The organism is Biformimicrobium ophioploci (genome assembly GCF_030270605.1).
GTDB classification, from domain to species: domain Bacteria; phylum Pseudomonadota; class Gammaproteobacteria; order Pseudomonadales; family Cellvibrionaceae; genus Biformimicrobium; species Biformimicrobium ophioploci.
This window is the reverse complement of the sequence record NZ_BSYJ01000004.1, coordinates 173,014-403,699: the sequence shown is the minus strand read 5'-3', so window position 1 is coordinate 403,699 and position 230,686 is coordinate 173,014. Positions and strand designations below refer to the sequence as shown.

The 230,686-nt window shown below is 59.6% G+C and carries 178 protein-coding genes, 1 other RNA gene and 2 pseudogenes (2 of these 181 running past the window's edge); 64 read left to right on the top strand and 117 right to left on the bottom strand.

Features of this window, described 5'->3' with window-relative positions; genetic code table 11:
• The 7 genes from QSJ80_RS11530 to QSJ80_RS11500 form a co-directional block, all read right to left on the bottom strand.
• Positions 1-84, bottom strand: the beginning of a protein-coding gene (locus QSJ80_RS11530; protein ID WP_285764603.1) for a rhodanese-like domain-containing protein. The gene continues 309 nt to the left of window position 1, outside the view; the window shows 84 of its 393 coding nt (coding positions 1-84); it begins with the start codon at positions 82-84; the stop codon falls past the left edge of the window.
• Positions 85-768: 684 nt separating this feature from the next.
• Positions 769-975: a cold-shock protein gene (locus QSJ80_RS11525; protein ID WP_285764602.1), complete on the bottom strand. Its 207-nt coding sequence runs from the start codon at positions 973-975 to the stop codon at positions 769-771.
• 303 nt (positions 976-1,278) lie between these two features.
• Entirely contained in the window at positions 1,279-3,528 is a 2,250-nt protein-coding gene (gene parC, locus QSJ80_RS11520) for a DNA topoisomerase IV subunit A (protein ID WP_285764601.1), read from the bottom strand.
• A 189-nt stretch (positions 3,529-3,717) separates the two neighbouring features.
• Complete coding sequence (gene chrA, locus QSJ80_RS11515) at positions 3,718-4,917, bottom strand: chromate efflux transporter (RefSeq protein ID WP_285764600.1); 1,200 nt, start codon at positions 4,915-4,917, stop codon at positions 3,718-3,720.
• A 3-nt stretch (positions 4,918-4,920) separates the two neighbouring features.
• A complete protein-coding gene (locus tag QSJ80_RS11510; protein WP_285764599.1) occupies positions 4,921-5,373 on the bottom strand; it encodes a methyltransferase family protein in 453 nt (150 codons plus the stop codon).
• A gap of 107 nt (positions 5,374-5,480) precedes the next feature.
• Entirely contained in the window at positions 5,481-6,059 is a 579-nt protein-coding gene (locus QSJ80_RS11505) for a YceI family protein (protein ID WP_285764598.1), read from the bottom strand.
• A 183-nt stretch (positions 6,060-6,242) separates the two neighbouring features.
• Entirely contained in the window at positions 6,243-6,827 is a 585-nt protein-coding gene (locus QSJ80_RS11500; RefSeq protein ID WP_285764597.1) for a cytochrome b, read from the bottom strand.
• Positions 6,828-7,046: 219 nt separating this feature from the next.
• Between QSJ80_RS11500 and QSJ80_RS11495 the strand changes: the two genes are divergently transcribed.
• The gene (locus QSJ80_RS11495) at positions 7,047-8,603 is read left to right on the top strand and encodes a sodium:solute symporter family protein (protein ID WP_285764596.1); all 1,557 of its coding nucleotides are present in this window, start codon (positions 7,047-7,049) and stop codon (positions 8,601-8,603) included.
• Here QSJ80_RS11495 and QSJ80_RS11490 read toward each other — a convergent pair.
• Positions 8,600-10,573: a BCCT family transporter gene (locus QSJ80_RS11490; protein WP_285764595.1), complete on the bottom strand. Its 1,974-nt coding sequence runs from the start codon at positions 10,571-10,573 to the stop codon at positions 8,600-8,602. The genes QSJ80_RS11495 and QSJ80_RS11490 overlap by 4 nt on opposite strands.
• An 85-nt stretch (positions 10,574-10,658) precedes the next feature.
• Between QSJ80_RS11490 and QSJ80_RS11485 the strand changes: the two genes are divergently transcribed.
• A complete protein-coding gene (locus QSJ80_RS11485; protein ID WP_352176388.1) occupies positions 10,659-11,231 on the top strand; it encodes a DUF924 family protein in 573 nt (190 codons plus the stop codon).
• Between the two features lies 1 nt (position 11,232).
• Positions 11,233-12,048, top strand: coding sequence for an alpha/beta hydrolase (locus QSJ80_RS11480; protein WP_285764594.1), 816 nt, complete (start codon positions 11,233-11,235; stop codon positions 12,046-12,048).
• Positions 12,049-12,228: 180 nt separating this feature from the next.
• Here QSJ80_RS11480 and QSJ80_RS11475 read toward each other — a convergent pair whose 3' ends face one another.
• Positions 12,229-17,199 carry a DUF748 domain-containing protein gene (locus tag QSJ80_RS11475; RefSeq protein ID WP_285764593.1) on the bottom strand — a complete coding sequence of 1,657 codons (4,971 nt, stop codon included), beginning with the start codon at positions 17,197-17,199 and terminating at the stop codon, positions 12,229-12,231.
• Positions 17,200-17,359: 160 nt separating this feature from the next.
• Here QSJ80_RS11475 and selD point away from each other — a divergent pair, with 160 nt between their 5' ends.
• Positions 17,360-19,639, top strand: coding sequence for a selenide, water dikinase SelD (gene selD / locus QSJ80_RS11470; protein ID WP_285764592.1), 2,280 nt, complete (start codon positions 17,360-17,362; stop codon positions 19,637-19,639).
• A 75-nt stretch (positions 19,640-19,714) separates the two neighbouring features.
• On the opposite strand, the gene QSJ80_RS11465 is transcribed toward selD, so the two are convergent.
• Together QSJ80_RS11465 and QSJ80_RS11460 are read right to left on the bottom strand one after the other, a co-directional pair.
• The gene (locus tag QSJ80_RS11465; protein ID WP_285764591.1) at positions 19,715-20,209 is read right to left on the bottom strand and encodes a hypothetical protein; all 495 of its coding nucleotides are present in this window, start codon (positions 20,207-20,209) and stop codon (positions 19,715-19,717) included.
• Positions 20,210-20,536: 327 nt separating this feature from the next.
• Positions 20,537-21,217 carry a tRNA/rRNA methyltransferase gene (locus QSJ80_RS11460; protein WP_285764590.1) on the bottom strand — a complete coding sequence of 227 codons (681 nt, stop codon included), beginning with the start codon at positions 21,215-21,217 and terminating at the stop codon, positions 20,537-20,539.
• An 89-nt stretch (positions 21,218-21,306) separates the two neighbouring features.
• On the opposite strand from QSJ80_RS11460, the gene QSJ80_RS11455 reads away from it, so the two are divergent.
• Positions 21,307-21,756 carry a CBS domain-containing protein gene (locus QSJ80_RS11455; RefSeq protein ID WP_285764589.1) on the top strand — a complete coding sequence of 150 codons (450 nt, stop codon included), beginning with the start codon at positions 21,307-21,309 and terminating at the stop codon, positions 21,754-21,756.
• 46 nt (positions 21,757-21,802) lie between these two features.
• The gene (mnmH, locus tag QSJ80_RS11450; RefSeq protein ID WP_285764588.1) at positions 21,803-22,909 is read left to right on the top strand and encodes a tRNA 2-selenouridine(34) synthase MnmH; all 1,107 of its coding nucleotides are present in this window, start codon (positions 21,803-21,805) and stop codon (positions 22,907-22,909) included.
• A 71-nt stretch (positions 22,910-22,980) separates the two neighbouring features.
• On the opposite strand, the gene QSJ80_RS11445 is transcribed toward mnmH, so the two are convergent.
• The 9 genes from QSJ80_RS11445 to QSJ80_RS11405 form a co-directional block, all read right to left on the bottom strand.
• Positions 22,981-24,003, bottom strand: coding sequence for a zinc-binding dehydrogenase (locus tag QSJ80_RS11445; RefSeq protein WP_285764587.1), 1,023 nt, complete (start codon positions 24,001-24,003; stop codon positions 22,981-22,983).
• Between the two features lie 42 nt (positions 24,004-24,045).
• The gene (locus QSJ80_RS11440; RefSeq protein WP_285764586.1) at positions 24,046-24,426 is read right to left on the bottom strand and encodes a DUF2750 domain-containing protein; all 381 of its coding nucleotides are present in this window, start codon (positions 24,424-24,426) and stop codon (positions 24,046-24,048) included.
• A 47-nt stretch (positions 24,427-24,473) separates the two neighbouring features.
• Entirely contained in the window at positions 24,474-25,214 is a 741-nt protein-coding gene (locus QSJ80_RS11435; protein WP_285764585.1) for a M48 family metallopeptidase, read from the bottom strand.
• A gap of 6 nt (positions 25,215-25,220) precedes the next feature.
• The gene (locus QSJ80_RS11430) at positions 25,221-25,658 is read right to left on the bottom strand and encodes a hotdog fold thioesterase (RefSeq protein WP_285764584.1); all 438 of its coding nucleotides are present in this window, start codon (positions 25,656-25,658) and stop codon (positions 25,221-25,223) included.
• Between the two features lie 20 nt (positions 25,659-25,678).
• Positions 25,679-26,506 (bottom strand): DUF2799 domain-containing protein, encoded by an 828-nt coding sequence (locus QSJ80_RS11425; protein ID WP_285764583.1) that lies wholly within the window; start codon positions 26,504-26,506, stop codon positions 25,679-25,681.
• 12 nt (positions 26,507-26,518) lie between these two features.
• A complete protein-coding gene (locus tag QSJ80_RS11420; protein ID WP_285764582.1) occupies positions 26,519-27,169 on the bottom strand; it encodes an MBL fold metallo-hydrolase in 651 nt (216 codons plus the stop codon).
• A gap of 63 nt (positions 27,170-27,232) precedes the next feature.
• On the bottom strand, positions 27,233-28,102 hold the full coding sequence (locus QSJ80_RS11415) for a hypothetical protein (protein WP_285764581.1): 870 nt from the start codon (positions 28,100-28,102) through the stop codon (positions 27,233-27,235).
• 232 nt (positions 28,103-28,334) lie between these two features.
• Positions 28,335-28,682 (bottom strand): hypothetical protein, encoded by a 348-nt coding sequence (locus QSJ80_RS11410; RefSeq protein ID WP_285764580.1) that lies wholly within the window; start codon positions 28,680-28,682, stop codon positions 28,335-28,337.
• A gap of 183 nt (positions 28,683-28,865) precedes the next feature.
• Positions 28,866-30,272 carry an alanine/glycine:cation symporter family protein gene (locus QSJ80_RS11405; RefSeq protein ID WP_285764579.1) on the bottom strand — a complete coding sequence of 469 codons (1,407 nt, stop codon included), beginning with the start codon at positions 30,270-30,272 and terminating at the stop codon, positions 28,866-28,868.
• Between the two features lie 266 nt (positions 30,273-30,538).
• On the opposite strand from QSJ80_RS11405, the gene QSJ80_RS11400 reads away from it, so the two are divergent.
• Entirely contained in the window at positions 30,539-32,542 is a 2,004-nt protein-coding gene (locus QSJ80_RS11400) for an SGNH/GDSL hydrolase family protein (protein WP_285764578.1), read from the top strand.
• A gap of 97 nt (positions 32,543-32,639) precedes the next feature.
• A complete protein-coding gene (locus QSJ80_RS11395; RefSeq protein ID WP_285764577.1) occupies positions 32,640-33,449 on the top strand; it encodes an SDR family NAD(P)-dependent oxidoreductase in 810 nt (269 codons plus the stop codon).
• Here QSJ80_RS11395 and QSJ80_RS11390 read toward each other — a convergent pair.
• From QSJ80_RS11390 to QSJ80_RS11380, 3 genes and pseudogenes are all read right to left on the bottom strand, one after another.
• Positions 33,446-33,727: a cation:proton antiporter regulatory subunit gene (locus QSJ80_RS11390; RefSeq protein ID WP_434219180.1), complete on the bottom strand. Its 282-nt coding sequence runs from the start codon at positions 33,725-33,727 to the stop codon at positions 33,446-33,448. The genes QSJ80_RS11395 and QSJ80_RS11390 overlap by 4 nt on opposite strands.
• 15 nt (positions 33,728-33,742) lie before the next feature.
• Positions 33,743-34,666 (bottom strand): annotated as a pseudogene (gene rimK, locus QSJ80_RS11385) (30S ribosomal protein S6--L-glutamate ligase); the annotation flags it as partial.
• Positions 34,667-34,757: 91 nt separating this feature from the next.
• Positions 34,758-35,198 (bottom strand): ATP-dependent zinc protease family protein, encoded by a 441-nt coding sequence (locus tag QSJ80_RS11380; protein ID WP_285764576.1) that lies wholly within the window; start codon positions 35,196-35,198, stop codon positions 34,758-34,760.
• Positions 35,199-35,456: 258 nt separating this feature from the next.
• Between QSJ80_RS11380 and QSJ80_RS11375 the strand changes: the two genes are divergently transcribed.
• Positions 35,457-36,227: a DUF481 domain-containing protein gene (locus QSJ80_RS11375; protein ID WP_285764575.1), complete on the top strand. Its 771-nt coding sequence runs from the start codon at positions 35,457-35,459 to the stop codon at positions 36,225-36,227.
• 136 nt (positions 36,228-36,363) lie between these two features.
• On the opposite strand, the gene QSJ80_RS11370 is transcribed toward QSJ80_RS11375, so the two are convergent.
• From QSJ80_RS11370 to QSJ80_RS11360, 3 genes are all read right to left on the bottom strand, one after another.
• On the bottom strand, positions 36,364-39,183 hold the full coding sequence (locus QSJ80_RS11370; RefSeq protein ID WP_285764574.1) for a TonB-dependent receptor: 2,820 nt from the start codon (positions 39,181-39,183) through the stop codon (positions 36,364-36,366).
• A 269-nt stretch (positions 39,184-39,452) separates the two neighbouring features.
• On the bottom strand, positions 39,453-40,277 hold the full coding sequence (locus QSJ80_RS11365) for a LytR/AlgR family response regulator transcription factor (RefSeq protein WP_285764573.1): 825 nt from the start codon (positions 40,275-40,277) through the stop codon (positions 39,453-39,455).
• Positions 40,243-41,391: a sensor histidine kinase gene (locus QSJ80_RS11360; protein ID WP_285764572.1), complete on the bottom strand. Its 1,149-nt coding sequence runs from the start codon at positions 41,389-41,391 to the stop codon at positions 40,243-40,245. The genes QSJ80_RS11365 and QSJ80_RS11360 overlap by 35 nt, the downstream gene beginning before the upstream one ends.
• 294 nt (positions 41,392-41,685) lie before the next feature.
• Here QSJ80_RS11360 and QSJ80_RS11355 point away from each other — a divergent pair, with 294 nt between their 5' ends.
• Positions 41,686-44,265, top strand: a complete 2,580-nt coding sequence (locus QSJ80_RS11355) for a glycoside hydrolase family 3 protein (protein WP_285764571.1) — start codon at positions 41,686-41,688, stop codon at positions 44,263-44,265.
• Positions 44,266-44,607: 342 nt separating this feature from the next.
• Entirely contained in the window at positions 44,608-46,866 is a 2,259-nt protein-coding gene (locus QSJ80_RS11350) for a carbohydrate-binding protein (protein ID WP_285764570.1), read from the top strand.
• 49 nt (positions 46,867-46,915) lie between these two features.
• On the opposite strand, the gene QSJ80_RS11345 is transcribed toward QSJ80_RS11350, so the two are convergent.
• The 6 genes from QSJ80_RS11345 to QSJ80_RS11320 all read right to left on the bottom strand — a co-directional run bounded on the left by QSJ80_RS11345 (position 46,916) and on the right by QSJ80_RS11320 (position 55,459).
• Complete coding sequence (locus QSJ80_RS11345) at positions 46,916-47,575, bottom strand: putative glycoside hydrolase (RefSeq protein WP_285764569.1); 660 nt, start codon at positions 47,573-47,575, stop codon at positions 46,916-46,918.
• A gap of 69 nt (positions 47,576-47,644) precedes the next feature.
• Positions 47,645-48,283 carry a sugar-binding protein gene (locus QSJ80_RS11340; RefSeq protein ID WP_285764568.1) on the bottom strand — a complete coding sequence of 213 codons (639 nt, stop codon included), beginning with the start codon at positions 48,281-48,283 and terminating at the stop codon, positions 47,645-47,647.
• A 215-nt stretch (positions 48,284-48,498) separates the two neighbouring features.
• Positions 48,499-50,415: a glycoside hydrolase family 3 protein gene (locus QSJ80_RS11335; protein ID WP_285764567.1), complete on the bottom strand. Its 1,917-nt coding sequence runs from the start codon at positions 50,413-50,415 to the stop codon at positions 48,499-48,501.
• A 42-nt stretch (positions 50,416-50,457) separates the two neighbouring features.
• Complete coding sequence (locus QSJ80_RS11330; protein WP_285764566.1) at positions 50,458-51,405, bottom strand: DUF4380 domain-containing protein; 948 nt, start codon at positions 51,403-51,405, stop codon at positions 50,458-50,460.
• 4 nt (positions 51,406-51,409) lie between these two features.
• A complete protein-coding gene (locus QSJ80_RS11325) occupies positions 51,410-53,983 on the bottom strand; it encodes a glycoside hydrolase family 3 protein (RefSeq protein ID WP_285764565.1) in 2,574 nt (857 codons plus the stop codon).
• A gap of 153 nt (positions 53,984-54,136) precedes the next feature.
• The gene (locus tag QSJ80_RS11320; protein WP_285764564.1) at positions 54,137-55,459 is read right to left on the bottom strand and encodes a sugar MFS transporter; all 1,323 of its coding nucleotides are present in this window, start codon (positions 55,457-55,459) and stop codon (positions 54,137-54,139) included.
• Between the two features lie 367 nt (positions 55,460-55,826).
• Between QSJ80_RS11320 and QSJ80_RS11315 the strand changes: the two genes are divergently transcribed.
• On the top strand, positions 55,827-57,005 hold the full coding sequence (locus QSJ80_RS11315) for a sensor histidine kinase (RefSeq protein ID WP_285764563.1): 1,179 nt from the start codon (positions 55,827-55,829) through the stop codon (positions 57,003-57,005).
• Positions 57,002-57,838: a LytR/AlgR family response regulator transcription factor gene (locus tag QSJ80_RS11310; protein ID WP_285764562.1), complete on the top strand. Its 837-nt coding sequence runs from the start codon at positions 57,002-57,004 to the stop codon at positions 57,836-57,838. The genes QSJ80_RS11315 and QSJ80_RS11310 overlap by 4 nt, the downstream gene beginning before the upstream one ends.
• Positions 57,839-57,931: 93 nt before the next feature.
• On the opposite strand, the gene QSJ80_RS11305 is transcribed toward QSJ80_RS11310, so the two are convergent.
• The 3 genes from QSJ80_RS11305 to QSJ80_RS11295 form a co-directional block, all read right to left on the bottom strand.
• Positions 57,932-59,209 (bottom strand): sugar MFS transporter, encoded by a 1,278-nt coding sequence (locus QSJ80_RS11305; RefSeq protein WP_285764561.1) that lies wholly within the window; start codon positions 59,207-59,209, stop codon positions 57,932-57,934.
• Between the two features lie 310 nt (positions 59,210-59,519).
• Entirely contained in the window at positions 59,520-62,180 is a 2,661-nt protein-coding gene (locus QSJ80_RS11300; RefSeq protein ID WP_285764560.1) for a TonB-dependent receptor, read from the bottom strand.
• A 450-nt stretch (positions 62,181-62,630) separates the two neighbouring features.
• Positions 62,631-64,820, bottom strand: a complete 2,190-nt coding sequence (locus tag QSJ80_RS11295; RefSeq protein ID WP_285764559.1) for an extracellular catalytic domain type 1 short-chain-length polyhydroxyalkanoate depolymerase — start codon at positions 64,818-64,820, stop codon at positions 62,631-62,633.
• 255 nt (positions 64,821-65,075) lie between these two features.
• On the opposite strand from QSJ80_RS11295, the pseudogene QSJ80_RS15630 reads away from it, so the two are divergent.
• From QSJ80_RS15630 to QSJ80_RS11280, 4 genes and pseudogenes are all read left to right on the top strand, one after another.
• Positions 65,076-65,576, top strand: a pseudogene (locus QSJ80_RS15630) (MFS transporter); the annotation flags it as partial.
• Positions 65,577-65,661: 85 nt separating this feature from the next.
• Entirely contained in the window at positions 65,662-66,192 is a 531-nt protein-coding gene (locus tag QSJ80_RS11290; RefSeq protein ID WP_285764558.1) for an MFS transporter, read from the top strand.
• A 344-nt stretch (positions 66,193-66,536) separates the two neighbouring features.
• Positions 66,537-68,930, top strand: a complete 2,394-nt coding sequence (locus tag QSJ80_RS11285) for a TonB-dependent receptor (protein ID WP_285764557.1) — start codon at positions 66,537-66,539, stop codon at positions 68,928-68,930.
• A gap of 104 nt (positions 68,931-69,034) precedes the next feature.
• Positions 69,035-70,894: a tetratricopeptide repeat-containing sulfotransferase family protein gene (locus QSJ80_RS11280; RefSeq protein WP_285764556.1), complete on the top strand. Its 1,860-nt coding sequence runs from the start codon at positions 69,035-69,037 to the stop codon at positions 70,892-70,894.
• Between the two features lie 80 nt (positions 70,895-70,974).
• On the opposite strand, the gene QSJ80_RS11275 is transcribed toward QSJ80_RS11280, so the two are convergent.
• Genes QSJ80_RS11275 through QSJ80_RS11260 form a run of 4 tightly spaced genes read right to left on the bottom strand, consistent with a single transcriptional unit; the run spans position 70,975 to position 75,690 of the window.
• Entirely contained in the window at positions 70,975-72,009 is a 1,035-nt protein-coding gene (locus tag QSJ80_RS11275; protein WP_285764555.1) for an ester cyclase, read from the bottom strand.
• Between the two features lie 27 nt (positions 72,010-72,036).
• Positions 72,037-73,647, bottom strand: coding sequence for a sodium:solute symporter family protein (locus QSJ80_RS11270; RefSeq protein ID WP_285764554.1), 1,611 nt, complete (start codon positions 73,645-73,647; stop codon positions 72,037-72,039).
• Positions 73,640-74,629, bottom strand: a complete 990-nt coding sequence (locus QSJ80_RS11265; RefSeq protein ID WP_285764553.1) for an ester cyclase — start codon at positions 74,627-74,629, stop codon at positions 73,640-73,642. The genes QSJ80_RS11270 and QSJ80_RS11265 overlap by 8 nt, the downstream gene beginning before the upstream one ends.
• 5 nt (positions 74,630-74,634) lie before the next feature.
• Positions 74,635-75,690 (bottom strand): cupin domain-containing protein, encoded by a 1,056-nt coding sequence (locus QSJ80_RS11260; protein WP_285764552.1) that lies wholly within the window; start codon positions 75,688-75,690, stop codon positions 74,635-74,637.
• 153 nt (positions 75,691-75,843) lie between these two features.
• On the opposite strand from QSJ80_RS11260, the gene QSJ80_RS11255 reads away from it, so the two are divergent.
• The gene (locus QSJ80_RS11255; RefSeq protein ID WP_285764551.1) at positions 75,844-76,719 is read left to right on the top strand and encodes an amidohydrolase family protein; all 876 of its coding nucleotides are present in this window, start codon (positions 75,844-75,846) and stop codon (positions 76,717-76,719) included.
• A 3-nt stretch (positions 76,720-76,722) separates the two neighbouring features.
• Here the strand turns inward: QSJ80_RS11255 and QSJ80_RS11250 are convergent, their stop codons facing one another.
• From QSJ80_RS11250 to hisD, 4 genes are read right to left on the bottom strand one after another with little or no spacing between them, the layout of a single operon-like run.
• The gene (locus tag QSJ80_RS11250; protein WP_285764550.1) at positions 76,723-77,484 is read right to left on the bottom strand and encodes an HpcH/HpaI aldolase family protein; all 762 of its coding nucleotides are present in this window, start codon (positions 77,482-77,484) and stop codon (positions 76,723-76,725) included.
• Positions 77,481-78,218: an alpha/beta fold hydrolase gene (locus QSJ80_RS11245; RefSeq protein ID WP_285764549.1), complete on the bottom strand. Its 738-nt coding sequence runs from the start codon at positions 78,216-78,218 to the stop codon at positions 77,481-77,483. The genes QSJ80_RS11250 and QSJ80_RS11245 overlap by 4 nt, the downstream gene beginning before the upstream one ends.
• A gap of 15 nt (positions 78,219-78,233) precedes the next feature.
• Complete coding sequence (locus QSJ80_RS11240; RefSeq protein ID WP_285764548.1) at positions 78,234-79,289, bottom strand: LacI family DNA-binding transcriptional regulator; 1,056 nt, start codon at positions 79,287-79,289, stop codon at positions 78,234-78,236.
• Positions 79,264-80,553 carry a histidinol dehydrogenase gene (hisD, locus tag QSJ80_RS11235; protein ID WP_285764547.1) on the bottom strand — a complete coding sequence of 430 codons (1,290 nt, stop codon included), beginning with the start codon at positions 80,551-80,553 and terminating at the stop codon, positions 79,264-79,266. The genes QSJ80_RS11240 and hisD overlap by 26 nt, the downstream gene beginning before the upstream one ends.
• A 202-nt stretch (positions 80,554-80,755) precedes the next feature.
• Between hisD and QSJ80_RS11230 the strand changes: the two genes are divergently transcribed.
• Genes QSJ80_RS11230 through QSJ80_RS11220 form a run of 3 tightly spaced genes read left to right on the top strand, consistent with a single transcriptional unit; the run spans position 80,756 to position 84,009 of the window.
• Entirely contained in the window at positions 80,756-82,228 is a 1,473-nt protein-coding gene (locus QSJ80_RS11230) for an alpha/beta hydrolase family protein (RefSeq protein ID WP_285764546.1), read from the top strand.
• Between the two features lie 2 nt (positions 82,229-82,230).
• Positions 82,231-82,980: an SDR family NAD(P)-dependent oxidoreductase gene (locus QSJ80_RS11225; protein ID WP_285764545.1), complete on the top strand. Its 750-nt coding sequence runs from the start codon at positions 82,231-82,233 to the stop codon at positions 82,978-82,980.
• Positions 82,981-82,995: 15 nt separating this feature from the next.
• Positions 82,996-84,009, top strand: a complete 1,014-nt coding sequence (locus QSJ80_RS11220) for an ester cyclase (RefSeq protein ID WP_285764544.1) — start codon at positions 82,996-82,998, stop codon at positions 84,007-84,009.
• A gap of 17 nt (positions 84,010-84,026) precedes the next feature.
• On the opposite strand, the gene QSJ80_RS11215 is transcribed toward QSJ80_RS11220, so the two are convergent.
• A complete protein-coding gene (locus tag QSJ80_RS11215) occupies positions 84,027-85,037 on the bottom strand; it encodes a nuclear transport factor 2 family protein (RefSeq protein ID WP_285764543.1) in 1,011 nt (336 codons plus the stop codon).
• A gap of 213 nt (positions 85,038-85,250) precedes the next feature.
• Complete coding sequence (locus tag QSJ80_RS11210; RefSeq protein ID WP_285764542.1) at positions 85,251-87,419, bottom strand: TonB-dependent receptor; 2,169 nt, start codon at positions 87,417-87,419, stop codon at positions 85,251-85,253.
• 240 nt (positions 87,420-87,659) lie between these two features.
• On the opposite strand from QSJ80_RS11210, the gene QSJ80_RS11205 reads away from it, so the two are divergent.
• The 3 genes from QSJ80_RS11205 to QSJ80_RS11195 all read left to right on the top strand — a co-directional run bounded on the left by QSJ80_RS11205 (position 87,660) and on the right by QSJ80_RS11195 (position 93,603).
• Positions 87,660-90,986: a hybrid sensor histidine kinase/response regulator gene (locus tag QSJ80_RS11205; RefSeq protein ID WP_285764541.1), complete on the top strand. Its 3,327-nt coding sequence runs from the start codon at positions 87,660-87,662 to the stop codon at positions 90,984-90,986.
• A gap of 483 nt (positions 90,987-91,469) precedes the next feature.
• On the top strand, positions 91,470-92,675 hold the full coding sequence (locus tag QSJ80_RS11200; protein ID WP_285764540.1) for an MFS transporter: 1,206 nt from the start codon (positions 91,470-91,472) through the stop codon (positions 92,673-92,675).
• Complete coding sequence (locus QSJ80_RS11195; RefSeq protein WP_285764539.1) at positions 92,662-93,603, top strand: alpha/beta hydrolase; 942 nt, start codon at positions 92,662-92,664, stop codon at positions 93,601-93,603. Before QSJ80_RS11200 ends, QSJ80_RS11195 begins: the two co-directional genes overlap by 14 nt.
• A gap of 102 nt (positions 93,604-93,705) precedes the next feature.
• On the opposite strand, the gene QSJ80_RS11190 is transcribed toward QSJ80_RS11195, so the two are convergent.
• From QSJ80_RS11190 to QSJ80_RS11140, 11 genes are all read right to left on the bottom strand, one after another.
• Positions 93,706-94,377 (bottom strand): response regulator, encoded by a 672-nt coding sequence (locus QSJ80_RS11190; protein ID WP_285764538.1) that lies wholly within the window; start codon positions 94,375-94,377, stop codon positions 93,706-93,708.
• 3 nt (positions 94,378-94,380) lie between these two features.
• Positions 94,381-95,166, bottom strand: coding sequence for a 3-hydroxybutyrate dehydrogenase (locus QSJ80_RS11185; protein ID WP_285764537.1), 786 nt, complete (start codon positions 95,164-95,166; stop codon positions 94,381-94,383).
• A 106-nt stretch (positions 95,167-95,272) separates the two neighbouring features.
• Positions 95,273-96,817, bottom strand: coding sequence for an FGGY-family carbohydrate kinase (locus tag QSJ80_RS11180; RefSeq protein ID WP_285764536.1), 1,545 nt, complete (start codon positions 96,815-96,817; stop codon positions 95,273-95,275).
• A gap of 93 nt (positions 96,818-96,910) precedes the next feature.
• On the bottom strand, positions 96,911-98,311 hold the full coding sequence (locus QSJ80_RS11175) for a sugar porter family MFS transporter (RefSeq protein ID WP_434219179.1): 1,401 nt from the start codon (positions 98,309-98,311) through the stop codon (positions 96,911-96,913).
• Positions 98,312-98,385: 74 nt separating this feature from the next.
• Entirely contained in the window at positions 98,386-99,618 is a 1,233-nt protein-coding gene (glcF, locus tag QSJ80_RS11170) for a glycolate oxidase subunit GlcF (protein ID WP_285764535.1), read from the bottom strand.
• Positions 99,619-99,621: 3 nt separating this feature from the next.
• On the bottom strand, positions 99,622-100,689 hold the full coding sequence (gene glcE, locus QSJ80_RS11165) for a glycolate oxidase subunit GlcE (RefSeq protein ID WP_285764534.1): 1,068 nt from the start codon (positions 100,687-100,689) through the stop codon (positions 99,622-99,624).
• Positions 100,686-102,149: an FAD-linked oxidase C-terminal domain-containing protein gene (locus tag QSJ80_RS11160; RefSeq protein WP_285764533.1), complete on the bottom strand. Its 1,464-nt coding sequence runs from the start codon at positions 102,147-102,149 to the stop codon at positions 100,686-100,688. Before QSJ80_RS11160 ends, glcE begins: the two co-directional genes overlap by 4 nt.
• 52 nt (positions 102,150-102,201) lie before the next feature.
• On the bottom strand, positions 102,202-103,392 hold the full coding sequence (locus QSJ80_RS11155; protein ID WP_285764532.1) for an acyltransferase family protein: 1,191 nt from the start codon (positions 103,390-103,392) through the stop codon (positions 102,202-102,204).
• A gap of 26 nt (positions 103,393-103,418) precedes the next feature.
• Complete coding sequence (locus tag QSJ80_RS11150; protein ID WP_285764531.1) at positions 103,419-104,582, bottom strand: exo-beta-N-acetylmuramidase NamZ family protein; 1,164 nt, start codon at positions 104,580-104,582, stop codon at positions 103,419-103,421.
• Positions 104,579-106,492, bottom strand: a complete 1,914-nt coding sequence (locus tag QSJ80_RS11145) for an aminotransferase class I/II-fold pyridoxal phosphate-dependent enzyme (protein WP_285764530.1) — start codon at positions 106,490-106,492, stop codon at positions 104,579-104,581. The genes QSJ80_RS11150 and QSJ80_RS11145 overlap by 4 nt, the downstream gene beginning before the upstream one ends.
• 2 nt (positions 106,493-106,494) lie before the next feature.
• On the bottom strand, positions 106,495-108,396 hold the full coding sequence (locus QSJ80_RS11140; protein WP_285764529.1) for a glycoside hydrolase family 3 protein: 1,902 nt from the start codon (positions 108,394-108,396) through the stop codon (positions 106,495-106,497).
• Positions 108,397-108,658: 262 nt separating this feature from the next.
• Between QSJ80_RS11140 and QSJ80_RS11135 the strand changes: the two genes are divergently transcribed.
• From QSJ80_RS11135 to murQ, 3 genes are read left to right on the top strand one after another with little or no spacing between them, the layout of a single operon-like run.
• On the top strand, positions 108,659-110,260 hold the full coding sequence (locus QSJ80_RS11135; protein ID WP_285764528.1) for a sodium:solute symporter: 1,602 nt from the start codon (positions 108,659-108,661) through the stop codon (positions 110,258-110,260).
• The gene (locus QSJ80_RS11130) at positions 110,257-111,147 is read left to right on the top strand and encodes a glucosamine kinase nucleotide-binding domain-containing protein (RefSeq protein WP_285764527.1); all 891 of its coding nucleotides are present in this window, start codon (positions 110,257-110,259) and stop codon (positions 111,145-111,147) included. Before QSJ80_RS11135 ends, QSJ80_RS11130 begins: the two co-directional genes overlap by 4 nt.
• A 23-nt stretch (positions 111,148-111,170) precedes the next feature.
• Positions 111,171-112,097, top strand: a complete 927-nt coding sequence (murQ, locus tag QSJ80_RS11125; RefSeq protein WP_285764526.1) for an N-acetylmuramic acid 6-phosphate etherase — start codon at positions 111,171-111,173, stop codon at positions 112,095-112,097.
• Positions 112,098-112,193: 96 nt separating this feature from the next.
• Here the strand turns inward: murQ and QSJ80_RS11120 are convergent, their stop codons facing one another.
• The 3 genes from QSJ80_RS11120 to QSJ80_RS11110 are packed head-to-tail and all read right to left on the bottom strand — an operon-like array spanning position 112,194 to position 115,764.
• Positions 112,194-112,976, bottom strand: coding sequence for a hypothetical protein (locus QSJ80_RS11120; RefSeq protein WP_285764525.1), 783 nt, complete (start codon positions 112,974-112,976; stop codon positions 112,194-112,196).
• Positions 112,973-114,733 (bottom strand): hypothetical protein, encoded by a 1,761-nt coding sequence (locus tag QSJ80_RS11115; RefSeq protein ID WP_285764524.1) that lies wholly within the window; start codon positions 114,731-114,733, stop codon positions 112,973-112,975. Before QSJ80_RS11115 ends, QSJ80_RS11120 begins: the two co-directional genes overlap by 4 nt.
• Positions 114,734-114,780: 47 nt before the next feature.
• Positions 114,781-115,764 carry an N-acetylmuramoyl-L-alanine amidase gene (locus QSJ80_RS11110; RefSeq protein WP_285764523.1) on the bottom strand — a complete coding sequence of 328 codons (984 nt, stop codon included), beginning with the start codon at positions 115,762-115,764 and terminating at the stop codon, positions 114,781-114,783.
• 258 nt (positions 115,765-116,022) lie between these two features.
• Between QSJ80_RS11110 and QSJ80_RS11105 the strand changes: the two genes are divergently transcribed.
• Positions 116,023-116,721: a response regulator transcription factor gene (locus QSJ80_RS11105; RefSeq protein WP_285764522.1), complete on the top strand. Its 699-nt coding sequence runs from the start codon at positions 116,023-116,025 to the stop codon at positions 116,719-116,721.
• Positions 116,718-118,358 (top strand): sensor histidine kinase, encoded by a 1,641-nt coding sequence (locus QSJ80_RS11100; protein WP_285764521.1) that lies wholly within the window; start codon positions 116,718-116,720, stop codon positions 118,356-118,358. Before QSJ80_RS11105 ends, QSJ80_RS11100 begins: the two co-directional genes overlap by 4 nt.
• 192 nt (positions 118,359-118,550) lie before the next feature.
• On the opposite strand, the gene QSJ80_RS11095 is transcribed toward QSJ80_RS11100, so the two are convergent.
• The 3 genes from QSJ80_RS11095 to QSJ80_RS11085 all read right to left on the bottom strand — a co-directional run bounded on the left by QSJ80_RS11095 (position 118,551) and on the right by QSJ80_RS11085 (position 124,680).
• Positions 118,551-121,553, bottom strand: coding sequence for a TonB-dependent receptor (locus QSJ80_RS11095; protein ID WP_285764520.1), 3,003 nt, complete (start codon positions 121,551-121,553; stop codon positions 118,551-118,553).
• Positions 121,554-121,875: 322 nt separating this feature from the next.
• The gene (locus QSJ80_RS11090) at positions 121,876-124,494 is read right to left on the bottom strand and encodes a TonB-dependent receptor (RefSeq protein ID WP_285764519.1); all 2,619 of its coding nucleotides are present in this window, start codon (positions 124,492-124,494) and stop codon (positions 121,876-121,878) included.
• 42 nt (positions 124,495-124,536) lie between these two features.
• Positions 124,537-124,680, bottom strand: coding sequence for a hypothetical protein (locus QSJ80_RS11085; protein ID WP_285764518.1), 144 nt, complete (start codon positions 124,678-124,680; stop codon positions 124,537-124,539).
• Between the two features lie 159 nt (positions 124,681-124,839).
• Here QSJ80_RS11085 and fdhF point away from each other — a divergent pair, with 159 nt between their 5' ends.
• The 5 genes from fdhF to QSJ80_RS11060 all read left to right on the top strand — a co-directional run bounded on the left by fdhF (position 124,840) and on the right by QSJ80_RS11060 (position 131,947).
• A complete protein-coding gene (fdhF, locus tag QSJ80_RS11080; protein WP_285764517.1) occupies positions 124,840-126,987 on the top strand; it encodes a formate dehydrogenase subunit alpha in 2,148 nt (715 codons plus the stop codon).
• Complete coding sequence (locus QSJ80_RS11075; RefSeq protein WP_285764516.1) at positions 126,959-127,999, top strand: 4Fe-4S dicluster domain-containing protein; 1,041 nt, start codon at positions 126,959-126,961, stop codon at positions 127,997-127,999. Before fdhF ends, QSJ80_RS11075 begins: the two co-directional genes overlap by 29 nt.
• A gap of 15 nt (positions 128,000-128,014) precedes the next feature.
• Positions 128,015-128,881, top strand: coding sequence for an iron-sulfur cluster-binding protein (locus tag QSJ80_RS11070; protein WP_285764515.1), 867 nt, complete (start codon positions 128,015-128,017; stop codon positions 128,879-128,881).
• A gap of 14 nt (positions 128,882-128,895) precedes the next feature.
• Positions 128,896-129,687: a formate/nitrite transporter family protein gene (locus QSJ80_RS11065; RefSeq protein WP_285764514.1), complete on the top strand. Its 792-nt coding sequence runs from the start codon at positions 128,896-128,898 to the stop codon at positions 129,685-129,687.
• Between the two features lie 73 nt (positions 129,688-129,760).
• Positions 129,761-131,947, top strand: coding sequence for an FdhF/YdeP family oxidoreductase (locus QSJ80_RS11060; protein ID WP_285764513.1), 2,187 nt, complete (start codon positions 129,761-129,763; stop codon positions 131,945-131,947).
• A gap of 54 nt (positions 131,948-132,001) precedes the next feature.
• On the opposite strand, the gene QSJ80_RS11055 is transcribed toward QSJ80_RS11060, so the two are convergent.
• The 11 genes from QSJ80_RS11055 to QSJ80_RS11005 form a co-directional block, all read right to left on the bottom strand.
• Positions 132,002-132,730: a spermidine synthase family protein gene (locus QSJ80_RS11055; RefSeq protein ID WP_285764512.1), complete on the bottom strand. Its 729-nt coding sequence runs from the start codon at positions 132,728-132,730 to the stop codon at positions 132,002-132,004.
• Between the two features lie 109 nt (positions 132,731-132,839).
• Positions 132,840-134,741, bottom strand: coding sequence for a DNA topoisomerase IV subunit B (parE, locus tag QSJ80_RS11050; protein WP_285764511.1), 1,902 nt, complete (start codon positions 134,739-134,741; stop codon positions 132,840-132,842).
• A 113-nt stretch (positions 134,742-134,854) separates the two neighbouring features.
• Positions 134,855-135,436 carry a YqiA/YcfP family alpha/beta fold hydrolase gene (locus tag QSJ80_RS11045; protein WP_285764510.1) on the bottom strand — a complete coding sequence of 194 codons (582 nt, stop codon included), beginning with the start codon at positions 135,434-135,436 and terminating at the stop codon, positions 134,855-134,857.
• Positions 135,437-135,471: 35 nt separating this feature from the next.
• Positions 135,472-136,146, bottom strand: a complete 675-nt coding sequence (locus tag QSJ80_RS11040; protein ID WP_285764509.1) for a hypothetical protein — start codon at positions 136,144-136,146, stop codon at positions 135,472-135,474.
• Between the two features lie 151 nt (positions 136,147-136,297).
• The gene (gene cpdA, locus QSJ80_RS11035) at positions 136,298-137,068 is read right to left on the bottom strand and encodes a 3',5'-cyclic-AMP phosphodiesterase (RefSeq protein ID WP_285764508.1); all 771 of its coding nucleotides are present in this window, start codon (positions 137,066-137,068) and stop codon (positions 136,298-136,300) included.
• Between the two features lie 82 nt (positions 137,069-137,150).
• On the bottom strand, positions 137,151-137,666 hold the full coding sequence (locus QSJ80_RS11030; RefSeq protein WP_285764507.1) for a DUF1249 domain-containing protein: 516 nt from the start codon (positions 137,664-137,666) through the stop codon (positions 137,151-137,153).
• A gap of 66 nt (positions 137,667-137,732) precedes the next feature.
• Positions 137,733-138,371 carry an NUDIX domain-containing protein gene (locus tag QSJ80_RS11025; protein WP_285764506.1) on the bottom strand — a complete coding sequence of 213 codons (639 nt, stop codon included), beginning with the start codon at positions 138,369-138,371 and terminating at the stop codon, positions 137,733-137,735.
• A gap of 86 nt (positions 138,372-138,457) precedes the next feature.
• Positions 138,458-139,021 carry a DUF4136 domain-containing protein gene (locus QSJ80_RS11020; protein WP_285764505.1) on the bottom strand — a complete coding sequence of 188 codons (564 nt, stop codon included), beginning with the start codon at positions 139,019-139,021 and terminating at the stop codon, positions 138,458-138,460.
• A gap of 37 nt (positions 139,022-139,058) precedes the next feature.
• Positions 139,059-141,341, bottom strand: coding sequence for a PqiB family protein (locus QSJ80_RS11015; RefSeq protein WP_285764504.1), 2,283 nt, complete (start codon positions 141,339-141,341; stop codon positions 139,059-139,061).
• A complete protein-coding gene (locus QSJ80_RS11010; protein ID WP_285764503.1) occupies positions 141,334-141,975 on the bottom strand; it encodes a paraquat-inducible protein A in 642 nt (213 codons plus the stop codon). Before QSJ80_RS11010 ends, QSJ80_RS11015 begins: the two co-directional genes overlap by 8 nt.
• Positions 141,972-142,631 (bottom strand): paraquat-inducible protein A, encoded by a 660-nt coding sequence (locus tag QSJ80_RS11005; RefSeq protein ID WP_285764502.1) that lies wholly within the window; start codon positions 142,629-142,631, stop codon positions 141,972-141,974. Before QSJ80_RS11005 ends, QSJ80_RS11010 begins: the two co-directional genes overlap by 4 nt.
• A 265-nt stretch (positions 142,632-142,896) precedes the next feature.
• Between QSJ80_RS11005 and QSJ80_RS11000 the strand changes: the two genes are divergently transcribed.
• Positions 142,897-144,339, top strand: a complete 1,443-nt coding sequence (locus QSJ80_RS11000; protein WP_285764501.1) for a TolC family outer membrane protein — start codon at positions 142,897-142,899, stop codon at positions 144,337-144,339.
• A gap of 37 nt (positions 144,340-144,376) precedes the next feature.
• Here QSJ80_RS11000 and waaA read toward each other — a convergent pair whose 3' ends face one another.
• Entirely contained in the window at positions 144,377-145,693 is a 1,317-nt protein-coding gene (gene waaA, locus QSJ80_RS10995) for a lipid IV(A) 3-deoxy-D-manno-octulosonic acid transferase (RefSeq protein WP_352176371.1), read from the bottom strand.
• A gap of 144 nt (positions 145,694-145,837) precedes the next feature.
• Here waaA and QSJ80_RS10990 point away from each other — a divergent pair, with 144 nt between their 5' ends.
• Both QSJ80_RS10990 and QSJ80_RS10985 read left to right on the top strand, forming a co-directional pair.
• The gene (locus QSJ80_RS10990) at positions 145,838-147,052 is read left to right on the top strand and encodes an FAD-dependent oxidoreductase (RefSeq protein WP_285764500.1); all 1,215 of its coding nucleotides are present in this window, start codon (positions 145,838-145,840) and stop codon (positions 147,050-147,052) included.
• On the top strand, positions 147,045-147,857 hold the full coding sequence (locus QSJ80_RS10985; protein ID WP_285764499.1) for an aldo/keto reductase: 813 nt from the start codon (positions 147,045-147,047) through the stop codon (positions 147,855-147,857). The genes QSJ80_RS10990 and QSJ80_RS10985 overlap by 8 nt, the downstream gene beginning before the upstream one ends.
• A 133-nt stretch (positions 147,858-147,990) precedes the next feature.
• Here the strand turns inward: QSJ80_RS10985 and hldE are convergent, their stop codons facing one another.
• Positions 147,991-149,406, bottom strand: a complete 1,416-nt coding sequence (hldE, locus tag QSJ80_RS10980; protein ID WP_285764498.1) for a bifunctional D-glycero-beta-D-manno-heptose-7-phosphate kinase/D-glycero-beta-D-manno-heptose 1-phosphate adenylyltransferase HldE — start codon at positions 149,404-149,406, stop codon at positions 147,991-147,993.
• Positions 149,407-149,571: 165 nt separating this feature from the next.
• Here hldE and QSJ80_RS10975 point away from each other — a divergent pair, with 165 nt between their 5' ends.
• The gene (locus QSJ80_RS10975; RefSeq protein ID WP_285764497.1) at positions 149,572-151,116 is read left to right on the top strand and encodes a hypothetical protein; all 1,545 of its coding nucleotides are present in this window, start codon (positions 149,572-149,574) and stop codon (positions 151,114-151,116) included.
• 16 nt (positions 151,117-151,132) lie between these two features.
• Here the strand turns inward: QSJ80_RS10975 and QSJ80_RS10970 are convergent, their stop codons facing one another.
• From QSJ80_RS10970 to tfpB, 9 genes are all read right to left on the bottom strand, one after another.
• Positions 151,133-151,858 (bottom strand): sulfotransferase family 2 domain-containing protein, encoded by a 726-nt coding sequence (locus QSJ80_RS10970; RefSeq protein WP_285764496.1) that lies wholly within the window; start codon positions 151,856-151,858, stop codon positions 151,133-151,135.
• A 76-nt stretch (positions 151,859-151,934) separates the two neighbouring features.
• Complete coding sequence (locus QSJ80_RS10965) at positions 151,935-153,428, bottom strand: lipopolysaccharide kinase InaA family protein (RefSeq protein ID WP_285764495.1); 1,494 nt, start codon at positions 153,426-153,428, stop codon at positions 151,935-151,937.
• Between the two features lie 48 nt (positions 153,429-153,476).
• On the bottom strand, positions 153,477-154,307 hold the full coding sequence (gene rfaP / locus QSJ80_RS10960) for a lipopolysaccharide core heptose(I) kinase RfaP (RefSeq protein ID WP_285764494.1): 831 nt from the start codon (positions 154,305-154,307) through the stop codon (positions 153,477-153,479).
• Entirely contained in the window at positions 154,300-155,421 is a 1,122-nt protein-coding gene (locus QSJ80_RS10955) for a glycosyltransferase family 4 protein (RefSeq protein ID WP_285764493.1), read from the bottom strand. The genes rfaP and QSJ80_RS10955 overlap by 8 nt, the downstream gene beginning before the upstream one ends.
• The gene (gene waaC / locus QSJ80_RS10950; protein WP_285764492.1) at positions 155,418-156,401 is read right to left on the bottom strand and encodes a lipopolysaccharide heptosyltransferase I; all 984 of its coding nucleotides are present in this window, start codon (positions 156,399-156,401) and stop codon (positions 155,418-155,420) included. Before waaC ends, QSJ80_RS10955 begins: the two co-directional genes overlap by 4 nt.
• Positions 156,402-156,414: 13 nt before the next feature.
• Complete coding sequence (waaF, locus tag QSJ80_RS10945) at positions 156,415-157,482, bottom strand: lipopolysaccharide heptosyltransferase II (protein ID WP_285764491.1); 1,068 nt, start codon at positions 157,480-157,482, stop codon at positions 156,415-156,417.
• Positions 157,483-157,599: 117 nt separating this feature from the next.
• On the bottom strand, positions 157,600-158,559 hold the full coding sequence (locus QSJ80_RS10940) for a branched-chain amino acid transaminase (protein WP_285764490.1): 960 nt from the start codon (positions 158,557-158,559) through the stop codon (positions 157,600-157,602).
• A gap of 90 nt (positions 158,560-158,649) precedes the next feature.
• Positions 158,650-161,583 carry a bifunctional [glutamate--ammonia ligase]-adenylyl-L-tyrosine phosphorylase/[glutamate--ammonia-ligase] adenylyltransferase gene (gene glnE / locus QSJ80_RS10935; RefSeq protein ID WP_285764489.1) on the bottom strand — a complete coding sequence of 978 codons (2,934 nt, stop codon included), beginning with the start codon at positions 161,581-161,583 and terminating at the stop codon, positions 158,650-158,652.
• 17 nt (positions 161,584-161,600) lie between these two features.
• Positions 161,601-163,370 carry a type IV pilus assembly ATPase TfpB gene (gene tfpB / locus QSJ80_RS10930; RefSeq protein WP_285764488.1) on the bottom strand — a complete coding sequence of 590 codons (1,770 nt, stop codon included), beginning with the start codon at positions 163,368-163,370 and terminating at the stop codon, positions 161,601-161,603.
• Between the two features lie 278 nt (positions 163,371-163,648).
• On the opposite strand from tfpB, the gene QSJ80_RS10925 reads away from it, so the two are divergent.
• From QSJ80_RS10925 to QSJ80_RS10905, 5 genes are all read left to right on the top strand, one after another.
• A complete protein-coding gene (locus tag QSJ80_RS10925; RefSeq protein ID WP_285764487.1) occupies positions 163,649-164,326 on the top strand; it encodes a TIGR00153 family protein in 678 nt (225 codons plus the stop codon).
• A gap of 19 nt (positions 164,327-164,345) precedes the next feature.
• Complete coding sequence (locus tag QSJ80_RS10920; RefSeq protein ID WP_285764486.1) at positions 164,346-165,626, top strand: inorganic phosphate transporter; 1,281 nt, start codon at positions 164,346-164,348, stop codon at positions 165,624-165,626.
• A gap of 65 nt (positions 165,627-165,691) precedes the next feature.
• Positions 165,692-166,561 carry a carboxylate/amino acid/amine transporter gene (locus tag QSJ80_RS10915; protein ID WP_285764485.1) on the top strand — a complete coding sequence of 290 codons (870 nt, stop codon included), beginning with the start codon at positions 165,692-165,694 and terminating at the stop codon, positions 166,559-166,561.
• 31 nt (positions 166,562-166,592) lie between these two features.
• Positions 166,593-167,738, top strand: coding sequence for an acetylornithine deacetylase (gene argE, locus QSJ80_RS10910; protein ID WP_285764484.1), 1,146 nt, complete (start codon positions 166,593-166,595; stop codon positions 167,736-167,738).
• Positions 167,739-168,018: 280 nt separating this feature from the next.
• Entirely contained in the window at positions 168,019-168,777 is a 759-nt protein-coding gene (locus tag QSJ80_RS10905) for a DUF1295 domain-containing protein (protein WP_285764483.1), read from the top strand.
• A 78-nt stretch (positions 168,778-168,855) separates the two neighbouring features.
• Here QSJ80_RS10905 and QSJ80_RS10900 read toward each other — a convergent pair whose 3' ends face one another.
• On the bottom strand, positions 168,856-170,175 hold the full coding sequence (locus tag QSJ80_RS10900; RefSeq protein ID WP_285764482.1) for an alkaline phosphatase: 1,320 nt from the start codon (positions 170,173-170,175) through the stop codon (positions 168,856-168,858).
• Positions 170,176-170,286: 111 nt separating this feature from the next.
• On the opposite strand from QSJ80_RS10900, the gene argA reads away from it, so the two are divergent.
• Together argA and ilvD are read left to right on the top strand one after the other, a co-directional pair.
• On the top strand, positions 170,287-171,600 hold the full coding sequence (argA, locus tag QSJ80_RS10895) for an amino-acid N-acetyltransferase (RefSeq protein WP_285764481.1): 1,314 nt from the start codon (positions 170,287-170,289) through the stop codon (positions 171,598-171,600).
• A gap of 210 nt (positions 171,601-171,810) precedes the next feature.
• Positions 171,811-173,640 carry a dihydroxy-acid dehydratase gene (ilvD, locus tag QSJ80_RS10890; protein ID WP_285764480.1) on the top strand — a complete coding sequence of 610 codons (1,830 nt, stop codon included), beginning with the start codon at positions 171,811-171,813 and terminating at the stop codon, positions 173,638-173,640.
• Positions 173,641-173,706: 66 nt separating this feature from the next.
• On the opposite strand, the gene QSJ80_RS10885 is transcribed toward ilvD, so the two are convergent.
• From QSJ80_RS10885 to lgt, 10 genes are all read right to left on the bottom strand, one after another.
• The gene (locus tag QSJ80_RS10885) at positions 173,707-174,345 is read right to left on the bottom strand and encodes an energy transducer TonB (protein ID WP_285764479.1); all 639 of its coding nucleotides are present in this window, start codon (positions 174,343-174,345) and stop codon (positions 173,707-173,709) included.
• Between the two features lie 263 nt (positions 174,346-174,608).
• Positions 174,609-175,955: a tetratricopeptide repeat protein gene (locus QSJ80_RS10880; RefSeq protein WP_285764478.1), complete on the bottom strand. Its 1,347-nt coding sequence runs from the start codon at positions 175,953-175,955 to the stop codon at positions 174,609-174,611.
• 14 nt (positions 175,956-175,969) lie between these two features.
• Positions 175,970-176,521: an energy transducer TonB gene (locus tag QSJ80_RS10875; RefSeq protein ID WP_285764477.1), complete on the bottom strand. Its 552-nt coding sequence runs from the start codon at positions 176,519-176,521 to the stop codon at positions 175,970-175,972.
• 74 nt (positions 176,522-176,595) lie between these two features.
• Positions 176,596-176,994 carry an ExbD/TolR family protein gene (locus QSJ80_RS10870; RefSeq protein WP_285764476.1) on the bottom strand — a complete coding sequence of 133 codons (399 nt, stop codon included), beginning with the start codon at positions 176,992-176,994 and terminating at the stop codon, positions 176,596-176,598.
• Positions 176,995-177,031: 37 nt separating this feature from the next.
• Entirely contained in the window at positions 177,032-177,559 is a 528-nt protein-coding gene (locus QSJ80_RS10865) for a MotA/TolQ/ExbB proton channel family protein (RefSeq protein ID WP_285764475.1), read from the bottom strand.
• 14 nt (positions 177,560-177,573) lie between these two features.
• Complete coding sequence (locus tag QSJ80_RS10860) at positions 177,574-178,941, bottom strand: MotA/TolQ/ExbB proton channel family protein (protein ID WP_285764474.1); 1,368 nt, start codon at positions 178,939-178,941, stop codon at positions 177,574-177,576.
• On the bottom strand, positions 178,938-179,720 hold the full coding sequence (locus tag QSJ80_RS10855) for a DUF3450 domain-containing protein (protein ID WP_285764473.1): 783 nt from the start codon (positions 179,718-179,720) through the stop codon (positions 178,938-178,940). Before QSJ80_RS10855 ends, QSJ80_RS10860 begins: the two co-directional genes overlap by 4 nt.
• A 272-nt stretch (positions 179,721-179,992) precedes the next feature.
• Positions 179,993-180,532 (bottom strand): dihydrofolate reductase, encoded by a 540-nt coding sequence (locus QSJ80_RS10850; protein WP_285764472.1) that lies wholly within the window; start codon positions 180,530-180,532, stop codon positions 179,993-179,995.
• Positions 180,532-181,365, bottom strand: a complete 834-nt coding sequence (locus tag QSJ80_RS10845; protein WP_285764471.1) for a thymidylate synthase — start codon at positions 181,363-181,365, stop codon at positions 180,532-180,534. Before QSJ80_RS10845 ends, QSJ80_RS10850 begins: the two co-directional genes overlap by 1 nt.
• Positions 181,366-181,393: 28 nt before the next feature.
• Positions 181,394-182,212, bottom strand: a complete 819-nt coding sequence (gene lgt, locus QSJ80_RS10840; RefSeq protein ID WP_285764470.1) for a prolipoprotein diacylglyceryl transferase — start codon at positions 182,210-182,212, stop codon at positions 181,394-181,396.
• Between the two features lie 294 nt (positions 182,213-182,506).
• On the opposite strand from lgt, the gene QSJ80_RS10835 reads away from it, so the two are divergent.
• The 3 genes from QSJ80_RS10835 to mepK all read left to right on the top strand — a co-directional run bounded on the left by QSJ80_RS10835 (position 182,507) and on the right by mepK (position 186,486).
• Positions 182,507-184,300, top strand: a complete 1,794-nt coding sequence (locus QSJ80_RS10835; protein ID WP_285764469.1) for a L,D-transpeptidase family protein — start codon at positions 182,507-182,509, stop codon at positions 184,298-184,300.
• A 104-nt stretch (positions 184,301-184,404) separates the two neighbouring features.
• On the top strand, positions 184,405-185,637 hold the full coding sequence (locus tag QSJ80_RS10830) for a L,D-transpeptidase family protein (protein ID WP_285764468.1): 1,233 nt from the start codon (positions 184,405-184,407) through the stop codon (positions 185,635-185,637).
• A 312-nt stretch (positions 185,638-185,949) separates the two neighbouring features.
• Positions 185,950-186,486, top strand: coding sequence for a peptidoglycan L,D-endopeptidase MepK (gene mepK, locus QSJ80_RS10825; protein WP_491624815.1), 537 nt, complete (start codon positions 185,950-185,952; stop codon positions 186,484-186,486).
• 11 nt (positions 186,487-186,497) lie between these two features.
• On the opposite strand, the gene QSJ80_RS10820 is transcribed toward mepK, so the two are convergent.
• Together QSJ80_RS10820 and QSJ80_RS10815 are read right to left on the bottom strand one after the other, a co-directional pair.
• On the bottom strand, positions 186,498-187,661 hold the full coding sequence (locus tag QSJ80_RS10820; protein ID WP_285764466.1) for an imelysin family protein: 1,164 nt from the start codon (positions 187,659-187,661) through the stop codon (positions 186,498-186,500).
• A gap of 6 nt (positions 187,662-187,667) precedes the next feature.
• On the bottom strand, positions 187,668-188,330 hold the full coding sequence (locus tag QSJ80_RS10815; protein ID WP_285764465.1) for a histidinol-phosphatase: 663 nt from the start codon (positions 188,328-188,330) through the stop codon (positions 187,668-187,670).
• Between the two features lie 317 nt (positions 188,331-188,647).
• Here QSJ80_RS10815 and rppH point away from each other — a divergent pair, with 317 nt between their 5' ends.
• The 4 genes from rppH to QSJ80_RS10795 all read left to right on the top strand — a co-directional run bounded on the left by rppH (position 188,648) and on the right by QSJ80_RS10795 (position 193,225).
• Complete coding sequence (gene rppH / locus QSJ80_RS10810; RefSeq protein ID WP_285764671.1) at positions 188,648-189,148, top strand: RNA pyrophosphohydrolase; 501 nt, start codon at positions 188,648-188,650, stop codon at positions 189,146-189,148.
• A gap of 111 nt (positions 189,149-189,259) precedes the next feature.
• On the top strand, positions 189,260-191,518 hold the full coding sequence (gene ptsP, locus QSJ80_RS10805) for a phosphoenolpyruvate--protein phosphotransferase (RefSeq protein ID WP_285764464.1): 2,259 nt from the start codon (positions 189,260-189,262) through the stop codon (positions 191,516-191,518).
• A gap of 16 nt (positions 191,519-191,534) precedes the next feature.
• A complete protein-coding gene (locus tag QSJ80_RS10800; protein ID WP_285764463.1) occupies positions 191,535-192,407 on the top strand; it encodes a D-amino acid aminotransferase in 873 nt (290 codons plus the stop codon).
• Between the two features lie 176 nt (positions 192,408-192,583).
• Positions 192,584-193,225, top strand: coding sequence for an NAD-dependent epimerase/dehydratase family protein (locus tag QSJ80_RS10795; protein WP_285764462.1), 642 nt, complete (start codon positions 192,584-192,586; stop codon positions 193,223-193,225).
• Between the two features lie 153 nt (positions 193,226-193,378).
• On the opposite strand, the gene QSJ80_RS10790 is transcribed toward QSJ80_RS10795, so the two are convergent.
• From QSJ80_RS10790 to QSJ80_RS10740, 11 genes are all read right to left on the bottom strand, one after another.
• On the bottom strand, positions 193,379-194,569 hold the full coding sequence (locus QSJ80_RS10790) for a class I SAM-dependent rRNA methyltransferase (protein ID WP_285764461.1): 1,191 nt from the start codon (positions 194,567-194,569) through the stop codon (positions 193,379-193,381).
• Positions 194,570-194,680: 111 nt separating this feature from the next.
• Positions 194,681-195,070, bottom strand: a complete 390-nt coding sequence (gcvH, locus tag QSJ80_RS10785) for a glycine cleavage system protein GcvH (protein WP_285764460.1) — start codon at positions 195,068-195,070, stop codon at positions 194,681-194,683.
• Positions 195,071-195,106: 36 nt separating this feature from the next.
• The gene (gcvT, locus tag QSJ80_RS10780) at positions 195,107-196,195 is read right to left on the bottom strand and encodes a glycine cleavage system aminomethyltransferase GcvT (protein WP_285764459.1); all 1,089 of its coding nucleotides are present in this window, start codon (positions 196,193-196,195) and stop codon (positions 195,107-195,109) included.
• Between the two features lie 142 nt (positions 196,196-196,337).
• A complete protein-coding gene (locus tag QSJ80_RS10775) occupies positions 196,338-197,954 on the bottom strand; it encodes an ABC transporter permease (protein WP_285764458.1) in 1,617 nt (538 codons plus the stop codon).
• Between the two features lie 58 nt (positions 197,955-198,012).
• Positions 198,013-199,071, bottom strand: coding sequence for an extracellular solute-binding protein (locus QSJ80_RS10770; protein WP_285764457.1), 1,059 nt, complete (start codon positions 199,069-199,071; stop codon positions 198,013-198,015).
• Between the two features lie 86 nt (positions 199,072-199,157).
• Positions 199,158-200,369 carry a CNNM domain-containing protein gene (locus tag QSJ80_RS10765; RefSeq protein ID WP_285764456.1) on the bottom strand — a complete coding sequence of 404 codons (1,212 nt, stop codon included), beginning with the start codon at positions 200,367-200,369 and terminating at the stop codon, positions 199,158-199,160.
• Positions 200,370-200,384: 15 nt separating this feature from the next.
• On the bottom strand, positions 200,385-201,248 hold the full coding sequence (locus QSJ80_RS10760) for a rhomboid family intramembrane serine protease (RefSeq protein ID WP_285764455.1): 864 nt from the start codon (positions 201,246-201,248) through the stop codon (positions 200,385-200,387).
• A 24-nt stretch (positions 201,249-201,272) separates the two neighbouring features.
• Positions 201,273-202,511, bottom strand: coding sequence for a UbiH/UbiF/VisC/COQ6 family ubiquinone biosynthesis hydroxylase (locus QSJ80_RS10755; RefSeq protein ID WP_285764454.1), 1,239 nt, complete (start codon positions 202,509-202,511; stop codon positions 201,273-201,275).
• Positions 202,512-202,651: 140 nt separating this feature from the next.
• Positions 202,652-203,917: a 2-octaprenyl-6-methoxyphenyl hydroxylase gene (gene ubiH, locus QSJ80_RS10750; protein ID WP_285764453.1), complete on the bottom strand. Its 1,266-nt coding sequence runs from the start codon at positions 203,915-203,917 to the stop codon at positions 202,652-202,654.
• Between the two features lie 5 nt (positions 203,918-203,922).
• A complete protein-coding gene (pepP, locus tag QSJ80_RS10745; RefSeq protein ID WP_285764452.1) occupies positions 203,923-205,272 on the bottom strand; it encodes a Xaa-Pro aminopeptidase in 1,350 nt (449 codons plus the stop codon).
• 15 nt (positions 205,273-205,287) lie between these two features.
• Positions 205,288-205,833 carry a UPF0149 family protein gene (locus QSJ80_RS10740; protein WP_285764451.1) on the bottom strand — a complete coding sequence of 182 codons (546 nt, stop codon included), beginning with the start codon at positions 205,831-205,833 and terminating at the stop codon, positions 205,288-205,290.
• Positions 205,834-205,968: 135 nt separating this feature from the next.
• Between QSJ80_RS10740 and QSJ80_RS10735 the strand changes: the two genes are divergently transcribed.
• The 4 genes from QSJ80_RS10735 to QSJ80_RS10720 all read left to right on the top strand — a co-directional run bounded on the left by QSJ80_RS10735 (position 205,969) and on the right by QSJ80_RS10720 (position 207,415).
• Positions 205,969-206,172: a TIGR02449 family protein gene (locus QSJ80_RS10735; RefSeq protein ID WP_285764450.1), complete on the top strand. Its 204-nt coding sequence runs from the start codon at positions 205,969-205,971 to the stop codon at positions 206,170-206,172.
• 4 nt (positions 206,173-206,176) lie between these two features.
• Positions 206,177-206,491, top strand: coding sequence for a cell division protein ZapA (locus tag QSJ80_RS10730; RefSeq protein WP_285764449.1), 315 nt, complete (start codon positions 206,177-206,179; stop codon positions 206,489-206,491).
• A gap of 65 nt (positions 206,492-206,556) precedes the next feature.
• Positions 206,557-206,733, top strand: a non-coding RNA gene (gene ssrS, locus QSJ80_RS10725) — 6S RNA.
• Positions 206,734-206,815: 82 nt separating this feature from the next.
• Positions 206,816-207,415 carry a 5-formyltetrahydrofolate cyclo-ligase gene (locus QSJ80_RS10720; protein WP_285764448.1) on the top strand — a complete coding sequence of 200 codons (600 nt, stop codon included), beginning with the start codon at positions 206,816-206,818 and terminating at the stop codon, positions 207,413-207,415.
• A gap of 117 nt (positions 207,416-207,532) precedes the next feature.
• On the opposite strand, the gene QSJ80_RS10715 is transcribed toward QSJ80_RS10720, so the two are convergent.
• Together QSJ80_RS10715 and ilvA are read right to left on the bottom strand one after the other, a co-directional pair.
• Positions 207,533-207,670 carry a hypothetical protein gene (locus QSJ80_RS10715; protein ID WP_285764447.1) on the bottom strand — a complete coding sequence of 46 codons (138 nt, stop codon included), beginning with the start codon at positions 207,668-207,670 and terminating at the stop codon, positions 207,533-207,535.
• A 194-nt stretch (positions 207,671-207,864) separates the two neighbouring features.
• A complete protein-coding gene (ilvA, locus tag QSJ80_RS10710) occupies positions 207,865-209,382 on the bottom strand; it encodes a threonine ammonia-lyase, biosynthetic (protein WP_285764446.1) in 1,518 nt (505 codons plus the stop codon).
• A gap of 172 nt (positions 209,383-209,554) precedes the next feature.
• Between ilvA and rpiA the strand changes: the two genes are divergently transcribed.
• Together rpiA and QSJ80_RS10700 are read left to right on the top strand one after the other, a co-directional pair.
• Positions 209,555-210,241, top strand: coding sequence for a ribose-5-phosphate isomerase RpiA (gene rpiA / locus QSJ80_RS10705; RefSeq protein WP_285764445.1), 687 nt, complete (start codon positions 209,555-209,557; stop codon positions 210,239-210,241).
• Positions 210,238-210,858, top strand: coding sequence for a transglycosylase SLT domain-containing protein (locus QSJ80_RS10700; RefSeq protein ID WP_285764444.1), 621 nt, complete (start codon positions 210,238-210,240; stop codon positions 210,856-210,858). Before rpiA ends, QSJ80_RS10700 begins: the two co-directional genes overlap by 4 nt.
• A gap of 17 nt (positions 210,859-210,875) precedes the next feature.
• Here QSJ80_RS10700 and QSJ80_RS10695 read toward each other — a convergent pair whose 3' ends face one another.
• Genes QSJ80_RS10695 through QSJ80_RS10685 form a run of 3 tightly spaced genes read right to left on the bottom strand, consistent with a single transcriptional unit; the run spans position 210,876 to position 214,186 of the window.
• Positions 210,876-212,150, bottom strand: a complete 1,275-nt coding sequence (locus QSJ80_RS10695) for a hypothetical protein (protein WP_285764443.1) — start codon at positions 212,148-212,150, stop codon at positions 210,876-210,878.
• A 38-nt stretch (positions 212,151-212,188) separates the two neighbouring features.
• The gene (locus QSJ80_RS10690) at positions 212,189-212,491 is read right to left on the bottom strand and encodes a winged helix-turn-helix domain-containing protein (protein WP_285764442.1); all 303 of its coding nucleotides are present in this window, start codon (positions 212,489-212,491) and stop codon (positions 212,189-212,191) included.
• Positions 212,492-212,494: 3 nt separating this feature from the next.
• Positions 212,495-214,186, bottom strand: coding sequence for an AMP-binding protein (locus QSJ80_RS10685; RefSeq protein WP_285764441.1), 1,692 nt, complete (start codon positions 214,184-214,186; stop codon positions 212,495-212,497).
• A gap of 203 nt (positions 214,187-214,389) precedes the next feature.
• Between QSJ80_RS10685 and QSJ80_RS10680 the strand changes: the two genes are divergently transcribed.
• From QSJ80_RS10680 to QSJ80_RS10655, 6 genes are all read left to right on the top strand, one after another.
• A complete protein-coding gene (locus QSJ80_RS10680; RefSeq protein ID WP_285764440.1) occupies positions 214,390-215,436 on the top strand; it encodes an AraC family transcriptional regulator in 1,047 nt (348 codons plus the stop codon).
• 158 nt (positions 215,437-215,594) lie between these two features.
• Positions 215,595-216,803: an acetyl-CoA C-acetyltransferase gene (locus tag QSJ80_RS10675; RefSeq protein ID WP_285764439.1), complete on the top strand. Its 1,209-nt coding sequence runs from the start codon at positions 215,595-215,597 to the stop codon at positions 216,801-216,803.
• A 5-nt stretch (positions 216,804-216,808) separates the two neighbouring features.
• Positions 216,809-218,962: a 3-hydroxyacyl-CoA dehydrogenase NAD-binding domain-containing protein gene (locus tag QSJ80_RS10670; RefSeq protein WP_285764438.1), complete on the top strand. Its 2,154-nt coding sequence runs from the start codon at positions 216,809-216,811 to the stop codon at positions 218,960-218,962.
• Between the two features lie 54 nt (positions 218,963-219,016).
• Positions 219,017-220,162 (top strand): acyl-CoA dehydrogenase family protein, encoded by a 1,146-nt coding sequence (locus QSJ80_RS10665; protein ID WP_285764437.1) that lies wholly within the window; start codon positions 219,017-219,019, stop codon positions 220,160-220,162.
• Positions 220,163-220,182: 20 nt separating this feature from the next.
• The gene (locus tag QSJ80_RS10660; protein WP_285764436.1) at positions 220,183-221,418 is read left to right on the top strand and encodes a CaiB/BaiF CoA transferase family protein; all 1,236 of its coding nucleotides are present in this window, start codon (positions 220,183-220,185) and stop codon (positions 221,416-221,418) included.
• 104 nt (positions 221,419-221,522) lie between these two features.
• Positions 221,523-224,237, top strand: a complete 2,715-nt coding sequence (locus QSJ80_RS10655) for a M1 family metallopeptidase (RefSeq protein WP_285764435.1) — start codon at positions 221,523-221,525, stop codon at positions 224,235-224,237.
• A gap of 143 nt (positions 224,238-224,380) precedes the next feature.
• Here the strand turns inward: QSJ80_RS10655 and QSJ80_RS10650 are convergent, their stop codons facing one another.
• The 4 genes from QSJ80_RS10650 to QSJ80_RS10635 all read right to left on the bottom strand — a co-directional run.
• On the bottom strand, positions 224,381-225,985 hold the full coding sequence (locus QSJ80_RS10650; RefSeq protein ID WP_285764434.1) for a tetratricopeptide repeat-containing sulfotransferase family protein: 1,605 nt from the start codon (positions 225,983-225,985) through the stop codon (positions 224,381-224,383).
• Positions 225,986-226,164: 179 nt separating this feature from the next.
• Entirely contained in the window at positions 226,165-228,645 is a 2,481-nt protein-coding gene (locus QSJ80_RS10645; RefSeq protein ID WP_285764433.1) for a TonB-dependent receptor, read from the bottom strand.
• A gap of 157 nt (positions 228,646-228,802) precedes the next feature.
• Positions 228,803-229,645, bottom strand: coding sequence for a carbon-nitrogen hydrolase family protein (locus QSJ80_RS10640; protein WP_285764432.1), 843 nt, complete (start codon positions 229,643-229,645; stop codon positions 228,803-228,805).
• A gap of 159 nt (positions 229,646-229,804) precedes the next feature.
• Positions 229,805-230,686, bottom strand: partial view of an aminotransferase-like domain-containing protein gene (locus QSJ80_RS10635; protein WP_285764431.1) — the 3' portion only. The gene runs 957 nt beyond the window's last position; the window shows 882 of its 1,839 coding nt (coding positions 958-1,839); its start codon lies beyond the right edge, outside the window; it ends in the stop codon at positions 229,805-229,807.

The following is a 230,686-nucleotide window of genomic DNA, read 5'->3' as shown; positions in this document are numbered from 1 at the left end:
GCCTTCCCCCAGGGAATCATATAGATCCCAGGAATCGATCTCATAATTGAGTTTCTTCTGGTAATACTCTATTTGCGCGTCCATTTACGACACTCTCCTTGTGTGATTAGCGATATTTGCAACCTTCCAGACATCGTTCTCTTTCATGAGATTGAATACTTCCAACCCCCCAATGAGAAAACTCCCCGTCTACATGAAAGTCGTAGCTACCCCAAACTAACACCACGTCCTAATTATCCGTGAGCTTACTCAGGACACAACTTTTCCAAACGCCTGACCTATCCAGATTCCGGACATAAAGAGAAAAATTCCAGCGGCGAATACACCCAAAACCAATAGCCCGCTTTTCTCGGACTTATCTATCGATTTCCACCACTCTCTCAGCTGGCTACTCATATATAGCTTCCTTACGATTTTGCAAAAAATGAACCACCTACTTGCCCGTTGACCTCCGCTTAAATACGCGGAGCCAAAACATGCCCTCGAGGAAGAAACCGAGAAACAGGAAAAAAACACCTCCTGCAGGAACCCCAAAGACATAGCACGCAATAGCAGCGAATAAGCAAAGAACCGTTATAAGCCATTTTGAGAGTGATTTCATTGTGGAAAATAAGCGCGAAGCTACGCGCATAAGACACGAAGAATGCTGGGAGTCCTGCGGAGGCCCGAGAGGCTGTAGCTTTGCCAGCTTTTTATGGAAGAAGCGCAGCGACCACAAAAAGCGAAGCAAAGCTTTTCAGGTCGACTGCAGCCACTGGTTATGTGTCGTTACTGAGGAACGACTTTTGTTGCACACGGGCCTTTCTGACCCTGTCCCACGACGTACTCAACCTTTTGGCCATCGTTGAGGCTTGCGTAACCACCACCGCTCTGGATTTCTGAATGATGGACAAATAGATCTTTGCCGCCATCATCCGGAGTAATAAACCCATAGCCTTTTTCTGAATCAAACCACTTTACGGTTCCTGTGCTCATATCTTTCTCTAACTAGATTGGTGAGGTATTAATTCCTTTTCTCGCTATCACCATCACAAGAAAAGGTATTGAAACCAATCGGCTCATAAAGCCCATTCGGTGGCACTGTGACGCGATCAAACGCGTCACAGTGACGCATATTCACATGGGGGTATCGTATCAGGTTGTGATATCCCCCCTAATTACAATGGCTTACACCAATGCATTTTTCTGGATCAGGAGAAATATATCAGTTTTCCGCAGATCCCCGGCAGAGCCTGAAAATAAAAAGGGGCGCGAAATCGCACCCCAATTTTTCTCCATTTAGCCTTTGCTGATCACTTCGATCCGGTCCACCTTCTGGAACCCACGTGGCAACTTATTGCCGCGCCTGCCGCGTTCACCCTGGTAGTGATCCATCTCGGAGATCTTGATCTTGGTGTGGCGCTTGCCGGCATGAATCGCCAGCACATCGCCCTGCTGGAGTACTGCCAGGCCAATCATCAGCTCATCGCGGCTGGCGGCACGCGCAGACGGGATATTGATGATCTTGTTGCCCTTGCCCTTGGACAGTTCCGGCAGTTCAGAGACCGGGAATACCAGCATGCGACCTTCGGTGGTGACCGCGGCGAGCAGCGCTTCCTTGTCGTCAAACGGCTGCGGCGGCAATACGCGCGCGCCCTTCGGCAGGGTCAGCATGGCCTTGCCCGCCTTGTTGCGGGACTGGAGGTCGCCGAGCTTGGCCACGAATCCGTAGCCAGCATCCGAGGCGAGCAGGATGCGCGCATCGTCGGCACCCATCAGCAGGCCTTCGAAAGTGGCGCCAGACGGCGGGTTGATCTTGCCGGTCACCGGCTCGCCCTGACCGCGCGCAGACGGCAGGCCATGTGCCGCGATGGCGTAGCTGCGCCCGGTACTGTCGAGCAGCACCGCATTCTGGTTGGTCTTGCCGCGTGCGGCAAACTTGTAGCCGTCGCCGGCCTTGTAATTCAGTGCGGTCGGGTCGATCTCGTGGCCCTTGGCCGCACGGATCCAGCCCTTCGCGGACAGCACCACGGTAATCGGGTCGGAAGACAGCAGTTCGGTCTCGCTGAAAGCTTTCGCTTCCGCGCGTTCGACTATCGGCGAACGGCGCTCGTCCCCGAATTCTTCCGCGGCGGCTTCCAGTTCCTTGCGGATCAGGGTCTTGAGACGGCGCGCGGAGCCGAGGGTCTTTTCCAGGGTATCGCGCTCTTTCTGCAGCTCGGCCTGCTCGCCGCGGATCTTCATTTCCTCGAGGCGGGCCAACTGGCGTAACTTGGTATCGAGGATGTAGTCCGCCTGCACGTCGGTGAGGTCGAAGCGCTTCATCAGCACTTTTTTTGGCTCATCCTCGGTCCGGATGATCTCGATCACCTCATCGATATTCAGGAACGCAACCAGCAAACCGTCCAACAGGTGCAGGCGCTTCTCGACCTTGTCGAGGCGGTACTGCAGGCGGCGGCGCACAGTAACAGTACGGAAACTGAGCCACTCGCCCAGGATCTTGTCCAGCGACTTCACCTGCGGGCGACCGTCGATACCGATCATGTTCATATTGACGCGGTAGTTGCGCTCAAGATCGGTGGTGGCGAACAGGTGCGCCATGACCTGGTCCAGATCAACGCGGTTGGACTTGGGCACGATCACCAGGCGGGTCGGGTTTTCATGGTCCGATTCGTCGCGCAGGTCGTTGACCATGGGCAGTTTCTTGGCCTGCATCTGCGCAGCGATCTGCTCCAGCACCTTGGCGCCACTGACCTGGTGCGGCAGCGCGGTAATGACGATATCGCCATCTTCCTTGCGCCACACGGCGCGCATCTTGAGCGACCCCTTGCCGCTCTCGTACATCTTGTGCAGCTCGGCACGCGGCGTAATGATCTCCGCCTCTGTGGGCATATCCGGACCCTGGATAAACTCGCACAGCTCACTCACGGTAGCCTTGGGGTTTTCCAGCAGGTGTACGGTGGCATTCACCACTTCGCGCAGGTTGTGCGGCGGAATGTCGGTGGCCATACCCACGGCAATACCGGTGGTGCCATTCATCAGGATATTCGGTACCCGCGCCGGCAGCACCGTGGGCTCGTCCATGGTGCCGTCAAAGTTCGGCTGCCAGTCGACCGTGCCCTGGCCCAGCTCGGCCAGCAGCGCATCAGCGTACTTGCCCATCCGCGACTCGGTGTAACGCATGGCGGCGAAGGATTTCGGGTCATCCGGTGCGCCCCAGTTGCCCTGGCCATCCACCAGCGGGTAGCGGTAGGAGAACGGCTGCGCCATCAGCACCATGGCCTCATATACGGCGCTGTCACCGTGCGGGTGGTACTTACCGATCACGTCACCGACGGTACGCGCAGACTTCTTGTACTTGGCGCTGGCCTTGAGGCCCAGCTCGCTCATGGCGTAGATGATGCGGCGCTGCACCGGCTTGAGGCCGTCACCGATATTGGGCAGGGCGCGGTCCAGGATCACGTACATGGAGTAATCCAGGTACGCCTTTTCGGTATATTCCTTCAGGGCGAGGCGTTCTGTGGCCTCGGCGGGGATTACATCATTCATGCCTTATTCTTCTCGATGGCAAGTTAACGGCGATAGCCTGATGGTCTTTCAAGACGATAATCACCGGATTATGGCGCCAACAGGCACAAGGTTCAAAGGCGGGAGCTTATCCGGGCCGCAGCGCTCAAAAAGCCCGCAAACTGCACATTCACAAGGCAATATCCGGGAATATGCCGGAACAAGGCCGGGTCACGGGGTAGATAGAGAGGCGAGGCCGAACACGGCAAGCAGGCACCAGGCCACCACCCAGAGCGGAGACTTCTTCAGTTGCAGCAGGCCAAACCCGACCAGCGCAATCACCAGGTCGGCAATGCCGGTAACGGCACTGGTAAATACCGGGTTATACAGCGCCGCCGCCAGCACCCCCACCACCGCCGCGTTGATGCCGGCGATCGCACCCGCGGAATAGCGATTGCCGGACAGCTTCTGCCACAGCGGCAAGACCCCCGCGACCAGCAGGAAGCCCGGCAAGAACAGGGCCAGGGTCGCGGTAATGGCACCGGATAGGCCACCGAGCCCGCTATCGAGGAGCGCGCCATAGAACGCGGCTACGGAAAAGAGTGGCCCCGGAATGGCCTGAGCCGCACCGTAACCGGCGAGGAAATCTTCCTGTGACAACCAGCCCGGTGCGACCACCGACTGCTCTAGCAACGGCAGCACCACATGGCCACCCCCGAACACCAAGGCACCGGCCCGATAGAACGCCTCGCCCACGGCCACCAGGCCACCCATCTGCTTTGCCGCCAGCGGCAGGCCAAACAGCAGCAGGAAAAACAGGACAATCAGCAGCAACCCGCTGCGCGGTGACACTGGCAAACCCAGCTCGACGGTAGAAGGCCTGCCTGCCTCCCTGAACGCCGCCAGTCCGATTACAGCCCCGGCCAGCACCGCCAGCAGCTGCGCGATGGCGGAGTCCTGCCACAGGATAAACACTGCAGCAGCCACTGCGAGCAGGCGCCTGGGCCAGTCCGGGCACAGCCCCTTCGCCATCGCCAGCACCGCCTGCGCCACCACCGCCAGCGCCACCAGCTTGAGCGCGTGCACCAGCAGCTGTTGCACCGCCTCCGGCATCTGCGGCAGGGCGGCGGCGAAAAGCAATAGCAGGATGACGGAAGGCAGGGTAAAGGCGATAAATGCCGCGAGTGCACCGGCCCATCCGGCCCGGGACAGTCCCAGACTGAAGCCCAGCTGGCTACTGGCCGGCCCCGGCAGGAACTGGCACACCGCCAGCAGCTGCGCGAACTGGGTATCGTCGACCCAGCGGCGCCTCTCCACCAGTTCAGTGCGGAAGTAGCCGATATGCGCGATGGGCCCGCCGAATGACGTGAGGCCAAGCTTCAGGAATGCGATGAAGACTTCGCGCCAGCTGCGCTCCCGGTTGTGCACCATTGATCAGATCCAGCGCCGCACCCGCGCACAGTAGTCGGCAAACGCCTCGGGAAACTTCTCCTGCAGGACACGCTCTTCCGGAGCAATCTGGAAGCGACTGATAAACAGCACGAAGAACACCAGCCAGAAAAAATTGAGCGGATTGCCGAACCAGATAGCGAACCCTGCCAGCACCAACAGCAGGCCAAGATACATAGGATTGCGGCTATAGCGGAAGATACCGAAGTCCACCAGGCTGGATGCCTCCTCAGGATTCATTGGGTTGACGGTGGTCTGCACACGGCGGAATGCGAGCAAGCCCGCAATACTCACAGCGAACCCGAGCAGTCCCACCAGTATTGCTACCGGCAACTGCCACGTCGCATTAAAATTTATTTCTGCCAAGGCACTGCTGGTACCCCACATTAACAGCACAACCGTCAGGCCAACTACCGGGGGTGGAATCTTGTTATTCATGCCCGCTCCTTGCGTGAAAGCAACGTTCCAGTCAGGTCAGATACTGCACCAAACCGCAGGCACAAAAAAGGCCGGCATGGCCGGCCTTTTCAAAGTTGCTTTCTCAATTACTGACGAATCCCTTCCACATCCAGCACCATTTCCACATGGGTAGCAGCCGGGCCGAGGCTCTTCTCGATATTGAAGTCCTTCAGCTTGAGCCTGGTGGTGCCGGTAAAGCCGGCGCGGTAACCACCCCACGGGTCCTTGCCCTCACCCACTTTCTCCGCATCGATCACGATGGAGCGGGTTACGCCATTCAGGGTCAGGTCCCCGGTAACCGCCATCTTGCCGTTGCCGCTGTCCTTGATCGAAGTACTGACAAACGTAGCCTTGGGGTGCTTCCTGACGTTCAGGAAGTCCTTGCTGCGCAGGTGCTTGTCGCGCTCTGCGTGGTTGGAGTCGACACTGGCGGTATCGATTTCCACATTGATACTGGATGCTTCCGGCTTGTCGGCATCGTAGCTGAAACCGCCATCAAAGGTATTGAAACGGCCGTGCAGCCAGCTGTAACCCAGGTGCTGGATCTTGAAGGTGATGGAAGCGTGCGCGCCCTTGGTGTCGATCTTGTAGTCGGCAGCGGTTGCCAGTGCAGACATCGCCAGAGTCGCTGTGGCGAGTGCTGCGGAAGCGAGGAGTTTTTTCATGTTATCTAGTCCCTTAGATAGAAGGGGTCAGAACCAAAGTTCTGACCCCAAGAATAATCCGACCCGATGGACTCAGAACCAGAGTTCTGACCCCATAAGTCTGAACACAGGGGTCAGAGCGCCTGCTCTGACCCCGCAAGTCCGAATCAATGGGGTCAGAGCTATCGCTCTGACCCCATTGATTTATCTTCGCGGCCTTTGAAACCACATCCTGCCCAGAGTTCCGTCTTTCTGGATGAACTGGTGATAAATCGCGGCAACCGCATGCACCCCCACTATAGCCATCAGGATATAGGCCAGCCACTCGTGCACCTCACCGGCAATATCCTCCTGGTTGACGATGAACTCGCCGAACCCGGGTGCCTCGAACCAGCCGAACACATCGATGCCGCGCCCGTCTGCGGTGGAGATCAGGTAGCCGGTCACAATCAACGCGAATATCAGGATGTACATGCCGACGTGGGCCACATGGGCGAGGAAGCGCTGCATGGGGGTATGGGCGTAAACCGGGTCCGGGTCCGGCGTCAGCAGGCGCCAGCCCAGGCGCAACAGCAGCCACAGGCCAAGCAGGATGCCCGCCGCCTTGTGAATGGCCGGCGCGCGCTGGTACCAGGCGTCGTAGTAATCCAGTTCCACCATCCACAGGCCGAGCCCGAACAGGCCGAGTATCACCAGTGCGGTGATCCAGTGGAACAGGATGGCGGCAGAGCCCCAGCGCTGTTCGGTGTTGAGCAGTCCTGAGCGGGGTGTGCTGGGCGAGAGAGACATGATGCGACCTGCTGAATCCTGAGTTTGAGACCTTATTACCATCATGGACGAACGGTCGACCCCGCCCTGCAGGCCCCTTTTGTATCAATTCGTATCAGCCAGCGCCACCCCCTCCCCCGGCGGGAGAGGCGATATGATATCTTTGCCGCAGCAGATATGGCGCCCAATTAAACAGCCGCAAAGAAGCCGGGTGCCACCGACGAGAATCGCGAGAACCCTATGCAATTACACTGGATCGACCTGGCCGTGCTGGCCGGCTATATGCTCGCCATGCTGTGGATGGGCTGGTATTTCTCCCGCCGCAACACCTCCACCGAGGAATACTTTGTTGGCAGCCGGCGCTTTTCCGGCTGGGTCATCGGCCTCAGCCTGGTGGGCACCTCCATCAGTTCCGTGACGTTCCTCGCCTACCCGGCCGACGCCTACAAGACCGCGTGGCTGCGCTACCTGCCAAACCTGATGCTGCCGATCGGCATACTGATAGCAGCCTATGTATTCCTGCCATTCTTCCGCCGCAAGAATGTCACCACCGCCTACCAGTACCTGGAAGACCGCTTTGGCCCGAGCGTGCGCGTCTACGGCGCCGCGGCCTTCGTCCTCGCACAGCTGGTGCGTATCAGCACCATCCTGTACCTGCTGTCGCTGCTGGTGCACGAAATGACCGGCCTCGATACCATCACCTGCATCGTGGTGAGCGGCGTGTTCGTGGCGGCCTACACCATCCTCGGTGGCATCAACGCGGTGATCTGGACCGACGTGATCCAGACCATCGTGCTGACCCTCGGCGGCCTGATCTGCCTGGCGATCATCGTGCACGCCCTGCCCGGCGGAATGGGGCAGATATTCGAGGTGGCCGGCGAGTTCAACAAGCTGTCATTCTCCGAGCTGCGTGCGGACGGGCAGCTGCACCCGGTGACCTGGGAGCTTTCTTTCGCGGAGAAGACCGCCACCATGATGCTGATTCTCGGCCTCACGTCCTGGCTGACCGAATACGCCAGCAACCAGAACACCGTGCAGCGCTACGTTGCCGCCCGCTCCACCGAGGAAGCGCGCCGCGGCATGTTTGTGTGCGCCGCTGCGAGCCTGCCAATCTGGGCGTTCTATATGTTCCTGGGCACTGCCCTGTTCGTGTATTTCCAGGCGTTCCCCGCCGTGGAAGCCACCGAAATGCTCGACGGCACGCGCAAGGCCGAGCAGATCCTGCCGTTCTTTATCATGAATGAACTGCCGGTGGGGCTGGTGGGACTGGTGATCGCCGCAGCGCTGGCGGCTGCCATGTCCTCGCTGGATTCCAGCATCAACGCCATTTCCACGGTGTCGGTGATCGATGCCTACAAGCGCCACATCGCCAAAGGCCGCGACGATCGCCACTACCTGCTGGTGGCCAAGTTGGTGGGCTGTGCCGCCGCGGCGTTTATGATCCTGGGCGCCATCTACATCTACGAATCCGAGACCAAGACCCTGCAGGACACCGCCACCATCCTGGTGTCGCTGCTCGGCGGCGGCCTGTTGGGCCTGTTTATGCTCGGCTTCTTCACTCGCCAGGCGGATGCGCGCGCAGCCTGGGTCGGCATCGGCTGCACCATGCTGTTTACCCTGTGGACCATCCTGGACAAGAAAGGCCTGCTGCCTGCGGCATTGCAGATGCCGTTCGATGCCTATTACACCGCGATCATCGGTAACCTGCTGATGTTCTTCGTGGGCTATGCGGCGGGACGCTGGCTGCTACCGGCGCGCAAGGACCTGACCAACCTGACCGTGTGGGAAAGAGCCTAGCGGGTGGCGTGCAGGAACTGGATATGGCGGTCGTAGTGCGCGAGCAGGTCATTGATCACCTGCTCGCGTGAATAGCCCAGGATGTCATAGTCCTGGCCGCCCTTGCGCAAGTGCACATCGGCGCGATAGTAATGGGTGTCTTCCGCCTCCTCTTCACCGCTCTGGGCCTCGTGTCGGGTCAGGTGCACGCCGTAGATAAAGTCCGGTTCCTCGCCGTAGTCCACGGTCAAAACCACCTTGTCGGTGTCGCGCACCACCTTCGCGTTCAGGCCCAGCTCCAGCAGTTCATCGCACACCATGCGCAGGGCCGGCCAGCAAGTTGTAGTCAGGAACAGGTGCGCATCGTCCTTCTCCTGCTCGGTCACCACTGCCTTCAGGCGGTCCTGCCAGGCGCCTCCGCCGGCAGATGCCGCCTGCCCCATATGGCGCACACGCATATCCATGCGGATCTTTTCATCGCTGAGCCCCTTGTAGAGCCCAAAGCACATCACCAGCATCACCGCGGCAAATGGCAGTGCACTCATGATGGATGCCGTCTGCAACGCCGACAGGCCGCCGGCCAGCAACAATATGGCGGCCACCGCACCCTCCGAGACCGCCCAGAACACCCGCTGCCAGGTGTGCGGATGCTCCCTGCCACCGGAGGTAATGGTGTCGATTACCAGTGAACCGGAATCTGCGGAGGTCACGAAGAACGTCACGATCAAAAGAGTCGCCAGGGTCGAAGTAAACGCGGCCCACGGGAACTGCTCCAGGAACTGGTACAGGGAAATTGGCAGGTTATCCTTGACGATCTCGGACAGGGAGCCCGGGTCCGCCTGCTCGATACCGAGGGCAGAATTACCCAGCACCGTCATCCACAGGAAGGTAAACCCCACTGGCACGAACAGCACCCCCATCAAAAACTCGCGGATGGTGCGCCCACGTGAAACCCGCGCGATAAACATCCCCACAAACGGTGACCACGCGATCCACCAGCCCCAGTAGAACAGGGTCCACTTGGACAGCCAGTCGGCGGAATCCACATAGGCGTACATATTGAACGTGCGCGGCAGCACACTGTCGAGGTAGGTGCCGATATTCTGCACGAACGCATTCAGGAGCTCGCCGGTATTACCAACAACCAGGATGAACAGCATCAGCGCCACCGCCATTACCAGGTTGCCGATACTGAGCCGTTTGATGCCCGCATCCAGCCCCGCCACCACCGAAAGCGTGGCAATGGCGGTGACCCCCGCGATCAGCAGTATCTGCACCGTCACGTTCTGGCCGACCCCGGTCAGGTGGCTGATACCCGCATTGATCTGCATCACCCCCAGCCCCAGGGAAGTCGCCACGCCAAACAGGGTGCCGAGTACCGCAAAAACATCGACGGCGTGGCCGATCGGCCCATAGATTTTGTCGCCGAGCAACGGATAGAGCGCCGAGCGCGGCGTCAGGGGCAGCTTGTGACGAAAGGAAAAGTAGGCGAGGCACATTCCCACCACCGCGTAGATCGCCCAGGCGTGAATACCCCAGTGAAAAAAAGTGATGGCCATGGCGTTACGCGCGGCCGACGGGGTCGACCCCGCCTGCAGTGGCGGCTCCACATAATGTGTCAGCGGTTCCGCCACGCCGTAAAAAATCAGGCCGATGCCCATGCCGGCACTGAACAGCATCGCGAACCAGGAGCGAAAGCCGTACTCGGGCTCCTCGTGATTGAGGCCCAGCTTGACATCACCGTAGCGGGAGAACATCAGCACAATGCAGAACACCGTGAAGAAGGCCACGGAAATCAGGTACAACCAGCCAAAGCGCTCGACGATGCCGGTTTGCAGGGCAGAAAACAGGCCCGCGGCCGACTTGGTGTACAGGGTGCCAAACAGTACGAAGGCACCGATCAGGATCGCGGCAGGCAGGGCAACCGGCAGGCTGAGCTGGCTTCTGGATCGAATACGCGCAAGTAATCCGTGCTCGCCGTTGCTGGACATGACATTCCTGGTCAGAATTTCGAATTTCTGTATTAAAGGTAGACAAGGTGCCGGGATGGCAGTTGATTTTTGCGGCAGCGTCTGCGTGAATAGGACAAACTCCCAGCCGGCTGCAGCCATGGAATACAAGGACGTTATCAACTTCTGGTTTAACGAAATCGACCCCAGCTACTGGTTTCGCAAGAGTGTGGACTTCGACCAGCTCTTGCAGCAGCGTTTTGGCAGGACCCTGGAATCGGCAAGCCGCTGCGAACTGGCACACTGGCGCGAGGCCCCGGATGGCCGCCTCGCCGAGATCATCGTGCTGGACCAATTCTCCCGCAATATCCACCGCGATACCCCCGGCGCTTTTGCCCAGGATGCGCTGGCACTGGCACTGGCGCAGGAAGCCGTGCACTGTGGCGCGGACCAGCAGCTTGAAACCCGCCGCCGCGTATTCTTCTACATGCCCTATATGCACAGCGAGTCGCCGGTGATCCACGCCCAGGCCGTGCGTCTGTATGACCAGCCGGGGATGGCAGACAGCCTCACTTACGAAAAGATGCACAAGGACATCATCGACCGGTTTGGCCGCTACCCGCACCGCAATGCGATCCTCGGGCGCGCATCGACCGCCGAGGAAATCGAGTTTCTGAAACAACCGGGATCAGGATTCTGAATTGAAACGAACAATCATATTGCTGCTGGCGCTACTGGCCAGCGCAACGAGCGCAGCCTATGAAGTGCGCGAGGTGACCATCCCCAGCAAAGGCATGGCACGTGCACACCAGGCTACCGTGGTGCTGTCCGACAGTTATGCCGAATCCGGCCAGCGTTACCCGGTGACCTATGCCCTGCATGGCTGGTCCGGCGCTCACAGCAACTGGACTGACAAGACCGCAATCGAACAACAGGCCGACCGGTTGCAGATGATTCTGGTGATGCCGGATGGCGCTTATGACAAGTGGTATGTGGACAGCCCGGTGCAGCGGGACTTTCGTTACCGTACCTATATTGGCCGCGAGGTGGTGGACTTTATCGATAGTCACTTCCGCACCATCGCGGCAAAGGGGCAGCGTGCGATCACCGGCCTCAGTATGGGCGGCTTCGGTGCGCTCAATATCGCCCTCAATACACCGGATACCTTCGGCGCGGTGGGCAGCATCAGCGGTGCGGTCGGCCCTCGTGGCCATTCGAGCAAATTCGGCCTGACCGATGTGTTCGGCGACCCGCAAAAGAACGCGGCATTCTGGGACCGGAAAACCATCGCCAACAATGCCGCGGCGCTCAAGGCCAGCGGCATGGCCATTACACTGGACTGCGGCAGTGACGACTTCCTGATCGAGGCCAACCGGCAGCTGCACCGCACCCTGCTGCAGGCTGGCGTGCGGCACGACTACACCGAGCGTCCAGGCGGGCACAGTTGGCCCTACTGGGACAACGCCATCGATTACCAGTTGTTATTTTTCTCGCGATTTTTCGACGGGAATAAATGAGTATCCCGAGTAAATTTTTAACGCCGCCAGCACGAGCAAATTAGTTCCCTAAAACTAACCCACTAAACCGTTAACGGCGAAGCTCTGGCTAGGCGAAAGCCTGCGAGGGAGCGGAGTTTATCGGGAATAAATGAGCATCACGAGCAGACTTTCAACAACGCCAGAGCGAGTGAGTTAGCTTTAGTAGCTAAACTCGACCCGGGGCTCTTCATCTCTATAAAGAAACTCCGGCCGGCACTCGATAAACTCATCCGGCTCGATGCCGCCCTCCACCAGCACGTCCTGGATCGCGCGTGAGCGATCCGCCGCCAGCTTCTGCAACATCAGGCGAGTAATCCTCGGCGGCATAAGCTTCGCATCCTCATCGTCGGTTTCCGCCAGGGTTTGCTCCAGCGTCTGTGGAAACAGCAGGCGCCAGTCCTCCCCTACCGAAATACCGCAGATGCCCGGGCGCGCATCCGGGTGCTCATGCAGCACCTCGATCATTTCCTGAAGCTGCCTGTCACCGGGCTGCACAGCGAATGAGCCCGGCTCGAAATAGTAAGGGTCGAAACTCGGGGTGCGAATCCGGCGCCAGGCGTGGCGCGCCAGCGTATAGAAGCCAACGGGCGTGAAGTAGCTGAACAGGCCCTCCATGATGGCGCGCTGGAGCAGGATACTGAACACGAAACTCGGGTTGAATTCCGGGTCCTCGATATCGCCGCTCACCGGCATATTGAAGCTCACGTTGCCCTGCCCGTCCTTCATGATCCACAGTGCCCAACTGAGCGGGATCAGGGTCTTGGGTATGGGAACCGCCAGGGATTCCTCGTCGCGTACCTGGCGTACCTTGATCTTGTTCAGCACCACCCGGCTCTGTGCCTCGAGCTGGTTATCCACGATGTGAATATTGAACTTGGCATCCAGCTCACCCTGCTGCACCGTATAGCCCAGCAGGTCCACCGAATAGGGATTTGCGGGAATCAGGTTGACCGTGGAGATATAGCCCGTCAGGTCGGCATTGACGTTGCCGGTATGCGGCGCAATATTCCCCGCCACCTGCAAGTCCCCGTATCGACCGACCTGCGCACCGAACAACAGCTTGCCCGGCGGGCTTTCCGGCGCCGTATCCAGCCCTGTCGCCGCGACATTGATTTTGCTCAGCGGCAGGCGCGACTCGTAGTGCTCCGTGGCGTCGATCCAGCTGAAGTTGCCGTCGGCAATCTGCACGTCGCCAACCCGGTAGGTAAAGGGGTTGCGCTCCAGTTCCCGATCGCGCTCCGCCATGTACTGTTCGTAAGTCATGCCGCGGGTACCAGCGATTTCCTCATCAATGGTCAGCTGGCCATCGAGTTCGCGCTGCAACATACCGTTCGGCCCGAGCGCCCGCAGTGAGTCCAGCACGAGGCGGTTCTGTTCCTGCTGGTAATCCAGGCCCGCAAGTTCCACTTCCTTCACATCGAAGTGCCAGGGGTGCATGGCCACCAGTAGCGCATGACCCTGCCGCTGGAGCAGTTTCAGGTCGCGCGCGCCGCCCGCCTGCAATGTCCAGTGGCCGGGCAGGATCGACAGCCCGAGCATACGCGCATCGGATACCGTGAGCGTCACCCGCTCCGCCGTTTTGTCGACCACTTCCAGTGTGTCGATGTTTACCTCACCGGCAACCCAGGAGAAGTCACTGGAAAGATCCAGGTGTACCGCGTCCTGCATCGCCACTGTGCCAGCGCGCACGCAGACCTGCTTGTCGCGACCGCCGTTGAACAGCAGGCAGCTGTCGACATCACTGAGGGAGAAGTCGTCCGTGGACAACTGCTGTCGCTGTTCATCCCAGCTGCCGGCGCCGAGTCTGGCACTGCCGACCTGGATACGCTCACGGGTTTCCAGTAAATCCTCCACCCGCAAATTCGCAACTCGAAACTCGCGAAAGTCCACCAGCATGTTGGCGGTCAGCGCGTCGGTGGTCTCGCCACTGAAAAACCATTCATCCATCCACAGGCAATGATGTACATTCTCGTCATAACCGGGCGCCATGCAGCCGGCATAACCCTGTACCTGCATGTCATCAGCGCGCACATATGCGCCATCTTGCTCCAGCCGTGTCAGTGACAGACGGCCGATGGCAAAAAGCGGCCCCGGGGTGGAAGCCGGGAACGTCGGCTCCCGCATTTCCAATCCGGCGAGCGACGTGTTGTAGAAATCCCATTCGCCAGTGCGCGCGTACTCAAACCGGTGCGGGGCGTCCAGGTTCGCGACATCCAGGGTGATGCAGGGTGCCAGCTCGCCTTTACCGGCTTTGGGCGCGCAGCCGGCCACCCCCGCGGTACTGGCACTGGCAAAGGACAGCAGCGTTTCATCCATATACAGGCCGGCAACAGACAGCTGGTCCACGCGGTATTCCACATTTGCGTTGGGCGTGGCGCGGGCAGTAAAGCCGCCGACACTGCCACTGGATAACTGCAGCGCAAATGGGCCGTCGTACTGCAGCTCCGCCGGCCCATCGATGGACATTGATTGCCAGGCAAAACAATCCGGAATCCAGCGCTCCGCCGGCTCCAGCCAGAAGTGCACACCACAAATGCGCATTGCTGTGGCGCTGCCCGCTTCCAGCGCTATACGCTGCGCATCAAAGGCGAGGCCACGGAACGACAACTCTTCCGCAACGATATTCGCGGGCATCTGCGCCGTATTTCCCAGCGCCACCTTGCGCAACGTGACGCTGCCGCTGGCCTCCACAGACTCACTACTGTCCCCGCTGATCTGCAGGGCGGTACTTTGCCCGCCATCCAGGCCGTCCAGCGCCAGGCAGCGCGGCAGGCCCAGGCTGGCAAAATCCTCCGGCAGCCAGGCCGGCAGCAGGCAACCGGAAAGCCGCTGTGCCGTCACGCCATCGAGCGTCACCGGGTACGGGCCCTGCGGAGCGGTGAAGTCCATGTGTACCCCGGGCACCGACAGCCCGGCAACATCGAGCATGTCGAGCTGGTCGCGATCGCGCAGTGAGAAGGCCTCCGCCTCCACTGCGGCAGCCTCCAGAAAGAAACCTTCGTCGTAAGAGATAGCCAGCGGCTGCGCGAATACCAGGTCTTTTGCATCGCCGCACAATGGCCAGTCTGCGGGAATAGGGGATTCGTCATACAGCAGCTGCTGCCAGGCAACCGGTAGGCAGCCGGCCAGGGTCTCCAGCTGCAGCTGCTCAAGCGCAATGGCATTGTCCTCGATCTGCACCGGCGCCGAATCGCCCTGCCACTGGTGGCGCAGCGCAAACCCCGTACCATCCAGCCCGGTCAGGGCAATGCTCTGTGCGCCGGGGCCGCCATCGCGACTGACAAATGCGGCCGTATCGGCCTGCAGCCGGTCTACCTGCACCAGTACCGCGTATTCTTCGTCACCTCCACTATCCTCTTCACTATCAAGTACGGCAAGCTCCCTGACCGCGACATGCAGACGACCGCCGATCTTCAGGTTGCTGGCGCGTGCACAGAGTGGCTCGCTGACGTCGTCAATCAGGCCCGCCGGCAGGCAGCCGTCCAGCTTGTCCAGGCTGCCATCGCGCATCGAAAACGGCGTCTCCGGGCCGAGGAAGATGGCGCCCTGCCAGTTGAGCCCCTGTACTGCCAGCAGCTCGGCCGCGCCCTTCTTGCGCAGCACCAACCGCTCCAGTGCCAGCGCACCGGTGGCGATGCCGAAACTGTCTTCACCCGCCGCATCGGCTTCCGCGATACCGAGTTTCAGTTCGCTGCGTCCGCTAAAGGTGAGCGCCGGCAGTTCGATACAGGCGACATCCGGCAGTGCCCATGCCTCCGGCAAACATCCCTGCAGGCCGCGGATGGCCAGGTTGCCAAATACGGCCCGCTTGCGTGCCTGTACATAGTCCAGGCTATCCAGATCCACAGACTCGAGCCGCACGCCTTTCGCCGGCGTATCCGGGTTTGTGAGGCTGAGATCGCGCAGGTGTATATCCGGCAGCTGCAGCGCGAAATTGTCGCGCAGTCGTACCCGCAGGTAATCATCAAAACCAAATGTCGCAATGCCGAGACAGGCACTGCCACTCGCCTCTGCCCATCGCGCCAGGTCCCGTGGCGGGCACCAACGGGCACCATTGAGATTGACGTCATAAAGGTCCAGCACCTGGCTGCTGGCGGCCCACTTGCCCTTGCCAAAGCGTGCCTGCTGCAACTGCAGTAGCGGCCGGTACTCACTGCGCAGGCGCAGTGCCAGGCCGCTCACTTCCGCGCCCTGCCAGTGAAAGTCTGCGGCATCCCCCCAGCGCATGCCCAGGGGTCCGAACAGCGACAGCGCACGAATTTCCAGGCAGTGCTCCGTTTGCGGCAGTGAGGCAAGCTGCTGCAGCAACGGCGACGCACAACCGGCAAAACGCTGGAACGCAAACTGGTCGATATCGAAGGCGCCGTCGTCCAGCATCAGGCCGCTAAGGGAAAGGTTGTGCAGGGAAAGATCGCGGCGGCCGCTGCCGGGCTCGCGTAACACAAGCGATGCCAGCGACAGGTCATCCACCCGCAATGCGGGGCCGCGCTCATCACTACCGGGATGAAATGCCAGCTGTTTCAGGTGCAGGCGCGACAGCTGCGCGCATTCCGTTGCCTGCGCGGCCTCCCCGGTTGCCAGGTCGTGCAGACACAGGGCCGTGTCCAGTGCGCGCAGGTTGTCGACCCGAAGCCCCCAGGCGCTACCGCCATCCCCGTCATCGGCCTCCCCGGGGATCGGCAGGGTAAAGCCGGCGACCTCGATTGTGCCCTTGGTGTTCGGCGTTTCCGATGTTGAAGGCGTTCCGTTTATTGCACCCGGTGCCTTGCGCGCCACGTCCAGGTGTACGCCGTCCAGCAGTATATGCTGCAGCTGCAGGCGCCGGCGCAGGAGGCCGAACCAGCTAAAATCCAGCGCCAGGTGATCGACTTTGAAACCGCGATCGTCCCGATTGCGCCCGCTGACGCCGTGCAACACCAGCCTCAGTGGTAGCGGTGCGATATCGACATGCTGTACTTCAGCTTCGATGCCCTCTGCGCGCAGCCAGCGCTCGACCACCCCAGGTAAAACCAGCGACACGCAAAACGAAAAAAGCGCCAGCACCAGCGCAACACCGGCAAGGCCCCACAGCAGCGCGGTGCCGCGGTCTTGGTCATGGCCGACTTGCTCAGGTTGACTTCCGGGTGACAACGCCTACTTCCGTTATGGGGCTGCTAACTGATCGTTGCGCCTGATGATTTCATTGTAGGCGTTAGCCGTTTGGGTTCAGGCGCCACTCCTGTGCCGGCGCATTTGCGCGTATCATTGTTGCGACCCAGACGATGCACTTTCACGGGAACACGGAACAGGCATGCAGGACTCTCCCAATTACCAGGACCTGGTCTTGATCGGCGGTGGACACGCCCACGCACTGACACTGATGATGTGGGCCATGAAGCCGCTGCCCGGTGTGCGCGTGACACTCATATCACCGCAGGTGCAGACACCCTACTCCGGCATGTTGCCGGGCCTGATTGCCGGCCACTACAGCTACGACGAGACCCATATCGACCTGACCCGCCTGTGCGCCGCCGTTGGCGCGCGCTTTATCGTCAGCAGCGCCACCGGTATCGACAGCGAGGCACGACAGATTGCACTGGACGGGCACCCGCCCATCGGTTTCGACCTCCTTTCCATCGATACCGGCGCCACCCCGGCGCACCAGTTACCGGGCTCGGAACACGCCATCCCGGTGAAGCCCATCAGTCGTTTTTATCCGCACTGGCAGGCGCTGCGCCAGCAGATCCGTGAGGAACACAGGGCGTTCGACCTGGCGGTGGTTGGCGCCGGTGCCGGCGGCTGTGAAATCGCCATGGCCATGGCGCACGCCCTGCAGGATGGGCTTCACAGCGGGCGTGTGAATATCCACCTGGTAAGCCGCAGCAAAAACGTACCCGAAGGCTACCCGCTGATGGCGCGCAAGCTGGCAGCAAGGGAACTGCGCCGGCTCGGCATCCGCGTGCATGCGCCCTGGGATGTGGCAGCAATCAATGACGACGGCCTGACCAGCAGCAGCGGCGCAACCCTGGCGCTGGATGCCGTATTCCTCTGCACCCAGGCGGCAGCACCGGCCTGGCTTTCAGGCACGGGACTCGCGCTGGATGAGGCCGGATTTGTGCGCGTAGACGAGACCCTGCGTAGCAGCCACGAGCGCATCTTTGCCGCCGGTGATGTCGCCGCATTCAGCCCACGCACTTTGCCCAAGGCCGGCGTTTACGCGGTGCGCCAGGCACCGTTCCTGTTTCACAACCTGCGCGCCACCCTGCTCGGTAAACCGCTGAAAAAATTCCGGCCGCAGCGGGACTTCCTCAGCATGCTCGCCTGCGGCGACAAGCGCGCTGTGGCTACCCGCAATGGCTTCGCCCTGGCCGGGCCACACATGTGGCGCTGGAAGAACCATATCGACCAGCAGTTTATGCAGCGCTTCCGCGAACTGCGCCCGATGGTGGAAAGCGAGGAAACCAAACCGGGCCTGTGGCGGCGTGAGAATGCGCCGGAACGGGTGGACAGCCGCGGCGGCGAATCCTTTCACGGCATGCGCTGTAATGGTTGCGGCGCCAAGGTGGGGGCGGATGCGCTGCAGCGTGCGCTGGCGGGCGTACCCGCACAGGAGAGTGAACACCTGCTGACCGGTATTGGCGATGATGCGGCGGTGCTCCAGGTACCGCCGGGCAAACTGCTGGTGCAGAGTTCCGACCAGCTGCGCCAGCTGGTACGCGACCCGTGGATTTTTGCGCGCATTGCCACACTGCACGCGCTGTCGGACCTGTTTGCCATGCACGCAACCCCGGCCAGCGCACAATTGCTTGCCACCATGCCACTGGCGGCCGGGCGCCTGACCGAGCGCGACCTGGCACTGGTCATGGACGGGGTGGTGATGGAGCTGAATCGCCACGGAAGCGTACTGAGCGGCGGTCACACCAGCGAAGGCACCGAGTTCCAGCTGGGACTGACAGTCAACGGTTTTGCCGATGCGGAACAACTGGTCGCCAAGCGCGGCGTGGCGCCGGGTGAACTGCTGATCCTGACCAAGCCCCTGGGAGTCGGTGCGGTATTTGCCGCCGAGGGTTTTGGCGAGGCAAAGGGGCGCTGGCTGCAGGCGGCTCAGGACAACATGCTGCTGAGCAATGGTCCCGCTGCGGAGATTCTGTTCCGTGCCGGCAGCAGTGCGCTGACGGATGTGACCGGTTTCGGCCTGCTCGGGCACCTGCTGGAAATGCTGGCCGAGAACAACGCCGGTCGGGATGCACAGCATACCCGGGCACTGGGCGCCGAACTCTGGTCAGAACCGCTGCCGCTGTTGCCAGGCGCCGCCAGCTGCGCGGAAAACAGCTGGCTCTCCAGCCTGCACCCGCACAATGCGCTGGCCTACGAACAGGTCAACAACGCGGCACGCTGGGCGGCGCTGCCGCACTGGGCCCTGCTGGCAGACCCGCAGACCGCCGGCGGCCTGCTGGCATCTGTGCCAGAGGCCAGTGCCGACCAGTGTATTGCGGAGCTGAAATCGGCCGGTTATTCCCATGCGGCGATTATCGGCAAGGTGATGCTGAAAAGAGAAAAGCCGGTAACCCTCGCGGATTACCGGCTTTAAAAAGGCTACGCCCTGCTACTGATTCTAAAGCGTCAACGGCGAAGTGCCGGGTCTAACGCCCCCGGCGCGAGCAAATCAGCTTTCAGGCTTGAATTTCCAGCCCTGGACAATCTTGAGGCCATACTTTTCGACCCACTCGTTCAGCTCTTTCGGGTTGCGCTTTTTCTTTTCAATAACGTTCTTGGTGTAGGGGTTGCGATAGGAGCCAACTTCCAGTTTCGGCTCCGGTGCCTTCGCAGCCTTGCCGTTGGCCTTGCTCACGCGCTTCGGCGCACCACCTTCCTCGCGCTTCACCACACGCGCAACGCGCGCTTTCAGGGTGGAGATATACTCCGGCGCTTCCGCATTGTTCAACTGGCCCAGCAGCCACTCCACGATATCGCCACCGCGGGCATCGTAGAATTCGTGCTCTTCCATTTTGTATTCCGCGGCCAGGTTGACCAGCGCCTTGTCAAAGGCAATCAGGCCCTGCTTGCGCAGTTCCGCCTTTTGCTTTTGCTCCTCGAGAAATTCAATCTTTGCCTTGTGCTCGGCAATCTGCTGCTCAATATTGTCGAAATCTAATTGCATCTGCGTTCCTTCATTATTCAATATTCGCCACCAGCCTCTGCGCTGGCGGGCGTTAATATCATTTCCGGATATCGCGATACCGGCCGCATTCATATGCGGCAAGTTTTAATTTTTATGACAGTGTCGCGCTAAATAACCCGGCCATCCTTTTATTGAATGAAATGACCGGATATTTCCCATAGCGTTATGAGCCGGCCATATGGACAGGCCGGCAGTCGGGTTCGGAATTGAAACCGGAGGCGCATAATAACGACATATTGGAAAAGTGCAACGCCGTTAATTAGATATCGGCACCCACTATTTAATTAGCACATATATCCGCGGATATCAGGGGGGCTTTTTTAATATCTTGGCCACCAGGGTATGCAGGAAGCCGATATCCTTGGCACTGGCACGATTCACCTTTTCCAGTGCCCAGCGGTGCAGGGTGGAGTCCGGCTCGAATGAAAGCGCCGGCAACAGCTCCCCCAGCTTTTGCCGCAACGCCTCAAGCTGCCCCGAAGCTGGCAGGCCGGATTCTGGGGATTCCGCCGGTATGCGGGAAAGCTCCCACGCATAGAGCATGACCGCCTGGCCAAGGTTCAGAGACGGGAAACTGGTCGCCAGCGGAATGCTGGTCAACACATGGCAGTGGGCCAGATCCGCGTTACTGAGACCGGATTCCTCACAGCCGAATACGAGTGCCACGCGCCCCACAGCGCCCTGCTGCTGCCTGAGCGTATCTCTCAGTTCAGCCGGGCCCAGCAGTTCGCGGAACTGCAGCCGCGGCTTGGCCGAGGTGGCCGCCACCAGTTCGCAGTCCGCCACCGCCTCACCCAGCCCGTCAAAGGCGCTGCAGTTATCCAGAATATCCCCGGCACCATGGGCGAGGATCCGCGCAGGCTTCTGCAGGTGTGCATCGCTGGCCACAATGCGTAATTCAGAAAAGCCCATGGTCTTGATGGCGCGACAGGCGGCGCCGACATTCTCGGGGACCTTGGGGGAATGCAGGACAAATACAATTTCCATGGATTTTTGGTGGTAACCGGCGCCACTGCGGATGACGGCGGCGGCTGCTCTACCCTATGCTTTCACTGTTTCCAATACAGCGTGTGATTATGGCGACTTCCAACCACAAACCCAATCATATGCCGTCCCTGGCGGCGGTGACCACGCCCTTCCCCCATCATATCGATGTGGACGCGCCGCTGTCTGAGGCCTCGGAGATGATGTCGCAACACAAAGTGCATCACCTTGCCGTCACCCGCGATGGCGACCTGGAAACCGTGATTTCCGCCAATGACATAGACCGCGCCTACAGCCCGGGTCACCGCTTCGAGGAGCAGGACCTGTACGTGCGCGATGTGTGCGCGCGCCGGCCCTACATTGCCGATATCCACGACCCGCTGGATAAGATCCTGCTGGCCATGGCCGATACCCATATCGGCTGCGTGCTGGTCATGCGCGAGGGGGAGCTGGTGGGCATCGTTACGGTGGCGGATGCACTGCGCTACTGCGCCAAGCACCTGGCGGAGCTCTACAGCCCCATCGACGACGAGGTCGCCTGAATCCGGTACACTCCCCGGCAATTCGATGCCACCGCCGGAGCCTGACTTGCGCCCTGATACCGACGATTACCTGTCACTGTTCCTCAACGATGTACCGCTGATGGACGTGCGTGCCCCGGTAGAGTTCAACAAGGGCGCCTTCCCCAGTGCGCGCAACGTGCCGCTGCTCGATGACATCCAGCGGGCCAAGGTGGGCACCCGCTACAAGGAACAGGGACAGGACGCGGCAATCGAACTGGGCTGGCAACTGGCTACCAAAAAAGTCCGCGCCCAGCGCCTGGAGGACTGGAGCGCATTCACCCACGACAACCCGGAGGGCTACCTCTACTGCTTTCGCGGCGGCCTGCGCTCGCGCACTACACAAAAAATGTTGCGCGAGGCTGGCGTCGACTACCCGCTGGTCATCGGCGGCTACAAGGCCATGCGCACCTGCCTGCTGGAACAGCTGGAGCGACTGACCGAAAAACTCTCGTTTATCGTCATTGCCGGCTCCACCGGTTCCGGCAAGACCGACCTGCTGCGCCATAGAAGGCGCGCGGTATGCCTGGAGTCCCTGGCCAACCACCGCGGTTCCGCCTTTGGCCGCAACCTGGCACCACAGCCAAGCCAGATTTCGTTCGAGAACGCGCTCAGCATTGCGCTGCTGAAACTGGAACAGCTGGGCGAAGGGCCGATTTTTGTCGAAGACGAAAGCCACCTGATCGGGCGCTGCGCCCTGCCCACCAACTTCCTGCACAAGCTCAAGGCCTCACCCACGGTGCTGGTGGACGAGCCACCCGGGCGGCGCGCGCAACGTATCGTGCGCGACTATGTCACCGACCGGCTGCCGGAGTATGTAGAGTATTTCGGCGAGGAAGCGCGCCCACGCATGATCGAGGACCTGCGCGGAAACCTCGGCCGCATCAAAAGGCGCCTGGGTGGATTGCGTTATCGGGAACTGGACGAGCAGCTGGAAGCGGCGGGCACCGTTTTTTGTTCCGACGGTACTGCGGACGGCATAGTGCCGGTGGTCGAAGTGCTTTTGTCCGGCTACTACGACGGCATGTACGGCTACCAGCTGGAGCAACAGCAGGGCAAGCGCCTGTTCCGGGGGGACTGGCGACAGGTGGCGGACTGGCTGGCAGAACAAGAGGGGTCAGAGTCAAAACGATGAATGGGGTCAGAGTAAAAACTCTGACCCCGGAAATCAGATGGGTGGGGTCAGAGTGAACACTCTGACCCCAGTTATAGATTTAACACCACCTTCCCCACAGACCCGCCGCTGCGCAGACACTCAATCGCCTCGTGCGCCTGCTCAAACGGGAACTCGTGCCCGACGTGCGGCGCGGGCAGCCCCATCCCAGCACAGCCTTCCAACAAGCTGTCGAACAGTGCCTGCTCCTGCCACAGCCAGATCAGGTTGAAAGCCAGTACCGACTTGTTATCGCTGATCATGCCCATCACATCGTAACGCGGCCGCTTCAGGTACAACCACGCCGCCTTCAGCCAGCTGGGTTTATCACCCGGGGTAAATTCCGCCGCGCCAAACACCACCAGCCGCCCTGTCGGCGCCAGCGCATCAAACGAGGCCTTCTGCACCGCACCGCCAATACCGTCCAGCACCGCGTGCATCGGGCGGCCGCCGAGCTGTGCCTTGAGCTGCGACGCAAAGTCGCGGTCGCGCACAATGACTTCCTCGAAGCCCAGGCCCTGCAGGAAAGCTTTCTTGCTCTCCGAACTGACCGTGCCGATCGGCACAGCGCCCATTTCACGCAGCATACGCATGGCCTGCAGGCCGACGCCACCGGCAGCACTCTGCACCAGCACCAACTGTCCCGGTTTGACCGCGCCGAGATCCGTCAGCGCGTAATAGGCCGTGAGGCTCTGCACCGGGAATGCCGCGCCCTCGGCGAAACGCCAGCCATCCGGCAGCCTCCGGCAATGCTGTGGCAGCACATCCACGGTATCCGCATAGCCGCCGAAACGGATGCAACCGTATACGCGATCCCCCACCTTGAGATCCGTATTCGCGGAGTCACCGATGGCGCTGACGGTGCCGGAAAATTCAAGCCCGGGAACAAAACTGCCATCCGGGGTGGCGGAATAGAGGCCGGTCAGCGCAAAAATATCGGCAAAATTGAGCCCGACCGACGCCACCGAGATACGGATTTTTTCCGCTTCCAGTGGAGCCAGTTTTTCTTCGACCAGTTTGAGATTGTGAATGGCACCGGCTTTCTGCGTACGCCAGACGCGACGGGATTCCTGCATAATAGGTTCTGGTTATTTTTATTTATTGTTTGTTTTGGAAGTTCAGATATTGGCTTCGATGGTCTCGAGCAGGTCGAGCGGTTCCACCTCCAGCCCCTCCAGGTCTTCGGTCCAGTTGATTCCCACCATGATGACATCGTCATGCATGCCGGTGAGCCAGTCATCGACAAACTCTTCCATGTCGATGGCAACCACCTTGTAATCCGCCCAGTCATCCGCAACCAGCGCCTCGGCAAACGCGCGCTGCGACCAGAACGGCATTACGTCCGCATTGTCCGAACGCTCCGATGCGCACAGGGCAAAACCTTCATCCCCTTCCAGGGTAAAGACCACGCCGTTATCCAGGCCGTCGGCAATAAAACGCGCAAAGTTCTCTTCTGCGTCTTCGGATAGTGGCTCGATATTTTCCTGCGAATTACTCACGCTTCAGTTCCTGAAATGGCGCACGACAGGCGCCTGAAAATTAATGCTTACAATACCAGCCGATGGCCGTTGTTTCTCAGCCAGCAGCGCAGCTCCCGGTAACCCGGGCAGTGCGCACCAACCAGTGCCCAGAAGTCCGGGCTATGGTTCATATGGCGCAGGTGGCTGACTTCATGCGCCACCAGATAATCCACTACCGCTTCCGGTGCCTGGCATACCAGCCAGTTGTACTGCAGCCTGCGATCACTGGTGCAGTGGCCCCACTTGCTGCGCGTGCGGCGCACCGCCACCGAAGCAATCTGCTCGCCGATGCGCGCCGCATGGGCGCGGGATTTCTGCTCCAGCAACGCCTGCGCTTCACGCTTGTACAAGCGCTCGAGGGCATCCTGCAACTGGTCGGCATCCGGCGCCAGTGAACGCGTGTACACCCGTATTGCATCTCCGGCAACAATAGCACCCGCACTGGCTGCCGGCGCGCGCTGGACCGGCAACATGGCGCCAAGCCATGGCAGGTGGGCTCCGAAGCGGTATTGATATTGCGGGATTTCATCCTGGCGCGCCTGGCGCTGCTGCAGCTGGCGCCTGACCCAGGCCAGGTTGGCACGCAGGAAGTCATGCCCGTGGCGCTCGGCGCAACGCATGGGCAGGCGCACTTCAACGCCAGCGGCAGTCATTACCAGCCCGACGCGCTTGCGTCGCGCGGAACGCACCACGCGATAGCGGATGTCCTCGCAATGAAATTCGCGCTGTGCGGCCCCAAAGGACTCCGCCTGGAACAGTCCTGTCATGACCTGCTACTGATTCGCTTGGGGAATCTCGACCACGGCCATGGTCAGGCGCGAGATGCAAACCAGCTTGCCGGCCGCATCGCTGATACGAATTTCCCACACCTGGCTGCGACGGCCGACATGTACCGCGCGGGCAACACCAGTGACCTCTCCGGACATGACCGGGCGCAGGTGGTTGGCATTGATCTCCTGCCCCACGCAGTAAAAGCGTTCTGTGTCCACCATCAGGTTGGCGGCAATACTGCCGAGGGTTTCCGCCAGCACCACACTCGCGCCGCCGTGCAAAATGCCCATAGGTTGGTGTGTGCGCTGGTCCACCGGCATGCTACCAGCGAGGGAGTCGTCACCCTGTTCGGTAATACGGATACCCAGGTGGCCGGGCATGCAGGTATCACAGGAGGCCTGCAGAACTTCCAGTCCCGGCCGATGTTTCCAGTCGTTCATTACTTACCTGATTCGATTGCTTAGCGCAGTTGCGACTCGGACTCTTTGCTACCACGCCGGCGTGACGGCGGAGGGGCAGCGCTCTTACGCGGTTCCATCCTCGGCCGCGAGCGGGTACTGCTGCGAGAGGACGTACGGGGCTCAACACTGCGGGTTCCTGTCGCGCCGCTGCGGCGCACTTCCGTATTCCGTTCGGGCACCGGCTCCTGCCTTGGTCGCTCACCCGGCCAGGGGCGGCTCTGGTCTGTGCCCGGCTCGCCGTCGTCCGGCAGCGGCTCGTCGCCTGGATTGGTTGGCGGTGTCTCCGCTCCCTGGTTCGCATCGGCACCGGTGTCAGTATCGCCGCGACGGTAGAGGGTGTTTGGGTAATAGGAGTAATAAACCCGTGTGCGCAGGAACGGGTCATAAACCCAGTAGCCATCGGCGTAGCCGCGATAACGCGAGTACCCGTAATAGGGATCACGCGCGTAGTGTTCGCGCTCGTAAAAACTGCGGCCGCGATACAATTCGCGCAGGAATGCATCATCACCAAAAAATGCGCAGACGCCGTGATAGGCACCACCAACGCGCCCGATACGGAACGCATTTTCCGGGGTACAGTAACTCTCCAGGCCCTGCTCGCGCCCGGCCAGCCAGGCCTCGGTATCCACCTGGGCACCGTACTGCTGGCAGGCCTGGGCGATTTTGTAGATATGCCCTTCCGTTACACCGCGACTGCCATCGTGCAGGCCGCGCTCGTACCAGAGCCCCTCGTTGCACTCCTCTGGAGAAATGGTGGCGCAGCCGCCGAGCACCAGCAGCAGTCCCAGAGCGCAACAGCGAGCAAATACCCCGGTCAGGTTTTTCATTGATGTTTCCTGTTATCCGAATCTCTTGTCGGCAACAAAAGGATTACTGGCGCGTTCATGCCCAAACGTGGACATGGGTCCGTGGCCCGGAATAAAGCGCACCTCGTCGCCGAGCGGCCAGAGTTTTTCGCGAATGGAAGCCACCAGCGTATCGTGGTCACCACGGGGGAAGTCCGTGCGGCCGATGGAGCCGGCAAACAGCACATCACCCACCAGCGCCAGGTTGCTTTCCCGGTGGAAAAACACCACGTGGCCCGGGGTATGCCCGGGACAATGCAGCACTTCCAGCGTTTCCTCGCCCACGGTAACACTGTCGCCACCCTGCAGCCAACGGCCCGGGGTGAACACCTCAACGGCGGGAAAACCGAACATCTGCGCCTGGGTGGGCAGTTGCTCGATCCAGAAAGCGTCTTCCTGGTGCGGGCCCTCGATCGGCAGCGACAGCTGCTTGACCAGCGCCGCAGTACCACCGACATGGTCCAGGTGGCCGTGGGTAAGGAGAATCTTTTCCAGTTCAATACCGCGCTCACTGACGGCGGCAAGGATGCGCTCGATATCGCCACCCGGATCCACAACCGCGGCCTTGCCGGAAACATCGCACCACAGCAGGGTACAGTTCTGCTGGAACGGAGTAACGGGAACGGAGTGGAATTGCAGGGCCATGGATAACCTCGGGTTCAGGCAGGAAAGCCACGGATTATACCCCGATCCAAGCCCTGCTGCCCGTCACACCGCCTGTGCCCGGGCCAGTTCCACGCGGGAGCCGCCGCGCAGCACTGCAATATCCTCGAGCAGGGACTGCAGGACGGTCTCACTGGTCCAGTAGCTGTTGTGCACCCCCAGCTGCCAGGCGGCGTCGGACTCGGTCCACTGGTCCAGGGTGACGGTCTCGAGGTCCTTGTAGACGCTCTGGTTGTAGGAGGGGCTCAGCGGCTTTAGCGGCCAGGCAAAGATGTCGTTCGGGTGGTAGAAGTTCTTCCAGCGGAAGTTGTAGCCGCAGGTGCTGGTCTTGACCGACTGGATCTGGTCTCGACTCATACCAGCGGTATGCAGCGGCTTGTTGGCGCCGAGGGTATACCAGTGGCGCAGGGTCTTGAGGCGCAGGAACAGGTCCTTTTTCGAACCCTTGTGCACATTCCCGGGGCCACCGTCGCGCCAGACACCATGGTTACAACCCGGCTTCTGTGCGTCCCAGATATAGTTGGAAACCAGGTCGCAGCCACTGGAGTGGCTGAGCAGGACCACCGGCAGGTCGCCATAGGTTTCGAACAGTGTGTCCAGCGTGCTGTACAGCAGCTCCTGTGCCTGCTGGTAAACCCCGCCTTTCTCTTCGATATTGCGGTTCAGGCAACTGCCGGTGGACAGCCCCTGCAGCAGGAACTTGCGCGCGCGATGACAGTCCAGTTCACGCTTTTTCATGGCATCGAAAAGGCGCTCCTGGTTTTCGTTCAGGATAGGCTGGTAGTAGACGGATGCGGTGTGCACACCACTGAAGGCATCGCCCATGGCTTTGCGCAGTGCAGAAAAAGCCGGCTCGGCAAAATTGTCCGAGGTCGGACCCATTCCGTGTACAGCCAGCAATACGATATCTTGCATGGATATCCCCCAATATGCCGGGACCTCGCGTTGAGTACGCGATTATTTGTTTTTATGGTTTCCCCGGGCGGGGACAGGACAGGGACGCGCCCGGGAATTCTGTTCGCACAAAGAACCGCCCGTGCAAGCATTCAAAACTATCACCTGAACGGGAAAATAGGAAGAGCGTACCAGCCTGGCAGTGCTTGCTGGGACCGGTACGACGTGCTGGAAGGGTAAAGTGTGAAGCCGGTCAGGCCTGGTTCGGCACTGCCGGGGCAACCGGCTCGCGGCGATAGCGGGCCGGCAAACTGTCCAACCTGACACTGATGCGATTCAGCATGGTAAGCAACAGCGGCGCCTTTACCGGCCGGCGCAGCACCCACAGGCCCAGGGTATCGGTGCGAGAGGTCAGCACAATGCGGAACGGCCCCGCCCCTGCACTGCGCTCCTCCGCATCCTGCAACTGCACATCCGCCTCGCCCGGGACAAACTCCCAGTTGTCGCGCAGGCGCTCCTTGTACAGCGCCACCAGTGAGCGCAACAGGGTAATGTCACGCGGTGCAATACCGCTGGTGCCGAGCGTTCGAGTTTTTTTCATCGTGCCACCCCGTTTTCATGCGCGTAGCGCGCCTCACGCAGCCTCGTGGGCCACGGCCTAGGGATAACACTAGACGGTCACACCTGATCTGCCAGATGCGTAAATGGAATTGTGACGGGGTGGACGCAAGTCGCGCGGAGGCGGGCGCCACAGAGAAGAGGCACCCGACATCCGCTTTGCGCATCAGGCGGTTTTCGAGGCTTCCGGCTGGCTTTCGTGCGCCTGGGCCGTGAAGTAATCGTGCGCCGCGGCATTCACTTTCGGCGCCAGCATCAGTGTGCTGACCATGGTGGGGATCGCCATGATCGCGTACATGCCAATAATGATGTTGTTGACCGCATCCATGGATGCCACTGCACCGATCACCACCAGCGCGATATACACCGGGGTGTAGTACTTCTGGGTGTGCGCACCGGCGAGGAAGCTCAGGCACTTGCCACTGTAATACCAGTTGGCAACGATGGTGGTGAAGGCCAGCGGTACCACCATGAACAACAGCAGCCAGCGACCAACACCGGGGAATACCTGCTCGAATGCCGTGGCCGTCATGGTGATGCCCTGCACCTCGGCACCGCCCTGCCAGACGCCGGTGAGGATGATCAGCAGCGCCGTGCAGGTGCACACAATCAGGGTGTCCACCACCGGGCCGATCATTGCCACCACGCCCTCGCGGATGGGCTCGCGGGTCTTGGCCGCACCGTGGGCCATGGACTCGGTTCCGATGCCCGCCTCGTTGGAGAAGGCACCGCGGCTGACACCGGTCTTGATCACATGCCCCAGGGCACCACCGGCGACCGCCGCACCGGTAAAGGCATCGGTGAAGATCAGCGCGAACGCTGCCGGCACCTGCTCGAAGTGTGTAGCGATGACATATACCGCAATCCCCAGGTAAAACAGCACCATACCCGGCACCAGGCGGATCGCCAGGGCACTGATGCGCTGGATGCGCCCGATAATCACGATGGCTGTAGCCGCCGCAATCAGGCATCCCACAATAAAGTCGAAGCCGAGGCTGCCGCCCTCGCCGACCAGCCCCATGGGTACGGCAAAGGATTCGCGCAGCAGCTGCACGGTCTGATTGGCCTGGAATACCGGCAGGTTGCCGCACAAACCGGCCACGCAGAACAGCACCGCCAGCGGCATCCAGCGCTTGCCCAGGCCCTCGCGGATTACATACATGGGACCGCCCTGCAGCTCGCCGGCACTGTCTTTGCCGCGGAACATCACGGCCAGGGAGGCTGTATAAAATTTGGTCGCCACGCCGACGATGGCCGTGATCCACATCCAGAAGATCGCGCCCGGGCCACCCACGGCAATGGCGATGGCCACACCGGAGATATTACCCAGGCCCAGGGTGCCTGACAGCGCAGTGGAAAGTGCGCGCGAATGGGAAATCTGGCCCGGATCGCGCTGGTCGTCGTAGCGGCCACGCAGGATCGCGACCGCGTGGCCCATGTGGCGGTAAGGCTTGAGGCGCGAGTACAGCAGCAGGTACAGGCCACCGCCCACCAGCAGCACCAGTAGCGGTGTACCCCATACAAACGATGCGAACGCGGCCAGCGCCGCCTCGATCCGATGGAAGAACTCCATATCTGTTTTCCCTTTACCAGCAAAGCCCTCGAGTCTAACAGCGCGCCACGGGCAAGGGCCAGCCGTTCATCCCGTGAGCGGTTCGGCCCCCCGGGATGGACACAGCAAACAGTGAAATTCGCGCAGAATTAGTGTATTCATGGGGCTTGCGACGCAAAATCGTCGCAATGCGGTACTGAGAGACGAATCGGACGAATCGAAAGAAGAATAACGATATGGTCCTGCCGCAAGTCTGCGGTTGCGACCGACAACCCGGAGACATCAACATGCGCACCCGCAATCTGGCCCTGGCCATTGCCCTTGCAACCACCGGCGCGACCTATGCCAGCAGCAGCCTGGCCGGCGACGATACCCCCTATTCCGGCATCTACGCCTTCGGCGACAGCCTCACCGATGCCGGCAACCTGTCCGTTGCCACCGAGAGCGGCCAGCGCGAGGATATCGCCATCAACCAGCTGGCCAACCAGCTGGGTCTCGACACCCTGGCACCTTCACTAATCGAAAACGGCACCAACTGGGCCATGGGCGGCGCCCGCTCGGCGGACGTCCTCACCAGCATCATTGGCCGCGATGCCTTTATGGCACTGCACCCGGGTGTGGACAGCGACTACTTCAGCCAGTACTCGTCACTGTTACCGGGCGGCCAGCCGCACCTGAGTGGCCAGGGCTTCCTCGAACTGAGTGGCGGCAGCATCAATGCCGATGCCCTGTACTACATCAACGGCGGCGGCAATGACGTGTTTGCTGCCGTACAGGGCGCCGCTGCAGCGCTGGGCGCCATTACCGACCCGACCCAGTTCCCGGCAGTATTCAACCAGGTACTGGCAGACACCCAGAACCTGATGCTGACTACCTCCACCATGCTGTCCCAGGCCGCCGGCGCCCTGTCTGACGCCGGCGCCAAATACGTAGTGCTGTCTACGGTACCGCTGGTGGGCAGCAGCCCGGCAGCCGCAGCCGGCGGCCAGGACGCGATTGACCTGGCCAACGTGGCCGCAGAAACCTACAACAACAACCTGATAAGCCTGGCCAAGGACATCGACGGCGTCCTGCTGATGGATATGCGCGGCATTACCCAGATTGCCGCACAGAACCCCGGCCTGTTCGGCTTTGCCACAGACCTGCAGGTACCGGGCGCCGGTATTCCGCTGGACCAGTCACAGAGCTGCTACAGCGGCGCCTGCAACAACTCCCAGTACGGTGCCGGCATGCCGATGGACGACCCGAGCAAGCTGATTTCCGCCGATGGTATCCACCCGACCGTCGCCGCACAGGCCATGCTCGCGGATTACTACGCCGGCGTGATCACCGCATCCTTTACCGCCGGCGCACTGCCGGAAATCGGCCTGCGTGCCAGCATCACCCACGACAACAAGCTCAGCAACAACCTCGCCGCCTCCCGCTACGGCGCGCGCGAGCGTAGCCTGTTCGCCGCCAACGCCTTTGGTGATGTGGATTACCAGCTGGCCTTCAACGGTAGTGGCAGCGGCGAGTTCGACGGCAACTTCATTGGCGGCAGCCTGCCGGTCAACGACCAGCTGGAAATCGGCCTCGCTGTCAGTAACGGCGGCGTGGACTACGAAGACAACCGCAGCATGATGGATTCGGACTCCAGCAGCGTCAGCCTGTTCAGCCGCTTCTATGCCGGCAAGGCCTTCTTCGAAGCCAGCATGACCCAGACCGAAACCGACTACGACAGCGTCAAGCGCAAGCTTTCCCTCGGCAGCTACCAGAACGAGATCGGCGGCGAGACCGCGGGCGAGTCCCGCGCCTATGCCCTGACCGTGGGCGCCGATGTGCTGTTCGACACCGTCAACGCCGGGCCACTGCTCAGCATCTCCCGCACGGTCGTGGATGTGGACGGTTACACCGAGGACGCCATTACCGAACTGACCTACATGGACAGCAATGGCAGCATGCTCGATCCGTTCGGCATGCACTTCGGCAAGCAGGAGCGCAGCCTCACCAACTTCCGTGCCGGCGCCTTCGCGGCAAAGCAGTGGAGCAGCCTCAGTGCCTATGGCGAACTCTGGTATGAGGACAGCGAAGGTACCGACAGCGATGAGGTGGAAGTGGGCATCAAGTCCATGGCGGGCAACATGAACGCCATGCGCGGCTACGACAGTGTCGATACCGGCCTGTTCGAAGGCGGCGTCGGCGCCCTGCTAGGGGTGAACTGGAATATCACCCAGAACTTCCAGTTGAGCGGCAACTACGCGCGCCGGCCGGTGAGCGAGACTGCCAGCCTGCAGTTGAAGTACGCGTTCTAGGAAAACTGAGCAACTCGCAAGGGCACTGAAAAGTGCCCTTTTTTATTTCCGTTCTACGATAAACAATGCCAAGGCGATTCAAGACAAGAGGCAATACGTGCACAAAACCATCCTGATCACCGGCGCCACCGATGGCATCGGCCTGGCGACAGCCCGCGCGCTAGTGGCCGCGGGGCACCGGGTCCTGGTGCACGGCCGCAGCGCGGCCAAACTCGCCGCTGCCGAAGAAGCCCTGTCGACTATATCCAGTGGCGGCCCGGTAGAAACCTACAAGGCTGACCTTTCCCGTGCCCACGACGTTACTGCACTGGCAGAAACGATTGCGAACAGGCATTCAAGCCTCGATGTGCTGATCAATAACGCCGGGGTGTTCAAGACCGCGCAACCAATCGGGGAAAATGGCCTCGATGTGCGCTTTATGGTCAACACCATTGCGCCCTGGCTGCTGACCAAAAAACTGATGCCGCTGCTGAACGCGGATGCGCGCGTGATCAACCTGTCGTCAGCGGCACAGGCATCGGTTGATCCACAGGCACTGGCCGGCAAAAATCACATTGCTGACGACTTCAGTGCCTACGCACAGAGCAAACTGGCGCTCACCATCTGGTCGCGTGAACTTGCGCAGCAACTGGGCGACAATGGCCCCGCCATAATCGCGGTAAACCCGGGCTCATTGCTGGCCAGCAAGATGGTCAAGGAAGGTTTTGAAGTGGCGGGCAAGGATATCAATATCGGGGTCGACATCCTGCTGAAGGCGGCACTTTCAGAAGAGTTCGCCAGCGCCTCTGGGAAATACTTTGATAACGACAGCGGCCGCTTTGCCGAACCGCACCCCAGCGCAAAGGACAGGAAACTTTGCGCCGAGGTAATGACGGCCATCGAAACAACCGCAAGCCAGCTGGCTTAGCCCTGGGCTTCTTCGTCCGGATGGTTACCTTCTGGTAAATCCTCCGGCAGCTCCATAATAGCCGGACTCCTGCGCCTGCGGGTTTTGGCAGGGATCATGCCCCGCATGGATTCCATTTTCCCGAAACAAAGCAGCTTGTCCTCGGCCTCCAGAACACGCCCCTTCTTTGGATTTGGAATTACCTTTGACCCGCGATAGAGCGTCAGCACGTTGATATCCTGTTCCTGCAGCTGAGTTTCCAGAATGGTCTTGCCAACAAAGTTTGAACCTTCAGGGATATAAATTTCGCCGACACCATACCCCTTGCTGACGGTGAGACGCTGCCTCACGTCGATCTCGGGAAAGTCCACCTGCGCCGCAATGTATTCGATAATTGCACCTGCGACATCCAGGCCGGTACAAGACTCGATGCCTTCCAGACCGGGCGATGAGTTTATTTCCATAACTTGCGGCCCGGTATTACTTTCTAGCATATCAACGCCTGCGACCTGCAGGCCCATGATTTGCGCAGCCCTTACCGCTGTTTCCTTATATTCCTCCGACAGCTCAACGGCCTCGGCGATGCCACCGCGGTGCACATTACTCCTGAATTCCTGCCCCTGTGCGACGCGCCGCATCGCTGCCACGACACGATTGCCAACCACGATCGCCCGGATGTCCCTGCCCTTGCTTTCCGCTACGAACTTCTGAATCAGTACGTTCTGTTTCTGGCTTTGCAGCAGCTCGATGATCGATTCGGCACCCTTTACCGTATCAGCAAGCAAAACGCCGATACCCTGTGTACCTTCGATCAATTTGATAATGACCGGGGCACCGCCAACACGCTCGATCGCCGGCAGCACGTCTTTTTTGTCCCTTACAAAAGCGGTCCTCGGGATACCGATATGATGCCTGCTCAAAAGCTGCAGGCTACGTAATTTATCGCGAGAATTATTGATGCCGTGCGCGGTATTCGCGCAGAACACATCCATTTCCTGGAACTGTCGCACCACAGCCGTACCATAGTAAGTAATCGATGCACCAATCCGTGGAAGCACGGCATCATAATCGCTCAGGACTTTTTGCCGGTAGTGCAGGTCCGGGACCCCTCGCTGGAGGTCTATCGCGAACTTCAGCGTATTCAGAATCTTGACTTTGTGGCCACGCTGCAGGGCGGCATCTTTGAGCCGCTGCGTGCTGTAGGCCTTTGGGCCACATGACAATATTGCTAATTTCATTCCATTCCTACCTGAATTCTTCCAGCGCGTAAAACGCGAGTCTCAAATTGCTGAAAACCCAAACCTAAAATAACCAGCCAGTCGGCACTCCTCAGTCTTCTTCCGACACCAGGAACTCCTGACCCGGGTCCACCAGGATATGCCCCTCCATTGCTTCCCTGCCAAGCAACATGAGGTTTTTCATGGAAGAGCGATCCGTCAGGGTCAGCTTGATTGGCCAGCTTTGCCCACCCAGGCGAATGGCGGTCTTAATGACAAAACGCTTTTCCTTGTCGGCTGAAGAGCTTTTTACGACTTTCTTACCCTTCAAAAGCAGCGTTTTATTGACGGCGGTATCCACATTATGGACGTCGGGATGAATATCGAAGTTAACCCAGCGCTTGCCGTCTTTTTCAAATTCCTCAATGTTGTCTACATGCAGAGACGATGTGGCCGCACCGGTATCTACTCGCATTTGCACATTGAAGAGGTCCAGATCAGGGAGATCACAGCACTCCAGCGCGCCGACGATCAATTTCTCGCTTTCTTTCATCACGATATGCTTGAACACTGTTGGTCAAGGTGGGATCGAGGGACCTGCCCCACTACCCGCTATGTTTATCCCTCAAGTGTGCCCCCTATCAATGGGATGTGGCAAGAATTTACAGAAGCGCAGTCGTGCGGAAGTTACAAGCTTCCCAGTACCACCAGCCTCTACTGTATATTTTTCAACCCATGTATTTCAATTTTCAGATGGCATAGAATCATTCATCTGGATCACAGAAATTCCCCCAGGAACACGCGGTACCAAATGACGTCAATTAGACTAACCTCCTCTCTCGCAGCGGCTGTTTTCACGCTATGCGCCAGTGCCAATACGCTGGCCGTTACCAACATCGAGTCGGAGCGTGACCTGAATGCGGCGGACGGACTCAGCGGCAACCTGAAGTTTTCCCTCTCTGGCAAATCCGGCAATTCCGACAAGGAATCTACCCGCGGCGGAGCCTATATCCGCTACGGCACACCGGAACGGGAATGGCTGGCCATAGCCAAAAGAGAGTATGCAAAAAGTAACGATGTGCGCGATGCCAACAACAGCTTTCTGCACACACGCTATATCGCCCACCTTTCGGAAAAGTTCGCCTGGGAAACCTATGTGCAGCACCAGTCGGACGAATTCCGCCTGCTCGCCTCCCGGGCGCTGGTCGGCACCGGCGCACGCTGGACGCTGAAGAAATCCGATTCGCAACTGATTGCCTTTGGAGCCAGCGCCTACTTTACAGAGGAAAAATTCGACCTTGCGGCCGGGGATGTCAGCGAAGATTATGCCCGTGCATCATTCTATGGTGTCTACAAGGTCAGGCTCGGCGCAAACGCGCAGCTGTCCAATACAATTTACTACCAGCCGCGCCTGAGCCAGCCATCCGACCATTACATTGCCAACAGCTTTGCACTGAAGACGATGATCAACGACAGCCTTTCGCTGGAAGTCGGTGTAGAAAGCCTGTTTGACAGCGACCCGGTTGAAGACCTGGAGAAGGCGGATCACAGTTATACGACATCACTGGTTTACAGCTTTTAATAGGTTACTTTAATCCCGGCCCATGAGCCTCATCAAGCATGAAAGCTATTCACCTTACCAAGGTGATACTTGATGGTCCGAATAAAAAAATCCCCGCTAAAAGCGGGGATTTTTTTGATTCAGGCTAGTTCAAAAATCAGAATTGATAACCGAACTTCACGCTCCAGCTCTTTCGCGCTTTGTTTGCCATCGGCGTATTTCCTGCATACCACAGTGACCAGTTAACGTCCTCGTCCGTAAGGTTGTGGACATAACCTTCCGCAAACCATGCCTTGTTAGCAGATTCATAGCGCAAGCTTGCATTGACTATGTAGTAGGCATCACGGGTATCCGTATAAAAGTCCGGATTGGCGGTATAGCTGAGCGGATTTCCGTCTGCATCAAATCCCTCATAGACACGCAGGTCTTCCTGGGCAATATCCCAGGTGTCACGGTTATCCATGTCTGTGTAGGACTCATCTGTCCAGCTGAAATTAATCCAGGGGGAAATAGTATCGCCATTACCCAGGGTAAACGTATGGCTCATATTCACCGCCAGTGAGTACTTCGGCGCATAAGGAAGGTCATTACCCTTCATGTTGCGATACCAGGGTCTCTCCGCAAAAAATTCATCCGGGTCCACACCGACATCTGGTGTGGAATCTTCAAAGTTCGCGAATACCTGGGCAGGCTCGGAGCCCCACTTCTTCCAGTAATCAGAACTGATTTCTGTGTCCAGCATGGTCAGGTAACCACCGATAAAACCGCCATCCCAGGGAGCGAATTCGGCTTCCAGCTCAATACCTTTAATAGTGGAATCATCGAGATTTCGGGTCAGGAAGGTACCGACAGGCTGCAGTTCCTGGATAACCGTCTGCGTCTGGGCGTCCACAACATCACGCAAGACTGCATCGTAGTTAGTCCAGGCTGTCTGCTGCTGGCCTTCGTAATCGCTGAAGAACAGGTTGGCGCGCAGGTTCAGGCGGTCATCAAACAGGCGCGTCTTGATACCCATCTCGTAGGTCGTGACTGTCTCCGGGTCATAACTGGTATCGAACCGGTCCCCTGTCGGGTTTTCCGGGGTGATCGTTGACTCCATAAACAGGACATCACCGATACCGCCGCCCTTATAGCCATTGGCAACATAGCCATACACCATGGTGTCATCGCTGATATCGTAATCGAGCCCTACCCGCCAGGTGGTCGCAGCCCACTTTTCGAATACATCATTCTCGGTATCAACCGCATAGCTATCGCGGATGGTATCGAAATAATCTGCGCCCGCGGCCTGGTAAGCATCCATCAGCGCCTGCTTCGCATCCTTGAACTCCTGCGACTGCTCAGACGCCGGCAAGCCCCAATCAATCAGGTCCCAGCGCACAACATCCCAGATACTGCCCGGCCCGGTTTCCGGATCAAACCCGTACTGGGCCATAAAACATGAACCCCAGCAGCCGTAGTTGCGGCCACCGATATCTTCCTTGGAATCCCAGGTACGGCGCGCCCCCAGAGTCAGGTACAAATCTTCGGTTAGTTCATAGGTACCCTGTGCGAAGATGGCCTCGGATTTGATAATACGCTCGGGCTGGCGCCAGATGGCTGCACCATATTGCTGGGACTGCCAGTGCCCGTTCATGTCGTTGTCTTCTTTGAAGTTGAAATAGCCCGCCTGCCACTGAAGCTTGCTATCACCGGTCGAGGCCAGCATGATTTCATGCGACCAGGAATCGTACTGGGTATCAGCCCATTTCAGCATCTGGTCGTAATAGTAAAGGCCCTGATCCAGGTCAATCTGCCCACTGCGCTCCTGGCTCTGGAAGCCGGATACATAGCTTAATTGCAGGCCCTCGGTAACATCCCATTCAAAACGGGAGCGATAGCTATCCAGGGTCATATCGGTATCGCCCGGGACGTTTACGTAAGCCGTAAAGTTGTCCTCCGTCCCCCAGAGATCGGTACAGGAGCCGGTGCCATCCATCCGCGCACCCCAGGATTCATAAACTACCGGCCTGTCTTCGATACGCTCACAGTCGCGCCCGGAAATCCATCCCTTGCCCTTGTCGCGGAAGCGCTCGACACCACCATTCCAGCGCATATTTTCATTGATATCCCAGGCCGCCGAAAGGCGGAAAGCATACTGTTTTCCAGCACCGTAGAAGTCTTCCGGATCTGCTTCAATTTCCTGGTAGGGGCCATTGGAGAAAAACATTGTGTGATCCCAGTTATTGCCCGCATCGCTGCTGGCGGATTCAACCGGGACAAGGTCTGATGGATCCAGATTCAGGTAACGAGGGTCGAACTGGTTCGGGTCCCAGTACCCATCAAAACTAGAATCATTGCTGGAGCTCATGTAGGCGGCGCGAACAGCAAATGTATCGGTTACCGGCAGATTAAACATGCCTTTGACAGATCGCGCATTCCACTTGCCCGCTTCCACCTCCAGCTTGCCTTCCTGCTCTTCGAAATCCGGCTTTGCAGAAATGATGTTCATGCTACCCACGGTGGAGTTTCGGCCGAAAAGTGTTCCCTGGGGACCACGCAGGACTTCCACTCGCTCAATATCAAACATCAATGCGAGGGCACCCTGTGGACGAGGCGAGTAAATACCATCATAGTGCACGCCAACAGCCGGGTCGCCCCACTCGGTTGTATTGGTTGAACGCACGCCGCGAAGGGTGATGATTGGCGCGGAAGACTCGTTATCAACCATGATATTCAGGTTGGGCACCACGTGGTTCAAATCTTTTACATTCTTGATACCCATCTTTTCCAGGTGCTCTTCTGTGAATGCAGAAATCGCAATCGGGGTATCCATCAATTCAGTTTCCCGCTTGGTAGCGGTCACGATGACCTGCTCCATGGCCCCATCATCGTTGGTTATCGTCGTCTCGGCATCCTCTGCTTGAGCAAACGTCTGTGCCGCAAGCGCGAGGTTGCTGGCAGCAATCGCCGCAGCCAATGTTTTGTAGCGCATCATCGGTGTGTTTCTCTCTTGTAGATCGTTTTTTGGTTATTGGCAGCTACTTCCAGCCAGGGCATGCGAAAATTTCACCATTGCTTGAACAGCGTACTTTGAGAAAACCAATCGCCCGCCGATAGTTAGTTTGCGACGCTTGGAAGATGCCCTCAATGGCAAAACGGCATGGGGAAATAACCCCTAGATGTCGCGCGTTCTGCTCTATTGGTTACGACAAGAAGAGATTCTTGAGCGATGAAACGCTCAAGAGAAATGGAAGTCTCAGGCTTTTAACGAGCAGACTCTTTCAGAGCCTGCACCTGATCCCTATAATTACGACTGGCCTTGAGCCGGATTTCTCCCTCGAGCTCCAGAATACACTCGTTGTTTCGCATCGGGATGATCTTCTGAACACGCTCACCGTTGACGATCGTGGACTTGTGGATCCTGAAAAATAGTTTCGGGTCCAGCAGTTGCTGAAGTTTTTTCAGGGTAATGCGAAGAATGTGGGTTTGCTCACCTACATGGATACACATGTAATCCCCTGCCGCATCAATCCAGTCTATGGAACGCGCCGGCACCATGACAATGTCATTATCCGAGTTCTTGATCGCAATTTTTTCCGGGTAAGGAATCGGCAGCGGACCATCAGTCTCAAGCCACTCCTGCAGCTCCGGCATGGATATGCCAGACACATCATGCAGCGCGGTCAGCAAACGCTCCTGAACAGTGTCATCCAACGCTCCCGTCTTCTGACGGGCACGCTCAACCGCCTGACGCAGCCTGCCGAGGCTCGCCGGCTTCAGAAGGTAATCTTCTGCTCCAAGATCGAGGGCACTCACCGCATATTCCTGGTGGGCAGTGACAAAAATAATGGCTGGATTCGCGCCCTGCTTCAGTTCCTCGGCCACCTCCAGCCCGCTCAGGCCCGGCATGTCCATATCCAGAAATACCAAGTCTGGCGCCAGCCGAGCGCACTCATCTATCGCTTCCTTGCCGCTGTCGCATTCCGCAACGACCTCAACCCCTTCAAGCTGGGCCAGCCGTAGCCGAAGCCCCTCAAGGGCCAGCGGCTCATCATCAACCAATAGCGTACGCAACTTCATCCCGCTCATTTAGAATTGCTCCCGACTGGTACGGAATCCGGATTTCAACGACAAGCCCATGCGGGACATTGTCGAATAACTGAAAGGTATAATCATCGTCATAAAGTGTCTTGAGCCGCGTCCAGGTATTTTTCAAGCCTATTCCCGCCCTCGCCGAGTCCTGATGAGAAGCGCCTTCCAGGCCGGGTCCGTTATCAGAGAGCCTGACGACAAGCTCGCCGTCTTCCTTACCGGCCTCAAGTAACAACTCTCCGCCCTCTTTGCTTGCGGAAACCGCATATTTGATCGCATTTTCAACAAGTGGTTGCAGAATAAGGTTGGGGACCAGAGCGTCTCGGGCTTCATCCGAAACACAGGTACGGTACTTTAATCGCGCTCCAAACCTTGCCTTTTCAATTGAAAGGTACAGATCCAATACTTCAAGCTCGGATCGCAGGGTCGCCTGAATAGAGGGATTGCTTTCCAGTGAAGTGCGCAGGAACTGACAGAGATGATCCAGCATATTGGCCGCGGCTTCATTATCCCGCTTCAACACCAGGGTCGAGATCGCATTCATGGTGTTGAACATGAAATGCGGGTTTAGCTGGTACCTCAGCATCTTTAGCTGGGCCTCTTTTGCGGCATTCTCCGCTTCAAGCGCCTTGTTATGCTCTTGTTCCAGCTGCCGGTAAACCCTGAACAGGAAGTAAAGCCCCATCCAGGAAAGCATGGTTGCAAAAGAGAACAGGTACCAGCCACCAAACCCGGACCAACCCCAGCCCAGCCAGTATTGCTGGTAAAGTATGTTAAACGTTGTCAGCTTGACGAAGTTCCAGATCGCAGCAACGATCGCAGCCCCTAATACGCTGCCTACCACCGCAATGTGAAATGGCTTACGCACCATTGCCCGCAAAAAATAATGCAGACAAACCGAAAGCAGCAGCCCGCTGGCACTCTCAACAAAAACATGTGCGTGACTTACCAGCCAGTTGTCTTCATTTAATTCCGGCGCCACGACCGCAAAGTAGACTACGAGAAAATAACCCGTCCAGCCGAGCAGCTGGAGCCCCCAGAACTGGGCCGTTTTGCTCCGGAACAATCTCAATGCCGTTGGCGAACTCAGAATCGGACTAAAGGTATCCATTTCAGATGCTCTTGTCAGCCTGCCAGACAGGCCTTTTTTGCCGTTATTATTGCTAGCAGTATCCAGAAGCAGGGGCCCAAGTCAAAGACAAATTCATCCCACCCTTTTCGTCCGGCAAAGTACTCACCACATCAAGCGCACGAACCCCTGCACTACTGATATCGCTGCTTTTTCGCCTCTTGTCGCAACGCCGTAGTAGCGCCCTTCCCGCGTTTGATACCGTGCTGTACAGGAACGCTGAAGCGAAAACCAGCAAGTCACCCGAAATAAAAGCAGAACAAAGGCGCCCTTTACATGGCCACTATATTCTCGCGCAGCGCGCTCGCGCTCAGTATCTCGCTCCTCTCAATCGCAGGTTGCGAGTCTGACCTTCAAGGGAAAAACTCCGACCAGGTTACCAAGACGCCCACTGCGGAGGGCATTACCTGGCCCAGAATGGAAAGCGAAGTTCAGCAGGATCAGAAACTCGAAGAGGAAGTAAGCCAGATACTCTCCCGGTTGAGCATTGAAGAGAAAGTCGGCCAGATCATTCAGACAGAGATCAAGTTCACAACGCCTGAAGACGTCAGGGACTTCCACCTGGGGTCTGTACTCAACGGCGGCGGCAGCTTCCCGGCAAATAACAAGTACGCCACCCCCCAGGAATGGATCGACCTGGCGCAAGCCTACTATGCCGCCTCAATGGACAACTCCGATGGCAAGCTGGGGATTCCCATAATCTGGGGCACCGACGCGGTCCACGGCCACAATAACGTGATCGGCGCGACGCTATTCCCCCACAACATCGGCCTTGGGGCCACCCAGAATCCGGACCTGATGCGCAAGATCGGTGAAGCAACTGCACGGGAAGTTGCGGTAACGGGTATCGACTGGATCTTCGCCCCCACCGTCGCCACTGCACGCGATGATCACTGGGGTCGCACCTATGAAGGCTACTCTGAAGATCCGGAGCTAGTCCGGGCTTACGCGGGCGAAATCGTCAGGGGTATCCAGGGGCAGGGTGATTCCAGCTTTGGCGACGGGCGACTGGTATCCACCGCCAAACACTTTATCGGCGACGGCGGCACCCACCTGGGTATCGATCGTGGCGACACCCGGGTCTCAGAACAGGAACTGCGGGACATTCATGGTCAGGGCTATTTTTCGGCGCTTGAAGCTGGCGTCCAGACGGTGATGGCCTCCTTCAACAGCTGGAATGGCGAGAAACTGCACGGCAGCGAATATATGCTGACCAATGTGCTGAAGGAGCAGATGGGTTTTGATGGCTTCGTGGTCGGCGACTGGCTGGGCCACAGTTTTGTCCCGGGCTGCTCTGAAACCAGCTGCCCGCAGACCATCAATGCCGGGCTCGATATGTTCATGGCCTCAAATGAGGACTGGAAGAGCCTGTACCGCAACACGGTTAAACAGGTTGAAAGCGGTGAAATCCCGATGGCACGCCTCGATGATGCCGTAACGCGTATTTTGCGGGTCAAGCTGCGCGCCGGGCTGTTCGATGCGCCCCCCGCCGAGCGCGCACTCGCTGGCAGCACCGACATCATCGGTTCCGAAGAGCATCGCGAAATCGCGCGTCAGGCCGTTCGCGAGTCCATCGTGTTGCTGAAAAACCAAAATAACCTGCTGCCGCTCAGCCGCGATATCAAAGTGCTGGTAGCCGGGGACGGTGCAGACAACATCGGCAAGCAGGCCGGCGGCTGGACCATTTCCTGGCAGGGCACCGGCAACACCAATGCAGATTTTCCCGGTGCCACCTCCATTTACGATGGCATCCGGGCTGCAGTCGAGTCAGCCGGTGGCAAGGCCAGCCTGAGTATTGACGGTTCGTTCGCAAATGAGGCCAAACCAGATGTGGCGATCGTCGTCTACGGGGAAAACCCCTATGCGGAAATGCAAGGCGACCTGAAGACCCTGGAATACCAGGCAGGTTCGCACGCTGACCTGAAGGTACTCAAAAGCCTGCAGTCAAAAGGTATCCCTGTTGTATCGGTATTTCTCACCGGCCGCCCACTTTGGGTAAACCCGGAAATCAATGCGTCCGATGCGTTCGCAGTCGCATGGCTGCCGGGCAGCGAGGGTGCGGCAGTCTCTGATGTGCTGTTCCGAAAAGCCGACGGCGAAGTCAATCACGACTTTACTGGCCGCCTCTCCTTTACCTGGCCGATGACCCTGGAGCAGAAGGTCATCAACCGTAACGATACCGCCTACGAACCGCTGTTTGCCTACGGATACGGGCTTGGCGCAGGTCAGCAGGATCTACTTGCCGCAAACCTGCCGGAAGACCGGCCGAACGGCAGCAATGCCGCGCCGGCCACCGCTGAATTGTTCGACGCGCGACCGTTGGCTCCGTGGCACCTGGTTATCGTCAACAGCCAGGGCAGCGAAATAGAAATGACTGGCAACCGCCATGAAATGCCGGAAGTCAGCATTTCTGCGGTCGACCGCAATACCCAGGAAGATTCTCGCAACGTTGTGTGGAGCGGCAACGGAACCGGCTCCGTGCGCCTGCGCGCAGAGAATAACCGCCTGGACTTCTCGCACTACCTTGCTGCCGATTCAGCACTGAATATCGAGCTTAAGATCGATCAGAACTCTGGCGCGCCGGTTTTCGCCAATTTGCACTGCGGAGATAACTGCAGTTCGGCATTCGACATTGCCCCACTGATCAAGGGTTTCACGCCCGGAGAGTGGAATAGCATCAGCATCAGCCTTGGCTGCTTCAATACAAACAATGTTGACTTCAGCAAGGTAAGTGCACCGTTCGAGCTATCGAGCGCCGCAAGCCTGGACCTGACATTCAGTAATGTTTCCATCGGCGCATCAGGCTCAGAAACCCACAGCTGCAGCCCTGAAATGGCTGCAACTCCGGAACAGTAACTAGCGGGCCAGTTTCAGCCAACGCTATCAATAAACAGAGACGGCCATAGCTCGTAAACCCTTACCACAGCTATTGGCCGCAAGCTTTCTCTAATCAGCAGTCCCGAGTTTGCCTATCAACGGCAGATGTTGCTGGTCTCTTGGGGGGTGTTGCGCCCCCTCTTTTTCCCAACGCCAGCAAAGATGTACCCAGAGGTTCCCTGGCGCAGTCTCTTTTGAGGCCAGGCAGGAAATAACAGGCGGTACTCATAAAGTTATTTCCATCATGCAAGCGCTCGAACCCACTTTTTTAGGGGCTTTCTTCGATGCCTGCACAACAAATAATAAATATGGAACACAGTGATGATAACAACCATACCCATACCCGAACGGGCCTCACTCAAGGATCGATGTGCGAAGTTATTAGGCGCACTGGTATTCGTGCTGGCAAGTAGTGATGCCCTGGCAGTACGCGACAGACCCTATATCGATCAGTCTCTTGGCTACAACGTAATCCTGTCAGACCGCGGCACCACGCTACGTGGCGTGAGCCTTTCTTTTGATGGTGGTGACCCCTACGGCACCCTGCCGGCCGTCATGCCCTCGGAGGCATCGCTAACCAAGCTTTCCACCGAATATGGCTATAACACTGTCCACCTCTACTTGGAAGGGGATGCTGGCCAGAACCCGGATCCGGTTGGCATCAATCTGGCACTAGCGGATGAGCTGGTACAGCGCACCCGAAACACCGACCTGTACCTGATCATTACAATCGGTAACAACGGCGAAAACGGCGCGATCCACAGTATGCAAAAGACCCTTGATTTCTGGTCCCTGTATGGAGAGCGCTATAAGAATGAAACTCATGTAATTTTCGAGGCACACAACGAGCCGGCGCCGTCCACGCTGTCCAACTGGACCCAGCAGGACTGGGACAACCAGTTGATCATGTACAATCATATCCGTGGCATCGCACCGGACACCATGATCCTGCTCGGTTCCTTCATGTCGTTCTTCCCGGGGAGCGCCGCCATCGAGGGCGCGGATATGCTGAAGTCCCAGGGGGTTTCCTGGGACAACGCGGCTTTCGCCTTCCATGGATACTGGAACCTGCCGGATATCGAGAAGACCATTGCCCCGTTCCTCGCCAGTACCGATTACCCAGCGCTGATCTGTACCGAGTTCTGGCCGGGCGACACCGAGAATGGCTACAACGCAGCATTCGAGACCTACCATATCGGCTGGCAACAGTTCCAGTGGCTCGGCGCCAATGATATGGACCTGGAGAACCTCAAGAATAAACTGAATGTTGCCGGTACCGTATGGAAGCCTGAGCTTGCAGAGACGACCTGGCCCTCCAGTGGTGCGCCGTCGATCCCGCTGGGCGCCGAAATTGGCATCTTCAGCCGTGGCGCGGGCATGTTCGTAAGCCTGGACGGCACCAATCTGAAGGCAAACAAGGCCAGCTATAGCAAGGCCAGCGGTGAAAACTTTACCGTGGTAGATGCAGGCAACGGCCATGTGGCTCTGCGTGCAGATAACGGCAACTACGTTTCTGCAACCGGTGACGGTCTGCCGATGACCGTATCAGCCAGCACGATTGGTAATGCAGAAAAGTGGGAATGGCTTGAGCTACCATCCGGTGATTTTTCCTTGCGCCCATGGGGCGGTGGTGGTCACCTGTGGGGAACCGTTGACCGCGGTCAGCACGCCGGCAAGATCACCGCCAATGGTGACAATGCATCCCTGAATGGACCGGCGACACTCGCCTACCTGACAGCAGCCGGTGATGCACCCGCAGCGCCTACCCCGCCACCGCCACCACCACCCGGCCCCTTCTTTGGCAGCCCCACCGTCATACCGACCAGCTCCATGCTGTTTGCGGCCGACTTCGACCACGGCGGTGAAGGCGTGGCCTACCACGATATCGACGATGAAAACTGGGGCGGCCAGTATCGCTTCGATGTAGGCGTCGACATCGAGGCCACTAATGAAGGTTCCACCAACGTGGGCTGGATCGACCCGGGCGAGTGGCTGAACTACACCGTCGACGTACAGACCGCCGGCACCTATACCATGACTTTCCGAGTGGCTTCGGCGCAGGATGGTGGCAGTTTCCATATTGAGTTTGATGGCGTGGACGTTACCGGTCCGCTTACCACCCCGAACACCGGGGCATGGAATACTTGGGCAAACTTCTCCACAGAAGTGGAACTGGTTTCCGGTGTGCAGGTCATGACCATGGTCAGTGCGGGCGGCTTTAACCTGATCGGTTATGATATCCAGCAAGGCAGTGCCCCGCCGCCAGCACCAGCGACAGATATGTATGTTTCCGGTGTGGTGGTAGGAACTGCGTCTGCCGGTCGCGGCCAGAAGTACGGCACGGCGACAGTGACCGTACTGGACAACAACGCCAACCCTGTTTCTGGTGCTACGGTTTCCGGCAACTTCACCAGTGGAATTATTGAGACTGGCGTAAGCGGCGTAACCGATGCAAACGGTGTAGCTGTACTGCAGAGCACCAACAGCGCCGGCGGCAACCTTTCAGTCGAGTTCTGTGTAAGCGATGTCAGCGGGAGTCTGAACTACGATGAAAGCTCCAGCGTTAATCGCTGTTTTTAAATAGCGCTTTAGTGAAAGAAGAAAGCCCCGCTTTTGCGGGGCTTTCTTTTTATGCGGAACAACTGATCATGGATGCCTTTGGCACATCGAGCGCCAGGCGTAGATCAAGAATGGACAGCCCCAGGTTCCCTGAAGTGACGATGACCGCCGGTGAGTCTATTTTCCGAAGATCCGTACCGGCATTCTCAAAGCATGCCAGCGGAATGCCGATTCTCAGCCATTCACCTTTCGGCAGCGCAGAAAGAATATCGCCGAACTTCAGCGAACCGGAACAAGGATAGCCGCAGTCCATTCTAAGGCTCACAGGTTTATCCGGCACCTCATCTACACGTAACACCAGACTCAACGCACCACCATGCTCGGCAATGGCAGCCGCATTAATACTGGAATCCCCCTGCCACAAAATCTGCCCCGTGGAGCCCTTTTGCCATTGCGCCTTTAGAACCGCAAGCCCGGAATCTTCTGTGAGCATCTCGATCTTCACGTTGGAGGGGCTCCTGGTTTTTGCTTGCTGGGTCTTAACCGGCCTCATCCATTCATTCGGGTTGCCAATGTAGAAACGCCAGGGCGCTATGGTAGCGCCGCCCGCAAACATCACCCCCTGCACGGCGGGCGGCTTTTTTTCACCTTTTGCAGGCTCTGACGCAGCACTGAAACTACATAAAAAAGCGCTCAATGCAAAAAATAGAAACATCTTAGAAGCTGACATATATCCTCCTGATAATTATTCTCGCTCTGAGGCATAACCGCGCCCTGGCAAGGAAAGTTAAATACGGTTTTACTGAAGAATGATTTTTCCGAATACGCTTGCGTCGATATAGCCTCGATTCTTATCGCCATCTACCGCTTGAATGGCGTGGGAGCCCATAAAATGCTCCCTTTCATCACTGCCATCATTGTCGCAGTACGCTAGCATAAAACCCATTTTTTTCCCGGCCTTTAGCGGTACCGGCTGAGCACCGGGATCGCCGTGCTGGTAGTTGTCACCAAAAATTTTCAGGGCAACTTCCCAGACGATTGTGCGCGGGTCTGATTCTGAGCGCTGCCAGGCGCTGTTGACATGATCGTTCAACAGGATAAATTCCGGCGAGCCATCCGGACGCTGGCCGCCGATATCAACAGCCTGGTTATCGAGGGCGATATGGTAGGCGAAGGCATTGAAGTCATACTGATGCAGGCCACCGGACGCGTCTTCATCGACAAACACCTCCAGGCAGTCGTCATCCCAGTAGAAACTCAATGGATCCGGATGACTGTCGTAAAGCACATCATCCACAATCTCGGCAAGCAAGTAGAGTCTGTCCTGCCCCCAGAGCAGCTTATAGCGCCCACTGAAATCCTGCGGTATCGGCACTTCTCCCAGGATATGGTGATCCAGCCCATACCAGGGCGCAGCAGCCCATACCGCTTCGTCCATCCGACCATCAATGCTTGGCGGAATCTCGGTATTTATTACCGGTTGCCCAACAGAAAGCTGCGCGAAACCCAACATAGAAGCAAACCATAGTGATTTCATTTTTCCGCCCTTTCTTAAAGCTGGCCACAGAAATACTGCCGATAAAAAAACGCCCCACCCCACAGCCATACATTGTCCGGCCAGGGAGGGGCGCTCATTACTCAGTCCGGATTTTGTTAGGGATACGTCAGGCCGAATCCATACGGGAACAGCGGATCGTATTCCTTGTCACCCTTGTTGATTGGCACCTGCTTGAGATGCCTTGGCCAGGTGACCGGCAGCTTGCCCTTTGGCGTGTGATCGCCGAACAATACGTCAGCAACACCCGCACCCTCACTGCCCGGTAGCCAGGCAGCAACCGCGGCCTGCGCAGAAGAAAACTCTTCACTCATCATCAATGGGCGCCCTGAAACCACGACAACAACCGTCGGCACCCCGCTTGCCTGTACTCGCGCCAGCACTTCCTGCTGCTCTTTCGGCAAAGTGATCGGCTGGCACTTCTCACACGGCTTTTCGACATAGTCGCCCATGCCTTCAGCGTAGGGTTCTTCACCCACAACCACGATAGCGACATCGTGGCCTTCCACACCCTCGCCGTTTGCACTGAAGGTAACGTCGCCGCCAGCGAGCCCCTTGATACCTTCAAAAATAGTGGTTCCTGCGGTGATGTCACCCCGCTTGCCCTGCCATTCGATGGTCCAGCCACCAGACTGCAGGCCGATGTCATTGGCATGGTCACCCGCCACGAAAATCTTCGCATCCTTGGACAGGGGCAAAAGATTCTTGTCGTTCTTCAGGAGCACAAGGGACTCCCTCACCGCCTGCCGGGCAAGTGCGCGATGGCTCTCTGCCCCCAGCATGCCCCCTGCCGCAGAGTCACCGGCGAGGACCGGCAAATCGTGTTCAAACAGGCCCGCGCGGAATTTGGTGGAGAGAATACGGCTCACGGCATCATCGATACGGCTCATTGGAACCTCGCCCGCTTCGACCGCCGCTGTCAGGTCGGTAATGAACTCCTTCCATTTCTCCGGCTCCATGATCATATCAAGGCCGGCATTGATAGAGCGTACTACCCGTTCGCGATTGGTCTCAGCCGGAATTTCACTCAGCGCTGACCAGTCCGAAATCACGAAGCCATCGAAGCCCAGTTCACCCTTGAGTACATCAGTAACCAGTGCCTTGTGCTCATGCATTTTCTTACCGTTGACACTGCTGTAGGACACCATCACGGTACCTACGCCGGACTCCAGTGCCGGCAGGTAGGGCGTGATATGGATTTCCCTGAAGGCCTCGTCACTGAGCTGTACGTCACCGCGATCGATGGCGTAGCCCTCGTCACCAGTACCGTAAGTAGTGCCACCATCGCCCACCCAGTGCTTCGCGGTCGCAACAATCTTGCTGGACGCCAGGGTACTGCCGTCAAGGGAGGCACCCTGCATACCTTTTACAAAGGGGCCCGCGAACTGGGCTACCAATTCAGGGTCCTCACCAAAACATTCATAAGCGCGGCCCCAACGATCGTCACGTGCGACACAAAGCGTTGGTGCAAAGGTCCAGTGAATACCGGTTGCGGCAACTTCCTTTGCAGTAGCCGCGGCGATCTCGCCAACCAGTTCCGGGTTGCGCGTTGCGCCCAGGCCCACATTGTGGGGAAAGATAGTGGCGTTCAGCACATTGCTGTGGCCATGGACGGCATCGGTACCCCAGATCATGGGAATACCCAGGCGGGTGTCCTTTGCGGCCTGCTGGAAGTCCTGAACCATCTTGACCCAATCTTCGCGGCGGTTTTCTCCGGGGATAGATCCGCCACCGTTCAGGACGGAGCCGAGAAAGTATTTCTTCACATCGGCCGGTGTCGCATGGCGACGCTCCGCCTGTGTCATCTGGCCAACTTTTTCGGCAAGGGTCATTTTACTGACCAGGTCGGCAACCCGCTTCTCGACCGACCGCATATCGTCAGCGCGATCATCAACTTGAGCCTGTTCAGGGGCATCCACCGAACGCCCACCATTTGCTTCAACCACCATATAAGCCCCGGCAGAAGCCAGGATAAGCGCTGATAGCCCGAACAGGGCCGCACGATTATTCTTCACTATTTTCTCCACATGAACGGGAACGTTATTTTTGTTGGAATTTCACTCTGCGTGCGAGGCGACGCTTGTCATTTGCTGAATTTGACGTGCCCTGCCCCGAACATACGCGATCAGTTCGGAAGATCCCCTGGTCAGCTCTATCCCTGCCGGGACTGGCTCCACTAGCCAGTAAGTGAACCAGTCGAGGGTTTCACCTTCCGCAAGAGCCTGCGCAGCGCTCTGCAATTCAAGCTCCAGGTAGGGTTTCTCGCCGCTCAGGTACAACTCAATGTCACCTTCGCCAGTCGCCATATGCGCTGGGTTAACGAGCGGATATATCTTTAGATACAAATGCCCGCTATCCACAAAAGCCAGCCAGCCTTCGCTGCCATTTGCGATGACCTTGCCCTCACGCAGTGGCGCATCGGGATCGAGCGCCAGCCACATAATGCCGCTATCATCGACGCTAATGTCCATAGCGCCTCGGACCACCTGCACGGTCTCCGGCGTCACCGGCGCGAAAGCCAGGCCTCGATTCGCGACCCGGCTTATTTGCCAGGCTGCGAGTTCCGGAAATGGCTTTTGCGCCGTAACCCGGTAATCCAGACGTATAAGATCCGGAGCCAGTACATCCACGGACTTTTCTACAATCGCTCCGGCCCCTGCCTGACTCGCCATGGTGACTTTACGCGGCGATTCCTCAAGGGTTGTATATACGCCCGAATCGTGGGCGGCGACCGGCGGCCAGTTCCAGATGGTCTGCGGACTCAGCCAGAAGGTTGAGCCAAAATTGTTGGCGTGCACATCTGACCCACTGAGGAATTCGTGATTACCAAGCGACAGCCCGGTAACACGCCCGCCAAGAGCGGGGTCAATAGATACGGTCAGCACACCCTCGCGCAAGGTCAATACCCGCCCTGCCTCAGGGGCAGGTTCCGCGTACGCGAAACCCGCCTGCATGCCCCACAGCACAACGGCACATAGTCGTGCTAACGCACCGTCTCTGCGCATGGGCCTAGCCTTCACACCGGATGCTATCCGCATTGGCAGCATCAGGCACATACTTCACATTGGCTACAGAAAGCTGCAGAGGGCCTTCACTGGCAAATGCCACCGCACTCGAGACGCTGGAGAAGTCTGCACCACGCTCCACGAAACACTGAAGGTCAATGGACATCTTCGCCCAGCTGCCGGGCTCGAGTTTGGCAAGTTCGGACTGCAGCGGCAGATCGGCCACGCACTCCTCGCCACACTCAATCAGAGCGCTGACAGGAAGCTCCGGCTTGCGATCCACACGCACATCAAATGACAGGGCAGCGCCTTCGTTGACATAGCGGCTGAGGTCCTGCGGTTTCTCCGCACCAAGCCTGACCTTACCAGGACGCAATCCCTTGAATTCGAACTGGCGAGCGTCTTCCTGGGACTCCATATCGATGGAGGCCACCACGATATTTTCGTCCTCGCCGCTACTCGCGCGGTTTCCGGTCACGGCAACCGGCTCGCCAGAATCCTGGATCACCAGGCCCCAGGGTGCACGCGGGCGTGAAACCATCAACCAGGCATCTTCCAGGGCGCCGGCAGCGTAAGTTTCGCCATCCTCGGTCAGGCTGTTGCTCACCAGGGATTCTTCGCCGGCAGCAAGGCCGTAACCCAGTGCAAACAGCGGCTCATAGCCTTCGTGATAAGGGTTCAGTACTGACTGGTGGACATATTCGGGCCAGCTGAAAGGCAGAGTACCGGTAAAGTCGTGTTGCACCTGCCCATCGGCATCGGTAAACAGCACATCGGCGATACCGGCACCTTCAGAGCCGGGCAACCAGGCTGCCACGAAAGCGTCAGAGGCATTCAGCTCCTTGTTCACCCACAGCGGGCGACCGGACAGGAAAACACTGACGACCGGGATACCCTGTTCGCGCAGTTTCTTCAGCAGCGCCAGATCTTTCTTGTGGCCAAGCTGGTATTCGATGCTGGCGATGTCGCCATGCCACTCTGCGTAGGGCTCCTCACCAAACACCACAATGGCAACATCTGGCTTCTCGCCGTCAATTTCACCATTTTCATTCAATACGGCCTTGCCACCTGCGGCGGACACCGCAGACTCAATGCCTTCAAAAATTGTGGTCGCGCCCGGGAAATCCTCACGGGTATTACCGGTGCCCTGCCAGGAGATGGTCCAGCCACCGGACTGCTTGGAGAGGTTATGGGCACCGTCGCCCGCAACGAGGATATTCTGGGAAGGCTTCAGCGGCAGCAGGTTATCGTTGTTCTTCAGCAATACCAGCGATTTACGCACGGCCTCACGTGCCAGCGCCCGGTGCGCGTCGTTACCGAGGATGCCGTCCTTGCCCGCCAATGGGCGGTTACGCTCGAACAGTCCTGCACGGATCTTCACCCGCAGAATACGACGTACCGCATCTTCCAGGCGTTCCGCCCCGATTTCACCACTTTTGGCTTGAGCCAGCGTATTTTCGTACAGCTTCTTCCAGTCCGACGGCACCATAAACATATCGAGACCGGCATTGATCGCCGCCGCACAGCTGTCTACGGTACAGCCCGGCACAAACCGGTGGCCGTTCCAGTCGCCGACCACGAAACCATCGAAGCCCAGGCGCTCTTTGAGAACGTCAGTGAGCAGGTACTTGTGGCCGTGCAGGCGGTCGCCATTCCAGCTGTTAAAGGAAGCCATGACGGTCTGGACACCGGCTGGCAGCGCGCTCAGGTAGCCCGCCGCATGGACCTCTGCGAGCTCCTTTTCCGGCACGATGTTGTCGCCGCGATCAATGCCGCGCACGGTGCCACCATCGCCAACAAAGTGTTTGGCGGTCGCAACGAGGTTCTTGCCGCGCAGGAAGTCCTCTTGGCCCTTTTCGCCCTGGAGGCCTTTGACCATCTCCTCGGCATAGGCTTTTACTATTTCCGGGTCTTCAGAATAGCTTTCATAAGTCCGGCCCCAGCGGTCGTCACGTACCACTGCCACAGTGGGGGCGAAGGTCCAGTCGACCCCGGTCACTGCCACTTCACGCGCCGTGGCTTCACCAATGCGGCGGATCAACTCCGGGTCCCGTGCCGCACCCAGGCCAATATTATGCGGGTAGAGCGTTGCACCGACGATATTGTTGTGGCCATGCACCGCATCGCTGCCCCAGATGATCGGAATCGCCGTCCCGCCGTCAGCGGTATCCATGGACGCAGCAAAAAATGCTTCTGAGAGCGCCAGCCAGTCCTGCGGCGTGGCAAACTTGTCATTGTTCGGGTAGGTGCCACCACCGTTCAAAACAGAGCCCAGGTGGTAGTTCTTGACATCCTCGGGCGTGACATACTTGATCTCGGCCTGGATCATCTGGCCGACTTTCTCCTCGAGCGTCATGCGGGAAAGGAGATCGTCGATGCGCGCTTCCAGCGCCGCATCCACCGCCAGAGCCGGCTGCAGCTCCGGCCATACCGTTATATCGAAGGACTCCACCTTCGCCTCTGTATTTTCCTCAACGGAGGCGGAGTCTGCACTATGGGCCTGGTCCCCGGTATCACAGCCCACCAGCGTAATTGCCGAGGCCAGGAGACCAGCCATGAATTTTTTATTCGATAACATAAAGCCCTCTCGTCATTATTGTCGTCCGGCCGGCTCGGCGGCCGCGTGCCCCTCAGAGGCCCGGAAACCCTAACCGTGAAACATGCAACGGATGGACTTTGCTAGCAAGAGATTGTCGGCAGAAGGGACTGAATTGTTGCCGAAACGGAATCCTCAGGTGCGATTGCGCAGGAGTGGCGAAAACGCACCGTAGTAAACGATATAGCAGTAGCAAATCAGCGGCACGAAGAAGGACATCTGGATACCCAGCAGGTCGGCAAAGACACCCTGTACAAACGGGACAACTGCGCCACCGACAATCGCCATACACAATACGCCCGCCCCCTGGCTGGCGAATTGCCCGAGGCCACCCAACGCCAGGCTGAAGATGGTCGGGAACATGATCGAGTTAAACAGGCCAACAGCCAGTATCGCCCACACAGCCTGGAACCCGGTCGAAAGCATGGCGACGGCAACCAGGACAGAGGCAAAGAACCCGCACACTGCCAACATCAGCCCAGGGCGTACGTAGCGCAACAACAGCGCCCCGATAAACCGGCCCACCATGGCGCCGCCCCAATACCAGGAAACATAGCGGGATGCCTGCGAAGTACTCATGCCGGCGACCGAGGGCTCGCCGAAAAAGTTGACCAGGTAACTGCCAATCGCTACCTCGGCACCCACGTAGACAAAAATCCCGACTGCGCCAAGGGTCAGGCGCGGAAAGCGGAAAATCCGGAATACCCCGGCATCGACCGTATCGACTGAAGATTCATGCGGCTTGGTTGGAGCGACAGGCAACCTCACCCATGAGAAAAAGGCAACCATCAGAAGCAGGATTACCGCAAGCCAGAAATACGGCGCTTCCACCAGGGCGGCCTCACTAGCGCGAAACGCCCGGATAGCTTCTGCCGACGCATGATCGGCGACTGTCGGAACAGTAGAGAACAGGACCAGACCACCGAATACCGGAGCCAGCATTGTCCCCAGTGAGTTGAATGCCTGGGTCATATTGAGCCGGCTCGGCGCGCTCTCCGAACTGCCCAAGGCGATGACGTAAGGATTTGCCGAAACCTGAAGGATCGTGATGCCTGACGCGAGGACGAACAGGCCCAGCAGAAACACTTCGTAAACCTGCATGCGCGCTGCCGGAATGAAAACCAGACAACCGGCACAGGCAATCAAGAGGCCCAACACCAGACCCAGCTGGTACCCGATTCGCTTTAATAACAATCCCGCAGGTACGGAAACGATAAGATAAGCGGCAAAAAAGCTCGATTGGACCAGCGACGCTTCTGTATAGCTCAGTTCAAAAACGTTTTTCAGATGCGGCAGCAGGATATCGTTGAGGCTGGTAATGAAACCCCAGATAAAGAACAGGGAGGTGAGCACCAGCAGGCTGAAGCGCGGGCTTGCAACCGCATCCATGTCCCGCCGGTCACCCATTGCTTCCTGCAACGTCAGCGGTGCGCCTGACTTAGAAGCCAAATCTTTCATGAGAACACCGGCATTGTCATTGTTCTACTGCCATTGAATCCGCTGGAGCCAAGCCCTGAATAGCACGGAGTTAGTGCCAGCCGTCAAGGCAATACCCGCGAAGGGCAAAGGGCTATTTTCACCGGGCAACTTTACCATAGAGACACGCCAGCGAAAGACATAGCAGGCAATCCGTAAGATGAGGCGGACTTTTTTGGGGGCAGTCGCGGCAAGAGGGACCATCCTGGCGATAAGGCGGTCTTACAGTCACGTTGGCGGCTAGCGGGAACCAGCACCTCAGGTTATTATCTGCTCAGCGATGCGCAGAACATCAAAAATTGCGCAAGATTAGTAAAAAAATAAGCGCAACCTCGAAGAAACCGGGCATATGTCGGCCAATACCCAGCATTATCACAACCGTGCTGTCGGACTCGCATCGCCGAACTGGTTCTGGAAACTACAGCTAGTCAGCTGGACCGGCATACTGGCGACGACCTTCCTTTCTCTTACACTCTGGCACTCCTCAGTAGAGCTACCGAATTTCGAACCTGCCAATACCCTGTTCCACTGTACGGTTGGCTTCCTGCTGTCGCTCCTGCTGAAACCCATATTCGATGTGGCCTGGGATGCACCTCCAGCCCTTCGCTCGTTCATTTACCTGGTGGCAGTCGCCGTAATTGCGGGCATCTGGACGCTTGTCCGTATGGAGACCTACATCCGCCTGACTGGTGAGCATTCGCTCTGGTCCGAATTTGGGGGCTGGTATTACGCCTCGCTTTTTGTGTTCCTTTTCTGGAGCGCCCTGTATTGCGGGGTAAAGTATTTCCTGTTGCTGGAACGGGAACATGAAAAGGTTCTTCAGGTTGCCGCGGTACACGAGCGCGAGCAACTTCGCAGACTCCATGCTGAGGCCATCGCAAAAGAAGCCCAGCTCAAGATGCTACGGTATCAGCTGAACCCGCACTTTCTGTTTAACACGCTCAATTCGATCAACGCCCTGATCAGGTTCGACCAACCGGGTGAAGCCCGGGATATGGTCGTCCACCTGAGTCAGTTCCTGAGACATTCCCTCACGGGTGACCCCTCACACACCGTCAGTTTGCACAAAGAAATTGACGCGGTGCTGCTCTACCTGGAGATCGAGAAAACCCGCTTTGCAGACAGGCTGCAGGTAAAGGTTCAGGTCGATGAGCGAACCCGTGACGCCCTGGTACCGAGCATGCTGCTGCAACCTCTGGCGGAAAATGCAATAAAATATGCGATTGCGGTATCGGAGTCCGGCGGGGTCATCAAAGTCCGCGCCTACCGGAACGACGACAGACTGTTCCTGCAGGTTTGTGACTCAGGCCAGAGAAACGGCTCTACAGACAAGGACACCCAGTCGACTGAGTCCACTGGGCTGGGACTGGCCAATGTACGGGAACGGCTCTCCACGCTGTACGAAGATGACTACACGCTAACCCAGAAAATTACCGAGGAAGGCGGTATGCTGGTTACGATCAGCATTCCCTTTCTGCTGAACAATAAAACCAATAACAGAAGCTCTCACGGGGAGAAAGTGACATGAGTCGCTTAAAAGCTGTCCTGGTAGACGATGAGCCACTGGCACTGCGCCTGCTACAGTCAATTCTGGAAGAGATTTCGGATATCGAAGTGGTCGCCACCGGACGCAATGGCCGCGAAGCATTGAGCGCGGTGGTAAAACACACACCGGATATTCTGTTCCTGGACGTGCAAATGCCCGGAATGAATGGCTTTGAAGTCGTACGCCGGCTGCAGGGCGATACGATACCCCTGGTGATTTTCACAACCGCATTCGATGAATATGCCATTGAGGCTTTCGAAGTACACGCGGTCGATTACGTACTCAAACCCCTGGAAAACGAGCGCCTGGCGCTGGCTATCGAGCGTGCTCGCGGGCGGCTGCCCAATCCAGGCGCCGCGCAGGCCGGCGATGCGCTGCAGAACGAGAAGGCCCGACTGGTAGCCTCCATAGAAGCCCTGAACGAGCCGCAGGGCACTGCCAGCGCATCCCCGCCAGGCGGTGCTGCTGCCGGCAAACTCGCAGTGAAAGACCGGGGCAAGATCACGATGCTGAACCAGGCCGATGTGGAGTGGATAGACGCTGCCGGCGACTACATGTGTGTTCACGCCAGGGGCACAACCCATATCATGCGCAGCACCATGAAAGAACTCGAGCAACAGCTGTGTTCCGAAACCTTCAAGAGAGTCCACAGGTCAACGCTGGTAAACCTGAACTATATAGAACAGATCACCACTCTAACCAAAGGCGAATTCCTGTTGACCCTGTCAAGCGGCGCGGAAGTGAAAGTGAGCCGGAACTACAGAAAACCCATCAAGGAATATCTGGACTTTCGTAAAACCAGCACGGCCAACTGACCCCCTTGCTCGCACAACTCCGGCTCCCGTGATTATCTAATTTCAAAAAAAGCCCGGCTCAAGGCCGGGCAAACATAAGGAAAAAGCCGGGGATCAACCCTCGCGCACTTTGTGTCCGCTAACTCCGTAAAAGAGTATGTACAGGTAACACAGCACTGGCAGAATAAACGCCAACTGGATACCAATCTGGTCTGCCAGCAACCCCTGAAGGACAGGCACCAGTGCGCCGCCAACGATTGCAAGGCAAAGGATGCCAGAGCCCTGACTCGTCAGCGCCCCAAGGCGCGTAAGTGCTAGGCTGAAGATGGTTGGGAACATAACAGAGTTACACAGGCCAATAGCAAGTACGGCCCACATCGCCAATTTTCCGGTACCCATAATAGTCACGGCCAGCAGTGCACACGCACCCAGGGAGCAGTAAGCCAGTACTTTACCCGCAGCGACGTAGCGCATGACTACCGCCCCGATAAAGCGACCGACCATCGCCCCACCCCAGTATAGGGAGACGTAGAAAGCAGCCTGCTGCTCGGTGATGCCCGCGATACTTTCCTGGGACAGGAAATTGACAAGGAAGCTACCGATCGATACTTCCGCACCGACGTATAGGAAAATTGCCACTGCGCCCAGAACCAGGTGCGAATGCTTGAGCGCACTATCACTTTTAGTCGTTTCAGCACCAGCATCGGCTTCCGCCATATGCTCGTCGATGGCCGGCAGCTTCAGCTTCGCAAAAATTACCGCCAGTGCCGCCAGCGCTGCTGCAAGAATCAGGTACGGCAACTCCACCGCTGAGGCGCGTTCTGCCGCCGTCATCTGCTCGCCAGCACCATGGGCAACAGCAAGAATCAGGAAAGCACCAAAGAACGGCGCAATAGTGGTACCCAGGGAGTTAAATGCCTGCGTCATAGTCAGGCGACTCGCAGCTGTAGACTCCGACCCCAGCGCGGTCACATAGGGGTTAGCTGAAACCTGCAGAACGGTAATACCCGCCGCAAGGACAAACAGTGCAAACAGAAAAACGGCGTAAACCTGCATTCTCGCTGCCGGGATGAACAGCAGGCAGCCGACAACCGCAATGGACAGGCCAATCACGATACCACGCTGGTATCCAAGCCTGCCCACCAGTTTGCCAGCAGGTAAGGAAACGAGGAAATAAGCACCGAAGAAGCAGAACTGCACCAGCATCGCCTGTGCGTAATTCAGGTCAAATACTGCCTTCAGGTGAGGAATAAGAATGTCGTTGAGACACGTAATAAAACCCCACATGAAAAACAGCGAGGTAAGCGCGACCAATGCAAACTGGTGGCTGGAGGATGTATTCGTATCCGAGCCGACTGCACCGGCTTCAATATTTGTTCCGAGTGTTGCCATTTGTTATTCCCGAGACGTCATTTGTAATTGGCTATAACTGCCCGACCAAGCGATTGGCACGCGCAGAAAAACACAAGTTATCTTTTATCACAGCTAAAAATCGCCAGACCGCCTTTTCGATAAGAAGGTACATATCAGGGTCGACCCGGAGTTAATCGGAGACCAATGGGATATTGGGTCCGACACAACGCCGCAATCAAGACAGCCAAAAAAATCGATAAAAAGCCCATCCGGAGACAGGCTAGTACTCCTGGAGACGGCACCAGCAGTGAACTACTGGTGCCTTTCAGGTAGTTAGGGACCTTTACGATCAGAAGGTGTAGTTGAAGCGCACACCGTAGTTAGCCGGTACCGACATCGGCGCGCGAACAACACCGTCACCGGCACTAGCCCAGTAAGGGATAATTTCATCGGTTACGTTGTAGCCGAACAGCTCTGCCGAGATCTTGTCGTCCGCGGTTACGTAACGAATAGATACATCCACAGTGGTGAAGGCCTCACGGGTATCGCTGAACGCTTCCGGAGTAGGCGTCGGGAAGTCGTGCTTGTCGACATTCCAGTAGCTGAGGTAGGAGTCGTCTTCCCAGTGCACGTTTACGAAAGGAATGATCCGGTCGCCATTACCAAGTTCGAATGTGTGCGCATAGTTGATGGTCAGCGCGAACTCCGGCGAAGCGGCAAGCTCGTTACCCTTCAGGTTGCGATACAGCAGCGGGTTTTCATTGGAGTGTGCGAGACCGTAGTCAGGGATCTCGAACAGCTCGCGGTTTGCGAAATTCCAACGGGTTTCGAAGTCGGAAGTGATCTCGGTATCCAGCCAGGTGACATAACCACCGAACACACCGTTTTCAATCGGCGCCCACTGGAATTCCACCTCAACACCCTGAATCATCGATTCGGCAGCATTACGCGTGTTGTACACGACCACACCATTGGTGATCACTTCGCCGAAGTTATCGGAATCAGGGTTCTGCTCGATGGCATATACATCGTGGACAGATTCCGGTGCAGCCAGCTGCATGTCGGTGTAATCAGACAGGAAGTAGGTCGCCGCCAGGTTCAGGCTACCGTCAAAGAAGCTGCCTTTCGCACCAATTTCAAATGTTGTCACACGCTCCGGATCATAATTCTGCTGATAGACCTGTTCGATGATCTGCTCACCATTTTCGTCCGTCGCATATTCTGCGGTCAGAGGGTCCTGCAAGTACTCGACTACAACATCGCCGATACCGCCGGCCTTGAAGCCATCCGCAACGTATGCATACAACATGACATCGTCGGTCAGGTCATAATCCAGCCCCAGACGGAAGGTGGAATCAGACCAGCTGCCCTTGTTGTCGTTATTGGTTGCAACGGAATAGATATCCGGGTTGGCAAAGTGGTCTGCAGAGTACTGATTGAAATAATCATCTGCATCCAGGCCATCTGCCCACACCCATGCTGGATAACAACCCGGGAAGCCAGCATCACCTTCGCCCAGGCCCCAATCGCGGTTACAGCTCAGGTTACGACCACCAACATCTTGCTTGGTATCTTTGCTATAGCGATAACCCGCTGTCAGGAAGAGCTTCTCGGTCAATTCATAAGTCATCTGGCCAAATACAGCCTCAGACTCAAGGGTACGGTTTGGCTGATCCCAGAACGCCGAATCATTCATGTGGGCATTGAACAGCCCATCCATGTCGTTCTTTTCCTTGAAATAAAATGCGCCCGCAATCCACTGCAATTTGCCATCGCCGGTGGACTGCAACTGAAGCTCATGAGACTGGGAGGCATATTCCGTATCAACAAACCAGATTTCCATATCCCAGTCCGTCACACCCGCGTCGATGTCGACCAGATTCGAGCGATCCTGAACGGCGTAACCGGCATTGTAGATAAACGCCATTTCATCGCTAAAGTCCCAGCGGAAAGAAGAACGGAAGCTTTCGATGGAAAGATCCAGTTCACCCGGGGTATTTACCGCAACCGTGTACTGGTCTGCGCCGGGGCCGTAGATGTTTTCACAACTATTGCCGGCAAGCTCCAGCTTGTCGCAGTCCAGGGTATTGATAGAGCCAGCACCCTGATCCTGGTATTTCTCAATGCTGGTCAGCCAGGAAATCTTTTCGGTCGGCTCCCACAGAGCTGCCAAGCGGAAAGCGTATTGGTCGATATTGTTGTAGAAATCTTCCCCATCCGCTTTTACCAACTCTTTTTTGGTACCCCACCAGTTGCGATCCTGAATCAGGGTCTGCGCATCGCCAACTAGATCAGGAGCATTTTGCGCATATCCCGGCAAACGACGGCGGTCCCACTGGTTGGGGTCGTAGTAGCCATCAAGGTAGGAATCGCGAGTCTGCTGAATAAAGGAAGCACGCAGGGCAAAGGTATCCGATACCGGCAGGTTCATTACACCTTTCATGACCTGGTTGTCCCAAGAGCCCAGCTCAACGCCAACATTCGCCTCAAAGCTCTCGGTGTCCGGGCGCCTGGAGATCACATTGACCACACCAACCGTGGAGTTACGGCCAAACAGCGTGCCTTGCGGACCACGCAGGGCCTCTACTCGCTCAACATCAAACATCAGCGCCATCGCACCCTGCGGGCGAGGAGAGTAAATGCCATCCATATGCAGACCGACAGATGGATCACCAAGCTCTGAAGTATTGGTCGAGCGCACACCGCGCATGGAGATCACCGGCGAAGCCTGGTCCTGTTCGTAGCCGATATCGAGGTTCGGTACCAGACCTGCAAGATCGCGTACATTGGTCGCACCAGCACGCTCCAGCTGAGCCTGGGAAAATGCGGTGATCGCAACGGGCGTGTCCATCAGATCGGTTTCACGCTTGGTGGCCGTTACGGTAACTTCTTCCAGCAGGCCAGTACTTTTTTCTTCTTTAGCCGGCTCGGCCTCTTGGGCAAGCGCAGTCGCCACCCCCAGATTTGCAATTGCCAAGGCTACGGTCAACGGTTTTTTGAGGAAGTGCATTTTGGCTTCAACCCTTATTTTTAGAATCGTCTTGTTGGGCACTGCTAATGTCGGCAATCGTTCTCGCCGGATTACCCCTGAAGTGGAACTGCTCATCATCAATTCCACTGCCGACAATACCCCTAGCAATGCTATTGGGTACCAAAGTTAAGCCGGTCCAAACCTTACTTAACTACGGTGAGCGTACTATCGCCTCTCAACCCAAAACTGGAAGTTCGGATAAAGGCTGACGATGCTTCACGCCGCCATTGCATATTGCCCGGTCCGGGCTGTACATCAATCAAGGGGTGCGACAAACAGGATAATACGGGTTAATTCGTCGTTAAGAGGGACAATTGGTGGACGAGAGGACACAACAAGGCGGGGAGGTGTTTAGAACCGGCGAGTCAGCACATGGACGGGTGCTCACACAGGAGGCTGCGCCGTTGGCGCCGCCTCCTGTCAGCTTAGTCAGGGGCAGTTGCCCAGCTCGTAATACCCGGCGCTGGTCTCCGCCAGCGTGGTGGTGACAAACAGGTTATAAAGACCGAGGTTATCACCAGAGCCGACCGCATAGGTGTAACCACCCGTGGTGGTGGCACGACCGGCCTGAACATGGTTGTAGTTGTTGGCCGTGTACTCGGTACAGGTGACATCACCATTCGGGGTGCTGTCACAGGCATCGCCGATGCCGTCGGCATCACTGTCTTCCTGACCGGGGTTCGCGGTATTCGGACAATTATCGACACTATCCGTCACGCCATCGCCGTCGGCATCTACCGGCTCACCGTCCGGGGTGCTGTCACAGGCATTGCCGATGCCGTCGCTGTCGTTGTCTGCCTGACCGGGATTGACGTCATTCGGACAGTTATCCAGCGTATCTTCCACCCCGTCACCGTCGCTGTCGGTCGGTTCCGTACCGCCACCACCACTGCCGCCGTCACTACCTCCACCGGCAGAACAGGCCTGCACCGGGCCGGCACAGCTGCTATCGCCATCCGCGATCCACTGGCAGTCGCTACCCGAGGGGTATTCGCGCATGGTGAATTCGGATGTGCCGAATGCCAGGTAGCAGGCTGAGTAACCCACGCCCCAGGTGATGTGCCCGGCGCTGATATGGAAGTTGTAGTCGCCGGTCTGGCCCGCATCGATATCGAAACTGATGGTATCGGTGCTGGAGAGCTGGGTCGCATCCGTGGCGGTGACGGTGGCCTGGTTGCTACCTCCGGGCAGGTTACAGCCTTCAGCGGAATAGCTGCTGCCACTGATGGCGGCACTGACATTACCGTTGGCAAAATCCACCACCACCGAATCGAGGTTCTGGTTGGCATCCACCACGGTACCAGTCACGGTGGCACACTGACCGGAAACAGTTGTTGCGGTATCACTCAGCACTGGTGCGCTTTCCGGCGGCTCCGGTCCGACCCGCTGGGTAACTGCCGCAGCATCGCCCTGCACGCTTTCATTATCGGTTGCCACCGCACTGACTTCGTACAGACCGTCCGCCAGCGCGGAACTGGTCGCGCTGAAGAAGCCATCACTCGGCGCGGCGCTTGCGTTCAGGGTCTCCACCACCACCGGAGCGCCACCATCGACGTTGCTGATGGTAATCGCCACATCGGCAACACTACCCTCGGCATCCAGCGCATTACCGCTGATTGCCAACGCACCACTGTTTTCAGTCGCACTCAGGTTGCTGATAGCAGGACCGCTATTGCGGTCCACGCGCTGGTTGTTTGCGGTGAAGAACTGCCCAAGGTACGAGGCATAGTTGATGCCATTGCCGTTGATGTAGCCACCGGATGCACCTTCACCGCCGGACCAGGCGTGATCCACGCCGTTAAACAGCAGTTTAGAAACGCGACCATCTTCCCACAGGGTTTCCTCCGCGGTGCGGCCGACACCTTCGCTGACAGTATTGGTTCCAGAAAGTTTGGAAACGCCATAAACGCCAGCCATACCGTCGGAATTTTGCTCGTTGTAGCAGAGGTTAACGGTGGTATCGGCATCACCGTGGGCGATGGACGCGATCTGGGTATCGAAGTGACTCTTGTAGCTACCGGCATAGGTGTTACAGCGCGTGGTGACATCGGCCTGTTCACACGGACCGAGTGCACCATTGGAGCTGGTGCCGACACTCGGCCCGGCACTGATGCCCATGCCCGCAAAAACATCCGGCGCGAGGCACGCGGTAGTGTTGGCGAAGGCCGCACCGGAAGACAGGCCGGCAATATACACCTGGTCCGGATCGATGTTACGGCTGGCATCGCCGCTCATGGTATTGGCCAGGTTGACCAGGTTTCTGTAATCGGCGGAAGTGCGTGACTTAACGCCCTCCCAGTAGGACCAGCAACTGAAGCCAGCCTTGTTCATGGCGTCCGGCACGGCCACCACCATACCGTATTGCTCGGCTGCCACTTCCAGGTTGGCGGTGAGGAAGTTGTTGATGGGTTGCGCGCAGCCGTGCAGCATGATCAACAATGCCTTGCCGTCACCGATCGGCGATACAGAATCCGGCGTATAGATATGGACGGAATTGAAACCGCCAACAGACTGGTTCTGCTGCCAGCTGCCGGCATTGGCACACACTGTAAACAGTGCACTCAGGAAAAACAGGGCACCGCGGATTGCGCCCCTAGAGGGCGTTGGGAATGCGCTCATGACTAGCACCTTCATTATTAGAATTATGTTCGGACTGCACAAACGATTAATGCGCGCGCCCGATAGCATCGCTGGGCTACAAAGGTTTGCTTTCTCACCTTAGTGCACCATGGCGGTGCGGCCACTAGACCAAAGTTGTAAATCAATACCTCTAAATGGTCAGGGTTCACATTGCTGTGCTTGACCTCAATCAATACGCCTCTGACACGAACAATTAAGGTTGCGGCAAGTATCCAGCCCACCCTGTGAGTTCCAGTGTTCCAGCTACCCAAGGGGGTCACGCTTCCCCCCTACCTGACCATATTCTTCCTGATGACTGCCTCCGGGCTGGTCGGCATCAGCCTGCCGCTATATATGCTGGAGACAGCTTCCGGACCGATCGGGCTGGTGATGGCTGCCTACTCTGCCGGTTTACTGCTGGGCGGTATGGCGGCACCACGCCTGCGCAGGCGCTATGCGTGCCGGCGGGTATTTGTGGCCAGCTGCCTGTTGTCGGGCGCAGTCGCTGCAGCCCATGCCGTAACAGACTGGTGGCCAGCACTGTTCGCCCTGAGGGCCGGTACCGGTTTCCTGGCCGCGCTCTCACTGGTACTACTGGAGAGCCTGGTGCTCACCACCGAGTCGGAGCAGCGGCCCCGCCTGCTCGCCCTGTACCAGTGGCTGGTGGTACTCGGGCTGGGCTGTGGCCAGCTACTGGTGCAACTGCCCGTCGGCAACATTGCCTGGCTGTTTCCCATAGCTGCAGGCCTCGCTCTGGTGGCCGCCGTTTCCGGCAGCCAGGTCCGAGACCCTCGAGCGCAATGCCTATGCCGGTCTGGCCGGCGCTATCTGCGCGGGACTGATGGTTTCAATCTGCTTTGCCATGCTGCCGGTGGCCCTGACCGGGCTGGGCCTGCCAAAAGCCCAGCTCGGCCTGCATATGGCGCTGCTGGTTTTCGCGGGGCTGTTATTGCAGCCTGCCGCAGCCGTTGTTGCGCGCACCTGCGGACAGGCCAACCCACTGGCGATTGTTTTGGTTGCCCTCGTCGCCGAGTGCGGCCTGCTGCTTTTAGGGGTGGTGGCAGCTACCGCGATCCTGCATATGCTGGTACTCGGCAGTCTGGTGGCCACCCTTTACCCCCTCAGCCTGGGCCTCTGGTCGCGCCACGGTGGACAGCCCGGCGGCAAGATCATGGCGGCCTATGCCGTTGGTGGTTTCTGCGGGCCACTCCTGTGCGCGCTGGCCATGGACCTGCAGGGCCCGACCGGCCTTTTCAGCGCTGCCATGCTCTGCTGCCTCGCCACGCTTATAGCCATCGCCATACTGGTAAAGACCCGCAAGACGCGCGTAGCCCCGGCGATAGCCCCTCATCAGGCGTCGACCGGCCCCTGAAAATCAAACCGTCCGCCACCCCATAGAAATCTTGCATGAGGTTTTGACTTCGAATGCATGTTGGGATAACTTCAACCCTGCATACAGCCTTCAGATTGAACAAATACCATCCAATTTGACGGGCTTGATCGCAAAAATACCGGAATCAGGTGCCATGGAGGCGCTGATAGCTGTAAAGAAACGGCTGTTTCCGGAGTCATAAACGGGGGCTTACAGGCCCACGAATATAAAAAGAACAATACGCTAATGCTGGCCACAGCGTGCGTTTGTGCCTTGGCAGTCGGTTTCAGTGCTGACTGTCTATGCAGGAAAACTGCGATAATTACAAACCTAGGAGGGGATGTATGACCTATAAAAATAACCTGAAAAAAACGGCGCTCGCAGTCGCGGTGGCCCAGTCCATGGCCGCCAGTGCGCTGGCCCAAACCGAGTCCGAGCAGGACGAAAAGACACTTGAGGTTGTAGAAGTAACCGCAGCCAAGCGTGTACAGAATCTGCAGGAAGTACCGCTTGCCGTGACTTCTGTATCCGGCGACCAGCTGATCGAGCTGGGCATCGACGACATTCTCTCTCTGGAAAAAGCCGTTCCGGGCCTGACCCTGGCCAGCTACGGCAACAACCCGCAGGCCATCATGCGTGGTGCCGGCTCTGCAGGTACCTCCGATATCGCCGTACCGATCTATATCGACAACATGTACCGCCCGGTATACGGCCAGGCGCTGGCAGCCTATATCGACGTTGAGCGCGTCGAAACCCTGCGCGGCCCGCAAGGCACCCTGTTCGGCCGCAACACCTTTGGTGGCCTGATCAACGTGATCACCAAAAAGCCGGACACCCAGGAATTCGATTACGGCACCGCCGTCACCATGGGTGACTACGGCCAGCAAAAAATTGAGGGCTTCGTCAACGTACCACTGACCGACAAGATCGCGATGCGTGTTACCGCTGCAGACGAAAAGCGCGATCCGTACGTTGAGAACGTATTTAATTCCAGCGCCGGCCTGAAAGACGCTGACTACACCTATGCCCGCGCGCAGTTCCTGTTTGAGCCGACTGACGACCTGTCCGTCAACATCACCGCCTCCACCTGGAAAGATACCGCCAACGGCAATGGTAACTGGGCTTACAAGCCGCTGGGTATTCCGCTGGACAAGGATGACTACACCCGCTTTAACGGCTTCGACGGCTGGCTCGACCCACGTCAGGGCGTTTACATCGGCTGTGCCGACGGCGACCGCGCCGGTGGCCGTGACTGGGCCGGTAACGTCTGCGCCGGCGACGAATCCGCCAGCATCATCGACGACCCGTACAAGATCGCCTACAGCTTCAAGCCACTGCGTGAGCTGGAAGAGCAGTCTTTCACTGCCAACGTGAACTGGGATGTTGCAGGCCATAACGTCAACTTCAACGCAGCCATGTTCGACTACTCTGCGATCAACCTGTCGGACAGCGACCTGTCCAGCATGCAGACGAACTTCGACGGCAGCGCCAGCAAATCCAAGTCCCAGCAGGCTGACCTGACTGTCACCTCCACCGGTGAAGGCCCGCTGCACTACACCGTGGGCGCCTACTACTTCGACAACCAGGACAACAGCGAGTGGGCCTACCTTTACGCGAGCCAGGCGGAGTCCTGGTCCGGCTATCAGGGCGCTACCCCACAAACCCCTTCCTGGGCCTACTGGCTGAGTGAAGGCAACGGCGGCACCAAGTCCACCGCCGTCTACGGCCAGGCGGAATACGACCTGACTGAAAAGCTAAGCATGACAGCGGGCGTACGTTATACGGAAGACGATCGCATCAGCTATGGCTCCGGCTCGCTCGGCTGGGGCGGCCCAGGCGAGCGCCTGTTCAACCTGAACAATGTCACTAACGAGCTTCCGGCTTTCGACTACTCCAACGCTACTGTCGACAAGGGCGTGGACAAGCATACAGACTGGCGCCTCGGTGCAGACTACCAGGTTAACGATGACCTGATGGTTTACGGCTATGCGGCAACTTCCTATATCGCGGGCTCCATCAACACGCTCACCAACGAGCTGACCGACCCGCAGGAAAACACCACCGTTGAAGTCGGCTTCAAGAGCACCCTGCTGGACGGCTCCCTGCGCCTCAACGGTGCCTTCTATCACGCCGATTACGAAGGCTTTACCACCACGGTATTCGTTACCCGCGGTGATGGCCTGATCCTGGCTACCCAGGTACCGGGCGGCGGCATCATCGGCAAGGGCGCTGAGTTCGAGGGCTTCTGGGACATCTCTGAAAACCTCGTGCTGGACTTCGGCATCTCCCTGGATATGTCCGAGTACAACGAGTTTGCGGTTGCGAGCCGCCTCGGCAATGATGGCGTAGACTACGTGGACGAAGGTGGCCAGGGCTGGTTTGATGTGGACGGCGAGAACACCCCGTACTCCCCGGATTACACCATCTCCATGGGCCTGAGCTACGAATACGACCTGGGCGACATGGGCACGCTGACTCCGCACATTTACGCTTATCACAACAGCGGTTACCAGTCCGCGCGTGATCCGCTATTCTTTGCGCAGCAGCCTTCCTACACCACGCTGGACCTGTCCATGCGCTGGCAGTCCGCTGACGGCAACTACAACGTCAAGGCGTTTGTGAACAACGCCACCGACGAGCTGATCATGACCTATACGGAAGTGATGAGCCGTGGTCGTGCCGCCGCCGACTACAAGGCGCCACGCCACTGGGGCGTTCGCGCTTCCTACAACTTCTAAGCCAGGAAGTTGTGAAAAGGCCTGCCCTGTGCAGGCCTTTTTTTTATCTGAAATTTATTGGCTAGACGCTTTAATTCGCTGGAAATAATCAAGAGGTAACTGCCGTGGATCAGGCAGCCGTAAAACTACTGCAGCAGGGCTTTGCACTGCAGAAACAGGGCAATTTCGACGCTGCCGAACAGCATTACCACAAGGTGCTGGCAGCCCATCCCCATAACGAATTTGCCCTGAACCTGCTCGGTGTTGTCGCGCTGCGCCGTGAAGAATTCGATAAAGCCGTAAGCTTCCTGCAACGCGCTGCCCGGGCCAACTCCCGCGATCCGGATACCTTCAGCAACCTCGGCCTGGCTTTTAAAGAGCAGGGAGAATTCGAACAGGCCTGTACCGCATTCGAGAAAGCCCTCTCCCTCAAGCCCAACCCGGTTACCGCCAACAACCTTGGCAATAGCCGCGCAGCGCTTGGCGACCACCGCAAGGCTGCGGAATGTTTTCAGGCGGCATTAAGGATGCAGCCGGACTACCCCGACTGCATGCTCAACTTCGCCCGTACACTGATCGAGCTGCGTGATTTTACCGGCGTCAACAAATTACTCAGCGCCGTGGAGCAGCGGCAGCCGAGGAATGCGGAACTTTTCTGTATCCGCGGCGAGTCTGAAATTGCACAAAGTCACTTCGATGAAGCGCTTCCGACACTGAAGCAGGTCCTGGAACTGGACCCAACCAGCAACCCGGCAAGACTTGCCCTGTCCACCGCGGCAAAGCAGCTAGGCGATGCGGAACAGGCGGAACAGCTCCTCCGTGACGCGCTCTCACAGGAACCCGACAACGCGGAGGCACACACCCATCTGGGCGTACTGATGGAGCAGCTCGGCAGGTTTGACGCCGCAGCTGCGAGTTTCCGCGAGGCCATTGCCCGCAATGGCAAACAGGCAAGTGCCTACTACCAGCTCTCCAAGCTGAAAGAACACGGCCTGGGTCCGTCCGAGCTTGAGAATATAGAACGCCTGTTGGGTGACCAGAGCCTGCACGCGATACTGCGCGGACCACTGCTGTTTGCTCTCGCCACACACTGCGAAAAGCAGGGCGACTACAGCCGTAGCCTCGAGCTTTTTAAAGAGGGCAACCGCATACGCGCGGCAGGCGCCCGCTACGATCGCGACATTGAAAGGCAATATGCAAAATTTTGCGAAGAGACCTTCCCCGCACCCGCGGCAGGGGCTGCAAGCGGGCAACAGGATCAGACACCGGCACCCATCTTCGTCGTTGGCATGCCACGTTCCGGCACTACCCTGACCGCACAGATTCTCTCAGCCCACTCGAAGGTCGAAAACCTTGGCGAGGTCAGTTTTATCAGCGACCTTGCCATGCAGGCCAGTAAAATAACGGGACAACCCTTCCCCCAATGCTGCGGCTTTCTGGATGAACAGGCACTGCAAACGCTGCAAGAGGGCTACCGGAAGCGCGCCCGGCTGCGTTGGCCTGCCGCCGAGTTCGTGGTGGACAAGACACCGATGAATTTCAATTTCATTGGTTTTATCCGCCAGATTTTTCCCGAAGCGCCAATCATTTACTGCAAGCGCAATGCAATGGACAACTGCCTGTCCATTTTCAAACTGCCGTTCGATGAAAATCAGAGCTACTCACATGACCTGACTGCGCTGGGACAATCCTATTGCCAGCATGAGGCCATTATGGCGCTCTGGAAAACGCTCTATCCGGACGAGATCCTCGAATCCAGCTATGAGGAAGTCGTTGCTGATCCGGAAGCGCGCACGCGACAGATGCTGGATTTTATCGGCCTGCCCTTCGAACCTGAAGTGCTGGAATTTTATCGCCGCGACAGCATGGTCCTGACCCCGAGTGCAGAACAGGTTAGGCAGCCCATCTACAGGACCTCTGTCGACAAGTGGAAACGCTATGGAGATGGACTCAAGCCGTTGCAGGACGCGCTTGCGGCCGGTTAGCCCCACCATAGAAACAAAAAAGCCCGGCCAGAGGCCGGGCAAACAATACGATCAAAGGGACCAAAAAATAAAAGAAAGCGTTATGCCTGACGCGCGCGCTCGATCTGGGTCAGAACGGCCAGCTCATCGTATACCAGCCACTCTTCCACGACCTTGCCGTTCTGCAGCTTGTACTGGCTCTCGCCCAGGATCAGCACCGGGGCACCGCTGGCATCACCCCAGCGGCCATTACCGGTATGGGTGCCGGCAATGGTCCAGCGCACGGCCACATAGTCACCGTCCTGGTTCATCGCATTGCTGCACACGTAGTCGGCACTGAAGCGCGCATCCGGCATTGCGCCCATGATGTCCAGGTAGAATCGCAGGATGCTGCCGATGCCTTCCATGTCATCGCGCGCGGATGCGTGCAGGCGTGCATTTTCGGCGTACAACACATTGGCCTCACCCAGCAGGCGCGCATTCCAGATGTTCTGCAGTGCCGCCTGGATAAAGCCCTCGCGGTTATCCTCCGCTGAAGGGTACTCAATGCGCTCGCGGTGCTGCTCGGATACACGCGCGTGCTCCGTAGTCAGCCACTGTGCGTAAACGCTTTGCGGGTCCAGCGGCTTGGCCGCCAGCTGTCTGGCGATCTCCACCGGCTCGTAACCCAGCTGTTCCGCCAGTGAATAGTTGTCTCGCACCAGCCACTCTTCAACGATGCGGTTGTCCTTGCACACGCAGTGCGCAATCACCTGAATCTGCACGCGTTTGCCGGTGGCAGGGCCAAACTCGTTCGGACCGAGGTTGGTCATGTTGGTGCAGATCAGGTGTGAGGAGTGATAACCGGTCTCGGCATCTCCACCCCAGACAATATTGTCCGCGTGCAGGGTACGGTCCGGGTAGCCGGACAGGGTCTTGAGGGTGTTCTGCACCACCTGTTCGTAACCCTCTACATAACCGCCGAGGGTGTATACCGGGCAGTCTTCGGAGTAGTAGTCGTAACACAGACCGACCTGCTTGCCTTCCCAGATCCGGTAGGTGATGCGCAGGATGTAGTCCACGATATCGGTGAACTCACTGTCGAAGCCGCGCATGTTGCCCGCATTACCCGAGGCGGGCGCATTGTCAAAATACATCTGGTAAACCCCTTATTAAACTTTGCGCTAGCCGATCATGTAGTTGAATGCCAGCAAGCTGCATACAGACAGGACGAAGAACACCAGCAAGCCGTAGGATTGCTTGTCCACCGCGCCTGGAATGACAAACCAGTTACCTTCCTTCACCGGGCGGCCGCTGTTGCTGAACAGCTCGCGCTGACCGGCGACGGTGTACTCGGAATACTTTTCCTGGCGACCGTCGATCAGCAGGCTGGCAATGTAGGAAACCGGGATATTCACCAGCGCACCGATTGCCGCATACCAGGGCCAGGCCACGTCGGTATTGGTGGCCACCCACCAGACCACAGCAAAGCCGGCGGCGACGCCTACCAGCAGGCCGCGCTCGGTTGTGTTCTTGGAGAAGAAGCCGAGGCCGAACATGCTCAGCTTGGCGCCCACAAAGTAGCTACCCAGCTTGCTCAGCACTTCCAGGATGCTGCCCTCACTCTTGGCGAACAACAGCGCGGGCACGATGATCAGCACCGCCCAGAACACCGTGAATCCACGGGATACTTTCAGGTAATGGCTGTCGTCGGCGTCCTTGCGGAAGAAGCGCTTGTAGAAATCAATGGTCGAAACCGTCGACATGGAGTTCAGCGCGGAGTCCATGCTGGACATACTGGCTGCCAACACTGCCGCGGCAATCAGACCCAGCAGGCCCGGGAAACCGTATTCGGCAGCAAACTGCAGGATGATGGTATTGCCGTTTTCGAACTCGCGCCCCTGATAGAAGAAATAGAACAGGATGCCGAGCAGGATAAACAGGAAGTAAATAAAGAATGCACCATAGCCCATCATCATGATGGACTTCTTGGCATCGCCGATGCTCTTGGCGGCCAGGGTGCGCTGCACCATCATCTGGTTGGCGCCGTAGATGGTGATGTGGAACAGCGTCATCGCGATTACGCCGGACCAGACGGTGGTCACTTTGTTGATATCCAGATCCGTCTTGATCGCATCGGTCATGCCACGCGACTTGAGGTCCGCGAGTGCTTCACCCAGCGGCACCGGCATCTGCTGCAGCAGCAGGTAAACAATCACGAAGGCGCCGGCAAACAGGATGCCCGCCTGGATCACATCGGTCCAGATCACGGCGGCAAGGCCGCCCATCAATGTATAGAGCATGGCCGCAATCGTGACAATCACAATACAAACAGTCACGTCGATACCGGTGATAAATTCCAGCACCAGCGATGTGGCATAAAGCACGGCCGCGGTGGTCAGTGTCTGCGACACCAGGAATACACCGGCCATCACCACCCGTGAAGCCGGGCCGAACCGCTTTTCCTGGTAATCGTAAATCGAAGCCACGCCACTGTTATAGAAGAACGGCAGGAAAAAACAGCTTACAAAGAAGATGACCAGCGGATAATTGAGGTGGATTGCCAGTACGGAAAGCCCCTCGGAGTAGGCCCACGCAGGTCCGCCGAGAAAAGTCAGCGCACTGACATAGGTGCTCACCACGGAGATACCGATGGCCCACCACGGAATGCTGCGGTCACCCAGGAAATAGTCGGAAGACGAATGGACTTTTCGTCCCATTGCCGCGCCAATACCAATGCTGACGCAAAGGTAAGCACCGAGCACGACCCAGTTCAGCAGGCCAAATTCATTCATAATCAAAACCCCGGTCTTTCAACTGGTGCATCTGAGAGAAAACATCCAGCCCGAGCTGGTGCAGGATGTGGAGGATGTCGATGCCGACCCAGTTTTCCTCGAGCAGGTTACCGCGCCGACGCCAGATGTCTATCACGCGCATGGTTATTGTGCGACCAGTCGGTGCCAGGCCGAGCCAGCCACTGCCGGTGTGAGTCGCGGTCATATGCGGCCAGCCGCCGGTGGAGGCGTAGTCACCGCACCCAAGAATATTGGTCTTCCGGTCCACTACCCGGTTGGGGAACCCCTGCAGGAATGGCCCCTGGTGCTGACGACGGAAGCCTTCAATACCGCGCGTGGTGCCGATACCGGCCGGGCCGTACCAGATGAAGTCCGGCGCCCAGTACTCTTCAAGCGCCATACTCTGCAATGAGCGCCCGTCATAGCCACCGAGGCAATCCAGCATATTAAGCACAAGGTCGATGGTGACCTTGCCGGACTCCACATCGCCTTCCTGCATACCGAGCGTTCGGTCACTGGGCGGCATGATCATGCCCGGGTGGCCAAGGCTCGCGCGCAAAGGGTTCACGCCGGCCTGCTGCATCAGGTCCAGGAAGTCGAGAATCAGGTAATACTCGGCAATCCGGTCGCCCTCGATACGCACCATCTCGGTAAAGCGCAGGTAGGCAATACGATTGGTCGCGGGGATACCGAACAGGTCAGCGGCAAAGGTACCCAGCAGGTAACCCGTTGCATTGACCCAGGTTCCCTCTTGATAGGATCCCGGAACCGCAACAAACTCCTTGCGTTGCAGGTCCGGGAACGCCCTGAGAAGCGGCCGAATATAGGATTCGACAACATCCTGTACGCCGCTCAGGTCGTTAACTGGGTGTGCCACACTGACGCGCGCGTCAGCCGTGAAGAAACCGCCTGCAACCTGTTCAAGCGCGGCATCCGCACTGCGGGTAATGGCACAGTAAAATTCTTGGACGAGACTCTTCATCGGAATCAGGCCACGACAGCTGCGGCTGCGGCCTTCTCCTCGACCAGAGCGGCGGCCTCTGGATAATCGCCACCGCGCACCACGTAGGCAACAGCCTCCGCACCCTGGGCAGAGAACTTGCGCGCCAACCCTTTCGGCACAGTCAGCACGTCGCCGCTCTCCATCGCCAGCTCACCGCCCTCCCAGGAGAACAGCAACTTGCCGCTGAACAGGTAAACGACTTCCTCTTCCTCGCGTGCGTGCATCGGCGTGGAGCCATCGGTAGCGAAGTCCAGGCGACGTACGCCAAAGCCATGGCGCCATACCAGCTTGCCCGCAGCAATACCCTCTTCCGGGTTGGACATGCCGATGATCGGGCTTTCGCTCACACCATTGCTGGCGTCCTGCAGGTCGGAACCGGCAAAGCGGATCTGCTCGTTTTCCAGAACAACACAGCTGGCCATTTCAACGTCGGTCATGCGGCGGTGCGCATCCACCATGGGCTGATCAGTCGGATGCATTGGCGCAACGCCCGCCGGAACCGTCTCACCCTTGGTGGTATCGACCAGCTGACCGTTTTCCAGCAGCACCAGACCGTAGTCCCTGGCCTTCTCAAACACATCCGGGGCCCAGGTAACACGGCCCGGATCATCGCGACCCAGCACGGCAAACAGGTAGCCAACGCCGTCGCCCACATTTTCAAAACCGCGGAATACACGCGGCGGAATGCTGATGCAGTCGCCCGGGCCCAGGATGGCTTCGCCATCCTCGGCTTCGACACCCCAACGGAAAGCCCAGCGGCCGGAGTGTACGATAAAGACCTCTTCGGTCTCGTGGCTGTGCTGGGAGTTCAGGCAGCCGGCGGGCTGGCGTGCACCACCAATGTTGAAGCCGTGTGGCTCGGCAATATGCACATGCTGGTCAGGATGCTCGGCAACGCCCGGGCCGATAATCGTGAAGTTCTCTTTCTGATCGCTTCCGGGTGTATAGGTATCAACGAAAGCGTTCCGGCAAGGCTTGAGATCGCGGTAGCGGACCAGTCGTTCGGCCGCCATTTTTTCCACAGTCCAATGCTCTGACATATCGAGCCAACTCCATTTTATTGTTCTTAAAAGCAGCCCTGAGAGCTGCGGCTCGAGAAAATGTACTTCGAATGCAAAAATGATTCAACAACTTTTCGGTATTCGTTAACATCGCCCTGCAAATGACCGGGAAACCGCTGGAGTAAGGCGCTCATGAAATTTATCGACGCACACCACCACCTCTGGGATCTGGATGCAGTGCACTATCCATGGCTGATGGAAAAGGGCCAGAAACGCTTTTTCGGCGATCCGACGCCGATCCAGAAGAACTACCTGGTCGAGGACTTTCATGCGGAGTCCGCGCGCTTTTCTCCCAGCCACTCGGTGCATGTACAGGTTGGGGCTGCGGACGATATCGCCGAGACCCGCTGGCTCGAGCAGCAGCAACCGCTGCCGAGCGCGATAGTCGCGCACTGTGACCTGTCTGCCGACAATGCGATAGAAATGCTGGAGCAGCAGGCACAACATCCCCGCGTACGGGGCGTGCGCCAGATTGTAGGTCGACACAGCTCGGAGGACAGCGCAAACGGCAGCGGTGCGCTGCTCGAGAATACTCGCTGGATACACAATCTTGGTGTGCTGGCGGAGATGGGCATGAGCTTCGACCTGCAGATGGTACCGGAGCAGATGCCGAAGGCGCTCGAGGCGTTGCGGCAGCACCCGAATTTGCAGGTAGCCCTGTGCCACGTGGGCTCCCCCTGGGACCAGACCGAGGCCGGGCTCAATAACTGGGCGCAGGGCCTGCGCGAACTGGCCCGGCTACCCAACGTGTCTTGCAAGATTTCCGGGCTCGGAATGTTCAACCCGGCGTGGACCACGGACACATTGCGCCCGCTTGTGGATGGCGTGATCTCGGCGTTTGGCGCCGAGCGGGTGATGTTCGGCTCCAACTTCCCGGTGGACAAGCTGTACCGCGGATATGATGAACTGTGGCAGGCCTATACCACACTGATAGAGACCTACCCGGAAGCCACCCGGCAGCAGATGCTGTACAACACCGCCGCCAGGTTTTACCGGATTGACTGCTAACCGCTATTTGGCAACACGCGCGGCCAGGGACGCCGCGCCCTGCTGCATAAAGGTGTGATCCGACGAGAGCAGGAACAGGGAAGCACCCTGTTCGCGCCAGTGCGGGATCTCATCCAGGTCACCGACAAACATGCCGACACAGCGGCCCGCTTTCTTGCCCGCTGCGCAGATGCGCTCGACCGCCTCGACCACCACAGGATCTTTCGGCGACGCAGCACCCAGCGCAACCGTAAGATCAATACGGCCCACAAACAGGCAGTCTATGCCGTCCACGGCTGCAATCTCATCGATCTGATCCAGCGCCTCAACATCCTCGATCTGGGCAATCACCACAGTCTGCGCTGCACTATCAGCGAGATGCGCCGGCATTGCTTTACGCGTATATGCCGCAGCGCGGGTGGAGCCGGCATAGCCGCGGCCGCCAGCACCAAAGTGGCTGTGCGCGGCAACCGTTTTCGCCATCTCGGCGGAGACCACATGCGGCACCACCACCCCGGTCGCACCGCAATCCAGCGCATTGAGCAGGTGTTCCGGCGCAGCGGACGGCACGCGCACCAGCGATGGCATATCCATCGCCCGTAACGCAAAAATGCACTGATCCAGCTGCGCCCGGTCGAATGGCGAATGCTCTGCATCCAGGCACACCATGTCCAGACCGGTACTGCCGAGCACCTCGGACACCATGCTGGAAGGAGTTTTCTGGAAAGTGCCGACAAGTAATTCGCCGGCATTCACCGACTTTTTCAATTCTGAAATCTTTTTCATTGTTCACTCTCTTTCTGCTGCACCTGGCGCACCCAGTCGAGCATTGCACTATTTACAATTGCCGGCCGCTCCAGTGGCGCAAAGTGGCCCGCGCCATCGATGATATGCAAACTCGAATCTTCAAGCGCGGCCGCCATCTCCCTGTGCCCTTCAGGCGGGCACAACTTGTCTTCCGCACCGCAGAGCACCAGGGAGGGGCCTTTAAATTTCTGCAGCAATTCAAGGCTGTCCGCGCGGGTACCCAGCGCCAGCGCCTGCTGGACAAACGTGAGCGCACCGGCAGACATTGCCATGGATTCAATCTCTTGCTGGAGGCCCGGGTTCTCCGCATTCACGTCCGCCAGGTAATTGGGCATCAGCTGTTCGCGCACCAGGCCACACAAGCCACCACCCCGCACCAGTTCCACCTGCGCCTCTCGCATCGCAGCACGCTCTGCGGTATCGGCCCAGCAATTGGTGTCCACCAGCGCGAGTCCGGCGATTCGCTCCGGGGCAATGCGCAGCATTTCCAGCGCGACAATCCCACCCATGGAGAAACCGCCGAGGGCGAAACGCTGCGGGCACAGTGACAGCAGGGTTTGTGCCAGCGCATTGACGGTAATGGCCCCGGCCACGCTACCTGCCTGGACCGTGGCTGTGCCGCTGAGTGCAGCAACCTGATGGCGCCAGAGGCGCGCATCACACAGCATGCCCGGCAGCAGGACCACCGGCATACTTCGAATGCAATCTGCCATAAATTTTTTCTTGGATTATTGCCTGATAGAGCCGCCGGAGCGCAGCACACCGGAGAAGGTGCGCTTCTCTGGCGGCAGGCCGTCGTTATCGATCCTGTCGAGCAGCATGGTGACAACCGCCTCGGCCATGCTTTCTACCGGCTGGGTCACTGTCGTGAGGTTGAAACTGGCCCAGGCTGCTGCCTTTACGCCATCGAAACCCACTACTGAAACATCCCCCGGCACATCAAGGTCGTGCTTGAAACGCAGCTCGTCCATGCAGCCCATGGCCATCATGTCATTGGCGCAGATGATGGCATCCGGCATTTCCCCGCGCGCTTCCAGCAGTTTGCCGATGGCACGGCGGCCAGACTCATAGGTGTAGTCACCGGAGACCACATTGACCTGATCGAAGCCGAGCTCTTTCAGCCGTGCCAGCGCACCCTCGGTCCGCTGCATACTCACCACGGAATCCCGCGGACCGGCGATAATGCCGAAGTCCTTGTGCTTGCCGCTGCCGGCGAGCTGGCTGACCAGCATGCGCTCGCCTTCGGACTGGTCACAGCAAACCGAGCTGACCGGAACATCCTGGTAAGCGCGGTTGTAAAACACCAGCGGCACCCCACGCTCATCGAACAGTGCAATCTGCTCGGGCGTCAGGTGCGCGGCGGCAACCACGCCATCAACCGGGTACTGCCAGAGTTGCTCCAGAATCGAGCCGACATCACTTTCCTGGTCAAGCGCAAACAACAGCACATGAACGCCACGGCTGATAAACCGCTTGTTCAGTTCGGAAAGCACTTCAGGATAGAAATTGAGGTTGGATACGATCACCCCAACCATGTTGGAGCGCCGCGTAATCAGGCCGCGCGCAATGGCGTTTGGACGATATCCCAACTCCTCCACCGCTTTCATCACCCGGTCGCGCATCTTTTTGGATACGCTGGCACCGGGCTTGAAACAACGGGAGACCGCAGACTGGGAAACACCGGCGTGGGCCGCTACATCATAGGATGTTACGCGACCACGATGCGCATCGTTTCCCTGTTCTGCTTCAACAGCTTTGTTACTGACCTGTTTTGTCTTTGCCATAACGACGAACGCGAATATCTGCTTGCGCCTTGTGCCCGGCAAAGCCTTCCAGTGCACACAGACGTGAACAGTATTCACCGACCATGGCGGAAGCTTCGGGGGTCACGCGCTGGTAAGTGCAAGTCTTGATGAACTTGCCGACCCAAAGGCCGCCAGTATATCGCGCCGCTTTCTTGGTTGGCAAAGTGTGGTTGGTACCGATCACTTTATCGCCATAGGAAACATTGGTCTCCGGGCCCAGGAACAGTGCGCCGTAGTTGGTCATGTTCTCGAGGAAGTAATTCGGGTCCTTGGTCATCACCTGCACGTGCTCGGAAGCGATCTCGTCGGCAACCTGCACCATCTCCTCGTAGGAATCACACAGGATCACCTGGCCGTAATCGCGCCAGGCCTGGCCGGCCACCTCGGCAGTCTCCAGGGTCTGCAACTGCTTCTCGATTTCTGCCATGGTGTCATGTGCAAGCTGCTCGGAATTGGTGAGCAGGATCGCCGGCGAGTTGACGCCGTGCTCAGCCTGCCCCAGCAGGTCGGTTGCACACAGTTCGCCATCCACGGTGTCGTCGGCGATGACCAGCGTTTCGGTCGGGCCGGCGAACAGGTCGATACCCACACGGCCAAACAACTGGCGCTTGGCCTCCGCCACAAACGCGTTACCCGGGCCCACCAGCATGTCTACCGGCGCAATGGTCTCGGTGCCGATCGCCATGGCACCAATCGCCTGCACACCGCCAAAGCAGTAAATTTCGTCCGCGCCAGCCATATCCATGGCCACCACGATTGCCGGGTTCGGCTCACCATTGAATGGCGGCGCTGCGGCAATCACGCGCTTCACACCGGCAACCTTTGCCGTTGCAACACTCATGTGCGCGGAAGCCACCAGCGGGTACTTGCCGCCCGGCACGTAACAGCCAACGCTGTTCATCGGGATGTGCTTGTGCCCCAGGAATACGCCCGGCAGGGTTTCCTTTTCCACGTCCAGCATGGAGTCCAGCTGCACCTGCGCAAAGTTGCGCACTTGCTGCTGCGCGAAGCGGATGTCCTCGATAGTCTTCTCGTCCAGTCGGTCATAGCACGCCTTGATCTGCTCCTCGGAGAGGCGGAAGCTCGACGGCACCCAGTTGTCGAACTGGCCGGAATAATCACGAACAGCGGCGTCGCCGCGCTTTTCGATTTCGCCGAGGATGCCCTCGACAATTTCACGGACTTTCTTGTCGTTAGTCTGCGCTGTTTCGGCGTCAATGCCGTTCTTGATGTATGTCGCCATGAATTGCCTCCCATGGATTTTTATTGTTTCCCGGGGCGAGTGTATACGCCGTTTGACTTCGAATGCAATACTCGATGCAAAATCCACCGCGACAGTAAACCGCCCACTCCCGCAGCACATAGTGGGACCGGCCCGGTCACGGTTTGACTTCGAAATCAGCCAGTGGCACATTCCGGCTCTCAATAACCCGAATAAGATACCTATGAACCGAGTACCGATGCGCCGTAGCGCGGCCGCCCGCCGGCTGAAGCTGGCACTGGCCATTGCCAGCTGTACCGCCGCAATCACAGCCTGCAGCCCTGCACCGGAAGCAGACTGCCCCGAAGCTGCAGCTGGCGCCTGCCTCGACAGCCTCAACGATATCAGCATCGAGCAGCTGCGTGCCCGGACATACGGCACACACATGCAACTGCTCGAACGTGCCGAGGCCGAGGACAGCGACGGCAGTTTCGATACCCTGCTGGCTGGCTACGATTCCGACGGGCTGAACGTCTATACGCGGATCGATGTGCCCCGTGGCGAGGCCCCAGAGGGCGGCTACCCGGTAGTGGTGTTCGGCCATGGCTGGGTGGGCATCGACAAGGCCCCCGATTATCACCTGGGCCTGAAGAGCGGGTATTTTTATGGCGAGCTGGTCCAGCACTTCGCCAGCCGTGGCTACGTGGTACTGACCCCCGGCTACCGCGGTCACGGTACCGTTGCCGGTAAACCGGCGGACGGTATCGAATTCATGCAAGCCTGGGATAATGGCAGCTATCTGGCGCCGAGCTTCTACGCCATCGACCTGGTCAACCTGTTACAGGGTGTGGACAAGCTCCCGGCACTCAACTGGGATACCTTCGGCATCGAGCCGCCTTCGGTCAATACGGACCGGATTGCCCTGGTAGCACACTCACAGGGCGGGGATGCGGCGCTGACCGCGCTGGCGATCACCGGTGACAACCCGAACACGCCGCGCAGCTTCAGCCACGCTTCCATCTGGGCCGGCAATATCGCCGACAAATTCACCCAGGCCAATTTCTTCGGCCCCATGGGCAAGACCGCACAGGCTTTCCTGTCCGGTGACGGCAGCTGGACCGGCACTGCCACCAGTACCAGCGGTGCAACCAACCCGGATTTTGTATTTGGCTATCCGCAGGACTGGATCGCAACACCACACCCGGCGGAATGGACCTGGCAAAAGGACAGCTTCCCGATCGAGAGTGTGGAGCTGGCACTGCAGCAGAAATACGAGGAAATGTACCGGGCTATAGACCGCTATGCGCTGGACATCAGCGCGCCGACGTTTGCGGTTGCCCGAAGCGAATCCGGGACCCTGACCGTACAAAACGACCCTCGCGTTGAAAACGCGCTGGAAAAAATCAGCGCGTATCGCGATACCCGCCACCTGCACACGCCGCTGGCCCTGCACTTTTCCGATCGCGATTACTATTCACCACCGGCGTGGAATCACGACCTGCAGCAACGACTGTCGCAGCAGGGTGTGACCAGCTACGCATTCGAATATCCGGGTACCAACCACAGCCTCAAGATCAGTGAGCACCGGTGGTACTCTCCCGAGGGCACAGTTGCAGGCTTCCCCTGCGCGCTCGCGCGTGACCTGGCATTTTTCTCGGGCGAAAAGCCGGACACCATTCACTGCGATACAACTGCCCAAGCGCAAGACAAGGATTAAGCATGAGTGAAGTAAAGACACCCTCTCTGGACCTGACGGGCAAGATCGCACTGGTAACCGGGGCGAGCAAGGGCATTGGCCGCGCCTGCGCACTCACACTGGCGCAGCACGGCGCGAGCGTGATCGCCGTAGCGCGCAACCAGCAGGACCTGGACGCCCTGGCAGCCGAGGCGCCGGGGGCCATTACGACCTGGGCGATGGATGCCGCCAGTGACGCGCTGCCAACGGCAATACGCGAACTGGACCGGCTGGATATCCTGGTCAACAACGTCGGCACTAACAAGCCGATGCCGATCACCGACCTGCCGGTGGAGACCCTCGACCTGATGCTCAACCTGAATGTGCGCTCCGTATTCCTGGCCGCACAGGCGGCGACGGAAGTGATGCAGCGCAACGGCCGCGGCTCCATCGTCAATATCACTTCGCAGATGGGGCATATCGGCGCTGCCAACCGCACCGCCTACTGCATGACCAAACATGCCATCGAAGGCTTTACCAAGGCGCTGGCCGTGGAGCTGGCACCACAGGGCATCCGCGTTAACTCCGTGGCCCCGACCTTTATCGAAACGCCGCTGACCGCACCGATGTTCGAGAACAAGGCCTTCCACTCCGAAGTGATCAGCAAAATCCCGATGGGCCGTATTGGCCACACCCAGGAAGTCGCCAACGCAGTGCTCTACCTCGCCAGCGACCTGTCCAGCCTGACCACCGGCGACAGCCTCAAGGTGGACGGCGGCTGGACCGCACAATAAGACGGGCCTCAAACCATGACCGAGAACATTCACGAACTGAACAAGCAGCTGCTGCAACCGTTGCGTGCGGCACTTTACGACTTCGACGAGGGCGCGGTGCGCAGTGCGATCGCGGAAACCTTCGCACCGGACGCGCTGGTGCAGCTCTGCCACCCCTTTGAAACGCTGAGCGGCCCCGATGCGCTTTTCGAAAGCGTGCTTAAGCCACTGGCCAGCGCCATTCCGGACCTGGAACGGCGCGACACCATCGTCATGGCTGGCGGGACGCCCGAAGGACACAACTGGGTGGGCTGCTGCGGTTATTACACCGGCTCATTCGAAAAATCCTGGCTGGATATACCGGCGACCGGACACCAGGTCTCCATGCGCTTCCACGAGTTCTATCGGATCGAGCAGGGCCGCGTGGTGGAGATGCAGGCGCTGTGGGATATCCCGGAAGTCATGATGCAGGCCGGTGCCTGGCCGATGGTGCCAAGCCTCGGGCGCGAATGGCATGTACCGGGTCCGGCCACCCAGGACGGACTCAGTATTGACTCCGGCGACCGTGCGCGCGCGGCGCGCAGCCAGAAACTGGTGCACGATATGTGCGATGCGCTGGGCAACTATGCCACTGGCGGCGTGGAAGGCATGCAGCTCGACAAGTACTGGCACCCGCGCTGCAGCTGGTACGGGCCCTCGGGTATTGGCACCGGGCGCGGCATCCAGGGCTTTCGTAACTGGCACCAGATTCCGTTCCTGAATGGCCTGCCGGATCGCGTAGGCGATGCCGGCGCCGGGCATATCTTTGCCGATGGCGACTACGTGGGCTTTACCGCGTGGCCGGGCATGTACATGAGCGTGAGTGGCGATGGCTGGCTCGGGATTGCCCCGGCCGGACAGAAGATCACCATGCGCAGCCTGGACTTCTGGCGCTGCGAGAACGGCATGATCCGTGAGAACTGGGTACTGGTGGACCTGCTGCACGTTTACGCGCAGCTGGGCGTGGATGTGTTTGCGCGCATGCGCGAATTCAACAAGGCCCGGCGCTAGCGCCGGGCCTGTAATGGTCAGGCCGGATTTACGATAGAGCTTGTGCGCTCGAGGATGTCTAATCCCTGCTGCTTGAGCCAGTAGGGAATATCGATCAGCACCCAGTTTTCCACCAGCTTGCCGCCCTCGCGGCGGTAGACATCCACCACCCGCATGTCCGCGCGGATCTCCCCTCCCGGCAGCCCCAGAAAACCGCCCGTCGGCGTATTGGACAGGTTGGGCCAGCCAAAGAAACAGGCAAAGTTGCCCTCGGCAAAACGGCACACATGGCCGTTGAACACCTTGTCCTTGAGGCCTTCCCGGAACGGATACTGGTGCTGCTGCTGATAACGCTCGATGGTGTAGGTGGCACCGATTCCGGCCGGGCCGTACCAGACCATATCCTCGCTCCAGCGACGCGCCAGTAACTCCGGCGGGCAGCGGTCATTGGCAGTGCGGTTCAGTTCGCTCAGGTCGTCGATCATCAGGTTCAGGACCTCGAGCGTACGGGCCGCCTCTTCCGGCGGGTGCGCATCGAACAGCAAGCCATCGTGATCGCGCGGACCCGGGTAGACGAACGAGGCCCCGGTCTGCACCGGTAGCGGATTGATGCCGAGCTGGTGCATCAGGCCAATGATGTCCACAAAAAAACCGGTACGGCTGATCTTGCCGTCCTTGACGCAGTTGAACTCGGCGTAGCGCAACATCACCAGCTTGCGGCTCGCCGGGATGCCGAGCCAGTCGCCGTCCAGGAGGCCCATAAAGTGGCCCATGCTGGTGACCCAGCGATCGCCATCGATCTCACTCTCGCCCGCCATAAATACATCCTGGCGACGCTGCATACGGGTCAGCGCCTGCTTCAGCGGGCGCCAGACCTTTGCGGCCACCTCGGCCACACCGCTGAGCTCATTGAACGGGTGCACGCCGTAAAAGCGGTAGTCATCGGCCGCATAGCCGGCCATCACCGACTCGACCGCGTCGGCGGAAGCGCTCTCCATATCGGCGAGGTACTGCCGCACCAGCGCCTTTTCCTGTTGAAAATCCTGCATCGAAATTACTCCGGGATACGTCATCGGGCAGCGGCCGCACGGCCAACGCCAAAACAGCATAACACCGCTTTTTGCATTCGAAGTCAACTAGCGAAAGGCAAAACCGACAGACACAAAAAAGCGGTGGCAATGCCACCGCAAAAACTCGATCTAATCGCGAGAAAATACCAGAAGAGGATTTGCGGGGCGCAAGCACCCCGCCGGGGCCAAAACTTAGAAGTTGTATGTGCCGGTGAGGGCGACAGTCCGTGGAGCACCGTAGAAACCGGTATCGAACGGACCACCGAAGGTGTAGCCAGCGATACGATATTCCTCATCCGCCAGGTTCTTGCCCTGCAGGCCCAGGCTCCATTTGCCGTCAGCGCTATAGTAAGTCGCTGTCAGGTCAACCAGGGAGTAAGCTTCCTGGTCCAGGATCCCCGGAGTTTCAAAGATCTGGGTGTCAGCACGGTAAGAAACGGACGGTACAACAACCATTTCGCCAGCACCAACCGGAACAGACCAGTTCAGCTGAACCATGGCGGTGGTATCCGGAGTGTTCTGCATGTCGCGGGTATCGGAGATATCCACACCACCGGAAATGAACTCAACAAATTCCGCATCGACCCAGCCGAGGTTGGCGTTGGCAGTCAGGTTATCGGTAAGAGCCAGGGAGGCTTCAAGCTCGATACCCTGGATGCGGGACTTACCGGCGTTCAGCACGTCACCAGCGGTAGTGCCGTCTTCCAGCAGACGCTGGGTGGTGAGCTGCATGTCAGTGTAGTCAGCGCGGAAAATGGCACCGTTCAGACGCAGGCGGTTATCCATGGCGTCCAGCTTCCAGCCCATTTCAGCAGTACGTACGGTCTCCGGTGCATAGCCCTGGGAAGTCAGCGGGTTGCTTGTCGCTACACCGCGCATGTCGAATCCACCGCTCTTGAAGCCAGTGCTGTAGGACGCGTACATCATCAGGTCATCATTAACCTGATAGTCCAGACCGACACGCGGGGAGAACTCACCCCAGGAATCGCTGTTGGTATAGTCGGTACGGACCGCGATAACGATTGAGTCCGGGGTATCGGCATAGTACTTGTCGTGTGACAGATCGCTGCCAAGTCCAAGCAATACTGCGTTGTATACGTCTGCAGCTTTCTCGTCGCGCGTGTAACGACCGCCCAGGTTCAGGTTCCACTGGTCGGCAAACTGCCAGTTGTAGTGGGCATAAGCAGACAGACTTTCAGTGTCTACGGCACCCTCAACATTCACGGTAATACCGTTGCCAGCCAGAACCGCGTCGTAACCACCAGCAGCGGTGCCATCGTAGTAGTAGATGCCGCTCACCAGGTCAGCGTTTTCACCCTGCCAGACCAGCTGGAATTCCTGGGAGAACTGTTCGTCGTCGTAGTAGGCCGGAACATCAAAGCCCGCCGCCTGGACGCTATCGAAGTCGATAACAGTCTCGGTCTCGCCTTCGCGGCTGGCAGTAACGGACTTGACAGTGATGCTGTCAGAAACCTGCCACTCGGCAGTCAGGGACATGCCGCTGGTCTCAACCAGGTTGTCGGCCGGCAGGTTGGACTGGGTATCGTAAACGCTGCTCAGTACTTCCTCACCACCGAAGCCGGTGGTGAAACGATGACCGTGCTTGGAAGCGGAATCATCAGTGGTCTTGTCTGCGGCGAAACGGAAGAACAGGTCTTCGGTCGGGGAGTATTCCAGGCTCACACGCGCAGCCATAATATCCTTGTTGTACTGGTCTTCGCCGGTAACAATGTTTTCACCGAAGCCGTCGCGGTTAAAGCTGGCAACCGCTGCACCAATATTCAGGTTTTCAGTCAGGCCGGTAGAAGCCTTGATCTTGAAGTCGCGCTGGTTGTAGCTACCCAGGCTGGTACCAACAGAAACGTCGGTATCACCGCTCATTTTCTTGGTGACGTATTTGACCGCGCCACCAATGGTGTTCTTGCCGTACAGGGTGCCCTGCGGGCCGCGCAGTACTTCGATGCGCTCCACGTCGAACACATCCATCACCGCGCCCTGCGGGCGTGCGATGTAAACGTCATCAATGTAAATACCAACACCCGGCTCGTAACCCCAGAGCGGATCCTGCTGGCCGATACCACGGATAAAGGCAGTCAGGGTGGAGTTGGTGCCACGGCTGACCTGCAATGTGGTGTTAGGAGAAAGTTTCTGGATGTCGGTCATATCGACGACACCGTTCTCCATCAGCGCAGCTTCGCCAATTGCGGTTACCGCAACCGGAACTTCCTGCAGGGATTGCTCACGCTTCTGAGCGGTAACTGTTACTTCTTCCAGTGCGGGCTCAGCGTAGGCCAGGGAGGCGCCACAGGCGAGCATGATGCCGGCGGCAATTGGATTAACCTTCAAGGTGGGAACTCTCATTATTATCTCCAACACTTTGGTGTGGTTTTTATATCCGATGCCACGCGTACGGCAGGGCTCCGGGGGTTTGTACTACGGGACTCTAGCCGCTACGGCTGTCGCTGCCTGTTAGACCTAGGTATGATAGGGGGAAACGCCACGCCGCTGGCGCGTGCCATAGAATGGACTCGGTGGACCGCATACCCTGTGCGGCAGAACTGCTATCCACCTGGTGGATAAGAATAAATAAAGGCAGACCGAGTGTTCAGTATCGTTTCCCTGGCCCTGGTGGCCCTCGCCTACCTGTTGCTGCTGTTTGCAGTGGCATTCTGGGGCGACCGGGTCCGGCCGCACAAGCTCAAGCGCTTCAAGCCCTACCTGCTGGCGCTGGCCGGCACCTATACCAGTGCCTGGATGTTTTTTGGCACCCCGGCGCAGGCGGTGGAAGAAGGCTGGATCATCCCCCCCACATTTCTGGGTGCCTGTCTGGTGCTGCTGTTCGGCGCGCCCCTGTTGCAGCGCCTGGTGCGCCTGAGCAAGCAGCAGGGCTCCACTTCCATTGCCGATTTCATCAGCGCCCAGTTCGGTGGCTCGCCGGTACTGGCCGCATCCGTCGCACTGATCGCGATGGTCGCAGTACTGCCCTACCTCGCACTGCAGCTGCGCGCGGTGGCCGACAGCTTCCAGCTGCTCGCCGACAGCCCCGACACCCACGCGCCGATGCTGACCGCGGTGGTCAGCCTGACCCTGGGCCTGTTCGCGCTGCTATTCGGTACCCGCCATATCGACAGCGGCGAGCACCGCAACGGCATGCTTTTGGCTGTAGCCCTGGAGGCGCTGGTCAAGATCGGGGCCTTCGTTGCGGTCGCCTGGTTTGCGCTTTACAACGGCTTCAATGGTGCGGGCGAGCTGGCCCGGGAAGCGCTGTCCAGCGAACGGGTCGAGGCGCTGCGATCTGCGCGCCCCGCTGACACCGGGTTCCTTGCGGCCGTGGTGCTGGGTATGGCAGCCATGTTCTGCCTGCCACGGCAGTTCCATATCCTGATGATTGAAAGTGACAGCGACAAGGACATCAGCATCGTACGCAAGCTGATCCCGCTGTACCTGGGCATCCTGGCCGCGGCGATCCTGGCAGTTGGCTACGGCGGCCTGATCGAATTGCCCAGCAGCTATACCAACCCGGAGCGGTTCGTACTGGCCCTGCCGATCGAGGGCGGCAAGGACTGGCTGGCGATGCTGGCGTTTATCGGCGGCCTGTCAGCAGGCTCCAGCATGGTGATCATCGCCACCATCGCCCTGTCCACCATGATCTCCAACACCATGGTGGTGCCCTGGTGGTTGCGCCAGCTGCAGATCCAGCCCGGCCGGCAACCGCTCGGCCAGGACCTGCTCAAGGTCCGTCGCCTGATCATTGCCGCCATCATGATTGCGGCGTTCCTGGTCAATGAGTTGATCGGTCCCGACGTGCGGCTCGGCACCTTTGGCCTGCTGTCGCTGGCGCTGGTGGCGCAACTGGCACCCGCCATGCTGGCCGCCGGTTACTGGCCCAAGCGTCACAAGCGGCCCACGGCCTGCGGGATCATTGCCGGCCTCATCACCGGTGCCGCCATCTGGGGCTGCTACTCGCTGCCTGCCGCACTCGGCATGGAAGCATTGCTGCCCTTCCCCCTGGCCAGCTGGAATCACCTGACGATTACCGGCTTCTTCGGCCTCAGCGTGAATATCGGCGTGGCACTATTGGTTTCCGTAGCCGAGCGCCGCTGGCGCCCGGAGGCCGACGGCAATGCCAGCACTACCAGCGACCGCGCCAGCCTGCACCAGCTGCTGGCCCGCTTTATCGGTTCCGAGGCGGCCAGCCGTACCTTTGCCAAGATCCGCGAACAGGGGCAGTCATCGACCCAGCAGGCCGAAGCCTACCGGCACACGGCGGAAAAGGTTCTGGCCGGGATCGTCGGCTCCGCCAGTGCCCGCCGACTGCTGGCGCAACTGGGCGAGCCCGGCGCGGATCGCTTCGGCGTGGATGCTGCCTCCGAAATCTACCAGTTCGGCCGCGGCATGCTGCAGAGCAGCATCGACAATATCGACCAGGGCATCAGCGTGGTGGACGCCAACCTGAACCTGGTGGCCTGGAACCGCCGCTACATCGAGTTGTTCAACTACCCACAGGAAATGATTTACGTGGGCCAGCCCGTGGCTGAACTGGTGCGATTCAACGCGCTGCGCGGCGAATTCGGCGGTGAGAGCATCGAGGAGAGCGTCGACAAGCGGGTCGCTCACCTGCGCCGGGGCACCTGCTACAAGGTGCGCCGCCACCGCAAGGATGGCACGGTACTGGAAATCCGCGGCAACCCCCTGCCGGACGGCGGCTTTGTAACCACCTACACCGATGTGTCCGAATTCGTGCATACCCTGGATGAGCTCGAGGACATCAAGTCACGCCTGGAGGAGAAGGTTGCCGGGCGCACCGCGGAACTGGAAAGCCTCAATGAAGACCTGAAGGAGGCGATTGCCAGCAAGACCCGCTTCCTCGCCGCCGCCAGTCACGACCTGGTGCAACCACTCAACGCCAGCGGCCTGTTCCTGGACGCGCTGGGTGCACGCGACCTGGACGACGCCAGCCGCAAGCTGGTGGAGCGCACCAGCGGTGCGTTGCACGCGGCCGAACAGCTGATTACCGATATCCTGCAACTGGCGCGCATCGATGCTGGCGATATCCGCCCGGCGCCGATTGCGGTGGATCTGCAACAATTGCTGGGGGCACTCGCCACGGAAGTTGGCCTGCGTGCCGAGAAGAAGGGGCTGGAACTGCGGGTACGCTGTCCCAAGCTGTGGGTGCGCGCCGATGAAAACATGCTGCGCCGCGTGGTACAGAACCTGCTGGAAAATGCGGTCAAGTATACAGAAACAGGTGGTGTACTGCTGGCCGCACGGCGCCGCAAGGGCCGCATCAGTATTGAGGTATGGGACACCGGCGTGGGTATTGCCAGGGACCAGCAACAGGAAGTCTTCCGTGAGTTCAGCCGCTTCTCCAACAGCGCCGGCGGCTACGGTCTGGGTCTGGCCACTGTGGAGCGCCTCTGTCGCCTGATGCAGGCACCGCTGCAGCTACACTCGCGCCCCGGCCACGGCAGCGTATTCTCGCTCAGCCTGCAGCGCTCGGTAGCAGCCTTCCGCAACAATGTGAACCGCTCTGGTAGCGCCGGCGGCAAGGCGGCACTGGACCTCAAAGTCCTGAGTATCGACAACGAGCCATCAGTTCTCGAAGCGATGCAGACCCTGCTGGAAAGCTGGGGCTGCCGGGTATCGACCAGCACCGGGTATTCCACTGCGTTCGGGCACGCTACACCGGACATTTTGCTGGTCGATTACCACCTGGATAACGGCGATAACGGTATCGACCTGGCGTCCGCGCTGTTTGAGCACTGGGATGAGGTGTGCCCCTGCGTGGTGATCTCGGCGGAGAACACCGATGCGGTGCGCAAGCTGGCCCAGTCGCGCGGTTTCAGCTTCCTGCAGAAGCCGGTGCGGCCGGCGGCACTGCGGGCGCTGCTACGCTCCACACAGACGCGGGAAGCAGCTACAACTTAAGTCGTATAGGCAGGGTATGGGGAGTGCGTACCCTGACCCTGGGACCTGCGTTATTACCAGAGCACGCGGGCGCCCGGTAATCCCTTGCGAAACTGCCTGCCGGCTTCTCTCAAGGCTTGAATACGAAGCCTTTCGGCAAATGTTTCTCAAGGGATTCCCCGGCCCCCGCCAACGAGCAGCACAAGGCTCCAGGAGACAGAACAGCCCAATAATGTGGGAGGGAGCAAGGTGGGTGGGAGTCCGCTCCAAAACATTTGCCGAAAGGTTTCCTATCTGACGATAAAAAAGAAACCGTCAGGCAGTTTTGGAGCGGATTACCACCCACCTGAAGAACTAGCAGGATCAAATGAGGCGGACGGTGATCCATGCCAAAACTGCCTGACGGTTTCTCTTTAAGTCAAAGTTTAGAAACCTTTCGGCAAATGTTTTGGCATGGTTCCCCCTCCACCTCGTACAACTAGTAATAATAAACAGATAGGCAAGATGAAAAAGTATCTAATCGAAATCCTGATGTTTGTCTCCTACGCGCTGTTCGCAGCATCGTGGGTTTCAGGCGCCATCGTCACCCCAGAGATCCAGGCAGAATTTGGTGAGGCGGGCCTCGCGAACGCAACCTGGGGTAGCAATGCCATCACCATCGCCAAGATCATCGGCAACCTGGCTGCTGCAGCCATCCTGATGAAGCTCGGCACCCGCATTGCGTTTTCCATCGCACTGATCCTGATTGCCGCCGGTGGCGTTGGCGCCTTTGCAGGCAGCTACGATACCTGGGTGATCTCCCGCCTGTTACTGGGCCTCGGCGGCGCGCTGGTAATCGTTTACTTCAGCCCGCTGGTGCTGCACTACTTCTCCCCGGAGGAGCGCCCCACCATCAACGGTATCAACGCGGCCGCGTTCAATACCGGCAACCTGCTGGCACTGACCAGCACAGGCGTGTTGCTGACAGTGCTGGGTAGCTGGCAGAACCTGATGCTCACCTACGGCATCGCGACCGCCGCGCTGCTGGTACTCTGGTGGTTGGCTTCTGAAAATATTCCGCTGTCACGCAATGCCGACAACAAGGAAACCGAACACTACGGTTACAAGGACGGCCTCAAGGATCCGGTCAACTGGTGGCTGCCGCTGGCGTACTGCGGCGTGCTGTTTTGCTACATCGCCATCTTCGCGCTGTTCCCGCTGATTGACGGCTTCGCCGTGAAAAGCACGCACCTGTCTGCGGTGATGATCGCGGCGGGCATGTTCGGCACCGTAGCCGGCATCATCGCCACCAAGAAGCTCGCACGGCGCATCCCGGTACTGCGTTACTCCGGTCTGGCACTGACCCTGTTCGCCGCTGCCATGGTGCTGGTGCGCGAGCCGGTACTGGCCTATTCCGCAGCGGCACTGGCCGGCTTCTTCATGTTCCTGCCGATGACCGCACTGGTGACCCTGCCGCAGGAACTGCCCGGCATGACCCCCGCCCGCATCACCGTGATCTTTGCCATGTTCTGGTCCGTCTCCTACCTGATCGAGACCGGCCTCATGTATGGCGCGGGCCTGCTCGCGGACAGCACCGGCCAGCCGGCCATGGCCGCATACTTTGCGGTGATCTGCTCCGCCTCACTGTTTGTGTTTTCTTTCGCGCTGCCGGAAACCGGCAAGGTTGTGACCAAGAACGAAGATGGAGAAATGGAAAATGCCACAGCTTAATCCCGCCCTCGCCAGCTGGCTGCCAGCGGTCCACGAAGCCGCAGCGGCGGTGAAGGCCAGCGGCATCGAACCAACCCCGATCAGTGTGCGCGACGGCCTCGCCAACCTGACCAAGGCCTTCGTAGAAGCAGGCCCTGAACTTGCGCAGGTAAAAGAATTTTGTATTCCGACCCGGCATCGCCCGGTACCGGTACGCGCCTACATCCCGGACGCGGATTACACTGGCCCCGCCATCATTTTCTCCCATGGCGGCGGCCATATGGCCGGCAGCGTCACCGTTTACGACGGGATTGCACGCCGGATCGCCAAAGCCTGCAATATGACGGTGCTGTCCGTCGAGTACCGCCTGTCCCCGGAGCACCCACACCCGGCAGGACTTGAGGATCTCGTCGGTGTTGCCAAGCACTTCGCAGAAGCGCTGGACCTGCGCGGCATCGGCCACAACGGCAAGGCGATTCTGATGGGCGACTCCGGCGGCGGCGCCATCAGCGCCATGGCTGCGCAGATCCTGCAGCACCACGCCAACTCCCCGGTACTGGCACAGGTACTCGTTTACCCAAGCCTCGACTACACCCTCGGTGGCAAGTCGGTCCAGGAAAATGGCAAAGGCCTGCTGCTGGAAACCGACAAGGTGCACTGGTATTTCGATAACTACTTCCAGAAGGGCGAGGATCGCAAGGCGTCCTCCCCGCTGCACCGTGAAGTCAGCGGGTCGCTGGCGCCTGCGCTGGTGTTTACCGCGGAATACTGCGTGCTGCGCGATGAAGGTGTCGCTTATGTTGAAAAACTCAAAGAGGCCGGTGTCGCGGCGCAGCACTGCCACTTCGATGACATGATCCATGCCTTCCTGAACCTGGAATCCATGGTGCCGGAAGCTTGTGAACAGCTATACAGCCGCACTGCCGAGTATGTGCGCCAGTTCATCTGACACAGCTCTCCAGCAAAACATTACCGTGAACGGCGCCTGCGGGCGCCGTTCTGCATTCCGGGGACTGTAAAGCGGTAAAGGCTTTCAGGTAGGAGCTGACGATCAATCGATCGCGAGTGACTGCGCTTCCTTGATCAGTTCCTTGCGGTGGCGAAGGCCAGTCTTGCGCAGGATGGAAGTGACGTGGCTTTTGACGGTAGGCTCAGTGATTTCCAGCTCGTAGGCAATCTGCTTGTTGAGCATGCCGCTGGCCACCATCTGGAAGATCCGCAGCTGCTGCGGGGTGAGCTGCTCCATCAATTCCGGCAGGTTGCTCTCGGGCTCTTCCGCCAGCGCCTCTTCGCTGAACCACTCGTCGCCCGCCAGCACCGAATCGATGCACTGGCAGATTTCTGCAGGCTTGGCGGTCTTGGACAGGAAGCCGGATGCACCGAACTGGGCAGCCTGGCGTACAACTTTGGACTGGTCGCTACCGGAAATCACTACAACCGGCACGGCCGGGAACTGCTTGCGGATACTGGCAAGGCCATTGAATCCGTCCGCCCCGGGCATATTCAGGTCGAGCAACAGCAGATCCACATTGCCACGCTCGGCCAGAGTGGTGATGGAGGAACCCAGATCCTCGGACTCGAGGATATCTGCCTGGGCAAACTCGACGCCCAATGTGGTGGCCAGTGCGGCGCGGTACAGCGGGTGATCGTCGGCAATAAGAAACTTCAGGGTGGCGTCCGCGGAGGCCATGGCGTTACCGTTGAATTGCGCAATGATGTTCAAAGCTTACTGCGCAGTCCAGGCCCCGTCCACAGGCAGGGAAGCACCGCTGATGGTTTTTGCTGCCTCGCTGGTCAGGAAGCCGATCATGGCACCGATGGCCGCCGGGTTGGTCGCTACCGGCATCGGCTGTTTTGCACCGATCAGACGGGCCTTGGCGTCGTCAATGGCAATATTCTCGCGCTCGGCGAGTGCCTTGATCTGCGGTTCTATCAACGGGGTATCCACCCAACCCGGGCAGATGGCGTTTACGGTGATGCCGGCATCGGCATTTTCCAGCGCCGCCACCTTGGTAAGGCCCACCAGCCCGTGCTTGGCCGCACAATAGGCCGCCTTCTGCGCAGATGCCACCAGACCGTGTACGGAGGAAATATTGATAATGCGGCCCCAGTTGGCATCGCGCATCGCGGGGATGCATTCCGCCATCAGGTGAAAAGGCGCAGACAGGTTGACCGCCATCACCGCATCCCAGCGCTCGGCCGGAAACTCGTGCAGCGATGCCGTAAACTGGATGCCGGCGTTGTTGACCAGCACGCTGGGATTGCCCACCGACTCACGGGTATCGCTCACCAGCTGGCGCGCGCCCTCCGCGGTAGAGATATCGGCATTGCTGAACCCGCAGCGCACATCAAATTCTGCCGCCAGCGCCGAGGCCATCTTCTCACCCTCGGCCGGTTCCAGCAGGCCGTGCAGCATAATGGTGTGCCCCGCCTCAGCCATATGGCGCGCAACAGCCAGACCAATGCCACTGGTGGAACCGGTAATGAGGACAATCTCAGATTTATTTGCCACTGCTGAACTCCAGGCATTCTTATCATTTTTTTGGAGGTTAGCAGTGGCCCGTTGGGGGGTCTGTATGACCTAAGTATGAACCCGGCCCAGATAGCTGCCCGGGCGGTCAGCGTTTGAAAAGCGCGCCCAGCGCCCGGTTGACTGGCTTGAGCCCGGAGCCGAGCCGACGGAACGCGCGGTGGTAGATTGCATCGTACAACGCCGCGTTTTCCGGATTCGGCTCGAACCGGTCACGCACCCGGACCATGGCCCGGACGGCACTTGGATAGTCGGCATGCAGGCCTGCACCGACCGCGGCATTGATGGCCGCGCCCAGGCCGGATGCCTCGGTGGTATGCACCCGCTCTACCGGCAGGTTGAATACGTCCGCACAGATCTGCAGCACCCGCTCGGAAACCGCACCGCCACCGGACGCGCGCAACAGGGAGACCGGCTGCCCGCTGCGTCGGACTACCTGCTCGCAGCCATGTCGCAACGCAAACATAATGCCTTCAACCAGTGCACGATACATATGTGCACGGGTATGGGCCTCGGTGAAGCCCACAATCGCCCCGCGCGCGTCGCGACTGCGGATGCCGGGTTGCCAGTCCGGTAGCAGGAGCAGGCCATCCGCTCCGGCAGGCACCTGGTCCAGCAGGCGATCCAGCAGGGCTTCAGGGGCGAGCCCCTGTTCTTTTGCCTGCGCAATTTCCGCCGCACCGAATTCCTGCAGGAACCAGCTCACCATCCAGAACCCGCGCTGTACCATCACTTCCGTATTGAAATGCCCGGGTACCGCCGCGGGAAACGCGGGCACCCCCAACTGCGAGGATACGTAACGGGTATTGTTCTGGTTGAACGTAGCGGTGGTGCCAAAGCTGAGGTTTCCGATGCTGCTGTGCAGCCCTCCCGCGCCCAGTACCTCACAGGCCTTATCGGCTCCGGCAGCGATGAGCGGCAAACCAGCCGGAATACCGGTTTCCCCGCTGGCGCCCGCAGTGATACTGCCAAGGGTATCCCCGGCGGCTACCAACTCCGGCAACTGCTCGCGCCGGAGCGGTAACGCGGCCCATTTCCAGTCGCGCGAGCCTCCCCAGCGCTGGCGCCGGTAGTTAAACGGCAGGTACCCCACCTGGCAGGAAACTGCATCACGAAACGCGCCGGTTAACCGGTAGGTGTGGTACCCGGAGAGCAACAGGTACCTGTGTGTCTTGCGCCAGATGTCCGGCTCATGTTGCTGCACCCAGAGGCTGTCCGCGCGGCGCCGGAAAAACTGCAGCATGCCACTCTGACCGACCATGCCAATCAGGGTCCCCCAGAAACCCATGGACGGGAGTTTTTCCAGCTTGCGCTGGTCCATCCACACAATCGCCGGGCGCAGCGGCTTGCAGGCACTGTCGAGGTAGATCCCGGTTGCACGCTGGGCGGTTAGCGTAACGGCTTCGATCTGCTCGCGGGGGAAGTCGAGCTTTGGCCACAACAGCTGGCACGCCTTACAGAGTTTTTCCCAGAAATAGCCAGGTGCCTGCTCGGCCCACCCCGGTTCGCGGGAAAAGTAAGGCTCTATAGCGACCTGACTGCGTGCAACGAGGTTGCCATTGCAGTCAAAAACCATTGCGCGCACGCTCTGGGTGCCATTGTCGATGGCTAGCAAATATTTCTGTTGGGGCATATTCCCGGCCACTTGCTGCCTGGCGCAACACACGCCCCGGCTCGAAAGTGCAGTTTAAACGCTTTCCCGGTTAGCGCCGAGCGCGTCCTGCCCTCAACCCTGCATCTGCTCCAGCTCCAGGCCGCGGGTCTCACGTACATGCTTCATGACAAAAAATATCGACAACAATGCAAACAGTGCATAGATGCCATAGGCACCAGCTAGGCCGATACCGCCGAGTAACATCGGGAAAGTCAGGGTGATCAGGAAGTTGGCGCCCCACTGGAACAGGCCAGCCACAGCAAGTCCGGTACCGCGAATCCGGTTGGGGAACATCTCCCCCAGCATGACCCACATCACCGGCCCCCAGGTGGCATTGAAGGCAAATACATAGGCGTTGGCCGCAACCAAAGCAAGAGTACCCATGTTGTCACTGAGCGTCATGCCGCCTTGCGCGTCTACATTTGCAGTCGAGAACGCAAAAGCCATAATGGCCAGCATCGCGGTCATCGCCACTGAACCGGCCCACAAGAGTGGCTTGCGGCCAATGCGATCCACCAGCCCGATCGTCAACAGGCACGCCGCAATGCTGAGGCCACCGGATAGTACATTGATCAGCAACGCATCCGACTCTGAAAAACCGACCGACTGCCACAACACGGCGCCGTAATAAAACACCACATTGATACCGACCAGTTGCTGGAATACCGCAAGACCAATACCGACAAGAATGATCCTGCGTACCCTACCGTGGCTATTGAACATATCCGCCAGCTTCGGGTGACTGAACATATGCCCGACTGACGCCTTGATTTCAGCAAACTTCTGTTCAGCTTCGACGCCATACAAGCGTTCCAGTACCTGAGCTGCCTTGGCCTCCTTGCCAGCAAGCACGAGAAATCGGGGACTTTCCGGAATCATAAACAGAGTCACCAGGAATATGGTGGCCGGAATCATTTCCATCCAGAACATCCAGCGCCAGGCTTCGTAGCCCAGCCAAAGTTCAGAGACAGAAGAACCTGCCATGCCCGCAATGAAGTAGTTACTAATAAAGGCGACAAAAAGTCCGGAAATAATGGCGACCTGCTGGATGGTGGTAAGACGACCACGATACTCCGCCGGAGCGACCTCACTGATATATGCCGGTGACATGACACTTGCGGCACCGACCGCCAGGCCACCGAGAATCCGATAGTGCACAAACTCCAGTGACGACGTGGAGATGCCCGAGCCCCAGGCACTGATGACAAACAGGGCTGCCGCTATCATCAGGAGACTGCGACGGCCCCAGAGATCCGCCAGATGACCGGCAAAAAATGCCCCCGCTGCACAACCTAACAGCATGGATGCGACGTTGAAGCCGGTACCGATGGAGTCCGACTGGAATGCACTGCGCAGGCCATCGACCGTGCCATTGATGACACCACTGTCGAAACCGAACAGGAAGCCGCCAATTGTGGCCACGCAGCTGATCAGGATGATAAAGCCCATGGGGGATTGGGGTGCCGGGCGCACAGGCCCGCGTCCTTGCCGATGATCCCGTTAGTCTAGTTGCCCGTGCCCACCCGGGGGCGCGGGAAACCTGCACGCTAGGAGTCGCGACGCGCCTGGGCGCCAAGGTCCATCGCCACATACTCGATCCAGTGACGCACGGGCTTTTGTGTATGCGGCTGCAATTGCGAGATACAGCCGATATTGGCCGATGCAATACGCTCCGGGCCAGGCGCCTGAAGTTTATCGAGCTTGGCATCCCGCACTTCGCGCGATAACCCTGGCTGCAGGATGGAGTAGGTCCCGGCAGAGCCGCAGCACTGATGGGCGTCCGCGACCGGCACCAGGGCGAAACCGAGGCGCTGCAATAACTGTTCAGTTGCCGCACCCTGCCCCTGCGCGTGCTGCAGGCTGCACGGGCACTGGAAGGCGGTAGCGACGGCGCTGTCCACCTGCAGGGCTTCAACGTCTTTGCCGCCGAGATATTCGGCAATATCCTTGCAGGCGCCGGCAACCCGCTGCGCTTTCTGCGCGTATTCGGGATCGTCGGCAAGCAGATGACTATATTCTTTGACAAACGCACCACAGCCACTGGCCGTGCTGACCAGCGCTTCAGCACCTGCATCCAGCAGCGGCAGCCAGGTGTCGATATTGCGCCGTGCCAGCGCCCGCGCTTCCTCGCGCTGCTCCATATGGGCGCTCATGGCACCGCAACACTGCTCGCCCCTGGCACATACTGCATCGACACCGACTTTCGCCAGCACTGAACGTGCGGCGCGGTTGATCTGCGGCTCCAGTGCCGGCTGCACACAGCCTTCCAGCAATACTGCCCTTGCATGGACGGACTGTGGCCCGGCAACTGCAATGGTTTCTCTTGATGCCGGCACCAGCCGCGCCAGAAAGCCCGGTAATAGTGGCCGCAGGAAGCGACCGAAGCCCAGTGCCGCGGCAAACAGGCGCGGACTCAGCAAAAAGCGCCGCAGGATATTGCGCTTGATGCGCTCCGGTGCCGGGCGCCCGACCTCCGCGGCAACCTGCTCCCGGCCCAGATCCAGTAAATTGTGGTAATGCACGCCGGAAGGACAGGTCGTTTCACAGGCGCGACAGGAGAGGCAGCGATCAAGGTGCTGCAGGGTAAGCTCGCTCGGCTGCTCCCCTTCCAGCGCCGCTTTCATCAGGTAGATACGGCCGCGGGGGCTATCCAGCTCATTGCCAGTCGCCCGATAGGTTGGGCAGGTGGCCAGGCAGAAGCCACAGTGCACGCAGGATTCGATTGCGCGTTTGGCCGCGGATGCACGCTCGTCGCCCTTCGGGTCAAAGTTGGTATACATGGCTCAAGCCTCCCCGCCTTCCGCAAACAGGTTGCCCGGACCGGCGACAAAAACACCGTGGGGATCGAGGGCCGTCTTTATCTTGCGATGCAGTGTCTGTGTACCGGCATCCGGGCGCGAGCAAAGCCCTGCCAGCTCGCTCCGGAAAAGACGCGCATGGCCACCGGCGGCGGCGGCCGCGGCAAAGATCTCGGAGGCGGGCCTGTCACTGCGGAGCCACTGCAGGGCCCCGTGCCACTCGGCGACGAGCGGCTCCTCACCATGCGCCAGCAGCGGGGCTCCCTGCGGCAGTACAATACGCCACAGGTTACCCGGACCATTATGGAATGCCGTGCGCTGATCACGCAGGTCGCGCCAGTATTGCGCGGGCTGCTCGCCTGCCCCCTGAAGCGGCTGTGGCAGCTGTGCCCGTTCGCAGCCAAGGCGCAATATCCAGTTTCCGTCTTCGTAGGCACTCGCCAGCAACGGATAATTCTCCAGTTGCAGGCTGCGGATCAGTTCCTGGCCCTGCTCCCAGCCCATTCCGGTGTGCAGGCTTGTCTCTGCCCGGGTGCGGGGCTGCAGCTTGAGTGTCAGCTGCAGCAGCAGGCCGAGGTCACCAAAGGCGCCCACCGGCAAGCGGGCCAGGTCATAGCCCGCAACATTTTTCATCACATCGCCGCCGAAGCGCAGTGGCTCGCCGCGACCGTTGACCAGAACCGCACCCAGCAGCTGGTCCTTGATATCACCACCGGACACGCGCCCCGGGCCAGCCATGCCGGCGCTTACCGCACCGCCCACCGTGGACTCCGGCTGCAGTGCAGGCAGGCCACAGGCAATCTGCAGACCCGCCTGTTCCAGCACCGACTCAATTTCAATCAGGGAAGTCGCGGCCCGCACCGTAAGCGTGCGCTCACTTTCACGCAGCGCGATGATGCCGCTGTTGGCACGGGTATCCATCCGCGTCGCCTGCGGCGCCGCACCCAAAAATGCGCGCGTGCCACCGCCGCCAACGGTCAGGCGCTGGCCGCCCTGATGCGCTTCCTGTACCTGCGCAACCAGTTGTTGCTCAACCGCAGACAGCTCGATCATGCCGCCCCCTCAGAATGCTTCTTGAGTGCGCGATACTCCTGGCAACGGCGCAGGCTGGGCACACCCTTACCCGGGTTGAGGATACCGTTCGGGTCCAGTGCGGCCTTGACCGCCAGGAACTGCGCGATTTCCGCATCGGTGAACTGGGTCGCCATCTGGTCGATTTTTTCTACGCCAACACCGTGTTCGCCTGTAATGGAGCCCCCGGCGGCAATACAGCGCTCCAGGATACGACCAGCCAACGCTTCGACGCGATCAATCTCCCCCGCCTTGCCTGCGTCGAACAAAATAATCGGGTGCAGGTTACCGTCGCCGGCATGGAAAACATTGGCCACCAGAATGCCGGCGTCTTTCGAGAGTTTTTCGATATCAGCCAGTACCGCGCCAATTTCGCCACGCGGGATACTGCCATCGATACAGTAATAATCCGGGGTGATACGACCGAGCGCCGGGAACGCGCTCTTGCGCCCTAGCCACAGCCGCGCGCGCTCACTCGCATCGGTGGCGACCGATACCGAAGTTGCGCCACAATCCCTGAAAATACCGGTCAGCTGCTCCGCGTCTGCGGTGGCCACTGCCGGCGCACCGTCGACGTCTGCCAGCAGGACTGCAGCAGCGGTCGGCGGGTAACCGCAATTACAATATTCCGAAACCGCCGCGACCGTGGTCGCATCCAGCATTTCCAGTGCGGCCGGCACCATGCCTGCGGCGATGATACCCTTCACCGCCGCACTGGCATCAGCGACACTGTCAAAACCGGCGAGCAGGGTGCGGGTTTCTACCGGCAGCGGCAGCAGGCGCAGGGTGATCTCTGTCACTGCCGCGAGCATTCCCTCTGAACCAATCAACATGGAACGGTATTCCGGGCCTGCATTTTCCAGTGCCTCGGTACCGAGCGTGAGTACCTCACCTTCCACAGTCAGGGCACGTATGGAAGCAACATTGTTATGGGTCAGGCCGTACTTGAGGCAGTGAATACCACCGGCATTTTCGGCAATATTGCCACCGATGCTGCAGGCGATCTGCGAGGAAGGGTCCGGGGCATAGAACAGCCTGTGCGATGCGGCGGCTTCACTCACGGCTGCGTTGCGCACACCCGGCTGCACCCGCGCCAGCATTCGCACCGGGTCGATTTCCAGGATGCGGTCAAAGCGACTCATCACCAACAGCAGGCCGGCGGAATGTGGCAGTGCGCCGCCGGAAAGCCCGGTACCCGCGCCGCGGGTCACCACCGGCACCTGCAGGCGGTCACACAACTTTAGGATCCGCTGTACCTGCCCCTCAGTGCGCGGCAGGGCTGCGACCTTCGGCATCCGGCGATACGCAGTGAGGGCATCACACTCGAACACACGCAGTCGTTCCGGCTCGATCACCAGCTCTTCATCAGCCAGTATCGCTTGCAATCCGGACAGTAATTCCCGGTAAGTGGATTCCGCAATCGGCGCCGTCTGCTCAATCATCGCTGCTCGCTTTCTACCTGTTTTCCAGAGCCTGGCTGGCCGCGCTCCCTACTCACACTTTCCAGAAAATGCGGCGGCGGAACATCCAGTCCATCAAAAGGTAGCCGATCACGAGGAAAGAGAGGGCGAACAGCAGCGAGCCAAAATACTGGCCGAATGCCGGTGCGTAGACGGACTCGAAGAACCATCCCTTGGCACTGGTTTCGCCAACCCGCGCCATCATCAGTATGCGCGCCATGACCCCGGAAAACATATAAATGGCGATCGCGTTTACGCCGCATACCACGAACAACGCACTCCAGCGACGATAGCCGCGCAGGTCGATCAGCCAGACGCAGGCGGCCAGGGCCATGGCGGCCAGACCCGCAGTCAGCAATACGAAGCTCGGGGTCCAGAGTGCCTTGTTGATCGGGATCCAGTGGGCCGACAGCTGGCCCACAATCGCAAGCACCGCACCGCCAATGGCGAGGTTGCGCATACCGGCAGTGGTTGTATTCTGCAGGAAGCTCCCGGCGATGGCGCCTAGCAGGCAGCTCGCTAGGGCAGGCAGGGTGGAGAACAGGCCTTCCGGGTCAAAGGTGAAGGGCTCGGTGGAGCGGTAGTAATTGTGGTCCGCGCCGAGCACCACATGGTCCATCCAGGCGGCAAAACTGTTGCCCTTCTCCAGCAGCCCGACATAGGTATTGCCCGCATCATCGGTGTAGGGCACCAGCATCATACAGGCCCAGTAAACCGCCATCAGGCCCACTGCAGTCACCGCCAGCTGTGTGCGCCGCAGGTGCAGCACCAGCAACGCACCGAGGAAAAACACCAGCCCGATACGCTGCAGCACGCCCATGATCCGGACCCTGCCCAGCTTGTCTTCAAACCAGTTGAAATTGGGATCGGCAAAATTGTAATAGAACAGCACCAGGAACAGTCCCAGGCCATACAGCTTGAGCGCGCGAACGCCAATTTTGCGGTAAATTCCCTCCGGCAGCGCGCGCCCCTGCAGGCCACCGAGGGAGAGGTTCAATGAGACACCAACGATAAACAGGAAAAACGGGAAAATCAGGTCCGTTACCGTCCAGCCATGCCATTCCGCATGCAGCAGTGGCGGATAGACATAACTCCAGCTGCCGGGATTGTTCACAAGGATCATGCCCATCACCGCCATGCCGCGGAACGCATCGACAGACTGCAGGCGACCGGCCGGCAGCGAACGGGTGATGGAATCAAGGTAACGGGTAATTGTCTGGAGCACTGGGGCCACCGTCCGGTTAGCAGTTGTTATTGTTGGTAAAGACGGTACTTATCCCGCATTTTTGCATAGTTTTCCAGTCCTTCGCGCCAGCTCTCGCGAATCTCGGCTTCGCTCTTACCAGCGAGTATCTGCTCGCGAAGCTGGTCGGTTCCAGCAAGCTTGTCAAAAAAGCCCGGGCGCTCAAACAGCTCAACCTGGTGTACCGCCATCTTGTCACGCCAATCCAGGATGTAGCTCAGGGAGAACTTCGGTGCGGGTATGCCGCGCAGGTCGACCCCGAAGCTCTGCTCACCATTGAGTTTCGGGTTCATGGCTGCACCCGGCTTCGGCTCCGGGGTAAAGCTGAAGGCGCCATTGGCCTCACCCGGGTAACCGATCACCTGGAACGGGAAATCGGTGCCGCGGCCGATACTGATCGGGGTGGCTTCAAACAGGGCAAGGGACGGATACAAGCGCACGGACTGGTAGTTGGGCAGGTTCGGCGACGGCAATACCGGCAGCTCGTAGCGATCGCCGGCGCGATAGTTGGCCACCTTCACCACACTCAGTTCACACGTCTTGCCCTCTCCCAGCCAGCCTTCGCCATTGATCATCCGGGCCAGCTCCGCCACCGTCAGGCCGTGCACCAGCGGAATTTTGTGCATACCAACGAAGGAGCGGAACTCCGGATCCAGAATGGGACCATCGAAATAGTCGCCGTTCGGGTTCGGCCGGTCCAGCACCATCAGCGGCGTATCAGTCTCTGCGCACGCCTCCATCACATAGTGCAGGGTGCTGATGTAGGTGTAGAAACGCACCCCGACATCCTGCATATCGAATACGAGCTGGTCGATGCGCGCCATCTGTTCCGGCGACGGTTTCTTGCGCTTGCCGTACAGCGAGGCTATCTCGATATCGCGGATTTTCTCATCGTCCACCCGGGCACCGGCATCGTGGTTACCGTGGTAGCCGTGCTCCGGTGCAAATACGATGCGCACGTCCTGGCCCTGTGCTACCAGGAAATCCACCAGATGCCGGTCCTTTACCACCGATGTCTGGTTGACTACCAGCCCCAGGCGCTTACCTGCCAGCTGTGGCAGGTACTGGTCAGGCTGTTCCGCGCCGGTGGCCACGGCCTTGTCCGCAACCTGCGGTTCGGCGCAGGCGCTCGCCAGTACGGCGATAGCGACAGAAGCAATTATTTTTTTCATTTTTTATCTCTCGAAACAAATTTTTCACCGGTATCCGCAACCACAGAAACCCGCGCGCCGTTTTCCCGGCTGATACCGTGCATTTCCAGGCCGCTCTCCTCGATCGCTCCGCAGATGAAATGCAGGATTTCCTCGCTGATACGCTGGCCGGGCACAAGTACAGGGATACCCGGCGGATAGGGCACCACCTCATCCGCAGCGATGCGCCCGATCAGCCCGGTATTCGGGGTGCCATCATCGAGCGTCAATGGTGCGCGTTCCCGCACACCGAAGTAGGCTTCGCGTGGCGTCATTACCTGCTCACTCAATTGTGGCAGGCGCGCACAGCCGGTGGCCGCCGGCTTGCCGTTATAAAGCGAGTTCGCGAGGGATTCGACTGCGGTACAGAAAGCGTCCGCACGCTCCTCATCAATAGCGATGGTGGCCAGTGCCGTCACCGCATTGCCGGTGCTCTTTTCCACCTGGATATTGTGCGACTCGAACAGCCGTCGCTCAAACTCGGTGCCACTAACAGGCAGCGCGGAAAGGTCGATGGTGATCTTGGTTGGGTCAAGGCGTATGCCATCGTCGCGGATCTCCGCCGGCAGCAGTTCATCCAGCCCCAGTGCGCGCACCGGGCCGTTGCCATCCAGGCGCGCACGGATGCCGTTGGCAAGGGAAATGGCGCGGTCCAGTAACCCGTAACCTTCCATTTCCATCTGCATGCGTGCGACATCCAGGCTGGCAATGATGCCGTACTGCGGACTGGTGGAGGCGTACATATTGATGTCGTTGCGAAAACGGGCCCGGTCGAGGTTGTCGCTGCCGATATGCACCATACTCGCCTGTGAATAAGCGGACAGAGTCTTGTGGGTACTCTGCGTCACAAAGTCGGCACCGGCATCCAGGGCTGTCGGGCGTAGCTCGGGATGGAAGCGGCCATGGGCATACCAGGCTTCGTCGATCAGCACCCGGATACCGCGGGCATGCGCGGCGGCCACTATCTGCGGCAGGTCGTAACGCAGCCCGTCATAAGTGCATGAGGTGAGCACCAACAGGCGCGCGTCCGGGTTCTGTGCAATCGCGGCGAGCAATACCTTACGCGGTACTGGCCCGTAAATTCCGTATTTTTCATTGACCGCAGGCTGCAGGTACACCGGTGTTGCACCGCACAGGATCGCCGCATGGTGAACAGACTTGTGGCAGTTGCGATCCACCAGCATCTTGCCGCCACCGGTCATCACGTGCTGGATCACCACCTTGTTGGCGGTGGAGGTGCCGTTGGTGACAAAGTAGGTCTCTCGGCTGCCGAACGCCCGCGCTGCCAGGGCCTGCGCCCGCTGGATAACGGCGGTAGGCTCCAGCAGGGAATCCAGGCAACGCACCGACACCGACAGGTCGCTTTCAAAACTGTGCGCCCCCATGGCTTCGTAGAAATCGCGCCCCCAGCGGCTGTTCCTGAGACTGTTTCCGCCAGCGTGGCCCGGCGTATGCCAGGATTTTGGCACCTGTGCGACATATTGGCGCAACGCATCGGCAAAGGGGGTTTCTGCGCGCTCATCGAGGGCGGACTTGAGCCGCGTATAGGCCTGCGGAATGGTCTGCAGGTCACTGTCGAGCCAGCCATTCAGTAACTGCTGGCGCGGCGCATCCGGGGCAGCGGGCCCCATGAGGAAGATATCCAGGTCCGCGCTGCGTACCTGTGCCGAGCGCAGCGCATCCATGACCAGTTCAAAGGAACAATCGCGCGTATCGATCACCAGCGACTTGAGCGCCGGCAACGCGAGCACGTGAGAAAGCGCATCGATCGGGTGCGCCAGGAAATCCAGTGCAGATTCGCCCGCCTCTTTCGCGCAACGGTCCAGACCATCACGCCAGCGCAGTATCCGTTCCGGTGACGGACCGACAATGGCTACTGCGCAGGGCGCCATTTTCAGGCTCCGTCGCCCTGTCCGGCTCCGGAAACCGCGACTGCCGAGGGCTCCCGAAGGCCCACCGGGGAACGTCCCTGCAGCTGGCCATCGAGCAGCAAAGAACGCAGCAAGGCTCGGTAGACCGGCCCGGTCAGGGCGCCATCTTTACCTTCAAATGCCTTGTAATCGTAGGTATCGATCATCGCGTCTACCACACCAGTGAATGCGCCGTTTTCCAGCGGGGTGCGCATGTTCACCAGGATGTTCTTGTTCCCAGCGGCGCGCGAGGCGGCGAGCAGGCTTTCGAGGCGCTCCAGATAGCCCTCCGCGTTGACCATGCGCGCGGCAGTGGGTTCGGGCCCGCCAATCTCGCGCCAGCCATCAAACGGATACAGGGTGACCGCAATTACGGTGCTGGCTTCCAGTAGCGCCCCGTCGAGCTGCGCAGGGTCGTGCTCATCCGGCGAAGAGACAGTGATACGCACACCTGAAATTTCGCCAGCCTGCTGCAAACGCTCAATTTCTGCTTCGAATACTCCGGCCATGCTGGTTTCCGGCAACAGCAGGTGGATATGGCGTGCATCTTCCGGGCTCAGAGGCAACTGTTCTACCGCCATTACCTGTGTCAGGGATTCACGTGCGAGCGCAAACTCGGCAGCGCGATGATCGCGGTTGCCAAGCTTTTCCTTTGCAGCGGCGAGTTTGGTCTCAACATCCATCACATTCCAGTGCTGGTCGACAAAGCTTTGCTTGAGGCGCTTGACCCGCTGCACCGAAGCCCAGAACTCCTCTTCATTCAATTCACCGCGGTTGAGGGCAATCTCCACGCGATCAATCAGCTTCGACCACTTCTGCAGGTCGGCACGGCTACGGATCTTGATCGGCATAAGCGCGATGTCGGCACCCGCATCAAAGGATTTGATCACCGCATCCTCGACATCGAAGTAACCGGAAATACCGACCATATCCAGCGCATCACTGACCACAACACCATCGTAACCGAGCTCTTCGCGCAGCAGGTCGGTGAGAATGGTACGGGACAGGGTCGCGGGCGCGAGCATTTTCTCGCCATCGCGCCCCTTGAGCATATCGTTACCCAGCGCGGGATACTGGATATGTGCAGTCATCACCAGCGCCGGGGGCGCCTCGGCAAATACCTGCCGGAAAGGTGCCAGATCCAGCGCATCAGCCTCTTCACGGCTGCGTTCCACCAGCGGCAGGCCGGTATGGCTGTCAACGCTGGTATCGCCGTGGCCGGGGAAGTGCTTCACCGCTGTAGCAATGCCTGCAGCGTGGTATGCGCGTACGGCAGCGACACCAAGATCACCAACCACCCGCGGATCCTCACCGAAGGAGCGGGTATTGATCACTGGGTTGTCGAGATTGCTGTTCACGTCCATGGTCGGCGCGAAATTCACATTGAAGCCGAGTGTCTTCAACTCCGCGCCGATGATCGCCGCGCTCTTGCTGGCCCAGCGGGTACCACTGTTTTCGTAGGTCGCGCCGATCGCCATATTGCCGGTAAAGGAAGTGGCCAGCGCGCGGGGCAACCGCACAACACGCCCGCCTTCCTGGTCAATGCTCAGCAACAACGGCACCTGTCCGGGAGAGCGACGCGCAGCCGCCTGCAGGTCATGATTGAGGCGCACAATCTGCTCGATATCCACCAGGTTGTCGGCAAACAGCACGACGCCGCCGGCGCCATACTCGGCGATCAGGTCCGCCAGCTCCGGCTGCAATTCGGTGACCGGCTCCTCACACTTTTCCCCTGCCGGCAGTTCCGGGCAGTAATAGCGGAAGTCGACAATAAATTTCTGGGCGATCGCCTGTCTCAGGACCGGGTCGCCAGTTTTTTCCCCGATACCGCAGCCCGAAAGGTACAGGGCAAGGGCGGCGCAAACCAGTCGTTTTGCAAAAACCATTTCCACTCCATCGTCAGCCGCGAAATCCGGCCATGGCACATCTGGCAGGCATTATTACCCATAGTTTTGCCGGCTGCGTAGCGCACTTTTGCCCATTGTCCGCAGGGATGCACAAAAGACGTTGGCGCTGCACACTTTCTGCAAATTTATTCTGGCGTTTTTCCCGTGATCCACTTTCCCTAATGACGGTAAAGTAAACGTACCTACGCCCTCCGGGCGATGCATGCCTGTGCATTCAAAAACATAAAAAGGCCCCGAGAAGATGCAACTACAATTCGCCCCCCTCGACTGGTGGATCTTTGGCGGTTACTTCGCCCTGATTTCCGTGTTTGCCTGGCAGCTCAGCCGCCGCCCCTCAGGGAATACCCGCGACTACTTTCTCGCAGGCAACGCTATGCCCACCTGGGTGGTGGCCGTATCGGTACTCGCGACGACCCAGTCAGCTGCAACCTTCCTCGGCGGCCCCGATATGGGCTACCGCGGCAACCTCGCCTATATATCTACCAATATAGGCGCAATCATTGCCGCGCTGTTCGTTGCCTACAAGCTCATCCCCATGTTTTACCAGCGCAACCTGGCAACCAGCTATGAGTTGCTGGAGCACCGCTTCGGCGAGAAGGCCAAACAGCAGGCCGGCTTTGCCTATCTGTTCGGCCGGGTATTCGCCAGCGGTGCGCGCCTGTACATGGCCGCCATTGCCGTTTCCATGATCCTGTTCGGCAATATCGAACCCGGAAGCGTCATCGGCGGTATCGCGGTGCTGTGCGCAGTGGGCCTCGGTTACACTTTTGTCGGCGGTGTGCGCGCGGTCATCTGGTCCGACCTGATCCAGTGCATCGTCTATATTGCCGCGGGTATCGCGGTGGCCGGCTACCTGCTCTACTCCATCCCGGCGGACTTTTCTGAAATCGTCGCTGTGCTGGAAAACCCGGCACCGGGCGAGGGATCGAAACTGGCCCTGTTCGACACAACGCTTTCGCTGGGCTCAGCCCATCCGTTCAACTTGTTGGCAGTATTCACAGGCTTTGTCCTGCTGAATATCGCGGCCTACGGCCTTGACCAGGACATGACCCAGCGACTACTGAGCTGCAAGGACAGCAGCGCCGCGGCCAAGAGCGCCATCGGGTCCATCCTGATGGTAATTCCGGTGATGCTGCTATTCATGCTGATCGGCTCACTACTTTACGTGTTCTACCAGCGCCCGGACCTGATGAGCGGCGCCAGCGGCGGCGAAGTCGTTCAGTCGTTTTCCGGTGAAAAGATCACCATCTTTATGTACTACGTACTCAATGAAATGCCGGCCGGCCTGCGCGGCCTGGTGACCGCCGGCGTAATCGCAGCCGCACTGTCCACCCTGAATTCCGGCCTCAATTCCATGTCCTCCGTGCTGATTCAGGATTTCTATCGGCCGCTGCGGGAGAGTCGTGGTGATAAGCTGCCCGAACACCACTATGTCAATGCAGGACGCGCGGGCATGCTGCTTTTTGCCCTACTCCTCGGCGGCATGGCGATCCTGTGTTATTTCTGGCAGAAATTTTCCGATATGCCGCTACTCGCCTTCGCGCTTAGCGTCATGGTGTTCTCATACTCCGGCCTGCTCGGCGTCTACTTCACGGCACTTTTCACCAAGCGCGGCAATGCCACCAGCGTGCCGCTGGCCCTGATCGCGGGCTTCGTCGCCACCTTCGCTATGCAGCCGTACACCCTGAGCAGCCTCAGCGGGATCTTTCCTTCGCTGGCAGAAGTGGATATCGCCTTCCCGTTCCAGCTTTGCATCGGCACCCTGATCGCGTTCGGTGTCTGTTTCGCGGGCTCTTCGTGCAAAGTCGAAGACACTAACGAAGCCTGCGGTGCCACAGCATGAGCCAGTGCATCATCGGCATTGATGGCGGCGGCACCAAAACCGATGCCCGTCTCGTCAACCTGGAAACCGGGGAATGCCGATCGCTGCACGGCGGTCCCGCGCACGTCAACAATGACTGCAGCGGCGCCATCGCCGTGGTACAGGGGCTTGTAGACGGGCTGCTGCACAGCAGCGGCTTTGAGAGAGCGCAAACAACGCTGGTGTGCGGCCTCGCCGGAATCAGTAACAAACCGGAGGCCGCGCGCTTCAGGCAAGCGTTCGAAGGCCAGTTCCGCCAATTCCTGCTGACCAGCGACGCTGTCACATCCACCTGGGGCGCCGGCGGCGGAGAACCCATCGTCATGGTCGCACTGGGCACAGGCTCCGTCGCCATGCGCCTCAACCCCGACGGGAGCAGCGCACAATATGGCGGCTGGGGTTTTTTTATCGCGGACGAAGGCGGCGGCGCTGTAATGGGCCGGGATGCCATTCGTGCAGCGCTGTGGGAATTTGATCGCTGTGAGGGCGACACGACTAAACTCGGCACCATGGCACGCGCACTGGTGGCGCAGATCGGCTCGGACCGCAGCGACATACTGCAGTGGCTGCGCAATGCCACACCAACCAAGTTTGCGTCGTTTGCGCCACTGGTGGTGGAGCATTCCGCGCACAGCGGCAGCGCCAAGAAAATCATGGACCAGGCGGCCCAGGCGGTTGAACGCAAGATTGCCATTGCCCGCGGAAACAGCGACCTGCCGGTTGCCCTGCTCGGCGGGCTATCACCATTTCTGGTGCCATATTTGTCCGATGAAACGCAGGCCATCCTGTGTTCACCCAAAGGCAGCGCACTGGATGGCTGCTGCCTGCTCGCGCGCCGGCTTACTACCGGCAAGATGGCGACTGTATAAATAGTTCAGTTCAGGAAAATTTTATGAGCCACAAAAAACTGATCGAGTCCCTGTCCGGACTGGTTTCCGAGAGCCGAAACCCGGAAACCATGGACATCGACCTGTTGCCCGCCGAGGAAATCCTCAAGCGCATCAACGCCGAGGACCACAAGGTTCCCGCTGCGGTAGGAAAAATCCTGCCAAGCATCGCAACCGTTGTGGAAAAAGTCGTGGACGCTTTCCGCCAGGATGGTCGGCTGATCTACATCGGCGCGGGCACCAGTGGGCGTCTCGGGGTACTGGATGCCGTTGAGTGCCGGCCCACCTACAGTGTGCCGGACTCCATGGTGGTGCCGGTCATGGCAGGCGGGGAATCTGCCATGTTCCACGCAGTGGAGGGCGCAGAGGACGATCCGGACCAGGGCGTTGCAGACCTGAAGAAAATCGGCCTCAACGCGCGGGATGTACTCGTTGGCATCAGCGCCAGCGGACGCACACCTTACGTGGTGGGCGCACTGCATTATGCCAACGAACTCGGATGCGAAACGGTCTCACTGACCTGCAATCCGGGCTCTGAAATCACCAAAATTGCCAAGCATGAACTGACCCCCGTGGTAGGACCAGAGGCGCTCACCGGGTCCACCCGGATGAAGTCCGGTACCGCACAGAAGCTGGTACTGAACATGCTTACCACTGCCAGCATGATCCTGCTGGGCAAGAGCTATCACAACCTGATGGTTGACCTGAACGCGAGTAACGAAAAATTGCGCGCGCGCGCGCGCCGGATTGTCATTGAAGCGACCGGTTGCTCGCTGGAGGTCGCCGACCGGGCACTGGTGGATGCCGGTGAGAGTTCCAAGCTCGCCATCATGATGATCCTGACCAACCTGCCGGCTGAAGAAGCCGAGCAACTGCTGAACAAGGAGCAGGGTTTCCTGCGCCGTGCAGTGCAGTCCCGTGCCGGCTCATAGTGCCCCGTCATAAGGATGCGGAATCAATAAGTAAGGGGTGCCGATCGGCACCCCTTTTTGGTTTCCTCTTAACGTCGGCTTCCTATTATCGGCCTCCTACTGGCTTCGCCCGTAGGCTTCGAGGGTTGCCTTGAGAAAACGGGTCTTGGCCGCCTGTCCTGGCAGCTCGCTGGCGAGCCCAGAGTAAAAGCCCACATTGCCTTCATTCAGGTAAGGGCCGAGATTCTGCGCCAGTGCACGCGAAGCGGAAAAAGAGCCGAGGCGCAGTGTGTGCTCGAACAGGGCGCGAGTTTCGGATTCCAGCTCCGGGTAACGCGCCAGTTCCGGCAGCGACTTCACCAGCAGCTTGCCATCCGGGGTACCCTGCAGCGCGGACAATAGCGCCCTGGCACTCTGTGTACTGGGCGGCTGGCGTGACATCAGGTTTACCGCTTCGGCCTGTACATGGCCGTTTTCGTGCGCCAGCAATGTATCGATCAGGCCTGCCACCTGCGCGTCAAATCCCGGCGTACCCGCAAACGCGCTTTCGAAATCCCGCACCTTCTGCACCAGCATTTCCCCGAGAAGGAAAAAACTCGCGCGCGGATCACTGTCATCGCGGGGGCAGCTGTCAGTCTCGTGACAGGATAACAATGCCCGAATTTCGAAAACGGCTTTCTGCTGCTGCACCGCCATTTCTTCGTCGACCGAGGCAAGCGCTGATGCCTCTGTGACAGCGGCTTCAGGGCCCTGCCGCTCCCTGACTGAGGCGTCTGGTACTGACGGCGCTGCACCCAGCTTACGTTCTGACGTGCTCTCGATACTGCCTGAATCACTAAGCCAGACTGCGGTGCCCACCAGAGATGCGAGCGCGACCAGCGCCACCATCGAACGCTTCATTTCTCACCACTCCGAAGCACTTGCAGACGACGGGCGCTGGCGGCCGCCAGCATCAACAGCAACCAGGCGATTGTACCGCCACCACCGCCCGACTTCTTGGGCTGCTCGGTTGTGGAGCTGCCACTACCAGATCCACTATTTCCCGAGCCACTGCTTCCGGAGCCGCCAGTCGAAGAGGCTTTCGGTTTGTACTCCGCCCAGGCAGCCTGGGTGTTCTCTCCCAGTAATTGACCGCCATAGATATAGCCGATGATGCCCGCGGCACTGATTTTATAATAGACATGGTTGTCCACGCCCTGCACGAGCACTTCATCCACCAGGTGCTCACTGGCGGCGTCCACCTGGCCGATTTCATTCCCACCCGGCATATCTTCGATCTTGATACCGTCTGCGCGTAACACTGTCAGGGTGTCACCCACCTGCGGCACAATCACAGTCTCCAGGCTGGCATGGTCTGCCGCGATCGCCCATTCACCGGCACTGGCCGCAGTGCCACCATAGATATAGCCCTCGACATCGCCGACACGCACACGATAATAACGGTAGAGTTCGGCCTGGTCCCGCACCACCATATCCAGCACCTGATAGACGCCATCGACGGTGGTATCCACGTTGGTGTCGGTACCCCCGGGCGTTTCCCGCAGATTGATACCCTGTACACTGCGGATCGACTGACCAACCTGCTGCAGGCCATCGAGCGCCGCATTCCAGCACTGGTGGCGATCCTGCACCGAGCGGCTAATAGCATCCGAGACCGATGCGCTCGGGTAAACCGTGCTGATGGCCACCACATCATGCTGCAAAGACAGGCAGATAAAGTCCTCCATCTTTTCCACGCAATCCAGTGCACTGCCGTCATAAATGCACGACTCGCCGGACTCCAGCCGCACAACGCGTCCATTCCAGTTCGCGAGGTCATCCGGGTCAATGGCCTGCACCCCGGAGCACCCCTCCGAAGCCTCCACGAAACAGACGATATCCAGTGCAGTTACATGATCCGGGTTCGACATCAGGTCGAGCCAGCTCTGGTTATCATACTTTTCAATGTAGGCTTCATCGTTGCGATACCAGGTATCGCTGGGATCCGTCCAGCGGCAGCCCTTGCTGGGGCCGCCGTTATACATGGAATAGGCCGAACGGGCCCTTTCCCGCCAGTTGCCATCATTGACACAGGTTTCCGACGCTGCGTCTTCCCAGGCAGTGAAGTAAATGTCCATTGCGTATGAAAGGTTGGCAAAAATCTGCCAGCCGGCACCGTTTTCCAGCGCATCGAAATGCCAGCGATCATCGACCTGCATCATGCCGTGACCGTGGCCGCTGTCCCCGCGGATCATTTTCAGGCGCGCGTCTTCCGCGGCCTCGCGGTAATGACTCCAGAAGGTCTCCTGCTGCGCCACTGCCAGCATGGCATGTACCCAGGCTTCGGCCTCGCCTTCCGCCGGTGTTTTGCGCTGGCTGAGGTAGTAGAGCGCGGACTCGCGGATGACCGAGTGCATTTCGTCGATATAGCGTGCGCGTTCACTGATTCTGTCCAGGCTGTCATTGAAGACCAGTGGACCGAAATTTTCGTAGGCGAACTGCGGATCACCCCAGGGGTCTATGTCGCAGCCTTTCGGCACGCGGCCATAATTCCACTCACCCTCCACCGGGTTTCCACAGAGATAGTAGTCGGGCGTATCCCACGGTGCCGCCTGGGCGGCGGCACCGACCAGCAACAGCGCGCTGGAAAGGAAACGGAGGTGGTTCATTATTTTCATATCTTGCCTCCAGGTATACAGGGAGATTTTTGGGCCGGCCCCGATCGCTATTGCGTGTTGGCCAGGCCCTGGTCTTCTTCGGGAAAATTCTCATGCAGCGCATCTAGCAGCGGCTGCAACTTGTGTGGACGGTACTTTTCCAGAAGCGCCAGCAAGGTCGCCAGGCTTTTGCGATCCGGCTCACCGCTCACGTCCCAGGGCCGAAAGTGCATCTGGAAGGAGCGCAGGGTGGCGTAGGTCTGCGGATCTATTTCGCCTGTCAACTCCAGCCCATAGCCGTAGGCTGCAAGTGCCTCCTGTACCACACCGACGGATACCGGCACTTCACGCAGCTGCTCCCAGTAGGACTCAACCTTGTCGTTGTCATACCAGGCACCGATGCCCTCTTTCGCCAGCGCTTCCCACGGAAAGCGGGGGCCCGGGTCGGTGCGACGCATCGGCGTGATATCCGCATGGCCGACAACCTGGGTCGGGCCAATATCCGGGTGTCTGGCAAGGATGTCCTTCACCAGCTCAACCAGCAGGTCAATCTGCTTACGGTCATAATCGGGGTACCGGCAAAGTTGCGATGCCCTGGCCTTTCTGGCGTAAGCTGCGGGATCCTGAGCCATGGATTCGGGCTCATCAGGTTCCGCAATATCGGTTTTCGCCGGCGGCTCCGCCCTGCAGCGTACCTGCTGGACCAGCTCGATACCGATGGACTGGCTGTTCAGGTTGTCCACACCCTGCCAGTGACTGCTGCCGGCATGCCAGGCACGGCGCGATTCATCCACAAGCTGCTGTACCCGCAGCTCCTCTTCGTCCCAGGTATCGTCAAACCGCTCGGGAATCAGGTAGTGCGCGCTGACCGCGTGGGGCGCCGTCAGTGCGCGGACCGAATGCTGGTAATCAATGGCGGTATGGTGAATCACCAAAAAGCCAACACGGCCATTGTGGTTATTGGAAGGCAGCTGCTCGATCGAGGTATTGGTACAACCCGCAAGCACGGAAATTGTTGCCACAGCAGCGGCCAACTTGAAAATTTTTTTCATATCCAGATCTTAAAAAGGCACTGCCCCCGGGGAAGGAGACAGTGCCTGACACTCAAACCCAACGTGGAAACGACAAAGCAGGCTTTTGGCCCCTGCGCCGCTTCCGATACCTACAATACCGCACAGCTCCGCATCTAGGCCTTCAAGTTTCAGCAGCAAACCCATAAAAATGTGCAATTATTCCGCAATTTGACGTATCGCAATTTTTTCTTAAATGGGCTTAAATAGGCCCTAAACAATAATGCAATAAGCACACTCATGAAGAAGAAAGTCCTGGTCGTAGACGACGCAAGTAATATCCGCGAAGTCGTGTGCTTCGCACTTTCACAGTCCAATTTCCAGCCACTGGATGCCGCCGACGGCAAACGGGCACTGGAGCAGTTCGAGCTGCACAAGCCCGACATGGTGATCCTCGATATCGGCATGCCGGATATCGACGGCACCGAGGTCTGCCGACTGATTCGTCAGAAAAGCAATGTACCCATCATCTTCCTGTCCGCCCGTGACGAGGAGCTGGACCGGGTGCTGGCGCTGGAGCTCGGCGGCGATGACTACGTGTGCAAACCCTTCAGCAACCGTGAACTGATCGCGCGGGTCAAGGCCCTGTTCCGCCGCAGTGGCGGCGAGCTGGCCAGCAAGGAAGCCAACAGCAAGCTGGTACATGGTTACCTGTCCATGGATACCAGTGCGCACTGCGCCCACTGGAACGGCAAGCCGCTGGACTTCACCGCAACCGAATTTTCCATGGTGCGGGTCCTGATGGAGCGCCCCGGCCATGTCTTCAGCCGTGACGTCCTGGCCGCGGGCGCATACCAGCGCCAGACAGTTGTCAGCGACCGCACCATTGACAGCCATATGCGACGCGCGCGGGCCAAACTGAAGGAAGCCGGCGGCCAGCCAATCGAGACGGTGCACGGTGTCGGCTACAAACTTAACGACTGCAGCGCGCTGGTATGAGGCTCAGGCTCAGCACATTACTGGTGCTGCTGAACCTGACCGCGCTGAGCGCGCCCTTCGTTGCCTTTTACTTCCTAAAGACCTACGACAGCGGCCTGGTAAGACAGACAGAGAGGGAGCTGCTGGCACAGTCTGCAGCCATCGGTGCGGCGTTCCGCGATGCCCTGAACGAGCAGGGCATCGGCACAGATTACGGCACCCCTTCCGAGCGCTTTGAGCCCTCTTTCCTGGCCAGTAACCCGGGTATCTGGTTGCCGGAAGAGGCCAACCTTTCCCTGTCCGACACCCCGATTCTGCCCCCCTCTGAACCCCAGCGCAGTAATGTGCGCGCAGACCCCATCGCATTTTCCGCCGGACAACAGTTCAGCCCCTTTCTGCGCGGCATCCAGATGAAAACCCTGGCGGGGCTGCGCGTACTGGATTACCAGGGCATCGTGGTGTCCAGCACCGGTTTTGATGTCGGCTCTGACTTGTCCGGCCGGGAGGAAGTCAGCGAAGCCCTGCGAGGCCAGACCGGCCGGGCCCTGCGCTCACGTGACCATATGGAGGAGAAGCCGGATCTCGCATCGATTAGCCGCTCCAACCGCTTCCGCGTACACGTGGCCTACCCGATCATCCGGGAGGATCGGGTGGTGGGCGTCGTGTATAGCATTCGTACACCAAAAACTGCCGTCAAAGACCTCTACGAAAAAAACAACCTGCTATTTGTGGTCGGCGGTATTTTCTCGCTGGTCATCGGGCTCGCCATGCTCGCATCTCTGTCGCTCTCCCTACCGATTCGCGCACTGGTAAGGCAGGCGGAAAACGTGATTCGCGGTAACCAGAAAGGCCTGCAACCACTCAAGCACCCGATCACCAAAGATTTCGAGATCCTCTCGAATACCATGAGCGAGCTGGCGAACACCCTCGCCCGCCGCGCCGGACAGATCAAGAGCTTTGCCTCCAGCATTTCGCACGAGTTCAAGACCCCGATCACCTCGATCAGCGGAGCCGTTTCGATTCTGCAGGACCATGAAGGCGAGCTGTCTGTTGAACAGCGCCAACAGTTCCTGCACAACATATCCGAAGACGTCACGCGCATGAACCAGCTCATCAATCAGCTGCTGATGCTCACTCGCGCGGATGTAGTAAAGAGCCCGGCGGCCAGCTCCGACCTGGCAGCGGCCATCCAGCGCGCGACCAAGCGCTACGAACCCAACTTCGAGGGCATCCACGCCTACTTCAGCCGCAAGGGCGCGCTGGTGGACATGCCGGAAGAACTGCTGGACAGCGTGATCATCAATCTGTTCCACAACGCCATGCTGTACGGCGGCGACAAACTGGAAATCAGTGTCCATATACTCAATAAACAGGTTGAGATGATTTTCTCGGACAACGGCGATGGCATCGCGGCAGAAAACCGCGAGAAAATCTTCAAACCCTTCTACACCACCGGCGAATCGCGCGGCGGCACAGGCCTCGGCCTGCCGATCGTAGCAACCCTCCTCAAGAACCACGGCGGTAATATCGAGTTGCTGGAAAGTACTGGCGGCGCAACTTTCAGATTGATATTTGCCCGGGCAGCCAAGGCGAGCATAGTCGAGGCGCAGGGATCAGAGCAGTGTAATGGGGTCAGAGCGGAAGCTCTGACCCCTTAACTTCGGGACCAGATGGAGTCAGAGTGATAACTCTGACCCCGCCATCCAAACGAAAAGGGGTCAGAGCCGTTGGCTCTGACCCCATGAATCCTTTTCCTAACTTATTGGGGTCAGAGCTTGCGCTCTGACCCCTTTTATCTTCAGACATAAAAAAACCCCGGCAAAGCCGGGGTTTTTTAAGCTTTATAGAGCTTAGAAGTGCAGACCGAATGACAGCTGGACACGGCGCGAGTTATAGCGAGAACGCGGCGTACCGAAAAGCGGACTGTCAACATACGGATCGTAGTTGTAACCCGTTTGACGATCAAACACGTTGAACAGATCTGCGCGGAACTGCAACGTATAATCGGATAACACCTTAAAATCCTGAGTATAGTTCAGATCCAGCTGCCAGTGACTCGGGCTGCGACGGCTACCAGCGGCTTCCGCATAGCGAATAGTATCACTGGAATATCCATAAATGGAGCCGTCCCACGCTTCCCAAGGTTGGCCTGACTGGTACACGAAGAAAGCACCTACGTTCGCATTCCAGTCCGTAGTGTAATAACCGTAGGTCTTAAAGATATGGGGGCGATCACCACGCAATACGCCATCCTTGTTATCCCAGAGCTGGCGTCCTTTTCCGTCCGCCAGATTGGAAGAACCGATGAACAGGTTGGCATCGTTATAGCCAGAAGTGTTGTCCTGGTCGAAGTTACCCGTATAACGGCTACGGACATATGACGCACTCAGGTAACTCCGTTCACCCTCCCACTTAGCTTCCAGGCTGAACTCCCAGTACTTGGTGTAAGCATCGTCCAACTGTGCAATGACGTAGGAAGAGCCGCCGATTTCCGCGCGGATATCTTCGAGGTCATCCACGTAAGCACCTTTGGCTGCGATATCAGCCGGTACGCACTGGTCGCCCTCACCGTCGTTATTGGCGTCTACACCATAGCAGCCGTAAAGACGCGAGTAGTTCCAGGTATCTTCCCAAAAGTTGCTGCCTTCGCGATATCGCACATGGGAGCGGATACTCCAGCCGTTATCAAAGCCCTTAGTCGTGCCAACAGTCAGTTCGTCAGTTCGACGTGGATCCAGGTCATCCTGGAACACCTTACCAGAGGAACCTTCCTTCGGCTCGGACTGGATTACGTTACCGTTTTCGTCGAACCAGACTTCCAGGGTCGCGCGGGTATTACGGTCCCAAGACGCAGCACGGGCGAGGGAAGAAGCTTCCGGGTTATAACTAGCGAAGTTAGCAAAAACAGTATCTTCGCCATTGTAGGCCCAGGTTACACCCAGTCGCGGCTGAATCATGTCTTTCCAATCAACTTTATACATCTCGTACTTGTGGCCTGGCGCATTTTCGAAGCCAGAGTAGTTTCCACCTACTTCACGCAGACCCTGTCCGTACAGGATGTCCTGACTGATCAGGAAACCGACGTTAAAGGTGAAGTCGCCGTACTCAATCTTGTCATTAATTTCAAGATTATAAGACTCGCTGTAGGAATCGATCGGAGCAACAGTGGTGCCGTCAGCCTGCACCAGACTCATTTGCTGAACGTAGGCACGGTAGAAGACATCCTGGCCATTAAACTCTGCCAGGTCGAGACCACCGATCACCTGCACTGACCCCCAACCGTTGGACTTGCGCGCCAACTCTTCACGGCCTTCTGACCAGCGGAAGCCTGCGTGTAGCTCGTGACTGGTGTCACCCCATTCCAGAGCGTGATCCAGAGACATTTCAAAGCTTTCACGATAAAAGTTCTGGTCGTTGATCAGACTATATGCACCAACGCCGCCACCACCATAGATTAATCCATCATCTCCCTGATACCCGTGCTGTAGAATAATCGGTGCAACAAACGCGTTGTACGCATCCTCTCCATCAATCAAGTTAGGTACGCTCAGGTAGCCCATTTGATCCAAATTATTCACATCCAGACCATTTGCGAGGCTTGGCTGAACTCCCAGCAGGACATCGGGTAGGCTGGCCGTTTCATGGGCGTAGGTATTGTATTCAGCCGTAAATGTGGTGCTGTCATTGATCACCCAGGAGCCGTCCAAAGTGAAAATTTCCTGGATCGTTTCACTACCAATGGAAACTGAGTCGGCCTCATTGTATGAGATAGAAGCACCTTCCCCTATATTTTCGGAAGTGCGATAACTCATATTGACCAAAATATCATCGGTAGGGGCGTAAGTCAGCTTACCAAAGTACTCGTCACGCTCGACAGAATAGTCCTTAGCCGGGCCGTAAGCAGTTTCCTTATTGTCACGGTGTGTGCGCGGCCCATAATAGGAACCATAGTAAAACAGGCGCTCCGGAATAATTGGGCCGCTGGAATAAACATGGGCCCAATTCTTGTCTAGTTCGTATTCTGTTCCAGCTTTCGTGTCACCAACAAGAGATTTTGGCTGGAAATAGTAGGTGGCACCTGATTGAAATTCATTAGTGCCAGATTTTGATTTGGTATCTACTGCAAAACCACCTGAGCGATTGAAGCCTTTAGCCACAGCTCCACCGCGTTCAACAGCTACTTGCTCCAAATCATGATTTGATGGCTCAGCAGACAGCGTGCCAAACATCGGTAAAGTAATGTCTACGCCATCAAACGCATAAGTGTTGTCCTGGCCACTACCCCCGGCGCTCGGACCACGAACAGAGTCCTGTGTAAACTGAACGCCCGGCAGCAGCTTCATCAAGTCGCGGTACTCCAACCCGATCGGCACCCCCTTAACTACATCTGCGCCCATGGCATTTGAGAGGGAAGCCTCGCCAGCTGCGCTTACAACCTCGCCATAAACCATCACTTCTTCGAGCTCATTGGCAGAAAGTTCCGCATCCAGATCCAGCACAACCATCGTGGATTGGTCCAGCAGAACCTCGGCGTTGACAGTACGCTCGGTACCGTCTTCGGCTGTGAACGTCAGGGTATAGGTGCCCGGAATCAGCAGCGGCAGCTTGAACTCGCCATCTGCGTCAGTCTTGACGGTACGGGCACGCGGCATAACCTTACTTTTAGCAGTAACAGTTACGCCGGACGCTTCCGCCGGGTCATCCATAGTTACACGGCCTTCGATACTACCGGCCTGTTGAGCCATCGCCGAGGCAGACAGCAGCGCACCCGCGAGCACGCTGGCTGAAATCCCCAGGGATGATACGCGTCGGTGCCCCCGCACTGACTCGCTCAGCTTTTTCTTGTTAAACATAGTAATCAGCTCCCGATTTACTTTTTAGTTATCCATGGAACAACGTTGCCACCTCCTGCTTAGGCGGTTGGCAAAAACCTAAGACCGTGGAACCCAGATACAGGTAGGTGATTCGATTCTCCTATAGCCGCATGACAATCACCAATGGGATTGGTGCCGCGCGGAATAATATTTATCGTCTTTTTTGTGCAAATTATCACAGACGAAAAAGTGGACGGGAATTCAAAGGCTTGCACAGATGACCTAAATCAACAGGCCCGGAGAAACGATCAAAAAAAAACCACCCCGAGGGGTGGTTTTTTGGTAATTCCGATCAAATTGATCAGAATTTGGCCGAGACGCCCATGTAGTAACGACGGCCATACTGGTTGATGTCACCGGTGCGGCTATCGGAACCCCAGTAGCTTCCCTGCTCTTCATCAGTCAGGTTCAACATCTGCAATACCACAGAGACGTTGTCGGTAACCTGGTAAGAGAGGTTCGCATCAATCTGGCCATAGCCATCCTGGTACCGGTCCAGGCCATTGCGGTTGGTTCCGGTGTAGTAGTGGGAACGGTAGTTGTATGCAAGACGTGCAGAGATACCGTGGTCCTCATAGTAACCGGCCACGTTGAAGGTATCGCGGGAATTGGAAGGCAGTTTCTTCTCAATGCCCAGCGCTTTTTCTTCATCGGTTTCCAGCATATCCGCATCGGAGTAGGTGTAGTTGGCCTGCACACCAAAGCCATTACCGAAATCGTGCTGGACAGCCAGCTCCACACCCTGGTTCACGCCACCAATGCCATTGACAGGAATGGTGATGCGGTAGTTACCGAATACGCCGTTCTCGTCCGGCAGGTCTTCACCAACGTTGGTGGTGTCGATGTAGGAGTCGATATCCTTGTAGAAGTAAGCCACGGACACGATGGAGGAGTCGGTGAAGTAGTATTCCGCTGACAGGTCGTACTGGGTCGCACGGTAAGGCTCGAGCTCCGGGTTACCACCGGATCCGAAACCATCATACGGCGGCACCCAGACGCTCTTGGCGTAGGCACGACGCATGGCCAGGTTGTCGTAGTCCGGACGGGAAAGAACCTTCGAAGCAGCAAAGCGCAGGATGGTGTCATCGCGCAGGTCGTAGTTCAGGTTCAGGCTTGGCAGGATGCTGGTGTAGTCATTCTCGATTTCACCAGGCTGCAGGCTCCAGGTATCCGGGTTCCAGGAAACCACCTTGACGATCTGGTAACCCTTGCTGGTGCCGTCAGTCTGGGCATAACGCAGACCGACATTACCGCGGAGTTTTTCCACCTCGAAGTTACCCTGGACATAGGCAGAAGTAACCTGCTCTTCCATCTCGAAGCTGTAATCCGGGCGGTAGTTAAAGCGCAGCGCCGGGTTATCCACAGTCCACTGCTTCCACGCCGCGTGATCAAACTGGTACAGGCCCTGCTGGCGCGGCTCTTCCGCCATGAAGTCGGCGAACTGCGCACCGTTGGCGAACTGGTCCAGGGTCGCGCTGCCGATCCAGACTTCCTTCCACAGGTCAGAAGACTTGACGTGATCCCGGTACTTCATGCCAACGTCGACGGAGGTAAACCAGTCGTTATCCAGCTCGAGATTCAGGTCGGCCTGGAAGTAGGTCTCTTCCTCTTCGTTCGCAAAGGTATTGCGGTGGGTATAGATACGGGAGTAGTCGGCCGGGGTCAGGTCGCTTTCAATGCTGTAAGACGGCGTACCGGTCACATCAAAGGAGGTATCGGCACTGGCCTGGAACTCGATCTGGTCATCGACCACATCACCTTCCGCAGTAGTACGGCCCAGCTGTGCAGTCAGGGTATAGCCTTCGCCCTGGTACTCCACTTTCAGGTTGTGGGCTGCAGTCTCGTAGCCACCATCCTGGTTGTTGGTGCTGTACAGGACTTCTTCCCTCCAGGTACCACTACCGGCATCGTCAGCAGCACTCGCGGATACAACCGTGTTGCCCACCAGCTCAATATCCGTCAGGCCGCCCAGCGCGCCGGAGTTCCAGGCACCATTGGTAAAGTACTGGTTGGACTGGTCGACCTTGGAGAACAGGTTGGTCTGTACAATATTCAGGTTGGCCAGCGGCTGCCACTCGAAGGTAGCCATTGCGGTGCTCAGGTCACGATCAGAGGTTGCTCGGGTAGCGCGGACATTGTCCGGAACAAATACTTCTTTCTGGCCGAGCGTAGCTGGTGTGTAACCGCGATAGCCCACACCCTGTGTGTCGCGCTGGTTGTGGTACTGCTTGTCGATATAGCCCACGTTAAAGCCGAAGTCGGAGGCTTCGTTTTTCCAGGAATAGAAACCGGATAGCGCCGGGCTGTGCTCGCCGCTGGACTCCTGGTAAAAGTCTTTTACGGAGAAAGCCGAGTAGTTGGCATCCGTGTCCAGCGGGGTACGGGTCTTGACGATCACGGTGCCACCGATGGAACCTTCTTCAACCTTGGCCTGTGCAGACTTGTGCACCTCCAGGGTATCGATGATCTCCACCGGCAGCAGCGAGTAGTTGAAGCTGCGGCTTGGCGGGTTGCCGACGCTGGCTGATGCCTGCGCTGTCGCCACGTGCTGACCGTTGAACAGGGTCATGTTCAGGTAAGGTGCCGTGCCGCGGATGCTGACCTTGTCGGCCTCGCCTTCAGATTTCTCCACGGAAACACCGGCAACGCGCTGCAGGGCATCTGCAACCGTCTGGTCCGGGAACTTGCCCACGTCCTCGGCAGAAATGGCATCCACCATCACGTCGGACATGCGCTTGATATTCAGGCTGCGCTGAACAGAACCGCGGATACCGGTGACTTCCACCTGCTCAATAATTTCGGCATCCTTCTTTTTTTCTTTCTTCTGCGCTTCTTCCTGCGCATAGGCAACGCCCGACAGGCCGGCACCCAGAACCAGGGCAACCTGTGCGGCGATAACATTCCGCTTGAATTGACTCATCGACTTAATCCTTCCGCTAGTGCGATAAAAAATTTCTAGTTTTTATGAAACAACGCGCGAAGAATCGCCGATTTGTGATCGCATTTGCAGAGCTGCCGGCGCAAAGGCTGAAGTTGCAGCGGAAAAATGCAGGAGTTCAACCACGGTTTTGCACGCATTTTGCACTTCAGCCTGATCGTCTGTCATACCGGTGCCATCCGTTTGCGAAACACAGACACAGACGTACCGGCTGTACGATCGATCCAGCTGCGCAACGTGCCGGGTTGTCGTGGAAGAGTACGCCAAGGTGGCAACTCAGGTGCGTTGTATGGGAAAGCGGGTGCTAATTTAAGGGTCTGACAATAAATGCAGGCTCTTCACGACATGGACGTCAGTACAAGCCAGGCGATCACCACCATCTGCCCTTTCTGCGGCGTGGGCTGCGGCATGACGCTGCAGGTACAGCAGTCAGGGGCCGGCACCCGGCTCTCCGGTATTGCACCTCAGCTCAACCACCCGATCAGTCGCGGCCAGCTGTGTGCCAAGGGCTGGAGCACACCGTTCGCTATTGATGCTGCCGACCGGATCAAAACGCCACTGCGACGCACGCCAGGTGGCTTTCAGCCCATTAGCTGGGCCGAGGCCCTGAAAAGCATTGGCGAGAGTATCCGCACAATTCTCGAGGAAGATGGCCCACAGGCACTGGGCGTGATCAGCAGCGCGCGCGCCACCAATGAGGACAATTATGCGGCACAGAAATTCGCCCGCGCAGTGCTCAGGACCAACAACGTGGATCACTGCGCCCGCATTTGCCACAGCCCGACGGTAGCCGGCCTCAAGCAAACGCTCGGCTCCGGCGCCATGACCAACAGCGCGTCGGATATCGAGCAGACCGATCTGATTGTCGTTTTCGGCGCAGACCCGACGGAAAACCACAGTATCCTCGGCGGCCACATTCTGCGTGCCCGTGAACAGGGCACCCGCCTGATTGTGGTGGACCCGCGCAAGACGCGACTGGCACGCATCGCCGACCTGCACCTGCAACTCAGGCCCGGCAGCAATATCGCGTTGGTTAACGCCCTGCTGGCGGAGATCTTCGCCAACAACTGGCAGGCCGATCAATTCCTGGACGCCCGCTGCGAGGGGCTCGATGCACTGCGTAAATCAGTAGCCAGAACAGACGCCGATGCCGGCGCGGAGGTCACCGGCGTCGCCCCCGAACTCGTCCGTAGCGCCGCCCGGGAATACAGCCAGGCAAAAAAAGCCATGATCCTCTATGGCATGGGTGTGACCCAGTATGTCAGTGGCACCAATAATGTGATTGCACTTTCCAACCTGGCCTTGGCCTGCGGTCAGATCGGCAGGCCCGGAACCGGGGTCAATCCGCTACGCGGACAGAACAATGTCCAGGGTGCCTGCGATATGGGCTGCCTGCCGAATGTCTACCCCGGTTACCAGGCGGTGGCGGAAGAGGAAATCCGCAACAAGTTTGCCCGCGCCTGGCAGGTGTCGGTTGCGGAGCACGCGGGCCTCACGTCCCTGGGGATGACACTGGCCACGCTCGAGGACAAATTTCGCGGCCTGATCCTGTTTGGAGAGGACCCGGTGGTGACAGATCCGGACCAGACCCGTGAGCGACGCGCACTGGACAAGCTGGACCTGCTGGTGGTGGCAGAGCTAACCATGACAGAGACCGCAAAGCAGGCCGACTTTGTTTTGCCGGCGGCATCCTTCGCGGAAAAAGACGGCACCTTCACCAACTGTGAAAGGCGGGTACAGCGGGTGCGCAAGGCGCTGCCCCCACCGGGTGAGGCCCGCGCCGACTGGCAATGGCTGGGCGACATTGCGCGCGAGCTTGGCAGCGACGCACTGGACTGGGAAAGCGCCGAGGAAATTTTCGATGAGCTTGCCGCGCTGACGCCGATATACAGCGGCATGACTTACGCTGGGCTCGATCGTGAGCATGGCTTGCAGTGGCCATGTAACAAGGAAGCGCCCCAGGGCACTGCGATTCTGCACAGCGACCGGTTCCCGATTGGGCGCGCGCGCCTGATCCCGGTTCACCACGTCGAAATCGACGAGCCCGCAGATGACGAGTTCCCACTGGTGCTTACCACCAACCGACTGCACTTTCATTACGGTTGCGGCTCAATGAGTCGCAAGTCACCACTACTGGAAAGGGAAACACCGGACGGCATCCTCTTCATCAATTCCTTCGATGCCCACAACCTGTCGTTAAGCCAGCACAGCCCGGTGAAGGTCAGTTCGCGCCGTGGTTTTATCGAGACCCGCGCCATCATCAGCGACGAGGTGCCGGCAGGACTGGTGACCATGCCCTATCACTTTCGGGAAGCGCCTTCCAACCGGCTCACCAACAATGCCATGGACCCGGTCACCAAGATGCCGGAACTGAAGGCCTGTGCCGTGCGCGTGGAGCCCCTCCCCGCAGATGCACAGCCGCGCACCATGGACGAAATCCTCGCTGATGAAGCCCGCGAGGTGGCCGGTGACTGATTACCTGATCGACAGCCCCATCACACTGGCAAAGCATATTGGCCAGAGTCGCGACCTGTGGCAACTGAAAGAAAACGACAGTGGCGAGCGCGGCTGGCAGCTGAGCGCACCAGAAATTTTCAGTGCACTGCGCTCACCGGATGCCATGGAATCTGCAAAGCAGTTTTTCTTTGCGCCGCGGGAAAATATCTTTCAATTCGACGGCAACCAGTTCAGGGAAAGCCTGCCCGCGCCAGAACCCTTTGCCCTGGTGGGCGTAAGTAGTTGCGACCTGACCGCAATTGCCTACCAGGACCACTTCTTCCGGGATGACCCGCATTACCAGGCAAGGCGGCAGCAGGCATTGCTGGTGGGATATGAGTGCCTGTCTCCCTGTGCGAAAGGCTTCTGCCCGAGCGTGGACGCTGGGCCCGGCGCGCGTGAAGGCAGTGCAGACCTGGTGTTACACCAGTTGCAGGAAGACCAATGGCTGCTGCGGGTACTCACCGATACCGGTGCCCGGGCACTGGAGGGGCTTGTACTGGAGAAAGCCGGCGATGCCGCACAGACACAACGGCACAATCAGATCGAGGCATGCATCGAAGCCTTTCCTGACGACAGCCATATTCATGCCGGCATTGAAGCAATCAACAGTAACAGCGTTGCGCAGGAGACGTGGGATGCGGCGGGCATCCAGTGCCTGTCCTGCTCTGGCTGTACCACCCTGTGCCCCACCTGTTCCTGCTACGGCACTTCAGACCACACAACAGGCGATACCATGATACGCGAGCGTTTCTGGGATTCGTGCCTGTATGACGGTTTCCAGCGTGAGGCCAGCCAGAACAACCCTGCCGGTGCGGCAGGCGACCGGGTACGCCGTTTCTGGTACCACAAATTCAGCCGGGAATTTTTCCAGGCTTCTGACAACCCGGGGCCTGCCGATCGCTACGGGTGTGTCGGTTGCGGACGCTGTGAAGTGACCTGCCCCGGTGTGATCGGCGTACATAGCATGATGAAAAAAATTACGGAATAAGCGAGGCTGCCACATATGCAGAGCCTGGTACCCGAACCGATCGAGATCCTCTCCGGTGTCGAGGATGGTGAAGCCGCAAGGCACTTTCGCTTCCGCTTCTGCGGCCAAAGCGATAGCAATCTCAAGAAGTGGCAAAGCACCAGGCCCGGGCAGTTTTTCATGTTATCGGTGCCCGGCGCCGGTGAGGCGCCGTTTACATTTACCACCCTGCCCAATGCGCAAGGCGAGTTCAGTGCCCTGGTCCGGCGCATGGGTCAGGTGACCGGCGCGCTGTTCGAAAGAAAACCGGGCTATACACTTGGTGCGCGCGGCCCGTTTGGGCACGGCTGGCCTGTCACTGACGGCGATACCGAAAAAGTCCTGACCGAAAAGGCCCTGATTGTCGGTGGCGGTTGCGGGCTGGCGCCACTGGTCAGCCTGGTTGAGCACCTGATCAACAGCGGCACACCACCTGTTGCACTCGTCTATGGCGCACGCACTGCCGCGGCACAGGTACTGAATCCCGAGCGCAAGCGCTGGCAGAGCCAGCTGCCTCTTTTCGATATCGTGCAGCAGGGCAACGGCTGCCAGTACCGGGGCACCCCCCTCGACCTGCTACCAGAGGTCCTCAATCAGGTGGGCGAACCAGAGCGCGTATTCCTGTGCGGCCCGGAAATCATGATGCACACGGTTGCAGAGTTTTTCGTGCAACGCGGCCTTCCCGCAAGCGCGATCTGGATGTCCATAGAGCGGCGCATGCACTGCGCAACCGGCACCTGTGGTCACTGTTATCTCGAGCACCAGTATGTGTGCAAGGATGGACCCACCTATCGCTGGGACAAACTGGCTCCGCTACTCGCAAGAAGTTCCGGCGCCGGTGCGCTCGCAGATTTTCACTGCTGAGCGGGAGGAACACCATGTCTTCACCCTTCGACGCCTACAAGCCGGACCAGATTGCACAACTGGTGGAAAACGTCGGCATAGCCAAGTCCAGGCTGCCAGCCTTGCAGACCATGACACTGGCCTTTCTTGCCGGTGCCTTCATCGCATTCGGGGGTATGTTCTATACCCTTGTGATTACTGGTAGTGAACTGGGCTTTGGCCCCACGCGCCTGCTCGGCGCCATCGTATTCAGCACCGGTCTGGTACTGGTCATCGTCGCCGGCGCGGAGCTTTTTACCGGCAACAACCTGATTGTAGTGGCCTGGGCAGAGCGGGATGTCAGCACCCCGCGCTTGCTGCGCAACTGGATACTGGTGTTTACGGGCAACTTCATCGGATCCGTGGCCACCGCCTGGTTTTACAGCCTTTCCGGCGCTACCGGGCTCGGAGCCGGCGAGCTGCTCAGTACCATCCACGGCATTGCCGAGGGTAAGGTGGCACTGGACTGGCAACAGGCATTTTTTCGCGGGCTGCTGTGTAATGTGCTGGTCTGCCTCGCCGTCTGGCTGACCATTGCCGCGCATACAGTCGAGGGCAAGATCACAGCCATTATCCTGCCGATCTCGGCCTTCGTGGCACTCGGGTTTGAACACTCCGTTGCCAACATGTACCTGATTCCGGTGGCCATGTTTACGGGCAGCGACATCACCATCAACCAATTCCTCACCAACCTGATCCCGGTCACCCTGGGCAATATTGTCGGTGGCAGTGTTTTCGTGGCACTGGTCTACTGGGTCTGTTACCTTCTGCCGAGGCACCATGACTAGGGCCCTCCCGCCACGCGTAAACCCCAATTGCATTGGCGCTCCAAAATAAAAAGAAATAACAGGGTATGCCGGTATGGCTTCGAAAACACCAAAGGCACTCAAGGGTGGCGGCCTCGAGAAGGTCATGTATACCCTCAAGACCGCGCGCAGGATAGGCGTAAAGGCGTCGGCGAAGGCACTGACGGCGCACAATGCCTGCAAGGCCTGCGGGCTCGGCATGGGCGGCCAGAAAGGCGGCATGACCAACGAGCTGGGCGAGTATCCGTCCGTATGCAACAAGAGTGTGCAGGCCCAGTCCACCGACACTCAGGCGCCGATTCCCCATGAGATCTTCGAACACCCGCTGTCTGAGCTTCAGGAGCTCGATGGCCACAACGTAGAACACCTGGGTCGACTCGACACGCCGCTGTACAAAGCCGCTGGTGATGATCGGCTGCAGCCAATGGACTGGGATGCCGCGCTCGCACTGGCGGCGGAGCGGTTTATCGCCTGCGCCCCGAAACGCTTTTTTGCTTACGCTTCCGGCCGCTCCTCCAATGAGGCGGGCTTCGTATTGCAGCTACTGGCCAGGGCCAAAGGCACCAACAACGTCAACAACTGTTCCTACTTTTGCCACCAGGCCACCGGGGTCGCGCTACACAATGCCATTGGCACCGGCACCGCCACCGTACAGCTGGCGGACCTGGACCAGTGCGACCTTGTCATCCTGGTCGGCGCCAACCCGGCCTCCAATCACCCGCGCCTGATCCATAAATTGCGCGGTGTGCGCGAGCGCGGCGGACAGGTTCTGGTCATCAATCCCGTGCGTGAACCGGGTCTGGTGCGTTTTGCCAGTCCCAAGAGCCTGCGCTCCCTGATTGCCGGGGGTGACGAGATTGCCAGCGACTACCTGCAGCCCAAAGCCGGCAGCGACCTGTGGCTGTTTATCGGCCTCGCCAAGGCTATCGTCGCGGCTGGTGCAGAAGACCGGCGGTTTATGCAGAATCACACAGAAGGCGCCGACGCCTACCTGGAATTTATTGAGCAAACGGGCTGGGACACAATCGGGCAGGCTACCGGCCTGTCCCGTGAGAGCATAGAGGCAGCTGCAGAAATCTACGCCCAATCCACGCACACAATTTTCGCCTGGGGCATGGGGCTCACCCATCACCGCCACGGTGTGGATACGCTCGAAGCGCTGGCCAACCTGAGCCTGATGCGCGGCATGGTGGGCAAACCCGGCGCCGGGCTGCTGCCGCTGCGCGGCCACAGCAACGTCCAGGGTATGGGCACCATCGGCGTCAAGCCGGTGCTGGCCCGCGACGTGATCGAGCGCTTTGAAAAACAGCTCGGCCTGAGCCTGCCCGAAGACACGGGAATGGACACCATGGCCTGCCTCAATGCCGCCCATGCAGGCGATATCGACATGGCGCTGGTAATGGGCGGCAACCTGCTGGAAGCTGCCCCGGCAACAGACTGGGCAAAAACGGCTCTGGACATGGTCGGCTTCAAGCTCTACCTGACAACGACCCTGAACCGCGGTCACCTGCACGGGGCTGACCACTCAGAACAACTGATCCTGCCTGTGCGGGCGCGCGACGAGGAAACGCAGCCAACTACACAGGAGTCCATGTTCAGCTATGTACGCCTGAGTGATGGTGGTATCGACCGGCTCACGAATGTGCGTTCGGAGGTGGATATCCTGGCGACACTCGGCGAGCAGCTGCCTCTGCAAGGCAGTTTCAGCTTCACACCATTTAGGCAGCATCGCGAACTGCGTGCTGCCATCGCCGATACGATTGAAGGCCTTGGCGCACTGAAGTCAATCGATGACAGCAAACAGGAATTCCACATCCCGGGGCGGGCGCTACATAAAGCCGAGTTCGCCACGCCAACCGGGCTCGCGCGGTTCCAGGTACCGGCTGTACCGTCGCATTCAGAGACAGGGGAATTCACCTTGATGACCCTGCGCAGCGAAGGGCAGTTCAATACGATTATTTACGAGCAGGAAGACAGCTACCGCGGCATGCAACACCGGCAGGTGATTTTGATGAACCGCGAAGACATGCACGAACGTAACCTATCAGACGGCCGGAAAGTCGACGTGCGCTCGCAGCAGGGCTCTGTAAAGGATTTTGAAGTTTTCGGCTTCGACCTGCCGCGCGGCTGTCTCGCCGGCTATTATCCGGAAACCAACCCACTGGTCGGCACTCAGGTGGACCCGCGCAGCAAAACCCCGGGGTACAAGTCAGTAGCCGTCACTATAGAGATTCACTCCTGAGCACGACTGTTCAGGAAAGTATGTCAGCGATTGTGGCTAGCCGACCGCATGCAGTCAGGCTTCCCCTTTTACACACACATATACGGAGTTGGTCGATTCACAATTCTGGAACGGATTGTAAAAAGAGATCACGTGCGACTCGATGCGCTCAAAGACAGAACCCAGCAATTTTTCGAATTCCGGGTCCGGCAGGTTTTGTGACCACATGGCGAACACACCGCCCGGTCTGATTTGCTCTGCCATCAGCGACAGGTGCTCAGTTGAATAGAAGCTCGCATTGGCTGCATCAAGATACTCAGATGGAGAATGGTCAATATCCAGCAAGATCGCGTCAAACTTTTTGCCCGGGCATTGCGGATCAAATCCGACAGCAGGCGCCGTTGCCAGGTCAAAGAAACTTCCATGCACATAGCGGTTACGCGCATCGGCGTTGAGCACCTTGCCCAGCGGCACCAATTCTTTTTTATGCCACCCGATCACGGCATCCAGCGCATCGACGACCAGTAACTCCTTGATTCGTTGATCTTTGAGCGCAGCAACGGCAGTGTAACCCAGGCCCAACCCACCCACGACAACGCTGAGCCTGTCACCCTGCACCGCAGCCAGTCCGAGAGTAGACAAAGCCTCTTCCGCATCGACAAACAAACTGGACATGAGGAATTCCTCGCCCAGTTTCACCTCATAGATATCCCTGTCGCCGAGTGCCGGCATTCGGCGCCTCCGCAGGGAAACAACACCAAGTGGCGTTTCCTGGCTATCAATTTCTTCAAACAACAGGGACATAATTTAATTCCCGTTACGGTAGTAAGGCGAACAAAGAAAAAACCCCATAAGCACTTGCTTGCGGGGTTTCAATTTGGTTTATCTATCGAATGAAAGCCAGGCGCAACAATCAGACATCCGCCAGGTTGCCTTTGTCTTCCAGCCAGCTCTTGCGATCGCTGGCGCGCTTTTTCGCCAGCAACATATCGAGCAACTGGTGGCTATCGTCACCGGCGTCGACATAAAGCTGTACCAGGCGACGGGTGTCCGGGTCCATGGTGGTTTCGCGCAACTGTAGCGGGTTCATCTCGCCAAGGCCCTTGAAGCGGGTGACCTGTATCTTGCCTTTCTTTTTCTCAGCCTGGATACGGTCGAGGATGCCCTGCTTTTCCGGCTCATCCAGCGCGTAGAAGACTTCCTTGCCGATATCGATCCGGAACAGCGGCGGCATGGCAACGTATACATGCCCTTGCGCCACCAGTGGGCGGAAGTGGCGCAGGAACAGCGCGCACAGCAGCGTGGCAATGTGCAGGCCGTCCGAGTCCGCATCGGCGAGGATACAGATCTTGTTATAGCGCAGGCCGTCCAGGTTATCGCTGCCCGGGTCCACCCCCAGCGCCACGGCAATATCGTGTACTTCCTGGCTGGCGAGGATCTCTGAGCTGTCTACTTCCCAGGTATTCAGGATCTTGCCGCGTAGCGGCATGATGGCCTGGAATTCGCGATCGCGTGCCTGTTTTGCGGAACCACCGGCCGAGTCACCCTCCACCAGGAACAACTCGGAGCGGCTGGTATCACCGCTGGCACAGTCCGCCAGTTTGCCCGGTAGTGCCGGCCCCTGGGTAACTTTCTTGCGCGCCACTTTCTTGGCGGAACGCACGCGTTTCTGCGCATTACTGATGCAGTACTCCGCCAGCTTGTCACCTTCCTCGGTGTGCTGGTTGAGCCACAGCGCAAACGCGTCCTTGGCCACGCCTGAAACGAACGCAGCAGCCTCGCGCGAGGACAGCCTTTCCTTGGTCTGGCCGGAAAACTGCGGGTCGGCCAGCTTGGAAGACAGGACGTAGGAGCACTGGGCCCAGATATCCTCCGGGCTCAATTTGACCCCGCGCGGTAACAGGTTGCGGATTTCACAGTACTCGCGCATGGCCTCCAGCAGGCCGGAGCGCAGGCCGTTAACATGGGTACCGCCCTGCGCCGTGGGAATCAGGTTAACATAGGATTCCGTTGTGGCTTCGCCGCCTTCCGGCAGCCATTGCACGGCCCAGTCGGCCGCTTCGGTTTCCGCGGAAAAAGTGCCGACAAACGGCTGCGCCGGCAGCACTTCCCAGCCCTGGTTGGCAGAAGCGAGGTAGTCCTTGAGGCCGTCCTCGTAGAACCACTCGTCGACTTCGCGGGTATCATTCTTGTCGCCGCCCTGCTCGTTGATAAAGGTAACGCGCAGGCCCGGGCAGAGCACGGCCTTGGCACGCAGTACGTGACGCAGGCGCGGTACGGAAAACTTGTGGGAATCGAAATACTTCGGGTCTGGCAGGAAGCGCACGCTGGTACCGGTGGTGCGCTTGGCACAGGTACCAACCACTTCCAGGTCGGAGGCCTTGTTTCCATCCTTGAAGCCCATGCGGTGCACTTCACCACCGCGCTGGATGGTCACTTCCACCACCTTCGACAGGGCATTCACCACCGATACACCCACACCGTGCAGGCCGCCGGAAAACTGGTAGTTCTTGTTGGAGAACTTGCCGCCTGCGTGCAGCGTGGTGAGGATCACCTCCACACCGGGGCGGCCCTGTTCCGGGTGGATATCCACCGGCATGCCGCGGCCGTCATCGCTGACCGAAAGGGAATGGTCCTTGTGCAGCACCACTTCGATCTGGCTGGCGTGGCCGGCAAGGGCCTCGTCCACGCTGTTGTCGATGACTTCCTGCGCCAGGTGGTTGGGGCGCGTGGTCTCCGTGTACATCCCGGGGCGCTTGCGCACCGGGTCAAGCCCCGTGAGGACTTCAATATCTTCCGCGGAATAGTTTGCCATGGGTAATCCGTACTTCTTCCGCCGCCGCTGCGGCTTCATTCTTATGATCTGCGGCGATTATGGCGCGAAGCCGGTCAGGGATCAAAACACGCCGCGCCCGGCGGCCTGGCTGCTCATTCGGCAAACAGAAAGCGGGTTATTTCGCCGCAAAACCGCTCAAACCCCTGGAAACCATGGTCCCCACCGGGCTCTATGTCAGCTCGCTGGCCTGCATAGAAGGCTTCCGCTTCGCGGTAATCGAGCACCTCGTCACCCGTCTGGGCCAGCAGCCAGTAGGTGCCGCGCAGCGGCAATTTCGGCTCCAGCGCGGCCATCGTGTCGCGGTCGGCCTCACCAAGCCGGTATTCACGCTCGTCGTGATAGCCTTTGAGGGGTTGCCCAAGGTAGGCGGCCATGCGCCGCGCGGGGTGTACCGCGGGATTGATCAGCACTGCGCGCAGGCCATAGCGTTCAGCCAGCCAGGTACACCAGAAGCCCCCCATGGAGCTCCCCACCAGGCCAACAGCCTCACCCCTGTCCAGCAGGGGCTCTACCAGTGCAGACAGGGTATCTGCGGCAATCTGCGGATGCGGGGAAATATCCGGGGTCAGGTAATGCAGTGCCGGCAGCGTATCGGCGCAGTAACGCTTCAGCAGCTGGCACTTGAAGGATGCCGGCGAACTCAGGAAGCCATGGCAGTAAACCAGGTTCTGCATGGGTACCCCTGAATTCCCGGGCTTGCGCGCGGCGCTCAGCCGCCGGCCTGCAGGGCGCGGTCCAGGCTCTTGAACGCCTTGCGCATGTCATTGCGCATATCGGACCAGAAGGTGATTCGGGTGAAGCGGTCCAGGTTGCCGCCATTCATTCCACGGCCCCAGTTGTCACCGATATCGCGGCGATCATTGAATTCCATGACCAGGTTGCCTTCCCGGTCGTAGAGCCGGCCATACAGCTTGCCGCTGGCGCTGTACTGGGCGTAATAACGGGTCATGGGCTCGAGATCCAGCGGTGCGGCAATACCGAAATCCTCAAAGCCGAACTGCATCCGGTAGTCCGCCTCATCGACAGATGCCGCGACGGTGCTGCGGCGCGGTGCCAGGAAAGATTCGGCGAAGGCCGTTTCCATGACGTCGCGCAGGCGCGCCCGATTCCTGTCATCCAGTTCGAAGTCCTCCGGGCTGTGACGCGGGAAATCGGAAGAAGAGCGCCTGCGGTACTCGAGCTCGGGCTCAGCGACAAAGACGCTGGCACCGGCCAGGTCAAAGGCGAATACGGTTGCGACGTGATCGAGTCCCGACGCACGCACGCTATTGAGGTGCGCTTCCGACGGGGCCTGAGGGGCCTGTGCGCAGGAGGCCAGCAGGCCGGCCAGGCAGGCGACCAAGGCGGTCTTGATCGAACGGGTTCTGATGCCAAAGGTTTTCATTCCCACTCCCTGAAGTCATTTTCCAAGCGTAGATGACGGTCGCGCCAGACGGCGCAAAAAGCCATCTTATGCGGATGCACTGCAGGCAACAAGGGAGATGGCGTAAAGGATGTGCAACCGCGACGCTGCAAAAGGAGAAAGGAAGGGGGAATCAATAACCCCCGGAAGTCAGGTCCACGGTGTAGTCGGCGACATGCACGCGCTCCACCCCGGTAGCAAAAGTGCCATCCTCCGCCAGTTCGAACCAGCGGTAGCCCGGCAGCTCTTCCCCGACCGCGAAGGGCGCACTGCCAGGCTTGAACTGCACACAGGTGGACGGCGTCGCGTACAGGTGGATGTGGCGAAAATGGCCTTCATATGCCTGGTGCACATGCCCCCAGGCAATGGCACGCACATTGCGAAACCTGCCTACGACATCGAGGAACCGATCGGCGTCGCGCAACATGTGTGCGTCAATCCAGTCGCTGCCTACTGTCACAGGCTGGTGGTGCATCAGAATCAGCACCGGGCGCTCGCCGGCCTCATCCAGGTCCTGTAGCAACTGTTGTAGCTGGGCTTCGCTGAGCCCGCCGTAAACCTTGCCCTCGATACTGGTATCCAGCATCAGCAGGCGCCACGCACCGAGATCCCGCTTGCCGATATGCCGGCCCGGCGCCGCACGCTCCATCGCTGCAGGATCATCGTGATTGCCGGGCAGCCAGCACCAGCCTTCAGCCCTGGCCTGCATGGCTGAGGTAAACTGCTGGTAAGCGCCTTCATCGGCATTGGCGGAAATATCACCGGTGGCCACGACCAGATCGGAGGCAGAAATGGAGGCGACAACCTGGTTCAGGCTGTCGAGGGTATTGAGCCCCAGCAACTGGTAGTCCTCGCGACTACCCAGGTGCGGGTCCGTAATCTGTATCAATCGGTGGCTGGGCAAAACTGCTCGCTCCCGTCCCAAAATTCCTTGCGGCCCCTGCCTCGGCGGAACCTGCTTATTTTTATCAGCTTGCCGGCGAGAACTACTTGCCGTCGCGCACGACGACCAGCCCTTCCCTGTTCACGCCAATCACTGCATCGCCAGCGCGACCGCTGCTCAGGCAAGCCGCCAGGGCCTCTGCCAGCAGGCGGTTTACCTGCGCCTTCTCGTCAGCGTATTGCATCCGCGCATTCGGGTACTGTTGCCCGAGCGGCATCTGCCCGGCGATACCGTGGCGCCGATTGATCGCAACCACCTCCGCCATGCGCGCATCGTGGTACAGGCGCAGCGTGAGCGGCGGCAGCCGGTTCCAGTCGCCGCTGCCTTCGAGGTGCATCTCCACCGTCGTCGTATAGCGGTCACGTGCGCTCAGTTCAAACGCGATACTGGTCTGGCTGTTGCCGCTGCCGATTGCATAGCGCCAGTGGCTGCGCTCGGCGTGGTCCGGCAACAGCTTCAGCAGGCGCAGGTAATTGGCATCGCAGTCGGCGTGATGCCCGGTCAGGTCGACCGGCACCTTGCGCGTCAGCGCATCGCCCTTGTTCGCCGGTTTTGCCATTATTTGCCCACTGCTACTTTTCACGCCGTGAATTACCTCTCAAAACGCCGCGCTTGCGCGTGACTATTACTGACCAGCCGACCGCAACCGTCCCCTGTTCAGGGCCAGCCACTGCAGGCAGATGATACTGGCTGCGTTATTCAGCGCATCACCATAAAGACCGTCCAAAACCTCCTGCGCCGGCAGGACTGCAAAGCGGATATCCTCGTGCTCAGTGTCGAGGCCGAACAGACCGCCTGCCCCCTCCAGTGAGGTGCAGGCGCAGAACAGGTGCATTTTCTCATTGGTGCCGCCAGGGCTTGGCAGGTAACTGCAGATGGACTCCCAGTGCTCTGCACTGAGTCCGGTCTCCTCCGCCAGCTCCCGCTGCGCCACATCCAGCAGCGATTCACCCGCGTCGACCATCCCGGCCACCACTTCCAGGCACCAGGGGCCCGCGGCTTCTTCCAGCGCACCGATCCTGAACTGCTCCACCACCCCCACCAGGTCGGCCTGCGGGTCATAGAGCAGCACGCCCACAGCCGGCCCGCGCACAAACAGTTCACGCTCTAGCGGCTGGCTCCAGCCGCCGGCAAACAGTTTGTGTCGCACGCGCAGGCGCTCTATCCGGAAAAACCCCTGGAACTCAACGGTCTTCTCCAGCACCTCGGCATCGTCGCCTGTATATGACGGTACCAGCGGCCCGCGCCCGGGTGTATCGGTCATGGCAAATGGTCCAGGATGAATTTACAGCCAAACAGGGGGTCAGGTTAGCAAAACCCCCGGCCGAAATCAGCGCCGGGGGCGTACGCTCAGTTTGGCGGGGCTGTGCGGGCGCCGGGCACGTCGGCCAGCATGGCCCGCACGGTCTCCAGCAACAGGCGGTTGCGTGCCTCCGGCTCGAGGCTGCGCGATATCACCCGGGTGGCCTCCGTGGCCCAGATAGGTTTCTCGGCGGTATGGCCAAAGCCCAGGAACAGGATCAAACGGCCTACGTTGTTCTCCGGCAGCGGCACTACCGGCTGGGCATTATTGTCGAACTGGCTGTCCCAGTTGGGATCCCGCGCCTGCTCCGGAAAATCCTCCTCAATCACGGTAAACACATAGTCCACCAGGATATCCGCCTGCTGGGTCGGGCCGGCCTGGCGATAACCACGCTGGGCCATTTCCTTGTTCACCTCCGCACGGAACAGGGCGTCCATTTCAACCAGGTTGGCACTGGCGCCGCCGGGGGCCAGCGGTTTATCGCGCCATGCGTAGACCGGGTAGCTGGCCAGCATGCTCGCATCGCCCTTGATCGGCTGGACCTGGGTTCCGCTACAGGCCACCAGTACCACGGTCAATGCGATCAAAACAATCCGTTGCAAAAGGTTCATCATCCTTCCTTGTTAACTGCGACACCGCTGGCGGCTGTCACTTTTCGTTAGTCCACAATGTTATTTTAGGACTCCACAGGAGCCATTCGGGTTCCGGTTTCGGGTAGAGCGCATAGTGGCTGCCCGACAGCACCTCGCGACCCATTTCCGAATTATCCGGGGTCGCGAAGGAAATACCGCCGGCAACCAGCGCTTCCAGCGACTCGGTGTGCACCTGCGCGCCCTGCCGCAGGTTGAAATCGAAGCGCACACCGCTGGCATGCCAGAAACGACTGTTCTCCCGCACCAGGGTTGCGTATTGCGGTGCGATCGTGAGGTAGATGTAGACCCTGTCCGCCAGCTCACCCAGCTCGTGCCCGGTGACCTCGCCCACCTTCACTTCGCGGTAATAGACTGGCGCGCCCGCCTTGATCGAACCCAGTCTCGCCGCGTCCAGCACCAGGTGCAGCCCCGCTCCCAGGCCCTCATCTTCCGGCGGTGGCTCCGGCAGTGCCACAAAATGCGTGCGATACCCGCCACCTCCCGGCTCCAGGCGCAGGTAATGGCCCCTGATTACAGTGTCCAGATTCTCGGTTTTTCTCAGGCTGATGACCGGCCGCACTATCCAGAACAGCGTATCCGTACGTGCAAAGTGCGCCGCATTCTCATTCAACCGCGCAGACAGCTCCACCCCATCGCCGCCCTTGCCGCCGAGATGCAGCCCCGTCACTTCCCCCACCGACACGCCACGATAACGAATCGGTGCACCGACACGGATATTGTCGGCCGAAGCTACGGCGATGGTAATGGGCACGCCCTCACGCAGCGCCTCTGCCCGACTCGGGTAAAGCACGTAGCGGCTGCCGTCCGCTGCACCGACCCCGTCCGGGCCATCGGCGAACGCGATACCGCCGCGCAACAGGCTCGCAAGGGAATCCATCTCGAAATCAATGCCGTCGAGGCTTGCGGACGCGCGCACACCGCCGGTGTGCCAGAACACACTGTCAGCGTGCACCAGGCTCGCATAGCGCGGCTCCAGCACCAGGTAAATCTCTACCGATTGCCCGCCCGGGGCCAGCGCAAACCCCTGCACCTTACCCACCTGCAGGCGACGGTAATACACCGGCGCATCCCGTGTCAGGGAGCCCGGATCTGCTGCAGTGAGTACCAGGTGCCGGCCCGGCAGGCTCGGGTCATAGGCCGGCGGTGTGGCGGCTGCCTCGAACTCGCGGCGCGCTTCGTTACCGGTCTGCAGCTCCACCTCGAGCTGCTCGCCGTTCAGCAGCTCGCGGACCCGGCCCAGCGCAAAGGTTGGCGTTGCCGCCCAGAAGCGGGTGTTTTCAGTCAGCCGGGATTTGGTCGCAGGGTCCATCATTACCGTCACCGACATGCCATCCAGCGACGGACTGGCCTGTACCGAGACGACCTCGCCCACCCGAATACCGCGAAAGTGCACCCCGGCACCCCGGTCGATTTTGGTCCGCGGTGGCAGCTTGACCGTGATCTCTACGCCAGCATCCGCTGCCGCGAAGCTCGGGTGCAGGATAAAGAGGTCGCCATCCCCGGCGCGCTCCTCACTGGGTTCGGGTCCATCGTTGAAACTGATGCCACCGACGAGCAGCGACGCCAGCGAGTCCATGCGCAGCTTGACCCCCTGCAGGCTGCCCTCGAAGTCCACCCCGGAACTGTTCCAGAAGCGCGCGCTGCGGCGCACCAGATGGCGGTATTTTTCCTCGATGAACACATGCACCTCGACACCGAGGTCGCCGCCGGCAAGCTTATAGTCCTCCACCTTGCCCACCACCATGCGGCGGTAGTGCACCGGCGATCCCCGCGTCAGGGAACCAATGCTCTGCGCCTGCAGGCGCAGGCGCAGGCCCGGTTCGTCCGTGTGCAGCGGCGCCTCCGACAACGCCACAAACGTGCGCTTACGCGGACCACTGCCGGCTTCCATGGTGATGTATTTGCCGGACACCAGTGTTTCCAGCCCGCGCACACCGGTTACGGATATCTCTGGCTTGACCACCCAGAAGCTGGTGCCGTCCACCAGCAGGTGCTCGGCCGAGCGCAGGAAGTCTATTTTCGCCATCACCGCTTCGCTCCCCGGAATCAGGTCGATGGCCTGCACCACGCCGATATCCACACCGGAGTACTTGACCGGGGTCTTGCCCACTACCAGCCCTTCGCCGGAAGGAAACTGCACCGCGACGCGGATATCCCCGCGGGTAAACTCCTGGTACACCAGCCAGGCTGCCACGCAGATGGCGATCAACGGCATCACCCACACCAGCGGCAGTCCGCGATTGGGCTTCACCAGGGCGACAGGCGGGGATTCAGCCATCGGCCTGCACTTTCCTGTGGCGATCCCAGATCAGGCGCGGGTCAAAACTGTGGGACGCGAACATCGTCACAATCACCACCGTGGCAAATGCCGTGGCACCCGACTGCGCCTCTATGCGGGCGATGCTGCCGAGATTCACCAGCGCCACGAGGATTGAAATCAGGAACAGGTCCAGCAGGGACCAGCGCCCGATCAGGTGTACCAGCCGGTAAAGACGCGTGACCCTGAGCGGATTGAAATTGCGCCCGTACTGCACTGTCAGGCAAAGATAGGTAAGCCCCAGTAACTTGATGCCGGGGACCACGACACTGGCTACAAAAACCAGTATGGCAATGGCCAGTTGCCCGGACTGGTACAGGGTGAAGACACCACCCATGATCGAATCAGTCTCAGTCTGGCCGAGCCGGGTTACCGACATGACGGGGAGTTTGTTGGCAGGATACAGCAACAGCGTGCCGGTAATGACCCACGCCCAGGTGCGGCTGATTGCTTCCGGAATTCGCGCTGCGACGCGCTCCCCGCAACGGGGGCAATAACCTGGCTCCAGACCGTCTATCAGCTGAAAGCAGGTCAGGCAGGTTTGCCTGCCCAGCTCGATACCCACGGCCCCTTCCAGTCTGCTGGTCTCTGTCACGCCGGCAACTCCTGTGGCGACATGGCGTCCAGGCGCAACCAGATTGCTTCGGCATCGAAGTTCGCCGCGGCCAGGGTCGAACACAGCATCAGCGCCGCATAGCAGTAGATGCCATTGGCAATACCAAGGTCACCGAGGTCGCCGAGCTTCACCAGTGCCACCAGCACCCCCAGCATATAGACGTCCAGCATGGCCCACTGCTGGAAATGCTCCAGCTTGCGCAGTGCAGCCGCGACATAATCGCGCAGGGGTGGCCAGCTGCTACCGGCAGAGATGAAAAGCAACGCCAGCAATTTCAGTAACGGCGCCAGCATGCTGCAGAGGAAGACCAGCAGCGCCAGCCAGATAAAGCCCTCGCGATAAAGTGCCAGCACACCGGTATAAAGGGCATTCTCACCAGAGTACCCGGCGAGTGAAAACGTCAAAAGTGGTAGCAGGTTGGCGGGAATGAAAAGCACAAGGCCCGCGAGGCTCATCGCCGCCGTATAGCCAATGCTATGCTTTGAAGCGCGATGTAGCAGGGCGCCGCAGCGCGGACAAAGGATCCTATGCCCAACTGGCGCGGTATTCTCGATCAGTAGGAGGTCGCACTCGTGGCAGGCACGCTGCCAGGCAGACGCAGAATATCCCAATCGGGGGTCCACTCCGTTTGACATTGTTATCTCTTGGAAATTTGTATCCGCACCCCCGCATCCGAATAGCCGCCAGATGCATCCAACTCAAGAGCGGCACAGTGGCACCAGGTATCACTTACCGATGTCATCGCTCAGTTTAACGAAGATTTACAGTTTTGCCGCGGCAGTTGCCTCGACGCCCATGCGGCGCGGCGTTAAACTCGGCAGTTGGATCAAAGACCGCTTGATCGCGGGCCCGCAAACTTGATTGGGCACCGCACTCGGGAATGGGGAAATAGGGATAAGCATGACCTGTAACAATAAACAGCCTCGCGGATACCGGCGCCTGGTGAAATCCATAATCGCCAGCGCAGTGCTGGGCCTTGGCAGTGTCCAGGCCCAGGCAGAAGACCTCTGGCAGATTTACCTGCTGGCTCTGGACAACGATGCACAGCTCGCCGCGGACCGGGCCCGCTACCAGGCAGGACTTGAGGATCGCAAGATATTCCGCGCCCCGCTGTTGCCGCAGGTACGCGGTGACTATGACTACCGCGAGACCAGCAGCGAATTCGAGAACGTCCAGCTCGTCGATGACCCCGATGGCGGCTTCGCAACCGTCAAGATTTCCGGTAAAAGCGACTCCAACCTGGATTCATGGGGAGTTTCCCTGACCCAGACCATTTTCGACGCCTCCTCCTGGTTCGATTACAAGCAGGGCAAGGCACTGAGTGAGCAGGCTGCGGCTGAATTCAGCGCCGCGCAGCAGGATGTCATCATCCGCGTGGCAACGACCTACTTCGATATCCTGCTGGCGTTCGACGACCTGGAAACGGCGCGCGCAGAACAGGAAGCCAATGCCAAGCAGCTGGAACAGACCAGCCAGCGTTTCGAGGTGGGCCTGACCGCCATCACCGACGTACACGAGGCGCAGGCAGCGTTCGATTCCTCCGTGGCGCGCCGCCTGGATGCCGAGGACCGACTCAGCATCGCCTTCGACAAGCTCACAGTGCTGACCGGCCTCAACCACGATGAGGTCAAGCCGCTGCTGCCATCTTTCCAGGTAGTGCCCCCTGAGCCGGGCGACCGTGCCGCGTGGGTGGATTTCGCCCTGGCCAACAATTTTGACTTGCAGGCAGCACGTATTGGCGCCGAAGCTGCGCGCGAGAATGCCCGCGCCCGCGCCGCAGAGCACCTGCCCACCCTGAGGGGCGGATATTCGTATCGCGATTCCCGCTCTAGCGGCGAATCTACCGGCTTCGGCATCACCATCCCGACTGACCGCAGTGACGCTTCCGACGTTTACTCGGTGCGCCTGGACGTGCCGATCTTTACCGGTGGCCTCACCAGCGCGCGCCGCCGCCAGGCCCGCAACTTCATGCTGCAGGCTGAGGAAAGCCGTAATTTCGTCGAACGTAATGTGGTGCAGGAAACCCGTAGCCTGCACCGGGTGGTAACCACTGATGAGGCGCGGGTTGCCGCACGCAACCAGGCCATCATTTCCAGCAAGAGTGCACTCGATGCGACAGAGGCCGGGTATGAAGTGGGCACCCGCAACCTGGTGGATGTACTGCTGGCGCAACGCTCGCTGTTCCAGGCCCGCAATGAATACGCGGCCGCAATCCAAAGCTACATCCTTAACAGCCTGGAACTGAAGCGCGTTGCCGGCGTACTGTCACCGCAGGACCTGATCGACCTCAACGCGCAGCTGAACCAGGCCGCGTCCATCATGCGCTACGACCTGGGCAAATAACAGGGATCCAGTAGCAAACAATACAGAGCCGGTGGCCCTAACGGGCCGCCAGTGCCTCCACTTCATGGATCAGGCGCTGCAACGCGCCCCGGTTGGCCTCCGCCACCTCCAGCGCACGCCGCCCCACCTTCTGGCGCAGATTGTCATCGGAAAGCAGCCACAAGATTTTCTCCGCCAGTGCATCCGCATCCTCCACCACTGCCATGGCACCATCGCGCTGCATCATCTCGCTGACGCGGGCAAAGTTGTGCAAGTGGTTGCCGCAGATCACCGGCACACCCCAGGCGGCGGGCTCGATCATATTGTGCCCGCCAACCGGCACCAGGCTGCCACCGACAAAAGCGATGTCTGAGGCGCCAAAAAATTTCAGCAGCTCGCCCATGGTGTCGCCCAGCAAAACCTGCTGTTCGGGCTTTGGGGGGATACCTTCAGAACGCCGGCACACATCGTAGCCGCGCTTCCGGCACAGTTCGGCAACCGGCCCGAATCTTTCCGGGTGCCTCGGCACCAGTATCAGCAAAGCATTCTCCCTCTCTTCCAGCACCTTCGCAAAAGCGTCCAGAACCTGCTCCTCCTCACCGGCATGGGTGCTGGCCGCCAGTACCAGCGGCCGCTTGCTGCCCCCGCGCCAGCGATCCGCCAGCGCCAGTGCCTCGCTGCGCAGGCCCGCAGGAATTTCGAGGTCAAACTTAATGTTGCCGCTGATACTCAAACGCTCGGGCGGCAAACCCAGGCGGATAAAGCGGTCGCCGTCGTCCTGGTACTGGGCCACGACCCGATCCAGGCTTTGCAGCATTTCCCGGGTGATGCCGCCGATACGGGCGTAGCCCCTGGCGGATTTTTCGCTGAGGCGCGCATTGGCCAATAGCGCCGGCACCTGGCGGCGATCACAGTGGCGCAACAGGTTGGGCCACAGCTCTGTCTCCATGACCACCAGCAGGTCCGGGCGCAGTTGCGTGGTAAAGCGGCGCAGGCATTCGGGAAGGTCATAGGGCGCGTAGTAATGCAGCATATTGCGCCCGAGCTGCTCGCGGAACGCATCCCTGACCCGCTCCGAGCCGGTCGGCGTGGTGGTGGTCACCAGCCACTGCCAGTCCGGGTTGCGGGACCGCAATGCTCGAATCAAAGGGACCGCTGCCAGCGTCTCACCGACCGATACAGAATGCAGCCACACCAGTTTTGCGCGGCCACGCCTGGCCGGCACAACGCCGAGACGCTCGCGCCAGCGCTCGCGATACGCTGGCGCACGGCGACCGCGCCACCACAGGCGCATGAGGATGAAGGGCATGGAGAGGCGCAACAGCCAGGTGTAAATCAATCGCATGGGAGCCGGGATAGAGTGGTTATCGGGCAAGGATACTGCCGCGTCGCGGGCAGCGCAAAAGATAGCAGCCTCAGCTCGCAGGTTACGAACCGCACCCGCGTCCCTATAATGTGGCCTGTAACCAGATGTCGGCGCAATACGCAGTGCGCCATTGAACCGCGGAGCAGGTAAATCATGGCACAAGCCGAAACTATCAACGTAGATGTCACCGTGATCGGCGGCGGCATTGCCGGGCTGTGGCTTGCGAACATATTGAAACTGAAGGGCTACAGCTGCCTGCTGCTTGAATCCGAGGCTCTGGGCAGCGCCCAGACTGTTGCGTCGCAGGGCATGATTCACGGCGGTATCAAGTACACCCTCGGCGGTGCACTTTCAGGCGCCTCGGAAGCCATCGCCGACATGCCAGAACTCTGGCGCCAATGCATGGCCGGCACCGGCCCACTGGACCTGAGCGGGGCGCGCCTGCTGAGCGACCACTTTTACCTGTTCTCCAGCGCCAGCACCACCTCGCGTATGACCACCTTCCTGGCCAGCAAGATGACCCGCGGTCGGGTCGAGCATGTGGCACACAGGGACGCGCCGGCATTTTTCCAGCATCCGGAGTTCAGTGGCAGTCTCTACCGCCTGGTGGACCTGGTGCTGGACGTACCCAGCGTCACTGAGGCACTGGCGGCACCGCTGGCAGAACAGTGCAAACACGTCGACTGGGACAAGACCCGCTGGCAGGTGGACGACTCCGGCCGCGCATCACTGCTATTTGAGATCGACGGGCGAGAACTCCAGCTGTCTTCCGGACAATTCGTACTTACCGCCGGCGCCGGCAACGAGCAGATGCTCGAGGCCCTGGGCTGCGAGAGCCCGAAAACACAACGGCGGCCGCTGCACCAGGCCATGGTGAAGCACCACTACCCCTACCGGTTTTACGGCCACTGCCTCGGTGCAGAAAAGACCCCGCGCCTGACCATCTCCAGTCATCCCTGCGCGGACGACAGCCAGGTCTGGTACCTTGGCGGCTCCCTTGCCGAACACGGCGTACAGCAGTCGGAAGAAGAACTGATTGCTGCGGCAAAGCGCGAACTGACGGACCTGTTGCCCTGGGTGGACCTGTCAGGAGCCGAGTGGGCCACATTGCGTATCGATCGCGCGGAACCCCGCCAGCTCAACTTCGCGCGCCCCGACAAGGCCGCTGCCATGGCAACCGACCGCTGCCCCAATGTGATTGCCGCCTGGCCCACCAAGCTGACCCTGGCACCCAACCTGGCGGACGAAGTCATCGGCATGCTGGAAAAGTCGAATACCCAAAAGACACCCTTGCAACTGGGCGCACTGGAACGGCTTGCCGCGCCGGGTATCGCGCCGACACCCTGGGAGCTCGCATTCAATGGATGATTTCACCGGCCTGCCGAAAAGGCCGCTCGGTAACACCGGCATGCAGGTCAGCGCACTGGGACTCGGCACCGTCAAGCTCGGCCGCGACCAGGGTGTGAAGTACCCGGGTGCCTTCAAGATTCCCGATGACCGGGCCGCGTCCGACCTGATCGCACTGGCACAGGACCTGGGCATCAACCTGATCGACACGGCACCCGCCTACGGCAACAGCGAAGAAAGATTGGGCAAGCTGCTGCGCGGCCAGCGTGACCAGTGGCTGATTTGCTCCAAGGTCGGGGAGGAATTCGTCGGCGGCGAGTCCAGTTTCGATTTTTCTGCAGCGCATACACGCATGAGCATCGAGCGCAGCCTGAAACGCCTCAATACCGATTTCCTGGATATCGTGCTGGTACACTCCAACGGCGACGACAGCCGCATCGTGCAGGATGAGGAAGTGCTCGCGACCCTCGCGGAGCTAAAGCAGCAGGGCCTGATCGGAGCCATCGGCATGTCCAGCAAGACCGTGGAGGGCGGTATCCTCGCCGCCCAATACAGCGATGCCATGATGGTGACCTACAACCTGCGCGAACAGGGCGAGCGCGCCGTGCTGGATTACTGCCGCGACAACGGCGTGGGCGTGTTCATCAAGAAAGCGCTGGCCAGCGGCCATATCGCCGGCGAGCAGGGCGACACCGACCCGGTGCAGGCCAGCATGGATTTCGTGTTCGGCCACGCCGGCACCAGCTGCGCCATTATCGGCACCATCAACCCGAAACACCTGGAAAACAATTGCCGCAAGGCGGCCAGGGCTCTAAGCAAAAACTGACAGGTGTTCGTTTTTAGCACTAAAAAGCGTCAACGGCGAAGATCTGGTTAGGCAAAAAACAGCGAAAGAGCGGAGTTTATCGGGAATAAATGAGCACCTTGAGCTGTTTTTTAACGCCACCAGAGCGAGCAAGTTAGCTTTTTATTTTGTTCACGATTGCTGTAGTTGAGCAATTATCGAGGAAGTCCAAGGATTGTACGGAGCCACCGTAGCTCTCCACGATTTCCCAGCCCACCACCTGCTCCTTGGTGTAATCGCCACCCTTGACCAACACATCCGGGCGCAGCTTTTCCAGCAGCCGCTCGGGCGTGTCGTCCTCGAAATAGGTGACCCAGTCCACCGCTTCCAGCCCCGCCAGGACCGCCATGCGGCGCTCGACCGGATTGATCGGGCGTCCCGCACCCTTGAGCCTGTGCACCGAAGCGTCCGAATTGATCGCCAACACCAGCCGATCGCCGAGTGCACGCGCCTGCTCCAGGTAACCGACGTGGCCGGCGTGCAGGATGTCGAAACAACCGTTGGTAAAAACAATCTTCTCGCCGTGGCTGCGCGCATCCTCGAGCGCGATCTGCAGCTGTTCTTCGGTCATCACACCGCGGCCGGTGTGGCCCTGCGCCTGCACGGCACGGCGGAGCTCCGGCCCGGAAATGGTCGCCGTACCCAGCTTGCCCACCACGATGCCGGCGGCAATATTGGCCAGTTCGACCGCGCGCGGCAGCGATTCACCGGCGGCAATGGAAGCCGCGAGGGTGGCAATCACGGTGTCGCCAGCGCCGGTTACGTCATAGACTTCGCGCGCCTGCGCCGGCAGGTGCAGCTCCGCCTCACCCGGGCGCAGCAGGGTCATGCCGTGCTCGCCGCGGGTCACCAGCAGCGCTTCCAGCTCCAGCTCGCGCATCAGCGCCTCGCCACGTGTGACGATTTCCTGCTCGCTGTCGCACTCGCCCACTACGGCCTCGAATTCGTGCAGGTTGGGGGTCATCAGGGTGGCGCCGCGGTAGCGGGAGAAATCCGTGCCCTTGGGGTCCACCAGCACCGGCACCCCGGCCTTGCGCGCCAGCGCGATCAGGCTGGCGCAATCACTCAGGGTGCCCTTGGCATAATCCGACAGCACCAGCGCGCCGACATTGCCAATCGCAGCCTTTACCAGCGGCTCTATGGCAGCGCGATCCTCGGCGGAAAACGGCTCCTCGAAATCCAGCCGCAACAGCTGCTGGTGGCGACTCATTACCCGCAGCTTGGTGATGGTGGGCGCCAGAGGTGACTCCGCGAAATCACAGTGGATACCCGCCGCGGTCAGAGTCTGCTTGAGTGCGGTGGCCGCCTCGTCGCGCCCCACCAGGCAAACGGTGGAGGCCCCGGCCCCCAGCGACGCCAGGTTCAGGGCCACATTGCCGGCGCCGCCCGGGCGATCCTCGGCCTGCCCCACCTTGACCACCGGCACCGGCGCTTCCGGGGAAATACGACGGGTGTCGCCGGACCAGTAGCGGTCCAGCATCAGGTCACCGACAACCAGCACCTGGGCGGAATCAAAAACGGGCAGAGTCATTTCAGCTATTTCACCTGGATAAAGTGGGCGCGATATTAGCACAAGGTAGCAGTAGCGCCGATTCCGGGCCGGCGCAGAACGGGCGTTTCTTAACCGGGCGTTTCTTAACAACGGTACGGGCGCCGTTGTACACTCGACCTTTCTGTAACCAACCCGCTGCACACCTTGAACCGACTGAACGCCCCACTATCGATTTTTACCCGTATCGGCCCCGCCTGGTCTGCCGCAACGGCCACCTTTCTGTTGACCTGGCTGGCAATATGGCGCAGCAGTCACCTGAATGACGACGCCACCCTGTACCTGTTTGCGGCGGATGTGTTCGCCGCACAGGGCTGGGACGCGGCGGCGGCGGTCTACCCGAGACCGTTTTTCTCGGCGCTGCTCGGCAGCCTCGCCAGCCTGACCGGCATGTCTGCGCTGGTTACGGCCTTCTGGCTGAACGCGCTGGCATTCGCAGCGACAGCCTTCGCCTTCGTGCGACTGGCGGCGCTGCTGGCGCACGAGATGGCGCCGGCCGAGCAGTCCCGCGCCGCCTGGTTCGCCGCCGTGGCAGTCAGCCTGTTCCCCGGGCTCAGCAGCTATTTCGACTATGTCATCCGCGACCCGCTCTACTGGGCCGCCAGCCTGTGGGGACTCTACGCGGCGCTGTGCTACCTCAGGTCCGCAGACATACGGTATTTCGCACTGGCGCTTGCCGTAACAGGGCTGGCCGTCCTGCTGCGCCCGGAAGCCCTGGTGCTGTTCCCCTGTTACTTTGCCGCCATCCTGCTGCAGCGCGACTGGCCCGCAAGGCGCAAGCTGCTGATTTTTTCTGCAGGTGCGCTGAGCGTTGGCGCCGGACTTGTCGCGCTCGCCTGGCTGGCACCTCGCTACTGGCATGCCATAGTGCAACTCCTGCACCTGGGCGATAGCAACGCGCTGCTGGCAACCCTCGGCGGCAGCTGGAACGAACTGACCGGCAACCTGCGCGAGCATGTCCTCAACCGCTATTCGCTGGACCAGGCGCCGGCCATCGCGGCGGCAGCGGTTTCCATCATATTTATCGGCAATGTCGCGGAAGCCCTGACCCCGGCGGTGCTTCTGGCGGCAGCGGTACTGATCTGGAAGGGCAGGTTCTACTGGCCCCGGTCCAGCCTGTTCAACCTGGTGCTGGCGGCACAAATACTGATACTACTGGCCTTCACCGTGCAGATGCTTTTCCTGCAGTCGCGTTACCTGCAGCTGGCGGCGCTGCTGCTGCTTTTACCTGTGACCATCAGCCTGGCTCGCGCATGGCCCGCGCTGGCGCCGCAGCGCTTTGCCAGACCTGTCGCAATCACCCTGGCGGCGGTGCTGTTTATCGACAGCCATGTGTCTTTCGGGCGCACCAAGGAACACCTGCCTGCAGCGGTCAACTGGGTAGAGGAGAACCTGGCGCAGGAAGGCCGGGTGCTGTTCAACGACGGCCAGCTTGCCTACCTGAGCGGCAAGCTGGAAGATCCCGCGTCCCTGCGCAAGATCCGCAGTGGCAGGCTGCCAAAGGTCGCACAGGTATCCGGGCAATATGAATATGCGGTGATCCGGGTGCACCGCACCATGGCGGACAACCCCGTGCTGGCCAGTTACCGGGAAAAATTCGAGCTGGTCAGGGAGTTCAGGGGCGGTAACCGCGAGCAGGTCCTGGTGTTCCGGATCCCGAAGCCGGGGGCCCCGGTCGCCAGCCTGCAGTAAAAGTAGCGGCGGCCTGCTATGCCAGCGGGCCGTCAAAGTCGTAACCGAACAACTCGATATCGCGCTGATAGATGTTGCCGACGATTTCACGCGACCTGTCCGTGTACAGTGCCCGGTAATCCTCGCGGGCGCTGCGGTTCAGGTGCGGTAGCTCAGCGGCGACGCCCAGCTTGTCCGCAATAACCGTAAAGTCCCCGGTAACATTTTCAACCCGGCCGATAAAATCCATCTCGACAACACCGAACCGGTTCACCAGGAACAGGTACTGCGGCGTCAGCACGGTGCGCAGGCGCGCGTTGTCCGGTGTCAGCCAACCGGTGACAAACTCATCAAACGAACCGAACCTCTGCATGAAGGCGGACCACTCGCGGTCCTGCGGGCTGGACTCCGCCCCACCCTGCCGCAGGTAGGTAAATGTGGAGGCCACCCGATCCCAGGGGTTTCGCACAAACGCGCATTTGAAGTAGCGCTGGAATTTTTCCGGGTCGGCCTGCTGATACCAGCTGGCGGTGGTATGACCCACTGTCTTCACACCATACAACGCCCTGGTCACACTCTTGCCGGCATTCTTGGGCACATGAATGAATATCGACTGGGTGCGATCGAACACGTCCGGGTAGGTCATTTTCCCGACCAGGGTTCGCTCAAACTCCCGCTGCCGATACTCCGGCAGGAAGTCGAGCAACAACCGGCGTTGGAATTTTGGCACGCAGCGCCAGGCCAGGTTACGTAATGTGCTCATCGCTCAAAAATTCTCTGTGGAAATTTTCCGATAATCTTCGGCCCTGCCTTTTCCAGCACCGTCCGCGGGCATGAAGCTAGCCGGGGCTGAATAGTTGCCGGCGCACCTGCTCCAGCCGTACGGCAACCCGGACCGGCAATTGTGTCCAGTTCCTGCTGAAGCGCTCGATATCCTTCTCCAGCGCCTTGCGCGCGCGAACCGGCTGTCCGTGACGCCGCAGTGCATCCAGGTCGATGATCTGCAGCGTCTCGCATTGCCGGTCCCAGAGAAAGTTACTTGCCTTGTTGTCCCCATGGCTGGCGCCGACCCGCGCCAGTGCTTGCCAGAAGTCACACACCGCATCGAGACAGGCGTCATCGATGTCTGGCAGGTATGCCTGCAGCGACTCGCCCTTGCCCAGCTCCGAAATAAAATAGGCGCGTCCGCGCCACTTGCGCTCGATAACCAGCGCGACCGGGGCCGGAGTACCGATGCCCAGGTACTCCAGCAGGTATGCGGCCTCCCAGCTGCGCTCCGCGCGGGAGCGCCCGAAACGGCGTTTGGCGGCAACAGTCGCACTTTTCACATTGTAGCGCTTTACCACAAAATCCCTGCCCGCTACCTCTATCGCGGCAACGGTTGCGCTGTTACCGTCCTTCAGGTTTCTACCGTCTGCGATCAACCGGTCCAGTTCGGCCGGGCTGCACAGCGTCGGCCAGAAATCGTCGCACCATTGTTTCATGCAGCGGATTTCCATATCGCCGCGCTTTTCCACACGCTGGTCGCTGGTAGAGCGGCCGGCGCGCTCCAGCCGGTCTTCCAGGCGCTGGCCCCAGGCTCGCGCAACGGCGAGGCGGAAGCGCGATTCGGAAGGTGCGCGGGCAATTTTCCCCTGCTGCGCCAGCCGCTGCCACGCATCCAGTAGCCACGCGATCACTGCGTCCTGCTCGCGCCAGTCGAACTGTGCAACCAACATCGCCAGGTCTTCCCGCCAGGCGCGCGGGCGCGTGAGCGGGACCTTGCGCACGGATCCCATATCCACCACGTACAGGGTATCGCCGTCGTGCAGGAAGTTGCCCAGGTGCATGTCGGTCTGGCGCCAGCCGCAGTCGTACATGCCGGCCAGGAGTTCCAGCAGGTTACCGATTGCCGCGGGCTTTGCATCCTCAGCCAGCTGGCTCCAGCGCTCGCCAAAAGTACTCACGTCGGGCAGTGCCTCGAGCATAAGGAAGTGCCCGCCGCCCTTGATCGCGCCGGAGGCAAGGATCCTGGGGGTTGGCACCGCGTTGCGGGTCAGCGCCTCGGAATGCATTTTCTCCCGGCGAATATGGATCAGGGCCTTGGCCGAGTGGAAGAACATCTTGAACAGCACCTGGTGCACCCTGCCACCGGTTTCCTGCCAGGTACCGAGTGCGGCAAAACGCTTCTCTGGCAGGAAGCGTGATATGGCCTGCAGTGTCACCACCTGCGGGCGCCCGTTGATGATCACCGTCAGCTGCACGGGAAGCGGCCGCTCCTGCAGCCACTCCCGCAATTCCTCGAGGTCATTTATCTCGGGGATATCATTCGTTGGATAGGGGGCGTTGGTCACTCAAAAATCTCGATTAACTATTTACATGAACCTGTCCAGGCCCACTTTCTATCGCGGAATGCCCGCTGCAATCTTGCGCTTTTCCCGTGCGCGCACGCGCGCCATTTTCACCCACACCTTTTTCCAGCGCGCTGCGTTGGCTCTCAGTTCGACGCTCGGGCGTCGCCCGGAGTAGATCTCGACAAAGCGCATCAGGTCGGCGCGGGTCAGGCCGATATCGCAGGCGGAAAACCACAACCCTGACAGGTCCTTGATGCGCCAGCGCTCTGGCACCCGATGGCGAATCTGCGCGCGGTGCAGGTCGATCAGGTGGATCACTAGCGACTCCTGCTCAAGAGTTTCCGGGCGCAACAGGAAGTGGCAGAGATAAAAGTCGCGGTGGTTCACCCCACCCTCGTGCAGGTCACGTGCGATTTCAGCGACCCGCCGGATCAGCTTGCGCTTGATGGAAAGTGGTGGTGGCAGTGCTTTCCAGTCCGCGCAGAATGTTTCCAGGCTGACCGTAGGCTCCAGCGCTTCGGTCACCAGGAACGACTCTCGCGCCGATGGACTGAGACCGCGCTCCGCGAACGCCACCGGGCGCATGGTATCAATGCCCAGTACTTCCAGCATGCGCAGCGCGCGATATTCAGTGGCAGCGCCCAGGACCGGTTTGCGCAGGCGCAACAGGTCGCCGAGGACCGGCCCCCAGCCCTCGCCGGCATGGAGCTTCGCAAAATAGGCGCAACCATCTATCTCAAACCGGAAGGTGCGCCGCCCCGGCATGCGCCGGTATTCGGTCCCTGGCATCTGCCAGAGGCGTTCGAACGGATCCTGCCCCTCCCACATTACGCGAAAACTTTCAGCCAGGAATGGTTCGTCCAGCATGGAATCAAACATGCTCACCACCGGATATCACTTCAAGTTGCTGCAGCACCGCGTCAGCGAGCCCGCGCAGCTGCGCCTTGCCGGCATAGGTTCGCGCTGCCGCGGACCACTCCCGGCAGCGCTCCGGATTCAGGACCGCCTCGCCCAGGGCCTCACTGAGGGCTACCTGCGACAGAGGAATCACCGCGCCGGCACCGGAGCGCTCGACATGGAATGCATAGCCGCAGGTCTCCGTGGCAATGACCGGGAGTCCGGCTGCGAGCGCCTCCACCAGCACCATGCCCGCAGACTCGCGTTCGGAGGGATGCAGTAGGAGGTCCGCAGCGTGCATCCATCGATGGATATCCTCCTGCACCCCGACAAAATGCATTTGCCGTGGGCTCAGGCCGAGCCGCGCACCGAGCCTGATGTAATGCTGGCGATTACCTTCACCGGCAACCACCAGGTGCAGCCGCTCCTGCTCAGGCTCGGGCATCGCAGCCACTGCCCGCAGGCAGCGCTCGACACCCTTGAGCGCAAAATTGCTGCCGACGTGAAGCAGCATCAGGTCGCCCGGCGCAATACCGAGGCGCCCGCGCAGTTTTTCGGTCTCGTCCGGATCCGGCTCGGCAAAAAACCGACTGCCGATCTCCGGCGGCACCAGGGTAAAGCGCGCATCCGGGGTGGCATAGTAATGCTGGAATTCCGCCTTCTGCTGCTCGGTCAAGTGCAGGATATGGGTGCGCGCAGACGGGGACAGCATCGCCTGCTCGAACCTGAGGAACTGCTTGCGTCGCGGCTGCCACCAACGTGCAGCCGTGCCGCCATGGCTGGCAGCGTAACAGGGATCCGCGGCGAAATACGCATGCGCCCCCGGAACCCGATTGAACGCGCACAGGATTTCGGCTCCGCAGTGCAGCATGGCGTCGGGCACCCAGCGACAGAAGTTCGCATCCTTGCTGCGGTTACTCAGGCCGCCGGCAGGTGCACACAGCAGGCGTGCGCCCTCGATCGGCGCGCCCTCCCAGCTACGGCACAGAATGGAAACCTCGTGGCCGGCATCCACCGCACGTTCCGCAACCTTGCGAAAGTCCCGCTGCAGTCCGCCGTGCGGGAAATACTTGTAGAGCGCCAGTGCGAGCTTCATTGCGCCGCCTCCGCCATGGCCTGTTGCAGGGTCTGCCACACGATCTCCGGGGTCAGGGCCGAAAAACCCTCCCCAAAATCCGAAGCTTCAAGATAGTGCTGGTGCTTGCCATAGGCACCGACAAGGCCCGGAGAAGTTGGCCCGTAAAGGGAAACCGCGGGTGTGCCGAGTGCGGCGGTCAGGTGGCCGAGTCCGGTATCCACCGCAACCACCCCGGCGGCTCCCGCCAGTACGCCGGCTATCTCGGCAAGGTTCATGCGCGGCAGTACGGTTGCACTGTCACAGGTCTGCGCAAGCCGCTGTGCGCGCGCCTGCTCTTCCTCATTGCCCCAGGGCAACAGCAACCGGTATCCGCCGGCGGCAGCACTCTGCATCAGGCCCTGCCAGTAATCTTCCGGATAGTATTTGTCGGCACGCGTGGTGCCGTGCAGGCAGACAATGTAGGGCCTGTATTCGGCGGCCACGGTATTACCGAAACCACTGCGGTCAATACCGCAGTCGATCGGTTTCGACGACGGCGTGTAGCCCAGCGCCGCACCGAACAACTGGCGCAGGCGCGCAACCGCATGCTGGTCTTTCGCGACCGCAAATTTGTGCGTGTAAAAAAGACTCGCCAGGGGTTCGCGAATGCTATGCCGGTCGTAACCGTAACTTGGTGCTTTTACCCGGGAACAGACGAACGCGCTCTTGAGCAGGCCCTGGCCATCAATCACGAGGTCATAGCGCTGCGCATCGAGCTGCTCGCGGAACGCATGCCATTCACCCTGGATACGCATGGCGCGCAGGTTGCGGCGCCAGCGGCGCAGCGCCACGGGGATCACGCGTTCGACCGCGGGATGCCACCCCGGGATTTCCGCGAAGTTCTCCTCCACTACCCAGTCAAACACCAGCTCCGTGATCGCACGGCTGGCTTCGGTGACCGCCGGCAGCGTGTGCACGACGTCACCGAGTGACGAGGTCTTGACGATTAATACGCGCACGAATTTACCGCCTTCATGCCCTGGTCGCCTCGCCCGCATCGGAGCACAGTTCGTCGAGCGCATCGAGCGCGCGCTGCGGAGGAAGTTCTTGCAGGCATTTCATATGTCCGAGCGGACACTCTCTCTGGAAGCAGGGCCCGCATTCTACCTCAATCGACAGGATGCGGACCTTCTCTGCCAACGGCGGCGTGAAATCCGGGGATGTGGAACCGTAGACCACCGCAAGCGGCCGCCCCAGTGCAGCGGCGATGTGCATCAGACCGGAATCATTACTGACCACCGCATCCGCCTGTGCCAGCAGGTCGATGGCATCGGCGAGCTGGGTACGACCCGCGAGGTTCTCACAGTAGCTGCGCGCCTCATCCGACTGACGCTCGATAATATCGGCGCAAACATCGCGGTCCTTGCCGGAGCCAAGCAACCACACCTGCCAGCCCTCGGCTATCTTGCTGGCCGCGACTTCGGCGTAATGCGCCTCCGGCCAGCGCTTGGCCGGCCCGAATTCCGCACCAGGGCAGAGCGCCAGCACCGGCCGCTCGCGGTTCAGGCCGAATTCCTGCGCCAGTGCCTCAAAGCGATCCTGCGCCACCAGCGCCGGGCGCGGCAGCGCCTCCGGCAGGGCCGCTCCCGGCGGCAAGGCCAGCGCGACAAAACGCTGCACCATTAACGGGTAGCGCTGCTTGTTCAACAGGCGGATATCATTGAGCAGGCCATAACGCATTTCCCCGCGCCAGCCGGTACGCAACGGGATTCCGGCGAAAAATGGCACCAGTGCGGATTTCAGGGAGTTGGGCAGCAGGATTGCCTGGTCGTAGTTGTGCTGGCGCAGCCAATGCCCGAGCCGGCGGCGCTTGCCGAGGTCAAGCTTGCCATGCCCCACCGGCATCTCGATGCTGGCGTGGACTTCCGGCATGCGCTCCAGCAATGGCCGGCTCCAGGCAGGCGCCAGCACATCGATCAGGGCCTCCGGGTGCAGCTGCTTCAGCTGGATAAACAGGGACTGCGCCATCACCATATCGCCAACCCAGGACGGGCCGACAATCAGGATGCGGGAGGGGTGCTTCTGCTGGGAACTGGACAAACGGTGGCTCCGCCAAACTGGAACGAAACCACCATTTTAACGTTGGCGCCCCACCGCGGCTACAGCCGGCACCAGTGGACCGGCGCCAAGGAAGGCGCGGGGGGCCGTAAGGCGGGGTCAGGCGCCGACAGCGGCGGCGATGGCCACCTCATCCTCGACCGGCGTGAGCCACTCCAGGTGGTGCTCGCTGCGGCCGCGCACCACATCGAAGTACATGGATTGCAGGCGCGTGGTGATCGGGCCGCGACGCCCCTCGCCAATGGTGCGCCCGTCGAGGGAACGGATCGGCAACACTTCCGCGGCGGTACCGGTGAAGAATGCCTCATCTGCCACATACACCTCATCGCGGGTGATGCGCTTCTCGCGCACCTGGTAGCCACACTCCTCCGCAAGGCGGATCACTGTCTGGCGGGTGATACCGTCCAGGCAGGAAGTCAGCTCCGGTGTGTAGATGACGCCATTGCTCACCACGAACACGTTTTCGCCGGATCCCTCGGCAACATAGCCTTCCGGATCCAGTAGCAGCGCCTCGTCACAGCCGTTGCGAATCGCTTCCTGCAACGCGAGCATGGAATTGATGTACTGGCCATTGGCCTTGGCCTTGGTCATGCTGATGTTGACGTGATGGCGGGTGTACGAGGAGGTGTTGACCTTGATGCCCAGCTCGATGGCTTCCGGTGACATATACGACGGCCATTCCCAGGCGGCAACGATCACATGGGTTTTAAGGGCGTCGGCACGCAGCCCCATGCCCTCTGAACCGTAAAACGCCATCGGACGCAGGTAACCCTCCTTGAGTCCGTTTTCACGCACCACCATGCGCTGCGCTTCATTCAACTCTTCTTCCGAATAAGGCAGCGGCATGTTCATGATCTTGGCGGAGCGTTGCAGGCGCTGGGTGTGCTCCTGCAACCGGAAGATACAGGCGCCATTGTCGCCGGCGTCGTATGCACGCACGCCCTCAAACACACCCATGCCGTAGTGGAGGGTGTGGGTGAGCACATGGACCCGGGCATCGCGCCAGGGCACCAACTCACCATCAAACCAGATTACGCCGTCTCGATCCGCAAAAGACATTTTCCTAACTCCAGGATTCAACCGGCAGGCCCGGTTGCTCAAAATTCATAAACAGTATGGCAGCGCTTTACACCCGCACCTTGCGGGAAATCAATCCCGGGACTCACCGAGATACTGCTGCCAGAGCGCTTGAACGGTCTTTTTTTCCGCTGTGAAGTGGCCATCGTCGACAATCCCCGGCTGTTGTTGCAGCGCCAGGCGATGACCCTGGGATCGGAAGGCTTTGTAGGCGTCGATCAAATCTGCGGCCTGGTGGGCCGGCATCAGGCCTGCCTCCTCGAGGCAGCCCAGTATGCGGATATTGTCTGTATACCGCACAGTGGCCGGTGCTTGGTGCGCGCCGGCCAGAACTGAATATTGAACCAAAAACTCGATATCGACAATACCGCCGCTGCCCTGTTTCAGGTCAAAACCCTTATCTGGCAAGGACTTATCGAGGTGCTCGCGCATTTTATTGCGCATGGAAACCACCTCTTCGCGCAATTCTTTTTCGTCCCGCGGCTGGCAAAGGATATCTGCGCGCAGTGACTCGAACTTTTCACACAACATTTGTGAACCCGCTACTGGACGCGCGCGCACCAGCGCCTGGTGCTCCCAGGTCCAGGCGTCCTTGCGCTGGTAACGCTCAAACGCCTCCAGCGAAGTCACCAGCAGACCGGAGTTGCCCGACGGGCGCAGGCGCGTATCCACTTCATACAGTGGCCCGCTGAAAGTGCGGGTCTGCAGGATATGGATCAGGCGCTGGCCCAGCCGCGTGTAAAAGGTCGCATTGTCCAGTGAATGGTCGCCGCTTGTCTGCGCGTAGGGTTCGGTATCGTGCACAAACACCAGGTCGAGGTCGGAGCCGTGGCCCAGCTCCAGGCCGCCGAGCTTGCCGTAGGCGACGATGCAGAAACGCACATCGTCCTCGCTCGCACCTGCCGGCAGGCCATACTTCTCCACCATCTGTTGCCAGGCTATCTGCAGTGAATACTTGAGGATGGCTTCCGCCAGCCAGGTCAATGCATCCGAGACTTTCATCAGCGGCAACACACCGGAGACTTCCTGTGCCGCCACGCGCAGGTCATACCCGAGCTTGAAGTGGCGCAGCGCCTCCATCTGCGCTTCCAGGTCATCGTCCGGCACCCGCAGCAGGTCACGTCGTAACTCCGCCTCGATCTCCTCCGCATCCGGCGCGCGTAACAGCCGGCGCGCGTCGAGCAGTTCATCGAGCAGTAGCGGGTGACGGGCGAGCTGCGCGGCAATCAACGGGCTGGCGCCGCAAAGGCGCACCAGTTGCTCCAGCACCACAGGATTTTCATTGATCAGGGTGAGGTAGGCGCTGCGCCGCAATATCGCCCGCACCAGCGGCAGGATGCGCTCCAGGGTCACATGCGGTGCCGGCGTGCCCTCCAGCTCGGCCAGTAGCATGGGCATAAACTGGTCGAGCCGGTCGCGTGCCTGGGCCGGCAATGCCCTGGCGGTAGGGCCGTTGCTCAGGTCGTGCAACTGATCCTGCAACTTATCGACATTGTCATAACCGGCCAACTGCAGGACCGCGCACCTTGCGCGCGCAGGCTCTTCCAGGTCCTGGTCCATCTGGGCGAACGAGGCCCAGAAATCGCGCCAGGCGCCGACCCGATCGGGTTGCTGCTGGTCCTCCGGTGCCGCGACCACCGCCTGGAATTCAGCGTGGATCAGCTCGCGCGCCTCAGCCAGGGCCGCCTCCAGCTGCGCCCAATCCAAAAACCCGAGCACAAACGCGAGGCGTGCGCGTGCATCCTCTTCCGCCGGCAGGGTCTGGGTCTGGCGATCGCGAAACGCCTGCAGGGCGTGCTCCACCCGGCGCAGCAGGCGATAGGCATCGGACAGGGCACGGTCCATGCCCTTGCCCAGAAAGCCGCGCTCGACCAGCATCGGCAATACCTTGAGCAGGTTGCGCTCGCGCAACTCCACCTCGGTTCCGCCGCGAATCAGCTGGAAAACCTGCGCAATAAACTCCACTTCGCGAATGCCGCCGCGACCGAGCTTGATGTTGTCTCCCAGGTTGCGCCGTGCCACTTCGCGATTGATCAGCGACTTCATCTCACGCAGTGCTTCGATCACGCTGAAGTCGATATAGCGGCGATAGGTAAACGGACGCAGCAACTCCATCAACTCGGCGACCGCACCGTTATCGCTGTCGTCACCAGCGCTGTCATCAGCACTGTCATCAGCAACCACGCGCGCCTTGACCATGGCGTAGCGCTCCCACTCCCGTCCCTGGGTCTGGTAATAGTCCTCCATCGCGGCAAAGCTTTTTACCAGCGGGCCGCTGTCGCCGTAGGGGCGCAGGCGCATATCCACCCGAAAAACAAAACCATCGGCAGTCACCGCATCGAGGGAGCGAATCAGCCTCTGACCCAGCCGGGTAAAGAAAGCCTGGTTGTCGAGGCCGTCATCACCATCGCAAGCGCCACTTTCCGGGTAGGCAAAGATCAGGTCAATGTCCGAGGAAAGGTTAAGCTCGCCCGCGCCCAGCTTGCCCATGCCCAGCACCAGCAACGGCTGCACCTCGCCGTCGGCATTGCGCGGCACACCATTACGCTCGTGCATGGCGGCACTGTGCCAGGCCAGCGCTTTTTGAATAGTGTGTTCCGCAACCTGCGAGATCAGCGCGCAGCAGGTCTCGATGGTGTGCCGCCCGGACCAGTCGGAATAAATGATCCAGCACAGCGCCCGGTTGCGATACCGGCGCAGCGCCCGGTCAAAGGTCTCGTCACTCTCGGGAATTACAGAAGCAGAAGGGTCGGAAAAGAACTCACAGAAAGACTCGAAACTTTCACAGGCAAGGATCGCGGGCAGCAGGGCGGAGTCCTTGCAGCACTGCTCAACCATAAACTCCGAGCCGACAAAAACGCGCTGCAGGTTGCGCAACTCAATTTCATCGCTCAGATGCGCTTCGACCGCTTCCCGCTGCGTGTCATCGGCAGCGGCGCACCAGCGCTCCCACTGGTGCTGCCACACAGGCTCCAGCGCCTTGGGCAAAGATAGAGAATCGTCCATGAATTCCTGAACCGGATCTAGAAACTGATATCTGGTGGCGGCGCTACCCGCAGCACTTCCTCAACGGTGGTCAGTCCCGCTGCGACTTTCTTGGCGCCGGCGAGGCGCAAACTGTTCATACCCTCGCGCATGCCCTGGTGACGCAACGCCTGCAGGTCGCAGTCTGAGCCGATCAGGGCCTGCACCGATTCCGTGAACGGCAGTATCTCGTATATGCCCTGGCGCCCGTGGTAGCCGGTATTGCGGCATTCGAGGCACCCCTCCGGCCGGTAAACGGTTTCCGGTTTGGGAGCCTTCCATGGGCGCACCAGACTTTGCCAGTCGGTATCATCCATCGCATGGGGCGCCTTGCACGCAGGGCACAGGGTGCGCACCAGGCGCTGCGCCATGACCCCGAGAATGGTGGATTTGATCAGGTACCCAGGCACCCCCAGGTCAAGCAGGCGCGTTACCGCGGTCGGCGCATCGTTGGTGTGCAGCGTGGAAATCACCAGGTGGCCGGTAAGCGCTGCCTGGATCGCCATCTGCGCGGTTTCCAGGTCGCGGATCTCGCCCACCATGATGATGTCCGGGTCCTGTCGCATCAGCGTGCGGATGCCGGCCGCGAAATCCAGGCCGACAGAGTGCTGCACCTGGGTCTGGTTGAAGCTCTCCTCCACCATCTCGATCGGGTCCTCGACGGTGGACACGTTGACTTCCGGCGTCGCCAGCTGCTTGAGCGCGGTGTAGAGCGTGGTGGTCTTGCCCGAACCGGTGGGCCCGGTGACCAGCACGATGCCGTTCGGCCGCGACAGCATCGTATCCCAGCGGTGCAGGTCATCCCCGGCCAGGCCCAGCTCGCGATAACTGCGCAGCAGCACCTCGGGGTCAAAGATCCGCATCACCAGCTTTTCGCCGAACGCGGTGGGCAGGGTCGACAGGCGCAGCTCGACTTCACTGCCGTCCGGGCGCTTGGTCTTGATGCGGCCGTCCTGCGGCTTGCGCTTCTCCGCCACATTCATACGGCCGAGGATTTTCAGGCGGCTGGTAACCGCCGCGTTCACCGCATCCGGCAGTTCCTGGATATGGTGCAGCACACCATCAATACGAAAACGGATGCGACCCATGCCGCGGCGCGGCTCTATATGGATATCCGAGGCGCGCTGGTCGAATGCGTACTGCAGCAGCCAGTCGACGATATTGACGATATGCGCATCGTTCGCTTCCGGGTCCTTGAGGCTGCCGAGCTCAAGCAACTGCTCGAAGTTGCCGGCGGAGGAACTGCCCTTGAGGCCGGTGGCGCCGGAAATCGACTGCGCCAGAGAATAGAACTCCACCGAGTAACGCTGGATATCCGCCGGGTCCGCCAACACACGCTCGATACGACGGCCGCTGGTGTGCGCCAGTTGCTGTACCCAGCCTTCGGCAAACGGCTGCGAAGTGGCGACCAGCAGGCGGTCCTTGCTCGCATCGACGCACAGGATCTGGTGGCGCTTGGCGAACTGGAAGCTCATCACCTCGGTGACGGCAGCTACATTTACCTTGAGGGGGTCTATATGAAACAGGGGTACGCCTGCCGCATCGGCCAGCCAGCGATTCAGCGTCTCCGCATCGAGCACCCCTCCCTGCTGACTCTGCAGTTCACAACTGGCAATATAGGTCAGCGGGTGCATCTGGGCCTGCTCAGGGCTGCGGGGGGTACCCAGCAACCGGTTGGCATCGCGCTGGTCCACCAGCCCGGTGCGCACCAGTTCGTCCAGCAGGCTGCGCAGCTCCAGGACCCGGTCCGCCAATTTATTATCCGCCATGGGGAAACCTGTTTATGGATATAAGAATTGCGGTTGTCATTGCTAACGGTTGTTATTGCTACCGATTGTACCGGCAACCGGCGCCAGCACCAGTGCTACAGTTTGCACTAATGTACCGGGCGTGCGATCAGGTGTAATGAAAATGTCATAAAGATGTCATATAAAGCCCGCGCCGCCGCGGTTTTCGAGGAATGTGGCGCACAGAAGGCTGGAATGGCCAAATTTTAACCAAGACGAAGCACGTAATTCGCAAATTGCGAAGACCACGGAGCAACGAAATGCCCTTATCAAATATCGCCAACCTGTTTGGCCGCTCGCCGATCAAACCGATCGAAGAGCATATGGCGCTGGTCCACAAGGCCTCAGAACAACTGGCAGACTTCTTCGCCGCAGTGATCGACGATGACTGGGACAAGGCCGCAAAGATCCAGCAGAGCATCAGTGCTGCTGAGAGCGCTGCAGACGATGTGAAAAAGAATATCCGCCTGCACCTGCCCAAGAGCCTGTTTATGCCGGTATCACGCAGCGACCTGCTGGAGCTGCTGGCCTATCAGGACGAGATCGCCGATATCGCCGAGGACATTGCGGGGCTGATGCTGGGCCGCAAGATGCAGATCCCCGCGGAAATCCAGGACATGGTGAAGACCTACGTCCAGAGCGCCATCGACACCTCTGCACAGGCGCTCAAGGCCATCAACGAGCTGGACGACCTGATCGAAACCGGTTTCGGCGGACGCGAGATGAAACTGGCCGAAGAGTACACCGAGGTGCTGGGCCAGATGGAAGAGCACGCCGACGACCTGCAGGTCGAGGTACGCGCGGCCATTTTCAAACTTGAGAAGGATCTTAACCCCATCGATGTGATCTTCCTGTATCGCATCGTCGAGTGGATCGGTTACCTGACCGATCGCGCCCACAGCGTTGGCAACCGCCTGCAGTTGCTGCTGGCCCACTGAAGAATAAAGGGGAAAGATCATGGACATACTTTCGACTTATGGCGAGATCCTGCTGGTACTCGCGTGCATCTTCGGCTTCTTCATGGCCTGGGGTGTGGGTGCCAACGACGTCGCCAACGCCATGGGCACCTCTGTCGGCTCCCGTGCACTGACCATCAAGCAGGCGATCATCATCGCCATGATTTTCGAATTCGCCGGCGCCTACCTGGCCGGTGGCGAGGTAACCGCCACCATCCGCAAGGGCATCATCGATTCCGACGTGTTCAGCGATGCACCGGAACTGCTGGTATATGGCATGCTCTCAGCGCTGCTCGCGGCGGGCACCTGGCTGCTGATCGCAAGCCTGCTGGGCTGGCCGGTCTCCACCACCCACTCCATCGTCGGCGCTATTGTCGGCTTCGCCGCAGTGGGCATCTCCCCGGATGCGGTTTCCTGGGGCAAGGTTGGCAGCATCGTGGCGAGCTGGGTGGTATCCCCGGTACTGGCCGGGACCATCTCCTTCCTGTTGTTCCGCTCCGTACAGCGCCTGATCCTCAACACTGATGATCCATTCGGCAACGCCAAACGCTATATCCCCATCTACATGTTCGCCGTTGGCTGGATGATTTCGATGGTGACCCTGACCAAGGGCCTCAAGCATGTATTCAAGGACGCCGGCATCAAGCTGACCTTCCTGCAGGATGCGGGTATTGCGGTGATCGCAGGCCTGGTCGTGATGGGCATTGGTATCCTGCTGCTGCGCCGTGTGGGCCGCGATGACAGGGGTACCGGCGTTGTCGGCGGCCGCTTTGCCAATGTGGAGCGCGTGTTCGCAATCCTGATGATTTTCACCGCCTGTGCCATGGCGTTCGCGCACGGTTCCAACGATGTGGCCAACGCGGTTGGCCCGCTGGCCGCAGTTGTCAGCACCATCCAGTCCGGCGTGGTTGGCGCCAAAGCCGTGATGCCAGGCTGGATCCTGCTGCTTGGTGGTGCCGGTATCGTGGTCGGTCTGGCTACCTACGGATTCAAGGTAATGGCCACCATCGGCCGCAAGATCACCGAACTGACCCCGAGCCGCGGTTTCGCCGCCGAGCTGGGTGCGGCCTCCACCGTGGTACTGGCCTCTGCCACCGGCCTGCCGATCTCCACCACCCACACGCTGGTGGGCGCGGTGCTGGGTGTTGGCCTGGCGCGTGGTATCGGCGCGCTCAACCTGCGCATGATCAGCACCATCTTCGTATCCTGGATCATCACGCTGCCGGCGGGTGCGGGCATCGCGATCCTGTTCTTCTACTTCTTCAAGGGGCTGTTTGGCTAACCGCCCATACAGACCAGATAATACAAACCCGGCATATGCCGGGTTTGTTGTTTTAGGGATAAAAAATGTTCTGGCTGATACTCGTAACGCTACTGTGGGCCTTCTCCTTCAGCCTGATCGGCGTCTACCTCGCCGGGCAGGTGGACCCGTACTTTTCCGTGCTCACCCGTGTACTGCTGGCGCTGGCAGTATTCCTGCCCCTGCTCAGGCCAGCGCAGACGCCACGCCGCGTGGCATTGCAGCTGATGGGTATCGGCGCCATCCAGCTGGGCCTGATGTACCTGTTCTACTACCAGTCCTTACTGTTGCTGAGTGTGCCGGAGGTGCTGCTGTTCACCATCTTCACACCGGTTTACATCGCGCTGATCTATGACGGGCTGCAGGGCAGGCTGTCACCGCATCACCTGATTGCTGCAGCCATTTCCGTACTGGGCGCGGCGGTAATCCGCTGGGAAAAGCTCGATAGCGGCTACTGGCTGGGCTTCCTTGTGGTGCAGGGCGCCAACCTGTGTTTTGCCATCGGCCAGGTGGCTTACAAGCAACTGATGTCCGGCCGGCCAACACGCGATGCGCTGCGGGACTTTGGCTGGTTTTACCTCGGTGCCGCGATGGTGGCGACAGTCGCCTGGCTGGTACTGGGCAAGCCCCAGTACCCCACTACCAGTGTGCAGTGGGGCGTGCTGGTATGGCTTGGCATCATCGCCTCTGGCGCGGGCTATTTTCTCTGGAACCGCGGCGCGACCCAGGTGGATGCCGGCACCCTCGCGGCCATGAACAATGCGCTGATCCCCGCCGGACTGCTGGTAAACCTGTTAATCTGGAACCGCGATGCAGACCTGCCGCGCCTGCTGGCAGGCGGCATATTGATTGCCGGCGCAGTAGTCTACAGTGAGGCCTGCAGCCGCAAGGCTTCCGGGCGCGAGCCGCCGAAATAACAGCTCCAGATTCCACGGACAGGAAAACAGGATGATACTTCCAGATTTTACCGAACAGTTACGCCAGCTGGTGGCGACGCCAAGCGTCAGCGCAACGGATCCGCGCCTCGATATGGGTAACCGTGCGGTGGTCGAACTGCTGGCCGGCTGGCTCGAGGACATGGGCTTTGCCGTCGAGCTGCAACCGCTTCCCTACCACCCGGACAAGCTCAACCTGATCGCGACCATGGGCAGCGGCCCCGGCGGACTGGTGCTGGCGGGACACACCGATACCGTGCCCTATGACGATGGCCGCTGGCACACGGACCCATTTCGCCTGGAAGAGCGCGACAACCGCTTTTACGGGCTCGGCACCACGGATATGAAGGGTTTCTTTCCGCTGGCACTCGCCGCCGCTGCCTCGGTGAAACCTGAACAGCTCAAGCAGCCGCTGATCATTCTTGCGACCGCCGACGAGGAGTCTGCCATGGGCGGTGCCCGCGCACTGGTGGCCGCGGGGATGCCCAGGGCGCGATACGCGGTGATCGGCGAACCCACCGGCATGCGCCCGGTGCACATGCACAAGGGCTGCATGATGGAATCTATCCGGGTGACAGGCCACTCGGGCCACTCCTCCAACCCGGCGCTGGGCGCCAATGCCCTCGACGCAATGCACTCCGTCATCGGCGAGTTGATGGCCATTCGCAAGGGCTGGGAATCACGCTACCAGCACCCGGGCTTCCTGGTGCCGGTGCCGACTCTCAACCTCGGCTGTATTCACGGCGGTGACAACCCAAACCGCATCTGTGCAGGCACTGAGCTGCAGTTCGATATCCGTCCGGTGCCGGGTATGGAACTGGAAGCCGTGCGCGAGGAAATCCGCAGCCGCGTACTGGCGCTGCCACAGGCAGAGCGTATCCAGGTGGAATACAAGCCCCTGTTTGACGGTGTGCCACCTTTCGCAGAAGGCGAGCAATCCGAACTGGTGCAGGCAACCGAAAAACTCACCGGGCATGCGGCACACAGCGTAGCCTTTGCCACGGAGGCACCCTACCTGCAGCAACTAGGTATGCAGACGGTGGTGCTCGGGCCCGGCGATATCGACCAGGCTCACCAGCCGGACGAATTTCTGCCGCAGGACAGGATTGCCCCCATGATTGAGGTACTGCAAGGCCTGGTGCGGCGCTTCTGCCTCTAAGTCACAGGCATCACCCGCAGCCTTTTCACGCTTTCTTCACGCAGATCTGACGGAAACTTCGCAGCCGGACGGCGCGCAGTCTGCGACAATCTGCCGTACTGCCCGATTGAGCCTGCAGTAACGTATCTTGCATGACCGGCGGATTCCGCGTTTCATAAGGCCATGGTTCCACAATCAGAAAAACAGGACTAATACGGAAATGTTGAAAAAGAGATTGATAGCGGTGGTTGTCGTCGTCGCGATCTGCGCGCTTATTGCCTGGGCGATTTCAGGCGGAGATATGAATTGGTGGAATATACTCGCCATCGCGTTCGGTGTGCAGTGGGTCGCCTTTGTCCCGTCTTATATTTTCAAAACAGAAAAATTTTACGACCTTTGCGGCAGCACCACTTTCCTCGCCTGTATCTGGAGCGCGGCAGCCCTGAGCGGCGTATCCAACCCCTGGCAGCTGCTCGTGGTGGGCCTGGTAACCATCTGGGCCCTGCGCCTCGGCAGTTTCCTGTTCCTGCGTGTGATGAAGACCGGTGAGGACTCCCGCTTCAGGGAGATCAAACATTCCGCCCCGCGCTTTCTCGTGGCCTGGACGCTGCAGGGCGCCTGGGTATTCCTGACACTGCTGGCAGCACTGGTGATCGTCTTTAATGGTGCGGAGCTCACCGCCACGCCCTGGGGCTGGGCGGGGCTGGCGATCTGGATTATCGGATTCGTAACAGAAGTGGTGGCAGATCGCCAGAAAAGCGCGTTCCGCGAACAGAAGAGCAAGGAAAAACCGTTTATCACCAGCGGGCTGTGGAAATTCAGCCGGCACCCGAATTACGCCGGGGAAATCCTGCTGTGGCTTGGCATGTTCATCATGTCTGTACCACTGCTAAGCGGCTGGCTCTGGCTGGTGGTGATAAGCCCGGTGTTCGTTTACCTGCTTATTTCCCGGGTCAGCGGCGTGCCGATGCTGGAAGAGCAGGCCGACAAGCGCTGGGGCGAGATGGAAGCCTATCAGGCGTACAAGGCGAGCACCCCAAAACTTTTCTTCGGCAACTAGGACCGAAGGCCTCTCCCTGCGGCGGAGCTCCCGGGCAATTTCCGGGCGGCTCCGCAACGCATCACCCACAGCCTGTACTTAATTCCTGACGAGCGCGATCAGCTTTTTACCAATATCCGTATTGTCCTGGTTGCCGCGAAACTGCTCACTGCCCTTGCCTGCGGCGAACACCTGCACATCCTCGCCGGTATGGCCATGGGTGGTCCAGCCAGTGCCGGTACGGCGATTGATGATATCGGCAATGCTGGCATACAGGGATTTCGGGTCGTTATCCCGCGCCTTGGTTTCACGCGAGTACTGCTGCGCGCTCACCAGGGACGCGATCTCGTCATCTTCGAGCGGGAAGTCCACAAAGCGCGCCCAGTCTGCCGCAATATCTTCGCTTTCCAGCAACACTTCCTTGAGCTTGCCCTGTGAGGCACGCACCTGGCGGATGACCTTCGGCATCCAGCGGTAACTACCTTCACGACCGATACTCGGGCCACCGGTGTCATGGTCCGCGGTGACCACCAGCAGGGTATCGGGATTGGCCTTCATGAATTCCAGTACGATTTCAATGGAAGCCGCAAAATCCCCCATCTCTTTCATCGCACAGGCGATGTCATTGTTGTGGCCACACCAGTCGATCTGGCTGCCCTCCACCATCAGGAAGAAGCCCTCGTCACTGCCGGCAAGCGATGCCAGCGCGGCGCGGGTCATGCGCTGCAACCGGTCCGGCACATCGCTGTCGATGGCGTAGGGCAGGCCGCTGTCGGCAAACAGTCCAACCAGATTGCGCTTGCCCGCGGCGTTTTCCAGCGCGCCGAAATCATCGACCCGGTGATAGCCGTCCGCCTCCAGTTTTTGCCACAGCGCGGTCTCATCATGATCGAAATACTTGCGCCCGCCACCCAGGAACACATCCACCAGCGGCATATCGTTATGGCGCTGGTTGACGAAATCCTGGGCGATAGCATGCTTCTCCCCACGATTCGCGTTGTGCGCGACAAAAGCGGCCGGCGTAGCGTGGTAGATTTCCGAAGTGGCGACCAGGCCGGTACGCATACCGGCCTGCTTGGCATGCTTCAGGACGGAGTCCACCGGCTGGCCATCGGCATCCACACCCACAGCCCCGTTCAGGGTCTTGACGCCCGCCGCCATCGCCGTGGCAGAAGCGGCGGAATCCGTCACCGAGTCCGGGTCTGCGGGGAAGGTACTGGCGTTGCCCACCAGCGTTTGCGTGAATACGGTGGGGCGGAAGTCCGCACGGTTGTTGTCATTGACGAAGTAGCGGTAGCCACTGGTGTAGGCCGGCCCCATGCCGTCACCGATCATCAGGATGACGTTTTTGGGGTTTTCATCTGGCGTGCAGGCGGACAGGAATACGGCTGCAGCCGCGGTGGCGATATATTTTCTCATTGTGGTATTTCATTTCCCTACGGGTTTCGGGAATAGTATCTGTGGTATAAAAGCTGCTCAAGTGCAGTATCTGCAACCATACCTCTCGGGAACCAAGGACCGGAAACCACTGTGAACTCGCTCGACGCGCCCTCCGTAATCGACTGGTTTCGCCTCGCTGCCCCTTACGTTAACGACCTGCGCGGCCGCACACTGGTAATCGCGATTCCCGGCGAGGGTCTCGCACATGAAAATTTCCGTAACCTTGTACACGATCTGGCGCTACTCAGCAGCCTCGGCACCCGGCTGGTACTGGTTTTCGGCGCGCGTGACCAGATCACCAGCGCGCTGTCCGACGCGGGTATCGAGTCCGCTTTCCACGGTGACAGCCGCATCACCGATGCGCGTACCCTGGAAGTGGTAAAGGCCGTTGTCGGGCGCCTGCGCTTCGATATCGAAGCGGCTATCTCCCAGGGCCTGCCCAATTCGCCAATGGCCGGCGCCCAGCTGCGGGTGGTATCCGGTAACTTTGTCAGCGCACAGCCACTCGGCATCCTCGACGGGGTCGACCTGCAGTGGAGCGGGCGCGTGCGGCGCATCGACGGCGACAGCCTGTCCAGCCAGCTGCACGGTGGCAACCTGGTGCTGATACCGCCGCTGGGAACTTCCCTCACAGGCGAGATATTCTCGGTCAACTACCTGGAGCTGGCGGAAGCACTCGCTGCATCACTGCGCGCGGAAAAACTGATCCTGCTGCGGGAAAATGGCCAGTTGCAGGTAGAGGGCAACAGTGTGCGGGAACTTCCACTGGCGCGAGCCGAGAAGCTGCTGGCACAGTGCGACAGCAGCAGCCTGCGCATTGCCGTCAGGGCCTGCAACCACGGCGTACCAAGAGTACAGATGGTCAGCTACAGCGCCAATGGCGCCCTGCTTGAGGAACTCCTCACCCGCGGCGGCAGTGGCACCATGGTTTACCGCGACAGTTATGAGACGGTGCGACGCGCGCGTATCGAGGATGTGGGTGGCATTCTGGGGCTGATCCGGCCGCTGGAGAAGGAAGGCGTGCTGGTGCGCCGCTCGCGCAAGAAACTGGAAGGGGAAATTTCCCACTTCACCATTTTCGAGGTGGACAGCAGCATTGTCGCCTGCGCCGCACTCTACCCGATCACCGACCAGGCCGGCAGCACCGTGGCTGCGGAACTCGCCTGTGTTGCGATACATCCCGACTTCCGGGGCGGTGGCCGCGGCGCGCGCCTGATGCGGCACCTGGAGCGGCAGGCCCGCAGCCAGGGGGTGGAGGAGCTGTTCGTGCTGACCACCCAGACCGAGCACTGGTTTATCGAACAGGGCTTCGCACCGGTCGCGCCGGAGAGCTTGCCGGCATCCCGGCAGGCGCTTTACAACGACCTGCGCCAGTCGCGGGTGATGCGCAAGGCGCTTGTGTAACAGGTCCCTGTGCAAAAAGCCCCTGTGGAAGTGATTCGAGTGTAAACAGCCCGCCCCAACCCGAGCGCGCCAGCCCAGCGGAGAGGGCCTCGCAGCAAACCCGTTACAGCTGTAACCATAGATGGCGCCCGGCCCCCAATTTGCTATCCTGTCCGGCCGCCCGCATTGCGGGCAGCAAGATTTTTACACTGAGCAGCAGTAGGGATAACCATGCCAGAGTATCGTTCCCGCACTTCCACAGCAGGCCGCAACATGGCGGGCGCGCGCGCACTGTGGCGCGCCACCGGAATGAAAGATGACGACTTCCACAAGCCCATCATTGCCGTGGCCAACTCCTTTACCCAGTTCGTACCGGGCCACGTCCACCTGAAAGACATGGGGCAGCTGGTCGCGCGCGAAATCGAGAAAGCCGGCGGCGTCGCCAAAGAGTTCAACACCATCGCCGTGGATGACGGCATCGCCATGGGCCACGACGGCATGCTGTACAGCCTGCCCAGCCGCGAGATCATCGCGGACTCGGTGGAGTACATGGCCAATGCGCACTGCGCCGACGCGCTGGTGTGCATCTCGAACTGCGACAAGATCACTCCCGGGATGCTGATGGCGGCACTGCGCCTCAATATTCCGGTGATTTTCGTATCCGGCGGGCCGATGGAGGCCGGCAAGACCAAGCTCGCTGATCACAAGCTGGACCTGGTCGATGCCATGGTCATTGCAGCGACGGACGCCAGCGATGAAACCGTGGCCGAATACGAGCGCTCTGCCTGCCCGACCTGCGGTTCCTGCTCCGGCATGTTTACCGCCAACTCCATGAACTGCCTGACCGAGGCACTGGGCCTGTCACTGCCGGGCAATGGCACCATGCTCGCCACCCACGCGGACCGACGCGAGCTGTTCCTGCGTGCTGGCCGCGAGATCGTCGGGCTGGCCAAGCGCTATTATGAAGAGGACGACCTCAGCGCCCTGCCCCGCTCCATTGCCAGCCGCGAGGCATTTTCCAACGCCATGGCACTGGATATCGCCATGGGCGGCTCCACCAACACCATCCTGCACCTGCTCGCTGCTGCGCAGGAAGCGGAAGTCGAGTTCACCATGGCGGATATCGATGTGCTGTCGCGCAAGGTGCCGCAGCTGTGCAAGGTGGCACCCAACACGCAGAAATACCATATCGAGGATGTGCACCGCGCTGGCGGTGTCTACGGCCTGCTCGGCGAACTGGAGCGCGGAGGCCTGTTCGATGCCTCATTGCCGACAGTCCATAGCCGCACCTTCGGCGAGGCTCTGGAGGCGTGGGACATTCGCCGCACCGACAACCCCGAAGTGCGTAAGTTTTTCCTGGCCGGGCCCGCAGGCATTCCTACACAACAGGCCTTCAGTCAGGACTGCCGCTGGTCCAGCCTCGACAGCGACCGGGCAAAGGGCTGCATACGCTCCATTGAAAATGCCTTCTCCAGTGAAGGCGGCCTGGCGGTGCTGTTTGGCAACCTGGCGCCGAACGGCTGTGTGGTGAAGACTTCCGGTGTCGATGAAGCCCTGTGGCACTTCGAAGGGCCGGCCCATGTGGTGGAAAGCCAGGATACTGCGGTAGCCAATATCCTCGATGGCAAAGTCAAGGCAGGCGACGCGGTCATCGTGCGCTACGAGGGCCCGCGCGGCGGCCCGGGTATGCAGGAAATGCTGTATCCCACCAGCTACATCAAGTCCAAGGGCCTGGGCGAATCCTGCGCACTCATCACAGACGGCCGCTTCTCGGGCGGCACCTCCGGCCTGTCCATCGGGCACGTTTCACCGGAAGCAGCGGCAGGCGGGAATATCGCGCTGGTGCGCGACGGCGACACCATCCGTATCGATATTCCCAACCGCACCATCGAAGTGGTCCTTAGCGATGCCGAACTGCAGCAGCGCCGTGACCAGCTCAATGACAAAAGCGGCGGGCAGTGGCAGCCTGCAGAGAAGCGTCCGCGCAAGGTCAGCAAGGCCCTGAAGGCCTATGCAATGCTGGCCACCAGTGCAGACCGGGGTGCGGTTCGCGAGCTGTAACAGCAGCGCTATCAGGTAAACAAAAAGGGCCCACTGGATGACAGTGGCCCTTTTTTTCGTTCCGGCCTACTGCAGTTTAAAGACAATCCTGTTCTGGACGCCGCGGCGCGCAACCGGCACCCCGTCTTTCAGGGTCGGGCGATACTTGAATTTCTTCACCGCCCGTAACGCTTCCCTGTTAAACAGGGTGGTCGGGTTTCCGGCGCGATCAAAACCTGCCAGCACGCGCGGGTCGGCGACACTGCCATTCGGGGTGATGGTGAACTCCACAATCACATGACCCTCGATACCCTTCTGCAGTGCCCGTACCGGATAGCGCGGGCTGCTCTTCACGATGGGGATCGGGTCGCTGTTGATCGGTATTTTCGTTTCGTTACCCGGCGGCCGGTATTTGTACTCGGTGGGCAGTTTGAGCGTGGTTGGCTCCGGTAGCCGCTCCTGTGGCTGTGGCGCAGTGGTTGGCATGGGCTCCGCCGGCGGCTCCGGTTCGGCAAAGTCCCGGATCACCTCGATTTCGGGTGTCTCCATGACAAACTCGGGAATCCTGGGCGGCGGGTCTTCCACCGGCTCACGGAACTCGGCGTGGATGAGCTGGCTCATCAGGAACAACAGGCCGCCGGTGGCAACTGCCGCAAGGCTGAGATTACGCGTGGTTGCGGCTGTCCGGTTAACAGACGGGTTAATGCGCTGGCTGACTTTATCCATAACTTTATCCATAACTTTACCCATAAATACACCTCTCCTTGTTCTTATCAGGTGTCTGGCCGCCGCGGCGGGCGCGGCGCAAGGGAAAAGCTGATCAGCTAATTAACATTTAATGCCACGCATCATGGCATTTCAAGTCATTTGTTCCGAACATTCATTTGGTTTCAGGCAAGTTTTGCTGGAAAGTGAGTACGCACAAACCCGGCAGGCATAAAAAAACCGCGCCCTGAGGCGCGGTTTTTATTTTCCGATTCCCGCGGGAATCAGATGGCAAGCTGCTCTTCGCGTTTCTTCTCGCCTTCAACGTAGGCGATCCACTGCTCCGCGAACTTCTTGGAGCGCTTGTCTTTCTTGGCCACTTCAAGGTGCTTGAGGGCGGCTTCGTATTTCTTCAGGTTGGCATTTGCCATCCCGAGGACAATACGCAACTGGTCCTCACGCTTCAGGCCACCCTTTTTCAGGGCCTTATCGCCTGCAGTGATTGCTTCCTTGTTCTGGTCCAGGTCCAGGTAGATACCTGCGAGACGGGAGTAGAGCTCACCCTTGTCCGACATGGAAGCAGCTGCCTCCATTTCCGGAATAGACTTCTTCAACTCCTGCGCCATCTGGTAGGCAACTGCCAGGGTTTCCAGGTTCTTGGAAGTGCGCTCGATCTGCTTGTTGTCGATGCCCTTCTTGATCACCTTGGCGCCCTTGTATGGCATTTCCGCACCCATGAAGAGATAGGCCATGTTCAGCAGCTCTTTCTCTTTCTTGAGCACGCCCGCAATGTAGGCAGCTTCCATCATGTGCAGCTGGTCTTTCTCGCGGCCGAGTTGGCCGTACATGCCAGCCAGCTGGATGTAGTAGGTGCCCTGCGGATAGTGCTTGACCAGCTTCTCCAGTACCTTCACGACACTCGGGTAATCGTTCTTGTCGTAGTACAGGAAACGCTGTAGGTCATACCAGGCCTGCTTTGGAACCTTGCCGTTGCCTTCAACCATGGACACAGCCTTGCTGATGTCCTTGAGGGCGTTGGCATTGTCCTTCAGCTGGTAGTGCGCCTGCGCACGCAGGTAGTACATCTCGCCGGTGACGATATTGGAAACATCCATCCAGCGATTGATGTAACGCAATGCACCCTTGTAGTCCTCTTTTACGAAGGACAGCTGGGACACCGCCTGCAGAGAGCCGATTTCCAGCGCCTCGGTCAGGTTTTCACTCGGCACGGACAGCACTTTTTTGTAGCTGGCGATAGCCCCGTCATAGTTCTCGAGACTGAAGTAGATATACGCCATGAAGTAGGCAACCTGTGCCTTTTCATACGCGGAGTACTTGGAAGAACGCGCTTCCATGTCCCGCAGAACCGCGAGCGCTTCATTGAACTGTTGCGCATCAGCAAGTTCCTGGGCCTGGCCCAGCTTCTTGCCAACGGCTTCAGAGATCGAAGGCGTCTTGCGTGTCTTGACCTTGCTCGGCTTCTTCTCTTCCTGAGCATACGCCTGGCCGAAACCATTCGCATTGAAGCCCAGTGCATCAAGAACCTGCACACTGATTGCCGGTGCGGCAACCAGGGGCAACGCCAACGCGGAGCGTTTGACGAACTTGGATAAAGCTGTCGTCACTTTCATTTGCGTCGCCTCCGTTACTTGGCCAGGTTGAAGGTGATCTTGGTACGTACACCCGGTACTTCGATGGCTTCACCATCGATGACCCGCGGCTTGTACTTGTACTTCAGCGCGGACTTCATCGCAGCGCGATTGAAGACCGTAGTCGGCTGGCCCTTGGCGGTGAATGCTTCCACCACACGCGGGTCACGTACAGATCCGTTCTTGGTTACTGTGTACTCGACGATCACGTAGCCTTCGATACCACGCTGCATGGCGCGACGCGGATACTGCGGCTGCACCTTCACGATTGGCAGGTAATCACCTTCACTCGCGAAGTTGCCGAGGCCACCGATGTTCGGGTCAACACCTGAAGTGGGCGGCGCCATGTTGATGGCGGTGTCCACGTCCGGGTTGTCGAACTCCGGCTCAGGCATATCCGGTGGCGGCTCTTCCGGCTCGTCCGGCTTGTCCGGCTTGCTCGTGTCGTACTGGGTATCCAGCTCCTGCTTCGGCATCACGATATCTGCGATCTTGATGTTCTCCCCTTCTTCGGGAGCCTTCATGTTCGCATCGATCAGCTTCTGCATTGTGAAAATAAGGCCACGGTGGTCACTACACCCAGCACGCCAGCCCCTAAAAGTCTTCCTAGGTTCACGGCTGCTTAACCCTCTTCTGTTGCTAGCGAAGTTTTAGCGATACCGACCTTTTTCGCCGCTTCTATGACCTTTTCAATGGCCTCGATGCTGGCGCCCTCGTCCGGCTGAATAATCAGCCAGCCTTTCGGGTTCTCAGCAAACAGGCGCTCAAGGACAACCTTCACCAGACGCTCGTCGACCTTTTCCTTGGCAATCCAGATCTCGTCTTTGCTATTGATACCCACCAGGATGGATGCCGCTTTCAGCTCAGCTGTAGTGGCTTCCGGCTTGGTGATCTCAATGCCCGGCTCCTTGATAAAGGTGGAGACGACGATAAAGAAGATCAGCATGATGAACACCACGTCCAGCATGGGCGTGAGGTCAATCGCGTTTTCGTCTTCTGCCGCTTTTGGTTTTCTGCTCATTGGCAACTCTCTTAGCGAATACTGCTCGCCGTTAGCCTTAATGGTCCATCGTCAGATGGTCTTCCAGCAGTTGATTCTCGCGTTCCGCCTTACGGGTGATGTAAGTGTTGGCAAATACACCAGACAGTGCTGCCACCATGCCCGCCATTGTCGGGATGGTCGCCATGGATACACCACTGGCCATTTGCTTGGCATCACCGCCCCCGGTCATTGCGAGCACTTCAAACACGTTGATCATGCCCCAAACAGTACCGAGGAGACCGAACAGCGGACACAGGCTTACGCAGGCCTGGATCATATCGATGTTGCTGTCGATCTTTTCCTTAACACGAGAAATCAATGCATAGCGGATCTGACGCGCGTTCCAGGATTTACGCTCATCGCGCTCCTCCCAGGTGTCGAGTGCGTTTTGCACATCGGTCTTCAACGCTCCGTTGAAGTAAAAAACGCGCTCGAATATCAGAGTCCACATGAAGAAGGTCAGACCGGCAATGAGGAACAGTACCGGTCCGCCCGTCGCCATAAAGGCTTCAACGGCGGCCCATGCGTCAACTAATGCGTGCATGCTACCGCCCTCTCTTATTTGCGTTCTGCGCTTTCGGCAACGATACCCGCGCTCTGCTCATCCAGGATGTGCAGGATGCGCTTGGCACGGCCGTTAACCAGGGTGTGCAGCAGTACGGTCGGGATGGCTACAACCAGACCCAGTACTGTGGTTACCAGTGCAGAGGAGATACCGCCTGCCATGGTCTTCGGATCGCCTGCACCGAAAATGGTGATCGCCTGGAAGGTGATGATCATACCGGTCACGGTACCCAGCAGACCCAGCAGCGGAGCAACCATGGAGATGATCTTCAGCAGGTTGAGGCCAGACTCGATGCCCGGGCGCTCTTTCAGAACCGCTTCTTCCATCTTCAGCTCGAGGGTTTCACCATCGATACCCTTGTTCTCTTCAGCAACCTGCAGCACACGGCCCAGCGGGTTGTTCGTGTTCGGGGTGTCGGAACGCAGCTGAGCGTTAACCTTGGCGTTCATGCCGGACAGCACCAGCAGGCGCCAGATGGCCAGCAGCGCAGCGAACACACCTACTGCAGAGATGATGTAGCCAACCAGGCCGCCCTGGTGCCACTTGTCGATCAGGCTCGGAGTGTTGATCAGGGCTTTCAGCAGGGAACCGCCGGTAGGACCAGTCGGGTCAACACCAAACGCCTGGAAACCGGTAGTGGAAGACTGCAGGTCTTCAGCTTTGCCCTGGAACTTGCCAGGCTGCTTGACCAGCTCCGCCATGCGGAAGTCATCGGTCATTTCCAGGTACTGGCCATCGGAAACCAGGTTGAAGTTACCAACACGAACTACTTCGCGCTCGGCCTTCTCACCGTCCGGCAGCAGTACAGTGCCGTTGAACTTGACTACCTTGCCGGACTCAACGATTTCACGCTGCAGCTCGTACCACAGACGCTCGATTTCCTCGATGCTCGGCAGTTCGGTTGCGGAGTTCATCTTCTCGATCAGCTGACCGAGGAACTCGCCGCGGCCCGGGTACTGGGCAGAAACGATGGAGGAATCCAGGTTGGCGCGCAGGTCGCCAGCGGTGGAGGTCAGGTGGCCGAACAGCTCTTTCAGGGAGCCCAGACGCTCGTCCAGCTGCTCACGCTTTTCCTTAACCAGCAGTTCCTGGTCTTCGTACTGCTTTTCCAGACGAGTGGAACGCGCTTCTTCGGAAGCCTTGGTGTTGCGGGCCTGGGTCAGCAGGTTCTGCTGGTTGGCCTTCTGGCGTTTGAAGTCTGCTTCGCGCTTGCGGTGCTCGGCAGTTTCGGAAACCTTGGATTGTTTAACCAGGTTCAGCAGCTCATCGATGCTCGCTGCTTTGTCCTGTGCCACGGCGGAAACGCTGAAGATACCAGCTGCTACAGCCGCGATAACGCTTTTGGCTATGGTGTTTTTCATTGCGCAGCCTCCGGAGCAGGAATCGGCATGGTCATAATGGCTTTGGTGGCCTGGTTCTTGGCGATTTTCAGACCTTCCATAACGGCGCGACGGTATTCGCCAGCGTCGACTTCAACCCAGCCCTTCTGCTCTTTATCGTAAGCGAGGGTGGTGCTGGAATCGGTGGTCTGGGCAACCAGTGCGATACGGCCGATCTGCAGCACGTTTACTTCGCGCTCCTGGCCGTCAACTACCAGGGTGTCACGGTAGCTGTTGATCTTGCGGCTGTACTCGGATTCGAAGTTGTACAGCTCGAGGATCTGGCGGAATTTCTCTGCAACAGTAATGTCAGAGCGATCCATGTTGCTCTTGACCTTCTCCAGGTTCGCCATACGGGCGTCGAGGTCAAAAGGAACGTCCAGCTCGATGAACTGCTCAAGCGCAGTCACCATGCGGAGGATCAGCGGCTGGATCTGGCGCTCGATCACAGTCACGTTGGCAATGGACTGCTCCAGCTTGCGGATCACGTCCAGCTGGTTGGCCAGCTGCTTTTCCAGCTGCTTGTTATAAACGCGCAGGCCGTCAATCTCTTTGTTGACTACCTTGAAATCTTGCAGCAGGGAGTTGGTCTCCTCCGCAATCTTGTCGATACGCTTTTGAGAAGACTGTGCGGCGGCCGTCTTTTGTTGGCCGACTGACAGCACAGAGTCAATGGTATCCGCAGCAGCAACGCTGCCCATGAGCGCACCCGCGGACAGCGCAGTGGTCATCGCCACAGCTTGCAATCGCTTAATTTTCATCAGACCCCCCAGTGGGTTCAGTAATTTCACAACATGGTCGCGATGTTTCTAGCTGCCAGAACGCGGCTTCAGCTACTGGCAGGCAGCTAAGAGCGGCACATTGTAATAACAGCACCTTTGAATATTCAAATGAATAAGGTACGGCCATCCATAGTGTGTAGTCCGGTAACATCGCGTAACAAACCGGTAACACTTGGTCACAATTGCGGTGCGAGGGCTTTTTGCGCCCCTTCCCCGCCATTTGCGGCCACAATGCGCACTATTCGATTAATTTATAGACGCTCGAGGCAAGCGAAGTCATAGCCGGGCTGACCTGAGTCCGTAGCAGGGTGACTTTCACGCCACTGCTCCTCCCACCCGGAACCGATCTCCGGGAACCAGGCATCCCCCTGAAACTCGGCCTGCACCTCGGTCAGGTAAAGGCGCTGCGCAAGGGGCAGCGCCTGACGGTAGATCTCCCCACCGCCAATCACCATAACCTCATCCGCCCCGGCGGCCCGGGCAGCGCGCTCGCCACTTTCCAGCGCTGCTTCGAGGGATGCAACGACCTCCACCCCCTCCGCAGACCAGTTGCGGTTGCGGGTCACCACTATATTGGTGCGCCCCGGCAGCGGCCGGCCGATAGATTCGAAAGTATTGCGCCCCATGACCACAGGCTTACCCAGGGTCACACGCTTGAAGAACTTCAGGTCCTCGGGAATGTGCCACGGCAACTGGTTGTCGCGACCGATCACCCGGTTACTGGCCATGGCCGCAATCATGGCCACTTTTATTCCGGCCAGCATCGCCGCATCAGGCTCCTGCACCGCCATTACACCGCCACCGGTGCGGAAATATGCGGGTGCGGGTTGTAGTCGTGCAGGGTGAAGTCCTCGAAGCGGAACTCGAACAGGTCGGTAACCGCAGGATTCAGCTCCATGCGCGGCATCGGGCGAGGCTCGCGCGCCAGCTGCTGCTCCACCTGCTCAAGGTGGTTGCTGTACAGGTGGGCATCGCCAAAAGTGTGGATGAACTCACCCGGGCGCAGACCGCTTACCTGGGCCACCATCATGGTCAGCAGCGCGTAGGATGCGATATTGAACGGCACCCCCAGGAAGATATCGGCGCTGCGCTGGTACAACTGGCAGGAAAGCCGCCCATCCACCACATAGAACTGGATCAGGGTATGGCATGGCGCCAGCGCCATACGGCCCTGCGCCACATTGTCCTGCGGCGACACGCCTTCGTCCGGCAGGTCGGCCGGGTTCCATGCTGACACCATCAGCCGGCGGGAGTCCGGGCGATTGCGCAGCTGATCCAGCACTACCTTGATCTGGTCGATCTGGCGGCCATCCGGCGCCGGCCAGTTGCGCCACTGGTAGCCATAGACCGGGCCCAGGTCGCCGCTATCATCGGCCCACTCGTCCCAGATAGTGACCCCATGCTCGCGCAGGTACGCGGTATTGGTATCGCCCTGCAGGAACCACAGCAGCTCGTGGATGATCGAGCGCAGGTGGCACTTCTTGGTGGTGACCAGCGGAAAACCCTCTTCGAGGTCAAAGCGCATCTGGTACCCGAACACGCTGATGGTGCCGGTACCGGTGCGGTCGGTCTTGCGGCTGCCGTGGTCGCGCACATGCCGCATCAGGTCTAAATACTGTTTCATATTTCTTCTTTATTTACTCATTCGGTGATCAGCTGGCGGTTGCCGTACGCGGCTGGCTGCCTGCCAGCGGCTGGGTGCGATAGGCCCACATCAGGATCGCGATGCCGCCGATGATCATCGGCAGCGACAGCAACTGGCCCCGGGTGAGCCAGCCGAACAGCACCGGGATACCCACATCCGGCTCGCGCACAAATTCCACCAGGAAACGGAAACAGCCATACAGGGTGACGAACAGCCCACTGACCGCAAAGCGCGGGCGCGGTTTGGCGGAGAACCACCACAGGACCGCAAACAGGACCGCCCCTTCCAGGAAGGCCTGGTACAGCTGCGACGGGTGCCGCATCAGCTGGTCCGGGTCTGCCGGAAACACCATACCCCATGGACCGTCGGTCTCACGACCCCACAGCTCCTGACCGATAAAATTGCCGATGCGGCCGAGACCCAAGCCGATGGGGACCAGCGGCGCAACGAAATCGATCAGATCGATAAAGCGCACACCAATCTTGCGCGCATAGAGCGCCGCCGCGCCCATAACACCCAGCAGGCCCCCGTGGAAGCTCATGCCGCCCTGGTTGATCTTGATCGCCCAAAGTGGATCTGCCAGGAACTGGTCAAAGCCGTAGAAAAGCACGTAACCCAGGCGCCCGCCGATCACCACACCCAGGGCGCAGTAGAGGATCAGGTCTTCAACCTCGGTCCTGAGCACCGGTGACCAGGGTTTACTCGAGCGCCTCAGGGCCAGCCAGAAGCCTGCGGCAAAACCCGCCAGGTACATGAGTCCATACCAGTGCACTTGAATAAAGCCCAGGTCCAGGGCCACGGGATCGATCTGCGGATAGCTCAGCATGGTTTTTCTGATTTGCCTGAAGTAGCGCGCATTATCCACGCAAACCGGCGCTAAAACCAAGCCGGGCGAAAATCTGCCGCCACCGGCAGGATCGGGATTCGATGCCATACTTAGTGACGGAGCCTGGATAGCATTCGCGCCATTCCGCCGATTCCGGCTCTTTGCAGGTTGCACACGCAGGGTTCGCGGTGCAGGCAAGCAGCAGGGGTTTTGCCGCCGGGCCACAGGTTCGGGCGCGCAAGCCCGCACTGTGGAGAACAGGAATGCCTCCCCAGTCATTACCCCAGGGCCAGCATGTCAAAATCAAGAACGCACGCTTTCCGTCAATTCACCCCCATTCGCCCGCGACGCAAGCCGCTGCTACCGGTGTTTATCCTCGGTGCGCTGTGCGGATGGGTGCTGTACGCGGCATTTACCGCCAACAAGAGTACGGTGCCGGAACTTCCGGATATTGCGGTGCGCCCGCACCTGGTGCGCTGGCTGGAAGAACAGCCGGAAAGCTGGCCCGCACAGGAACCGCTGTTCAACCGGCTGGCCGTGCGGCGCATCTACCGCCAGGAAGGCTACCGCCTGCTGTGGTTCAACAACTATATGCTGAGCGATACCGCGCAGGACCTGATCAAGCAGCTCAACAGTACCAGCTCGGGTAACCCCAGCAGCCTGGTGGATTACCGTTACCATCTGGGCTATTTCGACCGCACCCTGCGCGATTCGCCACAGCGACTGCATATGGCAGCACTGCTGGACATCCTGCTGACCGACGCATTCATCTCCTACGCCCAGGACACTCATCTGGAGCAACTGGAGCCGCGCACCCTCAAGCGTCAGGCCCCGCCGCCGGAGCTCACCCCGGTGGAGAGCATGCGCGGCGAGTTCCGCAGGGTGTCCTTCGAAGCGCCACTACGCACCGCTCGCCCAGCACCGATCATGTCGTCCAAGCGCGGCAAGCGCGAGCAGGCCGAGCTGGACGCCCTGCAGCGGGAGGAGAGCCAGCCATTCCAGCGGCCGCTGGCAGAGCTGGAAATGGAACTCAGCCGCTATCGCAACATCGCCCGCAGCGGCCTGTGGAAGCCGCTGCCGCTGGGCCCTGCCATGACTGTTGGGGCGCAGCACAAGCACGTGGGCATGCTGCGCGACATGCTGTCGCTCTACGGCGACTATGTGGTGGACTTCCCGCCGGAAGACCCGAACCTGTTCGACCCGGCGCTGGAGAAGGCGGTCAAGCGTTTCCAGCGGCGCCACGGACTGCGCGAGGATGGCGTGGTGGGCAAGAAGTGCCGGGAACTGCTGAATGTGGGCCCCATGCAACGCGCCTTCACGATCGCTGCCAATCTGGATCGGCGACGCAAGCTGGGCAAGGAGCCCGGCAGTGATTACATACTGGTGAACGTGCCGGAATACCGCCTGCGCCTGGTACGCGACGAGCGGGTCGAGCTGTCGATGCGGGTGATCGTGGGCGAGGCGATTCACCAGACGCCTGAGCTCAGCACCGAGCTGACCACCGTGGTCTTCAATCCGAACTGGTATGTGCCGCGCAGCATTGCCGTCAGCGAACTGATCCCGAAGGCGCGCAAGGACCCGCGCGGCATGCAGGCGCTGGGCTATCGCCTGATCAGCGTCGAGGGCCAGCCGATGCCGTTCAACAACAGCAACCTGAGCCAGGCCGGCAACGGCAAGGTGCACCTGCGCCAGGACGGCGGGCCGCAGAACGTGCTCGGCCGGCTCAAGTTCGTGATTCCCAACCGGGAGAACATCTATCTGCACGATACCCAGACGCGCTCCCTGTTCCGCAAGAAAACCCGCACCTATAGCCATGGCTGCATCCGCCTGGACCGCCCCAACGATCTGGCGGCAATGGTACTGGCGGGCGACCAGGGGCAGCACGAATGGGATACCACCCGGGTTGAGGAGCTGACTCAGGCATCGCGCACCAAGCGCGTGCGCCTGGAGCAGCCATTACCGGTCTTCGTGACCTACTGGACCGCCTGGGTAGACCAGGATGGCCTGCTGCACTTCCGCCAGGACCCCTACAACCTGGATAGCCGCGACGCCAACCCGCAAGTGGAGATTCACCCGGAAGAAAACTGACCTGTCTGGCGGTCACAGACAGTATTTGCATTGCCGCGGGGCGGCGCCGGAATTACCCCTGTTCACTGAGTAATTCCAACTGCCAACCCAACCTCGGTAATGCCATGGTGAAGATCACCGGCCCCCGCAGCGGGGCCGAGTACCGGAGCGACTCCCGCGCGAAAAAGCCCCGCCGCTGCTGGCTGCTGGGTCTGCTCGGGCTCACCGCCCTCGCACTGGGCCACGAACAACCACCGCCGCTTACCAGCTTTGCCGCAATGGACGCTGCGATTCGCACCCAGCTCAGGCACTATCAGGAGGCCGCCAGCGACTGGCGCCCGCTGCCTGCCGGCGCGCCGCTGACGGTCGGCAACCGTGACCCGCGAGTGGCCCACCTGCGACAGCTGCTTAGCCTGTACGGCGATCTCCAGCCAGCGTCCGCCCTGCCGCCGGGCTACCTGCAGCTGGCAGGCGGACAGTCCCGCGATCCCTCCATTTTCGACCTGCAATTAAAGGATGCGGTAGCCGGGTTCCAGCGTCGCCACGGCCTGGAGGCGACCGGCATCGTCGATGCCACCACCCTGCGCTGGCTCAACTTCTCGCCCGCGCGGCGCGCGGCGCACCTGCGCCACAGCCTGTCGCTCTGGCGCCTCGCGTTCAATGACGACCCCTACCTGCTACTGGTGAACGTCCCCGAATACCGGCTGCACCTGATCCGCGAGGGTGAGCTGGTGCTGAGCATGAAGACTGTGGTTGGCCGGTCATCCAGCCAGACCCCTGAACTGCGCACGCGGCTCGCCTCGATCATTTTCAACCCCACCTGGACGGTACCGCGCAGCCTGCTGGTGGAGAACCTGCTGCCAAAGGCCCGCGGCAACCCGCAGGCCATGGCCGCGCGCGGCTACCGCGCAGTGCTGCTGCGCTCGCGGCGCACCGCACCACTGACCGAGGAAAACCTGGACCTGGCGGCCCGCGGCGGTGCCTCACTGCAGCAGGGCGGCGGCCCCCATAACAGCCTCGGGCGGTTCAAATTCGTGCTGCCCAACGCCGGAGAGATCTACCTGCACGACACTCTCGGCCACAGCCTGTTCGGGCTGCGGGAGCGACACCTCAGTCACGGCTGTGTGCGGCTGCAGGAGCCGCGCAGGCTGGTATCTGCGCTGCTCTCGAGCGACGGCTGGAGCGAGGCAAGTATCGACCGGCAGCTGCAGGAGGACACCACCACGATTCTGGTCCGCAAGGGGCCTGTTGTCGCATTGACCTATATCACGAGCTGGATAGACCAGTCAGGCAAAGCCCAGTTTCGGGAAGATATTTATCGCCGGGGACCTTCTGACATCGCTGTCGTCGAGAAATGACCTCGTAGACAGGGGATCCAGTTGCCCCGACCCACTATTCCCGGCAAAAAAGTCCGGCTGGACACGCAAAAATTTTAATTCCCCGCTATTCGTATTTCGCGAAAAAACATCCCTCAGGAACCACCCAAAACCCCGTGAAAACTGACGAATTCCGGTAAATCCGGTAGTCCGCCATGAAAAATTTTTCCAGCGCTGTCATTAGAACCCTTTGCTATGAAAGGTAGTTTGCTTGTTACAAATGGTTACTTTTTGTACAGTTCATCCCGTGCTTCAGGGCACCATAAGCAAACGAGATTTATAGAGGTTTAGGGCATGTTGTATCCGTCACGACGTCAATTTCTTGCAATGACCGCTGCTACTCTGGCTGTAGGTGCCGCTCCGGCAACCATGGCTGCGAGTTCAGCCCAGCGCCGCTCACTGAAGCTGCGCAACCTGCACACCGGCGAAACTGTCGAAGCAGTGTTCTGGGAAAACGGTGACTACCGTGGCGAAGGCCTGAAGTCACTGAACCGCCTGCTGCGTGACCACCGTGCGAACGAGGTCACCCGCATGGATCCGAAACTGCTGGACCTGGTATACAACATCAAGAAGAAGCTGGGCTACAAGGGCACCATCGAGGTGATCTCCGGCTACCGCAGCGCGAAGACCAACGCGAAACTGCGTGCGCGCTCCGGCGGTGTGGCCAAGCGCAGCTACCACACCCGCGGCATGGCGATGGACATCCGTATGCCGGGTGTTGCACTGAGCAAGGTACGCCAGGCAGCACGCAGCCTGAAGGTTGGCGGTGTAGGCTACTACCCGAAGAGCAACTTCGTGCACGTAGACACCGGCCCGGTCCGCAGCTGGTAATCAGGGAGGCGCTATTGCGGCGCCCCGCTGCCCACCTCCAGCGGATCTCCTCTCAAGATACCCGCCACCTGGTTCGCCAGCTGGCGGGTTTCGTTTAATTGGGCCACCGGTTCCAGTTCGATCGGGCTCTGCAGCGAAGCCAGCTTTTCCCCCAGTGCGTTCAGCCCGGCCTGCAACGCCTCCTGTCGATGGGTTTCCAGCAAAAGCGATGGCGCTTCCGCGCCGCCACCGAACCAGATATCCCGCAGCCCGTCCAGCATTGCCACCAGCGCCACCAGTGTCCCCGTGGCCACGGGGCTCTCCACATCACTTTCCGAGCTCTGCGGCAAGCGCGCGATAAACTCCTGCTCCAGCAGCGCAACACCGCTGCTGCGTACCCGCGCCAGGCGCGCACGCTCATCCAGTGCCAGGAAAGGGCGGGACAGGTCATTGGCAAGCGGTGGCCAGCGCTTGCCGAGGCGCTCGAAATCCTGCGCCAGGGCACCTGCAACCAGCTGCACCAGCAGGCGCCGGCGCGCCGCCGGTGCCTGCTGCGGCGCCTCGCCCCCGCTACCGGCAACAAAGTCCGCGGCACGACGCTCCCCGGTCGCGCCCCAGAGCAGCAGCTCCAGCACGTGAAAACCGAGACTTGCCTCTTCGTCGGCAGTCAAACGGTGCTGCTTGCGCAGCGAGCCCGACGTCAGCTCCAGTGCCGTATCGTGCACCAGGCCACTGGCGGGATAGCCAGGGACCCGGTCGAGATAACCCGGCACCACCGGCCAGCTGTCGATCTGCAGCAGCATCGCCCTGCCCTCGAGCGCATGCTCCGGTGCGGCAAACGCGAGCCGCAACCAGGGCAACGCACGCATATAAGCTTCGTGCGACTTCTCCCAGGCGTTGCGCACCGCATCCAGGCGCGCCGCATCAGGCTGTTCCAGCATTGACTCCACTGCGGACTGCAGTACTGCTGCCGCCGTGCCGGCATTTTCCAGGGCCGCTTGGCCGCGCCCCCACAACGCCAGCGCCTGGGCCTGGCCAGCCGCGTCCCGCGCCGGCGGATCAACGGGGTCCACTGCCACGGCAGCCGCCCCGGCATCACCTTGTACGGCCCTGTCGCGGCCATCGGGCCGATCGGCACTGCATGCGACAAGTGCCAGCGAAACCCCTACCAGGGTGGAAAAGTATCTGATCTGCATGCCAGCCTACCCGTCGCGCAGGCTGATGATCGGCCAGCCGCGCTCACCTGCGGCCTGGCGCAGGTCGTCATCGGGATCCACCGCCACCGGGTAGGTGACCTGGTCCAGCAGCGGCAGGTCGTTGGCAGAATCGCTGTAGAACCAGTGCTCGACAGCCGAAAACTGCGGGTGTTGCTGCAGCCAGGCCTGCAAACGCTGTACCTTGCCCTCGCGAAAGCAGGGCGTCCCTTCTACGCGGCCGGTATAGGCGCCATCGAGCTTTTCCGGGTCGGTCGCCAGAAGCGAGTCCACGCCAAGCTTCTGCGCGATCGGGTGCACCACAAAATGGTTTGTCGCGGTAATGATCATGGTGTGATGGCCGCGCTCGCGGTGCCCCTGCACCAGCTCTTCTGCGCGCGGCAGCCAGAAGTCACTGATGACTTCGCGCATGAAATCGGCGTGCAGTGCTTCCAGCTCGGCGCGTGGAATCCGGGCCAGAGGCTCCAGCGCAAATTCGAGGTAAGCTCGGATATCGAGCTTGCCCCGCTGGTATTCGCGGTAAAATCGATCGTTCTCGCTACGGAACAATTCACCATCGACACAACCGCGCTGCACAAGGTATTCACCCCAGGCGTGATCGCTATCGCCACCGATCAGGGTGTTATCCAGGTCAAAAATCGCCAGTCCCAATTGGCATCCCCCTTTAAATCAGGCCGCAACCCCAAGGCTGCAATAAAGCGCACAAGAATAGCCGCTGGCGACGACACTGTTAAGCGCGGCTTGATTGCCGCACCGGCGGCGCTGTGGAACAATGCTGGGAATCTACCGTTCGGCCCGCGAGGTGCAAACAGGCGCCAGACCAGCCGCTTCGGTCTACCGGATTTGAGGAAAATGAATTGAGCGACGGCAAGGCAGTACCGGCCGGGCGCCGCAGGAAGCGCCGGTCTGGCAGGGGCCAGTCTGACAAGAGAGGCCTCCGCTCCGCCACCCAGAAAATCGAGACCACGATCGACAGCGAAGGGTTTCGCCCCAATGTTGGCATTATCGTCATCAACAACGAGGGGCAGGTACTCTGGGCACGCAGGGTCGGCGGCAAGGATGCGTGGCAGTTCCCGCAGGGCGGCATCAACCTCGGTGAAACACCGGAGCAGGCACTTTATCGGGAGTTGTATGAGGAAGTCGGCCTGAAAAAAGAGCAGGTGCGGCTACTGGCAAGTACGCGCGGCTGGCTGCGCTACCGCCTGCCGAAGAGGCTGGTGCGGCGCAACTCCGAGCCCCGGTGCATCGGCCAGAAACAGAAATGGTTCCTGCTGCGCCTGGAGGCGCCGGAATCCAGCATCAGCTTTGACAATGGCTACAAGCCGGAATTCGACCACTGGCGCTGGGCCACCTACTGGCACCCGCTGACCAAAGTGGTGTCCTTCAAGCGCGAGGTCTACCGGCGCGCACTGCTGGAGCTGGCACCGCACCAGATCCAGCAGCAGAAACGCGGCATGAAACAGGACTGAGCAGAGCGGGACCGGGAGGAAGCCGGCCCTGGACAGAAAACGCAGAAGACAACGAGAGGAAGTCGAGACCATGCGCAACCCGGTGCATACAGGCGGGCGGAGGTAAGGCCTTTGCTGCAGTCGCTGCGCAATATTGTCCAGGAGCTCAATGCGGCCCGCGACTTGAACGCGATGCTGGAAATCATCGTGCGCCGGGTAAAGGCAGAAATGCGCACCAGCGTCTGCTCCATCTATCTGCGCGACGGCGCCTCCGGCAGTTACGTACTCATGGCGACCGACGGCCTGTACCCGGAGTCGGTGGGCAAGGTCAGCCTCGCCGCCGGCGAAGGCCTGGTGGGCCTTGTGGTGGAGCGCGAAGAGCCGCTCAACCTGGACCAGGCCCATACCCATCCCGCGTTCCAGTACTTCCCCAGCACCGGCGAAGAACGTTACAGCGCATTCCTCGGCGCACCGATTATCCACCACCGCGAGGTGCTGGGCGTCATCGTGGTACAGCAGGCGGAGAGCCGCCGCTTCGACGAGGGCGAGGAGGCCTTCCTCGTCACTGTGTCGGCACAACTGGCCGGAGTCATTGCCCACGCCGAGGCCACCGGCACCCTGGCGTCCATGGGCAGCCAGCACCGGGAGGCCTCTTTCCACGGTATTGCCGCGGCACCCGGTGTCGCCATCGGCCGCGCCCAGATCATTGCCGCGCCCGCCAACCTCGCCGCGGTGCCTTTCTCGCCCTGCGAAGACCCGGAAGCGGAAATCGCCTTCTTCAAGAAGGCACTGGCGTCCGCACGACGTGAGATACGTGCCGTGGGTGAGCGCCTCAAGGCGAACCTGAACCGCGAGGAGCAGGCGCTATTCGACGCCTATGTCAGCATGCTCGACGACGCATCACTGGCGGCGGAAGTCTGTGAGCGCATCCGCCAGATGGTCAGCGCGCCACGGGCCTGGTCGGAAGTGATGCTCGAGCATGTCCACCGCTTTGAAGCCATGTCGGATGGCTACTTCCGTGATCGCGCTGCCGATGTACGCGACCTCGGCGCGCGGGTACTGCAACACCTGCGCCAGCAGAAAAAAACCCGGCAGAGCTTCGGCGAGAACAGCATCCTGGTGGGGGAGGAACTGACCGCCGCCATGCTGGCAGAAATTCCCCGCGAAAACCTCAAGGGGCTGGTTTCCATCAAGGGCTCCAGCAACAGCCACGTCGCCATCGTTGCCCGCGCGATGGGCATCCCCACGGTGATGGGTGCCGATGCCCTGCCGTTCGAGCGTATCGACGGTGCGGAGCTGGTGGTGGACGGCTACCGCGGTGAAATCCACGTACACCCGAGCCAGCAGCTGCGACGGCGTTATGAAGCCATCGTGCGCGAGGAACAGGCCCTGGCCGCCAGCCTCGACCTGCTTGCCGACCAGCCCTGCATCACCACTGATGGCAAGCGCGTGCGCCTGTGGGTCAACACCGGCCTGATGGCAGACGTGGTGCGCTCGCTGGAGCGCGGTGCCGAGGGTGTGGGCCTGTACCGCACCGAGGTGCCGTTCCTGATGCGCGAGCGCTTCCCCTCCGAGGAGGAGCAGCGCGCAATCTATCGCGAGCAGCTGGAGGCCTTTTCCCCCAACCCGGTCACCATGCGCACGCTGGATATCGGCGGCGACAAGGCACTGAGTTATTTCCCTATCGAGGAAGAAAACCCGTTCCTCGGCTGGCGCGGTATCCGTGTGACCCTGGACCACCCGGAGATTTTCCTGGGCCAGGTGCGCGCCATGATGAAAGCGAGCCTTGGCCTCAACAACCTGCGCATCCTGCTGCCAATGATCAGTGGCATCAACGAATTCGAGGCCGCGAGAAAGCTGGTCCTGCGTGCGCACGACGAGCTGCGTGAGGAAGGCTACGATATCGCGTTGCCGCCGCTGGGTGTCATGATTGAAGTACCCTCCGCGGTGTACCAGGCACGTGCACTGGCACTGCGCGCGGATTTCCTGTCCGTTGGCACCAACGACCTGACCCAGTACCTGCTCGCGGTGGATCGCAACAACAGCCGCGTTGCCGGCCTTTACAATGCGTTCCATCCGGCGGTGCTGGCCGCACTCAAGGCAATTGTCGATGCCGCCCATGCCGAGGGTACCGAAGTCGGCATCTGTGGCGAACTGGCCGGTGACCCGGGTGGTGCGCTGCTGCTGGTGGCAATGGGCTATGACGTACTGTCAATGAACGCCACCAACCTGCCCCGGATCAAAGCCACCCTGCGCGCGGCCAACTGCAGCGAACTGACAGACCTCCTCGACGGTGTATTGCAGATGGAGTGCGGCGAAAGTATTTACCACAAGGTTCAACTGGTACTGCAGCAACTCGGGCTGCATACATTACTACAGCCCGGCGGCTGATACGGGGATTCCGCGTATGCAAAACATCGCCTTCCTGAACGGTGAATACCTGCCACTGGAGCAGGCCCGCATCTCCCCCCTCGACCGGGGTTTCCTGTTCGGCGAAGGCGTTTATGAGGTGATCCCGGCAATCCAGGGCCGGGCCATCGCGCTGGTGCCGCACATTCATCGCCTGCTGCAGGGTATGCGCGCGCTGGAAATCAAACCGGCCTGGGCAATGGATGACTGGCGCAACCTGTGCGAAGCGCTGATCGAGAAAAATACGGATGCCAGCATCAGTAGCAACCTGGGCATATATCTGCACGTATCCCGCGGCGCGGACAAGCGCCGTTTTCATGCCTACCCGGAAGGCCTGCAACCGACAATTTTCGGCTTCGCGTTCGAATTGCAGGAGTCCTGCCTGCACAGCCCGGATATCAAAAAGACCCTGAGCGTGATTACCGCGGAAGACCTGCGCTGGCAGCGTTGCCATATCAAGTCCACGTCGCTGCTTGGCAACGTCATGCACTTCCAGCAGGGCCAGGCTGCGGGCAGCGACGAAGCCATTCTCCACAATGCAAACGGCAACGTGACCGAGGCTAGCGCCGCCAACGTATTCCTTGTCAAAGACGGCACCGTCATCACACCGCCGCTGGAGCAGCAACTGTTGCCGGGCATCACGCGCATGATGCTGCTGGACATTCTGCGCCGACATACCGAAATCCCGGTAGAGGAACGCCCGGTACAACTGCAGGAGCTGCGCAGCGCAGATGAAGTGTGGCTGACCAGCTCCACCAAGGGCGTAACGCCAGTGACCCGCATCGACGGGGAGCCGGTTGCCAGCGGCGAAGCAGGCGAGCTGTGGCAGCGGCTCAACCCGGTGTTTCACCAGCATAAATTCGATTACTGATGATTGGGGTCAGAGTCGTAGACTCTGACCCCGTTAATCCGGACCTATGGGGTCAGAGCCGCAGGCTCTGACCCCTATAATCTTGGCTCTGCCCCTGTTCAATTTGAGGGGTCAGAGCCGATGGCTCTGACCCCAATAATCCGTTGGCTCTGACCCCACCTATCTTGGAAACCGCTATGCCCTTAACCGCCATCGTCCTCGGCGCCAGCGGCCTGGTCGGACGCGCGCTCGTCGACCAGCTTGCCGCCTCTCCGGACTATGAAAAAATCATTACCCTGACGCGTCGCGCCAGCCCCCACCCATCGACGAAGGTGGAAAACCGGGTGATCAACTTCGAGCAGCTTGCACAGAGTGCAGAATCGTTGCGCGGAGACCGGCTATTTTCCTGCCTCGGCACCACACTCAAGCGGGCGGGATCTGTCGAGGCACAGCGAACCGTCGACCTTACCTACCAGCTTGAGGTTGCCAGGCTCGCAGCCCGGAACGGTGTGCCGCACTATCTGCTGGTTTCCTCCAGCGGTGCCAATGCAAAAAGTCGGAGCGCCTACCTGAAGATGAAGGGGGATCTGGAAGAGGCTGTAACGCAGCTACCGTTTGAGCGTATCAGTATCTTTCAGCCGTCATTGCTGCTCGGACAGCGCGACCATTTCCGGTTTGGTGAAACACTGGGTAGCTGGGTACTGCCATTACTGTGCAAATTGCCGGGCCTGCACCGCTACCGGCCAATCGAAGCGGAACAGGTGGCGCGGAAAATGCTGGGCGTCAGCACCCGTGCGGGGAGTGGTGTTGAGACCTTTACGCTCGATGAGATTTTCTAGATTTATGGGGTCAGAGCGAACAGCTCTGACCCCGTGAGTTTGATTTAAGGGGTCGGAGCCAACAACTCCGATGAATGGGGTCAGAGTCTCTGACTCTGACCCCAAAAATACCGACCGAAGGGGTCAGAGCCGCTGGCTCTGACCCCGTAAGTCTTACTTCAGTAGCCGCAAGTGCGCAAAGTGCGCCTTCAGATAACTGGTTTCCAGAATCGCGGGATGCACCGGATGATCCGCGCCCTGGCCGCCACTGGCGATGATCAATGCCTGGCGGTCCAGATGTCTCGCAGCACCGCGTACGATTTCCAGTAACGTGTCTGAAGGCAGGTGCATTGAGCAGGAAGCGCTGACCAGCAGCCCCTCGCGGCCGAGCAAGCGCATTGCCAGTTCGTTGATGTGGCGATATGCGGCTTCCCCGGCTTTCTGGTCCTTGCGCCGCTTGATAAAGGCCGGCGGGTCCAGCACCACGATGTCGTACTGCTCGCCCTCGGCGACCAGCGCCTTGAGCACATCCACCGCCTTGCCCTGGATCGTCTGCAGGTCATCGGCGACAGCATTGTTGCGGGCGTTTGCCTCGCACCAGTCCAGCGCCTGCTCGGAAACATCCACGCAAGTCGCCGATGCCGCGCCACAGGCCAGCGCCTGCACACCCCAGCCGCCGGCGTAGGAGAACAGATCGAGCACGCGCTTGCCCGCCACCCACTGATTCAGGCGTGCGCGGTTTTCACGGTGGTCGTAAAACCAGCCGGTTTTCTGCCCCGCATGCACCGGCGCCAGCAGCGGTACGCCGTTCTCGATGAAAGGCACCAGCTCCGGCACCTCACCCACCGCCACCTCGCTGTAGGCCGGCAGGGATTCGACCCCTCGGCCCTGGTGGTCGTTGCGCAGCAGTATGCCCTTTGGCGACAGCAGTTTGTCCAGCGCCGCAACAATGTCGTCCTTGAGAAGCTCCATACCCCAGCTGGAGATCTGCACCACCAGGTAATCGCCGAAACGGTCCACCACCAGCCCCGGCAGCCAGTCGGAGTCGCCGTAAACCAGCCTGTAGCTGTGATCGCTGAAATACATCTCGCGCATGGCCAGCGCGGCACCGATACGTTTTTCCAGCGACTTGCGGCTGAGCGCACCACCGCGCGAGACGAGGCGCCCACAGATCAGCTGGTTCGGGTTGATAAACGCCGTACCCAGTGCCTTGCCACGGCTGTCCAGGATCTGGCACTGGGCGCCGGGCTCGATACCCTTGAGCGGGCTGCGCGCAATATCCACCTCGTTGCTATAGATCCAGAGGTGGCCGCGCTTGAGGCGACGGTCCGCCTGTGGCTTGAGAATGATTTCGGCTGTGGTCATCTTTTCGTGTTCCAGAAATAAAAATGGGGTCAGAGTAAATTTTTTCGGCCACCCGGACCGAAAAACTGTTTACTCTGACCCCATTGATTGGGTCTTGCCCGCGTTGATGCCTTATTCGGAATCAACTACCTCGCGGTAGCCATCTGCATCCAGCAGCTTGTCCAGTTCGGACGCATCGCTCGGCTGCATGCGGAAGAACCAGCCATCGTCATATGGGGATTCGTTGACGGTTTCGGGGGCGTCTTCCAGCACCTCGTTCACCGCAACCACCTCACCGGAGATCGGCGCGTAGATATCGCTCGCTGCCTTCACGGACTCGACCACACCGGCCTCATCGCCCTCTGCCAGGGCAGTGCCCACTTCCGGGGTTTCGACATAAACCACGTCGCCCAGGCTGTCCTGCGCGTGGTCAGTAATGCCGATGGTCACAGTGCCGTCTTCTTCCAGCCGGATCCACTCATGGCTGGAAACATATTTGAGTTCGTTGCGAATATCGCTCATGGATTTCACCTGCAAATAGGGATTTTGGGAATTCTGTTAAAAAACTTTCTTGCCGTTGCGGACAAATGCCGGCTTGATGACCTTTACATCCACCAGCTTGTTGCGCATTTCCACCTGCGCGTTGTCGCCAGCTTCAACCGGCACCCGCGCCATGGCGATGGAGTGCCCAAGGGTTGGCGAGAAGGTGCCGCTGGTGATGATGCCGGTGCCGTCGACACCGTCGACCACAACCTTCTGGCCCGCACGCAGCACGCCCTTGCCTTCCAGCACCAGGCCAACCAGCTTCTCTTTTACACCTTCCGCCTTCTGCGCTTCAAGTGCCTTGCGGCCAATAAAATCGCGATTCGCCGGCTCCCAGGTAATGGTCCAGCCCATATTGGCGCACAGCGGTGAGGTGTCATCATCCATCTCGTGGCCGTACAGGTTCATGCCTGCCTCCAGGCGCAGGGTGTCACGCGCGCCGAGACCGCAAGGGGCAACGCCCTTGTCCGCCAGTGCACGCCAGAAGCCCGGTGCGTCTTCCTCAGGCAGCATGATCTCGAGGCCGTCCTCACCGGTATAACCGGTGCGCGCGGCAAACCAGTCGCCCTTGGCGGTGCCCTGGAAGATCTTCAGGGATTCGATCGCATCTTTCCATTCGATGCCCAGTACCTCGACCACCCTGGCGATGGCCTCGGGCCCCTGCACGGCCATAATAGCCAGCTGCGGCTGCTCGGTGATCTCTACATCAAAGGCCTCGGCCTGCTTGCGGATCCAGGCCAGGTCTTTCTCCCGCGTGGCGCAGTTCACCACCAGCCGGAACCAGCCCTCGCGCTGGTACACGATCAGGTCGTCGATCACGCCGCCATTCTCGTTGAGCATACCGGTGTAGAGTGCCTTGCCCGGCGTTGCTGCAATTTTGGCCACATCGTTGGCCAGCAGCTTGCGCAGGAAGTCCTGCGCGCCCGCGCCGGTGATATCCACCACGGTCATGTGGGAAACGTCGAACATGCCCGCTTCCTGACGCACCTTGTGGTGTTCATCCATCTGCGAGCCGTAATGCAATGGCATGTCCCAGCCACCAAAATCGACCATTTTTCCACCCATCTCAACGTGGGTGTCGTATAGCTGGGTCCTGTTTCCCATGATGTCCTCGTACCCGGAAAATATGGCGGCGTATTCTAACGGTTGGCGCCCCGGGGGCAACCGCCAAAACCGGTTTTCTCACCGGCGCTTACAAGCGTAGCCAATGCCCGGCCGGAACGGCCCGGCGGCAGGAAGAAAAGCCTCAGCGGCGGCTGCGCCGCATCAGCAGGATGACCGGCACCAGTCCCACCAGCACCAGGGTCAGTGCCGGCAGCGCGGCGCGCTCCCACTCGCCCTCGGAGGTCAGCTCATAGATGCGCACGGCGAGGGTGTCCCAGCCAAACGGGCGCAGCAGCAGGGTTGCCGGCATTTCCTTGAGGGTATCGACAAACACCAGTAACAGCGCTGTCAGGATGCCGGGCAGCATCAGCGGTAGGTACACCCGGCGCACGATGCGGCGGTGACCGGCACCGAGGGTCTGCGCGGCCTCGTGCAGGACCGGACGAATCCGCTCAAGACTGGTGGAGAGCGGCCCGAATGCCACCGAATAGAAGCGGATCAGGTAGGCGGCCAGCAATGCCGCCGCGCTACCCACCAGTAACTGGGTGGGCTCGAGGCCGAACAGGGCACGCAGCGGGTTGACCCAGTTGCGATCGATCCAGGCGAACGCGAGCATGATGCCCACTGCGAGCACCGAGCCGGGCAACGCATAGCCCATACCGGCAATCCGCAGCGCCACACTGTCGCGGCGGCCGCCGCGCCAGCGCTCCGCCAGTGCCACCAGCAATGCGAGGGACGCCGCGATGAGCGCGGCGCTCCCGGCCAGGCCAAAACTGTTGCCCACCAGTTCCGCAAAGCGCGCATCCAGATCACCGCGGCGCTGCCATGCCCACAAGCCGAGCTGCACCACCGGCAATACAAACGCCAGCCCGAACACCAGCAGACAGGCCCCGCTGGCCGCAAACGCCTTCAGGCCACTCAGCTGGAAGGCGCCGCGATCACGCCGCGACTGCTGGTGATAGCGCGCGCGCCCGCGCGCACGGGTTTCTGCAAACAGTGACACCCCCACAAACAGCAGCAACAGCGAAGCCAGCTGGGCCGCGGCGGTAAGGTTGAAGAAGCCGAACCAGGCCTTGTAGATCGCGGTGGTGAAGGTATCGAAATTGAAAATTGCGACCGCGCCAAAGTCGGCCAGCACTTCCATCAGCGCCAGCGCCGCACCGGCTACGATTGCCGGGCGCGCCATAGGCAGCGCGACACGCAAAAAACCGCCCCAATCGGAGCAACCGAGACTGCGGGCCGCCTCGAGCGTCGCGCGCCCCTGCGCGAGGAACGCACCGCGCGCCAGCATATAGACATACGGGTACAGCACCGCGGTCATCACCAGGATAACGGCACCGCTGCCACGCGCATTCGGGAACCAGGCATCGCGGCCAAACCATTCGCGCCACTGGGTCTGTACCGGCCCCGCGTAATCGAACAGGCCCAGCACCACGAATGCCACCACATAGGCGGGAATCGCCAGTGGCAGCATCAGCGCCCAGTCCAGCCAGCGCCGGCCCGGAAACTCGCACATCGCCGTCAGCCAGGCGAGCCCCACCCCCAGCAGGATCACCCCGGTCCCAACGCCCAGCAGCAGTGTCACGGTGTTGCGCAGCAGGCGACCGAGCCCGGTTTCAATCAGGTGTTGCCAGACATCGACCTGGGCACTGCCCCAGGACAGCAGGATGACGGATAGCGGAAGCAGTACCAGCGCAGCGGTCGCCAGGAGGGGCAGGCGCAACAGGAAGCGCGAAGGGGCGGTACTGGACTGTTTCACACGGGGTTCCGGGAGGTACAACGAAGTGCGCCGGGCGTTCACCCGGCGTACACAGGGATCAGCGGTAACCCGCGCGATCCATCAATTTCACGGCTTCTGTCTGCAGGCTGCCCGCTTTCTCGACGCTCACCTGGTCTGCCTTGAAGCTGCCCCAGGACTGCACTTCCTCACTGGGCTGCACAGACGGGTTGGCCGGATACTCCTGGTTGACCGCCGCAAACTGCGCCTGGGCTTCACCGCTGGCGAGCCACTCCAGCAGCGCGCGCGCCGCCTGCGGGTGCTTCGCATGCGCGGTAATGCCCGCGCCGGAAACATTCACGTGTACACCCCGGTCTTCCTGGTTCGGCCAGAACAGGGCCAGGTTCAGGTCGGGCTGCTCCTGCTTCAGGCGGCCGAAGTAGTAAGTATTCACTATGCCAACATCACACTGGCCAGCGGCGATCGCCTTGAGTACAGCGGTGTCGTTCGACATGGGGTCGGTCGCCAGGTTCGCAACCCAGCCGCGCACCACTTCCTCGGCTTTATCCGCACCGAGGGTATCCATCATGGTAGCGACGAGTGACTGGTTGTAGACCTTCTTCGAGGTACGCAGGCACAGGCGCCCCTTCCAACCTTCATCGGCGAGCGCTTCGTAGGTAGACAGTTCTTCCGGCTTCACCCGGTCGGTCGCGTAGACGATGGTGCGCGCACGTACGGACAGCGCCGCCCACATATCGTTGCCTGAGCGCAGGTTGGCCGGGATCGCCTTGCTGATGACATCGGAATTCAGCGGCTGGAACAGGCCCCGCTCCTCCGCCTGCCAGAGGTTGCCCGCATCGACGGTCATCAGTATATCCGCCGGCGAGGTTTCACCCTCCGCTTCCAGGCGCGCCATCAGCGGGCCTTCCTTATCCGTGATATAGCGGATCTCGATACCGGTTTCCGCGGTGTAGCGCTCGAACAACGGCTTGATCAGGTGTTCCTTGCGCGCGGTGTAAACCGTGATCTGACCCTTTTCATCACTGCCGGCGGCTTCAGGGGCCGCCTTTTCGCTGGCGGCGTCAGTACCACTCTTGCCACAGGCACTGAGGAAAACTGCGGCCGCAGCGGGCAGCAACAGGCGGGAAAACATATTCATGCGGGACTCCGTTTCCGGGATTATTTTTCGGCAAGGATGATAACGATTCCCATTTACAAACACAATTGATCTGGATCAGCTGCCGGCTAGGTACCGCTCCTGGGGTCCTCGCGCTTGTCCGTCGCCTGCGGGTCAGGCGGGTCCTGGTCACCGGGCTCCACAGGCGGTGTCGCGTCATCCGGGTCGCCTGCGTCGATGATGCCTACCACGCCCTCGCCATCGGATTCCGCGTCGTCAGCCTGCGCCTCGGAATCCACATTGAGGCCGTGGCGCTGAGCACGCCAACGCCACAATCTGCGCGCCAGGCGCTGGCGGTTGGCGGTCTTGTCACCCTCATCCACAATCTCGTGGCCGAGCATGCTCTCCAGCACATCTTCCAGTGTCAGCAGGCCCTCGGTACCACCATATTCATCGACAATCAGCGCCACCTGCACGCGCCGCTTGAGGAACTGCTCAAACGCCTTGTACACACTGGCCGACTCATGCAGCACCAGCAACTCGCGGCGGAATTCGCGCAACCTGCGCTCGCCCTGCCCACTGGCCATCGCCAGCAGCAACTCCTGTTTCAATACGAAACCGGTGACCTTGTCCTTGTCACCCTCTTCGAAGATCGGGATGCGGGAAAAATTCTCACGGTCATACTGGTCGTAGAGCGCCGCCACGGTGCCGTCCTCCGGCAGCGCAAAAACCACCGTGCGCGGGGTCATACTCTCGCGTACTGTCCTGTCACGCAGGCGAAACAGGTTGCGCAGGATATTGGACTCCCGCTGCTCCAGCTGCCCCTCCTGCTCACCGATATCCGCCATCACCGCAAATTCCTCGCGCGAGAAACCGGTAAGGGTGGTCTCCTGTTTCATGCCGCGTGTCAGCCACTCGGACATTTTCACAAACGGGTAAAGCAGCCACACCAGCCCGCGCAAAACGTAGCCAGTGACCGGCGCCAGTTCACGCCAGTAGTGCGCGCCCAGGGTCTTGGGAATGATTTCAGAAAACACCAGGATCAGCAGCGTCAGGATCGCAGACGCGATGCCCAGGTAGTTGTTGCCAAAAACCGCAGCCGCCTGCGCACCGGCACCCGCGGCACCGGCGGTATGGGCGATTGTGTTCAGGGTCAGGATGGCCGACAGCGGTGCATTGATATCGCTTTTCAGCTTGCGCAGTACCGGGCCAGCCTTGCGCCCCTCGCTTTCCAGCAGGCTGATATAGGGCGTGGTGACACTCAGCAGGACCGCTTCCGCAATGGAGCAGAGGAACGAGAATCCCAGGGCGATGGAGACATAGATTATGAGCAGTAACATGGAACCGGGATTTGATTATTCAGTTGTATTTCGACCATTGCGCGGGCGATAAAGCGCACGGTACAGCAACCCTGCCATGATGCCTGCCAGCAGCCCGCCGGTATGCGCCGCGTTGGCAACGCTGCCGTCGATAAAGATATCCACTATGCCGAGCCCGCAGACCACCAGCCAGCCGAGCATGAAGATAATCAATCCCGGTGGCAGGTAGGCCCAACGCGGACCACCGCGCTGCAATGGCAACAGGAAGCCGATAAAGCCATACACTACACCGGACATGCCGCCAAAGATACTTTCAGGCTCCCACCAGTACTGCGCCAGGTTGGATACCAGCGCAGTCCACAGGAAAATGCCCAGCAACCAGCGCCAGCCGGTGCCGGTCTCCAGCTGCCTGCCAAGCACCCACAACCAAAGGCTGTTGAAGACGATATGCAGGATGCCGAAATGCAGGAATGCGGGCGTCCAGAGGCGCCACCACTGCCCGGCTTCCAGCGCGTAGGAGAGTTTCATCAGGTAGCGCACGCCACCCTGTTCGACGATTGGCTGGGCGGTGAACTGCCCCACCAGCAACTCGGGGCCCCAAGTAACCAGCGCCGCGCCGGCGAGTGACAGCAGAATCAGCAGGATGGTCAGCGGGCAGAAAGGCTGGCGCACTGCGGTGGGTATCTGCGCCTGCGGCATTTCCAGCTGCGCGCCACCATCGCGCCACTTGCGCACTAGCTCGCGCAGCGGTTCCGCCAGGGATTGCTCTGACGTCCAAAGCACCTGGCAGTTGTTTTCTTCGGAAAAGCGGCACGGCATCCGGTGCGCCTGTAGGAAAGCCGCCAGCTCCCCAAGGTCCTCATCCAGTGAGAAGCTCTCGACCTTTATCCAGTTACTCAAAGGTTCATACTCGTCGCAACGCCATCAGATGGCCATAGCGCGCATGATAATCCTTTTTTTCAGTAATGGGCTGGCATCCACCATATTCAGGCCGGTATTGCGCAACCAGCGCCAGTGCAGGGCGCCCTCGCCAAACAGGGATTTGAAGTTGCTCATCGCTTTCAGGGTGGCCATGTTGTCCGCGCGGCGGCGGCGCTGGTAGCGTTTGAGCGTGGACGGATCACCCACTGGCAGATTGCGCTTGAGCCCGCGCTGGATTTCCTCGGCGAGCACTGCGACATCACGCAGGCCGAGGTTCACACCCTGCCCCGCAAGCGGGTGGATATTGTGTGCGGCATCGCCCACCAGAACGGCGCCATCGCCGATATAGGATTGTGCGTGGCGCGCACGCAGGGGGAAGCTCTGGCGTGGGCGCGAGCACTCCACAGTGCCCAGGCGGCCACCCGTGGCGCGTTCGAGGTAGAGCGCAAAGGCACTGTCATCGAGCAGCAACAGCTCCTGCGCCAGGTCGTCATCCGCTGACCAGACGATGGCACTGTGTTGCAGGTCACCGAGCCCCGCCAGCGGCAGGAAAGCCACAGGCCCGGTCTTCAGGAAAGACTGCCAGGCGGTATTGGCGTGATCCTTTTCCGTGCGCACGACAGTCACGATGGCCTGCTGCTGGTAATCGGTATCTTCCGTCTCGATTTGCAGCTGGTCGCGCACCTGTGAGCGTGCACCGTCGGCGCCGATCAACAGCGGCGCCTGCACGATTTCACTCATCTGCGGCAACTCATCGTCGAGACGCGGGAATTCACTGCGCGGTTGCAGGTTCCAGAGCTTGCAGTCACGCCACCAGTGCTCGGTACGGAATCCCAGCTCCAGTTCCACATTGGGCAGGTTTTCCACGACATCCCGCAGGGCATTGACCACCACGCTGTTCTCGACGATATGGCCGAGGTTTGGCTCGCCGATCTCGCGACAGCCAAAGTGAATGCGACCGGTGCCATCGGCGTCCCATACCCGCATATCGGTGTAGGGGCAGAGACGCTGCGCGGCAATCGCCTCCCAGGCGCCAACTTCCTCCAGCAGGCTTTGCGATGCGCGTGTAAGGGCAACGACCCGCGCCTCGTAGTCGCCTTCGGTGGTCGGTGCTATTTCCGCAGCCGCTTCCAGCAACGCGATCTTGAGCTTTGGCATTCGTGTGGCCAGCAGCGCCGCCTGCGCGAGCCCCACCATGCCAGCGCCGATAATAGCGATATCGGCGCGCCTTCTTTTTATCATTTCCGGTTCTTCCGTGCCTGAGGCCTGCACCGCGCCCTTGTCCGTTTCACCAGGCAGATGTTGTTGGTCTTTCGCCACTTTACCTTCAACACTGTCGGTACTATTGATACCCACAGCGTTTCTATCATTTCCGTTCGCCATCACAGCCCTAACCCCGCAGCCTGTCGCGCAAACGCAGATCTCAGTGGTGGCGCGAGTGCCAACCCCAGCAACCCGAACTGACGCGCCACTTGCAACCAGGGATTGGCCGAGGAGAACAACCCCGGCACCCGGTCACTGAAGCCGATCGTCAGCGCCTGGTCGCGCTGCCTGGATTCCGCATAATCCATCAGCAAGTGTAGCTCCCCGGGTGCGCAGTTTGACGCCACACCACGCGCCACAACCTGTGCCAGCGTCTCACAATCGCGCAGGGTCAGGTTGAACCCCTGCCCCGCCACCGGGTGCAGGAAATGCGCGGCGTTGCCCATCAGCACCACATGGCTGCGCACCTGCTCGTCAGAGAGCGACAGGCCGAGCGGGTAGTGGTGGCGTTCGCCACAGCGGAGAATACGCCCTGCGCGCCAGCCGAATTCGTCCTGCAGCGCCTTGCAGAAGTCGCGCTCGGGTAGCGCCAGCAATCGCTCAACACCCACCGCCTCATCTGCTGAGGATTCTCTATCGGGACGTGTCCAGACCAGCGCCATGCGCTGGGCACCATCGCGCGCGGGCAGCGGCAACAGCGCCATTGGGCCGCGCGCGGTAAATCGCTCATAGGCGACGCCGTCATGCGACCGGTCGATCTCAACGGTGGTGACCAGTGCCTGCTGTTGATAATCGACATAGCGCTGGTCGATGCCAAGTTGCTTGCGCAGACTCGACTCCGCGCCGTCGGCGACCACCACCAGCTGTGCGCGCAGAGTCGTTGCCGCGCCGGATACCTGCAGCAACAGCTCTGCACCGCGCGCCCCGATCTCCAGGTTTGTCACGGTCGCGGGTGCCAGCAGCCGGGCCCCGGTATTGCGCACCGCCTCCAGAAGTACCGGCCCCAGCACGGCATTTTCCACCACCGCACCGAGTGACTGCGCATCGCCCAGGTCGCGCTCACCGAGCTGCGCACCGCCGGCATGGCCACGGTCCGATACGTGAACACGCTCGATCATTGCGCAGTGTGTTTGCAGTACCGGCCATACATCGAGGGATTTGAAAATATCGATCGCGCCGGCTGACAACGCCGTAGCCCGCGCATCGAAACTGGGCAACTGCAGCGGCCCGGATTGTGGCAGCGGCCTCTGTTCCACCAGCGTCACGGAAAATTGCGGGCAATATTTATCGAGTAGCAGCGCCAGGCTGGCACCCGCCATACCACCACCGATTATGGCGATATCCGTTTCCAGCGCCTGCTGCGCCTTACCGGCGTCGTGCGTCATGTTGTTCAGATTTCCAGTAATTGTTGCGGGCTGGCAAAGGTTGCCGCTGTTTCACGCATCAGGTGCTCGATATCCTGCACTTCCTTCGGAACATTTGCGGACAGCACTTCATTGCCGCCGCGCGTAATTGCCACCGTATCCTCCACCCGAATGCCCAGGCCGCGGAATTGTGCCGGTACGGATGCATCGTCCGGGGCGATATACAACCCAGGCTCCACGGTGAGCACCATGCCTGGCTCGAGCTGGCGCCAGGCGCCGGCGATACGGTAGTCACCCACGTCGTGCACATCCATGCCCAGCCAGTGCCCGGAGCGATGCATGTAAAAGCGGCGATAGGATTCCCCGGCAATGATATCGTCCAGCGCACCCTCCAGCAGCCCCAGGTCTCGCAGTCCTTCCGCCAGCACCCGTACACTGGCCTGGTGCGGCATATCCCAGTGGCTACCCGTCTGTGCGGCATCGATCGCGGCCTTCTGGCTTGCCAGCACGACTTCATACAATGCGCGCTGCGGTCCGCTGAAGCGACCGCTCACTGGGAAGGTACGGGTAATATCCGCAGCATACCCCTGCCATTCGCAACCGGCATCCACCAGCACCAGATCCCCCCTGCGCAGCACCGATACGTTGGCGGTGTAATGCAGCGTGCAGGCATTGACTCCACCGGCGACAATTGCAGGGTAGGCCGGCTGGCGCGCACCGGCGCTGTGAAATTCGTGCAGTATCTCTGCCTCCAGCCGGTACTCCTGCTCACCCGGCTGGCAAAAGCGCATCGCGCGACAATGGGCGCGCGCACTGATCTCCGCAGCCTCACGCAACAGGCGCAGCTCGGCGGCGCTCTTGTAAAGGCGCAGGTCATGCAGGTGATGATCCAGGTCCGCCAGCTGCGGCCGGTCACTGGCATCCGGCGCCTTGCCGAGGAATTCGAGTATCGATTGCAAACGCGCATCGAGCGCCGGCTGCCGGCCCAGCGCGTAGTAAATACAGTCACGGCCTTCGATCAGCCCTGACAGGATGTCATCCAGGTCCGCAATGGGGAAAGCATCATCCACATCGTAGCGCTCGCAGGCGCGCTCCGGACCGCAGCGAGCGCCTTCTACCCGCTCCACATCCGGGTCGCGTTCACGACAGAAAAGCAGGGTTTCGCCGGCAGCGCGGCCCGGCACCAGCACCAGCAGCGCATCGGGCTCAGGAAAGCCACACAGGTAACTGAAATCGCTATCCTGCCGAAACGGATAGCAGGTAGCGCGCGAACGCTGCACCTCACTCGCCGCGGGCACGATCACCAGGCTGTTCGGGACAAGGCGCTCGACCAGCCCCTCGCGCCTGCGCCGGTATTCCCTTCGTGAGATCCCCATCAGCAGACCAACCGATCAGTGCACTTCGGATTCGTCACGGCCACCGCACTCGGTGTAGATGTTCATCGCGGCAACGCGCACATATTCGAGCAGTTCGAACAATGCGGTTTCCGCATCCTCTCCTTCCTCGACCTCTTCCGCGTCCACCTGCGCAATCGCGGCAATATCCTTCAGCGCCTCTGCGCTGGTTGGCGGCACCTTGTCATCACCGGTCATGCCACTGGTGCCGAAGCCGTGCAGGAAGCCGGAACACCACTCTGCCAGCTGGCCAGTCCTCACAGACGCATCCGCGCCCTCGTCCAGCAACAGGGAAAATTCAAATGAGTCGCCGCCCAGCTGCGCAACCGTCTGCTCCAGCAGATCCGATAAAAGGCTGTTGAGGTCCGCCGGCACCGCATCGATCTCCATATAGGTAAGTGCGGCCTTGCGCCAGCGCCCCGCATCCAGCGCCGCGCCGCCGGCCAGCTTTCCCGCCAGCAAACCGTGCAGTTCCGAGGGGCTGGACCCGGTTCCTGCGAGGATTGCGGAGGTTTTTGCGTAAGTCGGGTTGGTATCAGACATTATTTGAACACTTGTGTGTAATTTATGATCGCAGGAACTGTGGCGGCCTGCGGCAATTGACCGGTTTATATTGGGGCAATATAGTAACTGGGTTATACCCAATATGGGCAAATACCAACAATAATTTGGCGGACTATGGAAAGGCTCAAGTCTCTGGAATCTACCGTCGATGCACTGATCGAACAGTGCCGTCGCCTGGACGAAGATAACCAGCAGCTGCGCATGAAGGAAAAATCCTGGTCCGAGGAACGCGCCCGTTTGATCAAGAATAATGAACTGGCTCGCAGCCGCGTGGAATCCATGATTACCCGCCTGCGCGACCTGTCACAAGAGGCCTGAGACTTTGTCAGCCCGCGCCAACAATGCAGAAACCGTTACCGTCACCATACTCAACAAGGAGTATCGGGTGGCCTGTGCACCGGGTGAACGCCTGGAGCTGCTCGCCTCTGCCCAGTTACTGAATGAGCGCATGGCGGACATCCGCTCCGGCGGCAGCGTCATTGGCCTCGAGCGCATTGCGGTAATGGCGGCGTTGAATATCGCGCATGAACTGATCCAGTCCAAGACGGAACTGGCGCGGCTGCCGGTGGAGCACGAACTGCTCGATCGCCTGCAGGAAAAGGTCGAGCAGGCGATCGCCAGTCACACTCCATCCTGACCTGTCGTCCCCGAATACCCCCTTCGCACCTTAGCCTTTTGCAAAACGCAGCGGTATACTTGTTTACAACCCTGAGGTGTTGGCCAGTTGACTATGTCCTCGAGCCGATACTTGTAATCCCGGGGGCTTCCAGATGGCGTTGTGTGCATGTCCGCAAGACGGAAAGCCTTATGCGTCTCGGGAGCCACCACCTTGAACCTTACGGTTCAAGGCTATGTCGACAGCGGCACCCTGGGGCCTTAATCAAATCCCGCGCCCTCGCGCAAACATTCCAACGCCTCTTCCTATTCGTGCCCGGACCCGCAGTCCGTTATTATCTGGCACATGACCGAACCGCACCAACAAGACAACGCAGAGCGCAAACGCGTTCTACGCAGGCGCCTGCGCCAGGCCCGCCGCGCACTGAGCAGGCACCAGCAACGCCGCGCCAGTCACGCAATCGTCCAGCGCCTTTGTCGCCTGCCCGCCGTCATCCGCGCGCGATCCATTGCGCTCTACTGGCCGAACGATGGTGAAGTGGATACCCGCGAACTGGTGCGCTGCCTGCCAGGCAAGTGTTTTTACCTGCCGGTCTTGCCGGCCAGCGCGCGCACCCAGATGCAGTTCCTGCCCTGGCAGGGACAGGTATTGCGTTACGCCAACCACTACGCCATTCCCGAACCAACCATGGGCCCGGCCATTGAACCACTAAAACTGGATCTGGTACTGATGCCGCTGGTGGGATTTGATCCTCTGGGGGCGCGCCTTGGCATGGGTGGTGGTTTCTACGATCGCACCTTCGCCAGGCTGCATCGCCTGCCGGGTGCCGGGCCTGCATTGATCGGCATCGCGCACGAGTTGCAGAAAGTAGACGCGCTGCCGACCGAGAGCTGGGATATTCCACTGGCCGGCATCGTCACAGAACAGCGCTACTACCCTGCCTGAATACTACCCCGCCTGAATACCACCCGGGAAAAGCTGCGCACTGCTCCCTGGGAGCCACACATAAAAAAACAGCGGAACAATTGCTTGTTCCGCTGTTTTCCGCCGTAGGGACTGTTACTACCGGGTTACTACCCCCTGCTGCAACTCACCGCGCGACTGAGGCTCAGAAGCAAAGACTCCTGATTTGCCAACGCCGGTCAGCAGGACCCCGGCCACAAAGACAATCACGGCGATCGTCATTGCATCGGGTTTCATGGGACCATCCTGTAAGTTTCGCCTGCTTCGCTACATCCCAGGCTGTTTTGCATGTCTGCAACGCCGCTGAACAAATTTGACAGCGTAGTCACGACGTTCAAACTATATACAGACTCACCCCCGCAAGAACGTGACCCACTTCTCAATTCAACAACTGTACAATACCGCCGTGCCATGCACAGCGGGTATTCACCCTAACCGTTCCCCAAAAAGAACTGGTAGGCCGGGTTTTGCGTCTCTTCCCAGAACGGATAGTGCAGCCCCGCCAGGGTTTCGCGCAGCAGGTCGCGCTCGCCCTCCGGCACCTGCAGCCCCACCAGCACCCGGCCGTAGGCGGCGCCGTGGTTACGGTAGTGGAACAGGGAAATGTTCCAGCGCCCCGCCAGACACTCGAGGAACTGCAGTAGTGCGCCCGGGCGCTCGGGGAACTCAAAGCGATACACCACCTCATCGTCGAGGCCCTGCACGCGCCCGCCCACCATGTAACGGATATGCAGCTTGGCCATCTCGTTATCGGTGAGGTCCGCCACCTGGTAATCGCGCTGGCGCAACTCATCGAGCATCTGCTGGCGGTCCGCATCGGTACTCACCTGCAAGCCCACGAAAATATGCGCGGCGCCGTTATTCGCGTAGCGGTAATTGAATTCCGTTACGGCTCGGCTACCGAGGTCGCGACAGAAACGCAGGTAACTGCCTGCCTCTTCCGGAATCGTTACCGCCAGCACCGCTTCGCGCTTTTCACCAATCTCGGTGCGCTCGGAGATATAACGAAGACGATCAAAATTGGTATTGGCTCCGCTGACCACAGTGGCCAGCGCCTGTCCCCGGGCGCCCTGCTGTTCGATATATTTTTTCAGCCCGGCGAGCCCGAGCGCACCCGCTGGTTCCGCGATGGAACGGGTATCCTCGAAGATATCCTTGATGGCTGCACAGATTTCATCGGTACTGACGGTGATAACCCCGTCGATGGTGTCCCTGAGAACGCGGAAGGTTTCCTTACCGATGCGCGCCACCGCCACACCGTCGGCAAAAATACCGACATGGCTCAGGTTGGCGGGCTCTCCCGCCTCCATGGCGGCTGCCAGGCAGGCTGCATCCTGCGGCTCCACCGCATAGACCTTGATGCCCGGGCGCACATACTTGATATAGGCGGCCATGCCTGCCGCCAGCCCACCGCCACCTACCGGGATAAACACCGCATCCAGGTCGCCGGGGTGCTGGCGCAGCAACTCCATGGCAACAGTGCCCTGGCCGGCAATGACATCCGGGTCGTCAAACGGGTGGATAAAGATCAGGCCGCGCTCGGCAACGAGCGCCTGCGCATGGGTGGAAGCTTCATCGAAGGTATCGCCGTGCAGCACCACTTTTGCGCCGCGGGCGCGCACCGCATTCACCTTGATCGCCGGGGTGGTGGTTGGCATCACGATGGTGGCATCGATGCCCAGGTGCGCCGAGGCCAGTGCCAGCCCCTGCGCATGGTTGCCGGCCGAGGCCGCAATCACGCCCTGGGCGCGCTCCGCCGCATTCAGCTGCAGCAGACGATTGTAAGCACCGCGCACCTTGAATGAGAAAACCGGTTGCAGGTCTTCGCGCTTCAGTAGAATCTGGTTCCCAAAGCGTTTGGACAGGGCCGGCGCAGCGTCCAGCGGTGTCTCGCTGGCGACGTCGTAGATACGCGCATCCAGAATGCGCTTGATATAGGATTCAGGCATGCCAAACTTGCTGCTTATTTACTTCGGGAAGGACGCCAGTCTAAAGTTTGGCGGGCGTATTTTCCAGCAGATTAGGCAAGCAGTCGCGGATTTTACGCGATAAAATCGCCTGAAAAAGCCATTCCAGACCCAGCAATTGCACTGCCCACCAGAAAGGACCCACTGCAAGCCCATGAACCAGGACCAACTCAAGCGCGCCGTCGCAGAAGCGGCTGCGGCCTACATTGCACCGAAACTCGAAAGCGACACCATCGTTGGCGTGGGCACCGGCTCCACCGCCAACCTGTTTATCGACTGCCTCGCGGAGTTGAAAGGCAAGTTCGACGGCACTGTCGCCAGCTCAGAGGCCTCCGCAGAGCGCCTCAAGGCACACGGCATACCGGTCTATGACCTCAATGCGGTCGATGACGTACTGGTGTATGTAGACGGTGCCGACGAGACCGATGCACACCTGGCGCTGATCAAGGGCGGCGGTGCGGCACTCACACGCGAGAAAATCGTGGCGGCGGTGGCGCAGGAATTCGTGTGCATTGCCGATGAGAGCAAGTGGGTGCCGGTGCTCGGCAACTTCCCGCTACCGGTGGAGGTCATTCCGATGGCGCGCTCACATGTAGCGCGCGAGCTGGTCAAGCTCGGCGGGGACCCTGTCTACCGCCAGGGCGTGGTCACCGACAACGGCAACGCGATCCTGGATGTCCACAACCTGCAGATCCGCACACCGATTGCGCTGGAAGAACAGATCAACAATATCGTCGGGGTTGTCACCAACGGCCTGTTCGCCGCACGCAATGCAGACGTGCTGCTGCTTGGCGGCGCCAACGGGGTCGAAACCATTCGCGCCGGCGAGGGGCGCAAGTGACTGCACGCGTCACTACCGCCTGCACCCTGCTGGCGGCCGGCGCCCTGCTCGGTGGCTGCGCCACGGCACCGCCGGCAAACCTGGAAAATGTCTGCGAGATTTTTTCAGAGAAAAAGGGCTGGTACGCGGACGCCTACCAGGCCTCGAAGCGCTGGAACGCTTCCATCCCGGTCATGATGGCCTTTGTCCACCAGGAATCCCGGTTCGTACACGACGCCCGCCCGCCGCGGCGCAAGATCCTGGGCTTTATCCCCGGCCCCAGGCCCTCGAATGCCTACGGCTACTCCCAGGCACTCACTGGCACCTGGCGAACTTACGAGCGTAACTCCGGTAATAACGGCGCTGACCGCGATGACTTTGCCGACGCCCTGGACTTTATTGGCTGGTACAACCAGAGCAGTGTGCGCCGCAATAACATCGATCGGAATGACAGCTACCACCTGTACCTGGCCTACCATGAGGGCCACGGCGGCTTCGAGCGACGCACCTACCGGAACAAACCCTGGCTGCAGGATGTGGCCCGCGGGGTATCACAGCGGGCCAAACGTTATGATGCGCAGCTGCAGGGCTGCGCACACAAATTTCCGAAGAGAAGAAAGTTTCTGGGGCTGTTCTAGGTTTTTAATGGATTGGCCTAGGGAGTGCCAGCCAACTGTGGCAGGCAGCGGTAGCGGTTTTTGTCTTCCAGCGGTCCGGAAAGGCAATACCAATTAGAATTTTCAGCAAAAGCTTCGGGAGATTCAGGCTCGCTTGTATAGGAGTTTTTTACTATCAGCCGACTAATCTTTTTATCGGAAGAGCCTAGCAGCGCATTGGCCATCGATACTTTTGTCCTTACGTCGAAGGAGCGTGCTACATATTCGAGCAATGCTTCTTCCGGCATATCCGCACTAAGTGCAACGCCACCCAGGTTTCGCACCCAGTCCATCATGGAAGGCTCCCAGTATCTCCTTGCACCAGGTTTAAAGTCCAAATCCCCGGATTCATAATCACTGATTAACCCCTTCATTACCTCAAAGTGCTGGTTAAGCAACATGTTGGGCTTTATCAGGGCAAAGTTAATCCAAGAGGGCAGCTCCCAGTCTGTCGAAGAAATCTTTTCAGAATGATGCTTCAACAGGGTGCCAAAACTTTCCACATGGGCCAGCTCATGCCCCAACCATTTTGATACTGGCACATCACCTTCTGACAACTCTGGCAAGGCATCCATTTGGAAACCGGGGTACTCTTGGCTAATAAGTGCGACTGCGTCCACCACCTCGCCGATCAACGCCAGCATTACCATTCCGTGTATCAGGGAGTCACTTTGCCTTAACTGTTCGTGCAATTCCTTATATGCCGCAGCAAGAAGCTCGCTACCCATTTGCAACTCATTCGACCTTATAGCCGATATAGCTTCCGCAACCTGCAACCTGCTTCCATACGACAAGTAGGCGAATGACGGCAAAGGCGCACTAGGGTTCGCCCGCGACATCAATCTATAATCGTCAAAAGCAACGTAAGCTCGATATCTTTCTAATAGCAGCCTGTTATCGGATATATCGGCCTCAAGTGCAGGAGAAAGATACTCTTCTTTCCATAGGCATTTGCTACTGCCTATGTCGCATACCCGCGGCAACTGGGGCATTGGCAATTGACCCGATGTATTCCAAGGTTCCAGCTCATACTGGCCGGCCTTTTCAAAGCGCGCCTCCGCTTCACGAATTTTCGCTAGCCGCTCACGTCCCAGCGCCTCGGGGTCCTCACCCACAGGCGCATCCATGCCCAGCAGATAAAGATACGCACGGCTTTCCCTCTGTGGCTGCGCCTGCTGCAGCAGCGCCTGGGCGCCCGGGTCAAGCTCATCATCGACCTGCAGAAAACCAACAAGGGCAACCAGCACCCCCAGGGCAATCAGGAATTTTTTCATGGGAAATTTTCTTTTATTGTGTATTTGAAAAGCGTCTTTTACTGAATTTTTCCCAGCGGCACTTCCAGCGTGGCAGCCACCTGGCCCAGGTTTTCCTGCACCCAGCTCCGGTCGATCGACCCCCAGTCCAGCATTCGGTAATAACCATCGTTATTACGCACGCCCTGCTGCACAAATTCGACCTGGGTACCGTGCCCCGGCAGCCCCTTGGCGATAATGTCCTGAATAGTGCGGCGCGGCCAGCCAGTAGCAGCCTCCAGCGCCGGGTTGTTTGGCCGCTCCATGGCATCGATCAGGTAGGCCACCAGCAGGCGCCGGCAGATAGTCGGGTTCAATGTCATGCGCTAGCTATCCCCCGTCAGCCCGACCGGCTCGAAGTAGACCTTTTCTCCTTCATCTGCTGTCGACTCTACCCAGGGGCGGAAACGCGCTTCCAGCGCCTTGCGCTTGATCTTGAGTGTGGGTGTCACCAGCTCGTTGTCCGGCGTCCAGTCGTAGGCGGAGATATAAATGGCGCGGATACGGGAATAGCCCGGCAGCGTTCCGTTCACTTCATCCAGGGTCTTTCCCAGCTCCTGCGCAATCGCGCCCTTATCCATTTTCTGTGCGATCTCCGACAGGGTCGCAAGCATTACCGGGTTGTCCATGCCGTGCCCGAACACGCACACCTGCCCCAGCAGCGCCGCTTCACCAAAGCGCTTCTCCAGGTCCGGTGGTTGCACAAATTTGCCCTTGCTGGTCTTGAAGGTATCGGAAAGCCGCCCCGTTACATGCAGCAGCCCCTTGTCATCCACAAAACCGGCGTCGCCGGTATGGTAATAGCCGTTGCGCAGCACCTCCGCGGTTTTCTCTTCCTCGCGATAGTAACCGGTCATCAACGCATCGCTTTTGAACAGGATCTCTCCCTCATCGGAAATCTTCACCTCGTTACCCCAGAACGGCTTGCCCACGGTACCGGGTACGGGCGTGTCTCCCATATGGTTGATGGTGCCGTAGATAAAGTTCTCGGTCATGCCGTAACCATCGGCCACCATCATGCCCATGCGGTGATACCACTTCTGCAGGTCTTCTGAAATCGGCGAAGCCCCGGTGATCAGCATGCGCGCCTGGTCCAGCCCCAGCCCCTTTGCCACCTTTTTCTTGAACCAGCTATTGAGCAGCGGGATACGCAGCAGTGTCCGCTGCACCGGCGGGGAGATCTTCGCATCGATCCCTTCCTTGAATTTCGCCCACAGGCGTGGCACTGAGAAAAACATGGTGGGACGGGTACGCTGCAGGTCTTCGAGAAACGTATCGATGGATTCCGTAAAATGCACCGGCGTGCCCGAGTAGAGGCTATGCAGCTCCACCACGATGCGCTCCGCTGCATGGGAAAGCGGCAGGTAGGAAAAGAAACGGTCGTCCTCGTCGTAGCCGAAACCGCGGATCATGTTCGGTACCGCGAAGGTGACCGTGCTCCACGGGTGCATTACACCCTTCGGGTTACCGGTGGTACCGGAGGTGTACATAATGGTAAACAGCGCATCAAGGTCATAGACGGGGCTGCCACTGAATGGCTCCGTGGTATCGACAATTTCCTGTAAAGTCTGCTCACAGTCGATTTCACACCGCTGTATCGCCACCGTCGGGATACCGGTGGAGGCGCCAATGATATTGTCGTTATTGTCCGATGCGCCCACGAAAATCAGCTTGCTGTCAGAGTGGTCCAGCACGTAACGCATGGAATCCCGGGACTGCCCGGGATATAGCGGCACACTGATCATGCCAGCGAGCATGATGGCAAAATCCACGATAAACCAGTCAGCACAGTTCTTGGCGTGAATGGCTATCCTGTCCCCTTCGGAAAAACGCTGGCGCAGGAAGTTCGCGATGCGACGCGCATTGCCAATGACCTCACCCCAGGTATATTCGCGCCACTCGCGGTTCTGCATCTGCCGCAGGTAAACCTGGTCCGCGCAGCTGCGTTCGCGCTCATACAGGATTTCAAGCGGTTGCTTGCCTTTGATGGCCTGGTATTTCTGTTCCGGCGTGGTCATAACTTTTCCCTCGCGTCGGGCAATATCCCGATCTCATTCCAACAATCCTATATGATGCGCAACCTTGTTGTCCTGCAAAGCGACAGCGGGAGTTCAAACTTGCACAGCGTTACCAAGTCTACGCGAATCCGGCCCTGACATTCTGCAGTAATTTGCGCATAATCAATCGCTGGCAAACCTGTTGGCGCCCAAATAACGTGGATATGGCAGATAGCAGCAGCGATTTAACCCAGATTCGGGACGGCATTCCCACAATTGTAATCGACGCACAACTGGCGGGCGCACGCGCTGCCGGTGTCGATACACACGCCCTGCTTGCAGAGGCCGGCATCAACCCGGACCTGCTGGATAGCATCGGGCAGGTATCGCGTGAGAAGTTTGCGGCCCTGCTGCGCGTCCTGTGGAACAGCATGGCGGATGAATCCGGCGGCTACCTGCAGCGCCCCTGGCAGCCTGGCACCTTCGCCATGATGTGCCATGCCACCATCAACTGCCCCAACCTGCGCCGCGCCCTGTTGCGCAGCGCGCGCTTTATCGGCATGGTCAGCGACGATCTGCAGATCGAACTGCGCGAGAACGGCGAGGAGGCCTGCCTCGTTTTCCACCACGACAATCGGGCCGGCATCGACAACCGGGTGTTCCTCGAGTCCATTGCGGTGCTGTGGCTGCGTTTTGCCAGCTGGATGATCGACCGCACTATCCTGCTGGACCGGGTGAACCTCGGTTTTTCCGCGCCGGCTTATGCGGCGGGCTACAGCGACATGTTCCCCTGCCCGCATTACTTCGAACAGGAAGAAACCTGCCTCGTATTCAGCACCCGCTACCTGCAGATGCCACTGGTGCGCGACGAACAGCAGCTGTCGGATTTCCTCGCCCGCGCACCGGAGTGCCTGCTGACCCAGTACAAATCCGACAACAGTTTTACCGGCCAGATCCGGCGCATGCTGTTGCAGCACGATGGCATCGAGAACCTGGCCCTGGATCAGGTTGCCAGCCGCCTGTACACCTCGCCACAGACCCTGCGCCGGCGCCTGAAAGACGAAGGCAATACTTGGCAGGACATCAAGGACTCCGTACGCCGGGACGTGGCCATCTACCAGCTGCGCCAGCACGACACGCCTGTCGCGGAAATTGCCGAGCGCCTCGGTTTCTCCGAGCCCAGCGCCTTCAACCGCGCGTTCAAGAAGTGGACCGGCCTCACGCCTGGCGCCTATCGCGACAAGTACCGCGTGGGTGCCGAGCCCGCCTGAGTTTTTCCCAACATATCCATCCGGCTTCTCACATCCGGGCCGCCAATGCGGCCCGCCTGATGTCACAGCACTTGACCCGTTTGGTCATTGTCGCCCCGTGCCCAGCACTTACATTAGGTGCATAACCCAAACAGGCGCAGACAGGACGGCCAGCACCAATGACCACCGAAGCCTTTATTTACGATGCTATCCGCACCCCCCGCGGCAAGGGCAAACACTCCGGCGCACTGCACGAGGTAAAACCGGTCAGCCTGCTGTCCGGCCTTTTGCAGGCCCTGCAGCAACGCAACAACCTGGATACCGAACTGGTTGACGACATTGTCATGGGTTGCGTCACTCCGGTTGGCGACCAGGGCGCGGATATCGCCAAGACCGCCGCACTCGCGGCCGGCTGGGCAGACGATGTAGCCGGCGTCACACTCAACCGCTTCTGCGCTTCCGGTGCCGAGGCCGTCAACCTGGCCGCCATGAAAGTCCGTTCCGGCTGGGAGCACCTGGTAGTGGCCGGTGGCATCGAATCCATGTCCCGCGTACCCATGGGCAGTGACGGCGGGGCCTGGGCCATGGACCCGCGCACGGCACTGGATACGGACTTTGTTCCGCAGGGTATCGGTGCCGACCTGATTGCCACACTCAACGGCTTCAGCCGCGAAGACGTTGACCGTTTTGCCCTGCACTCGCAACAAAAAGCGGCGGCGGCCTGGCAGCGCGGCGCCTTTGCGAACTCCATCGTGCCGGTCCGCGATCAGAACGGCCTCCCCATTCTCGAGCACGATGAGCTGGTGCGCCCGGACACCAGCATCGCCGGCCTTGCCGCACTGGCGCCGGCATTCGAGTTCATTGGCGACCTGGGTTTCGACCAGGTCACCCGCACCCGCTACCCGCAGGTAGAGAAAATTCGCCACCTGCACACCGCTGGCAACTCGTCCGGCATCGTCGATGGTGCCGCGGCATTACTGCTTGGTAGCGAGGCCATCGGTACCCGGCTGGGACTGCAGCCACGCGCGCGCGTACTGGCCACCGCAGTAGTGGGCACCGACCCGACCATCATGCTGACCGGCCCGGCACCGGCGACTCGCAAGGCGCTGAAACTGGCGGGCTTATCGGTTGACGACATCGACCTTTTCGAGGTGAACGAAGCCTTCGCCTCGGTGGTGATGCATTTCCAGAGGAAACTGGGCGTACCGGACGAAAAAGTGAATGTAAATGGCGGCGCCATCGCCATGGGGCACCCGCTCGGCGCCACCGGCGCAATGCTGATCGGCACATTGCTGGACGAACTGGAAGCGCGGCAACTGCGCCGCGGCCTGGTCACCCTGTGCGTCGGTGGCGGAATGGGAATCGCAACGGTTATCGAACGGGTCTGAACAAGATGAAAAATGCCATCCAAATTGAAAAAGACAGCGACAACATCGTTCACCTGATACTGGACAACCCCAATGGCTCCGCCAATGTCATGGACGCGGATTTCCAGGCATCGCTGGCACACACAGTCCAGCAGCTGCAGGAACAGGACTTCGCCGGGATCATTGTGCGCTCCGCCAAAAAGACTTTTTTTGCCGGCGGCGACCTCAACAGCCTGTATCGGGTTGGCAAGGCGGAAGCCGGAGCGCTGTTCGAACAGTGTGAATCACTGAAGGCCAACCTGCGCTGGCTGGAAACCCGCGGCAAGCCGGTAGTGGCCTGCATCAACGGCGCGGCACTCGGTGGGGGCTGGGAACTGGCGCTGGCCTGCCACCAGCGCATCGTCATCGACGACCGTACGATCAAGCTGGGTCTGCCGGAGGTAACGCTTGGGCTCCTGCCCGGCGGTGGCGGCTGTGTTCGGTTGCCGCGCCTGCTCGGCATACAGACCTCGCTGCCCTACCTGCTGGAGGGCAAGCAGTTTTCTCCGAAGAAAGCGCTGGACAAGGGGCTGGTACACCAGCTTGCTGCAAACGAAGCAGAAATGCTGGAGGCGGCGCGCACCTTTATCCTCGCCAACCCGGCCTGTCAGCAGCCGTGGGATGTGAAAGGCTATCGCATGCCGGGCGGCACCCCGGCATCGCCCAAGCTGGCACAGGTGCTGATGGCGGCACCGGCCATGCTGAAACAGAAAACCAGAGGCTGCCTGCCGGCACCGGAAGCAATCCTCGCCACGGTGGTGGAAGGCGCACAGGTAAACTTCGATACGGCAACGCGCATCGAGAGCCGCTATTTCGTCGAGCTGGCGACCGGCCAGATTGCCAAGAATATGATTGGCACCTTCTGGTCTGGCCTGAACGCCATCAAGGCGGGCGCCTCGCTACCGGATGCGGAACTTGCGAAAGGTATTACAGAACCGGTCGGCAAGGTTGCCGTGCTTGGCGCCGGCATGATGGGCGCGGGCATTGCCTATGCCTGCGCCATGAAAGGCTGCGAGGTAGTGCTCAAGGATGTCTCGCTGGAAGCGGCGGAGCATGGCAAGGCCTATACCGAAAAATCCCTGCGGAAGCGCGTGGCAAAGGGCCGCAGCACAGAGGAGAAGGCTGCACAGATCCTGCAGCGTATTCACCCCACGGAAGATGTTCGGGATCTGGCAGGCTGTGGCCTGGTGATCGAAGCGGTATTCGAGAAACGTGAGCTCAAGGCACAGGTGACTCGGGAAACCGAGGCACAGATCGGTGCGGACACCATATTCGCCTCCAATACCTCCACGCTGCCGATTACCGGGCTGGCACAGGCGAGCGCGCGACCGCCGAATTTTATCGGCCTGCATTTCTTCTCACCGGCGGAAAAGATGCCCCTGGTGGAAATCATTTGCGGCGAGCAGACCTCGGATGAAACGCTCGCGCGGGCATTCAATTTCGTCCTGCAGATCGGCAAGACCCCGATCATCGTGAACGACAGCCGCGGCTTCTTCACCTCGCGCGTATTTGGCACCTACACCAATGAAGGCATAGCCATGCTGGGCGAGGGGGTCAGCCCGGCGGCCATCGAAAATGGCGCAGCGCTTGCCGGCTTTCCCGTGGGGCCACTGGCGGTCAGCGACGAAGTCTCCCTCATCCTGATGGGCAAGATCCGCAGCCAGACCATTGCAGACCTGCAGGTAAATGGTGAAACCCTTTCTGCACACCCGGCCGATGCGATTATCGACCGCATGCTGGAAGAAGGCCGTGCGGGCAAACTCGCGGGCGGCGGCTTCTATGACTATCCGGAAGATGGGCCCAAGCACCTCTGGCCGGGCCTGGGTGCGCGTTTTGGAAATGCATCGACCCAACCATCACTCGAGGATATCAAGGACCGGTTGCTGTTTATCATGGCGATTGAGAGTGTGCGCTGCCTGCAGGAAAACATCTTGCGCAGCGTGCGTGACGCCAATATCGGCTCCATCTTCGGCATCGGTTACCCGCCCTGGACTGGCGGCGTATTGCAGTTTATCAATCAGTACGGTGTACGGGCATTTTGCCAGCGTGCGGAAGCACTGGCAGAACAATACGGCGAACGCTTCACGCCGCCAGCCATGTTGGTGGAATATGCAGAAGCCGATCGCCGTTTTTCCGATTAACCATTTGCAGAGCGAACCCGCAGCAATACAACAATATCAGGCAAGGAGTGCGCGATGATCCCGAGAACCGTATTCAATTCAGAGCACGAAATGTTTCGCGACAGTGTGCGGAAATTCCTGGAGGTCGAAGCTGCGCCGTTTCACTCGCAGTGGGAAAAGGATGGCCAGGTGGACCGCAAACTGTGGAACAAGGCCGGCGAAATGGGCTTCCTGTGCCCGCAGGCACCGGAGGCCTACGGAGGCCTCGCCCTGGATTTTGGCTACAACGCCATTATTGCCGAGGAAATTTCCCGCGCGGGGCTTTCGGGGATTGGCTGGGGCCTGCACTCGGATATCGCGGTACCCTATATCGTCAACTATGGCAGCGAAGACCTGAAGCAGAAATATATCCCGCCATGCATCAGCGGTGAGATTGTCACAGCCATCGCCATGTCCGAGCCAGGCGCCGGCTCGGACCTGCAGGGTGTACGCACCACCGCCATCCGTGACGGGGAACACTATGTCCTCAACGGCTCCAAGACGTTTATCACCAATGGCCAGCATGCGGACCTGGTCATCGTGGTCGCCAAGACCGACCCGAGTGAGGGTGCCTCCGGCGTTAGCCTGCTACTGGTGGAGGCGGGCCTCGAAGGCTTTTCCAAGGGCCGCAACCTGGAAAAGGTGGGCATGAAATCCCAGGATACGTCGGAGCTGTTTTTCGACAATGTCCGCGTCCCGGCTGAAAACCTGCTGGGGCAGGAGGGCCAGGGCTTTATCTACCTGATGCAGGAGCTGCCGCAAGAGCGCCTCAGTGTCGCGCTCACTGCCGTGGCCGCCGCCGAGGCTGCACTGGAAATGACTGTCGAATATACCAAGGAACGCAAGGCCTTCGGGCGCAGCGTTGCCAGTTTCCAGAACACCCAGTTCAAGCTGGCCGAGCTTTCTGCGGAAGTCACGGCAATGCGGGTGTTTATCGATCGCTGCCTGGAGCTGCACTATGAAAAAGCCCTGGATGTGGCGACGGCCGCAAAGACCAAGCTGCTCTCGACGGACCTGCAATGCAAGGTCATGGATGAGTGCGTGCAGTTGCACGGTGGCTATGGCTACATGTGGGAGTACCCGATCGCTCGCGCATGGGCGGATTCAAGGGTGCAGCGAATCTATGCCGGCACCAATGAAATCATGAAGCTGATCATCGGGCGTGAACTGCTGCGCGACTGATCGACGGAGCCGGACCTGCCATGACCAAACCGCTAGAGGGCCTCAAGGTTCTGGACTTTTCCACGCTGTTGCCGGGGCCCTATGCCACCATGATGCTGGCAGACCTGGGAGCAACGGTACTGCGTATCGAGGCACCGCACCGCCCGGATCTGTTGCGCTTTATTCCGCCCATGGTGGGCGGTAGCGGGGCCGTTTCCGCCGCACATGCCAGCATCAATCGCGGCAAGGCATCACTCGCACTTGACCTCAAGCAACCGGAATCAATCGGCATCATCGAACGCTTGCTCGGCGAGTACGACATCCTGGTGGAGCAGTTCCGCCCCGGCGTGATGGACAAGTTAGGTCTTGGTTACAAAACCCTGAGCGCGTTCAACCCACGGCTGATCTACTGCTCCATTTCCGGCTATGGCCAGAGCGGGCCCAAACAGGCCGATGCCGGTCACGACATCAATTACCTGGCCGCCTCCGGGCTGGCGAGTTATTCGGGGCGGGCGGATACCGGCCCCGTACTCAGTGGCCTGCAGATTGCCGACATTGCCGGCGGCGCCCATCACGCAGTCATGGGCGTGCTGGCGGCAGCCAACGCACGCCATAGCAGCGGCAGGGGTGCGCACATCGATATCAGCATGACCGACTGCGCGTTTGCCCTGAATACCATCTGTGGCGCCAGTGCACTCGGCGGCGGGCCGGAACCGCACGCGGGCACAGAGCTGCTCAATGGTGGTACGCACTATGACTATTACCGCACTGCCGATGGTCGTCACCTGGCGGTTGGCTGCCTAGAACCCCAGTTTGCGCAGCGCTTTTTTGCCGCTATCGGCCAGCCCGAATGGAATGCACGCACAGCAGAGCTGGTACCGGAGGCATTGCGCCAGCTCAAGGCCGATATTGCCACTGTCATTGGCGCGCAGCCGCTGGCCTACTGGACTGATATTTTCGATGCCGTGGACGCCTGTGTGGAGCCGGTAAAGACCTTCAGCGAAGCCGCTGACAGCCAGTTGATGCGCGAACGCGGCATGCTGGCCAGGGCAACACTGGATGACGGCAGCCACATACCCCAGATCAGCAACCCGATCCTGATCGATGGCGCGCGTGCCCACGCCTCCCGCCCCCCGGACGCCGGGCACACCACCCGCGGCGGCGGCCTGCCCGGCCGCGACAGCATCCAGATCCTGACCGGGCTGGGCTACAGTGAAGAGGAAATTGCGTATTTTCTCGCCAGCGGTGCGGTAGCGGAAGCTGCGGCAATCAGCTGACAGTCGCTCGCTTTCGGTGAAATGGCGGTATACGCCGCCGGGCAGCCTGTACCCCTACCCCCGGGGCGGTAAAATGCGTCGAGATTTCCACAACGGCGTATCCCATGAAGAACATCGTATTCCACCTGTTGCTGGCACTGTCCCTGATTTCCCTGGCCGCCTGTGAGCGCAAGCAGGCGCCTGATTCCCTTGATGCCAAGACCCATACCGTAGAGCAGGAAGCTGCCACACCGGAAAATGCGATCGGAGCACCCTCCGGGCGCCTGAGTGGCGCAGCCCGCCCTGTCGCCTACCGTCTGGACCTCACCCTGGACCCGCGCCGGGACAGCTTCGGTGGCCGCGCAGCGATTGACGTCGAGCTGGCGGAAGAGTCCGACACCATCTGGCTGCACGGCAAGGACCTGCGCGTGTCCAACGTGGTGGCACTGATGGCCGACGATGATGACATGCAGGGCACCTATGAGGAGGTCCTGGACAGCGGCGTCGCCGCCATTCGCTTCGCGGAAGAACTGCCGGCCGGCATGGTCACCCTGCGCATCGATTACGAGGCAGACTTCGATCGCAATCTGGCGGGCCTGTTCAAGGTGGAAGAGCAGGGCGAAGCCTACGCCCTGGCAAAATCCGAATCGATCCAGGCACGTAAATACCTGCCGGGATTCGACGAGCCGGGGATGAAGGCCACATTCGATATCGCCCTCACTGTGCCCGCGGGCTACGCCGCCATTTCCAACGGCGCCGAGCTCGAGCGTGTGGATGCGGGCAACGGCATGGAAAAAGTGACCTTCGCGCGCACCCGCCCCATGTCCACCTACCTGCTGTCACTCTCGGTTGGACCGTTTGATGTAGTGGAACGCCCGGCCATCCCTGCCAACGAATTTCGCGACTTCGAAATTCCGCTGCGCGGTTTTGCGCGCAAGGGCCGTGGCGGCGACATGAACTACATCCTCGACATTACCCCGCGCATGCTGGAGGTTTTCGAGCAGGAGCTGAAGCGCCCCTACCCGTTCAAGAAGCTGGATATCATCGCCGCGCCGCAGTGGCCAAGCGGCGCCACGGAGCTGTCCGCCGCAATCACCTACCGGGAACAGCGGATCCTGGTGGGCGACAACCCGGCGCCAGGCGCACGCCTGTCACTGGTGGGTATCCACGCGCATGAGCTGGCGCACATGTGGTTTGGTAACCTGGTGACTCCGCCCTGGTGGGACGACCTGTGGTTAAAGGAAGGCTTTGCCACCTGGGGTACACCACTGGCGCTGACCATTATGGAGCCAGAGGGCGGTCACGATGTGAATGCGGCAGTGAGTGCATTGTCCGGCATGGTGCTCGACTCGCTGGCTTCCACCCGCGCTATCCGTGAACCGATTACGGAGAACCACGACATCCGCAACGCCTATGATGCGATCACCTACCGCAAGAGTCTTGGCGTGATTCATATGGTGGACCAGTTCTTCGGCCCGGATATCTTCCGCCCGGCACTGGGCCGTTATATCGCGCGCTTTGCGGATGGCATCGCTGACTCACCGGAATTTTATGAAATTATCGCAAAGGAAACCGGCACCCCGGAACTGACCGAAACCTTCCGCAGCTTTGTCGAGCAGAAAGGCGTGCCATTGCTGGAGATGGAACTGCGCTGCGAACCCGGCAAGGCCAGTGTACGCATGAAGCAGTCTCGCTATCGCCCACTGGGCTCGCCAATTGCCGACAAGGGCCAGCGCTGGAATATCCCCGTTGTGGTGCGCCTTGCCGATGGCAAGGAGGCCCGGCACCTGCTGACCGAGGCTCAGTCCGAAATCCCCCTGCAGGCCGGCAACTGCCCGCAGTGGATCCTGCCCAACGCCAGCGGCAGCGGCTATTACCGCTGGACCCTGCCGCCGCGCCAGTGGGACGCGCTGCTGGCAGGCTTTGACAAGCTCAGCCACACCGAAGCGCTGGCGGTAATCGACAGCGCCTTCGCCGCTTTCGAGGCCGGCAAGCTCAAACCCGCCACTCTGCTCAAGGTGGTCGAGGTCTCCGCGCAATCCCGCAATCGCAACGTGCTGATGCAGCCGCTGAACCGGCTCGCCAGGCTGAAGACCCGCTACTTCGATGAGGATGCTGCCGCACGCCTGGCAAGCATGGCAGACAGGCTGTACGGGCAGCGCCTCACCCAGCTCGCCGGCAGCGCCGACGCGGAAGACAAATTGCTGTACAGCCAGTTGCTGGCCTTTATGGCAAAAACCGCTGGCAGCGAGAGTGCACGCAAGCTGCTCGCAGAAAAGGCCCGTGCCTTTACCGGCTACGGCGTGACAAAAGATGAGTCCGCACTGCCATCCGACCTGTACCAGCCGGCCCTGACCGTTGCGCTGCAGGACCTGGATGCCGGTTTCCTGGGCCACCTGCTCAAGGTGCGCAAGGAGATGGACAACCCGCTGTTCGAAAATGCCAGCGCCAACGCACTGGGTACTGTGCGCAACCCGGAGCAGCTCAAACAGTTGCAGGCACTGATACTGGGCGAGGAGCTGGGCTCACGCGAGGCATTCGGGCTGATCCAGCATGCGCTCGAAGAACCGGCGCTGCGGGACCGGCACTGGGCCTGGGTGCAGGACAACTTTGAAGCCATCTCAAAGAAGGTGCCGGGCCAGTGGCGCCGCAGGATGCCGAACTTTGCCCTGAGTTTCTGTGACAAGGACAAGCTGAAGGAATTACAGGACCTGTTTGGTGAGTATGGGAAACTGGCTCCGGGCCACGAGCGCGCACTGTCGCAGGCAGAAGAGCGCATCCAGTTGTGTATGGCGCAGAAAGAACAGGGGGAGTCCCTGGCCCGCGCGATCGGGGGTTGAAGCTATTGCGCTCAGCTATGCATCGTTTAGTTCCTGCTCGAAATGCTCATTTACCATTAGTAAACTCCGCTTTCTCGCCGGAACTTGCCTTGCCTAGCTATCGCTCACGGCGCTTCAACGATAGCAAAAGTATTGGCGAGCCCTCAGTCTATCGCTATCCCAGCCGCTTGCAGTCTCTCTGCAAGCGGCGCCAGCTGGGTCTCATAGTGCTTCCATTTCCCCACAGAAGATGAATATACCGGCTTGCGCACTTGTGAAGCGCTCGCAGTCGTAGAAGCCTCCTCGTTTTTATAGAACTCCAGACACTGTTCTTCCCACTCCAGCCCCATATAGTCAAGTAACCGCTCGGTTTCTCCGCTGGGGTTTTCCGTCAGTTTTTCGTAATGCAGTTCATAAATGGCAGCGGGAAATACTTGGCGCCAGTGCTTCATCAGCCGCCGATAACTAATGTAATACTCCGCAAGCTCATCCAGGTTGTAGGAGAACGGATACGCATCACGAAACAGCTGCTTGTACACCGAAAAACAGGTATCCATCGGGTTGCGGACCAGATTAATAATCTTTGCATTCGGCAGCGCTGCACGGATCAAGCCTATGTACAGATAGTTGAATGGCAGCTTGTCGATGAAGTGCGCAGTTTGGCCGCTAACCGGGCGAGTACTTTCAATGTAGGCTTCGCCCAGCTTTTTAAAATTGAGCTGCGCAGATGCCTCTATCAGTGCAGCTTTCGTCTTGACCCGGCCGCCTGATGTCTCATGCACAAGGCGTGTCATCTCAGCGCCAAAATTGCTTAATTCGCCAGCGGCAGTTACGCGAGAATGGCTGGCCAATATACGCTCGGCAAGGGTAGTACCCGTTCGCGGCATCCCCAGGATGAAAACCGGCTCTGCGCTCTGGCATCCATGAGCAGGATTTGTCGCTTTACTGAAGATGCTCGCAATCTGCCCCATGGTCTGCAGGTCATTGCGGACGTCATAGCGCATATGCTGGCGACGGTTATCCGCGCCCTGCTTCAGGTAGGAGAATGCGGCCTGGTACTCGCCCAGGTCTTCCAGTTCTTTCGCCAGGCCATAGCAGATCTGGGTCACGCCCTGGGGGGCCAGTTTCGGATTAGCCAGGAGCGATTTCAGCTCCGCCACATGGTTATCCTGCGCACTCTGCTTGCGCAGGCTTGAACGCATCGCCTGCGCCTCAGAATCCAGCGGATTTACTTCGAGTGCACAGTCAAGCGACGCTTCTGCACTTTCGATCTCACCCAGAAAGCGCTGGGCCGTTGCCAGGTTATAGAAAAAACCGGGCTCACGACCATTCAGGGAAATGGCCTTCTTGTACTGCGCCAGCGCTTGCCGGTGCATATCCAGGATAGCCAATTGGCGGCCCAGCCGATCGTGCAGATAGGGGTCAGCAAAGCTTTTATCCAGCAACGGAGCTACCCAGGCGCGCGCCTCGGATAGCCGTTGCAGAGCGGTCAGGGTTTCACAATAGTGGATCTTTAAGCCCGCGTGTTCAGGATCCAGGTCGAGCGCCCTCTTTGCAGCTTCAACCGCCGAATCCGAGTTACCCGCGCGCAAATGAATCCGGCACAGCATCAGCCAACCATTGACATAACCGGGAAATGCTCCTGTCAGCTGCAAGCACAGAGCAAGGGCTTGTGGTAACTTTCTGGAAGCCAACAGGGCTTTTACACGCTGAAAAAGCTCGATACACGAATCGTTTATCTCGGCACCCGCAGTCATAGACTCTGGCATATCCTACCCCGGCCCTACGCCCTTAGAGCTCGACAAATACCATTTAGCTGAAAGAAGCTCAAGTTTTCAAATCCAAAAAGATTGAAATCCCACAATAATTCCGGAAAAACAACTGAACAAGCAGCCATCCAATAAAAAAGCCGGGCTAAGCCCGGCTCAGTAAGTAGCTCAGTGACACCTTAGAAATTGTATGAGGCACTCAATCCAAAGGTTCTTGGTGTCGAGATATACTGGCGAGCGTTATTGCCATAGTAATTCTCAAAGGTGCCTGTATCAGTTCCCATATATGCTGAAGGATACGCACCGGTAACGCCTTCTTCATTCATTAGGTTCTTACCGTAGAGAGATATCACCCAGCTATCTTTAACAAAGTTTGCAGAGGCATTCCAGATGCTGAATCCATCGTGCTTTTGCTGCAGGGTGTTATCAACCACCGAGTTGATCGTATCTGACTGGTAGAAACTGCCCAAGCGGGCAACCATTTCTATACCGTTCGCCAGATCCCGGGAATGCGTCAAACTCAGGGTCAGTACATTCTCGGGGATGCCCGGCAGACGGCTTCCGTCTTCCGCAATCACACCACCAACCTGGACATTGATCACATCATCGGTCAATTCGGCTTCGGTGTAGGTATAACCGGCATGTAATTCCGTGCTGTCAGTCAGGGCGAATTCTGCTTCGACCTCAAGACCATTGGTGCGAGCGGACGCACCATTCTGGGCCATAAAGAAGCCCCACCAGGCGGTCGCGGTATTGAGCTGGGGATCTTTCCAGTCGACCACAAACAGGTTCGCAGAATAGCGCATGCGCTCACTACTGCCCTTCACACCAAGTTCATAGTTCTGGGCAGTATCTTTACCGTAAACACCAGCCACTTCGCAGTTGGGCTCAAAGAAGAAGCCCGAACAGGGTACGGCGTTGGAGCCACCGCGACGGAAGCCCTCAGAATAGGTCGCGTATGCCATAGTGGAATCACTGATGTCCCACGAAGCATTCAGTTTGTACTGGATATCATCTTCTTCCTGCGGTGCAAATTCCTCAAAGTCGACGGAATCACCAGCGATCAGCGGGAAGCCCAGAGCAGTATTGTTGGTCAATTTATTGTCGAACCAGCGTACACCACCGGTGATGTGGACATCCTCGCTAACATGGAAGGTGAGCTCACCATAAACCGCCAGGTCTTCGAAAGTTTCCTTTCGGTTATAATCGAAGTCCGTTTCCTGCAGGTCGAAGAACGTGAACCACTCTCCATCGGCAGGGCAAGCGGCGCCGACCTCCAGACAGGCCGCGGCATATTCGTCGAGACCCAGCAGGTAACTGACGTTGGTTGTGGTGCGATCCTGATCCATGTAATAAGCACCAGCGACCCAGTCTATATTGCTGTCACCGCTGTTAGACACAAGGCGCAGCTCCTGCACAAACGCCTCTTCCTCGTAACCGGCATTCACATGTGCAACCGGGCGTGGCGTCCCCGGGTAGAGGATGTCAAACCAGTTGGCGAAGCCACCGCGGTCCGTCACCCAGAGGCTGGTGTTGTCGCGCCAGCCATTTCCGCTGTGCTCGTAGCTCGAGGTGGTCGAGGTCAGGGTTGCAAAACCCAGATCGGCTTCAACTTCCAGAGACATCAGATCGACATCGCGCTCCGAGGCCTCCAGCATGGTGGATCCGTTTTCGTAATCGCCATAGGCGTTGCCAAGGTAATCCGCACCTTCAGTCACGCTACGGCGCGAGCCAACTTCATCGCGCTGCATCTGGTAGCTGGCCAGAACACTGACATTTTCACCAAGATCAAGCTTCAGCGCGGCGCGCGCATGCTCGATCTCAACGGTATCTGCATCGTCCTTACTGGTGTAGCAAGAACCGTTGAAGACCAGTTCCTCTGCACTCAGGCTACCGTCCTGTACGCTCCTGCAGCTTCCGTCATCGGCGGCCACTACAGGCTTGCCATCCTGCAGCTCGTACAGGTTGACGTAATCAACCACACCGGCATTATCGATTTTACCTGCAGAAACACGCACTGCAGCGTTATCGCTTAGCGGCATATTGAGCATGACGTCGCCGCTGAAATTCTGCCCATCGGAGCCGTCTGTCTGGCTTAAGCTGGTGGAAATCTTTGCGTCGAACTCGCTACTGTCCGGCTTGTTCATGATGTAGCGTACCGTTCCGCCCATCGCCCCGGATCCGTAGAGCGTGCCCTGAGGGCCTCGCAGCACTTCCACCCGCTCAACGTCTTTCAGTACAAAATTCGCGAAAATCGGCGTTGCATCGACATAAGTAGCCACCGGAGACACGGTAGATAGCCCGATATCACCATTCGCACCGTTGTCGACATTGAGACCGCGGATGATCATATTATTGGTCATGCCGCCGTTGCGATATCCCCGGTCAAGGATTGCAACCCCTGCGACACTTCTGAGGAGCTCGTTCGAATTGACGATATTCTTTGCTTCGATATCATCGCCGGACACTGCGGAGATGTTGTAGGGAATATCCTGAATGCTTGCCTCGCGGCTGGTCGCCGTAACGATGATTTCTTCCATCATCATTTCTTCTTCCTGTGCGAAAGCAGCAGGCATCGCCAGCACGTAACCGGCCGATACAGCGGCCACCGCCTGTGCCAGGGCGGTCTTGCTAAAACCAAGTTTGCGTTTGTTTTCCATGGTCTTCCCAACCTTTTTATAAGGGTACCGCCGTGAATGGCGCGCGTGTACCACGCGCAACCGCTAATAAACCGTATCTTTATCCTATCTGGACTTGATGGTGCCAATTAGGTCCAGTTCGCAGCCAGACATGAGTCCAGTTGCCGAAACCTGGTAACTAGTCCGGTACCGCCAGTGGCCCCATCGCATCCAGTATTTCCGAGCGCGCGCCGTCTTCGTACTGCGGGAAGCGCACCGGGTTGTCACGGAAACTTTTGAGTACCTGGCCGAGGCCCTTCATCCCGCGCTCGCGTACGTGCCGGACCCGGGAAAGGTCCAGCTCCAGCGCGATGATTTCCTCTTCCACCGAAGCCTCATGGACAATTTCCCCTTCCGGGCCAGCCACCATTGAACGGCCCACACCTTGCGCGCCCGAGGCATTCACGCCGACGATGTAGCACTGGTTCATAATGGCGTTGGCGCGGATCATGGAGAGTTCATCGACACGATCGATGGTATCCGTCTTGGTGGGCTGCAAAATGACCTCCGCCCCCATCCATGCCAGGGCACGCACGGTTTCCGGAAACCAGATGTCGTAACAGATGGATAGCCCGAAGCGGCCAACCTCCGGTACATCGAAAACCACGAAACGGTCACCGCAGGAAACACCTTTCTCGTAAGGCAGGAACGGGTAGATCTTGCGGTAGCGTTCGACCACCTCGCCATCCGGGTTGATCACTGGCGTGGTGTTGAATACGTGAGCGCCGCACTTTTCATACATGGAGCCCGGAACCAGCCAGATCCCCAGCTCCCTGGCCGTGCGGCAGAACGCCTGCTCCTCAGGTGAGGGTAACTCCCTCGCGTGCTGGACGCCCACGCCACGCAGCGCCAGCTCACTGAGCACGATCATTTTGACCCAAGGGAAACGCAGCTTGGTTTTCTGTATGCGTAACAGCAGCAACTCCAGATTGTCGGCCTCTTCCAGGCTGAGCTGCAACGCTGCAATTCCAAAATTGCTCATGGCTATTCCCACTCTATTGCGGTGTGGCGCCGCGTCCCACAAGGACACATGAGCCTGCCGCATGTTGATTCAGTGGCACCATGTTGGCGCATGCATCGGGGGCGCCATAGGTCCAGATGCAGGCGGGATATGGTTCCAATACGAATCGAGAGGGAGGAGTCAGGCTGGCTCTTCAACGGCCTGCGCGGCAAGGAACGCGGTATCGATCAAATTGCCCCCGGTGCCAAACAGTTTCAGCCTGCTTCCCTCTGCGACCACGTGAAATGCAGCCTTGCGGCCGTAGGACCAGTTGCGCCACTGGCGCACCCATTGGTCACCATCCAGCCACCAGCGGCCAGTATCGGTCTCGTCCATATCCACATCATTGCGCGAGTACCCCAGCATGGTCCCATCGGCATGCAGCTCTATGCGATAGGATTCCCCGAGCGCATTGGTACCCATCATGACCGCGTCACAGAGCCGCTTGCGCAGCGCGCCGGCATCCAGGCGCGTGCCGATGGCCGATTCAAGCGTTTCCTCGCGATCACCCGCCGAATCCTTGATGATGGCCGCCAGCGCCCGGATTCCCGGCTCGATCTTTTCTTCGCCGATCGCGGCATAGCCGATACGTACGCAGTTATCCTTACCACTGACAGCTTCGATCAGGATGCCCTGCTTTTCTGCACGGCGTACCAGCTCGCGCGCGGATAGCTCGGCAGGCAGCTCCAGCAGGCATGCTGTGCCGCATACAGAGCGCCTGACATTGCACTTGGTCAGGTGATACATCAGCGCTTCGCCAACTGCCTGCCAGCGTCGCTTCAAGGCCTGGGTGATTCGGAAGCCGGCGACATCCAGGTAGCCAGCCGCAATGAACTTGGCCAGCAGGCGCTGGTTCATCGCCGGCAGTCTTTCTCGTACCGCAAAGCGCAATCCGCGCAGACGCTTGATTACCGTCCGTGATGCCACCACGATACCGAGCTGCTGGCCCGGATCGATTACTTTTGGGAATTCGTACAGGTAAACCACCCGCTCGCCACCATTCATGCTTTTCATCGGCGGCAG

What these genes read in the sequence shown, in the direction of transcription:
- QSJ80_RS11510 (WP_285764599.1), bottom strand. Translation starts at nt 5,373, where the DNA reads ATGAATAACAAGATTCCACCCCCGGTAGTTGGCCTGACGGTTGTGCTG.
- QSJ80_RS11350 (WP_285764570.1), top strand. Translation starts at nt 44,608, where the DNA reads ATGATAACAACCATACCCATACCCGAACGGGCCTCACTCAAGGATCGA.
- QSJ80_RS11445 (WP_285764587.1), bottom strand. Translation starts at nt 24,003, where the DNA reads ATGCAGGAATCCCGTCGCGTCTGGCGTACGCAGAAAGCCGGTGCCATT.
- QSJ80_RS11065 (WP_285764514.1), top strand. Translation starts at nt 128,896, where the DNA reads ATGTCTTCACCCTTCGACGCCTACAAGCCGGACCAGATTGCACAACTG.
- QSJ80_RS10715 (WP_285764447.1), bottom strand. Translation starts at nt 207,670, where the DNA reads ATGAAACCCGATGCAATGACGATCGCCGTGATTGTCTTTGTGGCCGGG.
- fdhF (WP_285764517.1), top strand. Translation starts at nt 124,840, where the DNA reads ATGCAGGCTCTTCACGACATGGACGTCAGTACAAGCCAGGCGATCACC.
- QSJ80_RS11375 (WP_285764575.1), top strand. Translation starts at nt 35,457, where the DNA reads ATGACGTCAATTAGACTAACCTCCTCTCTCGCAGCGGCTGTTTTCACG.
- QSJ80_RS11025 (WP_285764506.1), bottom strand. Translation starts at nt 138,371, where the DNA reads ATGACCGATACACCCGGGCGCGGGCCGCTGGTACCGTCATATACAGGC.
- QSJ80_RS11380 (WP_285764576.1), bottom strand. Translation starts at nt 35,198, where the DNA reads ATGAAAGAAAGCGAGAAATTGATCGTCGGCGCGCTGGAGTGCTGTGAT.
- QSJ80_RS11490 (WP_285764595.1), bottom strand. Translation starts at nt 10,573, where the DNA reads ATGTCCAGCAACGGCGAGCACGGATTACTTGCGCGTATTCGATCCAGA.
- QSJ80_RS11130 (WP_285764527.1), top strand. Translation starts at nt 110,257, where the DNA reads ATGAGCCAGTGCATCATCGGCATTGATGGCGGCGGCACCAAAACCGAT.
- QSJ80_RS10870 (WP_285764476.1), bottom strand. Translation starts at nt 176,994, where the DNA reads ATGAGCAGAAAACCAAAAGCGGCAGAAGACGAAAACGCGATTGACCTC.
- QSJ80_RS11415 (WP_285764581.1), bottom strand. Translation starts at nt 28,102, where the DNA reads ATGCAAGATATCGTATTGCTGGCTGTACACGGAATGGGTCCGACCTCG.
- QSJ80_RS10940 (WP_285764490.1), bottom strand. Translation starts at nt 158,559, where the DNA reads ATGTCTTTTGCGGATCGAGACGGCGTAATCTGGTTTGATGGTGAGTTG.
- chrA (WP_285764600.1), bottom strand. Translation starts at nt 4,917, where the DNA reads ATGGTGCACAACCGGGAGCGCAGCTGGCGCGAAGTCTTCATCGCATTC.
- QSJ80_RS11405 (WP_285764579.1), bottom strand. Translation starts at nt 30,272, where the DNA reads ATGGAGTTCTTCCATCGGATCGAGGCGGCGCTGGCCGCGTTCGCATCG.
- QSJ80_RS10955 (WP_285764493.1), bottom strand. Translation starts at nt 155,421, where the DNA reads ATGAAGCTCGCACTGGCGCTCTACAAGTATTTCCCGCACGGCGGACTG.
- mepK (WP_491624815.1), top strand. Translation starts at nt 185,950, where the DNA reads ATGTTGTATCCGTCACGACGTCAATTTCTTGCAATGACCGCTGCTACT.
- rfaP (WP_285764494.1), bottom strand. Translation starts at nt 154,307, where the DNA reads ATGTTTGATTCCATGCTGGACGAACCATTCCTGGCTGAAAGTTTTCGC.
- QSJ80_RS11315 (WP_285764563.1), top strand. Translation starts at nt 55,827, where the DNA reads ATGTCGGCCAATACCCAGCATTATCACAACCGTGCTGTCGGACTCGCA.
- QSJ80_RS11365 (WP_285764573.1), bottom strand. Translation starts at nt 40,277, where the DNA reads ATGAGCGGGATGAAGTTGCGTACGCTATTGGTTGATGATGAGCCGCTG.
- QSJ80_RS11100 (WP_285764521.1), top strand. Translation starts at nt 116,718, where the DNA reads ATGAGGCTCAGGCTCAGCACATTACTGGTGCTGCTGAACCTGACCGCG.
- glcF (WP_285764535.1), bottom strand. Translation starts at nt 99,618, where the DNA reads ATGTATACCAACTTTGACCCGAAGGGCGACGAGCGTGCATCCGCGGCC.
- QSJ80_RS11275 (WP_285764555.1), bottom strand. Translation starts at nt 72,009, where the DNA reads ATGTATTTTGACAATGCGCCCGCCTCGGGTAATGCGGGCAACATGCGC.
- ilvA (WP_285764446.1), bottom strand. Translation starts at nt 209,382, where the DNA reads ATGCCTGAATCCTATATCAAGCGCATTCTGGATGCGCGTATCTACGAC.
- QSJ80_RS11240 (WP_285764548.1), bottom strand. Translation starts at nt 79,289, where the DNA reads ATGGCAAAGACAAAACAGGTCAGTAACAAAGCTGTTGAAGCAGAACAG.
- QSJ80_RS10685 (WP_285764441.1), bottom strand. Translation starts at nt 214,186, where the DNA reads ATGACCACGCCGGAACAGAAATACCAGGCCATCAAAGGCAAGCAACCG.
- QSJ80_RS11505 (WP_285764598.1), bottom strand. Translation starts at nt 6,059, where the DNA reads ATGAAAAAACTCCTCGCTTCCGCAGCACTCGCCACAGCGACTCTGGCG.
- QSJ80_RS10660 (WP_285764436.1), top strand. Translation starts at nt 220,183, where the DNA reads ATGACCAAACCGCTAGAGGGCCTCAAGGTTCTGGACTTTTCCACGCTG.
- QSJ80_RS11055 (WP_285764512.1), bottom strand. Translation starts at nt 132,730, where the DNA reads ATGTCCCTGTTGTTTGAAGAAATTGATAGCCAGGAAACGCCACTTGGT.
- QSJ80_RS11320 (WP_285764564.1), bottom strand. Translation starts at nt 55,459, where the DNA reads ATGAAAGATTTGGCTTCTAAGTCAGGCGCACCGCTGACGTTGCAGGAA.
- QSJ80_RS11290 (WP_285764558.1), top strand. Translation starts at nt 65,662, where the DNA reads ATGGTTTCAATCTGCTTTGCCATGCTGCCGGTGGCCCTGACCGGGCTG.
- QSJ80_RS11300 (WP_285764560.1), bottom strand. Translation starts at nt 62,180, where the DNA reads ATGCACTTCCTCAAAAAACCGTTGACCGTAGCCTTGGCAATTGCAAAT.
- selD (WP_285764592.1), top strand. Translation starts at nt 17,360, where the DNA reads ATGCAGGACTCTCCCAATTACCAGGACCTGGTCTTGATCGGCGGTGGA.
- QSJ80_RS10645 (WP_285764433.1), bottom strand. Translation starts at nt 228,645, where the DNA reads ATGGAAAACAAACGCAAACTTGGTTTTAGCAAGACCGCCCTGGCACAG.
- parE (WP_285764511.1), bottom strand. Translation starts at nt 134,741, where the DNA reads ATGGCAAACTATTCCGCGGAAGATATTGAAGTCCTCACGGGGCTTGAC.
- QSJ80_RS11370 (WP_285764574.1), bottom strand. Translation starts at nt 39,183, where the DNA reads ATGATGCGCTACAAAACATTGGCTGCGGCGATTGCTGCCAGCAACCTC.
- QSJ80_RS11150 (WP_285764531.1), bottom strand. Translation starts at nt 104,582, where the DNA reads ATGAAAAAAATAATTGCTTCTGTCGCTATCGCCGTACTGGCGAGCGCC.
- QSJ80_RS11085 (WP_285764518.1), bottom strand. Translation starts at nt 124,680, where the DNA reads ATGACAGACGATCAGGCTGAAGTGCAAAATGCGTGCAAAACCGTGGTT.
- QSJ80_RS10655 (WP_285764435.1), top strand. Translation starts at nt 221,523, where the DNA reads ATGAAGAACATCGTATTCCACCTGTTGCTGGCACTGTCCCTGATTTCC.
- QSJ80_RS11495 (WP_285764596.1), top strand. Translation starts at nt 7,047, where the DNA reads ATGCAATTACACTGGATCGACCTGGCCGTGCTGGCCGGCTATATGCTC.
- QSJ80_RS10865 (WP_285764475.1), bottom strand. Translation starts at nt 177,559, where the DNA reads ATGCACGCATTAGTTGACGCATGGGCCGCCGTTGAAGCCTTTATGGCG.
- QSJ80_RS10875 (WP_285764477.1), bottom strand. Translation starts at nt 176,521, where the DNA reads ATGCAGAAGCTGATCGATGCGAACATGAAGGCTCCCGAAGAAGGGGAG.
- QSJ80_RS11295 (WP_285764559.1), bottom strand. Translation starts at nt 64,820, where the DNA reads ATGAGCGCATTCCCAACGCCCTCTAGGGGCGCAATCCGCGGTGCCCTG.
- parC (WP_285764601.1), bottom strand. Translation starts at nt 3,528, where the DNA reads ATGAATGATGTAATCCCCGCCGAGGCCACAGAACGCCTCGCCCTGAAG.
- tfpB (WP_285764488.1), bottom strand. Translation starts at nt 163,370, where the DNA reads ATGGCGGATAATAAATTGGCGGACCGGGTCCTGGAGCTGCGCAGCCTG.
- QSJ80_RS10790 (WP_285764461.1), bottom strand. Translation starts at nt 194,569, where the DNA reads ATGACCACAGCCGAAATCATTCTCAAGCCACAGGCGGACCGTCGCCTC.
- QSJ80_RS11095 (WP_285764520.1), bottom strand. Translation starts at nt 121,553, where the DNA reads ATGTTTAACAAGAAAAAGCTGAGCGAGTCAGTGCGGGGGCACCGACGC.
- QSJ80_RS10800 (WP_285764463.1), top strand. Translation starts at nt 191,535, where the DNA reads ATGCAAAACATCGCCTTCCTGAACGGTGAATACCTGCCACTGGAGCAG.
- QSJ80_RS11145 (WP_285764530.1), bottom strand. Translation starts at nt 106,492, where the DNA reads ATGGCGCCCTGCGCAGTAGCCATTGTCGGTCCGTCACCGGAACGGATA.
- QSJ80_RS11305 (WP_285764561.1), bottom strand. Translation starts at nt 59,209, where the DNA reads ATGGCAACACTCGGAACAAATATTGAAGCCGGTGCAGTCGGCTCGGAT.
- QSJ80_RS10740 (WP_285764451.1), bottom strand. Translation starts at nt 205,833, where the DNA reads ATGTCTGATACCAACCCGACTTACGCAAAAACCTCCGCAATCCTCGCA.
- QSJ80_RS10680 (WP_285764440.1), top strand. Translation starts at nt 214,390, where the DNA reads ATGGCAGATAGCAGCAGCGATTTAACCCAGATTCGGGACGGCATTCCC.
- glnE (WP_285764489.1), bottom strand. Translation starts at nt 161,583, where the DNA reads ATGGACGATTCTCTATCTTTGCCCAAGGCGCTGGAGCCTGTGTGGCAG.
- QSJ80_RS11420 (WP_285764582.1), bottom strand. Translation starts at nt 27,169, where the DNA reads ATGGCCCTGCAATTCCACTCCGTTCCCGTTACTCCGTTCCAGCAGAAC.
- QSJ80_RS10900 (WP_285764482.1), bottom strand. Translation starts at nt 170,175, where the DNA reads ATGAGAAAATATATCGCCACCGCGGCTGCAGCCGTATTCCTGTCCGCC.
- QSJ80_RS11250 (WP_285764550.1), bottom strand. Translation starts at nt 77,484, where the DNA reads ATGAAAAAGATTTCAGAATTGAAAAAGTCGGTGAATGCCGGCGAATTA.
- QSJ80_RS11015 (WP_285764504.1), bottom strand. Translation starts at nt 141,341, where the DNA reads ATGGCTGAATCCCCGCCTGTCGCCCTGGTGAAGCCCAATCGCGGACTG.
- lgt (WP_285764470.1), bottom strand. Translation starts at nt 182,212, where the DNA reads ATGCTGAGCTATCCGCAGATCGATCCCGTGGCCCTGGACCTGGGCTTT.
- QSJ80_RS10830 (WP_285764468.1), top strand. Translation starts at nt 184,405, where the DNA reads ATGGTGAAGATCACCGGCCCCCGCAGCGGGGCCGAGTACCGGAGCGAC.
- QSJ80_RS11500 (WP_285764597.1), bottom strand. Translation starts at nt 6,827, where the DNA reads ATGTCTCTCTCGCCCAGCACACCCCGCTCAGGACTGCTCAACACCGAA.
- QSJ80_RS11345 (WP_285764569.1), bottom strand. Translation starts at nt 47,575, where the DNA reads ATGTCAGCTTCTAAGATGTTTCTATTTTTTGCATTGAGCGCTTTTTTA.
- QSJ80_RS11060 (WP_285764513.1), top strand. Translation starts at nt 129,761, where the DNA reads ATGGCTTCGAAAACACCAAAGGCACTCAAGGGTGGCGGCCTCGAGAAG.
- QSJ80_RS11355 (WP_285764571.1), top strand. Translation starts at nt 41,686, where the DNA reads ATGGCCACTATATTCTCGCGCAGCGCGCTCGCGCTCAGTATCTCGCTC.
- QSJ80_RS10850 (WP_285764472.1), bottom strand. Translation starts at nt 180,532, where the DNA reads ATGGCGGTGCAGGAGCCTGATGCGGCGATGCTGGCCGGAATAAAAGTG.
- QSJ80_RS10905 (WP_285764483.1), top strand. Translation starts at nt 168,019, where the DNA reads ATGAATTGGTGGAATATACTCGCCATCGCGTTCGGTGTGCAGTGGGTC.
- QSJ80_RS10880 (WP_285764478.1), bottom strand. Translation starts at nt 175,955, where the DNA reads ATGAAAGTGACGACAGCTTTATCCAAGTTCGTCAAACGCTCCGCGTTG.
- QSJ80_RS10985 (WP_285764499.1), top strand. Translation starts at nt 147,045, where the DNA reads ATGGATGATTTCACCGGCCTGCCGAAAAGGCCGCTCGGTAACACCGGC.
- QSJ80_RS11270 (WP_285764554.1), bottom strand. Translation starts at nt 73,647, where the DNA reads ATGAATGAATTTGGCCTGCTGAACTGGGTCGTGCTCGGTGCTTACCTT.
- QSJ80_RS11000 (WP_285764501.1), top strand. Translation starts at nt 142,897, where the DNA reads ATGACCTGTAACAATAAACAGCCTCGCGGATACCGGCGCCTGGTGAAA.
- argE (WP_285764484.1), top strand. Translation starts at nt 166,593, where the DNA reads ATGATACTTCCAGATTTTACCGAACAGTTACGCCAGCTGGTGGCGACG.
- QSJ80_RS11285 (WP_285764557.1), top strand. Translation starts at nt 66,537, where the DNA reads ATGACCTATAAAAATAACCTGAAAAAAACGGCGCTCGCAGTCGCGGTG.
- QSJ80_RS11200 (WP_285764540.1), top strand. Translation starts at nt 91,470, where the DNA reads ATGAAAAAGTATCTAATCGAAATCCTGATGTTTGTCTCCTACGCGCTG.
- QSJ80_RS10885 (WP_285764479.1), bottom strand. Translation starts at nt 174,345, where the DNA reads ATGGATAAAGTCAGCCAGCGCATTAACCCGTCTGTTAACCGGACAGCC.
- QSJ80_RS11230 (WP_285764546.1), top strand. Translation starts at nt 80,756, where the DNA reads ATGAACCGAGTACCGATGCGCCGTAGCGCGGCCGCCCGCCGGCTGAAG.
- gcvH (WP_285764460.1), bottom strand. Translation starts at nt 195,070, where the DNA reads ATGAGCGATATTCGCAACGAACTCAAATATGTTTCCAGCCATGAGTGG.
- QSJ80_RS10855 (WP_285764473.1), bottom strand. Translation starts at nt 179,720, where the DNA reads ATGAAAATTAAGCGATTGCAAGCTGTGGCGATGACCACTGCGCTGTCC.
- QSJ80_RS10650 (WP_285764434.1), bottom strand. Translation starts at nt 225,985, where the DNA reads ATGCCAGAGTCTATGACTGCGGGTGCCGAGATAAACGATTCGTGTATC.
- QSJ80_RS11525 (WP_285764602.1), bottom strand. Translation starts at nt 975, where the DNA reads ATGAGCACAGGAACCGTAAAGTGGTTTGATTCAGAAAAAGGCTATGGG.
- hisD (WP_285764547.1), bottom strand. Translation starts at nt 80,553, where the DNA reads ATGGCGACATACATCAAGAACGGCATTGACGCCGAAACAGCGCAGACT.
- ubiH (WP_285764453.1), bottom strand. Translation starts at nt 203,917, where the DNA reads ATGACGCACGACGCCGGTAAGGCGCAGCAGGCGCTGGAAACGGATATC.
- QSJ80_RS10925 (WP_285764487.1), top strand. Translation starts at nt 163,649, where the DNA reads ATGCCCTTATCAAATATCGCCAACCTGTTTGGCCGCTCGCCGATCAAA.
- QSJ80_RS11140 (WP_285764529.1), bottom strand. Translation starts at nt 108,396, where the DNA reads ATGGTTTTTGCAAAACGACTGGTTTGCGCCGCCCTTGCCCTGTACCTT.
- QSJ80_RS11195 (WP_285764539.1), top strand. Translation starts at nt 92,662, where the DNA reads ATGCCACAGCTTAATCCCGCCCTCGCCAGCTGGCTGCCAGCGGTCCAC.
- QSJ80_RS11180 (WP_285764536.1), bottom strand. Translation starts at nt 96,817, where the DNA reads ATGCCCCAACAGAAATATTTGCTAGCCATCGACAATGGCACCCAGAGC.
- ilvD (WP_285764480.1), top strand. Translation starts at nt 171,811, where the DNA reads ATGCCAGAGTATCGTTCCCGCACTTCCACAGCAGGCCGCAACATGGCG.
- QSJ80_RS11135 (WP_285764528.1), top strand. Translation starts at nt 108,659, where the DNA reads ATGCAACTACAATTCGCCCCCCTCGACTGGTGGATCTTTGGCGGTTAC.
- QSJ80_RS11090 (WP_285764519.1), bottom strand. Translation starts at nt 124,494, where the DNA reads ATGAGTCAATTCAAGCGGAATGTTATCGCCGCACAGGTTGCCCTGGTT.
- QSJ80_RS10670 (WP_285764438.1), top strand. Translation starts at nt 216,809, where the DNA reads ATGAAAAATGCCATCCAAATTGAAAAAGACAGCGACAACATCGTTCAC.
- QSJ80_RS10795 (WP_285764462.1), top strand. Translation starts at nt 192,584, where the DNA reads ATGCCCTTAACCGCCATCGTCCTCGGCGCCAGCGGCCTGGTCGGACGC.
- QSJ80_RS11110 (WP_285764523.1), bottom strand. Translation starts at nt 115,764, where the DNA reads ATGAAAAAAATTTTCAAGTTGGCCGCTGCTGTGGCAACAATTTCCGTG.
- QSJ80_RS11020 (WP_285764505.1), bottom strand. Translation starts at nt 139,021, where the DNA reads ATGAACCTTTTGCAACGGATTGTTTTGATCGCATTGACCGTGGTACTG.
- QSJ80_RS11360 (WP_285764572.1), bottom strand. Translation starts at nt 41,391, where the DNA reads ATGGATACCTTTAGTCCGATTCTGAGTTCGCCAACGGCATTGAGATTG.
- QSJ80_RS11105 (WP_285764522.1), top strand. Translation starts at nt 116,023, where the DNA reads ATGAAGAAGAAAGTCCTGGTCGTAGACGACGCAAGTAATATCCGCGAA.
- QSJ80_RS11225 (WP_285764545.1), top strand. Translation starts at nt 82,231, where the DNA reads ATGAGTGAAGTAAAGACACCCTCTCTGGACCTGACGGGCAAGATCGCA.
- QSJ80_RS11430 (WP_285764584.1), bottom strand. Translation starts at nt 25,658, where the DNA reads ATGAACGACTGGAAACATCGGCCGGGACTGGAAGTTCTGCAGGCCTCC.
- QSJ80_RS11045 (WP_285764510.1), bottom strand. Translation starts at nt 135,436, where the DNA reads ATGCAGAACCTGGTTTACTGCCATGGCTTCCTGAGTTCGCCGGCATCC.
- QSJ80_RS10970 (WP_285764496.1), bottom strand. Translation starts at nt 151,858, where the DNA reads ATGAGCACATTACGTAACCTGGCCTGGCGCTGCGTGCCAAAATTCCAA.
- QSJ80_RS11425 (WP_285764583.1), bottom strand. Translation starts at nt 26,506, where the DNA reads ATGAAAAACCTGACCGGGGTATTTGCTCGCTGTTGCGCTCTGGGACTG.
- pepP (WP_285764452.1), bottom strand. Translation starts at nt 205,272, where the DNA reads ATGGGGATCTCACGAAGGGAATACCGGCGCAGGCGCGAGGGGCTGGTC.
- rpiA (WP_285764445.1), top strand. Translation starts at nt 209,555, where the DNA reads ATGAACCAGGACCAACTCAAGCGCGCCGTCGCAGAAGCGGCTGCGGCC.
- hldE (WP_285764498.1), bottom strand. Translation starts at nt 149,406, where the DNA reads ATGACTCTGCCCGTTTTTGATTCCGCCCAGGTGCTGGTTGTCGGTGAC.
- QSJ80_RS11215 (WP_285764543.1), bottom strand. Translation starts at nt 85,037, where the DNA reads ATGCAGGATTTTCAACAGGAAAAGGCGCTGGTGCGGCAGTACCTCGCC.
- QSJ80_RS11210 (WP_285764542.1), bottom strand. Translation starts at nt 87,419, where the DNA reads ATGAGAGTTCCCACCTTGAAGGTTAATCCAATTGCCGCCGGCATCATG.
- QSJ80_RS10820 (WP_285764466.1), bottom strand. Translation starts at nt 187,661, where the DNA reads ATGCAGATCAGATACTTTTCCACCCTGGTAGGGGTTTCGCTGGCACTT.
- QSJ80_RS11265 (WP_285764553.1), bottom strand. Translation starts at nt 74,629, where the DNA reads ATGAAGAGTCTCGTCCAAGAATTTTACTGTGCCATTACCCGCAGTGCG.
- QSJ80_RS11255 (WP_285764551.1), top strand. Translation starts at nt 75,844, where the DNA reads ATGAAATTTATCGACGCACACCACCACCTCTGGGATCTGGATGCAGTG.
- QSJ80_RS11400 (WP_285764578.1), top strand. Translation starts at nt 30,539, where the DNA reads ATGCGCACCCGCAATCTGGCCCTGGCCATTGCCCTTGCAACCACCGGC.
- QSJ80_RS11115 (WP_285764524.1), bottom strand. Translation starts at nt 114,733, where the DNA reads ATGAAAATAATGAACCACCTCCGTTTCCTTTCCAGCGCGCTGTTGCTG.
- QSJ80_RS11455 (WP_285764589.1), top strand. Translation starts at nt 21,307, where the DNA reads ATGGCGACTTCCAACCACAAACCCAATCATATGCCGTCCCTGGCGGCG.
- QSJ80_RS10915 (WP_285764485.1), top strand. Translation starts at nt 165,692, where the DNA reads ATGTTCTGGCTGATACTCGTAACGCTACTGTGGGCCTTCTCCTTCAGC.
- QSJ80_RS11245 (WP_285764549.1), bottom strand. Translation starts at nt 78,218, where the DNA reads ATGGCAGATTGCATTCGAAGTATGCCGGTGGTCCTGCTGCCGGGCATG.
- QSJ80_RS11005 (WP_285764502.1), bottom strand. Translation starts at nt 142,631, where the DNA reads ATGTCAAACGGAGTGGACCCCCGATTGGGATATTCTGCGTCTGCCTGG.
- murQ (WP_285764526.1), top strand. Translation starts at nt 111,171, where the DNA reads ATGAGCCACAAAAAACTGATCGAGTCCCTGTCCGGACTGGTTTCCGAG.
- QSJ80_RS10920 (WP_285764486.1), top strand. Translation starts at nt 164,346, where the DNA reads ATGGACATACTTTCGACTTATGGCGAGATCCTGCTGGTACTCGCGTGC.
- QSJ80_RS11460 (WP_285764590.1), bottom strand. Translation starts at nt 21,217, where the DNA reads ATGGAAATTGTATTTGTCCTGCATTCCCCCAAGGTCCCCGAGAATGTC.
- QSJ80_RS10770 (WP_285764457.1), bottom strand. Translation starts at nt 199,071, where the DNA reads ATGAATATGTTTTCCCGCCTGTTGCTGCCCGCTGCGGCCGCAGTTTTC.
- QSJ80_RS11410 (WP_285764580.1), bottom strand. Translation starts at nt 28,682, where the DNA reads ATGAAAAAAACTCGAACGCTCGGCACCAGCGGTATTGCACCGCGTGAC.
- QSJ80_RS10765 (WP_285764456.1), bottom strand. Translation starts at nt 200,369, where the DNA reads ATGTTACTGCTCATAATCTATGTCTCCATCGCCCTGGGATTCTCGTTC.
- gcvT (WP_285764459.1), bottom strand. Translation starts at nt 196,195, where the DNA reads ATGGGAAACAGGACCCAGCTATACGACACCCACGTTGAGATGGGTGGA.
- QSJ80_RS11220 (WP_285764544.1), top strand. Translation starts at nt 82,996, where the DNA reads ATGACCGAGAACATTCACGAACTGAACAAGCAGCTGCTGCAACCGTTG.
- QSJ80_RS11310 (WP_285764562.1), top strand. Translation starts at nt 57,002, where the DNA reads ATGAGTCGCTTAAAAGCTGTCCTGGTAGACGATGAGCCACTGGCACTG.
- QSJ80_RS11075 (WP_285764516.1), top strand. Translation starts at nt 126,959, where the DNA reads ATGAAGCCCGCGAGGTGGCCGGTGACTGATTACCTGATCGACAGCCCC.
- QSJ80_RS10695 (WP_285764443.1), bottom strand. Translation starts at nt 212,150, where the DNA reads ATGAAAAAATTCCTGATTGCCCTGGGGGTGCTGGTTGCCCTTGTTGGT.
- QSJ80_RS11120 (WP_285764525.1), bottom strand. Translation starts at nt 112,976, where the DNA reads ATGAAGCGTTCGATGGTGGCGCTGGTCGCGCTCGCATCTCTGGTGGGC.
- QSJ80_RS11330 (WP_285764566.1), bottom strand. Translation starts at nt 51,405, where the DNA reads ATGCGCAGAGACGGTGCGTTAGCACGACTATGTGCCGTTGTGCTGTGG.
- QSJ80_RS11070 (WP_285764515.1), top strand. Translation starts at nt 128,015, where the DNA reads ATGCAGAGCCTGGTACCCGAACCGATCGAGATCCTCTCCGGTGTCGAG.
- QSJ80_RS11030 (WP_285764507.1), bottom strand. Translation starts at nt 137,666, where the DNA reads ATGGCAAAACCGGCGAACAAGGGCGATGCGCTGACGCGCAAGGTGCCG.
- QSJ80_RS11465 (WP_285764591.1), bottom strand. Translation starts at nt 20,209, where the DNA reads ATGCAATTAGATTTCGACAATATTGAGCAGCAGATTGCCGAGCACAAG.
- QSJ80_RS11260 (WP_285764552.1), bottom strand. Translation starts at nt 75,690, where the DNA reads ATGTCAGAGCATTGGACTGTGGAAAAAATGGCGGCCGAACGACTGGTC.
- QSJ80_RS10690 (WP_285764442.1), bottom strand. Translation starts at nt 212,491, where the DNA reads ATGACATTGAACCCGACTATCTGCCGGCGCCTGCTGGTGGCCTACCTG.
- QSJ80_RS11325 (WP_285764565.1), bottom strand. Translation starts at nt 53,983, where the DNA reads ATGTTATCGAATAAAAAATTCATGGCTGGTCTCCTGGCCTCGGCAATT.
- glcE (WP_285764534.1), bottom strand. Translation starts at nt 100,689, where the DNA reads ATGATCGAGCTGTCTGCGGTTGAGCAACAACTGGTTGCGCAGGTACAG.
- QSJ80_RS10675 (WP_285764439.1), top strand. Translation starts at nt 215,595, where the DNA reads ATGACCACCGAAGCCTTTATTTACGATGCTATCCGCACCCCCCGCGGC.
- QSJ80_RS10845 (WP_285764471.1), bottom strand. Translation starts at nt 181,365, where the DNA reads ATGAAACAGTATTTAGACCTGATGCGGCATGTGCGCGACCACGGCAGC.
- QSJ80_RS10735 (WP_285764450.1), top strand. Translation starts at nt 205,969, where the DNA reads ATGGAAAGGCTCAAGTCTCTGGAATCTACCGTCGATGCACTGATCGAA.
- QSJ80_RS10665 (WP_285764437.1), top strand. Translation starts at nt 219,017, where the DNA reads ATGATCCCGAGAACCGTATTCAATTCAGAGCACGAAATGTTTCGCGAC.
- QSJ80_RS11435 (WP_285764585.1), bottom strand. Translation starts at nt 25,214, where the DNA reads ATGACAGGACTGTTCCAGGCGGAGTCCTTTGGGGCCGCACAGCGCGAA.
- QSJ80_RS10860 (WP_285764474.1), bottom strand. Translation starts at nt 178,941, where the DNA reads ATGAAAAACACCATAGCCAAAAGCGTTATCGCGGCTGTAGCAGCTGGT.
- QSJ80_RS10835 (WP_285764469.1), top strand. Translation starts at nt 182,507, where the DNA reads ATGTCAAAATCAAGAACGCACGCTTTCCGTCAATTCACCCCCATTCGC.
- QSJ80_RS10755 (WP_285764454.1), bottom strand. Translation starts at nt 202,511, where the DNA reads ATGATAAAAAGAAGGCGCGCCGATATCGCTATTATCGGCGCTGGCATG.
- QSJ80_RS10990 (WP_285764500.1), top strand. Translation starts at nt 145,838, where the DNA reads ATGGCACAAGCCGAAACTATCAACGTAGATGTCACCGTGATCGGCGGC.
- QSJ80_RS11040 (WP_285764509.1), bottom strand. Translation starts at nt 136,146, where the DNA reads ATGAAAACCTTTGGCATCAGAACCCGTTCGATCAAGACCGCCTTGGTC.
- QSJ80_RS11340 (WP_285764568.1), bottom strand. Translation starts at nt 48,283, where the DNA reads ATGGACGAAGCGGTATGGGCTGCTGCGCCCTGGTATGGGCTGGATCAC.
- QSJ80_RS10720 (WP_285764448.1), top strand. Translation starts at nt 206,816, where the DNA reads ATGACCGAACCGCACCAACAAGACAACGCAGAGCGCAAACGCGTTCTA.
- QSJ80_RS11160 (WP_285764533.1), bottom strand. Translation starts at nt 102,149, where the DNA reads ATGATTGAGCAGACGGCGCCGATTGCGGAATCCACTTACCGGGAATTA.
- QSJ80_RS10640 (WP_285764432.1), bottom strand. Translation starts at nt 229,645, where the DNA reads ATGAGCAATTTTGGAATTGCAGCGTTGCAGCTCAGCCTGGAAGAGGCC.